The organism is Brevibacillus centrosporus (assembly GCF_046622605.1).
Classification (GTDB): domain Bacteria; phylum Bacillota; class Bacilli; order Brevibacillales; family Brevibacillaceae; genus Brevibacillus; species Brevibacillus centrosporus.
In genome coordinates this window covers 4,772,672-5,001,824 of the sequence record NZ_CP176856.1, presented here as the reverse complement: position 1 = coordinate 5,001,824, position 229,153 = coordinate 4,772,672, and the positions used below count along the sequence as shown (strand labels likewise).

The 229,153-nt window shown below is 50.8% G+C and carries 226 protein-coding genes, 7 pseudogenes and 3 riboswitches (2 of these 236 cut by a window edge); of the genes and pseudogenes, 179 read left to right on the top strand and 54 right to left on the bottom strand.

Translation table 11 applies throughout. The features are described from left to right. The 3 genes from ACLIN2_RS25215 to pckA form a co-directional block, all read left to right on the top strand. A protein-coding gene (locus tag ACLIN2_RS25215) for a M20 peptidase aminoacylase family protein (RefSeq protein ID WP_411502484.1) crosses the window boundary here: on the top strand, window positions 1-304 show its final stretch. Its footprint begins 842 nt before the window's first position; the window shows 304 of its 1,146 coding nt (coding positions 843-1,146); its start codon lies beyond the left edge, outside the window; it ends in the stop codon at window positions 302-304. A 135-nt stretch (window positions 305-439) separates the two neighbouring features. Then, the gene (locus tag ACLIN2_RS25210; RefSeq protein WP_411502483.1) at window positions 440-1,645 is read left to right on the top strand and encodes a PLP-dependent aminotransferase family protein; all 1,206 of its coding nucleotides are present in this window, start codon (window positions 440-442) and stop codon (window positions 1,643-1,645) included. Window positions 1,646-2,034: 389 nt separating this feature from the next. Further along, complete coding sequence (gene pckA, locus ACLIN2_RS25205; RefSeq protein ID WP_411502482.1) at window positions 2,035-3,612, top strand: phosphoenolpyruvate carboxykinase (ATP); 1,578 nt, start codon at window positions 2,035-2,037, stop codon at window positions 3,610-3,612. Between the two features lie 69 nt (window positions 3,613-3,681). Here pckA and ACLIN2_RS25200 read toward each other — a convergent pair whose 3' ends face one another. Further along, entirely contained in the window at window positions 3,682-4,440 is a 759-nt protein-coding gene (locus tag ACLIN2_RS25200) for an exodeoxyribonuclease III (protein ID WP_411502481.1), read from the bottom strand. A gap of 124 nt (window positions 4,441-4,564) precedes the next feature. Then, entirely contained in the window at window positions 4,565-5,026 is a 462-nt protein-coding gene (locus tag ACLIN2_RS25195; RefSeq protein ID WP_411502480.1) for a CoxG family protein, read from the bottom strand. Window positions 5,027-5,410: 384 nt separating this feature from the next. Between ACLIN2_RS25195 and sufC the strand changes: the two genes are divergently transcribed. Genes sufC through sufB form a run of 5 tightly spaced genes read left to right on the top strand, consistent with a single transcriptional unit; the run spans window position 5,411 to window position 10,602 of the window. After that, window positions 5,411-6,199, top strand: coding sequence for a Fe-S cluster assembly ATPase SufC (sufC, locus tag ACLIN2_RS25190; protein ID WP_092273336.1), 789 nt, complete (start codon window positions 5,411-5,413; stop codon window positions 6,197-6,199). 21 nt (window positions 6,200-6,220) lie between these two features. Further along, window positions 6,221-7,519, top strand: coding sequence for a Fe-S cluster assembly protein SufD (sufD, locus tag ACLIN2_RS25185; protein WP_092273339.1), 1,299 nt, complete (start codon window positions 6,221-6,223; stop codon window positions 7,517-7,519). Further along, on the top strand, window positions 7,519-8,745 hold the full coding sequence (locus ACLIN2_RS25180; RefSeq protein ID WP_411502479.1) for a cysteine desulfurase: 1,227 nt from the start codon (window positions 7,519-7,521) through the stop codon (window positions 8,743-8,745). Before sufD ends, ACLIN2_RS25180 begins: the two co-directional genes overlap by 1 nt. Next, window positions 8,732-9,169: a Fe-S cluster assembly sulfur transfer protein SufU gene (gene sufU, locus ACLIN2_RS25175; RefSeq protein WP_092273345.1), complete on the top strand. Its 438-nt coding sequence runs from the start codon at window positions 8,732-8,734 to the stop codon at window positions 9,167-9,169. Before ACLIN2_RS25180 ends, sufU begins: the two co-directional genes overlap by 14 nt. A 35-nt stretch (window positions 9,170-9,204) precedes the next feature. Then, entirely contained in the window at window positions 9,205-10,602 is a 1,398-nt protein-coding gene (sufB, locus tag ACLIN2_RS25170) for a Fe-S cluster assembly protein SufB (RefSeq protein ID WP_092273348.1), read from the top strand. A 399-nt stretch (window positions 10,603-11,001) separates the two neighbouring features. Here sufB and ACLIN2_RS25165 read toward each other — a convergent pair whose 3' ends face one another. Beyond that, the gene (locus ACLIN2_RS25165; protein ID WP_411502478.1) at window positions 11,002-11,217 is read right to left on the bottom strand and encodes a VanW family protein; all 216 of its coding nucleotides are present in this window, start codon (window positions 11,215-11,217) and stop codon (window positions 11,002-11,004) included. A 329-nt stretch (window positions 11,218-11,546) separates the two neighbouring features. Here ACLIN2_RS25165 and ACLIN2_RS25160 point away from each other — a divergent pair, with 329 nt between their 5' ends. After that, window positions 11,547-12,131, top strand: a complete 585-nt coding sequence (locus ACLIN2_RS25160) for a sigma-70 family RNA polymerase sigma factor (protein ID WP_411502477.1) — start codon at window positions 11,547-11,549, stop codon at window positions 12,129-12,131. Further along, window positions 12,124-12,993 (top strand): hypothetical protein, encoded by an 870-nt coding sequence (locus ACLIN2_RS25155; protein ID WP_411502476.1) that lies wholly within the window; start codon window positions 12,124-12,126, stop codon window positions 12,991-12,993. The genes ACLIN2_RS25160 and ACLIN2_RS25155 overlap by 8 nt, the downstream gene beginning before the upstream one ends. 127 nt (window positions 12,994-13,120) lie before the next feature. Here ACLIN2_RS25155 and ACLIN2_RS25150 read toward each other — a convergent pair whose 3' ends face one another. Then, window positions 13,121-13,414, bottom strand: a complete 294-nt coding sequence (locus tag ACLIN2_RS25150) for a hypothetical protein (RefSeq protein WP_411502475.1) — start codon at window positions 13,412-13,414, stop codon at window positions 13,121-13,123. Between the two features lie 115 nt (window positions 13,415-13,529). On the opposite strand from ACLIN2_RS25150, the gene ACLIN2_RS25145 reads away from it, so the two are divergent. The 4 genes from ACLIN2_RS25145 to ACLIN2_RS25130 all read left to right on the top strand — a co-directional run bounded on the left by ACLIN2_RS25145 (window position 13,530) and on the right by ACLIN2_RS25130 (window position 15,682). Beyond that, complete coding sequence (locus tag ACLIN2_RS25145; protein WP_411502474.1) at window positions 13,530-13,844, top strand: hypothetical protein; 315 nt, start codon at window positions 13,530-13,532, stop codon at window positions 13,842-13,844. 93 nt (window positions 13,845-13,937) lie between these two features. Continuing rightward, window positions 13,938-14,474, top strand: coding sequence for a suppressor of fused domain protein (locus ACLIN2_RS25140; protein WP_400584663.1), 537 nt, complete (start codon window positions 13,938-13,940; stop codon window positions 14,472-14,474). Window positions 14,475-14,490: 16 nt separating this feature from the next. Continuing rightward, on the top strand, window positions 14,491-14,958 hold the full coding sequence (locus ACLIN2_RS25135; protein ID WP_411502473.1) for an NUDIX domain-containing protein: 468 nt from the start codon (window positions 14,491-14,493) through the stop codon (window positions 14,956-14,958). Window positions 14,959-14,971: 13 nt separating this feature from the next. Next, entirely contained in the window at window positions 14,972-15,682 is a 711-nt protein-coding gene (locus ACLIN2_RS25130) for a nucleotidyltransferase domain-containing protein (protein WP_411502472.1), read from the top strand. Between the two features lie 41 nt (window positions 15,683-15,723). Here ACLIN2_RS25130 and ACLIN2_RS25125 read toward each other — a convergent pair whose 3' ends face one another. Beyond that, window positions 15,724-16,662: a DMT family transporter gene (locus ACLIN2_RS25125; protein ID WP_092273365.1), complete on the bottom strand. Its 939-nt coding sequence runs from the start codon at window positions 16,660-16,662 to the stop codon at window positions 15,724-15,726. A 153-nt stretch (window positions 16,663-16,815) separates the two neighbouring features. On the opposite strand from ACLIN2_RS25125, the gene ACLIN2_RS25120 reads away from it, so the two are divergent. Beyond that, window positions 16,816-18,249, top strand: a complete 1,434-nt coding sequence (locus ACLIN2_RS25120) for a PLP-dependent aminotransferase family protein (RefSeq protein WP_411502471.1) — start codon at window positions 16,816-16,818, stop codon at window positions 18,247-18,249. A gap of 75 nt (window positions 18,250-18,324) precedes the next feature. Further along, window positions 18,325-18,540 carry a hypothetical protein gene (locus ACLIN2_RS25115; RefSeq protein ID WP_092273371.1) on the top strand — a complete coding sequence of 72 codons (216 nt, stop codon included), beginning with the start codon at window positions 18,325-18,327 and terminating at the stop codon, window positions 18,538-18,540. Here ACLIN2_RS25115 and ACLIN2_RS25110 read toward each other — a convergent pair. The 3 genes from ACLIN2_RS25110 to ACLIN2_RS25100 are packed head-to-tail and all read right to left on the bottom strand — an operon-like array spanning window position 18,533 to window position 22,166. Next, window positions 18,533-19,675: a Ger(x)C family spore germination protein gene (locus tag ACLIN2_RS25110; protein ID WP_411502470.1), complete on the bottom strand. Its 1,143-nt coding sequence runs from the start codon at window positions 19,673-19,675 to the stop codon at window positions 18,533-18,535. The genes ACLIN2_RS25115 and ACLIN2_RS25110 overlap by 8 nt on opposite strands. Then, the gene (locus ACLIN2_RS25105) at window positions 19,672-20,760 is read right to left on the bottom strand and encodes a GerAB/ArcD/ProY family transporter (protein ID WP_411502469.1); all 1,089 of its coding nucleotides are present in this window, start codon (window positions 20,758-20,760) and stop codon (window positions 19,672-19,674) included. Before ACLIN2_RS25105 ends, ACLIN2_RS25110 begins: the two co-directional genes overlap by 4 nt. A 2-nt stretch (window positions 20,761-20,762) precedes the next feature. After that, window positions 20,763-22,166: a spore germination protein gene (locus ACLIN2_RS25100; RefSeq protein WP_411502468.1), complete on the bottom strand. Its 1,404-nt coding sequence runs from the start codon at window positions 22,164-22,166 to the stop codon at window positions 20,763-20,765. A gap of 248 nt (window positions 22,167-22,414) precedes the next feature. Between ACLIN2_RS25100 and ACLIN2_RS25095 the strand changes: the two genes are divergently transcribed. The 4 genes from ACLIN2_RS25095 to ACLIN2_RS25080 all read left to right on the top strand — a co-directional run bounded on the left by ACLIN2_RS25095 (window position 22,415) and on the right by ACLIN2_RS25080 (window position 26,921). Next, window positions 22,415-23,758 carry an Nramp family divalent metal transporter gene (locus ACLIN2_RS25095; RefSeq protein WP_411502467.1) on the top strand — a complete coding sequence of 448 codons (1,344 nt, stop codon included), beginning with the start codon at window positions 22,415-22,417 and terminating at the stop codon, window positions 23,756-23,758. Window positions 23,759-23,915: 157 nt separating this feature from the next. Further along, window positions 23,916-24,623, top strand: a complete 708-nt coding sequence (locus ACLIN2_RS25090) for a hypothetical protein (RefSeq protein ID WP_411502466.1) — start codon at window positions 23,916-23,918, stop codon at window positions 24,621-24,623. A gap of 168 nt (window positions 24,624-24,791) precedes the next feature. Beyond that, on the top strand, window positions 24,792-25,337 hold the full coding sequence (locus tag ACLIN2_RS25085; protein WP_411502465.1) for an NfeD family protein: 546 nt from the start codon (window positions 24,792-24,794) through the stop codon (window positions 25,335-25,337). 3 nt (window positions 25,338-25,340) lie between these two features. Beyond that, on the top strand, window positions 25,341-26,921 hold the full coding sequence (locus ACLIN2_RS25080; RefSeq protein WP_411502464.1) for an SPFH domain-containing protein: 1,581 nt from the start codon (window positions 25,341-25,343) through the stop codon (window positions 26,919-26,921). A 47-nt stretch (window positions 26,922-26,968) separates the two neighbouring features. On the opposite strand, the gene ACLIN2_RS25075 is transcribed toward ACLIN2_RS25080, so the two are convergent. Next, window positions 26,969-27,733, bottom strand: coding sequence for a polysaccharide deacetylase family protein (locus ACLIN2_RS25075; RefSeq protein WP_411502463.1), 765 nt, complete (start codon window positions 27,731-27,733; stop codon window positions 26,969-26,971). 178 nt (window positions 27,734-27,911) lie between these two features. Between ACLIN2_RS25075 and ACLIN2_RS25070 the strand changes: the two genes are divergently transcribed. After that, complete coding sequence (locus ACLIN2_RS25070) at window positions 27,912-29,318, top strand: aspartate kinase (protein ID WP_092273397.1); 1,407 nt, start codon at window positions 27,912-27,914, stop codon at window positions 29,316-29,318. On the opposite strand, the gene ACLIN2_RS25065 is transcribed toward ACLIN2_RS25070, so the two are convergent. Next, window positions 29,294-29,689: a M67 family metallopeptidase gene (locus ACLIN2_RS25065; protein WP_246071045.1), complete on the bottom strand. Its 396-nt coding sequence runs from the start codon at window positions 29,687-29,689 to the stop codon at window positions 29,294-29,296. The two genes, ACLIN2_RS25070 and ACLIN2_RS25065, sit on opposite strands and share 25 nt — an antisense overlap. A 110-nt stretch (window positions 29,690-29,799) precedes the next feature. Between ACLIN2_RS25065 and ACLIN2_RS25060 the strand changes: the two genes are divergently transcribed. From ACLIN2_RS25060 to ACLIN2_RS25035, 6 genes are all read left to right on the top strand, one after another. Next, complete coding sequence (locus tag ACLIN2_RS25060) at window positions 29,800-30,651, top strand: DUF72 domain-containing protein (protein WP_411502462.1); 852 nt, start codon at window positions 29,800-29,802, stop codon at window positions 30,649-30,651. A gap of 20 nt (window positions 30,652-30,671) precedes the next feature. Then, window positions 30,672-31,496 carry a sulfite exporter TauE/SafE family protein gene (locus ACLIN2_RS25055; RefSeq protein WP_327933851.1) on the top strand — a complete coding sequence of 275 codons (825 nt, stop codon included), beginning with the start codon at window positions 30,672-30,674 and terminating at the stop codon, window positions 31,494-31,496. 25 nt (window positions 31,497-31,521) lie between these two features. Then, window positions 31,522-32,961, top strand: a complete 1,440-nt coding sequence (locus ACLIN2_RS25050; protein ID WP_411502461.1) for a bifunctional metallophosphatase/5'-nucleotidase — start codon at window positions 31,522-31,524, stop codon at window positions 32,959-32,961. A gap of 63 nt (window positions 32,962-33,024) precedes the next feature. After that, window positions 33,025-33,264 carry a DUF6154 family protein gene (locus ACLIN2_RS25045; protein WP_092273409.1) on the top strand — a complete coding sequence of 80 codons (240 nt, stop codon included), beginning with the start codon at window positions 33,025-33,027 and terminating at the stop codon, window positions 33,262-33,264. Between the two features lie 79 nt (window positions 33,265-33,343). Further along, entirely contained in the window at window positions 33,344-33,646 is a 303-nt protein-coding gene (locus tag ACLIN2_RS25040; protein ID WP_411502460.1) for a YunC family protein, read from the top strand. Between the two features lie 150 nt (window positions 33,647-33,796). Then, window positions 33,797-34,891, top strand: coding sequence for an HD-GYP domain-containing protein (locus ACLIN2_RS25035; protein ID WP_310238085.1), 1,095 nt, complete (start codon window positions 33,797-33,799; stop codon window positions 34,889-34,891). Window positions 34,892-34,908: 17 nt separating this feature from the next. Here ACLIN2_RS25035 and corA read toward each other — a convergent pair whose 3' ends face one another. After that, window positions 34,909-35,844: a magnesium/cobalt transporter CorA gene (gene corA, locus ACLIN2_RS25030; RefSeq protein WP_092273508.1), complete on the bottom strand. Its 936-nt coding sequence runs from the start codon at window positions 35,842-35,844 to the stop codon at window positions 34,909-34,911. Window positions 35,845-36,040: 196 nt separating this feature from the next. Further along, window positions 36,041-36,715: a nucleoside-diphosphate sugar epimerase gene (locus ACLIN2_RS25025; RefSeq protein ID WP_411502459.1), complete on the bottom strand. Its 675-nt coding sequence runs from the start codon at window positions 36,713-36,715 to the stop codon at window positions 36,041-36,043. Window positions 36,716-36,904: 189 nt separating this feature from the next. On the opposite strand from ACLIN2_RS25025, the gene ACLIN2_RS25020 reads away from it, so the two are divergent. From ACLIN2_RS25020 to ACLIN2_RS24995, 6 genes are all read left to right on the top strand, one after another. Continuing rightward, window positions 36,905-38,851, top strand: coding sequence for an AMP-binding protein (locus tag ACLIN2_RS25020; RefSeq protein WP_411502458.1), 1,947 nt, complete (start codon window positions 36,905-36,907; stop codon window positions 38,849-38,851). Between the two features lie 227 nt (window positions 38,852-39,078). Continuing rightward, on the top strand, window positions 39,079-41,124 hold the full coding sequence (locus ACLIN2_RS25015; protein ID WP_092273421.1) for a molybdopterin-containing oxidoreductase family protein: 2,046 nt from the start codon (window positions 39,079-39,081) through the stop codon (window positions 41,122-41,124). Window positions 41,125-41,282: 158 nt separating this feature from the next. Next, window positions 41,283-42,071, top strand: coding sequence for a hypothetical protein (locus ACLIN2_RS25010; RefSeq protein WP_411502457.1), 789 nt, complete (start codon window positions 41,283-41,285; stop codon window positions 42,069-42,071). 200 nt (window positions 42,072-42,271) lie between these two features. Beyond that, window positions 42,272-43,588, top strand: coding sequence for a globin-coupled sensor protein (locus tag ACLIN2_RS25005; RefSeq protein ID WP_092273427.1), 1,317 nt, complete (start codon window positions 42,272-42,274; stop codon window positions 43,586-43,588). Window positions 43,589-43,799: 211 nt separating this feature from the next. Continuing rightward, window positions 43,800-44,861 (top strand): YeeE/YedE family protein, encoded by a 1,062-nt coding sequence (locus tag ACLIN2_RS25000; protein WP_122923791.1) that lies wholly within the window; start codon window positions 43,800-43,802, stop codon window positions 44,859-44,861. 11 nt (window positions 44,862-44,872) lie between these two features. Continuing rightward, window positions 44,873-45,097 (top strand): sulfurtransferase TusA family protein, encoded by a 225-nt coding sequence (locus ACLIN2_RS24995; protein ID WP_092273430.1) that lies wholly within the window; start codon window positions 44,873-44,875, stop codon window positions 45,095-45,097. A 139-nt stretch (window positions 45,098-45,236) separates the two neighbouring features. Here ACLIN2_RS24995 and ACLIN2_RS24990 read toward each other — a convergent pair whose 3' ends face one another. Continuing rightward, window positions 45,237-45,698 carry a cysteine dioxygenase gene (locus ACLIN2_RS24990; RefSeq protein WP_411502456.1) on the bottom strand — a complete coding sequence of 154 codons (462 nt, stop codon included), beginning with the start codon at window positions 45,696-45,698 and terminating at the stop codon, window positions 45,237-45,239. 199 nt (window positions 45,699-45,897) lie between these two features. Here ACLIN2_RS24990 and ACLIN2_RS24985 point away from each other — a divergent pair, with 199 nt between their 5' ends. From ACLIN2_RS24985 to yunB, 4 genes are all read left to right on the top strand, one after another. Next, a complete protein-coding gene (locus ACLIN2_RS24985) occupies window positions 45,898-46,926 on the top strand; it encodes a S1C family serine protease (protein ID WP_411502455.1) in 1,029 nt (342 codons plus the stop codon). Window positions 46,927-46,951: 25 nt separating this feature from the next. Further along, window positions 46,952-48,868, top strand: a complete 1,917-nt coding sequence (locus tag ACLIN2_RS24980) for a stalk domain-containing protein (protein ID WP_411502454.1) — start codon at window positions 46,952-46,954, stop codon at window positions 48,866-48,868. 283 nt (window positions 48,869-49,151) lie between these two features. Further along, a complete protein-coding gene (locus ACLIN2_RS24975; RefSeq protein WP_301169803.1) occupies window positions 49,152-50,339 on the top strand; it encodes an MFS transporter in 1,188 nt (395 codons plus the stop codon). 57 nt (window positions 50,340-50,396) lie between these two features. After that, window positions 50,397-51,107 carry a sporulation protein YunB gene (gene yunB / locus ACLIN2_RS24970; protein ID WP_411504595.1) on the top strand — a complete coding sequence of 237 codons (711 nt, stop codon included), beginning with the start codon at window positions 50,397-50,399 and terminating at the stop codon, window positions 51,105-51,107. A 64-nt stretch (window positions 51,108-51,171) separates the two neighbouring features. Here the strand turns inward: yunB and ACLIN2_RS24965 are convergent, their stop codons facing one another. After that, a complete protein-coding gene (locus ACLIN2_RS24965; RefSeq protein ID WP_411502453.1) occupies window positions 51,172-51,744 on the bottom strand; it encodes a CatA-like O-acetyltransferase in 573 nt (190 codons plus the stop codon). A 72-nt stretch (window positions 51,745-51,816) separates the two neighbouring features. Here ACLIN2_RS24965 and ACLIN2_RS24960 point away from each other — a divergent pair, with 72 nt between their 5' ends. The 8 genes from ACLIN2_RS24960 to ACLIN2_RS24925 all read left to right on the top strand — a co-directional run bounded on the left by ACLIN2_RS24960 (window position 51,817) and on the right by ACLIN2_RS24925 (window position 60,453). After that, window positions 51,817-52,467: an HAD family hydrolase gene (locus tag ACLIN2_RS24960; protein ID WP_411502452.1), complete on the top strand. Its 651-nt coding sequence runs from the start codon at window positions 51,817-51,819 to the stop codon at window positions 52,465-52,467. An 82-nt stretch (window positions 52,468-52,549) separates the two neighbouring features. Further along, a riboswitch (FMN riboswitch) is annotated at window positions 52,550-52,698 on the top strand. A 145-nt stretch (window positions 52,699-52,843) separates the two neighbouring features. Continuing rightward, a riboswitch (FMN riboswitch) is annotated at window positions 52,844-52,971 on the top strand. Window positions 52,972-53,103: 132 nt separating this feature from the next. Then, complete coding sequence (ribD, locus tag ACLIN2_RS24955) at window positions 53,104-54,210, top strand: bifunctional diaminohydroxyphosphoribosylaminopyrimidine deaminase/5-amino-6-(5-phosphoribosylamino)uracil reductase RibD (RefSeq protein WP_411502451.1); 1,107 nt, start codon at window positions 53,104-53,106, stop codon at window positions 54,208-54,210. A 19-nt stretch (window positions 54,211-54,229) separates the two neighbouring features. Continuing rightward, window positions 54,230-54,886 (top strand): riboflavin synthase, encoded by a 657-nt coding sequence (gene ribE, locus ACLIN2_RS24950; RefSeq protein ID WP_122961517.1) that lies wholly within the window; start codon window positions 54,230-54,232, stop codon window positions 54,884-54,886. Between the two features lie 16 nt (window positions 54,887-54,902). After that, on the top strand, window positions 54,903-56,102 hold the full coding sequence (locus ACLIN2_RS24945; RefSeq protein ID WP_411502450.1) for a bifunctional 3,4-dihydroxy-2-butanone-4-phosphate synthase/GTP cyclohydrolase II: 1,200 nt from the start codon (window positions 54,903-54,905) through the stop codon (window positions 56,100-56,102). Window positions 56,103-56,116: 14 nt separating this feature from the next. Then, window positions 56,117-56,581 (top strand): 6,7-dimethyl-8-ribityllumazine synthase, encoded by a 465-nt coding sequence (ribE, locus tag ACLIN2_RS24940; RefSeq protein ID WP_122961518.1) that lies wholly within the window; start codon window positions 56,117-56,119, stop codon window positions 56,579-56,581. A gap of 115 nt (window positions 56,582-56,696) precedes the next feature. Next, window positions 56,697-58,202 carry a spore germination protein gene (locus tag ACLIN2_RS24935; protein WP_400585106.1) on the top strand — a complete coding sequence of 502 codons (1,506 nt, stop codon included), beginning with the start codon at window positions 56,697-56,699 and terminating at the stop codon, window positions 58,200-58,202. 5 nt (window positions 58,203-58,207) lie between these two features. Continuing rightward, window positions 58,208-59,296: a GerAB/ArcD/ProY family transporter gene (locus ACLIN2_RS24930; protein ID WP_122923551.1), complete on the top strand. Its 1,089-nt coding sequence runs from the start codon at window positions 58,208-58,210 to the stop codon at window positions 59,294-59,296. Then, the gene (locus tag ACLIN2_RS24925; protein ID WP_411502449.1) at window positions 59,293-60,453 is read left to right on the top strand and encodes a Ger(x)C family spore germination protein; all 1,161 of its coding nucleotides are present in this window, start codon (window positions 59,293-59,295) and stop codon (window positions 60,451-60,453) included. Before ACLIN2_RS24930 ends, ACLIN2_RS24925 begins: the two co-directional genes overlap by 4 nt. A 120-nt stretch (window positions 60,454-60,573) precedes the next feature. Here the strand turns inward: ACLIN2_RS24925 and ACLIN2_RS24920 are convergent, their stop codons facing one another. Further along, window positions 60,574-61,584, bottom strand: coding sequence for a M23 family metallopeptidase (locus ACLIN2_RS24920; RefSeq protein ID WP_122923786.1), 1,011 nt, complete (start codon window positions 61,582-61,584; stop codon window positions 60,574-60,576). A gap of 136 nt (window positions 61,585-61,720) precedes the next feature. Between ACLIN2_RS24920 and larC the strand changes: the two genes are divergently transcribed. Both larC and ACLIN2_RS24910 read left to right on the top strand, forming a co-directional pair. Beyond that, window positions 61,721-62,707, top strand: a complete 987-nt coding sequence (gene larC / locus ACLIN2_RS24915) for a nickel insertion protein (protein WP_301169794.1) — start codon at window positions 61,721-61,723, stop codon at window positions 62,705-62,707. A gap of 95 nt (window positions 62,708-62,802) precedes the next feature. Then, window positions 62,803-63,354 carry a DJ-1/PfpI family protein gene (locus ACLIN2_RS24910; protein ID WP_092273468.1) on the top strand — a complete coding sequence of 184 codons (552 nt, stop codon included), beginning with the start codon at window positions 62,803-62,805 and terminating at the stop codon, window positions 63,352-63,354. A 57-nt stretch (window positions 63,355-63,411) separates the two neighbouring features. Here the strand turns inward: ACLIN2_RS24910 and ACLIN2_RS24905 are convergent, their stop codons facing one another. Then, window positions 63,412-64,179 carry a LarC family nickel insertion protein gene (locus ACLIN2_RS24905; RefSeq protein ID WP_122923549.1) on the bottom strand — a complete coding sequence of 256 codons (768 nt, stop codon included), beginning with the start codon at window positions 64,177-64,179 and terminating at the stop codon, window positions 63,412-63,414. A gap of 137 nt (window positions 64,180-64,316) precedes the next feature. Here ACLIN2_RS24905 and ACLIN2_RS24900 point away from each other — a divergent pair, with 137 nt between their 5' ends. Genes ACLIN2_RS24900 through lipA form a run of 3 tightly spaced genes read left to right on the top strand, consistent with a single transcriptional unit; the run spans window position 64,317 to window position 68,601 of the window. Beyond that, window positions 64,317-65,441, top strand: a complete 1,125-nt coding sequence (locus ACLIN2_RS24900; RefSeq protein ID WP_411502448.1) for a metallophosphoesterase family protein — start codon at window positions 64,317-64,319, stop codon at window positions 65,439-65,441. Next, the gene (locus tag ACLIN2_RS24895) at window positions 65,438-67,642 is read left to right on the top strand and encodes an ATP-binding protein (protein ID WP_411502447.1); all 2,205 of its coding nucleotides are present in this window, start codon (window positions 65,438-65,440) and stop codon (window positions 67,640-67,642) included. The genes ACLIN2_RS24900 and ACLIN2_RS24895 overlap by 4 nt, the downstream gene beginning before the upstream one ends. Before the next feature lie 44 nt (window positions 67,643-67,686). Beyond that, window positions 67,687-68,601 carry a lipoyl synthase gene (gene lipA, locus ACLIN2_RS24890; RefSeq protein WP_258957820.1) on the top strand — a complete coding sequence of 305 codons (915 nt, stop codon included), beginning with the start codon at window positions 67,687-67,689 and terminating at the stop codon, window positions 68,599-68,601. Window positions 68,602-68,681: 80 nt separating this feature from the next. Here the strand turns inward: lipA and ACLIN2_RS24885 are convergent, their stop codons facing one another. Then, a complete protein-coding gene (locus ACLIN2_RS24885; protein WP_411502446.1) occupies window positions 68,682-69,653 on the bottom strand; it encodes a YhcN/YlaJ family sporulation lipoprotein in 972 nt (323 codons plus the stop codon). A gap of 125 nt (window positions 69,654-69,778) precedes the next feature. Here ACLIN2_RS24885 and ACLIN2_RS24880 point away from each other — a divergent pair, with 125 nt between their 5' ends. Beyond that, a complete protein-coding gene (locus ACLIN2_RS24880; RefSeq protein WP_301169790.1) occupies window positions 69,779-70,393 on the top strand; it encodes a YutD family protein in 615 nt (204 codons plus the stop codon). A gap of 145 nt (window positions 70,394-70,538) precedes the next feature. Here the strand turns inward: ACLIN2_RS24880 and ACLIN2_RS24875 are convergent, their stop codons facing one another. From ACLIN2_RS24875 to glpX, 4 genes are all read right to left on the bottom strand, one after another. After that, on the bottom strand, window positions 70,539-70,811 hold the full coding sequence (locus ACLIN2_RS24875) for a hypothetical protein (RefSeq protein WP_301169789.1): 273 nt from the start codon (window positions 70,809-70,811) through the stop codon (window positions 70,539-70,541). Window positions 70,812-70,982: 171 nt separating this feature from the next. After that, window positions 70,983-72,319 (bottom strand): IS3 family transposase gene (locus ACLIN2_RS24870; protein WP_411502445.1). Its coding sequence is split into 2 segments (ribosomal slippage): window positions 70,983-71,926 and window positions 71,926-72,319, totalling 1,338 coding nucleotides; the frame shifts between segments, so codons are not numbered across the junction. 166 nt (window positions 72,320-72,485) lie between these two features. Continuing rightward, complete coding sequence (locus ACLIN2_RS24865) at window positions 72,486-72,752, bottom strand: DUF3055 domain-containing protein (RefSeq protein ID WP_092273018.1); 267 nt, start codon at window positions 72,750-72,752, stop codon at window positions 72,486-72,488. Window positions 72,753-72,762: 10 nt separating this feature from the next. Further along, a complete protein-coding gene (gene glpX, locus ACLIN2_RS24860) occupies window positions 72,763-73,737 on the bottom strand; it encodes a class II fructose-bisphosphatase (protein WP_411502444.1) in 975 nt (324 codons plus the stop codon). Window positions 73,738-73,857: 120 nt separating this feature from the next. Here glpX and ACLIN2_RS24855 point away from each other — a divergent pair, with 120 nt between their 5' ends. The 4 genes from ACLIN2_RS24855 to ACLIN2_RS24840 all read left to right on the top strand — a co-directional run bounded on the left by ACLIN2_RS24855 (window position 73,858) and on the right by ACLIN2_RS24840 (window position 76,006). Further along, window positions 73,858-73,965, top strand: coding sequence for a hypothetical protein (locus ACLIN2_RS24855; protein ID WP_049741614.1), 108 nt, complete (start codon window positions 73,858-73,860; stop codon window positions 73,963-73,965). A 12-nt stretch (window positions 73,966-73,977) separates the two neighbouring features. After that, entirely contained in the window at window positions 73,978-74,412 is a 435-nt protein-coding gene (locus ACLIN2_RS24850) for a DUF86 domain-containing protein (protein WP_327933104.1), read from the top strand. A 97-nt stretch (window positions 74,413-74,509) separates the two neighbouring features. Continuing rightward, window positions 74,510-75,139, top strand: a complete 630-nt coding sequence (locus ACLIN2_RS24845) for a helix-turn-helix transcriptional regulator (protein ID WP_092273010.1) — start codon at window positions 74,510-74,512, stop codon at window positions 75,137-75,139. Window positions 75,140-75,226: 87 nt separating this feature from the next. After that, a complete protein-coding gene (locus ACLIN2_RS24840; protein ID WP_411502443.1) occupies window positions 75,227-76,006 on the top strand; it encodes a TIGR01457 family HAD-type hydrolase in 780 nt (259 codons plus the stop codon). Here ACLIN2_RS24840 and ACLIN2_RS24835 read toward each other — a convergent pair. Continuing rightward, a complete protein-coding gene (locus ACLIN2_RS24835; RefSeq protein WP_400588425.1) occupies window positions 76,003-76,518 on the bottom strand; it encodes a phosphatidylglycerophosphatase A family protein in 516 nt (171 codons plus the stop codon). The two genes, ACLIN2_RS24840 and ACLIN2_RS24835, sit on opposite strands and share 4 nt — an antisense overlap. A 124-nt stretch (window positions 76,519-76,642) precedes the next feature. On the opposite strand from ACLIN2_RS24835, the gene ACLIN2_RS24830 reads away from it, so the two are divergent. The 3 genes from ACLIN2_RS24830 to ACLIN2_RS24820 are packed head-to-tail and all read left to right on the top strand — an operon-like array spanning window position 76,643 to window position 79,558. Beyond that, entirely contained in the window at window positions 76,643-77,731 is a 1,089-nt protein-coding gene (locus tag ACLIN2_RS24830) for a hypothetical protein (RefSeq protein WP_092273001.1), read from the top strand. Further along, window positions 77,688-78,647 (top strand): 2-hydroxyacid dehydrogenase, encoded by a 960-nt coding sequence (locus tag ACLIN2_RS24825; protein WP_411502442.1) that lies wholly within the window; start codon window positions 77,688-77,690, stop codon window positions 78,645-78,647. Before ACLIN2_RS24830 ends, ACLIN2_RS24825 begins: the two co-directional genes overlap by 44 nt. Next, window positions 78,644-79,558, top strand: a complete 915-nt coding sequence (locus tag ACLIN2_RS24820; RefSeq protein WP_411502441.1) for an alpha/beta hydrolase — start codon at window positions 78,644-78,646, stop codon at window positions 79,556-79,558. The genes ACLIN2_RS24825 and ACLIN2_RS24820 overlap by 4 nt, the downstream gene beginning before the upstream one ends. 70 nt (window positions 79,559-79,628) lie before the next feature. Here ACLIN2_RS24820 and ACLIN2_RS24815 read toward each other — a convergent pair whose 3' ends face one another. Further along, complete coding sequence (locus tag ACLIN2_RS24815; RefSeq protein ID WP_092272992.1) at window positions 79,629-79,856, bottom strand: NifU family protein; 228 nt, start codon at window positions 79,854-79,856, stop codon at window positions 79,629-79,631. Between the two features lie 188 nt (window positions 79,857-80,044). Between ACLIN2_RS24815 and cysK the strand changes: the two genes are divergently transcribed. From cysK to ACLIN2_RS24785, 6 genes are all read left to right on the top strand, one after another. Then, window positions 80,045-80,968, top strand: a complete 924-nt coding sequence (cysK, locus tag ACLIN2_RS24810) for a cysteine synthase A (RefSeq protein WP_092272989.1) — start codon at window positions 80,045-80,047, stop codon at window positions 80,966-80,968. A 1-nt stretch (window position 80,969) separates the two neighbouring features. Beyond that, window positions 80,970-82,103 (top strand): bifunctional cystathionine gamma-lyase/homocysteine desulfhydrase, encoded by a 1,134-nt coding sequence (locus ACLIN2_RS24805; RefSeq protein WP_092272986.1) that lies wholly within the window; start codon window positions 80,970-80,972, stop codon window positions 82,101-82,103. 35 nt (window positions 82,104-82,138) lie between these two features. Further along, window positions 82,139-82,477 carry a YuzD family protein gene (locus ACLIN2_RS24800; protein ID WP_122960916.1) on the top strand — a complete coding sequence of 113 codons (339 nt, stop codon included), beginning with the start codon at window positions 82,139-82,141 and terminating at the stop codon, window positions 82,475-82,477. 603 nt (window positions 82,478-83,080) lie between these two features. Continuing rightward, entirely contained in the window at window positions 83,081-84,343 is a 1,263-nt protein-coding gene (gene ltrA, locus ACLIN2_RS24795; RefSeq protein ID WP_411501590.1) for a group II intron reverse transcriptase/maturase, read from the top strand. A 250-nt stretch (window positions 84,344-84,593) separates the two neighbouring features. After that, window positions 84,594-85,442, top strand: a complete 849-nt coding sequence (locus tag ACLIN2_RS24790; protein WP_411502440.1) for a hypothetical protein — start codon at window positions 84,594-84,596, stop codon at window positions 85,440-85,442. A 132-nt stretch (window positions 85,443-85,574) separates the two neighbouring features. Beyond that, window positions 85,575-85,916: a hypothetical protein gene (locus tag ACLIN2_RS24785; RefSeq protein WP_411502439.1), complete on the top strand. Its 342-nt coding sequence runs from the start codon at window positions 85,575-85,577 to the stop codon at window positions 85,914-85,916. A 135-nt stretch (window positions 85,917-86,051) separates the two neighbouring features. Here ACLIN2_RS24785 and ACLIN2_RS24780 read toward each other — a convergent pair whose 3' ends face one another. Further along, a complete protein-coding gene (locus tag ACLIN2_RS24780) occupies window positions 86,052-87,119 on the bottom strand; it encodes an NAD(P)/FAD-dependent oxidoreductase (protein ID WP_092272967.1) in 1,068 nt (355 codons plus the stop codon). 178 nt (window positions 87,120-87,297) lie between these two features. Between ACLIN2_RS24780 and ACLIN2_RS24775 the strand changes: the two genes are divergently transcribed. Then, on the top strand, window positions 87,298-87,549 hold the full coding sequence (locus ACLIN2_RS24775) for a DUF1450 domain-containing protein (protein WP_092272964.1): 252 nt from the start codon (window positions 87,298-87,300) through the stop codon (window positions 87,547-87,549). 64 nt (window positions 87,550-87,613) lie between these two features. On the opposite strand, the gene mqnE is transcribed toward ACLIN2_RS24775, so the two are convergent. Further along, a complete protein-coding gene (gene mqnE / locus ACLIN2_RS24770; protein ID WP_092272961.1) occupies window positions 87,614-88,717 on the bottom strand; it encodes an aminofutalosine synthase MqnE in 1,104 nt (367 codons plus the stop codon). A gap of 369 nt (window positions 88,718-89,086) precedes the next feature. Between mqnE and ACLIN2_RS24765 the strand changes: the two genes are divergently transcribed. The 7 genes from ACLIN2_RS24765 to ACLIN2_RS24735 all read left to right on the top strand — a co-directional run bounded on the left by ACLIN2_RS24765 (window position 89,087) and on the right by ACLIN2_RS24735 (window position 94,216). Beyond that, window positions 89,087-89,308 carry an aspartyl-phosphate phosphatase Spo0E family protein gene (locus ACLIN2_RS24765; RefSeq protein ID WP_092272958.1) on the top strand — a complete coding sequence of 74 codons (222 nt, stop codon included), beginning with the start codon at window positions 89,087-89,089 and terminating at the stop codon, window positions 89,306-89,308. Between the two features lie 150 nt (window positions 89,309-89,458). Further along, window positions 89,459-89,818 carry an iron-sulfur cluster insertion protein ErpA gene (gene erpA / locus ACLIN2_RS24760; protein WP_092272955.1) on the top strand — a complete coding sequence of 120 codons (360 nt, stop codon included), beginning with the start codon at window positions 89,459-89,461 and terminating at the stop codon, window positions 89,816-89,818. 174 nt (window positions 89,819-89,992) lie between these two features. Further along, window positions 89,993-91,489 (top strand): DUF4153 domain-containing protein, encoded by a 1,497-nt coding sequence (locus ACLIN2_RS24755; protein WP_411502438.1) that lies wholly within the window; start codon window positions 89,993-89,995, stop codon window positions 91,487-91,489. Between the two features lie 113 nt (window positions 91,490-91,602). Next, a complete protein-coding gene (locus ACLIN2_RS24750; RefSeq protein ID WP_411502437.1) occupies window positions 91,603-92,424 on the top strand; it encodes a metallophosphoesterase in 822 nt (273 codons plus the stop codon). A gap of 404 nt (window positions 92,425-92,828) precedes the next feature. Then, window positions 92,829-93,317 carry a GNAT family N-acetyltransferase gene (locus ACLIN2_RS24745; protein WP_411502436.1) on the top strand — a complete coding sequence of 163 codons (489 nt, stop codon included), beginning with the start codon at window positions 92,829-92,831 and terminating at the stop codon, window positions 93,315-93,317. A gap of 283 nt (window positions 93,318-93,600) precedes the next feature. Then, on the top strand, window positions 93,601-93,993 hold the full coding sequence (locus tag ACLIN2_RS24740; protein ID WP_092272946.1) for a cupredoxin domain-containing protein: 393 nt from the start codon (window positions 93,601-93,603) through the stop codon (window positions 93,991-93,993). A 73-nt stretch (window positions 93,994-94,066) separates the two neighbouring features. Beyond that, window positions 94,067-94,216 (top strand): hypothetical protein, encoded by a 150-nt coding sequence (locus ACLIN2_RS24735; RefSeq protein WP_170184440.1) that lies wholly within the window; start codon window positions 94,067-94,069, stop codon window positions 94,214-94,216. A gap of 65 nt (window positions 94,217-94,281) precedes the next feature. Here ACLIN2_RS24735 and ACLIN2_RS24730 read toward each other — a convergent pair whose 3' ends face one another. Continuing rightward, the gene (locus ACLIN2_RS24730; RefSeq protein ID WP_092272943.1) at window positions 94,282-94,707 is read right to left on the bottom strand and encodes a DUF6157 family protein; all 426 of its coding nucleotides are present in this window, start codon (window positions 94,705-94,707) and stop codon (window positions 94,282-94,284) included. A gap of 169 nt (window positions 94,708-94,876) precedes the next feature. Continuing rightward, window positions 94,877-95,077 carry a hypothetical protein gene (locus ACLIN2_RS24725; protein WP_139228105.1) on the bottom strand — a complete coding sequence of 67 codons (201 nt, stop codon included), beginning with the start codon at window positions 95,075-95,077 and terminating at the stop codon, window positions 94,877-94,879. Window positions 95,078-95,215: 138 nt separating this feature from the next. Between ACLIN2_RS24725 and ACLIN2_RS24720 the strand changes: the two genes are divergently transcribed. Then, the gene (locus ACLIN2_RS24720) at window positions 95,216-95,578 is read left to right on the top strand and encodes a hypothetical protein (RefSeq protein ID WP_246010986.1); all 363 of its coding nucleotides are present in this window, start codon (window positions 95,216-95,218) and stop codon (window positions 95,576-95,578) included. 156 nt (window positions 95,579-95,734) lie between these two features. Continuing rightward, entirely contained in the window at window positions 95,735-96,340 is a 606-nt protein-coding gene (locus ACLIN2_RS24715) for a hypothetical protein (RefSeq protein ID WP_411502435.1), read from the top strand. A 21-nt stretch (window positions 96,341-96,361) separates the two neighbouring features. On the opposite strand, the gene ACLIN2_RS24710 is transcribed toward ACLIN2_RS24715, so the two are convergent. Both ACLIN2_RS24710 and ACLIN2_RS24705 read right to left on the bottom strand, forming a co-directional pair. Continuing rightward, window positions 96,362-96,646 (bottom strand): hypothetical protein, encoded by a 285-nt coding sequence (locus ACLIN2_RS24710; protein WP_411502434.1) that lies wholly within the window; start codon window positions 96,644-96,646, stop codon window positions 96,362-96,364. Window positions 96,647-96,776: 130 nt separating this feature from the next. Next, on the bottom strand, window positions 96,777-97,787 hold the full coding sequence (locus ACLIN2_RS24705) for an NAD(P)/FAD-dependent oxidoreductase (RefSeq protein ID WP_092272927.1): 1,011 nt from the start codon (window positions 97,785-97,787) through the stop codon (window positions 96,777-96,779). A 387-nt stretch (window positions 97,788-98,174) separates the two neighbouring features. Between ACLIN2_RS24705 and ACLIN2_RS24700 the strand changes: the two genes are divergently transcribed. The 6 genes from ACLIN2_RS24700 (at window position 98,175) to ACLIN2_RS24675 (ending at window position 101,722) form a co-directional block, all read left to right on the top strand. After that, entirely contained in the window at window positions 98,175-99,365 is a 1,191-nt protein-coding gene (locus ACLIN2_RS24700) for an NAD(P)/FAD-dependent oxidoreductase (RefSeq protein ID WP_310231964.1), read from the top strand. Window position 99,366: 1 nt separating this feature from the next. Further along, a complete protein-coding gene (locus tag ACLIN2_RS24695; RefSeq protein ID WP_092272921.1) occupies window positions 99,367-99,618 on the top strand; it encodes a hypothetical protein in 252 nt (83 codons plus the stop codon). A 95-nt stretch (window positions 99,619-99,713) separates the two neighbouring features. Then, window positions 99,714-100,190, top strand: a complete 477-nt coding sequence (locus ACLIN2_RS24690; protein WP_411502433.1) for an NUDIX domain-containing protein — start codon at window positions 99,714-99,716, stop codon at window positions 100,188-100,190. A 182-nt stretch (window positions 100,191-100,372) separates the two neighbouring features. Next, window positions 100,373-100,516, top strand: a complete 144-nt coding sequence (locus ACLIN2_RS24685; RefSeq protein ID WP_170184441.1) for a YuiA family protein — start codon at window positions 100,373-100,375, stop codon at window positions 100,514-100,516. A 171-nt stretch (window positions 100,517-100,687) separates the two neighbouring features. After that, window positions 100,688-100,948: a YuiB family protein gene (locus ACLIN2_RS24680; RefSeq protein ID WP_092272915.1), complete on the top strand. Its 261-nt coding sequence runs from the start codon at window positions 100,688-100,690 to the stop codon at window positions 100,946-100,948. Between the two features lie 156 nt (window positions 100,949-101,104). After that, window positions 101,105-101,722, top strand: a complete 618-nt coding sequence (locus tag ACLIN2_RS24675; RefSeq protein ID WP_092272912.1) for a 3D domain-containing protein — start codon at window positions 101,105-101,107, stop codon at window positions 101,720-101,722. Window positions 101,723-101,827: 105 nt separating this feature from the next. Here the strand turns inward: ACLIN2_RS24675 and ACLIN2_RS24670 are convergent, their stop codons facing one another. Next, complete coding sequence (locus ACLIN2_RS24670; protein ID WP_411502432.1) at window positions 101,828-102,595, bottom strand: cobalamin-binding protein; 768 nt, start codon at window positions 102,593-102,595, stop codon at window positions 101,828-101,830. A 25-nt stretch (window positions 102,596-102,620) separates the two neighbouring features. Next, a complete protein-coding gene (locus ACLIN2_RS24665) occupies window positions 102,621-103,097 on the bottom strand; it encodes a divergent PAP2 family protein (RefSeq protein ID WP_092273048.1) in 477 nt (158 codons plus the stop codon). A gap of 225 nt (window positions 103,098-103,322) precedes the next feature. Here ACLIN2_RS24665 and ACLIN2_RS24660 point away from each other — a divergent pair, with 225 nt between their 5' ends. The 5 genes from ACLIN2_RS24660 to ACLIN2_RS24640 all read left to right on the top strand — a co-directional run bounded on the left by ACLIN2_RS24660 (window position 103,323) and on the right by ACLIN2_RS24640 (window position 107,747). Then, the gene (locus tag ACLIN2_RS24660; RefSeq protein WP_400588413.1) at window positions 103,323-103,694 is read left to right on the top strand and encodes a DUF309 domain-containing protein; all 372 of its coding nucleotides are present in this window, start codon (window positions 103,323-103,325) and stop codon (window positions 103,692-103,694) included. An 82-nt stretch (window positions 103,695-103,776) separates the two neighbouring features. Further along, the gene (locus ACLIN2_RS24655; RefSeq protein ID WP_092272903.1) at window positions 103,777-105,276 is read left to right on the top strand and encodes a leucyl aminopeptidase; all 1,500 of its coding nucleotides are present in this window, start codon (window positions 103,777-103,779) and stop codon (window positions 105,274-105,276) included. Window positions 105,277-105,297: 21 nt separating this feature from the next. Beyond that, window positions 105,298-105,729 carry a CoA-binding protein gene (locus ACLIN2_RS24650; protein ID WP_092272900.1) on the top strand — a complete coding sequence of 144 codons (432 nt, stop codon included), beginning with the start codon at window positions 105,298-105,300 and terminating at the stop codon, window positions 105,727-105,729. Window positions 105,730-105,899: 170 nt separating this feature from the next. Continuing rightward, a complete protein-coding gene (locus ACLIN2_RS24645; protein ID WP_122960931.1) occupies window positions 105,900-106,496 on the top strand; it encodes a sulfite oxidase-like oxidoreductase in 597 nt (198 codons plus the stop codon). Between the two features lie 954 nt (window positions 106,497-107,450). After that, window positions 107,451-107,747, top strand: coding sequence for an acyltransferase (locus tag ACLIN2_RS24640; protein WP_411502431.1), 297 nt, complete (start codon window positions 107,451-107,453; stop codon window positions 107,745-107,747). Window positions 107,748-107,883: 136 nt separating this feature from the next. Here the strand turns inward: ACLIN2_RS24640 and ACLIN2_RS24635 are convergent, their stop codons facing one another. Together ACLIN2_RS24635 and ACLIN2_RS24630 are read right to left on the bottom strand one after the other, a co-directional pair. Next, a complete protein-coding gene (locus ACLIN2_RS24635) occupies window positions 107,884-108,609 on the bottom strand; it encodes a response regulator transcription factor (RefSeq protein WP_411502430.1) in 726 nt (241 codons plus the stop codon). Beyond that, window positions 108,584-110,404: a cache domain-containing sensor histidine kinase gene (locus ACLIN2_RS24630; protein ID WP_411502429.1), complete on the bottom strand. Its 1,821-nt coding sequence runs from the start codon at window positions 110,402-110,404 to the stop codon at window positions 108,584-108,586. The genes ACLIN2_RS24635 and ACLIN2_RS24630 overlap by 26 nt, the downstream gene beginning before the upstream one ends. A 116-nt stretch (window positions 110,405-110,520) precedes the next feature. On the opposite strand from ACLIN2_RS24630, the gene ACLIN2_RS24625 reads away from it, so the two are divergent. From ACLIN2_RS24625 to ACLIN2_RS24545, 17 genes and pseudogenes are all read left to right on the top strand, one after another. Continuing rightward, window positions 110,521-111,876 carry an ABC transporter substrate-binding protein gene (locus tag ACLIN2_RS24625; RefSeq protein WP_411502428.1) on the top strand — a complete coding sequence of 452 codons (1,356 nt, stop codon included), beginning with the start codon at window positions 110,521-110,523 and terminating at the stop codon, window positions 111,874-111,876. 63 nt (window positions 111,877-111,939) lie between these two features. Then, complete coding sequence (locus tag ACLIN2_RS24620; protein WP_122923503.1) at window positions 111,940-112,884, top strand: carbohydrate ABC transporter permease; 945 nt, start codon at window positions 111,940-111,942, stop codon at window positions 112,882-112,884. A 3-nt stretch (window positions 112,885-112,887) separates the two neighbouring features. Beyond that, window positions 112,888-113,724 carry a carbohydrate ABC transporter permease gene (locus tag ACLIN2_RS24615; protein WP_122960937.1) on the top strand — a complete coding sequence of 279 codons (837 nt, stop codon included), beginning with the start codon at window positions 112,888-112,890 and terminating at the stop codon, window positions 113,722-113,724. A 33-nt stretch (window positions 113,725-113,757) separates the two neighbouring features. Further along, a complete protein-coding gene (locus ACLIN2_RS24610) occupies window positions 113,758-114,114 on the top strand; it encodes a cupin domain-containing protein (protein WP_411502427.1) in 357 nt (118 codons plus the stop codon). 45 nt (window positions 114,115-114,159) lie between these two features. After that, window positions 114,160-115,242, top strand: coding sequence for a Gfo/Idh/MocA family oxidoreductase (locus tag ACLIN2_RS24605; protein ID WP_092272860.1), 1,083 nt, complete (start codon window positions 114,160-114,162; stop codon window positions 115,240-115,242). Between the two features lie 31 nt (window positions 115,243-115,273). Beyond that, window positions 115,274-116,188 carry a sugar phosphate isomerase/epimerase family protein gene (locus ACLIN2_RS24600; protein WP_400588407.1) on the top strand — a complete coding sequence of 305 codons (915 nt, stop codon included), beginning with the start codon at window positions 115,274-115,276 and terminating at the stop codon, window positions 116,186-116,188. Next, window positions 116,181-117,428 carry a Tm-1-like ATP-binding domain-containing protein gene (locus ACLIN2_RS24595; RefSeq protein ID WP_411502426.1) on the top strand — a complete coding sequence of 416 codons (1,248 nt, stop codon included), beginning with the start codon at window positions 116,181-116,183 and terminating at the stop codon, window positions 117,426-117,428. The genes ACLIN2_RS24600 and ACLIN2_RS24595 overlap by 8 nt, the downstream gene beginning before the upstream one ends. Continuing rightward, window positions 117,415-118,266, top strand: a complete 852-nt coding sequence (locus ACLIN2_RS24590) for a phosphoenolpyruvate hydrolase family protein (RefSeq protein ID WP_411502425.1) — start codon at window positions 117,415-117,417, stop codon at window positions 118,264-118,266. Before ACLIN2_RS24595 ends, ACLIN2_RS24590 begins: the two co-directional genes overlap by 14 nt. Window positions 118,267-118,281: 15 nt before the next feature. After that, on the top strand, window positions 118,282-118,446 hold the full coding sequence (locus ACLIN2_RS24585) for a XapX domain-containing protein (protein ID WP_122960942.1): 165 nt from the start codon (window positions 118,282-118,284) through the stop codon (window positions 118,444-118,446). Window positions 118,447-118,561: 115 nt separating this feature from the next. Beyond that, a complete protein-coding gene (locus tag ACLIN2_RS24580) occupies window positions 118,562-120,088 on the top strand; it encodes a hypothetical protein (RefSeq protein WP_411502424.1) in 1,527 nt (508 codons plus the stop codon). 158 nt (window positions 120,089-120,246) lie between these two features. Beyond that, window positions 120,247-121,608 carry a glycosyltransferase family 2 protein gene (locus ACLIN2_RS24575; protein ID WP_411502423.1) on the top strand — a complete coding sequence of 454 codons (1,362 nt, stop codon included), beginning with the start codon at window positions 120,247-120,249 and terminating at the stop codon, window positions 121,606-121,608. A gap of 87 nt (window positions 121,609-121,695) precedes the next feature. Next, complete coding sequence (locus ACLIN2_RS24570; RefSeq protein ID WP_411502422.1) at window positions 121,696-123,195, top strand: glycoside hydrolase family 18 protein; 1,500 nt, start codon at window positions 121,696-121,698, stop codon at window positions 123,193-123,195. Window positions 123,196-123,394: 199 nt separating this feature from the next. Beyond that, a riboswitch (cyclic di-AMP (ydaO/yuaA leader) is annotated at window positions 123,395-123,527 on the top strand. Window positions 123,528-123,740: 213 nt separating this feature from the next. Then, window positions 123,741-124,496, top strand: a pseudogene (locus ACLIN2_RS24565) (ABC transporter ATP-binding protein); the annotation flags it as partial. Window positions 124,497-124,553: 57 nt separating this feature from the next. After that, the gene (locus ACLIN2_RS24560) at window positions 124,554-125,204 is read left to right on the top strand and encodes an ABC transporter permease (protein ID WP_092272819.1); all 651 of its coding nucleotides are present in this window, start codon (window positions 124,554-124,556) and stop codon (window positions 125,202-125,204) included. Between the two features lie 13 nt (window positions 125,205-125,217). Continuing rightward, complete coding sequence (locus ACLIN2_RS24555; protein WP_411502421.1) at window positions 125,218-126,117, top strand: osmoprotectant ABC transporter substrate-binding protein; 900 nt, start codon at window positions 125,218-125,220, stop codon at window positions 126,115-126,117. A 21-nt stretch (window positions 126,118-126,138) separates the two neighbouring features. Then, a complete protein-coding gene (locus tag ACLIN2_RS24550) occupies window positions 126,139-126,786 on the top strand; it encodes an ABC transporter permease (protein WP_411502420.1) in 648 nt (215 codons plus the stop codon). A gap of 55 nt (window positions 126,787-126,841) precedes the next feature. Next, entirely contained in the window at window positions 126,842-127,156 is a 315-nt protein-coding gene (locus ACLIN2_RS24545; protein ID WP_411502419.1) for a metal-sulfur cluster assembly factor, read from the top strand. Between the two features lie 64 nt (window positions 127,157-127,220). Here the strand turns inward: ACLIN2_RS24545 and ACLIN2_RS24540 are convergent, their stop codons facing one another. Continuing rightward, window positions 127,221-127,343: a hypothetical protein gene (locus ACLIN2_RS24540; protein WP_310231855.1), complete on the bottom strand. Its 123-nt coding sequence runs from the start codon at window positions 127,341-127,343 to the stop codon at window positions 127,221-127,223. Between the two features lie 18 nt (window positions 127,344-127,361). Then, window positions 127,362-128,018: pseudogene (locus ACLIN2_RS24535) on the bottom strand (APC family permease); the annotation flags it as partial. A 169-nt stretch (window positions 128,019-128,187) separates the two neighbouring features. Between ACLIN2_RS24535 and ACLIN2_RS24530 the strand changes: the two are divergent. Beyond that, a pseudogene (locus ACLIN2_RS24530) lies at window positions 128,188-128,445 on the top strand (aminotransferase class III-fold pyridoxal phosphate-dependent enzyme); the annotation flags it as partial. Between the two features lie 14 nt (window positions 128,446-128,459). On the opposite strand, the pseudogene ACLIN2_RS24525 reads toward ACLIN2_RS24530, so the two are convergent. Further along, window positions 128,460-128,525: pseudogene (locus ACLIN2_RS24525) on the bottom strand (IS3 family transposase); the annotation flags it as partial. A 211-nt stretch (window positions 128,526-128,736) separates the two neighbouring features. After that, a complete protein-coding gene (locus ACLIN2_RS24520; RefSeq protein WP_411502418.1) occupies window positions 128,737-130,161 on the bottom strand; it encodes a HAMP domain-containing methyl-accepting chemotaxis protein in 1,425 nt (474 codons plus the stop codon). A 361-nt stretch (window positions 130,162-130,522) separates the two neighbouring features. Here ACLIN2_RS24520 and ACLIN2_RS24515 point away from each other — a divergent pair, with 361 nt between their 5' ends. The 22 genes from ACLIN2_RS24515 (at window position 130,523) to ACLIN2_RS24410 (ending at window position 153,116) form a co-directional block, all read left to right on the top strand. Then, a complete protein-coding gene (locus ACLIN2_RS24515) occupies window positions 130,523-131,284 on the top strand; it encodes a DeoR/GlpR family DNA-binding transcription regulator (RefSeq protein WP_400587407.1) in 762 nt (253 codons plus the stop codon). Window positions 131,285-131,360: 76 nt separating this feature from the next. Beyond that, window positions 131,361-132,455 carry a zinc-binding dehydrogenase gene (locus tag ACLIN2_RS24510; protein WP_411502417.1) on the top strand — a complete coding sequence of 365 codons (1,095 nt, stop codon included), beginning with the start codon at window positions 131,361-131,363 and terminating at the stop codon, window positions 132,453-132,455. 317 nt (window positions 132,456-132,772) lie between these two features. Continuing rightward, complete coding sequence (locus ACLIN2_RS24505; RefSeq protein WP_400587238.1) at window positions 132,773-133,825, top strand: ABC transporter ATP-binding protein; 1,053 nt, start codon at window positions 132,773-132,775, stop codon at window positions 133,823-133,825. After that, window positions 133,818-134,696 carry a carbohydrate ABC transporter permease gene (locus ACLIN2_RS24500; protein ID WP_411502416.1) on the top strand — a complete coding sequence of 293 codons (879 nt, stop codon included), beginning with the start codon at window positions 133,818-133,820 and terminating at the stop codon, window positions 134,694-134,696. The genes ACLIN2_RS24505 and ACLIN2_RS24500 overlap by 8 nt, the downstream gene beginning before the upstream one ends. A 158-nt stretch (window positions 134,697-134,854) precedes the next feature. Continuing rightward, complete coding sequence (locus ACLIN2_RS24495; RefSeq protein ID WP_092273039.1) at window positions 134,855-135,646, top strand: carbohydrate ABC transporter permease; 792 nt, start codon at window positions 134,855-134,857, stop codon at window positions 135,644-135,646. Window positions 135,647-135,667: 21 nt separating this feature from the next. Continuing rightward, window positions 135,668-136,981: an ABC transporter substrate-binding protein gene (locus ACLIN2_RS24490; RefSeq protein ID WP_411502415.1), complete on the top strand. Its 1,314-nt coding sequence runs from the start codon at window positions 135,668-135,670 to the stop codon at window positions 136,979-136,981. A gap of 18 nt (window positions 136,982-136,999) precedes the next feature. Next, window positions 137,000-137,773 (top strand): glycerophosphodiester phosphodiesterase family protein, encoded by a 774-nt coding sequence (locus tag ACLIN2_RS24485; RefSeq protein WP_411502414.1) that lies wholly within the window; start codon window positions 137,000-137,002, stop codon window positions 137,771-137,773. 15 nt (window positions 137,774-137,788) lie between these two features. Then, window positions 137,789-139,468: a ribulokinase gene (locus ACLIN2_RS24480; protein ID WP_411502413.1), complete on the top strand. Its 1,680-nt coding sequence runs from the start codon at window positions 137,789-137,791 to the stop codon at window positions 139,466-139,468. 18 nt (window positions 139,469-139,486) lie between these two features. After that, a complete protein-coding gene (locus tag ACLIN2_RS24475) occupies window positions 139,487-140,530 on the top strand; it encodes a hypothetical protein (protein ID WP_411502412.1) in 1,044 nt (347 codons plus the stop codon). Between the two features lie 311 nt (window positions 140,531-140,841). Next, window positions 140,842-142,140: a hypothetical protein gene (locus tag ACLIN2_RS24470; protein WP_411502411.1), complete on the top strand. Its 1,299-nt coding sequence runs from the start codon at window positions 140,842-140,844 to the stop codon at window positions 142,138-142,140. Window positions 142,141-142,165: 25 nt separating this feature from the next. Then, window positions 142,166-143,092 carry an ABC transporter permease gene (locus tag ACLIN2_RS24465; RefSeq protein ID WP_092272755.1) on the top strand — a complete coding sequence of 309 codons (927 nt, stop codon included), beginning with the start codon at window positions 142,166-142,168 and terminating at the stop codon, window positions 143,090-143,092. A gap of 58 nt (window positions 143,093-143,150) precedes the next feature. Next, entirely contained in the window at window positions 143,151-144,080 is a 930-nt protein-coding gene (locus ACLIN2_RS24460; RefSeq protein ID WP_411504594.1) for an ABC transporter permease, read from the top strand. A 13-nt stretch (window positions 144,081-144,093) separates the two neighbouring features. After that, window positions 144,094-145,092, top strand: a complete 999-nt coding sequence (locus tag ACLIN2_RS24455) for an ABC transporter ATP-binding protein (protein WP_411502410.1) — start codon at window positions 144,094-144,096, stop codon at window positions 145,090-145,092. After that, complete coding sequence (locus ACLIN2_RS24450; RefSeq protein WP_411502409.1) at window positions 145,092-146,075, top strand: ABC transporter ATP-binding protein; 984 nt, start codon at window positions 145,092-145,094, stop codon at window positions 146,073-146,075. The genes ACLIN2_RS24455 and ACLIN2_RS24450 overlap by 1 nt, the downstream gene beginning before the upstream one ends. Before the next feature lie 84 nt (window positions 146,076-146,159). After that, entirely contained in the window at window positions 146,160-147,821 is a 1,662-nt protein-coding gene (locus ACLIN2_RS24445; protein ID WP_411502408.1) for a peptide ABC transporter substrate-binding protein, read from the top strand. Window positions 147,822-147,889: 68 nt separating this feature from the next. After that, window positions 147,890-148,618 (top strand): gamma-glutamyl-gamma-aminobutyrate hydrolase family protein, encoded by a 729-nt coding sequence (locus ACLIN2_RS24440; RefSeq protein ID WP_328202385.1) that lies wholly within the window; start codon window positions 147,890-147,892, stop codon window positions 148,616-148,618. Further along, window positions 148,615-149,415, top strand: coding sequence for a M55 family metallopeptidase (locus tag ACLIN2_RS24435; protein ID WP_411502407.1), 801 nt, complete (start codon window positions 148,615-148,617; stop codon window positions 149,413-149,415). Before ACLIN2_RS24440 ends, ACLIN2_RS24435 begins: the two co-directional genes overlap by 4 nt. An 83-nt stretch (window positions 149,416-149,498) precedes the next feature. After that, window positions 149,499-150,365 carry a LysR family transcriptional regulator gene (locus tag ACLIN2_RS24430; RefSeq protein ID WP_301169692.1) on the top strand — a complete coding sequence of 289 codons (867 nt, stop codon included), beginning with the start codon at window positions 149,499-149,501 and terminating at the stop codon, window positions 150,363-150,365. A gap of 146 nt (window positions 150,366-150,511) precedes the next feature. Then, window positions 150,512-151,621 (top strand): mandelate racemase/muconate lactonizing enzyme family protein, encoded by a 1,110-nt coding sequence (locus ACLIN2_RS24425; RefSeq protein WP_411502406.1) that lies wholly within the window; start codon window positions 150,512-150,514, stop codon window positions 151,619-151,621. 241 nt (window positions 151,622-151,862) lie between these two features. Beyond that, a complete protein-coding gene (locus ACLIN2_RS24420) occupies window positions 151,863-152,285 on the top strand; it encodes a DoxX family protein (protein ID WP_411502405.1) in 423 nt (140 codons plus the stop codon). 82 nt (window positions 152,286-152,367) lie between these two features. After that, window positions 152,368-152,697: an ArsR/SmtB family transcription factor gene (locus tag ACLIN2_RS24415; RefSeq protein ID WP_301169689.1), complete on the top strand. Its 330-nt coding sequence runs from the start codon at window positions 152,368-152,370 to the stop codon at window positions 152,695-152,697. Next, window positions 152,694-153,116, top strand: a complete 423-nt coding sequence (locus tag ACLIN2_RS24410; protein WP_411502404.1) for an SRPBCC family protein — start codon at window positions 152,694-152,696, stop codon at window positions 153,114-153,116. The genes ACLIN2_RS24415 and ACLIN2_RS24410 overlap by 4 nt, the downstream gene beginning before the upstream one ends. An 89-nt stretch (window positions 153,117-153,205) precedes the next feature. On the opposite strand, the gene ACLIN2_RS24405 is transcribed toward ACLIN2_RS24410, so the two are convergent. From ACLIN2_RS24405 to ACLIN2_RS24380, 6 genes are all read right to left on the bottom strand, one after another. Next, the gene (locus ACLIN2_RS24405; RefSeq protein WP_411502403.1) at window positions 153,206-154,381 is read right to left on the bottom strand and encodes a copper amine oxidase; all 1,176 of its coding nucleotides are present in this window, start codon (window positions 154,379-154,381) and stop codon (window positions 153,206-153,208) included. 54 nt (window positions 154,382-154,435) lie between these two features. Next, the gene (locus ACLIN2_RS24400; RefSeq protein ID WP_411502402.1) at window positions 154,436-158,047 is read right to left on the bottom strand and encodes an Ig-like domain-containing protein; all 3,612 of its coding nucleotides are present in this window, start codon (window positions 158,045-158,047) and stop codon (window positions 154,436-154,438) included. A 19-nt stretch (window positions 158,048-158,066) separates the two neighbouring features. Continuing rightward, on the bottom strand, window positions 158,067-159,869 hold the full coding sequence (locus ACLIN2_RS24395; protein ID WP_411502401.1) for a CHASE2 domain-containing protein: 1,803 nt from the start codon (window positions 159,867-159,869) through the stop codon (window positions 158,067-158,069). Then, the gene (locus tag ACLIN2_RS24390; protein ID WP_170184416.1) at window positions 159,870-160,553 is read right to left on the bottom strand and encodes a Crp/Fnr family transcriptional regulator; all 684 of its coding nucleotides are present in this window, start codon (window positions 160,551-160,553) and stop codon (window positions 159,870-159,872) included. A gap of 23 nt (window positions 160,554-160,576) precedes the next feature. Then, window positions 160,577-160,936: a DUF3307 domain-containing protein gene (locus ACLIN2_RS24385; protein ID WP_246070994.1), complete on the bottom strand. Its 360-nt coding sequence runs from the start codon at window positions 160,934-160,936 to the stop codon at window positions 160,577-160,579. 151 nt (window positions 160,937-161,087) lie between these two features. Next, window positions 161,088-163,697 carry an SLC13 family permease gene (locus tag ACLIN2_RS24380; protein WP_411502400.1) on the bottom strand — a complete coding sequence of 870 codons (2,610 nt, stop codon included), beginning with the start codon at window positions 163,695-163,697 and terminating at the stop codon, window positions 161,088-161,090. A 224-nt stretch (window positions 163,698-163,921) separates the two neighbouring features. Here ACLIN2_RS24380 and ACLIN2_RS24375 point away from each other — a divergent pair, with 224 nt between their 5' ends. The 3 genes from ACLIN2_RS24375 (at window position 163,922) to ACLIN2_RS24365 (ending at window position 164,934) form a co-directional block, all read left to right on the top strand. Next, the gene (locus ACLIN2_RS24375; RefSeq protein WP_400587273.1) at window positions 163,922-164,095 is read left to right on the top strand and encodes a hypothetical protein; all 174 of its coding nucleotides are present in this window, start codon (window positions 163,922-163,924) and stop codon (window positions 164,093-164,095) included. A gap of 193 nt (window positions 164,096-164,288) precedes the next feature. Beyond that, entirely contained in the window at window positions 164,289-164,759 is a 471-nt protein-coding gene (locus ACLIN2_RS24370) for an IclR family transcriptional regulator (protein WP_411502399.1), read from the top strand. Beyond that, a complete protein-coding gene (locus ACLIN2_RS24365) occupies window positions 164,707-164,934 on the top strand; it encodes an IclR family transcriptional regulator domain-containing protein (RefSeq protein WP_411502398.1) in 228 nt (75 codons plus the stop codon). Before ACLIN2_RS24370 ends, ACLIN2_RS24365 begins: the two co-directional genes overlap by 53 nt. A gap of 527 nt (window positions 164,935-165,461) precedes the next feature. Here ACLIN2_RS24365 and ACLIN2_RS24360 read toward each other — a convergent pair. Beyond that, the gene (locus ACLIN2_RS24360; RefSeq protein WP_400587277.1) at window positions 165,462-167,048 is read right to left on the bottom strand and encodes a sensor domain-containing diguanylate cyclase; all 1,587 of its coding nucleotides are present in this window, start codon (window positions 167,046-167,048) and stop codon (window positions 165,462-165,464) included. 200 nt (window positions 167,049-167,248) lie between these two features. Further along, a complete protein-coding gene (locus ACLIN2_RS24355; RefSeq protein ID WP_411504593.1) occupies window positions 167,249-169,393 on the bottom strand; it encodes a sigma 54-interacting transcriptional regulator in 2,145 nt (714 codons plus the stop codon). Between the two features lie 356 nt (window positions 169,394-169,749). Here ACLIN2_RS24355 and ACLIN2_RS24350 point away from each other — a divergent pair, with 356 nt between their 5' ends. From ACLIN2_RS24350 to ACLIN2_RS24315, 8 genes are all read left to right on the top strand, one after another. Next, a complete protein-coding gene (locus ACLIN2_RS24350; RefSeq protein ID WP_411502397.1) occupies window positions 169,750-170,172 on the top strand; it encodes a DUF169 domain-containing protein in 423 nt (140 codons plus the stop codon). Window positions 170,173-170,255: 83 nt separating this feature from the next. After that, the gene (locus tag ACLIN2_RS24345; RefSeq protein ID WP_411502396.1) at window positions 170,256-171,251 is read left to right on the top strand and encodes a D-cysteine desulfhydrase; all 996 of its coding nucleotides are present in this window, start codon (window positions 170,256-170,258) and stop codon (window positions 171,249-171,251) included. Between the two features lie 171 nt (window positions 171,252-171,422). Then, a complete protein-coding gene (locus tag ACLIN2_RS24340) occupies window positions 171,423-172,316 on the top strand; it encodes an AEC family transporter (protein WP_092272677.1) in 894 nt (297 codons plus the stop codon). A gap of 24 nt (window positions 172,317-172,340) precedes the next feature. Then, complete coding sequence (locus ACLIN2_RS24335) at window positions 172,341-172,778, top strand: GerAB/ArcD/ProY family transporter (protein ID WP_411502395.1); 438 nt, start codon at window positions 172,341-172,343, stop codon at window positions 172,776-172,778. A 388-nt stretch (window positions 172,779-173,166) separates the two neighbouring features. Further along, window positions 173,167-173,502: a cupin domain-containing protein gene (locus ACLIN2_RS24330; RefSeq protein WP_092272671.1), complete on the top strand. Its 336-nt coding sequence runs from the start codon at window positions 173,167-173,169 to the stop codon at window positions 173,500-173,502. A 191-nt stretch (window positions 173,503-173,693) separates the two neighbouring features. Further along, window positions 173,694-175,373, top strand: coding sequence for an ABC transporter substrate-binding protein (locus ACLIN2_RS24325; protein ID WP_310231763.1), 1,680 nt, complete (start codon window positions 173,694-173,696; stop codon window positions 175,371-175,373). After that, window positions 175,373-176,311 carry a nickel ABC transporter permease gene (gene nikB / locus ACLIN2_RS24320; protein WP_092272665.1) on the top strand — a complete coding sequence of 313 codons (939 nt, stop codon included), beginning with the start codon at window positions 175,373-175,375 and terminating at the stop codon, window positions 176,309-176,311. The genes ACLIN2_RS24325 and nikB overlap by 1 nt, the downstream gene beginning before the upstream one ends. 2 nt (window positions 176,312-176,313) lie before the next feature. Then, complete coding sequence (locus ACLIN2_RS24315; RefSeq protein ID WP_307723934.1) at window positions 176,314-177,222, top strand: ABC transporter permease; 909 nt, start codon at window positions 176,314-176,316, stop codon at window positions 177,220-177,222. Here the strand turns inward: ACLIN2_RS24315 and ACLIN2_RS24310 are convergent. Beyond that, window positions 177,219-178,127: a LysR family transcriptional regulator gene (locus tag ACLIN2_RS24310; protein WP_400587285.1), complete on the bottom strand. Its 909-nt coding sequence runs from the start codon at window positions 178,125-178,127 to the stop codon at window positions 177,219-177,221. The genes ACLIN2_RS24315 and ACLIN2_RS24310 overlap by 4 nt on opposite strands. Before the next feature lie 93 nt (window positions 178,128-178,220). Between ACLIN2_RS24310 and ACLIN2_RS24305 the strand changes: the two genes are divergently transcribed. From ACLIN2_RS24305 to ACLIN2_RS24290, 4 genes are all read left to right on the top strand, one after another. Then, window positions 178,221-179,225, top strand: coding sequence for an ABC transporter ATP-binding protein (locus ACLIN2_RS24305; protein ID WP_411502394.1), 1,005 nt, complete (start codon window positions 178,221-178,223; stop codon window positions 179,223-179,225). Next, on the top strand, window positions 179,222-180,181 hold the full coding sequence (locus tag ACLIN2_RS24300; RefSeq protein WP_092272656.1) for an ABC transporter ATP-binding protein: 960 nt from the start codon (window positions 179,222-179,224) through the stop codon (window positions 180,179-180,181). Before ACLIN2_RS24305 ends, ACLIN2_RS24300 begins: the two co-directional genes overlap by 4 nt. A 20-nt stretch (window positions 180,182-180,201) precedes the next feature. Then, window positions 180,202-181,086, top strand: a complete 885-nt coding sequence (locus ACLIN2_RS24295; RefSeq protein WP_411502393.1) for an alpha/beta fold hydrolase — start codon at window positions 180,202-180,204, stop codon at window positions 181,084-181,086. A gap of 195 nt (window positions 181,087-181,281) precedes the next feature. Then, a complete protein-coding gene (locus tag ACLIN2_RS24290) occupies window positions 181,282-181,980 on the top strand; it encodes an FHA domain-containing protein (RefSeq protein WP_092272650.1) in 699 nt (232 codons plus the stop codon). Here ACLIN2_RS24290 and ACLIN2_RS24285 read toward each other — a convergent pair. Then, complete coding sequence (locus ACLIN2_RS24285) at window positions 181,950-182,135, bottom strand: hypothetical protein (RefSeq protein WP_092272647.1); 186 nt, start codon at window positions 182,133-182,135, stop codon at window positions 181,950-181,952. The genes ACLIN2_RS24290 and ACLIN2_RS24285 overlap by 31 nt on opposite strands. A 151-nt stretch (window positions 182,136-182,286) precedes the next feature. Between ACLIN2_RS24285 and ACLIN2_RS24280 the strand changes: the two genes are divergently transcribed. Next, window positions 182,287-184,356, top strand: a complete 2,070-nt coding sequence (locus ACLIN2_RS24280) for a penicillin-binding transpeptidase domain-containing protein (protein ID WP_411502392.1) — start codon at window positions 182,287-182,289, stop codon at window positions 184,354-184,356. Window positions 184,357-184,552: 196 nt separating this feature from the next. Here the strand turns inward: ACLIN2_RS24280 and ACLIN2_RS24275 are convergent, their stop codons facing one another. Beyond that, window positions 184,553-185,149 (bottom strand): TetR/AcrR family transcriptional regulator, encoded by a 597-nt coding sequence (locus ACLIN2_RS24275; RefSeq protein ID WP_400587293.1) that lies wholly within the window; start codon window positions 185,147-185,149, stop codon window positions 184,553-184,555. A gap of 257 nt (window positions 185,150-185,406) precedes the next feature. On the opposite strand from ACLIN2_RS24275, the gene ACLIN2_RS24270 reads away from it, so the two are divergent. From ACLIN2_RS24270 to ACLIN2_RS24245, 6 genes are all read left to right on the top strand, one after another. Further along, complete coding sequence (locus tag ACLIN2_RS24270; RefSeq protein WP_400587295.1) at window positions 185,407-185,811, top strand: VOC family protein; 405 nt, start codon at window positions 185,407-185,409, stop codon at window positions 185,809-185,811. 342 nt (window positions 185,812-186,153) lie between these two features. Then, window positions 186,154-187,017 carry a hypothetical protein gene (locus ACLIN2_RS24265; RefSeq protein WP_411502391.1) on the top strand — a complete coding sequence of 288 codons (864 nt, stop codon included), beginning with the start codon at window positions 186,154-186,156 and terminating at the stop codon, window positions 187,015-187,017. 114 nt (window positions 187,018-187,131) lie between these two features. Continuing rightward, entirely contained in the window at window positions 187,132-188,583 is a 1,452-nt protein-coding gene (locus ACLIN2_RS24260; protein WP_400587298.1) for a sensor histidine kinase, read from the top strand. 6 nt (window positions 188,584-188,589) lie between these two features. Then, window positions 188,590-189,285, top strand: coding sequence for a response regulator transcription factor (locus ACLIN2_RS24255; protein WP_122961872.1), 696 nt, complete (start codon window positions 188,590-188,592; stop codon window positions 189,283-189,285). Window positions 189,286-189,315: 30 nt separating this feature from the next. Beyond that, window positions 189,316-189,774 carry a hypothetical protein gene (locus ACLIN2_RS24250; RefSeq protein WP_092272631.1) on the top strand — a complete coding sequence of 153 codons (459 nt, stop codon included), beginning with the start codon at window positions 189,316-189,318 and terminating at the stop codon, window positions 189,772-189,774. An 88-nt stretch (window positions 189,775-189,862) separates the two neighbouring features. Continuing rightward, entirely contained in the window at window positions 189,863-190,759 is an 897-nt protein-coding gene (locus ACLIN2_RS24245) for a DMT family transporter (RefSeq protein WP_092272628.1), read from the top strand. Window positions 190,760-190,763: 4 nt separating this feature from the next. On the opposite strand, the gene ACLIN2_RS24240 is transcribed toward ACLIN2_RS24245, so the two are convergent. The 4 genes and pseudogenes from ACLIN2_RS24240 to ACLIN2_RS24225 form a co-directional block, all read right to left on the bottom strand. Beyond that, complete coding sequence (locus ACLIN2_RS24240) at window positions 190,764-191,474, bottom strand: ArsR/SmtB family transcription factor (RefSeq protein ID WP_411502390.1); 711 nt, start codon at window positions 191,472-191,474, stop codon at window positions 190,764-190,766. Window positions 191,475-191,611: 137 nt separating this feature from the next. Then, window positions 191,612-193,369: a methyl-accepting chemotaxis protein gene (locus ACLIN2_RS24235; protein WP_400587303.1), complete on the bottom strand. Its 1,758-nt coding sequence runs from the start codon at window positions 193,367-193,369 to the stop codon at window positions 191,612-191,614. 172 nt (window positions 193,370-193,541) lie between these two features. Continuing rightward, window positions 193,542-194,117, bottom strand: coding sequence for a methyl-accepting chemotaxis protein (locus tag ACLIN2_RS24230; protein ID WP_411504592.1), 576 nt, complete (start codon window positions 194,115-194,117; stop codon window positions 193,542-193,544). A 284-nt stretch (window positions 194,118-194,401) separates the two neighbouring features. Beyond that, window positions 194,402-194,467, bottom strand: a pseudogene (locus tag ACLIN2_RS24225) (hypothetical protein); the annotation flags it as partial. A gap of 176 nt (window positions 194,468-194,643) precedes the next feature. On the opposite strand from ACLIN2_RS24225, the gene ACLIN2_RS24220 reads away from it, so the two are divergent. From ACLIN2_RS24220 to ACLIN2_RS24195, 6 genes are all read left to right on the top strand, one after another. Beyond that, entirely contained in the window at window positions 194,644-195,636 is a 993-nt protein-coding gene (locus tag ACLIN2_RS24220; RefSeq protein ID WP_400587305.1) for a lipoate--protein ligase, read from the top strand. A 17-nt stretch (window positions 195,637-195,653) separates the two neighbouring features. Next, on the top strand, window positions 195,654-196,391 hold the full coding sequence (locus ACLIN2_RS24215; RefSeq protein WP_411502389.1) for an ABC transporter ATP-binding protein: 738 nt from the start codon (window positions 195,654-195,656) through the stop codon (window positions 196,389-196,391). A 2-nt stretch (window positions 196,392-196,393) separates the two neighbouring features. Next, complete coding sequence (locus ACLIN2_RS24210; protein WP_411502388.1) at window positions 196,394-197,539, top strand: ABC transporter permease; 1,146 nt, start codon at window positions 196,394-196,396, stop codon at window positions 197,537-197,539. A gap of 426 nt (window positions 197,540-197,965) precedes the next feature. Continuing rightward, a complete protein-coding gene (locus ACLIN2_RS24205; RefSeq protein ID WP_411502387.1) occupies window positions 197,966-198,217 on the top strand; it encodes a hypothetical protein in 252 nt (83 codons plus the stop codon). An 11-nt stretch (window positions 198,218-198,228) separates the two neighbouring features. Continuing rightward, a complete protein-coding gene (locus ACLIN2_RS24200; protein WP_411502386.1) occupies window positions 198,229-198,483 on the top strand; it encodes a LamG-like jellyroll fold domain-containing protein in 255 nt (84 codons plus the stop codon). A gap of 11 nt (window positions 198,484-198,494) precedes the next feature. Then, entirely contained in the window at window positions 198,495-199,625 is a 1,131-nt protein-coding gene (locus ACLIN2_RS24195; RefSeq protein ID WP_411502385.1) for an alkaline phosphatase family protein, read from the top strand. Window positions 199,626-199,693: 68 nt separating this feature from the next. On the opposite strand, the gene ACLIN2_RS24190 is transcribed toward ACLIN2_RS24195, so the two are convergent. Both ACLIN2_RS24190 and ACLIN2_RS24185 read right to left on the bottom strand, forming a co-directional pair. Further along, the gene (locus ACLIN2_RS24190) at window positions 199,694-201,253 is read right to left on the bottom strand and encodes an OmpL47-type beta-barrel domain-containing protein (protein WP_411502384.1); all 1,560 of its coding nucleotides are present in this window, start codon (window positions 201,251-201,253) and stop codon (window positions 199,694-199,696) included. A gap of 240 nt (window positions 201,254-201,493) precedes the next feature. Next, window positions 201,494-202,158 (bottom strand): annotated as a pseudogene (locus tag ACLIN2_RS24185) (DUF4132 domain-containing protein); the annotation flags it as partial. 334 nt (window positions 202,159-202,492) lie between these two features. Between ACLIN2_RS24185 and ACLIN2_RS24180 the strand changes: the two are divergent. From ACLIN2_RS24180 to ACLIN2_RS24055, 26 genes and pseudogenes are all read left to right on the top strand, one after another. Continuing rightward, window positions 202,493-202,780, top strand: coding sequence for a putative quinol monooxygenase (locus ACLIN2_RS24180; RefSeq protein WP_411502383.1), 288 nt, complete (start codon window positions 202,493-202,495; stop codon window positions 202,778-202,780). Between the two features lie 279 nt (window positions 202,781-203,059). Further along, window positions 203,060-204,568, top strand: coding sequence for a 4-hydroxyphenylacetate 3-hydroxylase family protein (locus tag ACLIN2_RS24175; protein ID WP_092272600.1), 1,509 nt, complete (start codon window positions 203,060-203,062; stop codon window positions 204,566-204,568). Next, complete coding sequence (locus ACLIN2_RS24170; RefSeq protein ID WP_092272597.1) at window positions 204,568-205,050, top strand: flavin reductase family protein; 483 nt, start codon at window positions 204,568-204,570, stop codon at window positions 205,048-205,050. Before ACLIN2_RS24175 ends, ACLIN2_RS24170 begins: the two co-directional genes overlap by 1 nt. 39 nt (window positions 205,051-205,089) lie before the next feature. Then, entirely contained in the window at window positions 205,090-205,917 is an 828-nt protein-coding gene (locus tag ACLIN2_RS24165) for a riboflavin kinase (RefSeq protein WP_411504591.1), read from the top strand. Between the two features lie 20 nt (window positions 205,918-205,937). Further along, window positions 205,938-206,906, top strand: a complete 969-nt coding sequence (locus tag ACLIN2_RS24160) for a catechol 2,3-dioxygenase (RefSeq protein ID WP_411502382.1) — start codon at window positions 205,938-205,940, stop codon at window positions 206,904-206,906. Window positions 206,907-206,962: 56 nt separating this feature from the next. Further along, a complete protein-coding gene (locus ACLIN2_RS24155; protein WP_309599983.1) occupies window positions 206,963-208,525 on the top strand; it encodes a 4-hydroxyphenylacetate 3-hydroxylase N-terminal domain-containing protein in 1,563 nt (520 codons plus the stop codon). Between the two features lie 288 nt (window positions 208,526-208,813). Continuing rightward, a complete protein-coding gene (locus tag ACLIN2_RS24150; RefSeq protein WP_092272588.1) occupies window positions 208,814-209,485 on the top strand; it encodes an alpha/beta hydrolase in 672 nt (223 codons plus the stop codon). 67 nt (window positions 209,486-209,552) lie between these two features. Next, window positions 209,553-210,521: a catechol 2,3-dioxygenase gene (locus ACLIN2_RS24145; RefSeq protein WP_092272585.1), complete on the top strand. Its 969-nt coding sequence runs from the start codon at window positions 209,553-209,555 to the stop codon at window positions 210,519-210,521. Window positions 210,522-210,634: 113 nt separating this feature from the next. Further along, window positions 210,635-211,453, top strand: coding sequence for an alpha/beta fold hydrolase (locus ACLIN2_RS24140; RefSeq protein ID WP_411502381.1), 819 nt, complete (start codon window positions 210,635-210,637; stop codon window positions 211,451-211,453). A gap of 83 nt (window positions 211,454-211,536) precedes the next feature. Then, window positions 211,537-212,340 (top strand): 2-keto-4-pentenoate hydratase, encoded by an 804-nt coding sequence (locus tag ACLIN2_RS24135; RefSeq protein WP_411502380.1) that lies wholly within the window; start codon window positions 211,537-211,539, stop codon window positions 212,338-212,340. Next, window positions 212,337-213,218, top strand: coding sequence for an acetaldehyde dehydrogenase (acetylating) (locus tag ACLIN2_RS24130; protein WP_411502379.1), 882 nt, complete (start codon window positions 212,337-212,339; stop codon window positions 213,216-213,218). The genes ACLIN2_RS24135 and ACLIN2_RS24130 overlap by 4 nt, the downstream gene beginning before the upstream one ends. 22 nt (window positions 213,219-213,240) lie before the next feature. Beyond that, window positions 213,241-214,254 (top strand): 4-hydroxy-2-oxovalerate aldolase, encoded by a 1,014-nt coding sequence (dmpG, locus tag ACLIN2_RS24125; RefSeq protein ID WP_411502378.1) that lies wholly within the window; start codon window positions 213,241-213,243, stop codon window positions 214,252-214,254. Window positions 214,255-214,283: 29 nt separating this feature from the next. After that, entirely contained in the window at window positions 214,284-215,075 is a 792-nt protein-coding gene (locus ACLIN2_RS24120) for a 2-keto-4-pentenoate hydratase (RefSeq protein ID WP_411502377.1), read from the top strand. A 14-nt stretch (window positions 215,076-215,089) separates the two neighbouring features. Continuing rightward, window positions 215,090-215,287: pseudogene (locus ACLIN2_RS24115) on the top strand (2-hydroxymuconate tautomerase); the annotation flags it as partial. Between the two features lie 13 nt (window positions 215,288-215,300). After that, entirely contained in the window at window positions 215,301-216,776 is a 1,476-nt protein-coding gene (locus tag ACLIN2_RS24110) for an aldehyde dehydrogenase (RefSeq protein ID WP_400587326.1), read from the top strand. Window positions 216,777-216,848: 72 nt separating this feature from the next. Next, window positions 216,849-218,762 (top strand): XylR N-terminal domain-containing protein, encoded by a 1,914-nt coding sequence (locus tag ACLIN2_RS24105; protein WP_411502376.1) that lies wholly within the window; start codon window positions 216,849-216,851, stop codon window positions 218,760-218,762. 27 nt (window positions 218,763-218,789) lie between these two features. After that, window positions 218,790-219,755, top strand: a complete 966-nt coding sequence (locus ACLIN2_RS24100; RefSeq protein ID WP_092272560.1) for a VOC family protein — start codon at window positions 218,790-218,792, stop codon at window positions 219,753-219,755. Between the two features lie 134 nt (window positions 219,756-219,889). After that, complete coding sequence (locus ACLIN2_RS24095; protein WP_411502375.1) at window positions 219,890-221,104, top strand: acyl-CoA dehydrogenase family protein; 1,215 nt, start codon at window positions 219,890-219,892, stop codon at window positions 221,102-221,104. Between the two features lie 114 nt (window positions 221,105-221,218). Further along, on the top strand, window positions 221,219-222,064 hold the full coding sequence (locus ACLIN2_RS24090; protein ID WP_092272555.1) for an alpha/beta fold hydrolase: 846 nt from the start codon (window positions 221,219-221,221) through the stop codon (window positions 222,062-222,064). Then, window positions 222,061-222,402 (top strand): cupin domain-containing protein, encoded by a 342-nt coding sequence (locus ACLIN2_RS24085; RefSeq protein WP_400587335.1) that lies wholly within the window; start codon window positions 222,061-222,063, stop codon window positions 222,400-222,402. The genes ACLIN2_RS24090 and ACLIN2_RS24085 overlap by 4 nt, the downstream gene beginning before the upstream one ends. Continuing rightward, window positions 222,399-223,151 carry an SDR family oxidoreductase gene (locus ACLIN2_RS24080; RefSeq protein WP_400587337.1) on the top strand — a complete coding sequence of 251 codons (753 nt, stop codon included), beginning with the start codon at window positions 222,399-222,401 and terminating at the stop codon, window positions 223,149-223,151. Before ACLIN2_RS24085 ends, ACLIN2_RS24080 begins: the two co-directional genes overlap by 4 nt. A gap of 491 nt (window positions 223,152-223,642) precedes the next feature. Next, complete coding sequence (locus tag ACLIN2_RS24075) at window positions 223,643-225,529, top strand: sigma-54-dependent Fis family transcriptional regulator (protein ID WP_411502374.1); 1,887 nt, start codon at window positions 223,643-223,645, stop codon at window positions 225,527-225,529. A gap of 406 nt (window positions 225,530-225,935) precedes the next feature. Then, window positions 225,936-227,183: an LLM class flavin-dependent oxidoreductase gene (locus ACLIN2_RS24070; RefSeq protein ID WP_411502373.1), complete on the top strand. Its 1,248-nt coding sequence runs from the start codon at window positions 225,936-225,938 to the stop codon at window positions 227,181-227,183. A 91-nt stretch (window positions 227,184-227,274) separates the two neighbouring features. Beyond that, on the top strand, window positions 227,275-228,264 hold the full coding sequence (locus ACLIN2_RS24065) for a fumarylacetoacetate hydrolase family protein (RefSeq protein WP_411502372.1): 990 nt from the start codon (window positions 227,275-227,277) through the stop codon (window positions 228,262-228,264). A 17-nt stretch (window positions 228,265-228,281) separates the two neighbouring features. Beyond that, window positions 228,282-229,076 (top strand): cyclase family protein, encoded by a 795-nt coding sequence (locus tag ACLIN2_RS24060; RefSeq protein ID WP_258957965.1) that lies wholly within the window; start codon window positions 228,282-228,284, stop codon window positions 229,074-229,076. A gap of 24 nt (window positions 229,077-229,100) precedes the next feature. Next, on the top strand, window positions 229,101-229,153 hold the 5' end (the start) of the coding sequence (locus ACLIN2_RS24055; protein WP_411502371.1) for an NADPH-dependent FMN reductase. Its footprint extends 490 nt past the window's final position; the window shows 53 of its 543 coding nt (coding positions 1-53); the start codon lies at window positions 229,101-229,103; its stop codon lies off the right edge, out of view.

Genomic DNA, 229,153 nt, shown 5'->3' with positions numbered 1-229,153 from the left:
GCAGCAAGGCTCTCGCATGGTGGCAGCCGAAGTAAACGATGAGGCGAAAAAGCTGATGGAGGAAGCGATCATCGATGTGCTTGGCGAGGATAAGCTGGAAGAAGCGCCTGTCAGTCCGGGGGCAGAAGACTTCCATTTCTACACCGTAGAACGCCCTCAAATCAAGGCGACGATGCTCGCATTCGGCTGCGACTTGAAGCCGGGCCTGCATCATCCGCATATGGAATTTGACCAGACGGCATTGGTAAAAGGGGTCGAGATCCTCTCGAATGTCGTGATCAGGACTTTTGCTAAAGGGAAGTAAAGAGAGAAAAAAAAGAAGCCTCGTACCGATTCAGGTACTGGGCTTTTTCAGCGCCGATTTCGGTATTCTTTCGCCGCTTTCATTTGTGGTATGTTTGCGTTAGGGAATTGGATAAAAACAAGGTGGTGGAAAGGAATGAACAGAGTAACGCAGCAGTTCGCTTTCTCGAAACGAAATCCCGATTTGCCGATCATGGGAGCAGCCTATGCCAAGACTGATCCTGATATTATGCCATTCGCTTATGGATTTCCCGCACCACAGGCTTTTCCGATCGCTGCTTTTCAGGAAGCATCTCAATCCGCCTTATTATTAGAAGGAACAAGAGCCCTGCAATATACCGGAGGACCAGGGCAAAAGCGGGTACAAGCCTGGATCGCCCAGCGCTCCCCGCTGCGCGGCATCAAGCCAGAAGAGGATCAACTCATCGTGACAACCGGCTCCATGCAGGCGATCGATATGGTGACTCGCGTACTGACGGACGAAGGAGATGAGGTGTGGGTAGAGTCGCCTTCCTTCTTCGGGACGATCCGCTCCTTTATCACAAATGGATTGAATATTCGGTCGTTTCCGATTGATGAGGATGGTCTGTGTGTGGATGAGCTGGAGGCAGCCTTGCAAAAAGCAGAACAGACAGGCGGTAAAATGCCCAAGCTGCTCTACATCATGCCCAATTATCAAAATCCCTCAGGAGCTACCTTGTCTTTTGCTCGGCGTGAAAAGCTGGCGAGACTGGCGCTGCGCTACAACTTCTACATACTGGAGGATGACGCGTATGTCGATCTGAGCTTTTCGGGCGAATACCTTCCTTCCGTCTACAGCTTCGCGCCAAAGAGGGTTGTCTACATTAGCACCTTCTCGAAAATCATTGCTCCTGGCGTGCGCATGGGCTGGGCAATCGCCGACAGCCAAGTGATCGAAAGGATGAAGCTGTTCAAGTCGGATGGGTATACGAGCGTATTTGTCCAGGAGGTAGTGGGGCAAATGCTGCAGAAGATGGATTACACCGCTCACATGAATCGGATCAACGAGATGTACCGAAGCCGCAGAGATGTCATGGTAACCGAGCTGTGTCGCGTTTTTGGGGATCAGATTGACTTTCAAGTTCCAGATGGCGGCTTTTTCTTGTGGGTGCGTTTTCCGGAAGGGGTCAATACGACGGAGATGCTGACACACGCATTGGAATGTGGAGTCAGCTTCTTGGATGGACAAAACTTTTATCTCGAAGGAGTGGACGGTACCCGATTTGCTCGGCTGTGCTATACGTACTGTGATGAGGAGTCCATTAAAAAGGGTGTGGCAGCCCTGCATGAGGCATGGAGAAGAAGTCACTCTCTCCGATAATCAGGGGAAGAGAAGTCTGAAACAGGGAAATGCAAAAAAATGGGCAAGTAAATGGGCAAGTAAATGAAGCTTATGTGAACAAGAACCCGATGCCTTGCTGGTATCGGGTTTTTTGTGTACCATTAATTCACTGCCGAGCTAGTGTGGAAAACTGGGGGGACAAGGGAAAACTAGCGGGAGAAGTGGTATTCACACATTCTCCATAAGAGATTATAAAATTATGTAGCTTATTTGATTAAATGTGATATACTAATTACAAATTGAGCGACAATAATTAAACTTATTTCGAGTCACTCTCGAGGTGAGCGACCGTATTAACGGATAGAATGACCGAAGTCGAAGGTTAGTCATCATAATGGATATACATTTGGGAAGGAGATCGTTCACACATGGAAACCAACACCGTTCATAAGCTTACTGACATTTTGGGAGCTGCAAAGGTCTATAATAACCTGCCAGTTGCGAAGCTCGTAGAAATGGCGGTTAAGCGTGGCGAAGGGATTTTGACCGACAAGGGGGCGCTTAATGCGCTAACAGGCAAGTTTACAGGCCGTTCGCCGAAGGACAAATTTGTGGTGGACGAAGCTTCCGTACACGATAAAATCAACTGGGGTCCGGTTAACCAACCAATTTCCTCTGAGAAATTTCTTCGTCTGCAGCAAGATGTGCTCGAGTACCTGCAAGGAAAAGAGCTGTTTGTGTTTGACGGTTTTGCCGGTGCGGATACGACTTACCGCCTGCCGATCCGCGTAGTGAACGAATACGCGTGGCACAATCTGTTTGCTCGTCAGCTGTTCATTCGTCCGTCCGATGAAGAACTGGCGAACCATGAAGCTGAGTTCACCGTAGTGTATGCACCAAACTTCAAAGCGAACCCGGCTGTTCACGGAACAAACTCCGAAACGTTCATCGTGCTGAGCTTTGAACACAAAACCGTTTTGATCGGTGGTACCGAGTACGCTGGGGAAATGAAGAAGTCGATTTTCAGCGTAATGAACTACATGCTGCCTGAGCGCAATGTACTGTCCATGCACTGCTCTGCAAACGTAGGCAAAGATGGCGACGTTGCCCTGTTCTTCGGTCTGTCCGGTACTGGGAAAACGACTCTGTCCGCTGACCCGAACCGCTTCCTGATCGGTGACGACGAGCATGGCTGGTCTGACAACGGCGTTTTCAACATCGAAGGCGGTTGCTACGCAAAATGCATCAACCTCTCTGCAGAGGGTGAGCCGCAAATCTGGAACGCGATTCAATTCGGTACCGTTCTGGAAAACGTAGATATCGACAGCGAGACACACAAAGCGAATTACGACAGTGCAAAATATACGGAAAACACCCGTGCAGCTTACCCTGTTGAAATGATTAACGGAGCAGTGATCCCTGGTGTGGGAGCACAGCCAAACGTAATCGTGTTCCTGACAGCGGACTCTTTCGGGGTATTGCCTCCGATCTCCAAGCTGACGAAAGAGCAAGCGATGTATCACTTCCTGTCTGGCTACACCAGCAAAATGGCAGGTACAGAGCGCGGTGTAACAGCTCCACAAACCGAGTTCTCGACATGCTTCGGATCTCCATTCCTGCCGCTGCACCCAGTGGTATATGCGGAAATGCTCGGCAAGAAAATCGACGAGCGCGACGTACAAGTATACCTGGTGAACACAGGCTGGACGGGTGGACCAGTGGGCGTAGGAAGCCGTATGAAGCTGTCCTATACTCGCGCTATGGTTACAGCAGCACTGAACGGCGATCTGGAAAAAGTGGAGTACGTAGCAGACGCTACCTTTGGTGTTCAAGTACCAACCACTTGCCCGAACGTACCAGCAGAAGTACTGCAGCCACGCAATACGTGGGAGAGTAAAGAAGACTACGATAAACAGGCAGCTGATCTGGCTTCCCGTTTCATTGAGAACTTCCAAAAGAAATTCCCGAACGCAACGGATATCGCACAAGCAGGTCCTAAAGCGTAATCAAATAACGCAACAAGCAAAAACGGTTAGACGCGAGGTCTAGCCGTTTTTGTGTTGGGGAGTATGGAGCTATTGGTCTTTCATCTCCAAAATAACAGGGCAGTGATCGCTGCCCAGGATCGCGGTGTCAATTCTGGCGTCGATGAGAGAGGGCGCCAGTCTTTCCGAGGCGAGGAAATAGTCGATGCGCCAACCGATATTTCGCTCCCGGACATTCCCCATATAGGACCACCAGGAATAGGCGTCTGCCTGCTCTGGGTAGAAGTAGCGGAAGGTGTCGAGAAAACCGGATTCGAGCAGCTGCGTCATCTTGCCGCGCTCCTCAGGAGTGAAGCCAGAGTTGTTGCGATTGGATTTCGCATTCTTCAGGTCGATTTCCTGGTGCGCGACATTGAGATCGCCGCAGACGATCACGGGCTTTTGGGTGTCGAGCTGCATCAGATAGTGACGGAAACGATCTTCCCACTCCAATCGGTAATCCAGGCGGGAAAGGTCGCGCTTGGCATTGGGTGTGTATACATTGACGAGGAAGAACGAATCAAACTCCAGTGTAATGACACGTCCCTCAGGCTCGTGATTTTCTTCCAGACCATAACGGACGGACAGTGGCTTGACCTTTGTAAAGATAGCCGTACCGGAGTAGCCTTTTTTGATAGCGTAATTCCAGTACTGCTCGTACTCTTCGCCGCATTCAGCTGTAAATTGTCCTTCTTGCAGCTTTGTTTCCTGGATACAGAAAATATCCGCATTTATTTGGGAGAAATACGCTTGGAAGCCTTTGTTTACGCAAGCGCGTAATCCGTTTACATTCCACGATACCAGTCTCATAGTCGCTTTGTTCTCCTTACTACGGTTTGGGCAGATGCCGTTTCTACTATCCTAACACAGGGAGGAGCGGTTATGAGAAAGGAAAAAACCCTCTGCAAAATAGAGGGTTCATGGCAATTGGCGGTCACGTATGGGGAGGAATCGAGGCCAGTTCCTTCATGCGATTGGCAACAGCTTCTGTCAATTCTTGTGTCAGCTCGGGGATCGAGGTCTTCAGGAAGGCGTTCACCATCGGAGCCTTCACACCTTTTGCGGTAATGTCTAGAAAACCCGTCATTTTCGTTCGATTCGGACTCAGCGCCTGTGCCTGGAAGTAGCCATCACCGGCAAAGTTTTCGTTCAAGCCGATGAGGGTAAACCTGACTAGAGTGGGCTGGATCCAATCTGTAATATCGACCTGCAGCTGAATTTTTTTCTTCATGATGCCGATATCTCCCGAAAAGGTCCAGGTGGATTGACGGGCATGGATGATCTCATGGCTGATGTAGCCGGACACGAGCGGAATCCAGTTGTCCATGACACTAACAAACTCCCAGATCGTGGAGATAGAAAGGTCCAGCTCGATCTCATGCAATCCTTGAGGCAAGGTTCCTCACTCCTTTCTCGCGTGGTGGTTCATCCTGTTATATGTATTGTGGCAAGCAGCGAGATATATCGGGAATTTTTAACAAGCCACTTGGATAAGGCTCCGTCATGGGAATATAAGCAGAGGGACCCGTCATTTTCCAAACGATGAAACAGGATGATCAGGCTGTTCGGGTATCACACACGAGCGGTGAGGGAAAGATGTTCCAGTAGCAGGTGGAGGGGCGGAGCATTGTCGCCAATTTCCGACTTTTTAAATATAATGATTTAAAAATTACAGATATGTTTCATTCCTTGATTTATAATTATTCTTATTATAAGATGAGTATTGAGAATGGATTGAGAATCAACCAACTCACTTCTGACGTTTATGGAGGGAATTCAGATGACAGCTGTACCGCATTTGCAAATAAAAAACCTTCGCGCCAAGATCGAGGATAAAGAAATCCTCAAAGGCATGAATTTGGAAATTAAGGGCGGCGAAGTCCATGCGATCATGGGCCCGAACGGAACTGGTAAATCTACTTTGGCATCTACGCTGATGGGTCACCCTAAATACGAGGTAACCGAAGGCGAAGTCATTATCAACGGCGAAGACTTGCTGGAAATGGCAGTTGACGAGCGTGCACGTGCTGGACTGTTTTTGGCGATGCAATATCCATCCGAAATCAGCGGTGTGACCAACTCCGACTTCCTGCGTTCTGCAATCAACGCACGTCGCGGTGAAGGCAACGAAATCTCCCTGATGAAGTTCATCCGTGAGATGGACAAGAAAATGAGCACGCTGGAAATGGACGATTCCTTCTCTCATCGTTACCTGAACGAAGGCTTCTCCGGTGGGGAGAAAAAACGCAACGAAATTCTGCAAATGATGCTCCTCGAACCTACTTTCTGTATCCTTGATGAGATCGACTCTGGTCTCGACATCGATGCATTGAAGATTGTAGCGAACGGCGTAAACGAAATGCGCTCCGCTGATCGCGGATTCTTGATCATCACGCACTATCAGCGTTTGCTGAACTATGTGAAGCCTGACTTCGTACACGTCATGATGCAGGGTCGTATCGTGAAGTCCGGTGGTCCTGAGCTGGCTGAACGCCTGGAGGCAGAAGGCTACGACTGGATCAAGGAAGAGCTCGGCATCGAGGATGAAACCGTAAACGCCAACGTGTAGGAAGAAGGAGGCAGCAGTGAAATGAGTGTGGATGTACAGCTCCGCTTCGACTCCGAAGCGATCACCGAGTACTCCAAAGCCAATCAGGAGCCTGCCTGGTTCCTGGAAAAGCGCCTTGCCGGCTTAAAAGCGGCAGGAGAGCTGCAACTGCCCGCTTTGGAGAAAACGAAAATTGATAAATGGAATACCACTGAGTTTGACCCGTTTCAAACGGCTGCCAAAGCGGCAGCAGCAAGCGAGCTTAGTGAATTGGTTAAAGCCCAAATCGATGTAGACAGCGTAAAAAACCTGTTGGTGCAAAAAAATGCATCCTCTGTTTTTGAAGCAGTCTCTGAGGAATTGAAGAGCAAAGGAGTCATCTTTACCTCTTTTGCCAAAGCTTTGGTCGAGCACAGCGATTTGGTACAAAAATACGTAGGAACAGTCGTTTCTTTCGACGAGCACAAGCTGACAGCTCTGCACACAGCAGTAGTGAACGGCGGCGTGTTTATCTACGTTCCTAAAAATGTGGAAGTAGAAGTGCCGCTGCAAGCAGTGTTTGAGGTGGCTGGCGACCATGCGCTTTTGTCCCCGCACGTATTGATCGTAGCGGAAGCGAACAGCAAAGTGATCTACGTGGATACATTCGTATCTGGCGAAGGCACGAGCATGGTAGCGAACAGCATCGTAGAAGTATACGTAGGCGCAGGTGCATCCGTGCAGGTAGCTTCTGTACGTTCCCTGTCCACAGACGTGCACGACTACAGCTTCCGTCGTGCGACTGTTGATCGCGACGGTAAAATGGAATGGATCCTGGGCGAGATGAACGACGGCAACACCGTTGCGAACAACACCACCATCCTCAAAGGTACCGGCTCTACGGCCGAAACCAAATCCATCTCTGTTGGAACAGGCTCCCAACGACAAAACCTGACTTCCCAAGTACAGCACATCGGTACGCATTCCGAGTCTGATATGGTCAGCAAGGCTGTTATGACAGGTGAAGCAGTCAGCATTTTGAACGGTATCACCAAAATCGAAAAAGGCGCTGAAAAAGCAAACGGTGTACAGGCAGAGAACATCCTGATGCTGAGCGAAAAATCTCGTGGAGACGCCAACCCGATTCTTTTGATCGATGAGGATGACGTAAAAGCGGGTCACGCAGCTTCAGTAGGACGCTTCAGCGAAGAGTCTCTCTACTACCTGATGTCTCGCGGGATTACCCGTCAAAATGCAGAACGTCTGATCATTCTCGGCTTCCTCGATCCGGTTGTCGCTGAAATTCCGGTTGAAGAAGTGAGAAACAGACTTCGCCAAGCGCTCGAAAGGAAGTTAGGCTAATGAACGCCAAGGAGCTTCGGAAATATTTTCCTATCCTTCATCAAGAGATAAACGGGCATCCGCTCGTGTATCTCGACAATGGAGCGACTTCCCAAAAGCCGATTCCGGTAATGGAAGCGATGGATAAATACTACAAGGCGTACAACTCCAACGTTCACCGTGGCGTACACACTCTGGGCAACATGGCGACAGACGCGTATGAAGGAGCGCGCGAGAAGGTTCGCGCGTTCATAAACGCTCGGGAAGCAGCCGAGGTGGTATTTACCCGCGGAACGACGTCGGCGATTAATACCGTAGCGTACGGCTATGCTCGCGCGGTTCTGAAGCCAGGCGATGAGATTGTGACCACGATCGTGGAGCACCATGCCAATTTCATTCCATGGCAACAAGCAGCCAAGGCGACCGGAGCTACCTTTAAGTTCATTCCGCTGCAGGAAGACGGAACCGTAACCCTGGACGCAGTGAGAGAAACGGTTACGGACAACACCAAACTCGTCGCGATTCACCATATTTCCAACGTACTCGGGGATACTACACCGATCAAGGAAATTGCGAAAATCGCGCATGAGCACGGCGCACTTTTGCTGGTGGATGGGGCGCAGGGAGCTCCTCACAAAAAAATCAACGTCCAAGACCTGGATTGCGATTTTTATGCGTTTTCCGCTCACAAAATGGCAGGTCCGACTGGTATCGGCGTGCTGTACGGCAAACGTAAAGTGCTGGAGCGAGTCGAGCCGATGGAATTCGGCGGCGAGATGATCGACTTCGTGGAGCTGTATGATTCCACGTGGAAGGAGCTGCCTTGGAAGTTTGAAGGCGGTACTCCCATCATCGCGGGCGCTATCGGACTTGGTGCAGCGATCGACTTTTTGAACGAAATCGGTATGGACAACATCGAACGCCATGAAAAGCAACTCGTGAAATATGCGATGGAGCAAATGCGTGAGATCGAAGGCTTAACGATTTACGGCCCGCAGCAGGACCGCAGCAGTTTAATAACATTCAATCTGGATACGGTACATCCGCATGACCTGGCGACGGTACTCGATAGCTATGGAATCGCAGTCCGTGCCGGACATCACTGCGCGCAGCCGCTGATGCGCTGGTTGAATTGCACAGCTACCGCACGGGCAAGCTTCTACGTGTACAATACAGAGGAAGAAGTAGATGTACTGGTAGAAGGATTGAAGAAGACGAAGGAGTATTTCGGCAATGTCTTCTCTTGATGATTTATACCGCCGCGTGATTATGGATCACTACCAGAAGCCCCGCAACCGCGGGAAGCTGGAGGAATCCGACGGACTCATTGTCAATTTGAATAACCCGACCTGTGGCGACAGCATCTCGCTCTCCTTGAAAGTTGCGGAGGGCAAGGTGGTGGACGCGAAATTCATGGGCGAGGGCTGCTCGATCAGCATGTCCTCCGCATCCATGATGACGGATGCCGTAAAAGGAAAGCCTGTAGAAGAAGCGCTTGAGCTGGCTCACAAGTTTTCCGATTTGATGCAGGGCAAGGAGATCGACGATTCGATCGATCTTGGGGACATCGAGGCACTGTCTGGTGTCGCGAAGTTCCCTGCCCGCATCAAATGTGCGACTCTCGCTTGGAAGGCGCTGGAGCAAGGCATCAAACAGGCCGAGCAGGAATAGCTTTTCAGCATATGAAAATAAAGGAGTGAGCAACGATGGCTAAAAAAGCCCCTGAAATACAGGATTACCAGTACGGTTTTCACGATAAGGACGTTTCCGTATTCCGTACGAAAAAGGGTCTGACACGCGAAATCGTCGAAGAAATTTCGCGTATCAAGGACGAGCCAGCATGGATGCTGGAGTTCCGTTTGAAGGCTCTGGATATTTTCAACAGCCTCCCAATGCCAAAATGGGGCGGCGATCTGGATTCCCTCGACTTTGACAGCATCACCTACTATGTGAAGCCGTCCGAAAAACAAGGTCGCAGCTGGGATGAAGTACCAGAAGAAATCAAAGCGACTTTTGATAAGCTGGGGATTCCTGAGGCGGAGCAAAAGTTCCTCGCGGGTGTATCCGCTCAGTACGAGTCTGAGGTTGTTTACCACAACATGCAGGAAGACCTCGAAAAACTGGGCGTTCTTTTCTGTGATATGGACTCTGCCGTGAAGCTGTATCCAGACATCGTGAAGGAGTACTTCGCGACCGTTATCCCAACAGCAGACAACAAGTTTGCTGCTCTGAACTCGGCTGTATGGTCCGGTGGCTCCTTCATTTACGTACCAAAAGGCGTAAAAGTAGAGACTCCGCTGCAGGCTTACTTCCGCATCAACTCCGAGAACATGGGTCAGTTCGAGCGTACCCTGATCATCGCGGATGAAGATTCCTTCGTTCACTATGTAGAAGGCTGTACAGCTCCGATCTACAGCACGGACTCCTTGCACTCCGCGGTTGTAGAAATCATCGTAAAAGAGCGCGCACGCTGCCGCTACACCACGATCCAAAACTGGTCCAACAACGTATACAACCTCGTTACCAAACGTGCGGTTGCTTACGCGGATGCGAACATGGAATGGATCGACGGCAACATCGGTTCCAAGCTGACGATGAAATATCCAGCGGTTATCATGAAAGGACCTCGCGCAAAAGGTACTGTTCTTTCCATCGCGGTAGCAGGAAAAGGACAACACCAGGACGCAGGTGCGAAAATGATTCACCTGGCTCCGGATTGCACATCGACCATCATTTCCAAATCCATCTCCCGTGATGGCGGTAAAGTAACCTATCGCGGCCTGTCGCAGTTTGGACGCAAGTCGGAAGGCTCCAAGTCCAACATCAAATGCGACACGCTGATTCTCGATAAGCTGTCCACGTCCGACACGATCCCGTACAACGAGATCATGAACGACAACATCACGCTCGAGCACGAAGCGACTGTTTCCAAAGTATCCGAGGATCAGCTGTTCTACCTGATGAGCCGCGGCCTTTCCGAAGCAGAAGCAACCGAGATGATCGTTATGGGCTTCATCGAGCCGTTCACCAAAGAACTGCCGATGGAGTATGCGGTTGAGATGAACCGTTTGATCAAATTCGAAATGGAAGGCAGCATCGGTTAACCCTTGCGCCACAAGGGTTTCCGGGCTTCGTAACATGTAAATACGTGTCTGTAGTGACTTTGACGCTCCCATGCCCAAGTCGCTCGGACACGTATTTTTTATTTTTTATTGCACGCAAGTAAAGCCCTCCTGCGGATTTTTTGTCCGAGAGGGCTTGTTTAATGAGGCAGGTCATATTTTACTTCAGAATAGTTGTGAATCATGAGCTCTTGATGTGTGATTTTCCTAGTTCGTTTATCGATGACTCTTCGCCATATTTCATTCTCTCGGAAGTTCTTTCCTTCGATATGATGAAATTGATGATTTTTTTCTTCCAAATGGTAGGAATACGGTAATTCGCTCTCGCAAAATACAATGCCTTTTAGATTGAGATAACAACAATCCCTCTATATATCCTTTTCACGCTGTAGGCTTGCCAATTAAATGCCAAAAGGAAAAGGTCTCCCCTGGCTTGATGACAATACCGTTCATGGATTGTAGAGCAATCCTCAAGTTGGTTATTTTGTTTTCCTGCAGCTTCGGATCAGAGGCTCCTAATTTTCGCCTTAAAAGAGATTGATGACGTTTGATCACATGTGGAAGCTGGTCAACGGAGCGCTCTTTTGCAAAATTCACGAAAAAATTGCTGCTCGTTCTCTTTACGCGAAGCTGAAGGACTCTAAGTTTATATACCAAAGGTAATTTAACGAGGATTTGTTTTATCATTGAGCTGGTCACCTATCAATAATGGAGTTTTTGAGGGCGAATGAGCTTTGTTGATAGTCTCGGAGTTCTCGCTAAGGTAGATGAGCATGTATTTTTCTAGTATTTGTTTTGGGAGAGATATTCGGTGAAGGAAAAATACCTTCAGCAAATTTGTTAATGCTTTTTGGATAACCGCGTATTAACATATGTAAATTTCCTTGAACAGTCGTAACAGACAGCAAAGGTGGAAAGGAGGAGAGATGTTGGAGAGTGCTCAACTAAACAAGGAGATTTACCAGATGCGAAAAGACGAGCTTCGTGGAGGCGTTATCTCCGCTGAACAGTTTACACAAATATATGAAGAGTATTTTGACCGGGTGTACAAGTATATCTACTACCGGGTTCAAAATCAGTATGAGGCAGAGGATATTTGCAGCCAAGTGTTTGAGGCAGTCATTTCCAAGTACGATCATTTCTCAGAGGAAAAAGCCAAATTCGATGTGTGGCTCTTTGCGATTGTACGAAATGCCGTGACGGATTACTTTCGCAGAAAGAAAAAGAGATTTCATTTTTCGCTGGATTCCATTACCGATTTGATTCTGCCGAAACCGTCCCCCGAAGAGCTGGCCATCCGGGACGATGCTCATCAGGCCTTGTTCCATGCCTTGGCAAAGCTGCGGGACAAAGAACGCAATATCCTCGCATTGAAATTTGCCGCCAGCCTGAAAAACGCAGAAATCGCTGAGCTAATAGGGGTTAGCGAGTCCAACATTGGTGTCGTCGTCTACAGGAGTTTAAAAAAGCTACAGAAAATCTTGGAGACAGGTAGGTTCAAGGATGAGTAAAAAACACAATTGGGAAGATTGCCGAGATGCCGTTGATCTGCTTAAGAAGAGTGAGATCGAGCGCACTTTAGCAAAGGAGCGAATTTACAAACGTCTGCTGCAAAAAATCGAGGCGGGAGAAGTTCAGCCTCAAGACTTGAAAAAGGATGGGATGACGATGATGAAAAGAAAATGGAAAACGGCTACAGCCGCTGCTGTTGCACTCATGCTCATTGGCGGAGCGCTTTCAACGACCTCTTACGCGCAAGGGATGATTCAATCCATTCTGGCCCGTTTTCAGGTGGGGAATATGGAAATCAGGCAAGTGGACAAGGAACGGCCAGCAGTGGAAAGCCATGAGTCTGTCGATCAGGAAAAAGCAGCTGAATCCCGTGAAGTGAAGCTGCCCGCACAGCCTAAGCTGTCGCTGGAAGAAGCACGTACGACCATTGGCATCAATTTCCCGGCGCCAGCCTGGATGGCTGATTTTGCATACGTCAACACCGTGATCCATGGAAAAAGCATGGTAGAGGTTCAGTACTCACAAGGCGAGAAAAGCGTGAACTTCCTGATTTCGCAGGGAGGAGAAAACGGCATCGAAACCACCGGCCAAGTAAAAACAGAAGTACTCGCAGGAAAGAAAGTCTACTATGCGAACGGGATTGTGATTTGGGAGGATGAGGACTTCACCGTCGAGATGTACGCCCAAGAGGATTTTGACACCGCAACACTCGAAAAAATCATCAAAAGCTTCGCGGTCGGCAAGCCTTTGACGCAGCAACAAGTCGATCACGCCAAAGCCAATCTGGACAGCGTGATCCAAACAGAAAGATCAAGGCAGGCGGCTCCGGCAGCTCCAGCTAGAGACGAGCGCAAACAGTAGAGCTCCCAAACGGAAGAAGTGCCCCAAAAAGAAGCTTTTTCCCCAAAAAAATAGACAAATCAAAGGTTGCCAACTCGATGGCAACCTTATTTTGTTCCACCATTCACTAAAAGTACGTAAGGTACAATCAGCTCGCAGGAGAAGACTGTTTCCAGGCGGAGCGACTGTGGAGTCCCACCCGAGGCAAAAGAATCGCCACCCTTGATTCACTGCGCAGCGGCGCGACTTTGGCGATTCCCTCGGAAGCATGGCGCAGCGGCCAGCAACCACCCCCAGTAGGACGCAGCCTGGAGCGCAGAATGGAAACAGGCTTCTCCACCCCGACTGCCCAGCCAGCCCTGACTTGCTTGAAAAAGGGGCTGATCCCTGTCCTACGAAAGGGGGTCAGTCCCAAGCCATGAGGGTTGTTTTTTATTCTCATGCACGACGCCTCCCACAGCGGCGGATAGGGTTGTAGGAAAAAAAGAAGCGGCTATAATTAGATGAAAACGATTCTCAACAAAGGCTGGATCGAGAACGAGTGGGGGTGAGAGAGAATGAAGCCCCTTCATCGAATCGATTTTTCTGCAGGTTACCTCCTTGATTTGATCGTACTCGGGCTGGGTATCGGGTGCACGCTGTTAGGCTATACGACATCGGCTTCCTTGTCCGTGAAAGAAAGCGAGCAGGACAGCGTCGCTTCGTTCCTCGCATCCATTCAGGGGGTGGGCTCATTCCTTGGCCCTATACTTGGGACGTACCTGTATACCTTGCACGTCGTGGTGCCCTATGGGATGTGTGTCGTCCTGCTTGCATGGACTCTGCCATTTGTGTATCGCAAGAAAAAGGAGATCGCCAGCAGCGCGCTCTGAAAGATGGGGACAAAGATAGGCAATGCCCGGCTCTTTCTTTGCAGATTTTCGCTTATACTGTAGATAAAGCTGATGCAGGGCAGGGAGTCACATATGATAGTAGTGAAGCAGTTGTTGGACCACGGCGAGCGGGCTTTTGGCAGCCGGGGGAATCTGTATCAATCAGAGGAAGCGGACGTTTTGATTGCCGTTTATCCGCCCACCCAAAAACGAGGATGGTGGACGTACGTCACACTTGAGCTGCACCGGACAGGTGCCTGCGAGTGTCTCATGTACTCTTACCGCTTTGAGCGCGAGATGATCACCTTGCTGGCCCGCGTAGCCAATCAGGTCATCGAAAAATGGGTGCAAGAGCGCAGGCGCCTTACGCCGGGAGATGCCTTTTTTCTGGGAAGCTCGATTCAGGAGTCTTCCCATTTGGACTTTGTGATCACGACACCAGCTGATTTTGAAGAGGATGGCTTTGACTATTATACGAACGGCGTAGAAGTCATCCCTTTCCTGATGCTGCATGCCATCGCATCATCGGAGGCGTCGTTTGCGATGCAGCACGGATTGGATGCATTGGAGGACTTGTTTATACGTACCGGTGTCGATTCCCTGGACTTCAAGCGTAACCCAGCCATATGAGAAGGGAGCGAGCGGGATGAAAACAGTTCGAATGAGAGTGACCGTAGTTGTCGAGCATCAAGGACAAATCCTGTTGATTCGGGAAAAATCAGGTGGTGCAGTCGGGTATAGTCTCCCGGGTGGAAATATTGAGTTTCTGGAAGCGCTGCCAGATGCGACCCGAAGAGAAGTATGGGAAGAGACCGGCTTGAAGGTGGAGATGGATCGCCTGCTCTGGGTGGACGAACGCATCGATCGGGCAGGAGATGGAAAACATACGATCGGGATCGCTGTCTTGGCAAAAGTTGTGGGAACTGAGACGGCTCCTATACCAGGGGGGGTTGAAGGCGAACAGATCGAGTGGGCGGGCTGGGTATCGCTTACGGATTGGAAAACGCTACCCCAGTATCACATTACCAGACAGGAGGATGTCCTAAAAGCACTCGAAGGTGATCATTACAAGCCGGCATACATCGGAAACATGCTCGACAAAGAACAGTCATGATGAGGGAGCAGCCATGAGCCAGGACTTCATGCAATCAGTATGGAAGCAGGCGCCAGAGCTGGCAGGGCATCTATGCTATTTAGCTTTTGCCGGAAGCCGCAGCTACGGCACAAGTACAGCCGGCAGCGATATCGACCTGCGAGGAATTGCTTTTGCGCCGGTGGAAGCGGTCTTTGGGCTGCAGACGTATGAGCAGACCATTTTGGCAGACCCCGATCTGGTCGTCTACGCACTGAACAAATATATACGCCTTGCAGTAAAGGGAAACCCGAATATCGTGGAGATGCTCTATGTGGAGCCAAAGAATATCGTGTACGCAACCGAGGCGGGAGAGGAGCTGCGAGCCCATCGGGAGCTGTTTCTCTCCAAGCGGTTGTATCACTCGTACGGCGGCTATGCCATCCGAAATCTGCGCAAGCTGGCGAGCGAAAAAGAAGCGTACGACGCGAAAAATGCTCATCACCTGATCCGTCTGCTGCAGATGGGACGAGAGCTGCTGGAGACGGAAGAGCTGCTCGTATCGCGGCCAAACGCGCAGGAGCTTGTAGCGATTAAACAAGGGAAATGGCCAGCAGCCGAATTGCTCGCCTATGCGGAGAAGCTGTTCGCCCAGATGACGATTGCGCATGAGAGCTCCAGCCTGCCGGAAGCGGTAGATGCAGAAGCCGTTCAACAGCTGGCGATTCGTCTAAATCAGGCATTTTACTCGAAAACACGGCAATAAAAAGCAACACCGACCGCAAAAAAAGTGGTTGGTGTTTTTCGTTACGCCTTTTGCCGCACAGATGCCGTCCGTCCCTTGGCCACAGATGCGACTACGATCACGCAGGCTAGCACGGCACCGAGCGTAACAGACTCAGCGAGCAGGAAGTACGAGGCGAAGATGGTGAGAAACGGCTGAAGATACTGAGTCTGGCCGACTCTTGCCACCCCACCGATTGCCAGCCCATGGTACCAGGCGAAGAAGCCGAGAAATTGGCTGATGACACTGACGTAGCTAAAACCGATCCACGCTGTCAACGAGGCGTTCTGGAGCTGGGAGAGGAGCGGGCCTGCGATGGGGATGACGAGAAAAGGGAAGGAGAAGACCAGGGACCAGCTAATGACCTGCCAGCCGCCCATCGTACGTGCGAGCTGTCCCCCTACTGCGTAACCGATTGCCGCGGAAATAACAGCGGCAAGCAGCGACAAATCTGCCCATTGCAGCGCCCCGAATCCTGAGCTTGCCGCGTACACAAGAATGGCGAGACAGGCAACACCGCTAGAGAGCCAGTACATGCGAGCAGGGCGCTCCCCGGAGAAAAAGGCCGCAGCACCAGCAGTCGCGAGCGGCAGGAGCGCGATGATGATGGCACCGTGAGTGGCAGGAACCCGCTGCATCGCCCAAGCAGAGAAATAGGGAAAGCCGATCACCACACCTCCTGCGACGAGAAGCAGCTGCCTTGTTTCCTTCCAGGTCGGAGTGGGAACGCGTCTGATGAGCAAAACAATCGCTGCCAGGATCGCAGCGACCAAAGCGCGTCCCAGTCCGGCCGTCATGGGTGTCAGAGCGGTTAGGGCCACTTTTGTTGCAGGCAGGGTCAGGCTAAAGCTGCAAACCCCCAATAGTCCGTAGAGCATCCCCGCTTTTTCATTGGATATTCCCTGCGCTATCGAGGCAGGAGGAGTGATCTGTTTTTCTTTCATGGATACGTCCACTTTCATTGAAATCGCCTTCCTTTGTTTGGCTAAAGCTGGTTTTCCCCATCGTAAGGCGAGTGGCGAAGATTGAGTAGAGCCAATTGGCAGGAGGTCTGGTAGGCCAATTTGTCGAACGTCAAAGTACGAGAATTTATCTTGGAATGGAGGATGGCGACAATGGAGTGGCAGCCAGACAAGCAAGCAGATACCCCTGTCTACCAACAGATTGCCAAGTGGCTGGAGCAGCAAATCATTCTAGGTGATTTGCCGCCTGGCACTTCCTTGCCAGCAGAAAGGTCGCTGGCTCAGCGTTTGGGTGTAAACAGAGGAACGGTATCAGCGGCATACGAAGAGCTGCGCTCAGCTGGATTACTGCAATCCTGGCAAGGAAGCGGGACATGGGTCAGCCGGCATTTGTGGGGGGTGCAGCGGGTGCCGAACTGGCACAAATATACGAACGGGGGCGCATTTTTACCTGCGTATCCTCTCGTCAAAAGAATCCAAGAGGCATGCTACGATTCGTCGATCATCAATTTGGCAAGGGCCGAGCTGGCGACGTCGCAGATTCCCTCTCTCGACACGCAGGAGCTGCAGCGACTCTCCCAATCCCATTTTGAGCTGGGGTACTCGCACCCAAAAGGGGATCCGGGCTTGCGTGAAGTCCTTTCCGAGCACCTCAGATCGCAGTATGGGATCACAGCGTCTCCGGAAGAGATCCTCGTCACATCGGGAGCCCAGCAAGCCCTGCATCTCATCTCGCTTTGCCTGCTGAGCCCGGGTGATGCGGTGGCAATGGAGGGACCGTCCTATTCGTATTCCTTGGCTTTGTTTACGTCGGCAGGTCTGAGGCTGTACCGGATCGCGATGGATGAGGAAGGAATCCTCGTGGACGACATCCGTCACCTGCATCGCGAGCACAAGCTGCGTATGGTTTTTGTCAATCCGACCTACCACAATCCGACGGGAACGGTGCTCAGTGACCAGCGGAGGAGGCAGCTTCTCGACATTTGCATGGAGCTGCGCATTCCACTCGTCGAGGATGACGCTTACGGAGCTCTAACGCTAAAGGACAGCAAAAGACCGCCACTCCCGATCAAAGCGATCGATCCCAGTGGAACGGTCTTGTACGTCAATAGCGTTTCAAAAACAGTCGCACCTGGATTGCGGATTGGCTGGCTAGTCGGGCCCAGATCTGTGGTAGAAAGACTAGCGGATGCCAAGCAGCAGATGGATTTTGGCACGAGCAGCATATCCCAGCAGCTGGCGAGGATCTTTTTGGAAAGCGGCAAATGGCGCGAGCAGATGGAAAGGCTCCCAGCCTATCTCTACCAACAGCGACAAGCGATGCTGGATGCTTTGAACGCCTGTCTGACTGACGATGCCGAGTGGCGCGTCCCGGAAGGCAGCTATCATGTATGGTGTCGTCTGCGCGAGCCTCGAGACGAGCGTGTATTGCTGGATGCCGCTATTCGCGAGGGAATCGTCTTTACGCCCGGTACAGTGTATGGCGCAGAAGTCGGATGGATGCGTTTGACCTATTCATGGGAAGAGCCGGATGTGATTCGGGAAGGAATGGTTCGACTGCAGAGAGCTATTCACAAGACTCGCTAGGAAAGCTGAGACTATAACAAGCTGTGTTTGACCGATACTAGAGAGAATCGGTATTGGGCGAGATGAGGTGAACACATGGGCTTTTCCTTGGTGATTGGTTATTTAGAGTCGCTGACATCCTACTATTTGGGTCTGCTCCTTCTTGTGACGGGACTGATCTTGCGTTTTCGCTATTATGTGGCGTATCAGAACAGACTGCTGACGCGCGATGCAAAATATGCAAAATTCGGCAGCTACACGCTGTTTATTTTGTGTGTAATCGTTCTGATTACCCATTATATTATTATTTGAACTGACCAATCCGCCTGATAAAGACTTCAACGCTGACATGGACTTCCGCGTCCTTGAAATTTTGATCCCAATTCTTTTCATGGGTCTTCCAATACGCGTACTGATGTCTGCGGAGCTCCTCGCCGAACCCAAAAATATCTGTCTGGTAAGTCTTCTGCATCTTTTGGATGAACGACTCCGCTTTTCTTTGGACAATCTTGTTCATCTGGATTTCTTTTTTTCGCAGCTTTTCGATCGTCGGCTTGTTTTTTAACCCGTCCTCAGCCAAATTGCCTTCCCCTCTGATCCGTACCGTAAATACGGGTTTTCCGTTTCTGATTTCCGTATGGATTTGGGACCGGACTGCCTTTACCTCCATCGTCGTAAATCCAGGGATGCCACCTTCGGGATTTTGCAAAATGACCTCGTCGCCTGCAGAAAAGGTGCCGTTGATCCAGCGAAGGGATTTGACCTCTTGATCCGAAAGCCACCCGATTAATTTATCCCCCTTCATGATAGCACCGCCAGCCATTTTCACTTCGTGCGGTTCGATGGTGATCCTCGGCAAAACGCTGTTGCTGCCGCTGTGAAAATTGGTAGAAAACTGGCCGATGGAGACCGTGTTGGGAAGGCGTGCTGTTTTGGATTCCCCTTCCTCTGTCAGCTTGCTGATGTACTGTCCGGAAACAGGCATTAATCTCGGTTTTACAGCCAAAGCGCTTTTTCCCATCCCTTTTGCGATGACCAGCTTAATTTTTCTTCGGGATTCATGGTCGCGAAAGAATAGATCGAGCGCATGACTGATCCCGTCCTTTGCCATTTCTTCGCCGATGATAATGATCTGCAGATGCTCGTAGTACGGCTGCCTGGCGACGCGTGTTGCCATAAGCCGAATGCACTCAAAAATAGAAGGTCCCGTAGATGTCGCATTCCAGATGGGAGAAATATTGGTGCTGCTTATACGGCTAGACAGGGCACGCGCCTCTGTGAACTGTGCTGAATACTCGTAATAAGAGCGTTTCCCCTTCTCGGGAAGGTTTTTATCGATGGCAATCGCCATGACAAACAGACGCTCTTGGATCTCGACGCGATCCCAGCAGCCGCTCAAGAGCAAGGGAAGAACAGCACTAAGAAGCAGGAGGGCACGGCGTTTCATGCTGATTTCCTCCTTTTTTTCCATTTGTACACGAGGACGAGCCAAATAGGCACGACAGCGATCAGGGAAACGCCCAGCCAGCTTGCCCATTTACTCCATTTATCCACCTCCAAAATATTGCGGGGCAGGACCGCGATCAGAAAGACGAGAGGAATCATGTACAAGGCGATGACGCGATGCTCCTGAAGCCCCAGCATTTGTGAAGCAATGAGACTGGCGCAGTAGTGGAACATCACGATGGTCGTGACCGAAAAGGGAATCCAGACCATCATCATGATCGAGTCCAAGCGTTCGATAAACGCGCCGGGAACTTCGATGTTTTTAATGATCGCAAGCGTCGGGTATTCGACCAAGGTTACCTCTGATTTTCCCAGGACGGCTATACACAAAATCGTAACGATGACGTACAGAATCATCGTAGCACCGATGGAAATCAATGCGGCTCGCTGTGCGCCTCTTGGCTGCTCCATGAACGGCTGGATGAACAGCAGGATCTCAAATCCCATAAAGGAAAAAAAGGTTGAAGGCAACGCGTGCATGAGTGGTTGAATCCCATCTCCGAGAACAGGCAGGATTCTCCCAAAATCCGTATCGCGGATCGTCTGGGTCAAGACGAGCAGAAGTAACAGAAGGGCGAGGGGCTGGATGAACTCGTTAAAGCGGGCGATCGCATTGACGCCGTGCAAGACCAGATAAGAACTGATGGTAAGCATGCCAATAATGATGACCTCAACAGGAGTCAGGTCCAGCAGGAACAGCTTGGTCACATCGGCAGAGATGCGTACCACTGTCCCGACAAACATCAGAAAATAGAGCAGAAAAGCAAGCAGGACGATCGTTCCTAACATTTTCCCGATCAGCGTCGGAGCATAGTGAATGATGCTTTTGCCAGGGAAGCGATTTCCGAGATAGGCCATGATCGACACAGCTACCATGGCCAGAAAGCCTGCTGCAAAGATGACGATCCAGCTGTCGACACCAGCTTTGGCCCCAACGGTTTCTGGCAAGGTCAATATTCCCACGCCTACCATAGCGGCAAACAGCTGGACAACGATTTGCGAGGTCGTTAATCGATCCTTTATCACGCTTACCACCCTTTCTTGCGTTTTTGGGTGTTCATTCGTTTTTGATCCAAGGGATGGAGGATTTCAGGACGATTTTTCATATAGATCAGCGGGGCACGAACGAGCAGGTCCTTCCAGTCGCTGAACCGATACGGTGTAATGGGCGCAAAATAGTTGATCCCGAAAGATTTGAGAGAGACCAAATGAGCCAGTATTGCCATCAAGCCGAGCAGCAGCCCGAACATACCCAGGCTGCCGGACAAGATCATCAACGGAAAACGCAGCAAACGCAAGGCGATGGCCCCATTGTACGCAGGGACCAAAAAGGAAGAAATAGCCGTGATGGCAACGACAATGACGAGCACGGGACTGACGATCCCAGCCTCTACAGCCGATTGACCGATGACGAGACCACCGACGATCCCAATCGTTTGTCCCATGACCTTGGGCAGACGCAACCCGGCCTCGCGCAGCATCTCGAGCGTTGCCTCCATGAAGAGTGCCTCCAGAAAGGCAGGAAAAGGCACCTCCGACCTGCCGGCAGAAATACTCAAGGCTAATTGCGTGGGAATCATTCCGGGATGATAAGAGATGAGGGCAATGTACAAGGAAGGCAACGTCAAAGCGATCGCAGCACCTGCTACCCGAATAATGCGAATGGCAGTGCCGATCATCCAACGCTCGTAATAGTCGTCCGGAGACTGAAACAGCATGGAAAACGTTACGGGAACGATCAGTACGGAAGAATTGCCATCCACCATGATGGCAATGCGGCCCTCCAGCATGGCAAACAGAACATTGGAGGGTCTCTCCGTATACTGTGCTTGCGGAAAGGGAGAGTACCAGCTGTCTTCGATCCATTGTTCAATCGTCCCGCTGTCCAGCACCTTGTCCAAATCAACGGTAGACAACCGCGTACGTACTTCGTCGAGAATGTTTGGATTGACGATGCCATCCACATAGAGCATCGCCACCTTCGTATTTGTCCGCCTACCTAACTCCTGAATCGTGACCTTTAATTCGGGATCCGGGTATCTGCGTCTAATTAACGATACATTCGTGCGCAAGGATTCCACAAAGCTGTCACGCGGTCCACGCAGAGCGCTTTCGTTTTCCGATTCCTGAATGCTTCTTTCCTCCAGGCCGCTGCCGATCGCAAAATAAGCTTCCTGGTCACAGTCTCGAACGATCAGGAGATTGCCGTTTAAAATTTCACTGACGGCTTCGTCTGCGGTAGAGATCGGCGAGAACGGCACTTCCACGTAGTCCTGGCGCAGTTTTTCCAGAATGTGGTCCTGAATGTAGTGGGAATCAACCAAGCTATCCAAAAAGCAGAGGGTAAAGGATTCGCCTGCGATATGGACCATGCTGATCTGAAAGTCGGAGCTATCGCTGAAGCGGGAAGTCACTTCCGATACCCAATCCATGGTAATACCTCCTGAAGAAGGAATATACGTATTGTTAGACAAACCGATCACATTATGCAGAAAACCGGAATGTTGCGAGCAAAAAAACAGCTGTCACGGGCAGTTGCAAAACAGAGCGAAAGGAGTATAATGAGAATATGTTTCGCTAGGTAAACATTTTTGGTTAGAGCAAATCTCTATATTTTTTTCATTAAAAGTTGCCCTTGTGCAAAAAAAATGGACTAAGCCATAAAAGGTGGGTGGAAATCATGTTAACTGGATCAAAAGCAGCAAAAGAAAGCAGTTGGAGAAGAGAGGCGTCGCAGCCGTCTCTGCCTGAGGTTCATCGATCGATGAAGGTACCGCAAAAAGGCTCTTGGATTCGCAAATTCCTCGCGTTTGCAGGACCTGGCTACCTCGTAGCGGTCGGCTATATGGATCCAGGTAACTGGGCCACTGACATCGCTGGGGGTTCACTGTTTGGTTACTCTTTGCTGTCAGTGATCATGCTGTCCAATCTCATGGCCATTCTGCTGCAGGCGCTGGCTGGAAAGCTGGGGATTGTGACAGGAAGAGACTTGGCACAGGCTTGCCGGGATCATTACAGCAAACCTGTCGCAATGGGCTTGTGGGTACTGTGTGAGCTTGCGATCGCAGCCTGCGATTTGGCAGAGGTCATCGGTGCAGCCATCGCTTTGAATTTATTATTTGGCATCCCTCTTCTCTACGGTGTCTTAATTACAGCGTTGGACGTTCTGGTCGTTCTTTTCTTGCAGAACAAAGGGTTTCGCTATATCGAGTCGATCGTCATCGCGTTGATCGTGACGATCGGGGCATGCTTCGCTTTTGAGATGTTCTGGTCACAGCCTGAGGTAAAAGAGATTTTGGGCGGCTTTATTCCTACCGCCGAAATTGTGAAAAATCCGGAAATGCTCTACATTGCCATCGGGATTTTGGGCGCGACGGTTATGCCACATAACCTGTACCTGCACTCTTCCATCGTACAGACCCGGCAATACGAGCAGACTACGCTAGGCAAACGGGAAGCGATCAAATACGCGACCGCAGACTCCACGATTGCTCTCATTTTCGCCCTTGGCATTAACGCAGCGATCCTGATCCTGTCTGCGGCGACGTTCCACCGAGCAGGAATGACAGAAGTAGCGGAGATCGGCGATGCTTATCACCTGTTGGCACCTTTGCTGGGGACCACTTTAGGCAGTATTCTTTTTGGGGTCGCTTTGCTAGCGGCGGGAATGAACTCGACGCTGACAGGAACGCTGGCAGGCCAGATCGTCATGGAAGGCTTCCTGAACCTGCGCATCACGCCTTGGCTCAGAAGGCTGATTACGCGTATGATCGCCATTATCCCCGCTGTGATCGTGACAGCTCTGTACGGCGAAAGCGGCACAACGCAGCTGCTGATCCTCAGCCAGGTCATCCTGTCGCTCCAGCTGTCCTTTGCCGTCGTTCCACTGGTGAAATTTACGAACGACAAAAAGAAAATGGGCGAATTCGTGAATGCCCCCTGGCTGAAAGTCCTGTCCTGGATCGTCGCGATCATTATCATGGTGCTGAATGCTTATCTTCTGTACCAGACTTTGTTTGGCTAAAGAGTAAGAAGAGTTGTTCCCAGTGTGGAATGACTCTTTTTCTTTTCGGCAGGAAACGGTGACTTTACGGAAGGGGCTCAAAGAGATACGATCAGAGGAGTGTTTTGTATTTGGAAAATTGGGAATTTTATGTGACAGGGACAGGAGGCTGAGATACATGGAACAGGAGAAATGGGGTATTGTCGGAATTGGAACATTAGGAGGCGCGATTTTAAAGCAGCTGAGTAACGGGAAGCGATTCATCGACTTCTATCATCCGAATGCCGAGAAGGCTGCAGGGATTGCACAGGCCAATCCCGGGCACCAGAGCCTCACAGTAGAAGAGCTGGACAGTCTCGACTTCCTGATTCTGGCGCTGCCTGCTGATCGGCTGGTGCCATTCGTACAGAGCCTGCTCGACTCCGGTTTGTCGCTGACGACAGTGACCTTGCTCAACTTGGCAACGGTGGTAAAAACAGCTGAACTGAATCGTCAGTTCCCACAGCTTCGTTTTCTGGGGATGAAATTCATGGGGCATGCCGTGGATTTGCGCGAGCGTGGCAACGGTCTGTTTATTACGGAGCCGAATGAGCGGTTCGCGTCCGCGCAGGAGCGCGCCATCCGCTTTTTTGAGCAAATCGGTCAAGTCATCGTCGATAAGGAAGACGTGGTAGAGGAAGTAAATTCGCTCGCTACGCGTATCGCAGTCAAAGCGGCGTTTGAGCTGGAGCAGGCGATCCGTGAAGGAGGATGCCGCCAGGAGTACGCTTCCCGTGCGCTCGTTTCCGTCGCACCTGAGGTCATGCGTGCCTACGCTAGCGATACGATGGGCCATTTTGCTCGCAAGATCGTCGAGCAGCTGCTGCAGGAACAGCAGGAGAGCTGATAGAAAAAAAGCTTTGCCGGAGGTCTCAGCATGAACGGTCGCTAGGGACTTCGGCTATTTTTTTTGTTGAAGGAAAGGCTGATTTTTCCAAATTATACTTACATGCGCAACCTTTTTTCTTCTGGTTCGTATGAAAAATAGATGCATTTATGGAAAGGGGTGGCAAATGTGGGGGTGCTTGAAACCATCTACATCGTCTGCCTGATCTGTGGGGTTCTTTACGCACTTTTCGCCTTGATCTTTGGTCATACGGGAGCGGATTGGATGGGGCATGGTCATGCTCATCTGCCCGTGTTTCAGCCAATCTTGCTTGTTAGCGGTGCTACAGCATTTGGCGCAGCCGGGTACCTGCTCACTCGCTTCACGTCCCTATCTACGCTGATGGTGCTCGGAGCAGCGGTTATCCTCGGTGCTGGACTGGCAGTTGCCGCCTATTTTCTGTGGGTTGAGCCGATGAGTCGAGCAGAAAGCTCCACCGGTTATGCCATGAGCCAGCTGGGAGGGAAAATAGGCGAGGTCAGTACGACGATTCCTGTCAACGGATTGGGTGAGGTACTGGTGACAATGGTCAGTGGAACGACCTTTCACATGGCAGCCAGTCTGGACGGCATCCCGATTAAGCAAGGCACGCGGGTCGTTGTGGTGGAAGTGCGCGACCATGTTCTATACGTCACTCCTTTCCCGCATGAAGCTTCAGAAAAAGAGGAGGAATAATCGATGTCACTACTAGGGCTAGAACCGGGGATTTTGACGACTGTATTGATCGTCATCGTTGTATTCGTCGTACTGGGTATCGCCTTCTGGGCGAGATACAAGACAGTAGGTGCCGATGAAGCCATGATCGTAACGGGGAGCTATCTCGGCTCGAAAAATGTGCTAAGCGACGACTCCGGCCGCAAAATGAAGATCGTTCGGGGCGGTGGCGCCTTTATCTTGCCGATTTTTCAGCAAGCAAACTTCTTGAGTCTCTTGTCTCACAAGCTGGATGTTTCGACGCCAGAAGTGTATACCGAGCAGGGAGTTCCTGTCATGGCAGACGGTGTAGCGATTATTAAGGTGGGCGGATCGATTGACGACATCGCTACAGCGGCAGAGCAGTTCATGGGGAAAACGGATGAAGCGTTGAAATCCGAAGCCCAGGAGGTGCTGGAAGGCTATCTGCGGGCGATCCTCGGCAGTATGACCGTAGAAGAGATCTACAAGAACCGAGAGCGCTTCGCCCAAGAGGTGCAGTCGGTAGCGACCAAAGACCTGAAGAAAATGGGTCTGTCCGTGGTGAGTTTCACGATCAAGGATGTCAGGGACAAAAACGGTTACCTGGCTGCCCTCGGGATCCCGCAGATCGCAGCCGTCAAGCGAGATGCGACGATCTCCCAGGCCGATGCGGATAAAGAGGCGCGGATCAAGCAGGCGCAGGCAGAGGAAGAAGCACGCAAAGCGGAGCTGTTGAAGGAAACGAACATCGCGGAAGCCGAAAAGGAAAAAGAGCTGAAGGTGGCTGCCTTCAAGCAGGAGCAGGACAAGGCAAAAGCAAGCGCGGACCAAGCCTACAAGCTGCAGGAGGCGGTAGCCAAGCAGCAAGTAACGGAAGAGGAAATGAAGGTCGATCTGGTTCGCAAGCAGAAAGAGATCGAGCTGGAAGAGAAAGAAATCCTGCGCCGCGAGCGGCAATACGACGCGGAAGTGAAAAAGAAAGCGGATGCGGATCGTTACTCTGTGGAGCAAGCGGCGGAAGCAGAAAAGGCGAAGAAGCTGCGTGAAGCTGATGCCCTCAAATACCGGATCGAAGCAGAAGCCAAAGCGATGGCCGAGCAAAAGAGACTGGAAGGTCTGGCGATCGCGGAGGCGGAAAAAGCAAAAGGTACCGCAGAAGCAGAGGTCACTCGTCTGAAGCTGGAAGCGGAAGCGGAAGGGAAAGAAAAGCTGGCAGAAGCATTCGAAAAATTCGGTCACGCAGCGGTGCTCGATATTATTTCCAAGATGCTGCCTGAGCTGGCCGAGAAGATCGCCGAGCCGATGAAAGCCATCGACAAGGTGACCATCGTCGACGCAGGCGGAGGACAGGGAGATGGCGTCAATCGACTGAGTGGAAATGTAACCAAGCTGATGGCCCAACTGCCAGAGATGCTGAAAGACGTCTCCGGACTCGATATGAACAAGATGATTGCGGGCTTTATGCAAAAAGGAGGAACGGTGCCGGTACCTGCAGCAAGTGAGGCTGCAGCCACGGCTGTGCCCAAAGTGGAAGAACAGGCTGCCGTGCGGACGACTCCTGCTGCAGCGGATGCCCCAAAATAACGAAGACACCAAAGCCCCTTCGAGTTGGAAGGGGCTTTTTTTGGCGTCTAGTCGTCCCCGTGTTCGCCTTGTCCTACCTTTTTTGCCTTACCGTATAGGCGCATCATTTCTGACACCGTGACGAACTGGTACCCTCGCTTGTGCAGCTCCGGCAAAATTTCCCGGAGAGCCTGAACGGTTTGCTTGCGATCTCCGCCATAATCGTGGAAAAGGACGATATCTCCATTGCGGGCGTTGTTCAAGACCTTGTTGACAATTTTTTGTACACCTGGGTCACTCCAGTCCCGCGTATCCTGGTGCCATGACCACATGACGACGAGAAAACCGGCTTTTTTTGCGGTGTTGACGGCGGCATCGCTGTAGTAGCCACCGGGTGGTCGAAACAGCTGAGGACGGATACCGGTACTCTGAAAGATCGTTTCCTGTGTTTTTTCCATCTCCGCTTGTAGACGCTCCGAAGAGATTCGGCGTACATCTGGATGGCTGTAGGTGTGATTTGCCAATTCATGCTGTTCCGAAGCCAGCTGGCGTACGACCTCAGGAAAAGCCTTTGCCCGGGAGCCAACGACAAAGAAAGTCCCCTTCGCGTTGTATTGCTTGAGCAGCTCCGCGATCTGCAGCGTATATTCAGGATCTGGCCCGTCATCAAAGGTAAGCGCCATCACCTTCGTATTTGTGGGAACTTCCCAGACAATTTCGCCCCGGGTTTCGTAGTATTCGCGATCATGCTGGTTGCGGGCGAGGGCAGAGCCGTTCATGGAAGGGACAAGCAGAGCAAGCCCTACGAACAGTGCGACAGCCTGTTTTTTCATCGGATCACCTCTTGGTATGAAAAGTATCTTTACTATGCGCCAAGCATGAATGATTATGTAGGATAGCGAGTGTCCTTCGTAAAAAGACACTTGTACTTTTTAGATGGATACTTTAATCTAATATCAGATTTGCCATACAGAGGATTGGACGAAGAGATAGGCAGATGGAGGAGAAAACATGAAGGTTGCAAAGTTCGGCGGTACTTCACTTGCGAATGCAGAGCAAATAAAAAAAGTGTGCAAAATCATAAGAGCGGACCAAGAGCGGCGTGTGGTGGTGGTCTCTGCTCCGGGCAAGCGTTTCAAGGAAGATACAAAAGTTACAGATTTATTGATACAGTACGCGGAGCGCTTTTTGGCAGCAGGGGAAGCACCAAAGGAGAAACAGGCGATTTTTGCGCGTTACCAGGAGATCGTGAAGGAGCTGCAGCTATCGGCTGGAGTAGGGGGGCAGATCGAAGCGGAGCTGGATGCAGTCCTCTCCAATCAGAAAAACCTGTCAGCGGAGCGGTTTATGGATGCTGTCAAGGCAGCAGGTGAGGATACATGCGCGAAGGTTGTTGCTCACTATTTGCGCAGCCTGGGCGAGGATGCTCACTATGTGAATCCACTGGATGCAGGGCTACTCGTAACAGATGAGGTGGGAAACGCACACGTACTGCCGGAGGCGTACGAAAAGCTGGCTGCACTCGGGGCGGACAGAGGAATCACCATCTTCCCAGGATTCTTCGGCTTTACCAAATCAGGGGATCTGGTGACTTTCTCACGTGGGGGTTCTGACATTACCGGTTCGATCCTGGCCGCAGCGGTCAAAGCGGATGTTTATGAGAACTTCACGGATGTCGATTCGGTCTATGTAGTGAACCCGAATCTGGTCGCTCATCCGGTGGAAGTGAAGGAAATTACATACCGCGAGATGAGGGAGCTTTCTTACTCCGGCTTCGGTGTGTTCCATGAGGAAGCGCTGATCCCTGCTTATCAGGCCAACATCCCGGTATGCATCAAAAATACGAACAATCCTTCAGCACCAGGAACGATGATTGTCAGTGAGCCTCCGGTATCCACCAAACGGGTGTCAGGGATTGCGAGCGATAGCGGATTTTGCAGCATCTATGTCAGCAAGTATTTGATGAACAGGGAAATAGGCTTTGGACGCAAGCTTCTGCAGATTCTAGAGGAAGAGGGCCTCTCCTATGAGCATAGCCCGTCTGGAATTGACAACATTTCGGTCATTCTGCGCGAGCGCGATTTGACTGTCGAGAAAGAAGAGCGCATCGTAGAGCGGATTTCGCGTGAGCTGCGGGTAGACGATGTGTCCGTCACGCATGGTCTTGCTCTGGTGATGATCGTGGGAGAAGGCATGAGGCAGTCGGTAGGTACGACTGCACGTGCTGCTGCCGCGCTGGCACAAGCGAAGATCAACCTGGAGATGATCAACCAGGGTTCTTCCGAGGTCAGCATGATGTTCGGGGTCAAGGCTGTGGAAGCAGATCGGGCTGTCATCGCTTTGTATCAGGAGTTTTTCTGCAACGAGGAAGAAAACCAGCCTGTACTCGCGAATCACGTATCTTCCGTGAGCGTGTAGTCGCGCGGCTCAAAGGTCTGGTCCACCCATTGGTAAACGCTCCACTCGGGCTGGCCAGAAGCGAGGCTGACGATCCAGTAGCTAAGCGACGGATAATGCCAGCCGGTGCGATCGCGCTGGGAAGGGATCGGCGGCGAGTGAGGATGGGTATGGATGACTCCCAGCCATTGGACATTTGCCTTGCGGATGGCGGAGATGGCACCGAGGAAGGCAGCTCCATCCCACGAGAAAGTGTGCATACTCGATGTGGAAGTAGGCATGGGGATGTGGCCGGTAATGATGGAAGCACGACCTGTCAGCAAAGCCGAATATTCGTACGGGAACGCCTCTTGAGCTTCGCTCAGGAGGCGTTTGTGTACTTTTCGGGTCATGGATAATTTGTTATCCTTAAACGCAAAGGGCTCGCCTAACCAATCAGGGGACATAAGGCGCCTCCGTTTCATTCGGATTTGAAATATTTGGACCTGGAGGTTTCAGGGGAATGAGCACCATACATATTGGCGTTTGTGGCTGGGGTGATCATTACGACTTGTATACCCAAGGAGTGAGGAACCGCGACAAACTCTCTGTCTATGCGGGCCACTTTCCCATCGTGGAGGTGGACAGCTCCTTTTACGCCATTTTACCACAACGAAATTATGAGACGTGGGTCCGGGAAACGCCGGATCGTTTTGGCTTTATCGTCAAACCGTTTCAAGCCATGACAGGCCATCAGCGAGGGAGCGCGCCTGTAGACAGGCGAGAGGTTTTTCGGCAATTTGAGGAAAGCATCCAGCCATTGGTAGAGGCAGGAAAGCTCAAGGCGCTGCTGTTTCAATTTCCCCCGTGGTTTGATTGCACGCGGGAAAATGTCCAGTACGCACAGGCGTGCAGGCAGGCGCTGTCCGCGTATCCATTTGCCGTGGAATTTCGTCATCGCAGCTGGTTTCAGGAGAAATTCCGCGAGCGTACACTGGATTTTCTGAGGAAGATCGAGGCGACACATGTGCTGTGTGACGAACCGCAGGCAGGCGACGGCTCTGTGCCGATCGTCGTGGGAGTTGCTCATCCAAGGCTTGCGCTGGTACGCTTTCATGGCCGTAACCATGCCGGCTGGCGCGATCCGGGAGAAGGGCAAAAATGGCGAGATGTCCGCTATCTGTATCGATATTCGGAGGAGGAGCTGGCTGAGTGGGTTCCCCGCATTCGACAGATTGAGACCGAAGCGGATGAAGTATGTATTTTGTTTAACAATAACTCAGGAGGGGATGCCGTCCACAATGCCAAGCAGTTTGCGGACATGCTGGGGGTACAAGCCAGCGGGCTGAATCCTCGCCAAATGGAGTTGTTCTAGAAGAGAAAGAAGGGTATTACATGCTTGTTGCTATAGCAATCTTATTCCTATTCATCGGCGTGGCGGCAGGCGTCGTCGGCAGTATTGCGGGCTTGGGCGGAGGAATCTTTTTCGTTCCGGCTCTTCTGTTCTTTGCCAATGCGTACATGCCAGGCTCCATGACGCCTCAGGTCGCAGCGGCGACATCGCTCATCGTCATTGCTGTCACGGCATTATCTTCGTCGATTTCTTATCTGAAGCAGAAAAAGGTCGACGTCCAAAGTGCACTTCTCTTCTTTATTGGGAGTGCGCCGGGTGCTATTGTAGGTGTCTACCTTAATAAATTACTACCATTAGAAGGATTTACGCTCCTCTTCGGTTTGTTTCAATTGCTGATGTTCGTGCTGATGATGGTGAAAGACAAACTCAAGCCTCGCAGCATCAACTGGGAAATCAAACGCCATTTCATCGATCACGAGGGAAATGAATACGAATACGGATACAGCCGTTGGATGGCGATCCTGATTGCCTTTTTCGTCGGGATTACCTCCTCATTGTTCGGTGTGGGTGGAGGCGTTCTGATGGTGCCAGCGATGATGATTCTGTTTCGCTTTCCTCCGCACATCGCGACGGCCACCTCTATGCTGGTTATTTTCTTTTCGGCAGTGATCGGTTCCATCACCAATGTGCTGCATCACAATATCGACTGGCTGTACGCCGCTATGCTGGCGCCAGGTGCCTGGGCAGGAGGAAAGCTCGGGGCTTATGTCGCCAGCAAGATGAAAGGGCGGACCATCGTGCTGGTCTTGCGCGTATTGATTCTGGGCATAGCCATACAAATGATTGGGGAATCCATTCTCAGCTAAGCTCGTAGAGAGGGAGGGGATGGCCTTGGCAGACACCTGTACCTTGCACATGCTGCACACCAACGATCTTCACAGTCATTTTGCGCCTATGCCGCGAATTGCTACCTGCTTTCGTACCTATCGACAGCAATGGGAGCAAGGGGGAGAGCGTGTGCTGGCTGTGGACATCGGTGACCATATGGACCGCATGGATATGAAGTCAGAGGCAAGCTACGGAAAAGTAAATGTCGACGTCATGAATCAAACCGGCTATTCATACGCGACGATCGGCAACAACGAAGGAATCACTCTTCCCAAAGAGAAGCTCGATGAAATGTATAAACAAGCCGCATTTCAGGTAATTGTTGGGAATCTTCTGGATCCAGCAAGTCACAGGACTCCGCAGTGGGCTGTCCCCTACGCGATTCATGAATGGCAGGATCTGCGTGTAGCCTTGCTCGGCGTGACGATTCCCTTTACGTCTTCCTATAACAGTATGGGGTGGGAGATCCATGAGCCAATTGGTCTCTTGCAGCGGCAGCTAGAGGACTTAAGAGATCAGGCAGATGTCTTTGTACTCCTGTCTCATTTGGGGTATCCGACCGATTGCCGTTTGGCAGCAGAGCTAGACGGACTGGATGTGATTTTGGGGGCACACACTCATCATATGCTGCCCCGCGGAGAGCGAGTTGGCCGTACGCTGATCGCACAGACAGGCAAATTCGGACAGCAGATCGGTCATGTGCGTCTGGTGTGGGACAAAGCCTCCAAAAAGGTGACAGAGATCGAAGCTGAGCTGTTCGCATCAGATGACTTTTTACCGGATGAAGCCCTTGCCGCATTTTTGCAGGAGCAGGATAGAGAGGCAGAAAAGGTTCTTTTGCGCCCCGTAGCACAATTACAGCACGATTTGCGGGCAGAGTGGATGGAGGAGACAGCGTTTGGTTCTTTTTTGGCTGCCAGTGTGCGTTCTTGGACGGGAGCAGAAATCGGCTTGGCGAATGGCGGATTGCTGCTCAGCGATTTGCACCGCGGCAGCGTGTCCTTTGTTGATTTGCTGCACAGCTTGCCGCATCCGATCAACGCTTGTGCTGTCACGCTGACAGGTGCCCAGCTGCTGCGGGTTTTGGAGCAGGCGATACAGCCGGAGACGATTCATCGAGAGCTACGTGGCTGTGGCTTTCGCGGGAAAGTGGAGGGCTGGATGGGCGTCGATGGGCTGCGCATACGGTACGTAGAGGGAGAAACCCCGCGGATTCTGGAAATACAGGTCAATGACAAGCCGTTGCTGCTGGATCAAGAATACCGCGTAGGAACGGTCGATATGTTCATGTACAATCGCCTGTTTCCTGACCTTCTCCAGGGAAGTCACATCGAGTTTTTCCTACCGCAAATGCTGCGGGAGGTCGTCGCCCAAACAGTGCTCGATCCCGTCCTGATTCAGCAATCGTTTACTCCTCGCTGGGAACGCGTCACGATTTCCTGATTTTTGGGAACAGCCCTCCTGACAAATTTGGGGCATGCTACACGAGTAGGGGGGAGAGGGACCATGCGGTTTATCGACGAGGTATACGAGCTCTACAAAGGGCATTTTAATGGAGCAGAAGAGGACATTACCGCCATTGTCGTCGGAATCCTGGATGAACAGTCTCGCGAGGACTTGCTCGATCTCATCGATGAGATGGATGGAGAGGAGCTTTTTCACATGCTTGCGACCTACATGATCGAGGTCATGAAGCGCAAAGTAGCGATGGAGGAGGAGCACTCTCCTTCGACGATGGCGCACTGACTTGTGCAAACACACATTTCTTTTTCCTGTCATAGGATGGTAACGCTACGAGGCAGGAAAGATGAAGGAGGGTTGCGCGATGGTCGAGGTAGTGCCAATTCATTTTCCGGAAGGGACAGCAATTGCTGTCACAGTCCGTTTGCCAAAGACGACATTGTTGGCTGTCACGACAGACAATGGATATATCATGTGTGGGGCTCTTGATGTAGGGCTTTTAAATGAACGGCTTGCCAGCCGAGAGATTTTAGCCGGGCGGGCTGTCGGGGTCAAAACGATTCAGGAGCTGTTGGATGCGCCTCTGGAATCCGTGACGACCACAGCCGAAAATCAGGGAATATCCGCTGGGATGATCGGGCGAGAAGCTGTCGCTCGCATGTTCTAAGCAACTGCCTGATGAAATCAAAAAGCAGGAAGCGCCTTTGCCGGGATGACGAGGGTGCTTCTTTGTTTTGGGGTAATAAAAAATTAGCATGTAGAATCTAGTCGAATCACGCTATAATAGGGTTACCCTGAGGAAAGGCGAATGTTGGAAATGAGACTGAAATCCATTCAAAAATGCCAGCCCGGTGATACGCTTGCTCGTTCCATCTACGCGGAAAACGGAACGGTTCTCGTTGGGACGGGTGTTGAACTTACCCAGCGAATGCTGGATCGGCTTAAGGCCAAGAACATCTCTAGTCTCTACATTCAGGATAAGCGCACAGACGATATCATTGTGGAGACCGTCATTTCCGAGCCTACTCGTAGAGCGGCGATGTCGATCATTCACGACACGTTTCGAGCCGTTCATGAATTTCCCCAAAAATGGCATCAGATTTTTTCAGACAAAGCTTTTGGCCGTGAATTGCGCCAGGTAATGGCGGCAGTCGCTGATGAACTGAATGCATCTCGCTCAGCCATGAACCTTTTGGCCGATGCGTGCGCTTTCGACAATTATATTTTTACTCACTCCTTCAACGTCGCCTTGTACAGTACCGCACTTGCCCTGAAGACGGAATGCACCGAAAAGGAAGTGCTGGAAGTCAGTATTGGCGGCATGCTCCATGATATAGGTAAGATCCTTGTCCCGGATGAAATCTTGAAAAAGCCAGGCCATTTGACGTCGGAAGAATTTGAATTGATGAAGAAGCACACGGAGTACGGCTTTGAAATGCTGCGACGCCAGGATGACATTCCTCTGCTGGTTGCTCACTGTGCGTTTCAGCATCATGAACGCTGGGATGGCTCCGGTTATCCGCGCAAGCTGAAAAAGGACGAGATCCATCCGTTCGGGCGCTTGATGGCGGTGACAGATGTTTTCGATGCCCTGACCTCCCACCGGGTATACCGTCCGGGGATGCTTCCACATGAGGCGATGGAGATCCTCTTCTCAGGCTCTGGCCGACTGTTTGATCAGAAGTATGTAGAGGCATTGCGAGATACGATCGCTCTGTATCCATTAGGTCTCAGTGTCACATTGAATACCGGTGAAACGGGTGTGATTGTCGATTCCAACAAAGGAATGCCGAGCCGGCCTGTGATTCGGATTCTGGTTGACGAAAACGGCGAGGAACTGACGCAGCCGTACGAGTGCGATCTGTCCAAAAAACTGGCGCTGATGATTGTGGCGTGTGATGAGCTTGTCTAGTTCCTGTGCAGGAAAAGCTACAGCCATTCCTTTCGTTTAAAAATCAGAAACATGGTCAGTCCGATTACAGCCATGATGCCCAGCACGACAAAGTAGCCGTAATGGGAGTGCAGCTCGGGCATATTGTCGAAGTTCATGCCGTAGATCCCAGTCACGATGGTCAAGGGCATGAAAATGGTCGTCAGCGCTGTAAACACGCGCATGATGTCGTTTGCACGTCCGGCGAGCGCCGACTGATACGCTTCTCGCAAGTTCCCGATCAGCTCGCGAAAGGTCTCAAAGCTTTCTACGATTTTGGCAGCATCCTCTAGAATATCTCCAAAGTACTTCCGCATGGTTGGTCGAATCAGCGGAAGTTCTTTTTTGTGCAGCGCATCGATCAAATCACGCTGCGGCACCAGCATTTTGCGCGCATACAAAATTTCGCTGCGCAGCCCGATAATCTGATCGAGGTGTGACTTCCGCGTGTTCATCAGGATTTGTTCTTCCAGGTTTTCGATCAAGTCTTCGATTTTTTCGATCACGTCAAAGTAACGGTCGACGATCTGATCCACCAAATAATAGAGAAACGTATCCGGACGGTTGATTTCTTTCTCACGCAGCAGGGTCATCATGGTCGAAAATTCAGGAGCTTCCTGCTTCGTGACGGTAATAATGGCATGGGTGCCAAGAAAGACGTTGATTTCACGCAGGAAAATATCTTGGTTGTGAAACGCAATCCCGTTGATGACCAGAAAGTAATGGTCATCGTAGAGCTGCAGCTTGGGGCGCTGCTCTTCTTCGTCTATGCAGTCTTCTACGGCGAGATGATGCAGGCCGAACAATGGCTGCAGCACATCCAGATCAAACGGGGTAGCATCGATCCAGTAAAACCCGTTGACTGGAGGCGCTGCGGCTTCTTCTACATCGTCAATCTCCGTGATCAATCCGTTTTGTATGAGTCGAACTTTCATCATCGTCTTCGATTCTCCTGCAGGTAGAATGGGTAGAAATCATCCGTGGCCAAATGTGGGTGAGAATCAGCGAATAAGCGCTCTTGAGTGCTTGTCGACTGGGAGGCTTTGGTGCTAGTGGCTTTTCTTTTGGCGTATCCATCTAAAGATCGCCCCTTTCCATCGCTCTCCCCACAAAGGTATGACTATCAACTTGTCAGTTTTCCACTTTGCTTATAGCCGCCAAAAGGGCGATTTTGTCCGATGGGTACACGTGCTGTCCTCCTTCGGCTTTGCGTGCGGCATGGAGCATCGCTTTTGCCACATCTGCTGCCTGCACGGGACGATACGTGCGAAATGGCCCGATCAAAAGCGGCGTGAGCAGTGGTGCCAACCGCGCTGCGAACGATTCTGCCAGGCGGTGCTCACGACGATCTCCGAGCAAAAGAGAAGGGCGGAAAATATGCAAAGCAGGCAGAGAAAGCTGCTTCAGATCATGCTCTAGCTCCCCTTTGACCCGGTTGTAGAAAAAAGCGGAGCTGCTATCCGCACCCATGGCGGTGATGACGAGGAACTGACGAGCGCCAGATGCTAGGGAGAGTCGGGCGATTTCCAAGGGGTAGGTGTGATCAACCAACCGGAAGGCTTCCCGGCTGCCTGCAGTTTTTATCGTGGTTCCCAGACAGCAAAAAACATCGGACTTGGGTAGCCACTCCTGGCATTCCCCCAAGATCGAAAAGGAGATCGTCCTGGATGTAAGTCGAGGATGCTCAACATCGAGAGCACGTCTGCCAAAGGAGACGATTTCCGTATAGCTGTCATCCTGGAGCAAAAGCTGCAGCAGGGCACTGCCGACCAGGCCGCTTGCGCCGAACAGTACGGCTCGTTTCATGGAATAGTGTTCCTCACTTTCCGATTTTCATCTAGTTGATTTTACCATATCTCCCCGCGCTCGTGGTCTGAGTCAGAAGCATCATCCTTGTCCGCACCCTATTGACAGAGTGAGCGAGAGCAGAAGAAAATAGAGGAAGTAAGCGCTTTCAAATAATTCCGAATCGCAAGTCAGATGGAGGGGAATTGGATGACGCGTACACGCAAGGTAGTGTGGGAACCCACATTGGAGCAGCGTGGGAAGAGCAATCTCTGGCGCTTTATGGAGCAGGAGCAGATCCCGGATTACGAGACGCTGCTGCGACGCTCCGAGGAGGACGTCAGCTGGTTTTGGGATGCCTTTATTCGTTTTGCAGGAATTGAATTTGCGAGACCGTACCGCAGGATCGTGGATGGATCGAAAGGGTTGCCGTGGCCAGAGTGGTTCGTCGATGGAAAGATTAATCTGGTGCATAATTTCTTGGATAAATGGGCGGAAGACGATCGTACCGCAAAACGACCTGCCTTGCTCTGGGAGGGAGAGGCGGAGGAAGAGCGTCGGTTTACATTTGCAGAGCTGCAGAGAGAAGTAAACCGTTTCGCCAACACGATGAACAGCTTGGGTGTTGCGAGAGGGGATCGAGTCGCGATTTACATGCCGATGATCCCGGAGACGGTCATCGCTCTTTATGGAATCTACAAGGCAGGAGCGATCGCGGTCCCGCTATTCTCCGGATTTGGTCCAGAGGCAGTTGCTGTGCGGCTGCGGGACGTAGAGGCCAAAGCGGTTGTGACAGCCGATGGCTTTTACCGGGGCGGACAGCAGGTTCTGCTCAAGCACGTACTGGACAAGGCGCTGGACTCATCCCCTAGTGTAAAGAGCGTTCTCGTAGCCGAGCGGCTGGGGGAAAAGGCGCTGCTCGTGCCTGGTCGCGATTGGCTATGGAGTGATCGGATGGCACAAGCGTCCGATCAGTATGAAACGGTAGAAACGGACGCAGAGGAGCCGTGCATGGTGAGCTATTCCTCGGGGACGACGGGAAGCCCGAAAGGAATCGTCCACGTGCACGGGGGAATCGCTGTCAAAACGGCCGAGGTCGGCATGTTCATCTACGACACACAACCTGATGATATTTTTACCATGGTGACGGATTTTGGCTGGATGATGGGTCAGCTCCCCCTGTTCTCCGCCCACAGTGTAGCAGCTCCGTTTTTGATCTACGAGGGAAGTCCGATGCATCCTCATCCGGGCCGTCTGTACGAGATCATCGATAAGTACAAGGTAAGTGTGTTCGGAGCTCCTGCAACGGCGCTTCGTCTGCTGAAGACCTACGCGGAAGCCTTTCGGGGAAAGGCAGACCTCTCGTCCTTGCGCATTTTAGGGCATACAGGAGAGCCGATCGACGAGGAGACGTGGTCGTGGTATTTGGCCTGGACCAATGGAAGGGCACCGATCATCAACGGCAGTGGCGGAACAGAGGTATTTGCCGAAATATTGTCGTCCGTTTGCGTTGCGCCGCAGAAGGCGACCTGCCTGGGAGCGACTCCTGCTGTGGGGGCCAAAGTCGTCGACGAGCTCGGCAATCCGGTCCCAGCAGGCAAATCGGGCTATCTCGTTTTCACCGTGCCGCAGCCGGCGCAGACACGAGGCTTCTGGAAAAATCGCCAGCGCTACCTCGATACGTATTTTCCTCTGGGAGAGCAGATGTGGTGGCAGGGAGACATGGTCACAGTCGATGAAGACGGCTTTTGGTTCCATCTGGGACGGGCGGACGACGTCATCAAGGTATCAGGGAGAAGAACGGGACCGGGAGAGCTGGAGGATGTCGTGAATCAGCACCCGGGAGTGCTGGAAGCGGCAGCGATTGGGGTTCCTCATTCGGTGAAAGGAGAGGCGATCGTGCTGTTTGTGGTCATGAAGCCGGGAGCTTCTCTCGATGCGAGCGCGCTGAAAGGACATGTATCCAGCACTCTTGGCAAGCCGTATGAACCGGTAGAGATTTACGCAGTTTCCGATCTCCCAAAAACCCGCACGCAAAAAATAATGCGCAGGCTCATCAAGCAGCGTTTCCTGGGGGAGAAGCTCGGGGATACATCGAGCTTGATGAATCCGGCGGCGCTTGAGAGCCTGCCTGTGCGAACAAAAATTGATTCCTGAATCATGAGTTTGATGGACAAAAATAGCAGCTCTGCCGCCTTTGCTGGGAAAGCATAGCGGGCAGGGCTTTTTTCATACAAATAGCATGGATGAGATGGAAACCTGCAAAAGTGAAACGAAGTCTTTTCAAAGCCAAGTTTTCTAATGTTATTTTTATATCCTAGTGATATAGTGGGGATATAAGCGATCCGATGCGAAAAAGAAATGGGGTAGGAGAGGGAATGGCCATGAAAACATATGTGGATCAGCCAAACGGAGTGTTTCCCTCCGTCTGTTCACTGGATTGTCCCGATCAGTGCGGACTTTTGGTGCACAAGCAGGACGGCAAAATTGTAAAAGTAGAGGGTGACCCTAATCATCCCGTAACACAGGGGAGCATTTGCAACAAAGTACGCAACATGGCGGAGCGAATCTACGATACGAAACGGCTAACACAGCCACTGAAGCGGGTGGGCGCAAAAGGAGAGGGCAAATTCGAGCCAATCACCTGGGAAGAAGCCATCCAGACGATCACCTCTCACTGGAAGCAGCTGATCCGTGAGCATGGACCAGAAAGCATTTTGCCATACAGCTTCTACGGCAACATGGGCAGGCTGAATGCGGAGACGATGGATTATCGACTCTTTCATCGCATGGGTGCCAGTCTATTGGACCGAGCGATTTGCAACGCGGCAGGCGGCGTCGGCTACAACTACACGATGGGGGCAAACTACGGCACCGATCCGGAAGAAACGGTGCACACCAAGCTGTTTCTGATGTGGGGGATCAATGCGGTCAGCACGAATATGCACCAGGTGATGCTGGCAGAAAAAGCACGGAAGAACGGTGCGAAGATCGTCGTCATTGATGTCCACAAAAATCAGACGGGTCGCTGGGCTGACTGGTTCATCCCGATTTTGCCCGGAACAGATACAGCTTTGGCTCTCGGACTCATGCACATCCTCTTTGCCGAAAATATGGTCAATGAGGAGTTCATGGAGAAGTATACGGTGGGGCACGAGGAGCTTCGGGAGCACGTCAAGCAGTACGATCCGCAGACAGTTTCGAGCATTACAGGAGTTCCAGCAGACGATATTTACCGTCTGGCGCGTATGTACGGGCAGACCTCTGGGTCCTTGGTGAGGATCGGAAACGGTCTTCAGCACCATGACAACGGGGGCATGTGCGTGAGAACGATCGCCTGTTTGCCTGCTCTGACCGGACAGTGGCTCGTGCAGGGCGGCGGAGCGATGAAAGGTAACAAAGGATTTTTGGAACACAACAAGCAGGCGCTTCAACGACCGGATCTGTTAGCAAACAAAAAGACGCGCAGAGTCAACATGAATGTGATCGGCAGTGCTCTTTTGGAGCTGGACCCACCGATCCGCTCGATGTTCGTCTACGGCTGCAATCCTGCATTGGTGGCCCCGGAAGGAAACAAGGTCAAAAAGGGGCTGCTGCGAGAAGATTTGTTTACTGTCGTCCACGATCTGTTTTTGACGGAGACAGCTGCCTATGCCGACATCGTCCTGCCTGCTACCTCCGCTTTTGAGAACACGGACTTTTACACGTCCTATTGGCATCACTACATGCAGCTGCAAAAACCGGTGATTGCCCCTTATGGAGAAAGCAAATCGAACGTGGAAGTTTTCCGCCTGCTGGCAAAAGGAATGGGCTACGAGGACGAGATGTTCGATGACTCCGAGGAGGAACTGATCCGACAGGCGCTGGACTATCCGGCGAATCCGTTCCTGGGCTCGATCACGTACGAGGATCTGGTCGAAAAAAACTACAGAAAAGCAGCCGTCACTCCCAACTTTATCGAAAAGCTTCCGACTCCAAGCGGCAAGATCGAGCTGTACTCCAAGCAGCTAGAGAAGCTAGGGTACCCTGCACTGCCTACGTATACGCCGATTCCTGTGGAAAGTGACCTTCCGTTTTTGTACGTGCCGGGGCCCAATCACAATTTCCTCAATTCGACGTTTTCCAATAATGCCAAGCACGTCAAGCTGGAGAAATTTCCGCGACTGTTCATGAATACGGCAGATGCCGAGGCTTCTGGCATCGCCGATGGAGATTTGGTGCGGGTATGGAATGACCGAGGTGAGTGCGAGCTGACTGTATCGGTAGGGGAAACGGTCCTGACGGGTGTGGTAGTAAGTCAGGGACTGTGGGCGGATCAACCAGGTGCCAAGCACCATGTAAATGCGCTGACCCCGGATCGCATCGCAGACATGGGAGGCGGAGCCACTTTCTTCTCCGGGCGTGTAAACGTGGAGAAGCTTGCTAGATAGAGAGGAAATACCTGCGTATTGCAAACGAAAAGCTTCGTGGGCCTGCTGGCTGCGCGAAGCTTTTTGCATCCAAGCACATCTTCTAGCAAAGTCGTCACTAGCCTTTTTTGAAATCGCGCATACTAGAATTAGAAGCGAAAAGGAAAGGTGGTCTTCACATGTGGACAAGCAATCTGCTAGGTATTGTGACAAGTATGATCGTAGGTTTGGGGGTAAACGGGGCAGGAGCAGATGTTCCACCGCCGGCGGCCAGTCAGATCACACCTGCGCCTGCTGTTTATGAGGAACTGAAAATAGCGAGACAGGATGTCACAGGAGATGGACGGCCGGATCTGGTGACGCTTTTGGGAAAACGCTTTGCTGCCGACAGCCCGTATTACGACAAACTCAAGGTCATGGTGCAGGATCCTGTCGCGAGGAAGGTTTCCTTTTTTCATACGACGTATGGCGGCTACCAGCCCGAGATGTCCTTCTGCGATTTCACCGGTAACAAGACCAAGCAAATCTGGATTCAGGCGCCTACAGGAGGCAGCGGTGGCACTTCGGACTTTTATTTGTTCAGTGACAAGGACAACAACCCCGCAGTTCTGCCAGTCCCCCAGCCCTTGACGATTACAGGGGCCTATCAGGATGGCTATAAAGTTCCGATAACTATTAAAGAGACGAATCAAACGACTGTCCTCGATTTGAGCGACCGCAAAGATATTTATGAAGAGAACGGGGTGTACAAGAACGGCAAGCTCGTCCAGCCAACTGAGGTGATGCCGAATACGTTCAGTGTACTTAAGCCCGTGGAGGTGCGTGACGGAACCTGCGAGCTTCTGGGAGAACAGCGTGTGAGCGGGGTAGCCAATGCAGATACGATCGCCTATGTTCAGTCCAGATGGAAATGGGAGAACAATGGCTGGAAGCTGCTGAGCGCACAGGTGAAAAAGGCAGAGCGATAATTTGGGAGCAGGGCTGTGCCTGTTCGACAGGAGCAGGACAGCCCTGATTTGTACAAGCCTGATGGAAATTTTGAGATCGTTTACGAAATTGTCAAATAGGGTATAAAGATATAAGCCAAACGATATACCCAGATGGAAAAAATTATAGTATATTACAATGAGCGTAAGCTGAGAACTCAGCCAGAAAAGGAGTCCACCGAATGAGTACATGCCCGATTTCCAGTTTGTTTGGACTAAAAGGAAAATCGAAAAAAGCTTCTTTTTTTCAGGAGATAAAGGAACATGGAGAAGTGCATATCGATGCGGGGTCTCAATTGGCGAAGCAGTTGTCCCTCATCCATTTGACAGAGCATGACCTGGCTGTCGCGAAGGCACTTCAGCCTCTGATCATTCAAAATATTGATAAAATAGTCGGCTATTTTTATGAAAATATAGAGCAAGAGCAGCTTCTCATGACGATCGTGGAGAAGTACAGCAGTATCGATCGCCTCAAACAGACATTGAACCGCCATATCCAGGAGATGTTTAGCGGCAAGATCGACAAAGAATATTACGAGCAGCGCAGTCGGATTGCCATCATGCACATGCGCATTGGTCTCGAGCCCAAATGGTACATGTGTGCCTTTCAGAACCTGCTGATCTCCATCCTCGACCTCTTGAACGAAAGCATAGTGGACAAAGCGGAGTGTGTGCAAGCTGTTAAAGTCGTTACCAAAATACTCAGCATCGAGCAACAGATTGTTCTGGAAGAATACGAGAACGAGCATGCAAGGGCGCGGAGCCTGGAGCAGGAGAAAAAGGATGAGCTGCGTGCGATCCTGGCCAACTCTGCCCATGAGCTGGCAGCTGTTTCCGAAGAGAACAGTGCTTCTGTCCAGCAGCTGACCGAGCAATCCCGCGAGGTTCTTCGTTTCGCAGAAAACGGGACAAGCTTCTCGAATAAAGCGCATCAGCTGTCTCAGGAAGGCAAGGAGAAGCTGGAGAAGCAGAAGGAGCAAATGGAGCTGATTCAGGGCAGTGCCAAACAGATCGCGGAAGAAATGAGCACTCTGGAAGAAAACTCGGAAAAAATTCGCGGTATCGTCAACGTGGTGACGGCCATTGCTGAGCAGACCAACCTGCTCGCGTTGAATGCGGCGATCGAAGCGGCACGCGCAGGTGAACAGGGCAGAGGCTTTGCCGTTGTAGCCGACGAAGTGCGCAAGCTGGCGGAGCAGACGAAGCAATCCGTGTTTGGCGTGCGCGAGCTGATTGAAAAGACAAATCAGCAGACTGGCGTGCTCGCGATGGTCTTTAGCGAGATACAGACTCTCGTTCAATCCAGTACGACCATGACCAGCGAGACATATGCATTCTTCGAAGGGATCATGAGCGCGGTCATGGAAGGCAAGCAGCAGAGTACGCAAATCCAGAAAGAGCTGGAAAACTTCTTCCGCGTCATGGAGGACATGAACCAGGCGGTAGCGCAGGTGGCCAGCTCGGCAGATGAGCTGTCGGAAATTACGGAAAGTCTGTAAGATTAATAGGAATATCGCGTTTTAAAGTAAGCACATCCCGAAGCAAGGAGGGATGTGCTTTTTGTTTAGCGGATTTGCAAAGGGTATAAATGCCTGGTCAAGCTGTCGGAATTGCATGTTGACTCCCATGATTTTTGTGCTAAAATGAAAAACATTAATCTTCATAAGTTTACTCGGAATTATAAAGTGGGGGTCGAAAATGGTAGGACAAATGATATTCACGGGGCTTTTATGCGGAGCGTTGCTTGGTTTTGTGATGCAGCGAGGTCGCTTCTGTCTGACTGGTGGTTTTCGCGATATGTTTTTGGCAAAGGACTACCGGATGTTTTACGCGCTGCTGATAGCGATCGCGATCCAAAGCATTGGTGTATTTGCTCTGATTCAAATGGGCCTTATTCAGTTTAAATCGGGTTCGTTTGCCTGGCTGGGTACGATAATCGGTTCCTTCGTTTTCGGGATCGGAATTGTGCTTGCCGGTGGTTGTGCTACAGGGACTTGGTATCGAGCAGGGGAGGGCTTGATCGGCAGCTGGATCGCGCTTTTCGCCTATATGCTGATGAGTGCCGTCATGAAGAGCGGCGTGCTGGTTCCCGTAAACGAAGCCTTCAAAGGGTACACGGTGCCAACGAACTCCATCCCTGCTACTTTCGGCACGTCGGTATGGCCGTTTATCCTGATCCTGACGGCGATCACGCTCTATCTGGTCGTCAAGCATCTGCGCAAACCAAAGGTAGCGATTCCTGCCTTGCGTGCAAAACGCACGGGTCTTGCTCATCTGTTGTTTGAAAAACGTTGGCATCCTTTTGTGACGGCTATTTTGGTAGGCTTGATCGCCATGCTGGCATGGCCGCTCAGTGAGGCAACAGGCCGCATGTCCGGTCTGGGGATTACGACGCCATCGGCCAATATCCTGCAGTACATCGTAACAGGAGACAGCGAGAAGTACATCAACTGGGGCGTATTCCTGGTGCTGGGCATCCTGATCGGGTCCTTTATTGCCGCGAAAGCAAGCAGGGAGTTCCGCTTCCGTGCACCTGATGCGAAGACGACCATCTCCAGCTTCTCCGGCGGGATCCTGATGGGCTTTGGGGCGAGTCTCGCTGGTGGCTGCTCGATCGGTAACGGTCTCGTCATGACGGCGATGATGACCTGGCAAGGCTGGGTTTCCTTGTCCTTTATCATTTTGGGTACGTGGACGGCTTCGTATTTTGTCTATGTACGTCCTCGTCTTCAAGCTAAAAAACAGCACAGCGCAAGTGTCACTGTCGCTTAGGAGGAATAGAAATGCAGCACAAACTCGAAGTTCTTGGCATGGTTTGCCCTTTCCCGTTGATTGAGGCTAAAGAAAAGCTGGAGACGCTTCCTAGCGGTGATGAGCTCGTCATCGATTTTGATTGCACACAGGCGACGGAAAGCATTCCGCGCTGGGCAGCGGAAGCGGGCCACACGATTACGAATTACGAGCAGCTCGACGATGCTTCCTGGACAATCACGGTGAAAAAGAAATAGCTGCAAGCATACGAAACTCCCCTTTCTCTGGGTACCACGGAACGGTTCACGCGCTCTGTTGGTCACACCCAGCGAGAGGGGAGTTTTTTAGTCATAGCAGGAAAAAAAGGATCATATGTTAAATTATACTAATACTTGATTATTTGTACTGTTGGCAATCGCACAAGGGTGGCGTATAGGCGTTGATCGAAACGACCGGAGTCTCCCCTTGATTTCGGATGGCGTGTATCACTCCTGGGGCTACATAACAGAAGTCACCAGCATGAACGGTAACGGATTTCTCCGGACGAACACCGCGTCCTTCCTCGTCCAGTGAATAGATGACATTGGTGAGGTCGCCAGCGAGAATCCATTCCCACCCAAAGGAATGACCGTGATTATGGGCTGCTGACTCCTTGTCTGGAGGCAGTACGATGAGAACGATTTCGACGTGTTCCGTGGCGAGCAGGACCTTCCGTCCATAGGGCAGATCTTCAGGCTCGGGAACATAGGGAGAGATTGTTTCGAGGCTAATCGGCAAAGATTCCAAGGCAGCTCTGAGCTCGGCTGGAGTTGGACAAGTCAGAGAACCGAAAGCTTTTTCTAATAGGGCGTGAATCATGGGGCAACCTCCCAGAAGCATTGATCTTGTTCATCACCAGAATATGAAAAGTAGAGGGGAACGGTGAGGACGTCTGCAGGTGGACGAACGTGTTTTTTGTATGAGCAGCTTGGTCGCTTCAAGTGGAAGAGCGGCCCTTTTCGCATGAAAACCCGGCAATATATGTTATCTAGCAAATGAAGCAATGGAGGATTTTGAGATGAAGGTAAGAACAAGTCTGCTCATTAACAGCCTGCTTGTATGGACGATCATGGGCGCAACGGTCCCTTGGGCATCGGCGGCAGGAGCGCCAGTGTCTGCGCCTGCGCCAGCACCTTCTGCCGTGACGGATATTCCGGGTGTCATCGCGCGGGTATCAGCTAGTGTTGTTGCGATTGTCGGCAAGCCGGAAGTGAAAGGGAACAACCGAGACAACCGTTTTAACCTGGCGCATGGGACGGGGATCGTCGTCAAAGCAGACGGCTGGATTTTGACCAATGCCCATGTCGTCAAAGAAATGGACAACCTGACCGTCATTACCGTTGATGGCAAGCAATATGCCGGAACCGTTACAAATATGGACGAGGAGAGCGATCTGGCGCTGGTAAAAATCGCAGCAACGGGTCTATCACCTGCCAAGTTTGCTGCGAACTATTCGATAAAAGTCGGAGAGACTGTCGTGGCAATCGGCACCCCGATCTCTGTCTCGCTGCGCAATTCGGCGTCAGCGGGAATCATCAGCGGCGTCGATCGCTCTGTCAGCTCCACGTACCGCTTAATTCAGACGGATGCTTCTATCAATCCGGGGAACAGTGGAGGACCACTGGTCAATCTCAAAGGAGAGGTAGTAGGAATCAACTCGCTGAAGTTCGTTTCCATCGGGATCGACAATTTGAGCTTTGCGATACCGGCTGACACCGCTCAGTATGTCATGCATCACTTTTTTACGTACGGAAAGGTAAACCGGCCCTATTGGGGGGCGGAGCTGGAGGAAAGCTGGGCAGCGGTTGTCGGACTGCCAACGAAGGAGCCGCTTCGGATCATTCGGATAGAGCCTGGTTCACCTGCTGAAAAGGCAGGGTTTCAATCAGGAGATGTCATTTATTCCGTGAACCAGGCGTCGTTTACGACTCTCGTGGAGTTCAACGAGCTTTTGAAGCGCTATTTGCCGGGACAAACCGTGGAAATCATGGTGCAATCGGGCGGCGATCTGATTAAACGCAAAGTGACGTTTGGGAAACAACCGTAGAGAGCAAAGGATGGGGGAAAATCGGATGATCCAGAGGAAGTGGCAAGTGTTTTGTGTGACAGCGATGTTATCGGCAGCACTGATGACCAACCAGTCCGTGCTGGCAGCAGAGTCGTCTGCCCAGCGCGTGGAAGTAAAGCTAAAATTGAATACAGCCCAGGCAAAAGTAAACGGTCAGGATATGGCGATTGAGCAGCCTTATTTGTCCCAGGATACGACAATGATTCCGTTGAGTCTTTTGACGTCAGCATTCGGGGTAGGCTTGCAATACGACAGTCAGAATCAAATGATCGAGCTTTCGTACAACGGCAAGGTCATCAAGCTTTCCGCAGGCAGCAAGCAGGCCTGGGTCAACAGCTCGCCTGTTACCCTGACAGCGTCTCCTGAGGTGAAAAGTGGGAAGACCATGGTGCCGCTGACCCTGCTGACGCAGGTTATGGGCCTGCAAGCCATCGTGGATGCAAAGACGAAGGATGTTAGCATCGTCGGGAACAAGCAAGAGGAGATTGCTGCGGCAGGCGTCTCTCTGGACAGCGATCTTGGCAAGACGATGATCGGTGACAGCTATTACGGCTGGAGCATGAAATATCCAACCGGCTTGGTTAAGGATTCGCAAAGCTTCCAAGGGGACTATATCAGCTTCTCGGATGCCAAGAGCACATACGAAATGTACATCCACATCGTAGACGAGCAGCCAGAGAATCTATCGGGTGCAGGGCTGCTGAGCCGGTTGGTAGATTCGTCTGACTACACGGTGTTGTCAAAAGGCTTTGTCAATGATCCCAAACAGCCGTATGCACGGTTGATTTCCAAAGATTCGGGTGGCTGGGTCTATGAGGAACGTGCTTATCAAAGCAGGGACCGCATTTTCTATGTGACTCTGGTCATCTACGACGAGGCGGACTTCCGCAATCCTGCCAAATACAGCGTCTACAAGGACTTGCTGGACAGCTTTACTTTGTCCTATCCAAAAGGAAGCTCTACGGTGAAGGATCTATCCACGGTAGAAGGCAACTTCCGCTGGTACACTCAAGAGGACATGGGGCTGAAGCTCAAGGTTCCGGCAAATTGGCAGAATTCCTACAACCAGGCATTTACGCAATTTTCCAGTGCAGACGGCAGGCAATGGATAAAGGTCAAGATCACCTCCAAGGAGGAAGGATTGACGCTAGAGGATTGGGCAAAAAGGCATGAGCAGATGTATCGGGACCAAATCAATGAAAGCTATTTAAAAGTGGATTCTGCGCCAACAAGCACGATGGTTGCAGGCGTACCTGCCATCGAGCAGAAATTCAGCTCCTCGGATGGCGCCTTCTGGTATTTGGAGCATGACTTCTTTTTCTTCAAAGGCAAATACAAGGTATATGTAGAGATCGCGTATGATCCGGAGGCAACCGAACAGGAGAAAAAAGAACTGGTCCAAACGATCAAGCAATCGCTGACAGTTAATCAGAGTGCAATGAATCCGGCAATGGGAGAAATAGCGGATGATGATCTGGTTGACCAGGATCAGATGGCGACGATCAAGTTTGCCGAGCAGAAGTTCTCCATTAGCATCCCGGAGCACTGGAAGGAAATTCGTGGAGAGGGAATCACGAAGACCTACGAGTTCCTCGGAGGAAATGCAATGATTCTCGCTGGACCCGGCAAGGCTGAGACGGTGCGCAAGGAAGTCGAGCAGTCGATCAAAGAAAACTCCTCCAACTATGCATACCTCATCAAGGAAAACAAGCCGATCGCCATGGCAGGGGCGAATGGATACAAGCTATATGTAGTAGGCAATAATGACGGAGCGCGTTTTGAGAAAACGATCTATCTTCTGGAAAAAGGAAAAAATATGTACATGATTGCTTTTACGGTTTCAGAATGGGTCAAAACGAAAGCGCTCGAGCAGCGGTTTCAAAAGATCATCGACTCGATCCAGTTTACAGATGGGAAGTAGAAGCATAGGGCATGAAAGCGCGGGGGGGCTGCCAAGCTCTCCCGCGTTTTTTGCTTTCAGAAGACGAGGACTCGCTGCTATGATAAGCATACGGTACCAGGTGCCGGGCAGGACGATTTGGGGAAGCGCCCCCGTTCGTATGCGAAGTGATAAGGGAAGTTCGAGTTTGGACTTTGGAAGTCGAGGAGGCATGTGCATGTCAACGGCCATAATCAGTGTACGCACCCGCTAGGGCGGGGGCGTGTGAGCTAAACCGCCTGGAGGGAGCAGGAGGTTTGGACAAATGAATATTTCGATGAAAACGTATTTGTATGTCAATGCGCTATCCACGCTTGGGTCACGTATGGACCTGATCGCATGCAGTGCGTTGATCTTTACTTTTGATAATGGGGCATTTTGGCTGGCTGCCTTCTTTGTGGCGCGTCAGATTGGAGGGATTCTGTTTAGCCCGCTGGCAGGCATATTGGCTGACCGAGTGGATCGGAGACGAGCGATGATCGTAAGCGACCTCGGAGCAGGATTGTCGGTCATCCTGATGGTCGTGTTTCCTGTTCCTCTCGTAGTCATCGCCGCCGCCTTTTTGAAAGGCATGCTGTATACCTTGTTTCACATCAGCTTTCAGGCATCTCTGCCGCAGATGTTTGAAAAGGAAGACCTCGTCCGGGTCAATGGATGGACAGTCCGCTTGGAATCTGTAGTAGGAATTGTCGGGTTTGCACTCGGTGGATTCTTGACAGATCACTTAGGCTACGCGTTTGTCATCGCGTGCGATGCAGCGACGTTTCTGTTCTCCGCAGCGATCCTGACCCGGATGCGGTGGGACAGTCGCTCGGGAGCAGAAGAATCAGCGAAAACAACAAATGCAACGGACGCGACCGGGCATACACAGGAGCCAAGAAGCCTGCGCGCCATGCTAGTGTACCTGTCGAAGCAGCCACTCTTTCTGGTCATCAGTCTGCTTGCCTTATTCGAATCGATCAGCACGGCGGCACATAATTTCGGTCTGCCCGCTCTTGCCAATCAGTTTGCCTCGGGTCATGCAGTCTTGCACGGCATGATGTGGTCAGCGATGAGCGTGGGAGCTGCCGCAGGTGCGTTTGGGGCAGCCCGCTGGAGAGGGAATTTGCTCCGAGGTCTGCTGGCGAGCTCTTCTCTGCTGTCGCTTGTCATCACGGCGGCCTTTGCAGGGAAGAGCATGTGGCTGGTGCTGGCGCTGCTGGTTTTGGCAGGGCTGTTGGCAGGAGCATCGCAAGTGTACGAGAGCACGCTGCTTCAACAGGCAGATAATCGTATTCGTGGCAGGGTGATGGGCGTCCAGGGTCTTTTGAGCCGGGTAGGGTTTTTTATCGGGTTTATGGCGGCACCGGCTCTGGCATCCTCGCTGGGATTATTGGGTATGGTAATGGCCGCACAGCTGGTGTATCTTGCCGGAGTGGTCGGGCTTGGCTGGTTTTGCTTGCGGAAAGGGTAGTCTTTTTTCCTGTCACAGACCATAGGATGTACCAATTGGGAGGTGACGGGCGTGAGGATGTTTCGACCCCGTCGGCGTTGGAAGAACCCGCTTTCCAAAACGAAGGCGTTTTTTATCGCACTGGTCATTTTTTTGGTGATGACGATACAAACGCTGGTCTTCCTGGAAAAACGGCTGGAGCCGACGCTCTTGATTCTGGCATCGCAAAAGACAGAGCAGTTGGCCAAAGAAGCAATAACAGACGCAGTAACTAAGCGGATATCCCAACAAGGCGTCGACTTTAACCAAATTGTCCAGATTGAAAAAGACAACGAGGGACAGATTCAGGCGTATCAATTCAACTTTAAGGAATATGCGCGGATCGTCGGGGAAACGACCTCGCGGATTCAGAACAAGCTCCAGGAGTTTGAAGCAGAGAAGGTAGACCGTTCGATCCCGCTCGGCTTGGCAACTGGCAACAGCTTTCTGGCGAACATGGGTCCAGACCTGCCTGTCACCTTTATGCCGATTGGGTCGGTCAAAACCAAGCTGGAGACAGAGCTGAAGGAAGCGGGCATCAATATGGTGCTGGCTACCGTATATATTTTCGTAGAGGTAGATTTGCGAATCGTCATTCCGTTTGCCACCGACGAGCAAACGGTCACGACAAAAATTCCGATCACCCACTCGCTGATCGTCGGCGATGTGCCGCAGTATTTGTACAACAGCCCAGAAGGAAAGCCGGACGTGCCGAGAGCGCAAACTCCGGATGAGCCGGACCAGCCATAAGGGAGCAGAACAAAAACAGCGACAACCCGGCAGAATCTGTCCGGTGCTGTCGCTGTTTTCTTTTTTATTTTATGGGAAGCCACGCGGAGCAATCATCCGCTAATTCCTGCATCTGCTGTACAAGCATGCTAGCATGGTACCCGTCACATACGGCGTGATGCATTTGAATGGCGAGCGGCAGCAAGATGCTGTCGGCCTGCCTGAAGTATTTTCCAATCGTAAAGATAGGAGAAAGGTAGGTTGCCTCATTGTAGATGTTCAGGTTAAAGCCAGTGAAGCTGACCCATGGTATGCAGGAGATGGGAAACGTGTTCGCAGGCTCGTTTGGCTTGGGAGTAAATTTCTTGATCCCGCCGCATTCCTCCAGGTCTGCGAGAACGTGTTGGTGGAACTGGGAAAAGTCTTTGTGATAATCTGTCCAGATACTGCTGAACGATTTGTCATCTTCGTGGAAAATGGTATAGCTGGGAGACATGCTCTCCCAATACCCTACCCTTCCATCCATATCATAGCCCATACGGAACTCGACGTGACGGTTTACGACCGTCGTGAGCATGTGAATGAGCGCCGGGTAAAGCTTGAATCCATTGTGCTTGAGCATGGGAAGCAGCTTTGTGATGTCCAGGTTGGCCGTCATGATAAGGGTGTTCCAAAAACACGTTTCCCGTTACTATGATAGAAAGCCAGTGAAACGGACGAGGAGGAACCAATGAGCCACCAACTTGAAAAAGGCATTATTTTTGATATGGATAACACCTTATTGAAATCGAACATTAACTTTGCGGAGATGAAGCGGGCAATCTATCAGCTGCTGCTCATGCACGGCTGCTGCGGGCCCGAGCTGGACCTGCAGAATCATACGGCTTCGCAGCTGATCGAGATCGGCAGGCAGTCTTCCCTCATGACGCAAGAGCTGGAGGACGAGATGTGGTCAGCAGTCACAGCCGTGGAAAAGGATGGAATGCATGGGGCTGTACTGGAGGAGCAGGCGCGAGAAGTGCTGGACGAGCTCCGCGATCGGTACCAGCTCTACATTCTGACGAACAACGCTTATGCCGCCGCACAAGAAGCGCTGGTGGAAACAGGGATTTCTGATTATTTCACAGAGATTGTTGCCCGGGAACAGATGACACAGCTAAAGCCATCTCCGTCCGGCGTTCACTATATTTTGCGCCAGCAGCCGCAATGGCCGCTCGAGGCATGGGTGATGATCGGCGATTCCTGGATCGATGGAAAAGCTGCGCAGGATGCGGGGATCCGTTTTTTATCCTACCAGGGAAAGCTGGGTGAAATGGAGCAGCGGGGGGTAAAACCGGTGGCGACGGTCAAAAGCCTGCGAGAGCTGTTAAACCATTTCTAGTTAATCCTAGCGGAAAATATACTTTTTACACAGAAAGGCTTCGGTCTTGTCCGAAAGTGTGTTATACTTGACGCAACTGAATACCAGCCTTCAGGGTAGGGTGCAATTCCCGACCGGCGGTAATGACGAACGCACGTCTGAGCCCGCGACTCGCTGTCTGCTTTTTGGGGCAGCGACTGACTTGGTGCAAATCCAAGGCCGACGGTACAGTCCGGATGGGAGAAGGTATTTGGAATAGCCTCGCAGCTGTTTTTTCGCAAAAAAACGGTTCCGATGAGGCTTTTTTCTCGATGCCCTGAGACGAAAACTCACGGGCATTTTTATTTGTACAAAAGGAGGGAAGAAGGGTCCTGTAGCACAACATAATGGAATACGAAGCAATCTTCAGGGGAGGGTGTAATTCCCGACCGGCGGTAAAGCCCGCGACTCGCTGACTTGTATGAAAGCGACTGATCTGGTGAAAATCCAGAGCCGACGGTACAGTCCGGATGGGAGAAGATGCGAAGTGCTCTCCTTCGTTTGTTTTTTGAAAAACGAACGCAGGAAGGCTTCTTTCCCTATGCCCTGAAACGAATGTTTCGAGGGCTTTTTGTTTTGTGAAGACTGGCTGGAATCTACAAAAAAGAGGAGAGAGTAATGGGACAAGACGAACGCTTCATGGCAATGGCGCTGGAGCTGGCGCGATCGGCAAAAGGGCAGACAAGTCCCAATCCGCTGGTAGGAGCGGTCATCGTGCAGGACGGACAAATCGTTGGCATGGGCGCTCATCTGAAGGCAGGGGAGCCTCATGCGGAGGTGCATGCCCTGCGAATGGCGGGGGAGAAGGCAAAAGGGGCAACCTTGTATGTGACGCTGGAGCCTTGCAGTCATCACGGGAAAACACCGCCTTGCGCAGAAGCAGTCGTGGCAGCAGGGATATCGCGGGTAGTCGTAGCCGTGCTCGATCCGAACCCGTTGGTTGCGGGAAAAGGAATTCGTCTGCTGCGGGACGCAGGTGTGGAAGTCACCGTTGGGGTTTGCGAGACAGAAGCGACTGTGCTAAATGAAGTCTTTTTTCATTACATCCGAACCAGGCAGCCATTTGTAACCGTCAAGACAGCGAGTACACTGGATGGAAAAATGGCGACGGCGACGGGACACAGCCGTTGGATAACGGGGGAAGCGGCCCGCAGTGAGGTGCATGAGCTGCGCAGAACCCATGACGCTATTTTGGTCGGGGTGGGAACGATATTGGCGGATGACCCGGAACTGACGGCACGCGTTGGCGGTGAGAGGTACGGACGTCAGCCTGTGCGCATCATTCTCGACAGCGAGCTGCGTACACCTTTGACGGCGCGCGTCGTAGCTGACCATTTGGCACCGACTTGGATCTTTACCACGCCGGCGGCACCCGCGGAAAAACGGATGGAGCTCGAGACAAAAGGGCTAACGGTGATCGTGCTGGATGCTCCGCTCCAGGTGACAGATGTCCTAAGAGAGCTAGGAGAGAGGGGGATCACCTCGCTTTTGGTCGAAGGCGGCGCAGAAGTAAATGGCTCGTTTTTGCAAGCGATGGCGATCCAAAAGATCATCAGCTACATTTCCTTGAAGCTGGTGGGAGGCTCGCTTTCCCCTACGTCGTACGGAGGGGTAGGCTTTGCGACGATGGATAAAGCCGTTACGCTGACGAACACCTCCATCGAGCAGGTGAGTGAGCAGGATATTCGGATCGTCGGTTACCCTCAGTGGGAGCCGCACGAATAACGCAAAGGGGAGGGAGCCCATGTTTACGGGATTGGTAGAAGAAGTGGGCGTGCTGGGAGCTATGACTGGCAGCGCTGAGGCGAGCCAGCTCGTCATTTCTGCAGAGCGCGTGCTCGAAGGCGTACAAATAGGAGACAGCATCGCCGTCAACGGCATTTGTCTCACCGTCACCTCCTATACGGCTCGTCATTTCACCGTGGATGTCATGCCTGAGACCTTGAACAAGACGAGCCTGCGCAAGCTGAGACAGGGACATCGAGTCAATCTGGAGAGAGCGATGCGGCTGGGTGATCGCTTTGGCGGACACATCGTTTCGGGGCACGTCGATGGGACGGGAACGATTCTGTCTCGGCAGGCTCATGCCAATGCTGTCTTGTTTCGGATTGAAGCGGGTCCGAGCCTTTTAAAATACATCATTCCGCGTGGCTCCATATGTATCGATGGCATCAGCCTGACGGTGGTAGATGTGGACGAGAACAGCTTTTCCGTCTCGATCATTCCCCACACGCTGGCAGAGACGAGCCTGCAGGATCGCCGCGCAGGAGATCAGGTAAATTTGGAGACAGATGTCATCGGCAAGTACGTGGAACGCCTCTTGGGAGGACACGTGCAGCAGGACAAAAAGGAGCCGTCGCGTCTGAGTCTGGCCTTTTTGCAGGAAAATGGATTTGCCTAAACGAGGAGGGAAAACGATGTTTGACACGATAGAAGCAGCGCTCAAAGACTTGCGCCAAGGCAAAGCCGTGATTGTGGTAGACGACGAGGACCGTGAAAACGAGGGCGATTTTGTCTGCCTGGCAGAGAAAGCGACACCGGAAATGATCAATTTCATGGTTACGCACGGACGTGGTCTGGTCTGCGTCCCTGTGACAGAGGAGCGGGCAGCCCAACTGGGATTAAAGCCGATGGTCGAGTCCAATACCGACAAGCAGGGTACCGCATTTACGGTGTCCATCGATGAACGAAGCACCCATACAGGCATTTCGGCACATGAGCGTTCGCAGACGGTGCTGGCCATGCTGGAGGAGCATCGGACAGCGGAGGATTTCCGACGTCCGGGACATATTTTCCCGTTGATCGCCAAGCCGGGTGGTGTGCTGCGCAGAGCGGGACACACCGAAGCGGCTGTAGACCTGGCGCATTTGGCTGGAGCGGCACCAGCAGGTGTGATCTGCGAAATCATGAACGAAGATGGGTCCATGGCGCGTCTGCCTCAGCTGGAGGAGATTGCACGTCGTTTCGACCTCAAGCTGATCACGATTGCCGAGCTGATTCGCTACCGGATGGGCAAGGAAAAACTGGTGAAGAAAGAGATCGAGGTCAAGCTGCCTACTGCCTATGGCGATTTCCGCATCGCGGCCTTTACGAATGAGCTGGATGGAAAGGAGCATGTAGCATTGATCAAGGGCGAGATCGACCCGGATGAGGTGACGCTGGTTCGCGTTCATTCGGAATGCCTGACGGGGGATGTGTTTGGCTCACAGCGCTGCGATTGCGGACCACAGCTGCATGCGGCACTCGAACAGATCGAAGCGGAAGGCCGGGGCGTGCTCCTGTACATGCGCCAGGAGGGACGCGGTATCGGTCTGATCAACAAGCTGAGAGCGTATAAGCTGCAGGAGGAAGGCTTGGATACTGTGGAAGCCAACGAAAAGCTCGGCTTTGCCGCCGATCTGCGCGATTACGGGATCGGAGCGCAAATTTTGCGCGATCTGGGCGTTCATCGCATGCGCCTGTTGACGAATAATCCGCGGAAAATTCGCGGTCTGGATGGCTACGGATTGCAGGTGGAGGAACGGGTTCCGATCCAGATGCCAGAGCATCCGCACAATCAGAAGTACCTTGCTACCAAACAAGAGAAGCTGGGCCACCTGCTTCAACTACATCGATAGGGAGTGGAAGAGACATGAAAACATTTGAAGGACATCTAGTAGGAACCGGATTGCGCGTAGGGGTAGTAGCTGGACGCTTTAACGAATTGATCGTCAGCAAGCTCGTGGGTGGAGCCTTGGACGCATTGAAGCGCCACGGAGTTGCGGAAGACAGCGTGGATGTCGCTTGGGTACCTGGAGCATTTGAAATCCCGCTCATCGCCAAAAAAATGGCAGAGTCTGGTCGCTATGATGCAGTAATCACGCTGGGTGCTGTGATCCGCGGGGCAACACCGCACTTTGACTACGTGTGCAACGAGACAGCCAAAGGGGTGGCTTCCCTCTCGCTTTCTACAGGCATTCCGGTCATCTTCGGCGTCCTCACGGTAGATTCGATCGAGCAGGCGATCGAACGCGCTGGAACAAAAGCAGGCAACAAAGGCTGGGAGGCTGCAGCAGCGGCAATCGAGATGGCGAATCTGGGCAAGCAGTTTGCCTAAACACCAGCTGGGAAGAGAAGGGGGCGCCAAGTGCGCCTCTTTTTTTGTGCAGGATAAAATCCCCAGGAGAGGGTAAAGTAAGAAGGATTTTCCTGTAAAGGCTGGGGATCCCATGGTGAAGCCAACAGATTGGTGGAGGAAACACGCAGACAAGGTGCTCTCTTCACATGATGGAGACCGCCTTTCTCAAAGTGATTATGGCAGCAGGATCACTCCCGCTATGATCAAAGAGCGTCTGGAACAGGTAGATGATCTCAGCAGCTTTTCCTTGACGATAAATGGTGAGCCTATTCACGCTTTTTTTCTGGACACGATGGTAGATACGGCTGAGCTGTACGAAACGATTTTTTTGCCCCTTCAAAGAGCGGACGGCAGAAATCCACTCGATGTCCTCCCGTTTGCGCAGCCACATGAATCCGATGACGTTTCTGCCCTGTTGAACAATTTGCTTCGCGGACATACGGTTCTGTTCTTTCTGGACCGCCCGCTCATCCTGCAAGTCAATACCTTCCACGTCGAGCACCGATCTATCTCCAAGTCCGAAAATGAATCTACAGTGCTGGGTCCGCAAGATTCGTTTGTGGAAATGCTGGAAATCAATATTTCCTTGCTGCGGCGCAGGATCGCCTCTCCGAAGCTGAAGGTCGTAGCGTACACGAAAGGGACGGAGACACATAACCGGATTGCTGTGATTTATATGGAGGACATCGCCAATGCGGAAAATGTGGAGCGGGTGAAGAGGCGTATCGACAATGTGGAGTACCAAGGCTTTGTCGGTATGCCCGTCTTGAAGCAGATGCTGGAGGACAAGCCGTATTCGCCGTTCCCGCAGTTCGGGTTGTCGAATCGGCCGGACAATGCGACAGCAGCCTTATTAGACGGACGAATCCTCATTCTCCTGAACGGGAGCCCGGACGCAGCGATATGTCCCACTTCCTTTCTGGAGATGTTCAGCAGCCCGGAAGACTTTTACAACCGCTGGTCAACCGCCAGCTTACTGCGAATCATTCGTTTTTTTGGTTTGTTCATCACGATTTTGCTGACCTCGAGCTACGTATCTGTCCTGACCTACCACCCCGAAATGCTGCCGCCCGCCCTGCTCACGATCCTTTCTGAGTCCCGAAGCCGGGTGCCGTTTCCTCCGGTAGTCGAGGTCATGATCATTGAATTGATTATCGAAATCCTGCGTGAAGCCGGAATCCGAATGCCGACGAAAATCGGACAGACCATCGGTATCGTAGGTGGTATCGTGATCGGGACAGCGTCCGTTCAAGCAGGTCTTGCCAGTAATATTTTGATCGTGCTTGTCTCCGTTTCTGCCCTGCTCTCCTTCGTTCCGCCCAACTTCCTCATGAGCAACGCGATTCGGCTCGTGCGATACGCTTTTATCCTCATTGCAGGTGTACTCGGCATGTACGGCCAAATGCTGATGCTTGCGTTTCTGTTTGCTCATTTGCTGGAGCTGACTTCACTCGGGACGCCATACATGACAGCAGGAGTACCGCGAAAATGGACCGACCTGATGAATGGCTTGATACGCATGCCTATGAAATATATTGTCTATCGAAGCAGGTTGTCTCGTTCAAAGCGCGAAAAAGTGAGGCCGATTGGCGAGGAGTAGGTTAGATGGATAAAGGACAGATTCATAACCTAGGCCCGTACCATGTGATTGGCCTGGTCTTGAATACGTGCATTGGGGTCAACTTGCTTTCCCTGACCAATTCAGTCAGCAAAATGGGCTACAACCAATGGTGGATGCCTCTCGTTTTGGGGATCATCGTCTCTCTGACGCTATTTCCGATGGTGGCCCTGTGCAAGCGATACCCGGACGATACACTTTATCGCATCAACCAAAAGCTATTGGGCAAGTGGCTGGGAGGCTGCGTCAATATTTTGGTGATCATCTATGCCATCCTGAATGTGACGGCGATTCATTCCGGCTATATCCGGCTGATCCAGACGTCGATGCTGACCGGGCAGACGGTAACCTTGCCGTTGCTCGGGCTGACTCTGGTGATGCTCTACATCACAAACGGAGGGATCAAGCTGGTAGCTCGCTTCTGCATGCTTACCTTCTTTTTTACCGCCTGGACCATTTACTACCTGCAATGGGGGTTCCAAAAGGGTGGATACATGCACATCTTCCCTTTGTTCAACACAAATCTTCCCGACTTTCTCGATGCGCTGGTGCGTTCCTTCCCCAGCATGTTTGGCTATGAGCTCTTGCTCTTCTACTACCCGCATGTAGCAAACAAGCAGAAGGTTTTGCGCCATGCGCTCATTGGCGTATGGCTCGTCGTTCTCATTTATACGTTGATTCTGTTTACCAGCGTGGCGTACTTCTCGACATGGGAGATGGAGCATTTAATCTATCCGATTTTGAATCTTTTTAAGGCAGTGGAGCTATCCTTCTTGGAGCGGATCGAAAATTTGGGGATCGGTCTGTGGGTTTTTCTCATTCTAAGCACGAGTACGGCCTACTTATGGGCAGCGCGAAAAGGGTTTGAGGATTTTGCCGGATACAAGAAGGCATGGCATCTGTTGCTGCCCGCGATCCTGTCCTACTTCATTATCCGCGGTCCGCTCACGATGGAAACCCAGAAATTCCTATACGACAAAATCACCCTGTACATGGGAGTCGTGGTCATTTTATGGCCGCTTCTCTTGCTGGCGATTCATTCGCTCCGCGGCCAAAATGGAGGGAAGGAGGCATGAGGAGACGTGTCCTTTTCTTGATGCTGATTTTGGCGGCAGCGATCGCTCTTGTTGGATGTGCACCGCAGTTTGAGCGTCCTTCTCTGGAGGATATGGCCATGATCGGGGTCATCGGCTTTGATTTTACGGGCAATACGGAAGAGGTCAAAGTGAGTGTTTCGATTCCGATACCGTCCAGTAAGGAAAGGGAAGTGACGCAAAGCTACACGGCTGTATCCGAGGTGGCGAGCGAAGCGTTAGTGGGCTTGTCCACGATGGCAGAGCGGTCCATGTCTTTGTCACAGCTGCGGGTAATATTGATCAGTGAGGAATATGCCCGAAAAGTTGGCATTAGCAAAGTCATTCTGGATTTGTACCGGAATCCTATTGTGGGGGAAAACGTTTTTGTAGCGATCGCCAAAGGACGGGCAGAGGACGTCATTAAGGCAAACTACCAGCACAAGCCCGAGCTGAATACGTATTTGAACTATTTGCTGCGGCCCCGCGTCGAAACGGCTTTTTCCTCGTTCACCACGATCAAGGACTTCGTCTTTATGCTGACCTGTGACTGCGGGGATCCAAACATGCCTTATTTGATGAAGAAAGCGGATGATGTGATTGTTTCGAAAGTAGCCCTCTTTCACAGGGACAAAATGATCGGCTTTCTTTCGCAGCGGGAAGGCAAGCTCGTGCAGGCGATGCTAGGGAAGAGAAGGCTTCCGAGAATGAGCTTTCACTTTCCGACCAGGACAGGCTCGAGTACGCATTCGGTCAATCGGATCGAGTCCACTGCAGAACAAAAAAGCGAGCAAGTCATATTGGATTTTGTCTGGGCAAAGGGCAGGGTGAAAAGCAACGGGAGTCAGACGAACCCGATGGTCCACATCAAGCTGGAGATGCGGGCAACGATTGTGGGTTATACGGGAAATGATTCCTTGGACAATAAGGCTCAGTTTGAGGCGTTGAGAAGGGAAATTGAAGGGCAGATCAAGAAGGAAACAGTCGCGATGCTGATTCGGTTTCAAAAGGCAGGCGTCGATCCGGCTCAGCTGGAGGAGAGCTTTCGCCAAAAGTACCGTGGAAAGTGGGATCGTACGGTTGGCTTGAAATTCTATGAGAAGGCTGGATTTGACGTCGATGTGAGCATGGAGATTATCGCGTTCGGAACGATGAATTGAGCTTGTGGCAGGCGAAAACAGCACTATCTGGCGAAGGAGCGGCGCGAAGGGGCTTTTTGTCCAATAAAAAGAAGCGGTCGAAAACCGCTTCATACATGCCTTGTTCCGCAGCTTTTTCGTTTATCGCTTCCTGCTTTGGCGTTCCCAGCGCCGCAGGTAAGGGTACGGATCAAATGCCCAATCCGGTCCTCCTGTCTCGCGGTACATGCCATAGTGCAGATGAGGGGGAAACTTGCCGGCAGTCCCCGGCTTCCCGTAGCCAGAGCTTCCGACGTAGCCCAGCACCTGTCCAGGCTCTACGATGTCTCCAGGCTTCAGTCCCTTTTTAAAGGAAGAGAGGTGAGCGAAATAGTGGTAGACGTTACCCATGTCGCGCATGCCAATCCGCCATCCGCCATAACGGTTCCAGCCGATCACCTCGATGACGCCGTAAGCCGTGCTCAGTACGGGAGTTCCGTAGGAGGCAAAAATATCCGTGCCTTCATGAATTCGTCGGCCGCCCCATCCACGTGCGTCGCCCCAGGTGTCGCGATAGCTGTAGGAATAGCGTGGAGGAATCGGAAAACGCCGATCGTCCAGATGAAGATGCTGGTACTTCGCATAGACCTGGGCAAATTGCTTGATTGTTTTCACGGAGCGGTCTCGCTGGTAGTAGTTCCAGAGGGCGATCGGCCAGTCTTCGGCAGAGATGCCATACCCCGACAAGTAGTGAACGACGGAAGTCAGCACGTCCAGATCGTTGCTGCGATCTGCGATTCCATCTCCATCGCCGTCCATTCCCAAACCGCTAAAGTAGCGGATGGAGATGGGGTTGGTGTCCTCCAGATCCGGATTCCACAGCCCGCACCAGCGTTCAGAGGGAATATCAAAAGCAGTCATGCGTGTGGAAGGCTCTTCGTTCTTCTGCTTCTTTTTCCGTATCTGCATCGCCCGCTCGTATTGATCCATGGCAGCCAAATAAGTCCAGGGAACGCCGTATAACGTTTCCATCCGCTGAAATAGCTGCAGACGCTCCTTTAAAATCGGCTCGTCATTAGAGGCGGATGGAGCTGCGCCAGCGACTGATTCCAGTGGGAGAATAATAGCTGCCATGCACAAGCTGATCTGAATGATTAGGCGGAAAACTCTCATCATGCCGTCTCCCTCCAGCCCAGGTAGTCTCCGTTGTAGTTTTTGCCTGTAGAGATGGTTTATCCAAGATACTTTCTGGAAGATTTGCGGTATGATGCTAGAAAAGGCCAAGCTGCAAAAATCAGGAGGCAAAAACATGAAGCTTGTCATTCGGGCCGACGCGCCGCTGATGCTGCAGGGGCTGATCGAGCCTCTGAAGCGTCTCGGGATATGGTCGGACCAAAAGCACCCAGAAGGCATAGCTGTCGGGAAAAGGCTGCAGGAACAGGCGCAAAAGCGGAGAGCCGAATGCCCGGATGCAGCGTGGGATGAGGCGCAGTGGGCTGCAGAGGAAGCTGCCCTTCTAAAGATCGTGGCACATGGTCCGTCCGATCAGCATATGGCCAGCTGGTTTCTCCAACGGCTGCTGGTGCCTGCGGACATGCCGCTTTCTGTTCTGGAGCTGTTGACGGGCTGGGTGATCCGGGAAAAAGAGCAGTGGCGCAGCGAGTCGATATCCTTGCACGCTATTCTGTGGCTCAAGGAAATAGGAGCAAAGCCAATGCCCCAGCTGCATGGAACGCTGCTGCGCATAGAGCGCGGGGATGATTTGGCGGTGCTGGTGATGGACGAAGAGACTGCTGGGGAAAAGGAAATCCCCACTCTTTGGGAGCAGCGAGATCACTCGGTGGAGCATGTGGATGAAGGCATGCTGATCATGCAAGTCAATCTGGATGACAGCAGTCCGGAATGGTTGGCTTACGTGCTGGAGCAGTGCATGCGAGCTGGCGCAAATGACGTGCATTTTTTACCGGTGACGATGAAAAAAAGCCGCCCGGGAACCCTGCTGCAGGTGATGTGCTACCAGAGTGCAGCAGAGGCCATAAAGACGATCCTTTTTTCAGAAACGACGACCTTTGGGATTCGCACGTTTCCCGTTGCCTGTCACCGTTTGGCACGCCGTTTTGCCACGGCCCAGACGCAGTGGGGGGAAGTGCAGGTCAAACTTGGCTATCATCGCGGAAAACGGGTCCAGGTAGCGCCGGAGTACGCGGTATGCGCCCAGCTCGCCGAAGCCGCCCAGGTGCCTCTCAAGCAGGTGTACCAGGAAGCGATCAGGCTTGCTGTCGAAAAAGTGTTGTGAATTTCCTGTAAAGGAGCAGGAGCGAGCGGACCGTCTAAAGAATTGAAAGTAGAGGGATTTTTTTCCTTTATTTTGATTCTCAAGGAGGCTGTGAGATGAGCAAAAAAGTGTTGATTGTCACAGGAGATGCAGTAGAGGCGTTGGAGGTTTTTTATCCGTATTACCGTTGTCTGGAAGAAGGCTTTGAAACCGTCATTGCTGCTCCTAACGTAAAAACGCTGCATACGGTCCTGCACGATTTTGAAGCTCACAGCGAGACCTATACGGAAAAGCCGGCGTACCAGCTAGCGGCCCATGCTTCTTTTGCCGAGATCAACCCGGAAGCTTTCGATGCCTTGATCATCCCGGGGGGACGCGCGCCTGAGCATATTCGCCTCAACGAGCATCTGAAGCCGATTGTGGCGCACTTCTTTGAAGCCAACAAGCCGGTTGCCGCTATCTGCCACGGCGCTCAGGTCCTGACGATTGTTCGCGAGTACATCGCGGGCAAAGAAATGACAGCGTATCAAGCGTGCAGACCGGATGTAGAAGCATGCGGAGCCATTTATCAAACCGAGACGCTGCACGTGGACGGCAACCTGGTTTCTGGACATGCGTGGCCGGATTTGCCTGGCTTCATGCGCGAGTTTTTGAAGCTGCTTCGTTAATCGGAAAAGGAAGAACCTCCCGAGCGATTGTCTTCGGGAGGTTTTTGTTTTGAGCCGCTACAAATGTCCGACGAGGAGACGCAGGACGTTGGGCTGGTCAGGGAGATCGCGGGTGCCTGCGCCGTACCCGATGGATTCAACTGTCATGGACGGAAGATCGCCAAACTCGTGTACAAGGGCAGCGGCAACTCCTGCGCCTGTGGGAGTCGTCAGCTCTTTTTGGATGGCGGTGCTGCGCAAGGGAATGCCGACGAGCATCTCCATGGTGGCAGGGGCTGGTACAGGATAAAGCCCGTGATCGCAGCGGACATAGCCATTTCCTGTCGGTACATGCCCCGAGTAAATCAGATCAATGCCGAGCTCCTCCAAGCCGAGAGCGATTCCCACTACGTCCACGATCGAGTCCAGTGCGCCAACCTCGTGAAAATGAACCGTTTCTACGGGGACACTATGAATTTTGGCCTCCGCCACGGCGATTTTTTCAAAGATAGCCAGTGCGCGTGCTGTCACGCGGGGAGCCAGATCGGCGGCCTCGATCATTTCCACGATCTCTTTGTAGCCGCGGTGATGATGGTGGTCGTGCTGACCTAAGACCTTTAAGGTTTTCAACGGCTGAACGGCAGGGACATTTTCATCGATGACATCCAGCTTGAGCGCACTCACGCCCGTTTTCACTACCTTTTTCCACTCGAGTCGAAAGTCTCCGAGAGAAAGCTTCCGCAGCTCACCTTCGATTCGGTCGCGATCCGCTCCGGCATCGACCAGTGCGGCGAGGAGCATGTCCCCGCTAATTCCCGAGAAGCAGTCCAAATACGCGATACGCAACAACAATCACTCCTTTTCAAGCATCCGTTTCATCTTGTATCATAAAGGGAAAGTATGTTCGTCTTGCATCTATCTTTCGACCAAATTGTATCATTGGATGCCAAGGATTTCCATGAAAGGAGTGAAGGAGGGCGCCTATGCTGTCTTTTATACATACAGCGGACGTCCATTTGGATGCACCGCTTCACACGTTAACCGATTTGTTTGAGCAAAGACAGGACGATTTTCGCAAGACGATGCGGGGGATTCGCGACCTCGTGCTGGACAGACAGGTGGACTTCTGGCTGATTGCGGGGGATTTGTTGGAATACCACGGTGGACGCAGGTCGACAGCGCTGTTTTTACGCGATTTGTTCGCCAGTATTTCCCCGGTTCCCGTGTGCATTGCCCCAGGAAATCACGATCCGTGGCGGGCAGACTCGTTTTATCAGACCCTGGAGTGGCCGGGGAATGTGCATTGGTTTACGCCGGAGTGGGGCGCGTATGAATTTCCGGAAAAGTCCTGCGTCGTGTACGGATGGGGCTTTCCTCAGCCTCACTTCTTCGAGTCGCCGCTCGCGACCTTTCCAGGAAAGCTGGGCGGCTATCAGCACCACCTGATGGTTCTGCACGCTAGCATTTTAAGCAAGGAAACAGAGGAGCATCATCCCTACGCTCCCGTCGTGTTGCAGGAGCTGGCGGATACCGGTATGGACTATGCAGCACTTGGTCATATCCACAAGGCTGCGCAGTTTTTGCATCCGACGAAAAAGTCTGTCTTTGCCGCCTATCCGGGCTCCCCGGAAGCGCTGAATACCAAGGAGCAGGGGGAACGCTGTGTTCTGTACGGGGAGATCGATGCTACTGGGAAAGTCGTACTCGAGTCGGTTCCTGTGGGGCAGCGCCAAATGCGGCGACGGGAAATCAGCCTCGAAGGTACAGAAACGATGGAGCAGCTGATCGAACTTCTGGAGCAGAAGCTTGCTTCTGAGCGATCCGAGGACATGCTGTACGTGACACTGACAGGGGAGCGCGCCGCTCACTTCGTCCCTTCTACAGCAGTCCTCTCGCAGAGGTTCTCCCGTTTTTTCCAAATCGATGTCACCGATCAAACGTGGCCGGATGTCGATGCGGACAAGCTGATGGCGGAGGCAGGCATCTGGGGAAAATGGTTAGCCAAGCTGGCCCTTCGCGAGCAGCAGGCAACGGATGAGGGAGAGCGGGAAATCATCCGTCTGGCGCGCCGGGAGGCCCTGACGCGGATCGGAGGGAGCATGCGATGAGGATCGAGGAAATTCAGCTGAAAGGCTTCGGTAAATGGCAGGACGAGGTTTTTCGCTTTGCGCCTGGCATCAATGTTTTCGCGGCACCCAATGAATCAGGCAAATCCACCCTTTTGCAAGGAATTTTTGCTGCTTTGTACGGATTGAAGCGCGACTATGTAAAAAGTGCAAGGTATTTGCCGGAGTACGAAAAATATTTGCCGTGGCATCAGGGCGAGTACGAGACAATCATTACTTATGAGCTGGCAGGTAAGTCCTATCGCCTTCATCGCATTTTGCGCAAGGAACGGGAGCAGGCGCGCATTTTTCTCGACCCGGAATGGACGGAACTGACGGATATTTACATGGAGGATCGGCGCCGAGAGCGTGATTTCGTGGAAAAGCACACAGGACTGACGCGCAGCCTTTTCACCGATATTACGTGGATCAGGCGGGAGCCTTTGACTGCAGCTGAACATCTGGTACCTGCGTTGTCGAGCAGCGAAGAGTCCAATCCAGAGGTGCATCTCATGCTGGCAGGGCTAGAGCGGGATTTGAGTGCGATCGGAAAAAAGGAACGTGCTGAAAATACGTTGCTTGGGAAAGCCGGGGCGCTTGTAGCCCAAAAAGAAGTGGAGCTGGCTGGGGCGGAGTCTTCATGGGGGATTATTCGACAATTGACCCAGCAGATCGCTGAATGGGAAGCGGAGAGGATGGAGCTCGAGCAGCAGCGCACCCGAGTCTTGCAACGGCAGCATCGTATAAAAATGCAGGAAGAGGCGTGGAATGAGAGGTGGCAGAAAAGCTACTCCACACCTGCATCGGCTAGTGACTGGCAATGGTGGGAGCGCACAGGTGCTTCTCAGGAAGAAAGGCAGATTCATGAGGAGGCGCAGGCAGCTTTGGCTGGTTTGAGCCACTTGCAAGTGAGCGAGATCACAGAGACCACGGAGATGGACCAGACAGTGGATCAGGAACGGCTGTTGGTTGATTACGAAAAAGGAGTCAGTCTGCGCAAGCGCTGGGAAGAGGGAAATTTACAGCTGGCGAGGCTGGCTGCTACTACCATTACGGCGGGATCCCGGCGTCAAGCCAGAGGCGACCTTCCATCGAAAGCTGCTCGCCAGTCAGCTTGGCTATGGGGAGGAAGCGGTCTGCTTGCCGTTTTAGGCATAGCGGCGGCGGCAGCGGATCAAACTGGACTTTGCATCGCGCTCCTCCTCTTGATGGCAGCAGTGGCAGGGGTGGCATGGAGGAAGGGCCGCTCGAGGGGGATCGAACAGAAACGGAACCAGGAGATCTTTGCACAGGCAGAGGAACTGCAAAGCTTGCAGGAGGAGCTAAGAAGGCTGGAGAATGAGCTTCGCGAGCTGGTTCTTGCTTGGGATGCTCCGGATTGGGAATCCTTTGCGGCAAAAAGAGAGGAGCTTTTGAACAGACAAAGATCGTTCGAGTCCAATCAGTTGAAAGCTCAGCTATCGCGCAAGGGTGCAGAAGCGCAAATCATGAATCGCTGGGGAGAACAATTGCGAGAGCTTCTCGAGCAGGAGCAGCGTGTGCGATTACGAGAATACGAGCATTTTCGCGCAGAGGAACAGCGGATCGAGGAGCGCATGCAGCATGTGCGAGAGCAGATGGCGCGGGCCAATGGAGAAATGGCAGCTCATGACACTGTGCCTGTTGCGAAAGCCAGAGGGGAATACGAGGAAGCCGTAGCGGGATTGCGGCAGCTGCAGCGAAAGCGCGAAGCTCTGCAGACAGCGCGCGAAGCTTTGCAAGAGGCGCTGGCAGAATGGAATCGGGATATCTCGCCTGGCATCAACCAGGAGGCGTCAAATGTGCTGACCCAAATTACAGGCGGCGCGTATCGAGATGTCCGAATGGATCCTCACGAAGGCTTTTCCATCCGAGTGCTGGAGCCATCCCGGCAGATGGTGCTTGAGCAGGAGCAATGCTCGACAGGCACACAGGATCAGCTTTACCTGGCCCAAAGATTATCGCTGGCCCATCAGGTGAGTCAACAGACGGAGCCGCTGCCCCTCTTTTTTGACGATCACTTCGTTCATTACGATGACGAGAGACTGCGCAAGGCTTTGGCTTATATCCACGAGCTGTCTGCGGAGCACCAGATCTTCCTGTTTACGTGTCAAGAAAGGGAGCTGCACATTTTGGAGCGGCTGCTACGTTTTTCTGATCGACATTTCGTGCATACTCTCGGATAGGAAAATAGGTTGCAATCCCAGAAAACCTAGTTCTATAATGAAGGTTGACCAAGTCACAGAGGAGTGAGCCTATGACGCAACGAAAACCGGATTGGCTCAAGATTAACCTAGTATCTGGATCCGAACTAGCCAGTTTTAAGGAACTCAAGCAAACGATGCGCAGCAAGACGCTGCACACTGTTTGTGAAGAAGCGAAATGCCCCAACATTCATGAGTGCTGGGCAAGTGGAACAGCTACTTTCATGATTTTGGGTGATATATGCACCCGTGCCTGTCGTTTCTGTGCCGTAAAAACGGGACTGCCGACCGAGCTGGATCTGGCTGAGCCAGAACGCGTGGCGGAAGCAGCTGAGCAAATGCGGCTGCGACACGTCGTCGTCACCTCGGTTGCACGTGACGATTTGGCGGATGGAGGCGCGCAGATATTTGCAGAGACGATCAAAGCGATTCGTCGTCGGCTGCCTTTTGCTTCTGTAGAAGTCTTGATCCCTGACTTTATGGGCAACTGGGACGCATTAAAAGTCGTCATGGATGCTCGCCCGGATGTATTGAATCACAATATCGAGTCCGTTCGCCGCCTGTCTGACCGGGTTCGTGCCCGTGCCAAATACGACCGGACACTGGCTTTGCTGAAAAAGGCAAAGGAGCTGCAGCCAACCATTCCGACGAAGTCCAGCCTGATGATCGGGGTGGGTGAGACCATCGAGGAAGTTTTGGAAACGATGGATGATTTGCGCGCGGTCGACGTGAACATCATGACGATCGGCCAATATCTGCAGCCGACCAAAAAGCATTTGGCTGTACAAAATTATTACCATCCAGACGAGTTCGCTCGCCTGAAAGAAGAGGGGATGGCGCGTGGCTTTAGCCATGTGGAGTCCGGACCATTGGTTCGCAGCTCGTACCATGCTCACGAACAAGCGAACTCGGCGAAAGAAACCATCGCCCAGGCACTATAACGAAACGATTGAAAACACCCTCCTGCGATCATCATGATTACAGGAGGGTGTTCTTATTGAAACGACCAGATCAGCGAAAGTTACCGACTGGTTGTACCCATTTTGTTTGTGTGAGTACCGTTCATATGACCTTTAGTACCTGTGCTCTTCGCACGTACTTGCTCAGAGTCCGTTGTTCCACCCATACGCTTGATCAAGGTATCGATGCTGGTAGTGTCCTCTGTACGTGCGTTGTGGAGATTGCTGGAACGTGCGGCTACACGAGCAATTTCCTGAATGTCATTCTGGTTGTCTGTCACGTACACCTTGTAGTAACGCGGGGATACGGACAAAGCGTTCATACGCGCTTGGTTTTTGGCGGTTTTCGCGTCGCTGCCATTGGTGTGCAGTCCAACGAAGATTTCCTCATCGGTGACGAGAACGGTTGAGCGTTGAACGCCAGGGCAGCTCGTCGTGACATTACCGACTGCCTGAGCCAAGGCATCACGATCGACATAGACGTTGTGGTTTACGCCTGCCGTGCGCATGTGCTGTCGATCCGTCTGAACGTAGCCCATTCGAGGCATGCCTGTCTGCATAACGCCAGCTCCAGCACGATTCCAGGCATGTTTTTGGTAAATGGAATGATTCATTCCATTCGTCGTGCCTGTCATGGTGCCGTTGTTGACACCTCGCACCCCTGCCGTACCTGTGGCGCTGTTCAAGCCAACATTCCCATCAGGAAATGCGGTATAGGCATTGTAGTTGTGCGTGCCGGCAGTGTTCCCAGGATACATTCCCGTTCCTGTTCCGTTGTAGCTACGGGTGTGGATACCGTCAAAACCACGCGTTGTCACGCCGTCGTAACTGCGGCTGTGATAACCATCGATGTCACGTGCACGCATGCCGTCATAGCTGCGCGTATGCACACCGTCAAAATTGGTCACGTGAGGTGCTGCTTGGTTCGTGGTCGTACGGTTTGGTGTCGTGTAGTTAGGCGCGGCGTTGTTTGCACATGCAGTGGCCAACAGAGCGATACTTGCGATAGCTGGATACAACCATGTCTTTTTCAATGGAAACACCCCCTACACGATAGAATGTCCAGGACACAGCCGCTGTTTTCGTGGGAATATTATCTCTTGCTGCATGAAATATGGTAAGATGGACAAAAGTATACGTGTGTAAGGAGGAAGCGGACTTGATTCGCACGCAAGCCGGTACTTATGAAGTCATGGAAGAAAATCGCGATGGCTGGAATCCGGAAGCCTTCAAGGAGCGCTATAGCGACATCCTAGACAAATACGACTACATCGTAGGGGACTGGGGCTACGGGCAGCTTCGTCTACGGGGATTTTATACAGACCTCAACCGTAAAGTGCCGTTCGAGCAGCGAATCGCCGCTTTAGATGAGTATCTGCATGAATTCTGCAACTTTGGATGCCCTTATTTTGTATTGCGCAAAGTCAAATCGTTCCTCGGAACGGAGGACAGCGGGGCCAGCCAAGACGATACAGCATACGATTTAATCATCGACATTCGCCAGGATAGCAATCGGGAAGACAACGGGAATTCCATTGCAGAACGAAAGGAACGCCGCCGATTCCACCCGCGTCAAAACAAGCAAGAGAAACCGGAACGTAATAACGGAACTCCGCGAAATGATCGAGGCGACAAGCCCAAGTTTTCCAAGGATAAGTCAGATAAAAACAGCAGGGACCAAGGGAAAGACCGTCGTCCCAATCAAATGAGGCCTAACCGAGAGCGCGATAAGGTGCCTACGGGATTGAATCATCGAAATGAAAATCCCAAGTAAAATCATCGTGACGGATGACAAAAACGAGCCCAAGATGTATGGGCTCGTTTTCTTTACCTGCATAATGCGGGAAATAAAAAAGGGCATTCTATCGAAGGAGAGAGAATGCCCTTTTCCTCATCAACATATAGGAGAGATGCTGCTTTTAGTAGCCAAAGCCTCCACCAAAGCCTCCACCGTAACCTCCACCGTAACCTCCACCGTAACCTCCGCCGTACGGATAATAGGGGTAAGGATATGGATAGTAGTAAGGATAAGGGTATGGGTATGGGGGATAAGGGTATGGTTGTGGAACGATAATAACCTCAGGGCGTCGTCTTCCACCGAAAAAGACAGGATTAGCCTGGTCTTCAGGAATCATTTGATATCCCAGTTCAGGCGAGTAATTCTGTTGTTGGTCATATTGATTTGGTTGCATCTTGCGAATGGCACTCCTCTCATTGTCTGTATGTGCAGTAGCAGTATACGAGACATTCGCCTGTGTGGAGCATTGTCCGTCTGGAAATGGGCATACGTCCAAAAGGGGAGGAATAAAAAAAGGAAAGGCACTTGTAAAATGTACCCTTTGTAAAGGACACTTTTAAAAAGTCTAGGCAGCTCTCAGTAGATGATCCCTGTATTGAACGGGGGTCATCTTTTTTAAATTCCATTGGTATCTATAGTGATTGTAGTACGTCATGTAATGCTTAATTTCACGTTTTAATTCTTCAAGACTCGTACATTTCTTAATCGAGGCTTCGTCTTTAAAATGACCAAAAAAGGACTCCTGAGGGGCGTTATCCCAACAATTCCCTCGTCTTGACATCGATTGGCACAATGTAAGTTTCTTCACCAATTTCTGAAAGTCAGGGTGAGTATAATGCGTTCCCTGGTCGGAGTGGATCATGGCATCTTTTGCCCTCTTAAAGTTTCGATTCTTTTTTAATTTGAGAAGGGTATCCGTAGCTAAGTCCATGGTGATACGGTCTGACACATGGTAGGCCAAGATCTCATTGGTCGAACCATCTTTTATCGTGGATAGATAGGCTTTTTGACCTTTGCCGTAATATAGATAGGTGATATCCGTTAAAAGCACTTTCCCAGGAATATTTTGTTTGAATTTTCGGTTTAAAAGGTTGGGTACAACTCGGTGCTCCTGTGTGGCTTTCATCATTCGTCTATATGGATTTGCCTTTCGAATGGGACAAATGATGGCAAATTTCTTCATAATCCTCCGAATACGCTTCAAATTGAAGACAACTTGAAATTGACCCGCCAAGGTCATTTTAATTTGACGAGCCCCTTTCTTACGCCCTTTAAAATGGAAGGCTTTTAAGATGATCTCTTTTGCAATTTCATCCTTCTGGTCTTTTTTCTTTCTCTGTTCCTGCGACTTAGCCGAGAAATAATTATAATAACCGCTACGAGACACACTTGCTACTTCACAAAGATAACGCACCATATGTTTAAGCTGGTACTTTTCAATGACGGAACGGATAAGCATATATTTCTGGTCAGGAGGCAGGACTACGGGCTTTCCTTCAGCCCCCTTTCTGCTATACGAATCTTTTTTAACAGTTCATTTTCGGCTTTTAATAAGTTGTTTTGAGCCTCTAAACGAGCGTACTTTTCCTCTAGAGTCAGTTCCTTTTCACGAGGGCGTCCAGTGTTTTCGGTTCTACTGTCATGCAACCCAAGCAACCCGTTTTCGCGGTATGCGTTAAGCCATCTATCTGCAGATGACTTCACTCTCTGTGGTCCAATTACATCCACATCAAACCCATATTCCTCAAAGATCTGTCTTGGAAATTTTCCTTTTTCGTATTCAACAATAAAAATACGCTTAAATTCATCGGTATAAGTAATTGACTTCGCACTTACTGATTTGATGTGAGAATTTCGCTTTAGTTGGTTCATCTCTTTTTCCGTAAATATCTTCTTGCTCATACTTTCCCCAGCCCCGATTTTTTTCTTAATTATACAGAAAAGTACCCTATAGGTAGACTTTTTTAACGTGTCTACTCTATAGGGTACATTTTACTTGTAGCCCTTCCTTTTTTAACGTGTAGGAATGAATAAGCGTTTACGTTTAGGTTTTCTTACGATCCGTCAATTAAATGACGGTTTCCAAAAACATTTTTAATTCTTCGGCTTCCTGCTCATTGAGATTGAAAGCAAACTCGAGATAGCCTTCTTCCTCCAGGTCGTCCTTGCCGATAATGGCAGAGCGGCCATTTTGAATGTTGATCACGAGCTTTTTGCCGTAAAAACGGTCTGTGGTGGTAATCGCCAAGTCAAAGCGAGTGGCCTCCGCCGTAAAGCTGACAAAGCGAGTCTTGGTATCTTCGGACTCGTCATACAGATAAAACAAATCAGCCATGTGTTTCCCTCTACTTCCATAAGAGATTAGGTTTGTGTTCTACATTGTGCAAGGCACGGACGAAGCGGATCGTTTTGGTTTGGGCGCGCATGACGAGAGAGTGAGTCTCGACCATGTCATCACCCAGATAGCGAACGCCTTGCAGCAGTTCCCCATCCGATACACCGGTTGCCGCAAAAATGGCATCCTCGCCTTTTACCATATCATTCAAAGTAAGCAGCTGCTCTGGATCGGCCAGCCCCATTTTGATGCAGCGTTCCCGTTCTGCATCGTTTTGCGGTTTGAGCTGTGCCTGCATGTCGCCGCCTAGACATTTGATTGCCGCAGCGCTGATGACTCCCTCTGGTGCACCGCCGATGCCAAGAAACAGATCGATCCCGGTATGCGGCAAGCAAGCGGCGATGGCAGCCCCGACGTCTCCATCCCCAAAGAGCTTGACGCGGGCACCTTTGTCCCGGACAGCATCGATGATGTGCTGATGGCGCTCACGTTCCTGAACGATTACAGTCACGTCCGAAATCCGCTTGTTGTTTGCTTCAGCTACGACCTCAATCATTTTATCCACCGGATCAAAAAGGCTGATCTTGCCAGCCGCACGTTTTCCGACAGCCATTTTCATCATGTACATGTCTGGAGCGTGCAGCAGGGTACCCCGATCGCCGACAGCAATAACGGACATAGCGTTGTTATGGCCCTTGGCAACGATGGTGGTTCCCTCCAATGGATCGACAGCGATGTCTACTTCTGGCCCACCTGCGTCCGGATTTCCCAGCTTTTCTCCGATGTAGAGCATAGGGGCTTCGTCTAGCTCACCTTCACCGATGACGACGGTTCCCCGCATGTTGATCGTGTCAAACATGGCGCGCATGGCGCTAGTTGCTGCTCCATCTGCCTCGTTCTTTTTTCCTCGTCCCATCCAGTGAGAGGAGGCGAGAGCAGCCATCTCCGTTACACGCACAATTTCTAGTGCCAGTTCGCGTTCCATTGTTGTGTGTTCCTCCCTTATGCCGGTAAAAATTCACCACACCATTGTAACATAAAGTACAAGCTGTCGCGTTCGCCCGTACAAATTTGGTATACTGTTGAAGGAAAAGAGGTGAAACCCGTGAACAATTCCTATTTGCAGGAAGGGGAATTGGTGCTTCTCGTCCTGGTGCTGACTTTTGTGTTTACGATATACTACGCAAAGCGCAAAGCAAAAAAGCGAAAGTAAGGAGAATTACTCATGTACGATGTGAATACGAAACGAATTGACCAAGTTTTAGCATATATGTCTTCGATGCTTGATTTGCTGGACAAGCTGAAGGAACGAGGAGCAGAAGCGGTGTTGGCGGACGAAGTGGCTGTAGCAGCGATGGAGCGGGCCCTGCACTTGTCTATCGAGGGAGTCGTTGACGTGGGGAATGCGTTGATTGACGGCTTTATCATGCGTGATCCAGGCAGCTATAGTGATATTGTAGAAATCTTGCGTGACGAGCAGGTCATTTCGGGAGAGCAGGCTAAGGTCCTGACGCAAGTGACCGAGTTCCGCAAGTATTTGGTCAATGAATATACAAACGTGCCTGCAGCAGAGATGTTTGCACTGGTTGCAGAGGCAAGTCCTGCGCTGCGTCAGTTTGATCCGGCTGTTCGTGCCTTTTTGGATAAAGAACTTTTTTAGAAAAATGGCATCAGCGGATTTTTTATACAAAACACTTTCATTAGTTTACTAAAGCGACCTGATCCGCTACAATAGGGAGAAAGGGCGGTGAATACGTATGACAAATGAAGGAACGTCCACCCGTGACCAAATTCTTCACATGCTCAAGGTAAAAGGCTCTTTGTCGGTTAGCGACATGGCGGTTGAGCTGGGAATTACGGAAATGGCAGTAAGACGCCATCTGAATACCCTCGAGAGGGACAACTTGATCAAGTCATCGCTTGTCCGTCAAGCGATGGGGCGTCCAACGAATGTATATTCCTTGTCGCAGGAGGCAGACGAACTGTTTCCGCGCAATTATTCTCATTTGACGTTAGACTTTTTGCAGGATCTGAAAGATATGGACGGCATCGGGAAAGTGGAAATGCTGTTTCGACGCCGGGAAAACCGTCTGGAGGAAAACTACCGCACTCATATGCAGGGAGACCTGGAGGAGCGCGTAGCGAAGCTTGCAGAGCTGCAGAACGACAAGGGCTACATGGTAGAGTGGGAAAAGGATGAGCAAGGACAGGGCTACCGGATTCAGGAGTTTAACTGTCCGATCTCGCAGGTTGCGCGTGAGTTCAATCAGGCCTGCAACTGTGAGCTTTCCTTGTTCCGGCGCGTGCTGAATGCCAACGTGGAGCAAACCTCCTGTATGGCAAAAGGCGGAGAGAAATGCGTGTTTGAAATCAAGGAAGGCCGCTGACGGTAAAATGGCCGATAGAAAATCCACTCCACGGCGAGTGGTTTTTTGTTTGAAAGAGAGGATGTAGAAAAAGGAGGCCGGGAAATCATGACAGCTTACAAAGGCTACTTGCTGGATCTGGACGGTACGATATTTCGAGGGGGAGAAGCCATCCCCGGTGCGGCAGCGTTTATTTCCTATCTGAAAGAGCAGGGCATCCCGTACCTGTATCTGACCAACAATTCTTCAGCGTCACAGGTCCATGTGGCGGAGCGGCTTTGCGGGATGGGGATTGAGGCAAAGCCTGAGGATGTTTATACCTCCAGCATGGCAGCCGCAACCTATTTACGGGAGCAGGCGCCTGCAGGTGCGAAGGTGTACATGATCGGGGAAGCCGGTCTGGAAGAGCAGCTGACAGAGGCCGGATTTATCCTGTCCGAAGAGACACCGCAATATGTCGTAGTAGGGATTGATCGAGCCTTTACCTATGAAAAGCTGGCAATCGCGACTCGCGCGGTGCGCGCCGGTGCCGTTTTGCTTGCGACCAATGCGGATGCTGCTTTGCCAACAGACAAAGGGCTTTTCCCGGGAAACGGCTCACTCGTAGCGGCTGTATCGGTAGCATCCGCTACTGCACCGATCGTGATCGGAAAACCACAGCCGATTATCGTGAAATACGCGTTGGAACGACTGGGCACCTGTGCCGAAGAAACATTGATCGTGGGGGACAACCTGTACACGGATATTGAAGCGGGAGAAAGCAGTGGGCTGGATAGCCTACTGGTACTCACGGGGTATTCGACGCGAGAGGAAGCAGACCGTCATCCCGCACGTCCCACCTATATCGCAAAAGACCTCAGCGAATGGCAAAGAACGCTGATTCGCTAATCCTCTAAGCATTCCTCCTGTTGCTTTTGGCGATGGGCGATCCGGCTGGAAGCAGCGGCAGCGATCGCCCCGACCAAATCATCCAAAAAAGTATGTACACCATTATTCTTATCGTTCAGATATGCCAGCTTACCGTGTTTCAGCTTGTCTACATAGCCAAAATTGGTAAAGCCGATGCTCCCGTACAGATTGACGATGGCAAGCGCCAGCACTTCATCCACGCCATACAGGGGCTCGTCCGTTTCGATAATCGATTGCAGCGGTGGAAGCAGCTTTTTTTGTTCGGCGAGCATATCCAGCTGAATTCCGGTTAGGAGGGCATTTTGCACCTCTCGCTTTTTCAAAACGGCTTTTACACTCTCGAGGCACATCTCCAGCGTCAGATTCGGGACGTAGTTGATCTGCAAAAAATGGACAATCTCTGCGATGTCATCCAGACTGACACCGCGTTTGGCCAACAAATCGATGACGACCTCCAGGCACGAGTTGCTATTCAGCGGATGCTCACTCATACGTTTTCTCCTCCTCCGTTAACCACGCGAATAGTATCTGCAAGGAAATAGGCACCTATCCCGATTCACCCACATACTATGCGCCATAAGGTTTTGGCGAAGTGATGCAAGGAGGGTGAAATCGATGGAAGAAAAAGAGCTGCTGGAAGAAGAATACGGCTTTTCCCTGCAAGAAGCTCACGCCAAAGGCGCAAATACGGTGCTGAAAACGGATAAGGGCGTGTTTTACCTGTTTGAAGCACCTGCAGGCTACAAATACAAAAGCAAATTTATCGATCGCGTCCGCAAGCATTTGAGCGAGCAGCAGCAGGACTTTGGCGTGCTCAAGCTGGTCAAGACAAAGGGCGGTCAAGGCCATATTGTCGCAGAAGATCAGCTGTACTACCTGTATCGGGGCGTACGGGAGCGGGCTCCAGAGGACATTTATTTTGCAAGCGGCGAGTCCCTGGCAAAATTTCATCTGGCTACCAGCACCTTTAAAGGTGACAAACTCTTTATTCCTTACAGCTCGCTAGGCAACTGGCCAAGCATGTGGAGAAGAAAGCTACGCCATTACAATGAATATCGCGATGAGCTAGACGAAGTGGATGGTGAGCTGACCTCCATGGATGAGCTCTTGTTGACGAGTTACACGTATGTGCACCAGCTCGGGGAAATCGCTGTTCAGTATCTACTCGCATCTGGCTACGATAAAGTGGTAAAAGAAACGGCTGCCTTTGGCAAAGTTGCCTACCAAAATTTTGATCAAGGGTATATGCTATGGAATGAGAAGGATGCGCGTCTGGTTGCCGGAGAGTGGAACTGGGTGCTCGACATGCGTGCTCGCGACATCGGTCAATGGATCAAAGCTGAAACGAAACGCAATGGATGGCAGGAAGACAAAATAGCCAGCTTCCTCGCAGGCTACAATCACGTTTCTCCCTTGCTGCCCGAAGAGTATGCGGTGATTTACGGACTCATGCTGTACCCGGGGAGATTTCTCAGATTGGTGGAGTCCTATCAGGAGCTTCCCTTTGAAGAGAAGGAGCAAGTAAACGGCGAACAGTGGCGATCGCAGCTGGAAGACGAGCTGGCGAGCATGGAAGAGGCACTCCGTCGGTATCCACATCTTGTCGCACAGCAGTATGGCGCGTCCATTCCACAAATTGATTGGTTGTGGAGGCCGGAAGATGAAGAAGCCCAAGGTGTTAGTGACGAGACAAGTAGCGAATGAAGCTGTTTCTTTGCTGGAAACCGCAGCGGATGTAGAGGTATGGAAGCAGGATGAGCCGATCCCGCGTGAGCTTTTGCTGGAAAAGATCGAGAGCTCAGACGGGATTCTGGCCATGCTGACGGAGCGAATTGATGAGGAGCTGCTGGCTCGGGCACAGCGTCTGCGCGTGGTGGCAAACATGGCAGTCGGCTATGACAACATCGACCTGGCTGCCTGCAAAAAGCGGGACATATGGGTAACAAACACACCGGATGTACTGACCGAAGCGACAGCGGATTTAGCGTTTGCTCTGATGATGGCGACCGGACGGAGGCTGATGGAAGCGAACCGTTTTCTTCTGAATGGGGAATGGAAGTCGTGGAGTCCGTCTCTTTTGGCTGGTCAAAATGTATATGGGGCGACTTTAGGGATCATTGGGATGGGCAGGATCGGGGAAGCCGTAGCTCGTCGGGCAAAAGGCTTTGGCATGCGCATTCTCTATCACAACCGGAGCCAAAAGCAGCAAGCAGAAGCAGAAACGGGTGCCGAGCTCGTCAGTCTGGAGGCGCTATTGCGCGAATCCGATTACGTCGTCCTATTGACTCCTTTGACAGCCGAAACCCGTCTTCTGATGGGAGAAAAGCAATTTTCCTGGATGAAGCCTACGTCCGTTTTCATCAATGTATCACGGGGTGGAACGGTGGATGAAACAGCCCTTTATCAGGCGTTGGTAAAGAAACAAATCTGGGCGGCAGGCCTGGATGTCTTCCAGCAGGAGCCGGTCCCTCTGGACCATCCGCTGCTCACTCTGCCGAATGTTGTCGCATTGCCGCATATCGGCAGTGCCACGGAGCAAACCCGCGCCGAAATGGCGAGGCTGGCAGCAGCGAATATCGTGGCCGTACTGGGTGGCCAAAGGCCGTTGACGCCGTTATGAGCACCATTCTTTATGTCGTAGCAGGACTTGTGCTGCTAGGAATCATCGGGATGGTAGCTGTGGCCTTCTACGTGACATGGAAGCTGACACATCCCGCACGAGGGCCGCTCGATATGCTGCCAGAGGACTTTGGCATTCAGGAAACGCAAGCGATTACCTTTCCCAGCAGGGAATCCGCCATCAATCTGGCAGGATGGTATTTTTCCGCGGAACGCAATGGGTACCAGTCGCGAAGCCGTACGCTGATTTTTGCCCATGGATACAGCCAAAACCGTCAGGAACCGCATCTACCCGCGCTGTCTCTGGCAGCTAAGCTTCTGGCAGAGGGCTATGATGTCCTGATGTTTGATTTTCGCAATGCGGGCGAATCCAGTCCGTCTCTGACAACGATTGGGCTGCGGGAGCAAAAGGACTTGCTTGGAGCGATAGATTATGCGCGTGCGCGGTGCCCTAAGCATACTTTGGGAATCATCGGGTTTTCCATGGGGGCAGCGACTGCGCTTTTAGCAGGGGGAGCTGACGAGCGTATTTCGGTGATCGTTGCAGACTCGCCATTTTACTCGCTGCGAGAGTATTTGCAGGAAAATTTGCCGCAATGGACGGGCCTGCCTCGCTATCCCTTCAACTGGCTGATTTTGACCATTTGCCCGATCCTCTTGGGGGCAAACCCGCGGGAAGTCAAACCGTATAGGGCAGTGAAACAGGCGAAGAAGCCCATCTTTTTTATTCATGGGACGGGAGATTCCACTGTGCCCGCCGTCAATAGTGAAAAGCTTCGTGAGCTTGCGGTCCATCCCAAGTCTTCCCTCTGGCTCGTGCCGCGAGCAGGGCATGTGCGCAGCTACGCGATGGCCTCGGAGGAATACGCCAGTCGGGTGATCGGGTTTCTGGAGGATGCCATGAAGCCATGAAGAAGAGAAAGCCATGAAAAAAAGCAGCTACGCCATTTCTTCCGTAGCTGCTTTCATGTCGGTACTCTGATTAGAATACTTGTTGTACTTCCTTGATGCCTGGGATTTCTTCTACCAGAGCACGCTCGATACCTGCTTTCAGGGTGATCGTAGACGAAGGGCAGCTACCGCATGCACCCATCAGACGCAGCTTCACAATACCATCTTCTACATCAACGAGCTGTACGTCACCACCGTCGCGTTGCAGGTAAGGACGCAGTTTATCGAGAACTTCTTGCACTTGATCTAACAATTCCATCGTGTATCACTCCTTTCCAGCCTTCTTCTTTATTATAAACGCCAAGCGATGAGAAATCCATGGCTTACGTGCCCTGTTGACACTTTCCATCAGAAGGTGCAAGCGATGTGTAGCTTGCATGGACTTTTTGTATAAGCTGCATGTTATAATGAAACCGCAAGTACTTCAACATAAGGAGTAAGATTTACGTGAATGTATTTGGCAACATTAAGGAATTGATTGGGAACACGCCCATCGTAGAAATTACACAGTTTGATCTTCCAGAGAAAGTCCGCTTGTTTGCCAAGCTGGAATACTTTAATCCAGGTGGCAGCGTCAAAGACCGATTGGGCATGGAGCTGATCCGCGCCGCAGAGGAAAACGGTCAGTTGAAGCCAGGTGGCACGATTATTGAACCAACGGCAGGGAATACAGGGATCGGTGTCGCATTGGCCGCTGTAGGAACAGGTTATAAAGTTATTTTTTGCGTACCTGCCAAGTTTTCCGAGGAAAAGCAGGAATTGATGCGTGCGCTCGGAGCGGAAGTCGTGAACACACCGACAGAGCAAGGAATCAAAGGGGCAATTGCCAAAGCACAAGAGCTTGCTGCATCCATCCCAGGTGCGTTTGTCCCTCAGCAGTTCGCCAACCCGGCAAACCCGGAAGCCCATTACAAGACGACAGGTCCGGAAATTTGGAAACAAATGGACGGGAATGTGAATATCTTCGTAGCGGGTGCTGGCTCTGGTGGTACATTCATGGGAGTTGCTCGCTATCTGAAGGAACAAGATTCCTCCATCAAAACGGTCATTGTCGAGCCAGAAGGTTCCATTCTGAATGGTGGAGAATCAGGACCGCATAAAACAGAAGGGATTGGCATGGAGTTCTTGCCTCCATTTATGGACACAAGCTATTTCGACGCCATCCATACCATCCTGGATGTCGAAGCTTTCGATCTGGTAAAGGAATTGGCAGCCAAAGAAGGAATGCTTGTAGGAAGCTCGGCTGGAGCAGCCATGGCAGCAGCATTGCGTGAAGCCAAGGAAGCGGCGCCAGGAACAAACATCGTCGTTCTGTTTGCAGACAGCAGTGAGCGTTATCTCAGCAAACAAATTTATCAGGGGGGTATCTAACATGCGTATCAAAACAAGATTGATCCACGGTGGTATTGAGGGAGATCCGGCAACAGGGGCCGTATCCGTTCCGATTTATCAAGTCAGCACCTATAAGCAGGAAGCCATCGGCAAACACAAAGGATACGAATACTCCCGTACAGGCAACCCAACTCGTCACGCGCTGGAAACGTACATCGCTGAGCTCGAGGGCGGCGCACGCGGTTTTGCATTTGGCTCGGGTATGGCAGCGTTGTCTACGATTCTTTCCTTGTTCAATAAAGGGGATCATTTGGTTGTAGGTGACGATGTATACGGCGGTACGTATCGCGTCATTACTCGTGTATTTTCCCGTCTCGGACTAGAAGCCACGTATGTCGATACAAACGACCTGCAGGCTGTGGAGGCTGCCGTACGCCCCGAAACGAAGGCTATTATTATGGAAACTCCGACTAATCCGCTCTTAAAAGTTAATGATATTAGCGCGCTGTCCAGCATTGCCAAAGCAAAAGGATTGCTGCTGGTTGTTGATAATACCTTCATGACGCCATACTGGCAAAACCCGCTCGATCTGGGCGCAGACATCGTGTTCCACAGCGCAACGAAATACCTCGGTGGACATAGTGACGTGGTGGCAGGACTTGTGGTAGCGAAAGATGCGCAGCTTGGCGAAGATCTGCATTTCGTACAAAACGCTATTGGTGGCGTACTGGGTCCACAAGACTCGTGGCTGCTTCTGCGTGGGATGAAAACACTGGGCGTTCGTATGGAGGAGCATGAGCAAAATGCGCGTACGCTCGCCAAATGGTTGGCAGAACGCAGCGACATCGAACGTGTACTCTACCCTGGGCTTTCCAGCCATCCTGGTCATGAGCTCATTCAAAAACAGGCACGCGGCTTCGGCGGTATGATTTCATTTGACGTAGGCAGTGCTGAACGTGCTGATCAAGTATTATCCAAAGTGAAGCTCTACACACTGGCAGAATCCCTGGGTGCAGTCGAGAGTCTGATCAGCGTGCCTGCAAGAATGACCCATGCTTCCATTCCAGTAGAGCGTCGTGCTGAGCTGGGCATAACCGAGGGCTTGATCCGTATTTCTGTCGGCATTGAGGATGTAGAAGACCTGATCGAGGATCTGGAACAAGCACTCTCTTAATTGCTGTAGAGCGTGCGTTGAGGGAGGCCGTGAGCATGAGTGTAGAAATCAAAGTGTTTGGGACGGAGCAATTGTGCGCGAGCTGCGTTAACCTTCCGTCCGCCAAAGAAACAGCTGACTGGTTGCAAGCAGCGCTCTCCCGTAAATATGGAGGCGAAAGCATTCGCATCACATATAGCGACTTTCAACAGCCTCAGACAGAGGATGACAATATCTGGGCAGGGCGGATTATTGAGGAAGATTTATGGTATCCGCTTGTCGTAATTTCCGGGGAAATTGTCGGGGAAGGCAATCCGAAGCTGAAGGACATTCATGCCAAGCTGGAAAGCATGGGCCTCAAGCCTTTGGCAACGGCAACGGAAAGCGAAGCCTAAGAAAAGATGAGAAGAGACGGTCTCAAGGGATACCTTGGACCGTCTTTTTGGTGCGCCCAGCATGGGCGATAGCTCTAGGGTGTAAGTCCCGAACGGGGGTTGGCTGTACCAACCGTTAGCCCAAGGCAAGGGTGTCCACCGCGAGGTGGAATCTGAAGGAAGCCGGCGGCAAAGTCCCGACCTGAGGTACACGAACCCAATTTGAGGCTGTTGTATTCGGGTGAGTCTGCCAAACAAGACGAAGCCCCATACAGCCAAGGAATACAGCAGTAAACTTGGGCAGGTACATGGGATGAAAGTTATCGCTCTTACCTGGGGAGGTCTGCATGAAGTGCCTTCAAATGTTGGTAACCGTCTTCGTAAGGAGACGCTGAACATGCAGAAGTCAGCAGAAGCCATAGTACCCAAGTAAAGGACGCTTGAACGGGGAAGGGCTGAACATTAAGTCAACACATCCGCTAATCACTTTCGTGATAATACTGTGAAGCAGAATTCTGTAAGGAACTACTCTTGGAGAAAATGGGTGAAGCCCTGAGGGTACAAGAGAGGGCTGAGTATTGTCCGGCAAGACTAGAAGGATGCGTGCGGAGGAAGGGTATCGTCATGGAGCTGTTGGAGAAAGTCCTGTCACGAGAAAATCTATTAGTGGCACTCGAAAGAGTGGAAAGAAACAAAGGATCGGCGGGAATCGACGGTGTTTCAACCGAACAACTGCGCGATTATATCCGTGAACACTGGTTGACCACTAAAAAGCAGATTATGAAAGGGACCTACAAACCTTCCCCTGTCCGCAGAGTCGAAATCCCGAAATCTGACGGAGGAGTAAGGTTATTAGGTATTCCTACCGTGATAGATCGCTTTATTCAACAAGCCATCCTCCAAGTTCTTACTCCTATATTTGACCCCCACTTCTCAGAATCCAGTTTCGGATTCCGACCGAACCGTGGTGCGCATGACGCCATGAGACAAGCACAATTTTATATTTCCGAAGGATATCGCTTTGTCGTGGATATGGACTTAGAGAAATTCTTCGACCGGGTTAATCACGATATTTTAATGAGTCGGGTTGCTCGAAAAGTAAAAGATAAAGCTTTGTTGAAACTTGTTCGCGCATATCTACAAGCAGGCATCATGGTCAATGGCATCTGCCTTTCGGCAGTAGAGGGCACACCACAAGGTGGTCCACTTAGTCCGTTATTGGCGAACATCTTGCTCGACGATTTGGATAAAGAACTGGAAAAGAGGGGACATCGCTTTTGTCGATACGCAGACGATAGCAATATCTACGTGAGAACAAAGCGGGCGGGAGAACGGGTAAAAGAAAGTATCCAAAGCTACTTGGAGAAGGTACTTAAGCTTAAAGTAAATGAGCAGAAGAGCGCAGTGGATCGACCTTGGAAGCGTAAGTTCCTCGGTTTCGGTTTCACTAATGCAAAACAAGCAAGGATTCGGCTTCATCCAAAATCACTTCTGAAGTTGAAAGAGAAAATCCGCTTCATCACTAATCCGGTATGGAGCATCTCTATGGATGAAAGGATTCGGAAGCTAAACCAGTACCTCATGGGTTGGATCGGATATTTTGCCCTTGCGGATGCAAAGAAAATCCTTCAATCTATCGACGAATGGATACGACGTAGACTTCGACTTTGCTTGTGGTCTCAGTGGAAGCGAGTACGAACCCGATATCGAGAACTTCGCTCTCTGGGTTTATCGCACGTCCAAGCAATAGAAATTGCAAACACCAGAAAGGGTGCATGGCGTACCACAAAGACTCCTCAAATGCACAAAGCCCTCGGAGTTGCATATTGGCAACAACAAGGGCTGAAAAGCTTATTACAACGATATTCTGTCATTCGTCAAGCTTGATGAACCGCCGTATACCGAACGGTACGTACGGTGGTGTGAGAGGACGGGAGTTAGTCGCTCCCTCCTACTCGATTTTTACCGTCGGAACGTGTACACGAGACCGGTCCCTTTGGGTGCATACACTTGGCAGATTTCATGAGAGGGCTTCTTACCAGTTTGTCATTTGTTCGTTTCTGTTTTGTAACGCTAAGTGGCCCGTTTCGTCCTATAGTTGTGAATGTAGCCCGTTACATTCTTGCTGCTTGCTGGAGTGATTGGAGGATTTGGACTGGCAGCCTCTCATACAAAAATCGCGCATGCGGAAGCGAAAATAGGGGAGCCTTTCGCAGCAGCAGCAGAATTGCAGCTGGGTAAGAACGTATATGTCCTCGACCAACAGACAGCAGACGTAACAGGCGACCAGGCAGCAGATACAGTGTTTCTGGTAGGAACAAAAGAAAAACAGGATGATATCTACGCTTCCGCGATGACGTTGGTGGTTCAGGATGGGAAAACCAAAGCTTACAGCAAGGCCGATTTGGGCGATCTGGGAGGATACGAAGGGGAGCTGACACTCGTTGATTTCACAGGAGATCATGTAGCGGATGCTTTTGTTAAAACAGCGACAGGCGGTAGCGGAGGCATCTACAATCACGTTGTCGCCACGTTTGCGGGCAAGACCTCGCAGGTGCTCTTTGGAGAGGCGGAAAACGAAGGCATTCGTTATGAAGGGAAGTTCGTAGACGGCTTCAAGATCGAAGGTACCGGGACGCATCTGGACAAACCTCTTACTTTTGATGTCAGCGCCAATAAAGCGCTGTACACAGCAGCCAAGCTGTATGATCAAGCAGGCAAGCTCGTTGTGAAAGCAGACGAGGACCTGTCCGTCTATTCCTACCCGTTCAGCTCGCTTGCTCCTGTCGACATGGATGGGAATGGGACGTATGAGCTGGTAGGCGAGCAGCGTGTTGTCGGGATGAACAATGCAGATACGGTATCAAACATCCATTCCGTCTGGGGCCTCGGTAGCGATGGCAAATGGAATCCATGGGAAGTAGAGTATTCCACCTTCCTGATCAAGCATCCTGGTGAAGCGATTCAGACGCAAATCGGGAAATAAGAAAATGAATCAGCCCTCGCTCAAAGGAATCGGAGCGGGGCTTCCTTTTGGTTTCGCGAGCACCGTTCTATCGTGGATCACAGGCTCATATACTGCATGGTGGTGCAAGCAATCCAAAAGGAGGACGAGCGGATGGAAGAGCATCTGGCCCGTTATTACGAGCTGAAAGAGTTGCAGAAGCAGGTGGAGGAAGAACTAAGCAGCTTGCGCAGCAAGCTGATGGAAAGCTGCCAAAACACAGATACGCTGGAGGAAGGCGCCTATAAATTGACTGTATCCTATCAGGATCGTCGGGATTATAGCGATGAGCGGTTGTTCAATTCGTTGCCTGACCCCTCCCTTTGGCGCTTAATGTCGAAAGCCGATAGCGGGAAAATCAACAGCTTGCTGAAGCTGGGCGTCATTCACGAAGGGGTGCTTGCGGGTACGTATGAGCTGAAAAAGGTGCCGGTGCTGCGAGTGCAAAAGCGCTGATTGCATGCACGAAAGGAAACAGACAAAAAAGAAAACCTGTTGGACTTTGGGTCAACAGGTTTTTTGGCGTTATCGCAGCTGCATGGAGAAGTGCTTTGGGCAGCTTCCGTATGCGGCGGATGAAAACGCGTTTTTTTATCCCATATGCTTTTTGTACATCCACAGTTGACCGCTTTTGATGACGCGAGCCATTTGTCCCACGAGCGAGACTTTCCCCATGCTTGCAAAGCCTTCTTTTTTCCCGAGGGAACCGAGGAAGCCTTTGTGTTTGAGCGCAGGGAGAGAAGCTGGATACTCTTCACCCTTGATGTCTTTTTTCAGCATCAGGGCGATCTGTTCGCCTTGCAATTCAGCTGTCTGAGCGCTCGGTGCGATGATGGTGCTCGCACAGTCGCCCACTACATACACATTTGGATGGGATGGAATTTGATGATACTGATTCAATTTGGCGCGTCCAATGTTGTCTGTTTCGATCGGGAGTGAGCGCACGATTCGGTTAGCTTGGATACCAGCGGTCCATACGATGACGTCGCTCTCGACTGGTTGGTTGTGGTTGTAAACAACGCCAGGCTCGACGCCAGTCACGCTGGCCATGGAGACGAGCTGTACCTCATGCTCGATAAACCATTGGGAAGCATATTCCTGCAGCTTTTTCGGGAATGGACTGAGAATGCTTTGTCCGCGGTCGATGATACGTACATTCAGGTCAGGACGGCTTTCGCGCAGCTCTGCCGCCATTTCAACACCGCTCAATCCTCCACCTACGACAGTAACCGTACCATATGGATTGACGTTATTTATCGCGGAATAAGTGCTGCGTGTTGCTCCCATGGATTGAATGGAGCACGTATACTGTTCTGCACCAGGGATATCGTGGTAACGGTCCTCACAGCCCAAACCAATTACGAGCCAGTCGTAGGAAATGGTGTCCCCGTTGGTAAAATTCACTACCTGCTCGTCCATATCCAAGTCGGATATTTCCCCATATTTGATCGTCAGGCGAGGATCATTGGGAAAAGTGACGCGCAAGTGAGATTCCGGTGTTGTCCCTGCAGCCAGAGCGTAGTACTCTGTCTTTAGACCGTGGAAAGGCATACGGTCCACGAGGGTAATAAACACGTCATCTGGTAAATCAGGGGACAGGACTCGCTCGATAATACGAAGACCCCCGTATCCTCCACCAAGGATCACAAGTCGTTTCATAGAAGGTCTAGTCCTTTCTTCTGTCCGTTTTAATACAGCACCCATTCTATTTTTAGTCTCTTTCGCTAAAAATGCAAGCAGAATCTTTTTCCCGTTTTCTCCGCTGGATTTTTACAGCAGACGCGGTACAATAAAGGACGTGACGATGTCGATTGATTGTATCGGTAGGTGAAGTAAGATGAAGCCTTTAGTAGAATTTTGTGCCAGCAACGTTTCCTCCTATACCCAATCCGTTCTGGATGCACTCGAGAACGATCCTGATCTGGATGTAGATGTTTTGGAATACGGCTGTCTGGGTTATTGCGGAGAGTGCTATATGTTGCCCTTTGCCCTTGTCAATGGAAAACTTGTGCAGGCCGAAACAGCAGATGAACTTTTGACCAAGATAAAGAATAAGATACGCGAGGATGAAGAAGACTTTCCTTATTAAGATGTCTTAATAGAAAGAAGCTGATGCCGCAGAATCGAGCATCAGCTTCTTTATTTTCATCCGATTAGTGTTCTTTCACGACGTTGTAGAAGGTGTCGCGTTCCAGTGCGCGTTTGCCAGCACCTTTTACCAGCCAGACCAATTCATCAACAGTCAGGGCTTGTTGTGTCAGTGCACCTGCAGCATGGCTGATGCGCTCTTCAACGAGGGTACCGTGTACGTCGGACATCCCCATGGTGAGAGACAGCTGGGTCAGCTGCGTACCGATGTTGATGAAGTACGCTTTGATGTGCGGGAAGTTATCCAGCATCAAACGGCTGATCGCCATCGTTTTCAGGTCGTCAATCGCAGAGTTGCGGCGTTTGATGCCCGCGCTTGCTTTGATCGGCTGTACAGCGAGTGGGATAAATACCATGAATCCGTTAGTTTCGTCCTGCAGCTCGCGCAGACGCAGCATGTGAATGACGCGCTCCTCCAAAGTCTCGATAGAGCCGTAGAGCATGGTAGAGTGTGTTTTCAGTCCAAGCTGGTGAGCTGTCCGGTGAACCTGCAGGTACATGTCGGTGCTCGCTTTTTCTGGGCTCATTTTCATACGATAGCGTTCAGTCAGGATCTCAGCACCGCCGCCAGTCAAGCTTTCCAGACCAGCGTTCATCAGCTCTTTCAAAACGCCTTCGATGGACAGGCCGGAGATGCGGGAGAAGAACTCGATTTCAGCGCCTGTATACGATTTGAGCGTAACATTCGGGTACGCTTTTTTCAGTGTGCGCAGCGTGTCGATGTAGTATTCGAAAGGCATGTGCTGATTGTGCCCACCTACGATGTGGAACTCACGAATGCCTGGGTGGAAGCGTGTTTCGACGTAGTGCAGGAGCTCCTCCGTATTCATGGTGTACGCGCCGTCTTGATCCTTGTCGCGGCGGAAACCACAGAATTTGCAGTGCGCTTCACAGACGTTAGTCGGATTAATGTACATATTTTGTACAAAATACACATTGTCGCCATTCTTACGTTGATTCACCAGATTGGCAAGCTGTCCAATCGTCAGCAAATCGTGGGAATTGAAGAGGGTAACACCGTCTTCCAAGGTAAGGCGTTCGCCATGCTGTACTTTTTCAGCGATGCCTGCGAGCGATTTGTCTTGGATGGCAATGGTTTCAAGCGCCATTCCAAACACGTCCTTTCATGATTCATAATATGGGAATTTTAAAGAGGTTCGTCCAGCTTCTCCCAATCTGGTACGTTCATGGGGAAGAGAGAAATCTCTGATGTAGGAGGATGTCTAACCCTTTGTAGCAGTAGGCGAGCCATCCGCTTCGAGTGTTGCATATCGGACAACAAGGCATCTATATTATAAACCTCTTGAAGAGAGGGAACAATAACATAAGTTCACCAAGTGTTAGCTGTAAAAATCTAACAATTATCGGCAAAATATTGCCCCGAAATAGGAGATAGTGGGAAATTTTGTTTGCGAATTCCTAGGTAATCTTGTAAAATATAGGTAGATAGCCTGATCTACTTTTAGGAGGAGCTTCAAATGCGGGACGTTTTGCTCGAAAAAATCGAACTCCTTCGACAGCGTATGGTAAGTATGGGGTTAGAGTTTGGGTTGGATCATCCAGAAGTCCTAGAATACAGTATACAAATTGATCAACTACACAACGAACTGAACCAAATAGATCATAGTCTGTCTAAGGTAGGCACAAGTAAAAAACCGTATCGATTTTATCTTCTGGAAAACAAAGCATTTTTCGCATAAGAAGGGGAAACCCTTCTTTTCTTCATTAATAAGTGGGTTTCTCAGAATGGGCTCTCGAAGTGCAGGGGAACCTTGTAGAGGAAGCTCCTTTTTATGTATACTATAGATACGCAAGAATATTGCCATTGCCTGTAGAAGGAGGAAAGAGGCATGATTACATTGACAGAGCAAGCCAGCCTGAAGGTAAAAGAAATGCTGGCAGCAGAAAATAACCCGGATCTGTTCCTACGCGTGGGAGTCAGACCAGGTGGTTGCAGTGGCTTCACCTACGGCATGGGCTGGGATCAGGAAATGAAAGAAGGCGACGAGACCTTCGAGCAGCACGGCGTAAAAATTGTTGTCGATAAAGACAGCTATCTATACATTAAAGGCACCGAAATTGACTACAAGGAATCCATGATGGGCGGCGGTTTTTCCATCGTGAATCCGAATGCGGTGGCTTCCTGTGGCTGTGGGTCGTCCTTCAAGACGGCACTGGCCGAAGGAAAAGCGGAGAAGTGCGACGACTAAGGAAATAACGAAGTATAATCAAACCTTTGTGGCTTACATCAGCTGCAAAGGTTTTTTCTTTTGGAGGTTAATTTCCATCTCTTGTATCTGTCTGCCGTGTTTCCACGTATTTACATCTGGCTGGATCTGGGACGGCCGCCCGGATGGCGAATACGCATCAAGGAGTGAAAGACTGTGGATGCACAGCAGTTACAAATACATAGAGGGTTGCGTTGGCTGTTGCTTGGTTCCATGGCGATCGGTGTTCTCAGTGACTACCTGTTCTATGGAAAGGCGTTTGGCATCTCCTATCCATTGTTTGTGTTTGGGTTGTACGCCTTGTTTTTTTTGCAAGCCAAACAGCAAAGCCAATTGACCTTTTCGCGAGATCAGCTGTTTGCATGGCTGCTCACAGTACCAATCGTTCTTCTCGCGCTGACTTTTTTTCTATACGACAATACGCTATTCCGACTATTGAATTTCCTGGCTGTCCCATTTTTGTTCGTGGCGCAAACGATGCTGCTCACCAAACGGCACAGACAGAGCTGGTACTCACTGGGTTTTGCAGGTGAGATGATGGAGACCGTGCTGCTGTATACCCTCAAGTACACCATGATTCCCTTTGCCTTTCTCCGCCACTGGCTTAAAAGTCGAGTGGACCGAAAGAAATACGGAGTAGCAGTGAGGATACTGGCTGGAATCGGTATCTCGCTTCCCATTCTACTAGTCGTTCTCACACTGCTCACACAGGCAGACGGTGTTTTCGGACACCTTCTAGCAAAAATACCGAGCCTCTTGTTTGACTGGGATTCTGCAGAGGCGCTATACCGCCTGTTCAGGATTGGTCTGGTCGCCCTTCTGATTTTTGGTTACTTCTATGCCGTCATTGGTCCAAAGCCGCAAGAAGTAGCTGACAAGCTACTGGAGAGATCGGAAGAAAAAAGGATTGCGTGGGACGGGGTTATCCTCGTCACGATCCTGACGATCATCAATGTGGTCTATGTCTCGTTTACGATCATTCAGATTTCCTATTTGTTTGGGGGAGCACAAGCGGTCTTGCCGGAGGATATGACGTATGCAGAATACGCGAAAAAAGGATTTCAAGAGCTGGTGATGGTGACGATCATCAACTTCATTCTGCTGGTCAGCTTCATGCATCTCGTATCGAGAGCGCAGCCCGTTATCTATAAATTCGTGCAGGCCATGCTTAGCCTGTTGACTATCTGTACGAGCTTTATGCTGTTTTCGGCTTACTTCCGGTTGTCGCTTTATGAAGAGGCCTATGGTTACACGCAGACGCGATTTTTGGCGCATGCCTTCATGATCTTTTTGTTTGTGCTGTTCGTGATCGCTTTCCTGAAAATCTGGCGAAACGATTTTTCGTTGCTCAAATACTGCGGGATAGCGGGAATTGCTGCATATGTCGTACTGAATTACATCCAGATAGATGCGGTGATAGCCCAAAACAACATCCAACGCTACTACGAGACAGGGAGAATCGATGTCGCGTATTTGATGGAGCTGTCCGATGACGCGATTCCGCTCATCGCCACACTGCGAGAGGATAAAGGGATAGGGGATAGAATCCAGCACTATCTTCAGGAAAAGAGGGACAATTTGCAGAAAGAGCGCAGCTGGCAGTCCTTTACGATCGCCAGATATGTCGCGAAAACGCATTTGCAGAAGGAATAGAGAGGACATTCCAGGAGCATACGCGAATAGGACGAGGATGGCGAGCATAAAAGGAAAGAGCAGCATGATCTCTCCCCAACCATCAAGCAATAGAAGGGAGCAGGACTACCGATATGACTGGAGCTGCCATCGTGCTTCTTCTCAGTATTGCGGCAGGGGGGATGGTGTTTGTTTACCATACCCTGTATGTCCAGACGACGCCTGTCCATCTCTCTCATCCACGTATGCCACCCTCCATTTTTATTCACATTACTGACCTGCACGGGCGTACCCGCTTTCTGAATGGTACCTTGCATCGCTTGGTCAATCGCTGGCGGCCCGACATGATTTTCGTCACCGGAGACTTGACGCAAAACCGCGATCAGCTCGCGAACGTGATGAGGGAAATCGCAAAGCTTGTGCCGAAGGATGGAATTTTCTTCGTTCCAGGCAATTACGAGCGTGAAGAGATGCGTGGGTTTCAAAAGAGGAATTACACCGGAGCGGATTACGCGGCCAGCAAAAAGCAATGGCAGACGTGCATGAAGGTCTTGGAAAATCAGGATAGCATCGTGAGAATCGGAGACACGCGGATGCGGATATATGGCTTCGATAACTCAACCTACGGCTTTGAGCAATACCATACAGAAGTCTCGGATGAGCAGGCGGATTGCACGGTGCTGCTCGCTCATTCTCCCAGCATTATTTCGTATATTCGGGCGAATGGCGTCCATGCGGATTTGCTGCTCACAGGGCACACGCATGGGGGGCAAATCAGACTGCTCGGGAAAACGCTGGGGCCGTACAGGCACTTTCATGTTGGGATCAAGAAGGATTATCGGGTCGGATTGTTTGCGATTAGCCGAGGGCTGGGAACGTCCCGCATTCCTTTGCGTTTCTGCTGCTTTCCAGAAATCACGGTGTATTTGATCAATCATCCGCCCCGCAAAAAATAGCCCTCCTCGCTGCCGTAAACAGCTTCGAAGGCGTTCTTCTTTTTGGATGGGGAACTAGATCAAAATTTGGTGAGGAGGCATCTCTAGCGGCAAGATCAGTTGCTAGAAGGTACTGCCTGTGGTGGAGCGCTATGATGCATGAAGGAGCCGAGCGCGAACAAGGCGCGAATCGAGAAACCTTCTCTGGCTCTGACTGCCTAATAACGGTCACCAGGCGACCTACTATGAACAAAATTTGAAGCGATAACGATATGGATAGGTGTTCCAATATCTGGTATTAAAAAATCTACTACATAAGGCATGGACTTCACTAAGCTAACTTTTTAGTCTAAAAGATATTGGAGAATATACAGATTTTAACAAAATTCCAATTTGAAGAAAAATAAAAAAGGATGGTATAAAAAATGGACTATGAAATACAAATAGCAACCTTGGAAGATAAAGAAACACTCCGCAATCTGTTGCAATTCTACATCTATGATTTTTCAGAATTTATGGATTTGCACTTTGAAGAGAATGGTAAGTATAGTGATTATCCAATAGATGAATATTGGACAACAGACCCCAATTATCCGTATTTAATTCGGTTAAATGGAAAGATTGTTGGGGTTGCCCTGGTCAAATTAAAAAATAGGAACAGTGATGTTTATTTTTCAATTGCTGAATTTTTTATTGCTAAAAAGTATCGCAGGGTAGGATTAGGGAAACTGGTTGCTAAAGATATTTTTGATTTGCATAAGGGGCAATGGGAAGTTTATCAAATTGATAACAATAAGCCTGCTCAACACTTTTGGAAAAAGGTAATAGAGGAATATACAGACGGAAAATTTACCGAACGAATAGAAGAAGGAAGAAGAACGCAAGTATTCGCAAGTCATGACCAAAGTTTATAAAAAGTGATTGTCGGGAGTGTCCAAAACAGGGCTGATTTTTGTACTCGCGGCAATTTTAGGTTGATTTTTTGGGCACGAATTCTGTACAAGAAGCAGGAAAAAATGCGAGGCAGACCTAAAAAAATCTATCAGATTCAGCTGGACAGCGAGGGAGAAGGAAGCGGGCAGCGAAGTTAGCCAATTCGTCACGATTCAGTCACGATTCGGTCACAGACTTCCAGATTTTGGACGACTTTCTTTCAGTAAAATGGAAGTGTAGAACAAGAAGAAAGAAGGGGTCATGATGACGAAGAAGTGGGGATTGCTAGTTTCCGCTGTTGCCTTTTCAGCGATGCTGTTGACAGCTTGTGGCGGCGAGAGCAAGGATCAGGCGGCGAGCGGTACACCAAGCGCTGCGGCTCCAGCTGCGACGACAGGTACGGCGATCAATATTGAAGCGAGCAACTGGAAATTCAATCAGGATACATTTGAAGTGAAAGCGGGAGAGGAATTCACCGTGAACTTCAAGTCTGCTGAAGGCTTCCACGGGATCGGCATCGAAGGCACAGATTTTGAGCTTCAAAAAGAAGGCAGCAAGACACTGAAAATCGATAAAGCTGGCGAGTACACCATTTTCTGCAACGTGATTTGCGGTCCAGACCATGGCAAAATGGTAGCCAAACTTGTCGTAAAATAAACCAGCCCACCAAACACTTTGGCCTGCTTCGCGAGTCAGAGTGTTTTCTCATTTTCCACAGGGGCATACTATCTTGCGTACCATTCAAACATCAGGAGGTGTCGCAAGAGAGATGGCAAAGCACAACAACAAGCGACCGACAGAGGCATCAGCAGGCTCCCGCAGCACGCCGCCGAAAACGGGAGAAAATACGGGCCACAACCTTCGCAAGGAAAACAAGTAGCAGGGGAAAAAAAGAAAAGCGCGGAACCAAGATCATCTCTTGATTCTGCGCTTTTTGCATGGAAGTCAAGCCCGTTTGTTGCGCATGGCATAAACCAGCTTGGGTGTGCCCGATGTACCTTCCACGAACTTGCGGTACTGCTCGGTTTCCATACCGTAGATCGCGAGCTTTCCTGCGGGATCGTAGTGAACGCCCCAGCCGTACTTTTTGGGAAGCATGGAAGCGCGCATGCAAGGATGGCTTTTCGAAAACAGCTCGGCCCGGATTCGGTCTGCGTCCTTGGCGATCGTCTCTTCGGGGTATTCCTTATGGCGGATATGTACCTCATAGATCAGATCATCTATGGTGTAGCGATAGGGATCGATAGACAAAAGCTCGTACTGCAGGACGTGAATGGACGGCTTTGCATTCGGCTTTGTGGTCGGTACGACTCCAGTCGTTACGGGACAATCCTGTGCCACTTGCACGAAAGTATCTATAATCAATCGCATCTTCATCACCTGCTTACTAGCATAGCGAGAGGTGAAGTGGTATGCAAGATTTGGAAAAAGGACAATGGATTAATAGCCAGTGGATTGCAGGAATGCTGCCACAGCGACGTTGTACGTATAGGCGGACACGATGGTTTTCGTAGTGCTTTTCAGCCATTCCTCTTCCTCGTCAGCGAGCTAAAGCCAACGTTTTTTGTCCACCGAGGTAAGAGCGGTAAGCTTCGCGATATTGCTCCTCAGCGGATTGATGGCTCGATTTCATTTTCTCCCATGCTTCTTTGGCCTCGTTTACTTTTTCATTCGAGGCTTTGACCTCTTGCTCCGCTTTCTTTTGAGCCAGTGTGTAGAGAAGCTCGGCTTTTTGTGCCACTTTTATAAAAAAACTTTGCATAACGAAATACATATTTTGCCTTTGTATGGGAATGGTAAAGGAGTAAGGCAGGAATGCTCAGACGCAGCTTCCACAGGCTCCGCTCCCAACAGCAGGGCCGAGTTCGATGGATAGGAGATGGTGGCCCTGGATAAAAATCGATATTACATCACTTTGCAAAGCGGTACGACTGTTGCAGAGATTCGGAGTGAAAAAGGCTCTTCGACGTATGACTTTGAGATTGAGGCAACCGATGTGGAAGTCGGGATGCTGCGTGATCTGATGAATAACTGCGTGCATGGGGACTTCATGATGTGGATGCACGGGCATACGCTCTGGTCTGACATGCCGGACCGCGACAACGATGAATACGATGACAACCTGCGAGCGATTTACCAAATCATTTATCAGCATGGAACGTCGAAAACAAAGCAGGATTTGGAGCAGATGGGGTTGGTCAAGCTTTTGGGTCTGGATCGAAACGAATTGCGCCCTTTTTAACGGCAGTCACGGAAAAATTACTACATTTTTCCATATTTCTTCAACAATCGTGCCACAATCGATGGACAAACTTTCGGAGGAGAGCGGAGATGGATTAGACCCGTTTTCCTCTCAGGTCGAGCGACGATTGTACAGACTGGAAAAGGAGTGGACAGCATGAAGCAATGGAAAACAGGATGGATGGCTACGGCTCTGGTCGTGGGCTTGGCAATGCCGGGAAGTGTCCTGGCGGCGCAGCAGCCGCTTGTCCAGGCAAACAGTGTAACTTTGGCGCATGGTGATCATGGAAAAGGCCAGGTCAAAATGCGATACGGCATGCATATGGGTGCCCATCAAAGGATGTACATGACGCTACTGGCGGAGAAGTACACGCCAAACAGTGTAGGGGAATGGCAGTCCGTGATGAAAGAACGGGAGCGACTGCTAGAGCAGCTCCGGTCAGCTCGTGAAACTGCAAGCGAGGAAAAAAGCAAAATGAGAGACCAGCTGAGAGAGAAGGTCAAAAGCGGGGAGATTAGCAGCGAACAGATGGAGCAGCAGTACAAGGAGTGGAAGGAAAAAAATCGCGGTACCGTGCCGTCTGGTGAAAAGGAAAACAGAGAGGCGCAGCGCGAGAAATTCAAGCAGGTCCACGAGGAATTCGATGCTGCCATTGCTTCGGGTGATGCAGCAAAAATCAAAGCCGCTTTGCCCAAGCTGCTAGAGCAAATGAAGGCGAAAAACGACCGTCTCGCAAAACGGCTGGCAGAAAAACAAAAATAACGCAGCAAAAACAAGGACGTGTCACTGGTGCGCGTCCTTTTGTGCGTTTAGCCGATCTGGTGTCCACTCTTGCACAATCACCATTTCACCCGCATGGCATTGTGGACACCAGCCGGTATGAAGGCATTGATTTTTTTGGCGGTCGGGGTAGCCATTATCCATCTTTGCGTCATCGATTTCCCGATAAGGACTGTAGTCACCGTAAAAGTCGTATAGCCGTCCTGCATCATCCAAGCGATTTCCACACCGGGAGCACGCTTGCTTCAAGGCAACCAAACCATTGCAAACCGGGCAGAGATGGTCCATGAGATCCTCCTCGAAAAGAAGATTGGGCTCTTCCTACTGTGCGCGGGAAGCAGGGGGAGTATGCAAGCGTTCCAATCCCATACAGCAAAAAAGCGCGGAGGCTTACTCCCGCGCTCATTCTAGGCAAGACCTAGGATTTAAAATTGTCCATGCTGGAGGAATGACCAGGCTGCAGCTTTGCATCTGGGAAAATGTAGCCGACAGCGTTGTTGACAGCAGTGGGCGCTTCGCCAAAACCAACAGCGATCAGCTTGACCTTGCCTGGATAGGTGGCGATGTCGCCTGCGGCATAAACGCCGGGAATGTTCGATTCCATGCGGCTGTTGACCACAATGGACCCTTTTTCCAGTGCCAAGCCCCAGTTTTTGATCGGACCGAGTGAAGAGCTAAAACCAAAGTTGACAATGACAGCATCAACCTCGATGTCCAGCTCTTGCTTGGTCGTGCAGTTGGTCAGGGTGAGACGCTCGATGGCTTCTTCGCCGTGCAGCGCGGTCACTTCGTAGGGGGTTGTTACGTTGACACTCGAGGACATCAAGATGTCAACGCTATGCTCGTGCGCTCGAAACTTGTCTCTCCGATGAATGAGGTGCACTTCTTTTGCGATGGGTTCGAGCATCAAAGACCAATCCAGGGCGGAATCGCCCCCGCCGATGACGGCAACGCGCTGGCCTTTGAAGGAGTTCAGGTCGGTAACAAAATAGTGCAGGTTTGATTTCTCGTATTTGCTGGCATCCGGATGCTCCAGCTTGCGAGGCTCGAAGGCTCCTACACCGGCTGTGATGATCACGGCCCGAGAGTAGTGCATGCCTTTATCGGTGGTAATCACAAAGATTTCGTCTGCATTTTTCGCAACATTCTCGACCTTTTCTTCCAAACATATCTTTTGCTGGAAACGAGCAATCTGATCCTTCAGATTATTGATCAGATCCTGAGCCAAAACCTTGGGCAGACCGGCCACATCGTATATGTGTTTTTCAGGATAAAGGGCAGCTAATTGACCGCCAAGCTGCGGCATGCTCTCAATGAGCTTTACGCTTACCTGGCGCATACCACCGTAAAAAGCTGTGAACAATCCGGCCGGGCCGCCTCCAATGATCGTGATGTCGTAGATATGCTCATCCCTTTGCAGAAAATTCAATCCCAAGCACCTCCGGAATTAATCAAAATCCAGCGCATCCATCATTATAGAAATACTTCTTTTATACGAAAATAATGTTCCTGGAGGGAAAAATAAAAAGGAGGAGCGCGTTAGAGCTAGTCCAAAGATGGAATTGGGAAAGATGGGTAAAAAAACCTTGCCAAACCAAGCATCACTGGATATGATGAGGGTAACTGTAAAGAAATTGACACATTTTTTCTAGCTTTGTGCAATTTTTCACAGGTTGGAATTGAAGGCTACCCAGAGCAACCATTCCGAGCCGACAACACATCCGAGATTGGGGCATCCTATTTCGTAACAAACCACGTGAAATTTGGCACAAACATCCTTTAGTTACCATTATCCTGATGAATGGAAGGGATATTCATGAGTACACCTAAAATCCTCATTCTCGGCGCCGGATACGGAGGCCTGCTCACCACGCTGCAGCTGCAGAAAAAGCTGAACTATAACGAAGCGGAAGTCACCTTGGTCAACAAGCACAACTACCATTACATCACGACCTGGCTCCATGAGCCTGCCGCTGGTACCGCCTCTGCTGATCATGCCCGCGTCGATTTGGATAGGATCATCAACAAAGAGAAAGTGAATTTTGTTAAAGGAACCGTAAAATCGATTCAGTCTGAGGAGCAGACCGTCACACTGGAGAGCGGCGAGATCCTCGATTATGACTACCTCGTCATCGGGCTGGGCAGTGAGCCGGAAACGTTCGGCATCGAGGGCCTGAAGGAGTACGCTTTCAGCATTCGCAGCATCAACGCGGTCCGCAACATTCGGGAGCATATTCAGTACATGTTCTCAAAATTCAAGCAGGAGCCTGACCGCACGGATTACGTCACGTTCGTAGTGGGCGGCGCTGGCTTTACCGGAATCGAGTTTTGCGGAGAGCTGGGGGATCGTCTGCCTGAGCTGTGCGAGGAATTCGACGTTGACCCGAGTAAAGTGAAGGTATATTGCATTGAAGCGGCACCGACCGCTCTGCCTGGCTTTGACCCTGAGCTGGTCAACTACGCGATGGACGTTCTGGGCAAAAAAGGAATCGAATTCAAAATCGCCACGCCGATCAAGCAATGTACGCCAGATGGTGTTCTGCTGGCAACGGGAGAAGAGATCAAAGCGAAAACGGTCGTCTGGGCAGCTGGCGTGAGAGGAAACAGCATCGTCGAACAGGCTGGCTTTGAAGTGATGCGTGGACGCGTAAAAGTAGATGAATACTTGCGTGCGCCTGGCCATGAAAACGTATTTGTCGTAGGTGACTGCGCGCTGATCTTTAACGAGGAAGGACGCCCGTATCCGCCGACAGCCCAAATCGCGGTTCAAGAAGGCGAAACGCTCGGAGAGAACCTCGTCGCAATCATTCGAGGAGAAGTAACACACAAGTTTACCCCGCACCTGCAAGGAACGCTGGCTTCTCTTGGCAAAGGGGAAGGCATCGGTCAGGTCGGATCAAAAAAATTATTCGGCAGCACGGCAGCCATGATGAAAAAGGCAAGCGATTTGCGCTACCTGTACAAAATCGGTGGCGTCGGTCTCGCCCTGAAAAAGGTGAAGCTGTAGCATGCGTCATGCAAGTATTCAGGTCAGAGGCTTGATGACCAAAGAAGAGATGGACCGTTACAATGCCATGATGGAAGTGGGAGCTTACCTGGAGGAACAGGGGCGCCATGATCTCGCTTGGCATGTACAGCACGAGGTAGACATACTGATCCTGCCCGCCATTGAGCGCCTAAAGGAAAAAGGACGAGAGCGGGATCGGGAAAACCTTCGCTATATGATCGACAACGGACTGCTGGACGACGATGACGAGTAAGAGAGAGTGCCCTCCGGTATGCGCCGGGGGGCTTTTCCTTTGCCAGAAATGGTATACTCAAAGCACAGCATCGGACGAGAAGGGAAGCGATACACGTGCGTGAAGGAAAAGTGTGGCTGGGGGCCTGCGGGATCGTCATTCGCGGGGAAGAAGCCCTCGTTGTCAAAAAGGCTTACAGTGGTTTGAAAGGGCAGTGGTCCTTTCCTGCAGGATTTGTACAAGAAGGAGAGACGGTAGACGAGGCAGCCGTTCGCGAAGTCTTGGAGGAGACAGGTGTGGAAGCCGTCGTGCGACAGGTGGCAGGGATTCGCTCTGGTGTCATTAAAGGCTCGATCAGTGATAATATGGTCGTCTTCTGGATGGACTATGTAAGCGGCGAGCCGCGTCCACAGGAGGGGGAAATCGCCGAGACTTGCTTCAAGCCCATCCGTGAACTCTTGACGGATCCGCTGTCATCTACCTACTTAAAAATCATTCTACCTGGCTATGCAAAAAGAGAGAGCGGGATGCCAGGGCAGACATACGATATCGATCCAGTCTTTCAGTACACATCCTATAAAATATTCAAGTAATGGTGCGATTGAAGAAGCTAGACCGTGATGTTTCCGCTTACATCACGGTTTTTTCTGTTTTTTCACACAATAACTGAATTGTGCAGACGGCGTTTTTTCTGTTAAAGTTAGATACATCAAAATTATCAGAAAATACATGCAATTATTTCCAACGCATGTAAGATAGGAAAGGGGAGCTCACCATGAGACATAAACAAGAACAATGCCCGTACTGCAATGGACAAGGGTATTTCCAACTGCTCCTGGGCGGATCGGAAAATTGTCCGAACTGTGAAGGGTCTGGAACCCATCATCAAGAGGAACCTGTTTCTGCAGCGAATAAGTAAACGAGCATACGTACAAAAGCCGGGCGCGAGAGCGTGCCGGCTTTTTTTGCGAGTCCGCCTTGTTGTCAAATATTGACCAGTCCATCTGGTTTAGGCTACACTAAAATACGATAATAGCCATCTTTGCACCCAATTGGTGGATGTGCGGGAGAGGCAGGAGGCGTAAGATCGATGAGTTTGCTTCAGTTTGTAGTATCCATTGTTCTTTTTACCGTGCTGGGCTTTGGCATCGGATTTATTTTAAACATGATTTTGAAAACAACGTGGTTCCCCGTGGTCATTGCATTGGGGGTGCTTGTAGGTGCCCTGGTTTATCAAAAAGTAGTTCCAGGCATCTGGGATGCGGTCATTTTAGGATGTGGCATGGCAGGGACGGTAGCATCGGGATGGACGATTCACACCCTGCGTAAAAAAGGATACCGGATGTTTTAATAACAGTCTGAGGGTGCTCCCATTTGGGCGGGCATCCTTTTTTTGTGTGGGGAAAATCGGACGCAATATACTGAATTTTTCATAAACCATCCAAAATTTGTGTATACTTTCCTTCTCTTCGGGACATGACTAGAACCGAGAGGAGGTTTACCAGAAATGAATGGGAAGCTGTCAATCAGTTTCATCGCTCTGTTCATCATGGTTCTGACGGGATTTGCGAGCGATGGGTATGGCTATAACGCAGTTGGAGATCGCAGCATCCAAACTGCATTTGGAATTAGAGAAACGAAAGATGGGCAGCGGGTCGTCAAAAAACGCACGGTCTCCGCTAGCTCCCTCACTCAAGTCATTGATAAATCGGACGCACTCCTGGATCAGTTTCCGAAAGTACGCGTCGTAGCGACAGGCTATTACGCCGGATTTGAGTCGACAGGCAAGAATCCGTCTCATCCTTCTTACGGCATCACTTATTCAGGCGTGAAAGTACGAAGAGACGATTACTCAACAATTGCTGCTGACCTTCGTATCTTTCCGATTGGGACGGTGCTGTACATTCCGGGCTACGGCTATGGTGTAGTAGCGGACAAAGGTGGAGCAATCCGCGGACACAAGATTGACCTGTATTTTGAAACCAAGCAGGACGTGTTCAAGCAATGGGGCAAAAAATCAGTGGACGTCTATATCGTCAGACGAGGTGATGGCAAGCTGACAGAAGCCTTTCTCAACAGCCTGAACCAAAAAGGAATCGCGGCAATGGCGGAAGTCGTAAATTAACACAAAAAAGTGAATAGCATAAGCAAAACAAAGATGCTGCGTAGGCAGCATGAAAGAAAAAATGAAAAAACGTTCAGGCCAAAATCAGGTCTGAACGTTTTTGTGTTAGGGGTGAATCAGGCTTACGAGCTTATCCAGGCCGTCGAGAATGCGGGGAGAGGGACGGCAGTACAGTCCTTCTTCAAGCAAATGGACCTGGTGCTTGCGGATCGCCGTCATTTCCTGCCATTCGGGACGCTCGGTGATCATCGCGGGTTTGATGCGTTTGAGCTCAATCCCGCACCAGACGACACAGATATGATCTGGATCGCGCTCGGCTACCATCTCGCGTGTCGCTTTGACATTTGCTACCGGATAGTCACGGAAGACATTTATGGCGCCGGCGATTTCACTCACATCCGTAAGCCAGTTTTCCTCACCTGGCGTGTAGATTGGATTGGGCCACCACTCCCAGTAGAGCTTGGGGCGGTGAGAATATTGAGACGCTCGATGTCGGATGGTTTCCACTCTTTCGTCAAAAAGAGTGGCGAGCTGATCCGCCTGCTTATGCATGTCTGTCGCTTCTCCGACCAGTCGGATGTCTGCTGCTATCTCGTTGATACGCGATGGGTTCAGGACGATGTGGGGAATGCCGCGCGACTGCAGGGCATCCACGTTCGCTTCCATGCCGGGTACGCTCAGAGAAGCAACGACCAAATCAGGCTTCAATGCCGCTACCCGATCCATGTCGATGGTCAGGTCCGGCCCCACCTTGGGCAAGTGCTGCCACTCCAGGGGCCAGTCCGAATGATCGTCCAGCCCCACGACCTGTTCACCTAGACCCAGATAATAGAGGATTTCCGTATTGCTCGGACAGATGGAAACAATTCGCATGCAAAGTCCCCCCTTTGGGTATGCCTTAGAAGAACGGATGCACCAAAAGCGCAATCATGATGCCCAGCCAACCGCCGATGAGCACTTCGATCGGTTGATGACCGAGGAGCTCCTTCAGCTTTTTGGCCTTTTCCTGATTCGGACGCACCTTGAGTGATTTCATGCCTTCCAGGAGATGATTAAACTCATCCACGAGCTTGTTCAGCACCACAGCCTGCATCCCGGCATGACGGCGGACACCGGCCGCATCGAACATGACGATCACACCAAGAATGGCGGAGATAGCAAACATGTTGCTGGAAAAGCCTTCACGCAGACCCACTGCCGTGGAGAGAGCGGTTACAGCTGAAGAATGGGAACTAGGCATGCCGCCTGTGCTCAACATCAGCGACCATTGCCATGTTTTGGTAGCGAAATAATTGAGGGGAATTTTGATGAATTGGGCGATTCCTATGGCAAGCAGCGCAGCCCATAAGGGGAAGTTTTCTAAAATATCCGCCACGGAAAATCCATTCCTTTCTACGTACGCTTCTTTCGTATATTGTAACAGAAGGGCGAGGTCTCCATCCGTGAAGTTTTCGTATGGATGTAACGGAATGCCAATCTGTGATACCATTAGTAAAGCAGCTGATGAAAAAAATTTGTCAGGCAGCTCTACATACAGTGTTTTGGAAGCGTTTCACGAGGTTTTCTTTTTGCAACGGTGAAACGGAAGGTGTGAACATCCATGCGGTATCCCGGACAGTATCTGCAGTTCATTGAGAAATTCAATGAAGGTGAGTACTACGAATGCCATGATCTCCTCGAAGAGATCTGGATGGAAAACAAATCCGACAAGTTCCTGCAAGGGCTCTTGCAAATGGCAGTCGGCCTGTATCATCGGGAATACGGCAATATCAAAGGCGCTCGCTGGATGTTTGGCAACGCTCGAAAGTACCTGAACCGTTACGGCCCTGTTCATTGGGGACTGGATGTGGCAGGTGTGATCGGGTACATAGAAGCCTGCGAGAGTGCCCTGCCTGATCTTGACGTGATTCCTCCTGGAGAAGCCAAAGCCATGGTTTTTCCGTCTTTGCGTTTGTGTATCGACACATCGTAATTGGGCCTTCGAATATCAAGGCGTTGAAAACTACAAATGTGCACATAATTGTATCCTATCACAGGGAAAGAGGGAAGAGTATATGGAAGTGACCGTAGAAAAACGGATTGCGCTAGTTCATGTAGAGTGTGACGAACTGATTGTTCCACTGTGGAAAGGGGAAGAGCTGGCGCAGGTGTACCCTGAGCTGGAGCAAGCTTTTTCGGGCAGCTTGAGCGCTTTGCAAAAGGAAAAGGAAATCAGCGGCGATGCAAAAGCTATCGCGGTTATTCATAGCATGGGTAAACTGGCAGCGAAAAAGCTGATTGTCGTGGGCATGGGCGCACCAGAGAAGTTTGATTTTGTAGCGGCTCGCAGTGCATGGGGACGTGCTGCCAAAACCGTTTTGGGAAAAGGAAAAGAAAAAACGGTCGCGATCGATTTGCCTACGACCGACAAGCTCGCCGCAGATCGTTTGGCTCAGGCGGTGACAGAAGCGTTTGGGCTTGCTGAATATCACTATGAGGGCTATCGCCAAAAAGCCAAGCGCGAGGCTGATCCTGTCGCTGCTGTGCGGGTGATGACAGCGGAAGACGCTGAACAGCTGGTAGCCGCTGGCGTTCATTTGGGTCGAGCGCTGGTGTCGGGTACGAATCTGGCCCGCACACTGGTAAACGAGCCTGCCAACTATTTGACGCCGCGAGCATTAAAGGACGCAGCCGTAGAAGTGGCAAACCGTTACGGCATGACAGTCGAAGTCCTGGAGCAGTCCAAGCTGGAGGAACTCGGCATGGGTGGGGTTTTGTCCGTTGCAAAAGGCAGCGAGCTTGAGCCGTACGTTATCGCAGTAAAATACCAGGGAAGAGAGACCTGGGATGATGTCATCGGTCTGATCGGAAAAGGGGTCACCTTTGACACAGGTGGGATCTCCATCAAGCCGGTAGCTGGTATGGAAGACATGAAATCCGACATGGGTGGAGCCGCAGCGATGATCGGTACCCTCGAAGCGCTGGGCCAAATCAAGCCGAAAGTAAACGTGCTGGCTGTCATCGGTACGGTAGAAAACATGCCATCGGGTACGGCTTTCCGTCCAGGGGATGTCATCACGACCATGAGCGGAAAAACCGTGGAAATCATTACGACGGATGCAGAAGGCCGCCTCGTACTGGCGGATTGCATCACCTACGCGAAGCAGCAAGGTGTAACCTGCCTGATCGATGCAGCTACGTTGACAGGCGGTATCGTGGTGGCATTGGGTCACTACTGCTCCGGGGCGATGACAAATGACAAAGCCCTCATGGCAGAGCTGCTGGAAGCGGCAGATGTAGCAGGCGAGCGCTTGTGGCAGCTGCCGACATTTGAAGAGTACCGGGAGCTGAACAAGAGCCGTTTTGCCGACCTGAAAAACTCGGGCGGACGCTATGGACACGGCATCATCGGCGGTGTTTTCCTGCAGGAGTTTGTAGAAGATACGCCATGGGTGCATCTGGATATCGCAGGAACGGCTTACAATGCCAATACCGGCGACATGCAGCCGCATGGAGGTACCGGTGTCATGACTCGGACCATCGTTCAATTTGTATCGAATCGCAGCCAATCCTAATTCCTAAAGGAGTGTTGAAATATGGTACAAAATCCTAGTAACGAAGTTCGCAAACAGCTGCTGGAGGAAGCCAAAACGATTGCCGTCGTCGGGCTTTCCAACAAGCCAGATCGCACCAGCTACATGATCGCAGATGCGATGCAGCACGCAGGCTACAAAATCATCCCGGTCAACCCTGTAATCGCAGGTGAAACGGTGTTGGGTGAGCGGGCCTTGGCGAGCCTGGCAGAAATAGAGGAGCCTGTCGATATCGTCAACGTCTTCCGAAAAAGCGAGGATGTCCTGCCAGTAGCAGAAGATACGAAAAAAATGAAGAGCAAACCAAAAGTATTCTGGATGCAGCAAGGGATCTCCAATGACGAGGCAGCTGCCCTGATGAGCGCGGATGGAATTGCTGTGGTCAACGACATGTGCATCAAAGTCGATCACGCACTGCTGCGTGTAGGGAAATAAGCAAGCGGCAAAAGGAACAAGAGAACCCTCGCAGGATCGCGGGGGTTTTTGTGCAGGCAAGCTGATGGGTCTTTGCCAGCAGGAAGTGTGCAAACCCTCTTGCAGACTTGTGAAGGATATGGTAAGAAGGGAAGCAGAGAACAATACTGACAGTGAGGAGTTGGGCTTATATGTTTTTCAATCAAGCGACGAATACGCAGCGAGACCGCATCCCGCCCAATCAAAAACAAACGACCGGATTCCCTGTACTACACTATGGAGAAGTGCCGGAGTACACGGATCTTTCCACACAGTGGAGCTTTCGTATTTTTGGATTGGTCGAAGAGGAAGTGACGCTTTCCTACGAGCAGATGATGGCTCTTCCAAAAGGCGGCACGACGAACGATATTCACTGCGTTACGGGCTGGAGCAAGCTCGACAACGAGTGGGAAGGGATTCCGGTAGAAGAAGTGCTGAAGCTGGTAAAAGTAAAGCCGGAAGCGAAGTACGTCATGCTGCACGCAGAGGAAGGCTGGACAGCCAATGTGCCGCTCAAGGACTTCATGACCCCTGGAAACCTGTTTGCCAACAAACATAACGGACAAGAGCTGACCCCGGATCACGGCTGGCCGCTGCGCTTTGTCATCCCCCACCTGTACTTCTGGAAGAGTGCTAAATGGGTGCGCGGAATTGAGTTTTTGGAGAAAGATAAGCAGGGCTTCTGGGAGAAGAACGGGTATAACATGTATGGAGATCCCTGGAAAGAGCAGCGTTTCGCTTGGGATTAAGGGCAGGAGAAAGAGGCGGGAAACCGCCTCTTTTTTGTTGGCAGTGCTTTTATGTCACCGAGAGCATGGCGTTCAAATCTTGCGCTACTGTAATGTCCGGGTCGAAGTTTTTCTATCGGAAACGGCAAAATCTCTGACTTTTGGACAGTCCAATTCTATACAGACACAAGATCACTGCAAAGACACTTGGTATCTCAACCATAACGCTTACTGAAATGATGACAAAGGAGAAGCCAATCGGTGACGTTTGAGCTGCAAGTAATCTAGTCTTGCTTTCCATCAATCAAGCTTTATGGCTACCTCTGATTAATCCTCACCTGGATGGATCTTTAATAAACATCATAGGTGTTCTTTAAAACGAACAAAAGGCTGATTAGGAGTGTAGAAGATGCGAAGGAAGCTGCTAACAGTTTGCACGATGCTCTGGGAAGATTTGATTATAAGAGTAGGTACCTGATCAAAAGAATCCAGCATGTGCCTCTAAAAGAGTAGCCTTCGCTTGCAGAGAAAGGGAAGAGGGAGTTTTCTGATGACTTTTCCAAAAGTATTTTGAAGGGAATTTGGCAGGTACAGAAAAGGAGCATTCATTACGAGTGTTCCTATCCAAATGTTATTATTACCTGAATCGAAATAATAGAAGGATACATGGAAAAAGGAACGTTCTGAATATCGAAGGGGCGTATCTGAAAAAGGTAGAAATTAATATTGCAGGGGACGATAACTACATCTCTATCGGGGCAAATTCTAGAGTATCGAATGTGAAAATTGACATGAAAGGCTCAGGGCATTGTTTAGAGATAGGTGAAAGTTGCATCTTAGCGGCTGGAAGCTTCTGGTTCCAAACACGAGATTGTACAATAATTGTCGGGAGTCAAACAACATTTGAAGAAGCAAATGTCTCTGCACTTGAGCCAAAAGCAAAAGTTCAAATAGGGAAGGATTGCATGTTCTCTTATGACGTTCATATCCGAAACGGGGATTCCCATTCTATTCTGGATGTGGAATCAAACAAACGAATTAACTTGGGTCGGGGATATTTATATTGGAGATCACGTCTGGCTAGGAGCGCATGTGAATGTTCTGAAAGGAGTCACGATCGGTGAAAATAGCGTTATAGGAATACGTTCTCTGGTTACAAGTGACATACCGAGTCATTGCGTTGCTGCAGGTTTGCCGGCAAAAATAAAGCGCAGCAACACTTATTGGACAAGGGAATTAATAGAAGAGGAGGAACGACCCGTTTCTTCTTAGACTTACGTAAAACCCGCCATATTTCTGGCGGGTTTCGCATGTTCACTCCTTTACTTTGCCATGCTTGTAGTGACTGGATCAGAAGCGGTGATACACTCCAGAGGAATACATCTAGCGTATGAAAAATGAACTTTTGCTAGCCCTTTCTTGCATATTCCTGCCTATATTCGCGCGGCGACATCCCAAAGCTTTTGGCGAACACCTTTGCAAAGTACTTGGTATCCGCGTACCCGATTCGCTCACATATTTCGTACTGCTTGAGCTCAGGGTTTTTCAACAGCTCGCAAGCCTTTTTCATGCGGAGCTGGGTGAGGTAATTGACAAAGGTTTCTCCGGTCACTGTCTTAAATACATTCCCGAAGTAATGAGGGGTGAGATGAATTTCTTCTGCTGTTTCCCTGAGCGAGAGGGGCTTTCCCAAATGCGTTTTCATGTAGGAAATCGCCCGCTCTACAATCGCTTCGTGATAGGTTTTGGGGCCGTCCGAAGCTGGCTCATTGAAGAGCAAGCTGTCCACGATCGAGAAAAGCTCGTCGGTGTCAATCGGCTTAGTTACGTATCCCTTGGCTTGGTATCGCAAGGCGGTACGCGCGTAGGTAAACTCCTCATACGCACTGATGAGTATGACGTTGATTTCTGGATTGCTTTCATAAAGCCGCTGCAAAAGCTCCAGACCGTCCATATCTGGCATGCGAATATCGGTCAGGACGATATCGAGATGGGTCCGTTCCAGCCACTGCAAAGCTTCTGTACCGCTGCCTGCTGTTCCGACTACCTCGATGTTGCGCTCCTTCCACTCGTCCATAGAGCGTAAACTGTCAGAGACCATCCATTCGTCATCCACGATCAGTAGCTTGGTCATCGCTAGTCCTCCTCGGCAGTTTAATGGTGACACGCATGCCTTGCTCGGGAACGCTGTGCACAGAAAGTCCATACGTGGCTCCAAAATGGAGACGGATACGCGATTGAACATTATAGAGCCCCACTTTTTGCTTGAATTGAGTGAGCTCCTGCGAGTGATGCTCGAGGTTGTGGCGCATTTCTTCCAGCTTGCTTTTTTCAAGTCCCACACCGTTATCCTTTACTTGCAGGTAAACGGCATCGTGTTCGAGCCACCCTTTGATTTCAATGCGTCCACTGACGTCCTGTTTGGGGATAGGGTCCAAGCCGTGCAGAATCGCGTTTTCCACGACTGGCTGGAGCACCCATTTTACGGTGTAGAGGCTCTGAATCTCTTCGTCCATTTCAATCTCGTACTCTATCGGTCTTCGAGAACGAAATTGGTGCAGCTCCAAATAGCATCTGACGTACTCTAATTCCTTCCAGATCGGAATCATCTCATCGAACGTGCTGATGGATAACCGCATCAGCTTCCCTAGAAGAACGATCATTTTGCTGATCTGCGGTTCCTTGTGCTTGCGGGCCAGACTGTTGATAGACTCTAGCGTGTTATAGAGGAAATGAGGTTTAATCTGCGACTGTAGGGCGGTCAGCTCGGCTCGCCGCTTCTGGCTTTGCTCCTCATGGACGAGCTGGATCAGTTCCTTGATTTTCCCCACCATTTGATTAAAGCCTCGCCCTAGCTGGCCGATTTCATCTTTTCGTCGTAACGTAAACAGATGATGAAAGTCGCCTTGACCCACTTTTATCATCAAGCTCTGCAGATGGCGGATTGGGTCGGACATTCGATGGGACAAATAAAACGAGGCTAACAGGCAAAAGACGATACTGGGAAGAAGAATCCAATAGGTGAAATTGCGAATGCGGTAGATGGGCTCGTACAGAGTGGATTCCCGGAAGTAACCGATCAGGGTCCAGTCCGTTTCCTCGTTCAAAAGCGCGACAGTTCGGTAAAGGTTGCCGGATCGATCTGTGATACGCTTGACTTGATCTAAGTTTTGCATGTCTTGGGTAGGAAAAAGATCGGTATCTTGCGGGTACAATACGTCACCACTTTTACTGGTGATCAGCATGCCGGATTCGATTCCGCCATGGGCATTTTTGGAGAAGTAGCTGCTTTCAAACAGGCTGTCTAAAATACTTCTCTTAAAGTCGATGATCAGAACCCCTTTTGCTTTCAGATCCTTGCTGTATAAGCGTTGGACATAGGAAAAGACGGGCTCTTCCTCTTGGCTGGTGCTGTAAGGTCGATCATGCAAGCGGGTAATGGTAGGCTCACTAGAGAGCTGGGAGAGCTTGGGCATCCATTCAAATTGGTAGAAGCTGCTCTGGTCGCGATTGAGGGAATAGCCGTAGGAGTAGACAAACCCGTGGTCGCTGACAAGGGTTATTCCTACGTTTTCAGGCCGGATCAAGTGAATGCTGGAGAAAGCCTGATCGAGCGGGAGAAAGGAGAGCAGGTACGCGTCGTAATCCTTGTTCTTTAAGAAATCAGAGACAGAGGAGCTTAGGAAGGAGATTTCCCCCATCCGCTTTAAGTCGTTGAAATAAAAGGCAAGGGTTCTCGAATTTTGTTCCAACACGGAGGAGGCATCCTGATCCAATTTGGTGACCAGCAGCTCGGAGACATTTTTATAGGTCAGGAGCCCGGATAACGTCAAAGGAACGATAGACAACAGTAGAAAATAAACAAACAGCTTGAAAAAAATCGAGTGTACAAATGGTACGACGGACGACCTTTCTTCCTGCAAATCCACTTTTTGTCCCCCTTTTTCCCACTGTTTGTTCCGTTGTTTAAATATTACAAATCATATAAATTTTAAGTCAAGACGGGCCGTCGAAAATAACACCGAAGAAAAAGGGGGCTGATTCCATGATCAAAGGCAAACTCAAGAAATTTTTGGCCTTCGCGACACTCGCATCCATGGTCATAGCCGGATGTTCTTCTCCAACCGGATCAGGAGACTCCAATGCCGCGAGTGCGCAAAAAGAACCGACAGCAGCTAGCAAAGCAGACGGAAATTCATTAAGTCTTTTTATCCCGAACTATTACAACAATACGGAAAAACTGCAATGGGAAAGCGTAATCAAAAAGTTTGAAGAAATGAACCCCGCCGTCAAAGTTACGCTGACAAACGGGGACGTGAACACAGAGTCAGGAAAGCTAACCACGATGCTGCAATCCGGCGTGACTCCGCCTGATGCGATCTTGATGAATGCTGGCCCAGGACGCGTGCGAATCCTGTCAGAGGTGGGATTGATCAAGCAGCTCGATGATTGGTATACACAGAACAACTGGAAGGAAAAGCTTCAGTCATTTGCCTACCAGATGGCTACGGTAACCGACGGCATTTATGAATTGCCTCACACCGTAGACGCGATACAGGTTTACTACAACAAAGACATTTTCGTAAAGTATGGCATCCAAGTCCCGCAGACGGGAGAGGAATTTGTTGCAGCGATGAACACGCTGAAGGCCAACGGAGTTACACCACTCAATACGGGTGCTCGGACCGCGTTTACCGTAGGGGGCTTGTACTCGAATCTTCTGCAGGCGGCTGCAGGCAGAGATGCCGTAGAAGCTCTGCTGTACGGTGAAAAGAAATGGACCGATCCCGAGTTTGTCAAATCGGGCGAAATGCTGGCTGACTGGGCGAAGCAGGAGTATATCGGAAAAGAGTCCATGTCTCTGAATTCCTCCGATCTCCAGCTAAGCTTTTTGAACAAGAAGATGGCAATGTTTGTCTCGCCCACACACATCATTTCCACCATCGCGGAAAACAAGGCAGAAGGCAACATCGGCTCGTTCAACATGCCTTCCTTTATTGGCGGGCAGAAAACGAATCCGACAGGTGGGCTCGGCTACACATGGGTAGTGCCGTCCAAGGCTGCTCATCCCGAGCTGGCAGAGAAGTGGATGAACTTTGTTCTCTCAGAGGATTATGCAAACGTGGTATTGGGTGACCCTTCCTATAACCTGATCCCGGCTTCCAAAGCGGCATTGACGGTCAAGCCAGCGGGTGAACTGTTAGCCAATGCGATGAAGGAGATTGAAGTAGGGGTAGGCTACAATCCGAGTGTCTTTATCGGCAGCGAAGCCAAGGAAGCCTACTATCAAAATCTGATTGGATTAATCGGCGGATTGGTGAAACCACAGGAAGCGATGGAAGCGATCGCTGAGGGCACCAAAAAAGATCAAGCAGCCGGTTATCAACTAACCAGGAAGTAGGGAAAGGGGCAGGGGATCCTGCTCTCTCCGACTCTACTTCATGGGAATGAAGGAGGGGAAGCGATGAACTCCGTAAATCCGTCACCTGCACAAAGTATGTACGACGTGAAACCCAGAATGCAGCTTCGCCTCTGGAGACGAAAAGCGAAACGCTTGCTGGTTGTTCTCTCTTTTCTGGCACCCGCGCTGCTTTTATACGGGATCTTTATGCTCTATCCGATGATAGACGCGATTCGTCTGAGCTTGTTCGATTGGGACGGGGCCTCGCCGACTATGAATTTCGTTGGCGTTGACAACTATATAAACCTATTAAAAGACGGAATATTCTTACAATCATTATTGCACAACCTGGTTTGGGTCGTCATCAGTCTCATTTTGGTGGTCATCCCCACACTTGTGCTAGCGGTGATGATTAGCAAGGTCAGAGTAGGCAAGCTGTTCTTTCGCGCTGGATTTTATCTGCCGTCTGTCATTTCATTGGCGGTAGTAGGCGTGCTTTGGGCCAAAATCTACGATCCGCTCATGGGGCCGGTCAACGTGTTTTTGCAGCAAATCGGCCTCGAATCCCTCGCACGCAACTGGCTAGGGGAGGAGTGGACTGTGCTGCCTGCTCTGGTAATAGCGGGAACCTGGGCGTTTTATGGATTTTACCTGATCCTGTACCTCGCCGGTCTACAGAACATCGATCATTCGGTGTATGAAGCAGCAGAGATTGACGGAGCCGGTCCGATCCGCAAGTTTTTCAGCATTACGATCCCAAGCCTGCGCAATACCTTGAACGTCGTCATCAGCATGGTGGTCATTTATTCCTTTAAAGGATTTGCTTTGATCTGGGTGATGACCCAAGGCGGGCCGTTTTACAAGAGTGAAGTGGTGTCCACCTACGTCTACAAATCCGCCTTTAGCATGAATAAGGTGAGCTATGCCACAGCTGGCGGTGTTCTGCTGGGAATCATCGTCATTACGCTGACCATACTGTTTAACTACTTGCGGGAAAGGCGGGACTAGCGTATGCGCGGGCAACTGAGTGCGGGACGAAATTCGCAGGTTTTCCTATGGGTGCTTTTGATCGTCCTCCTGGGCATCATCGTCATGCCGATCTTTTGGGTGATCCTCGGGAGCTTCAAGACCGCTTTTGAAATTGCCAACTATCCGTTTTCCTTGCCAGCTTCTTGGAACTTGGACAATTTGATCGGCGCGTGGCAGCTGGGTAATTTCAAAACCTACTTTTTCAACAGTGCGTTCATCACCGTGGTAGGAATGATCATCGTGTTTCTGGTCGCATGTCCGGCTGGATATGTGTTTGCGCAGATGACATTCCCGGGCAACCAAATCTTGTTTTATCTGTTTATCTTGGGACTATCGCTGCCGGTGCAGGCCATCATCATCCCCGTATTCTTCCAGCTGAAAACGATGGGGTTGGTCGATTCGCTGACCGGAATCACCTTGGTCTCGGTGGGGATGGCTCTTCCGTTCTCCGTCTTCTTGATGCGCAACACCTTCAAAGACGTTCCGAAAGAGCTGCGTGAATCCGCGTACGTAGACGGAGCGGGGGAGTGGAGGACGTATCTGAAAATCATGCTGCCATTGGCGAAGCCGGGAATCGTGGCACTGATGGTTTTCACGTTTATGAATATTTGGAATGACTTCATGCTGCCGCTCGTTTTGCTGATCTCCGAGGATAAGTACACCATCCCGTTAGGACTGCTTTCCTTCCAGGGGAACAACGCTTCCAATTACGGGCTCATTTTTGGCGGTACACTGATCAGCATGGTCCCGAGTGTCATTGTCTACCTGATCTTCCAACGACAGTTCGTCGAAGGCATGTCCGCGGGATCAGATAAATAACAACCACAAGATGGATGAAGGAGAGATTTTCATATGGCGACAATCACCGACTTGAACAAAGAACAGTATCTTTTGCCGCAGGAGTGGGGCGGCATTCAATGGCTCTGCGGACACGAGATAGACCCAGAGGCAGAAATGACGTTTGGCATGGTGTATATCAATGCGGGTACATCCAACACAAGGCATGTACATCCGAACTGCGAGGAAGTGATTTTTGTCCTCTCTGGTGAATGCGACCACACGCTAGGGGATGAGGTATTCCATCTGAAGCCGGGCATGATGCTGCGTATTCCGCGGAATGTACCGCATAATGCGACGGTGACCAGCTGGGAGCCGTGCCGGATGATCATCGCCTATTCGGCGGGGGATCGCCAGACCATCGGGGAGTAATCGGGGCACTTTGCAAGCAAAGACGAAAGGTAGGTCTGAAGCGATATGAACCCAATCAAATTTAACTACGAGTATGATTCGAAAATTAAGGTGGGCTTTATCGGGTGCGGGGCTCACGCATTTCGCAACGTATATCCAACCTTTGACTATGCTCCCGTCGATCTGGTAGCAGTCTGCGACTTGAATGCCGAGCGTGCGGAAATCTACCGCAAACGGTTTGGGGCCCAAAAAATGTACACCGATTACAAAGAAATGATCAAGCAGGAGAAGCTGGATGCGGTATTCGTCGTGCTGAATTTCGATAGAGAAGGAAAGCCGCTCTATCCCAAAATCGTTCCTGATCTGCTGGAAGCAGGGCTACCGGTCTGGATGGAAAAGCCGGCTGCTTATACGGCGGAAGAAGTAGAGCGCATGTTGGAGGTAGAGGAGCGGACTGGGCAGTACGTGCTCGTCGCCAACAAACGCTACTTCTACCCAACCTTTGAAAAGGCCAAGCAAATCATTGAGCGGGCAGATTTCGGTCAACCCGTTTCCGTAAATGGCCGCTATCCACTGACGCTCACTCCGTATCAGGAAGAGATCGCGACGCGCACTGGCCTGCATTGGTTCCTGGACATTTGCCACCCGATGTCGGGGATTCACTACCTCATGGGTGAAGTAAAAGAGATGTGCTTTATCGAACACCAGCCGAGTGGAAACGTGCAGGCTTTGTTGCAGTTCAAGTCCGGAGCGATCGGCAATCTGCAGCTCTCGTCTACGCAGGCGCCTACCAGTCCGTTGGAGCGATTTGAAATCATCGGTAACCATCAAAACGTGGTCATCGACAACGGCATGCGCCTGATCTACTACAAGGGCTCAAAAGGCAGCGGCGAATACGGCAAAGCACCTGTATACATCGGGGATGACCCGGTGGATGGACCCGTACACTGGGAGCCGGAATTTTCACTTGGCCAGGTGTACAACAAAAATCTTTTCCTGCAAGGAATGGTGCAAAGCGTCAGCTACTTTGCCAACGCCGTATTGAGCGGGCAGCGGATCGAGCGTTCTACACTGAGAGATTCGCTTCATCTCACCAGGATTTTTGACGCATTTAAACAGCGATCTGGCAAATGGATCAGCATCGACTAAAACAAGGATAAGGAAGAGAGGGGAGACTCGTATGAAATTTAGCGTGTTTACCGATATGTTGGGGACGGAAACGTTTGAGCAAGCTTTGCAGGTGGCAGCAGAGTTAGGCTTTGCATCTATAGATTTACGAGCGAGTCTGGATGGTGACACGATCGATACGATCTCACTGGAAAAAGCGAGGGAGTTGAAGACGCAGATCGACCAATCTGGCCTCCAGGTTAACAGTGTAAGCTCCTGGGCGGTAAACACGTGCTCTTTTTCCGGGCCGCCAAAGTACGACAGCCACGATGAAGGTCATCACGAGCAGATGAACCAAGTGCTGGAGAGACTGTTTGACTTGGCGGACATCTTCGAGGCTCCTCTCGTGCGCGTCTATTCTCTCCATCGTCCAGAAGGGTTTGATGAATGGACAGAAGAGAAAAAAGAAGCCGAATATCGCTACAATGCAGCCATCATGCGCCGCCATGCCGAACATGCGCAGCACCGCAATAAAATCATCGTGGTTGAAAACGAGCCGCCTACGCTGTCTAGTACGGCAACCGAGCTGGGAATCCTCGCTCGCTACGCAGATCACCCGCATTTGAAAATCAACTGGGATATTCTCAATGGCTGGCGAGCTGGCGAGTATCCGACTGTTGAAGCGTACGAGCATATAAAAGGGTACGTCTGGCAGACACATCTAAAAGGGGCGTACCGTCAGCCAAACTCGGTACATGCAAAACATCCTTTTGGGCAATTTGGAAATTTTGCGATTGCGGGACAAGACGATTACGATCACGGACCGGTCATGCAGGCCATCGCCTTGCACGATCCGCAAGCCGTGATGACGATCGACACCCATTATCCGTCGCTGGATGTGCGAGACAAAGTAGGAGAAATCGAGGTTATGCGCCGAAGCAAGCAGTTTTTTGAAGGGACTGTTGCCGGGGTGATGTCGCATGAGTAAAAAAGCGGTATTGGTAGGGGCGCTCGATACAAAAGGGGTAGAGTTTGGCTATGTGAAGGACCTGCTGGAATCACTCGGCGTGAGTACGATCGTGGTGAATACAGGCGTGCTGGATCAACCCTCGTTTTCCCCGGACATCTCCAGTGACGAGGTGGCTCTAGCAGGTGGGATGAGCTTGTCTGACTTACGGGCTCAGCAGGATCGCGGAACTGCCGTCGCTGTCATGGCACGTGGTGTGGCTGCAGTAGTAGAACGCTTGATTGGAGAAGGCGTTGTCGGCGGGGTATTCGGGATGGGAGGAACGGCTGGTACCACGGTCGGAGCGACAGCGATGAAAGCTGTCCCAATCGGCGTTCCCAAATTGCTGGTTTCCACTGTCGCTTCGGGCAACACGCGCCCGTATGTGGGGGAAAAAGACGTGACGATGATGTATTCCGTCGTTGACATCGCAGGACTGAATTCGTTGTCACGCCGGATTTTGCGCAATGCGGCGTACGCGCTGGCTGGCATGATGGCAGAGACAGCCGATGAAACGAATCAAACGGAAGATAAGCCCATGATTGGCGCTACCATGTTTGGAGTTACTACGCCTTGCGTGACAAAGGTGCGGGAGAAGCTGGAACAAAGCGGGTATGACGTGCTGGTTTTTCACGCGACCGGTTCAGGAGGATTGGCGATGGAGGAGCTGGTGAAAGCCGGATTTATCAAAGGCGTAGCCGATGTCACCACAACAGAACTGGCTGACGAGCTGGTGGGAGGCATTTTCAGTGCCGGCCCGAAACGGTTGGAAGCAGCAGGTGTGGCAGGAATCCCCCAGGTCGTATCGGTCGGTGCTCTGGATATGGTCAACTTCGGTCCGCCTGAGACCGTTCCTGCTCAGTTTGCCGAGCGGAAATTTTATCAGCACAATCCAACGACGACGCTCATGCGTACGACCGTAGAGGAAAATCAGGAGCTGGGCCGCCTAATCGCAGAAAAGCTGAACCAAAGCCATTCCCCAACCGTATTCGTTTTCCCAAAAGGCGGCGTCTCCCTGCTGGATCGGGACTCCCAAGCTTTTGATGGCGTGGAGGAACGGCAAGCTTTGTACGACGCACTCAAAGAAAATTTGCGCGAGGACATCTCGTTTGTGGAAATGGAACAGGACATCAACGACCCGGCTGTCGCAGAAGTGATTGCGGCGCACCTTTTGACTATGCTGAAACCATCTTGGGGAGGAAATGAACATGGCTATCGCTAGAAGAGAAATTATCGGCAGGCTACGTCAGCAAGTCGCTGAGAATCGTGCGATTGTCGGCGCTGGAGCGGGTACGGGCCTGTCGGCAAAATGCGCGGAAGAGGGTGGGGCCGACCTCATTATCATCTACAACTCCGGACGTTATCGGATGGCAGGCCGTGGTTCCCTCGCCGGGCTGATGCCATATGGCGACGCCAATCAGATTGTAGTGGAAATGGGGGGAGAGGTTCTCCCAATCGTGAACAACACGCCGGTGCTCGCTGGTGTCTGCGGTACCGACCCATTCCGGCTTATGGATGTCTATCTCAAGCAGCTCAAAGACATGGGATTCTCAGGAGTACAAAACTTCCCGACAGTTGGCCTGTGCGATGGTGTCTTCCGTCAAAACCTGGAGGAGACAGGAATGGGCTACGATTTGGAAGTGGAGATGATTCGCAAGGCACATGAACTGGGGCTGCTCACCACACCCTATGTATTCAACGAGGAGCAGGCGATTAAAATGGCCGAGGCAGGTGCAGATGTGCTGGTTGCCCACGTCGGTTTGACCACCAAAGGGACCATCGGCGCCCATACAGCACTCACTCTCGATGAATCAGTTGACCTGGTGCAGCGCATTCACGACGCAGGCAAATCGGTTAATCCAGACATCCTGGTGATATGCCACGGAGGTCCCATCTCCGAGCCGGAGGATGCTGCGTATGTTTTGAGCAGAACCAAGGGAGTCGTAGGCTTCTTCGGTGCATCCAGCATCGAACGGCTGCCGACGGAAATCGCGATCACTCAGCAAGTGAGCAAATTCAAGCGTCTTGACGCCAAATTAACGGATTCCGCGAGAGTCTAAAGGCAGGGAGAGGGATTGAAAGAGCTATTGCTTGCCACATGCTGCGGGGCGATCGTAGGGATGGTTTTCTCTATCGTTAAATTTCCGATGCCCGCCCCAAGTTCTTTGCCTGGAGTCTTGAGTATCTTTGGGATTTATCTTGGATTTAAGCTTGTCGAGTGGATTCGGGAATTCATGTAAAAGGAGGCGGGAAACCGCTTCTTTTTCTTTTTGACGATTTCACCTGCGCCTTCTGATCATTCTCTGACATTTGGCTGTTACTCTGTTGGAAACGATCAGAGGGAGGACGATTCAAATGGATCTTGACCGACTTGCGAGGATACAGGAAGAAGAGGCATGGAAAGCTGCTTATGACGAAGAAATCGGCAAGCTGGAGATGACATTCCAAGAATTAACCCTGCTGCAATACGAATTGACGACCGAAAAAATCGAGTCGCCCAGACTGAATGAAATTCAGCAAACGCATTATCAGATATTTACGGACCCTCGGTTTACAGAGATGCTGGGTTTTTGGGAGCAAAAAATCAGTGACTTGAAATGGAAGAGAAGGCTTGCTGTACTGAAAAACAAAGCGCTGCAGGAAGAAATCGAAAGTCATCCTGCTATCGCATCGATCAAGAATTCACTCATGTCTACGATCTTACAGAAGACCTTTGCGCTTCATGGGGAAACCTATTCGCTCTCAAATGTGCAAGCGTATCTGATGATGAATCCAGATCGTCAATTACGCGAGGATCTATTCATGGAAACGGTACGGTATGGGAAAGAGACGGCCAGTCAGTTTCGTGAGCTGGTTCTCGCGAGGAATCGTTATGCTCAGGAAAAAGGGTATTCGACTTATTTCCATTTCGTGTTCGAGCACATTTATGGACTGGATTGGGAAATGTACCGGGAACAAGGAATGCAGATGCTGCAACAGACAGACGCCATTTCCAGGGCGTGGGATTCGCGATTCAAAGAGAAGTTTGGCTGGGAGGATGTTCGATACCATGACCTACTCTTTGGAGCCTTGAACTACTACGATCTTCCTGCCGAGGCTTTTCCAAGCGAGAAAATAAACGAGGTCTTAGCACTTACATGCGCCTCTTTTGGAGTAGAGCTTTCTTCCACCCCCATTCAAGTAACCTTATGTGATCTACCCTACGGAGGTATGATGAACGCCATTTCTCCCACGGATATTCGGATTGCAGTTCGGAAGCGGGATGGCTATGGTGCTTATAAAATTGCGCTGCATGAGATGGGGCATGCGCTGTATGAACATTTTTCCTCGCAGCAGCCACCAGAGCTTTTCCGGTTTAAAGATTTGATCGGACATGAAGCGATGGCGGAAATGTTTATGACCATTTCTGCACAGCCCAAGTGGTTACAGGATGTGTTCCACGTAGAGGATTCCGCGATCAAACAGATTCAGGAGTACGATCACCTCTTTTTTCTGATCGTCACCAAATACTATTTCTATCAAAGTCTGTTGGAGCATGCCATCTATGAAAATCCCGAAGCTGATTTCCAGGAGCTTTCTGATAAATGGGCAGAGGAAGTATTCGGAGTAAAGGGAAGAGCCATGAGTCCATCGGTAGACGTACTATATTTGGCTTATCCGGTCTACACGCACAGCTATATTTTTGCGGATGGCATACGGGATATGCTGCGAAAAGCGTATCGCGTGGATGGACTTTACGGAAACCAGCACGTATTTGACGCCATACGCCAATCCTTTATGGAGCCATCTGAAAGCGACCCATGGCAGGAGAAGATTCAAGCGCTTTGCAATGAACCGTTTACGTTTCAATATTTTGCGGAGTATCTAGCGGAAAAAAGATAGGTCATGAAGCAGCAAAAAGCCCGTTTTGGCATGTAGCCGAAGCGGGTTTTTTGCTGGAGAGGAAGCGGAATTGGCAGAATTTGATCCCATCCGGCAAAAAAGCTTGTTAGGTATAATGTCCTATAAGAGATGCGCCCTACATACGAATGATTGGGGAGATGAAAGTGGATGGTTTGCCAAACAAGAATTCGAAATCACCTAAGCCGTCCTTGCTTCCCAAAGATAAATATATACCTATCCGAAAAAAATTTTATTACAGTCATGCTTTTGCCTTGGGCTGGATGCTATTTTCGATCTGGTTCTCGATCCCGTGGGTGATAGATTTGGGAGGGCTAGTGAGCGTGCCGGTCGCGCTGTTTGTCATTGTCGGCCTCTCCTATATTCCCGGCTATATGAATGCTTTTATGGTTTCGAGTCTATTGCTGGACCGTCAGCCCGCACTGAAGGTTACTCATCCTGCGGAAGAAATTACGATACTCATCGCCTGCCGAAATGAAGAAAATGGCATCGGTGAAACGATACGCTATATTTCGCTGCAAGATTACCGGGGGCCAATCAACATCATCGTAATTGATAACCATTCAACCGATCGTACAGCCGAAAAAGCGCTGGAGGCCGGGAGCGATTACAACGTCAACGTAAAAGTCATCGAGGAAGCGAAGCCCGGCAAAAACTTTGCATTAAATGCTGCGATTCCACATGTTGAAACGAAATGGATGATTACGCTGGATGCGGATACCTTGCTGCACAAATCCGCGGTTCGCTATATCGTGGCCCGTATGCTGTCCGCTCCGCACGATGTCTGTGCGGTTGCCGGTGCTGTTCTCGTACGGAACAGCAGAGGAAGGCTATTGGCGAGGACCCAGGAATGGGACTACTTTTTGGGAATAGCCAGTATCAAAAGGCTGCAGGGCTTGTTTCAAGGGACGTTGGTTGCCCAAGGGGCCTTTTCCATTTATAAAACGGAAGCGGTCGCCCAGGTAGGGGGCTGGCCGGATGCGATCGGAGAAGATATTGTCTTGACGTGGAGGTTTCTGGGCAATGGCTGGAAAGTTTATTTTGAGCCCTTGGCCGTCGCATTTACGGAGGTGCCCGAAACGTTCACGCATTTTTTCAGACAGCGCAGCCGCTGGGCGAGAGGGATGATTGAGGCGCTCAAAGTGATTAAACCATGGCAGCAGCCCCTTGCCTATACCAAGTATTTGACAGGCTGCAATTTCGTCATGCCGTACATCGATATCGTCTACACGTTTGTGTGGCTGCCCGGGCTCGTGTTGGCGTTTTTCGGTTCTTACTGGATAGTTGGAATGACCACTCTATTGGTTTTGCCGTTGACCTTGCTGCAGAATTCCGTTCTGTATCGCTACCAGAGAAATGTCTTCCGCGTTCTTGAGCTTCGCATTCGCAAAAATGTGCTTGGCTTTTTTGCCTATGTGCTTTTCTATCAATTTATAATGAGTCCGGTCTCTGTCTGGGGTTATTTCCAAGAGGTGTTTCGGGCCAAGAGGATTTGGAAGTAGAGCTTCATGCATGCTCGGGGTTTAACGGCTTCGCTGTCCGGGTATCATCTTGAGTAGGAAAATTCTGACTCGGGTGGGGGAGCGAAATTGTCTGCAAATCAACTTTATCGGTGTGCATTTCTATTCCTTACGATCACGCTTTGTCGTTTTTTCTTTTCTCCTTTCCCGATCAGCTATGCGATCGATGAGAACCTAATCCTCGATCCGGGGTTTGAAACCAAACAGGGGTGGGACAATTGGGGCGGGTTCTACATGTCCCCGGCAGCCAAAAACAGCGGGAGTTTCGCTGCTGCCGTCGATCAGGCTGAGGGGGGAGCAGGACAGATCATCGACGCTGCTGTCCCGGGAAAGACGTACATACTGAAAGGAAATGGCAGTGTAAACAGAATCGGTCAAGAAGGAATCATCGGGGCAGAATGTCTGGACAAGAACGGAAAACGAATCCCAGGGGGAAGAGTGACGCTTACCTTCAAGACCCCGTCCTATGAGGAAAAATCGGCATCTTTTACGACTGTGCCTGACACGGCTCACATACAGGTGTACGTCTATGTCTATCATGCCATCGCAGGCGGTGTTTCCTATTTTGATGATATAAGCCTTGTCCCTGCTTCGTGCACCTACGATTGCCATACGAATAATGCAGCGTTTCTGCCGAATGACTGGTTTGCCGAGCCCCAGGCTCCCGCAGAGATCGAAGCTCGTGTCAAGCAATTAAGCCAGATGAGAATTCGCTATCAGATGGCGGACGTTGGCATGCTGACGGAATGGGGGATGCTCGACGCGAGGAGCTACGCCGGACTGGCCCAATGGCTGAGATACTCCAAGGAAGCTGCTCCGGACCAAGTGGTAATTGCGGTGCTTAATTTTAATCAAAGGCTGACAAAGGACGGGAATGGAAACGAACAGCCGAACCCCCTGTTTGGGAAAGAGACGTTTAATCAAAATGTGAATCAGATCGTGCAGAAGCTCGTCCATGAAGGCATTTTCTGGGACGGAAAGCTGTACAGGGTGGATGGCGTTCATCTCGACATGGAACCGTTTCTACCAGACGACCGCGAACTGGAGAATACGCTTCGCTATTTGCGAGAACATGCGCTGAGCGGCAATCGCTACTTCTCGGTGGCTGCGCCCGTTCAGTATGGCGGGGAAAAACAGTGGAGCTACGAGTATATCCAAAGGATTGCCTCCATCGTCGATCAGATCAATCCGATGGTGTACGATCAAATGGGATGGGATTCGCCGATCGATTCTCCCTACGCCTATCAAACGCTATGGACCACGGAGATGAAGCGATACAGTGACGCTATTCTCTCGGCAAAAGGCAATTGCCAGCTGCTCCCCATCATGCCGGCCTATGAACGCAGAACGGTAGAAGAGATAGGAGTGGTCTATCACGATCCGTACGTGGAAAATATCTACTCCGCCGCGAAGGGCTTGGTCAATGCCAGCCAAGCAGGGGCGAATATTCACGGAGCGGGGATTTTCTGGTGGGCTACCTTTATCGGTGATTACCCAGAGCTGTATCCTCGAACGTATTACTTGCTGGACCAGGAGCACTGGATGAAAGAATGGGTCCATCATTCCTAAGTCAACGTTTTCATGTTCATGCTCTTTTTTTACGAATAGAATGCAAGAGTTATATGGATTTAAAAGGAAATGGCAGGATAAGCAAGCATAAGGCAAGAGATTACGGTCAACTGCTGCTGAGCCACAGAGAGGGGGTAATATCGAGAATTTTCAGATTTGAGCCATTGGAAACATTATGGTAACCTTTTATTGTTACCTAATTAAATACGGGCCTAGTTTCGTCTCGGACGAAAACGGGGGAACCATCTTTGGGGTTAATTCTGTGAAAACAGAAGGGATGCAAACTGCCATCCTACCCGTCAGCTAACCTCGTCGGCTAAAGCAGATCATGCATACAAGTTTCTTTTTGTCCGCTTGCTTTATGTGCAAACGGCTTTTGCTCTATTCGGGCATGGGTCGTCCGCACCTATCAAGCTTATTTGTTCATATTTGTATGTGAGAGAATAGTCGACTCATTTGCTTTTGTCGGGAAGGGCCCTCCTGATGAAACGCAGTGTGTCGGCTTTTTTTCTTTCCATAAAATTTTTGAGGAGGAGTTGGGGTAGATGATTTCCTTTCACAGCGTAGAAAAGCGCATCAACGATGTCTCCATCATCCAAAAGCTTGACCTGCAAATCAAAGCGGGTGAACTGTTCGTCTTGATCGGACCCAGTGGCTGCGGCAAGACGACGACCATGAAAATGATCAACCGCCTGATCGAGCCTACCTCAGGGCGAATCGAGATCAATGGGGAGGATGTCTCCTTGGCAGATCCCGTTGAGCTGCGGCGCAATATCGGATATGTGATTCAACAAATTGCTCTGTTTCCCCATATGACGATTGGCCAAAATGTCTCCTTGGTGCCTAGACTGAAAAAAGCAGACCAAGCGCAGTATGAAAAAAAGGTCGATGAGCTGCTGGACATGGTCGGGCTGGACCCGAAGGTTTTCAAAAACCGATACCCGGCTGAGCTGAGTGGTGGACAGCAGCAGCGTGTTGGCGTTATCCGGGCTATGGCGGCAGATCCGCCCATCATTTTGATGGATGAACCTTTCAGTGCATTGGATCCGATCAGCCGGGAGCAGCTGCAGGATGAGTTTGTAAGACTGCAAAAGACGATCAAGAAGACCATCGTTTTTGTGACGCACGACATGGACGAAGCGATCAAGATATCCGATCGCATCTGCTTGATGAACAATGGCGCTGTCGTACAGGTGGATTCTCCCGAGAAGCTGCTGCAGCGTCCTGCCAATTCCTTTGTGGCGGACTTTATCGGAATCAAGCGGTTGAAAGGCGCACAGGAGCGGCAGGCAGTCTCGTCGGCGAAAAAAGCGACGCTTCCCCGTTGGAGCATTTCGTAAAAAGAGGGAGGGGAAGACATGAGCGAATTTATCCAGTTCATCCAGGAGAGGCACGAGCAGATTTTATTGTTGATCTGGGAGCATAGCTACATTTCGTTTATCGCGGTCATGGCAGGATTTCTCGTCTCTGTGCCGCTCGGAATCATCCTGACGAGAACGGAAAAAATGAACCGCTACGTCATTGGCTTTGTCAATATTTTGCAGACCATTCCCAGCCTTGCCCTTTTAGGGCTGATGATCCCGCTGCTTGGAATCGGGGCTGTACCAGCAATTGTGGCACTGTTTCTTTACTCGCTCTTACCCATGCTTCGCAACACCTTTACCGGCATCATGGAAGTAGACCCTGCGCTGAAAGAGGCGGCGAAGGGAATGGGGATGACCAGCTTTCAAATTTTGTGGAAGGTGGAGCTGCCCCTCGCGATCTCGATTATCATGGGTGGATTTCGGACGGCAACTATATATACCATCAGCTGGGCAACGCTCGCTGCGGTGATCGGAGGAGGAGGACTCGGGTATCTGGTGTTTACCGGACTTGGGGTTGCAAACGACAACATGCTTTTGACAGGAGCGCTTGCAACCGCGATGCTGGCGACGATAGCCGATTTTATTACACGGAAAATACAAAATGTTTGCACACCAAAAGGTCTAAGAAGCAATCGCGCGAATTAAGGGGGAGCAATTAATGAAAAAGAGATGGATATACACTTTTGTTACGGCCGTTCTTACAGTAGTCTTGCTTGCAGGCTGCGGCTCCAGTAATGTCGTCAAGATCGGGCACCAGCCAACGAGCGAACAGACGATCATGGCGCAGATGCTCAAGCAGGTCATCGAGGGGAATTCCGATATCAAGGTCGATCTGGTTGGAGGACTGGGGGCAACTCCAGTTGTGCTCAAGGCCATGGAGAACAACGACATTCAAATATCTGCTATCCGCTACGTGGGGACGGATCTGACGAGTAGCCTAGGGCTGAAGGAATTCAGCAAAGACCCGCAGGAAGCCTTTGATCTGGTGAAAAAAGGCGTAGCGGAGAAGTTTGATCAGGAGTGGTTCCCGTCTTACGGTTTTGACAACACCTACGTGTTTACGGTACGCAAGGACATCGCGGATAAATACCAGCTGAAAAAAATCTCCGACCTGGCAAAGGTAGCGGGGGAGCTGCATCTCGGTACAGATGCGAGCTGGCTGGAGCGACCCAATGACGGGTATGAGGCATTCAAGCAGGAATACGGCTTTGATTTTGGCAAAAAGACTCCGATGGATATCGGTCTGGTCTATAAAGCCGTTGCAAATGGAGAGGTAGATATTGTGCTGGCTTACTCCACGGACTCGCGCCTGAAGGAATTTAATCTGGTCACGCTGGAGGACGACAAGCATTTCTTCCCGCCGTATGGTGCTTCCGCTGTCGTGCGCAACGATACGCTCAAGCAGTACCCACAGCTAACCGAACTCATTAACAAGCTGAGTAATAAAATTGATACGCCAACCATGACCGCGCTCAACTATCAGGCGGACGTCGAGAAACACGACCCGGAAGAGATCGCCCGGACGTTTTTGCAGGAGCAAGGCTTGATTCAAAAGTAACGCGAAAGGGAGGTGGGCTCGTTGAATGCTTTTGAATTTATTTCGAGGTATGGCGGGCAGATCCTGGAGCTGACAGGAGAGCATCTTTACATGAGTGCTATCGCCATTTTGCTGGCGATCGTGATCGGTGTTCCGCTCGCGGTATTCATGACACGCAATCCGAAGATCGCTGTGACCATTCAAACGATCATCAATACCGTCCAAACGATTCCGACGATCTCGCTGCTCTTGATCGTTATGATCTTTCTCGGATTGGGATACAGCACAGCGATTGTGGCTCTGGTTCTCTACTCGCTGCTGCCGATTGTGCAGAACACCTATGCAGGGCTGGAAAACGTGGATAAGAGCATGATCGAAGCAGGAACAGGCATGGGCATGACGCGCCTGCAGCTCTTGACCTACGTGAAGCTGCCGCTCGCTTTGCCGATCATTTTGGCGGGGGTCCGCATTGCCGCTGTGGTTGCGGTAGGGTCTGCGACGATCGCGACATTCGTCGGGGCAGGCGGCTTGGGGGAAATGATCATGCGGGGAATTTCTACGACCGATGACCAGAAGATTTTGGCCGGGGCGATCCCGGCAGCGGTCCTCGTCGTTGTCGTTGACATGCTGATTGGAAAAATCGAAAAAAGAGCGAGCTATCGCGTGAATACCGCAAGAACGAATAAGTAACGATTGCCAGTGGGCATCTTAAAGTGTAGCAAATCGTGGAAAAGAGGTGCTTGCTTTGAAAACGGAAGATGCCATCTGGGGAGCACTGGAGGAAGTGCTCGATCCGGAAGTGGGAGTCAATATCGTGGACTTGGGACTCGTGTATGAGGTTGCCGTAGAGGACAATGGGCAAGCAAATATTCAAATGACGCTGACGATACCCCAATGCCCGCTGGCGGATGAAATCGTAACGAATGTAGAAGAGGCAGCAGCTGCCGTACCGGGAGTCAAAGGCGTCAAGGTCTCTCTCGTCTGGGAACCAAAGTGGAGTCCGGCGAGAATGAATGACAAGGCAAGGGAAGAGATTCGAGCACGCCGAAGTCTCGTGTAAAAAAGCAAAATGCAGCGTCAGGTTGAGGGAGGATGAGACCCTTTGACCGACGCTGCTTTGCTTTTCAATCGCTGCTTACACAGAGCTCCAAGGCATTCTCGGACAACGAAGCCACGCATCCTTCCTCCAACAGCAGGCTCTCAACCACTCCGTGACAGTTGCTCACAATATCGAATGTGACTTTCATCTTTGGCACTCACCTCTGTCAATCCAGATCGTGATTGTGGAATAGGCTGGAGAGCGTCTTTTTCAAAAAGCTGGATACGACAAAAATCGAATGGAACAGGTCACCACCGAGGATCATGGACATCTCAGGAGAAGGAGAGTCCTGATTTTGAAACGGCACAACGGAGGGAAAAGCCAGCTGGGTGAAGTAGGAAGCAATGATGAAGATGAAGCCGCCAATCAAGGCAACAAGAAAAATACCGCGTGGAATGGTCTTCATCGGATTGATCGCTTCTTCCGTGTAGGTCGTCACGGCATCAAAGCCCAGGAACGAGAAACAAAGGATGGCTGCACCTGCCATGAGTGTCGGAAATGACATGCCTTCTCCGTAAAACGGTGTGATGGGAAAAGCGCTGCCTGTTGGGCTGGTCCCGGTCAAATGCTGAATGGCTAACGCTGCAAGCAGAAGACCGAGGATCCAGGAAGGAACGTTTGGGAAGGCCGCTGATAGATAAATCGTTCCCAGCAGCACATTGATGATGGGCAAGAAGACGTAATCTAAGAGTGATACCCAGCCGACGAGAAAACCAAAGTGGGGGTTAATGGTCTGGCGCGCGTAAGAGTAGGCGGAGCCCGCTACCGGAAATTCCTTGACCATGCTTCCGTAGCTGGCGGTGGTAAACAGCATGGCTGCGAATTTTAATCCGTATAAGGCTGTCCGTCATGGGGTACAAGCCTCCTTTGCTGAAATATGCTGCACCCATTTCGTCTAGCAATAGATGTGCCAAACACATTCACTCCTCGTAAATGGCATGAATTTTGCTGAGACGAACCAGTGGAACAAAGAATGAGGAGGAGATTCCTATGAGCAGCATGTACCCAGGGGGCCGTTTACGACTGTATCCACGTTTGCTGTGAAAGGAGAAGGCGCGCTCTTGACGGACGTGGACGGAAATACGTTCATCGATTTCGCAGGAGCGATCAGCACGCTGAACGCGGGACATTGCCCACCGAAAGTGGTGGAGGCGCTCAAGGAACAGCTGGACAAATACATCCATCCCTGCTTCCATGTCATGATGTATGAGCCGTACGTGGAGCTGGCGGAAAAGCTGAATCAAATTACGCTAATCCACGGGTGTTAGCTTTTTAATTTTCTTTGTGGTCGACTTTGGTTGTAAATTTGGATATACTCATCAATTTCGACTTTGTGCTTCCTCTAAGCTTCGGAAATCATAAGGGTTTGAGATGCGAGAAGAAGCTCCCCCTTTCCCTATAGGCTTCTTACATTTGATAATTCCTGTACCTGATTCGACTTGAGAAAACTTGGCTTGGCCATGCTTTATTAACGGAACCGCAGCAATAAAAAACTGCCCGCACGACTTTCCCAGAAAGGAAATCGTGTGGACAGCCAATAATCACAGCTTGGAGACAAGAACATTTAGTTTTTCAGCCATGCTCGCAAGCTCTTCTGTGGCAGATGCCGTCTCTTCCGTACTCGCAGAGGTTTGCTCGGTTACAGCGGCGATGCTCTGCGCCGAATGCAAAATAGTACTCGTCTGCGCTGATTGCTCCTCGCAGCTCGCAGCTACATCGGTGATTCTCTCTGCCGAGTTGTTCACGTACGCAATGATTTCGGTAAACGAATGACCGGCATTCGTGATCAGCTCATTTCCTGTGCGTACGGTTTCCACCGCATCTTGTGTGCTCGCTTGCATCGTATGGACGAGCTGAATGATTTCCTTCGTCGCTTCTCCACTCTGATTGGCCAGTTTGCCTACCGAGTCGGCCACAACGGCAAAGCCTCTGCCGTGCTCGCCCGCACGCGCTGCCTCGATGGATGCATTCAATGCAAGCAGCTTAGTTTGGTCCGCAATGTCCTTGATTGTGGTCACGATCAAATCAATTTTCTTAGAGTTGTCTAGAAGCTCGTACACTTTCTTGGAGATCTCCTGCATACCGGACATGGCTTTGTTCATCATTTTCCCGCCATTTTCAGCGATGTCGGAGGTCTGATTGACGAGCGAGCTCGTCTGTTCAATATTGGAGGCGATTTGTCCGATTGCTTTATCCATCTCCTCGATCATTTCAGAAATGTTGTTTACCATATTGGTCTGGTGCAGGCTTCCTCCCGCCATTTCCTGGATGCTGGCGGTGATCTCTTCTGAAGAGCTGGCGACTGTTTGAGAAGAGAGGTGAATGCTCGATGCGACAGAGCGCAGATCCCGAACCGTCATGATAGCCAAAGCGATTCCAACCGCCAAGGCGATCAGACTTACGATGCTCACGGTAATGAACGCCGAATTATAAATGTTGACCGATTGGTTCGTTGCCTCCGTAGCACCTCTTTGGTTCATCTCCTTCAGTTTGACCAGTGTCTGCTGGGATTGCTCCCACGTCGCGGTAACTTTCTTCACTTCCTGAATGGTTTTGCCTGTGTCACTGCCTTTTGCCATATTGATTACTTGCTGAAGCTGCTGTTCGTAAGCTGTCCATAACTGCTTGTATTCACTATAGAGTTGTCTCTCCTCGTCACTATTTATCAGCTTTTCATACTCCATTGTCGATTTGTGGATTCGCTCCTGAAACACTTGAAGCTGGGAGAGCAGCTTGGAAATTTCTTGCGGATCAGATTCCAACCCAATCCGGTTGACCAACCGTGGCACATTTGTGCCAAGTGCATTGATTTCACTGATCAGAGACATGCTGGGAACCCAGTTCTCTTTGATTTCCTTGGAGTGGTCTCCCATTCGGCTCATTTGAAAAATAGATAGGGAACTGATGATGAGTAATAACGCTAAAAGAATGAAAAAGCCTGTTAAAACCTTCTTGTTGATCGCCATGACTGCTCTCCTCCGAGTCCTGTTGAAGTCGCTTGGTGCTGTCCTCTAATTTCCCGCATCTGAAAATATTCAAACATGAAAAATAACGTGGCATCAAACTAATCTGGGAAGAGTACGCAGCGCATTTGCGCGTTTTTGCTTGCCAGTCGCGCAAAAAAATCTTAACGATAACTACACAATGACTCCCGGAAAGCCTGGTACGATAGGCATAGACGGACATTTGTGCAAAAAGTTCGATATTGACAAGGAGAATTGTGGCAAGGTAATCTAAAAGTGCAAGAATGAGCAGAAATGAACAAAACGAACAAAGTGCGCAAATAAAGTGAGAAACGAACTTATTCAGGGGAAAAGGATGAGGGTTATGCTAGCGGCAGAAAGAAAATTGAGGATCGTTGAATATGTGAGACAGCATCGGACGGCGTCTGTTTCCGTGCTCGCCAAGGAATTTGGCGTCCATGAAGCGACAATCCGCAGGGATCTGGCAGAAGTTGAGCAGGAAGGACTGCTCAAGCGGACTCATGGTGGAGTGATCGTGGAACGACTGACACCGAATGAGCCTTCCTTCAACGAACGGACGAATGTGGCACTCGATCAGAAAATGCGCATTGGCAAGATGGCGGCAAGTCTGGTGGAGGACGGCGATCACATCATCATCGATTCGGGAACGACGACGCTGCATATCGCCAAAAATCTGGTGAACCGCTCCAATCTTACGGTCATTACGAATGACATCAACGTTGCAGCTGAGCTGAGGGATGCTCCTGGCGTCAAAGTCACGGTGACAGGGGGCGAGCTCTACCCATCCAGCTTCATGCTCAACGGGATGTTTACCGATCACGTACTTCGCTCGTTGCACGTGTCCAAGGCTTTTATCGGCACACCCGCCATCCATCCCAAGCATGGCCTGATGCATCCAGAGGCGCAACTGGTGCTGGCGAAGCAGGGAATGATCGCTGCAGCCCAAGAGGTCATTGTCGTAGCCGATGAAACCAAGATCGGCAAGCTGTCTTTGTACAAAGTCGCGCCTAACAGCTCGATTCACACCTTGATTACGGGCAAGGAAGTGGCGGAATACGACATCAAGCCGTTTCACGATACGGGAATCAACGTCATCACCGTATAGCAGGTGAATCTCTCCGGGCGCTTTTCTAGGCCCGGAATTCATAATCATAGAAACTTCAGATGGAGGTGTTCTGTTGGTGGGCACCACAACAACAGAAACAGTACATTCGCGAACGCTGCGCTTGACGGAGCCCCATGTGGTTTTGGAGCAGGATATCCACCGCAGTGTTCCCGAGGGATACGTCGTAGTTGAACCAACTCTCGCCAGCATTTGTCATGCCGATCTTCGCTATTTCGGAGGTACACGAAAACCGGAAGTCCTCGCTAAAAAGCTGCCGATGGCGCTCTTGCACGAAGGGATTGGAACGATTGTGGGCGGAGAGTCCACACGGCTTTCCTATCGTCAGAAGGTTGTGATTGTTCCGTATTTGGCCGGCTATTTGCTAGAGGATCAGGGGCTGGCGCACAGCTGTCCAGCATGCAGAGGGGAAATCTCAGATAACTATTGCACGCATAGCAGGTTTCTGGGAAGTGGCACAGATGGAATCGCACAGAGTCGTTTGGTCATCCCTGAGCCATGCGCGATCCCGATCCCGGAATCAATCCCTGATGAAATCGCTGTGCTGACTGAGCTTTGCAGTGTTTCCTACCGCGCGCTCCGCCCTGTAAACAACTTGCTCGGTCAGGCGAAAATTGCCGTATTTGGCGACGGGCCTGTGGGGTATTTGACGGCCGCTATGCTCCATCACGCTTTTGGGGTTGGTCCCGATCGGTTGACGGTTTTTGGAGCGATTCGAGAGAAATTGGATCAATTCACGTTCGCTCGTACAGAAATGGTACAGCAGTACGACTTCTCATCAGGTGAGCCAGTAGATATTGTTGTGGAGTGTACAGGTGGGAAGTTCAGCGAAAGTGCGATCAACCAAGGGATTACTCTTTTGGCAGCAGGTGGTCATCTGATCGCGATGGGTGTGAGCGAGGATTTGGTCCCTATCAATACGCGCGATGTGCTGGAGAAGGGACTGACACTCTACGGCAGCAGCCGCAGCTCGATCCCGGACTTCGAGGGAGTGCTGCAAGTCATGCAGCAAAAGGCTTGTCAGGACACTCTTCGTCCTCTCATTCCTGACTCCTACACAGTGGTGGCCAAGGCAGAAGACTTTGTTGGCGCAATGGAATCTGCCTTGGCACACAGAGAGTGGAAAAAGACCTACCTCGACTTTCAATGGTGAGCATTGCTTGCGATGCAGCGATCACAAGTGATTGAGCCGGGCAAGTCTTACAAGGATTATAACACACAGGAAATGAAGGTAGTAATGACCGGCAGCAGGAGGAGAGAGGATTGACCAGTGGCTCCTCCTTCCCGAGTCATCTGGAAAACAAAAATGTAAGCGCAATCATCCAAGTTTACAATTTCTTAAAATGCGCTTCATATTTTCAGTAAAAAGCCCTTTTATAATAAAAACGAACACAAATGAGCAATATCGAGCAAAACTGCTTCTCCCATTGGATGAGAAAAGCGGGGAGTGCAGAACGGGGAGGAGTACGATTGGCAGCGATCGAGTTTGTGAATGTCACACAAGCGTTTGAGAAAAATGTCATCATCAAAGATTTGAACCTGAAGATTGAGGATGGGAAATTCACCGTGTTGGTTGGACCGTCCGGCTGCGGAAAGACGACACTGCTGCGAATGATTGCAGGACTGGATCGTCAGACCGCAGGATCGGTGCTTATCGGCGGAGAGGATGTCACAGACATTGCTCCCGGACAAAGAGGGGTAGCTATGGTTTTTCAGAACTACGCCCTGTACCCGACGATGACCGTGCGCGAGAACATTGAATTCGGCTTGAAGAACAACAAGGTGAGCAAAGAGGAACGAAATCGTCTGGTAGAAAGCATTAGCGAGACGGTCGGATTGAGCCCGTACCTGAACCGTAAGCCGTCCGCGCTGTCTGGTGGACAAAGGCAACGCGTCGCTCTGGCTCGTGCGATGGTCAAAAAGCCGTCCGTCTTCCTCATGGATGAGCCGCTGTCCAATCTGGACGCCAAGCTTCGCGCACAAATGCGCATTGAGCTGATCGAGCTACATAAAAAGCTGGGAACGACGTTTGTCTACGTGACGCATGATCAGGTGGAGGCGATGTCTATGGCCGACACCATCGTACTGATGAATCAGGGACGTATTCAACAGGAAGCGGCTCCTGAAGACATCTACCGTCAGCCGAACAATTTGTTTGCGGCGCAGTTTATTGGTGTCCCTCCGATGAATGTGGGAGATCTGGGCATGGATGGTGTGAAGTTCGGGTTTCGACCAGAGGGTGCCGTGCTGACGGCAGAGCGTACGGATTCTCATTTTGGTGTTCGTGGCCGGATCGTAACGCGGGAAATGCTCGGCTCCGAAACGATCTACCAGGTAAAGACGAAGCAGCACGCGTTTATGATCAAATGCACGGAGGATCAGTTCACCGTCGATCAGGAAGTGTTTCTCGGTGTGGACGCGTCAAAGATCTTCTTTTTTGGGCAAGACGAGCATCGCATCGCACAGGATGACGTTCGCCACGCTGCCTATATGGCGGCACTGCGAGGGCAGCAGCATGAATAACACGAGAGTCTGGCAAAAGCTTCGCCCGTACGCACTGGTCCTGCCGGCGATGATCGGCATCCTCCTTTTTGTGGTGTACCCGATTCTTTACTTAATCAAGCTGAGCATGTTCAAGTACAACCTGCTGAACAAAGATAAAAGCAAGTTTATCGGGGCAGACAACTACACGGAAATTTTCTCTCGCGGCGATTTCTACAACGCCTTGCTCACGACCGTTCTCTACACCGTCGGAGTGGTTGTGATCACGATGGTGCTGTCCCTTGTCATCGCTTTGTGGCTGAATCAAAACACTCGCTTCAACGCCCTCGTGCAAGCCGGCATTTTTACACCGCATATCATCTCGATCGTATCGATTGCACTGGTGTGGATGTGGCTGATGGAACCCAATTACGGGCTGCTCAATTTTGCACTGAAAGCGGTTGGACTTCCAGCTCTCCCATGGCTGCAAAGCTCCAGTACCTCGCTCTTATCCATCATCATCGTCTCGGTATGGCAAAACGTAGGCTACTATTCCCTGCTGATCGTGGCCGCTTTGAAAAACATTCCGCAGACGATCTACGAAGCCGCTGCGCTTGATAACGCCAGCAAATTCAAAGTGTTTTACAAGATTACACTGCCCATGATTTCCCCTCAGCTGTTTTTTATCCTGGTGATCATGACGATCGGCTCGTTCAAGGTGTTCGATACAGTCAAGATCATGACGGGCGGGGGACCAAATGGCTCCACGACCACGCTTGTCTACTATATTTATGAATTCAGAACGACGAGCATCGGCTATGCGTCCGCCACTGGAGTGGTTTTGATGGCGATTATTACGGTGCTGACCTTTATCTACTTCCGATTGCTATCCAATAAGGTTCACTATCAATAATCGTCTGTGATACGACTTCAAAAAAAGGAGGTGCCCAACCGGTGCAGTTGCAAAAAGAAGGGAAAAAGCAGTCGGGGGGCGGTCCAGAGCTGAGCATCGATTCTGTGACGAGAACCGGTTCTAAACCGAAGATTGCTTCTGTCCGCAAGACGTGGAGCATGTTTTGGAAAGCGGTCGTGCTCATGGGATTTATCTTCCCTTTCCTATGGATGATCTCTACCTCGCTTCAAACCTTTGAGGAGACCATGAAGTTTCCTCCGACCTGGATACCTGCTTCTCCGCAGTGGAGCAATTTTGTGGAGGCCATGAGCTCCGGACCTTTCCTGACTTATTTTAAAAATTCCGTGATCGTCACGACCTCGATCATCTTGATCCAGCTTGCGGTCATGATCCCCGCGGCTTACGCATTTGCGCAGTACAAGTTTTTCGGCAACAAAATCCTGTTTGGCATGGTCTTGCTCGCCTTCATGATTCCGGGCCAGGTCACCTTCATTCCTGTCTACCTGATGCTGGCAGACGCAGGCATGATCAAGTCGCTTTGGCCACAGATCCTACCTTTTATGTCCAACGCGTTTGGCATCTTCCTCCTCAGGCAGTATTTCATGCAAATCCCTCAGGAGATTGTGGAGTCAGCCCGATTGGATAACGCGAGCGAATTCAAGATCATTTGGAAAATCATGATTCCCATGTCCATGCCTGCGATCTCCACAGTCGCTCTGTTCAGCTTCGTCAGTCACTGGAACGACTATTTCTGGCCGCTGGTCATGACGGATTCAGAGGCTGTCCGGCCGCTCACCATGGGAATTGCCATGCTGCGCGAGACAGAAGGCATCAGCAACTGGCACATCATCATGGCGGGCAACGTAGTATTGGTCGTTCCGATCCTGATCGTGTATCTGTTTGCTTCCAGGCAAATCGTCAAAGCTTTTGTGTATTCCGGCATCAAATAAAAGATGAATGGGGGAACTTCCATGAACAAAAAGCTTTCTGCCATCGTACTGGCAGCAACAACCGTGATTTCCGGGGTGCTCGCCGGATGTTCAGGCACCCAGTCTGAATCGTCCGCACCGACTCCATCCACCACGCAGCCGTCTGCATCGACTCCGGCTGGGAAGACCACTGTGCAGTTCTGGCATTCGCTGGGTGGCAAAAACGGCGAGTACATCAGCGCTATGATCAAGCGTTTCAATGATACGCATGACAACATCGAAGTAGTGGGGACGTTCCAGGGCAGCTACGATGAGACTGTGACCAAGCTGCAGCAATCGATCGCTGCCAAAACGGCCCCTGACATCACGATGCTGGAGCGCGCCTACGTCCAGATGTTTGCCGAGGCAGAGGTTCTGGAAGACTTGACGCCTTTCATGGCAAAAACCAATACGAGCAAGGATGACTTCCCGGAAGGTCTGATGGGCCACTCCGTATTTAACGACAAGATCGTATCGCTGCCGCTCAACCGTTCGACACCGATCATGCACATTAACAAAACGATGCTGGATGAAAAAGGTCTGGCGATTCCGACTACCTGGGAAGAGCTGAAAAAGGTCTCCGAAGCACTAGTCGTCAAAGAAAATGGAGAAGTCAAACGCTATGGTCTGAGCATGCCGTATGACACGTGGTATCCCATCGCTATGATCAGCCAGGCAGGCGGAAAGTTCTTCAATGATGATGCCACCTCGATCGGTTATGAAAAAGGCGAAGGAGTCAAAGCGTTCCAGTACTTGAAAGATTTGCAAAGCACAGGAGCTCTCTACTATCCGCCAGCACAAGACTCCGGCAATATCGTCAACCAGATGTTCACGAGCGAAAAGATCGGGATCATGTTCCAGTCTACCGGTGTGATGGGATCGGTAAAAAGCAACGCCAAATTTGATTACGTGACCGCCTTCCTGCCAAAAGACGTGGCTTTTGCGACGCCAACGGGTGGAGCAAATATCGCGATGCTCACTGATTCTACGAAAAAGGATGCCGCTTGGGAGTTTATTAACTGGGTGAATACCGATCCGCAGGGCGGCCAGCAGTTTATTCTCGATTCTGGTTACCTGCCGTTTACCAAGAAGATGGTCGAGTCTGAGCCAATCAAAGAGCTGTGGGCGAAGGACCCCAATCGCAAGGTAGCATACGATCAGCTTCAGTACGCAGTAGATACGAACAAGGACGTGGCTTGGCCGCAAATCATGCAAGAGTTCTTCAAGGCAATTCAGGCGATCATGTACGACAATAAGCCAATCCAGCCAGCATTGGATACTTTCAAAAAAGAAGCAGAACGTCTGCTTAGCGAGTAAAACAGGAGGGACATCAGCATGATAGAGGCGCTGCAGGAACAGCAAGGAATCATCGTCGCAGCACATAGAGGCTGGAAGTCGGCTTATCCAGAAAATACGCTGCTCGCTTTTCAGCAGGCCATCGAGCTGGGTGCCGACATGCTGGAATTCGATCTGCGCTTTTCCAAGGATCGAGTCATCATGGTCATCCACGACGAAACGGTAGATAGAACGACAAATGGATCAGGTAAAGTAAGCGACTATACGATGGAAGAACTAAAGCAGCTCGATGCAGGCGGATGGTTCGGGAAAGTATACGAAGGTCTGAAGATTCCTACATTAGAAGAGCTGTGCGACTTGCTCGCAAGCTATCCGGATGTCCTGTTGAATGTGGAAATCAAGCCAAGCCCGGATGCAAAGGAGGTCGCGGATGCCGCGGTCTCCCTCCTCCGGGAGCGCGGGATTCTAGCAAACTGCGTGTTCACTAGCTTCGATGCAGCTGTCATTACCCATCTGCATGACGTCCATGCGTGCAAGACGCAAGGGTTTCCTGGACAGCTGATGTCCAACTACATCGATGGCCCAGGCGGTACCTTGTCCAAAATGTGGGCAGTCGGCATCCACATGAAACTGCTGACTCCACAGCTGGTACAAGAATATAGGGAGCAGGGAATCCTCCCGTGGTGCTATTCACCGGATGACGAGCAGCAAGTCTATTACGCACTTGGATGCGGCTCCCTGCTGATGACGGTAAACCATCCGCTTCCTGCCATGCGCATCCGGGAGCGTCTTCTCACACTAGCCAACGCTTGAGGAGAGGAAGGACCTATGGAGAAACGGTATGTCATAGGGATTGATTTCGGCACAGAGTCAGGCAGAGTGGTGATCGCGGATGTCCAGCAGGGGGGCGAGCTCGCCAGTCATGCGACTTTGTACAGACACGGCACGATCGTAGAGAAACTGCCAGGCTCGGGAAAGGCGCTCGGTCAGGACTGGGCACTGCAGCATCCGGATGACTATAGAGAAGTATTGAAACATTCTGTTCCGGAGGTTCTCCGCATTTCTGGCGTAAGACCCGAGCAGGTCATCGGGATTGGTGTGGATTTTACCTCTTGCACGATCTTGCCAGTAGATGCAAAGGGCCAGCCTTTATGCGTCCAGGAACGCTATCGGAATGAGCCGCACGCCTACGTCAAGCTGTGGAAGCACCATGCCGCGCAAGAGGAAGCCAACCGGATCAATGAATGGGCCAAAGAAAGCGGCGAGACGTTTCTTGCCCGCTATGGTGGGAAAAGCTCCTCCGAGTGGATGGTAGCGAAGGTCTGGCAAGTGCTGAATGAGGCCCCAGAAATCTATCAAGCGGCTTATCGTTTCGTTGAAGCGGGAGACTGGATCGTACAGCAGCTGACTGGGAACTGGGTGAGGAGCAACTGCAGTGCGGGCTACAAGGCATTTTGGCACAAGCAGGACGGGTATCCGCCTCGGCAATTTTTCAAACAGCTCGATCCCAGGCTCGAGGATTTGACTGACACCAAGCTTGCAGGAGATGTACTACCCTTGGGCAGTCGGGCAGGAGAGTTGAGTGCAGAGGCAGCTCAACTGACAGGCTTGTGTCCAGGGACAGCTGTAGCGGTTGCCATCATCGATGCTCATGCAGGAGTAGCAGGGAGTGGAGCTGTTCGCTCGGGTCAAATGGTCATGGCGATGGGGACATCACTCTGCTTGCTCGTCCTCAGTCATAACGAAGTGAGTGTAGAGGGAGTAAGTGGCGTTGTAGAAGATGGGATGATCACGGGCTTGTACGGGTATGAAGCGGGACAGCCAGCAGTGGGGGATTTGTTTGGCTGGTACTGTGATCAGGCTGTACCTGGCTACGTGCAGGAGGCGGCGGCAAAAGAGGGCGTCAGTGTACATACCTGGCTGGAGCAAAGGGCAGCCGAGCTGAAGCCTGGACAGCATGGTCTTATGGCTGTGGACTGGTGGAACGGCAATCGGTCTGTTCTTGAGGATGCGGATTTGAGTGGACTGATCGTAGGTCTTACGCTACAAACCAAGCCCCCGGAAATTTATCGAGCCTTGCTAGAATCCACTGCATTTGGGACGCGCAAGATCATGGAAGCCTTTGAAGAGGCAGGGGTACTCGTGAATGAGATTTTTGCCTGCGGCGGCTTGCCCAAGCGAAATCGCTTATTCATGCAGATTTACGCGGATGTGACAGGGCGCGAAATCAAGATCGCGGCTGCAGCAGAAACAACGGCGCTCGGCGCGGCCATTCACGGAGCCGTCGCGGCAGGTACGGAGCGCGGAAGCTATCCGGATCTCGCAGCTGCTGCCATCCAAATGGCTAAAGTGAGGGAAGAAACCTTCCGGCCAATCCCCGAAAACGTGGCCGTGTATGATGATCTCTACCGTCAGTATATCCGGCTGCATGACGTTTTCGGGCGAGGAGGACTCGTCATGAAAGAACTCAAGCGAATCAAGCGAAAACTGATCAATCATTCGGAATGAGAAACAGGAGGTAGCAGGATGAAGCGATGGGTATCGAAATGGGTGACGGGACTCGCGGTGATCAGCTTGCTGACTACTGCTGCGCCTATGGCCTATGCAGAAAAGTCTTCATTGAAATCGAAAATGTTTGATTTGTCCGCGCCCGCAGAACAGCTCATTCGGGATAAAGAGCTGCACAATGGGACGGTCATGCAGTCGTTTGCCATCGATGACGTCAATCAAAGGATTTATGTTCTGCAATTGATGGCAGGAGGGCAGCAGCTACCGGGTGAAAGTGGGCCAGTTTCTGGTGCGCAGCGTGACAAGAACGGCGACATGACCTTGACCCAGCTGGATTTGGAAGGCAACAAGCTGGGCTACATGTTTCTGAAAGGCTTCGGCCATGGCGTGCAGATGGGAGTCGAAACGGACGGGGATACCACGTACTTGTGGACAGAGACGGATTCTGTGACGGAAGGCAGCAGCGGATGGGGAACACAGCTGGCGAGATTCCCTTTTGAAAACGGCAAGATTTTGACGCCTGACTCCGAAGAGTTGCAGAAGCATCAGCTGGTCGAAGGGGTGGATAGAACCACCGTGAATATCGATCAGGCAAACGGACTTCTGACCATGCGCTACCGCCAGGACGGTGCGTTCCGATTTGGTGTCTTCGAGCTGGATAAGGTATTGCGCAAGGAATATGAGCCCATCGCAGATGTTGCCCAGCCGAGCGTGGGGACTTTCCAGGGCTTTGCCTCCTACGGTGGGTACCTGTACCTGCTTGAAGGCAACTCCTACGGGTCAAGCGGCTCTGTGGAGCCAACGGGAAATACCTACGTGACGGTGGTTAACCTGAACTCAGGAAAGGTAGTGGACAAACAGCTGATTACAGCAGGGACGGATCTTTCCTTCCGGGAGCCAGAGGGATTGGCTGTACGTATTCCTGACGCCAAGCATCCGCAAAAGGCAGAGCTTGGGATCGGTTTTGCCTCCAGCTTTACGCCGCTGCGCTTGGCGAATGTCTTTACTTTCGACCGCTTGCTGCCCGAGCAGGCGATCGTGAACAAAAATAGCAAGGATTGATGGGGCCATTGCCGTTCTCTCTCGTGGGGGAGAACGGCTTTTTGTATAGGGGAGAGGCTGATTGCATCGCTATTTCCGACATGGATGTGGAATGTCAGAAAAGCTGACGTTTCATTTATATGAATATTTATTATAGATTGACAATTCGAAGTTTTGTGCATAACATTAGCTTAAGCCTAATTACAGACATATTAGAGAATAATTTTAGTGATGATGATTGGGGGTTTACTCACATTTACCGGATATTTTTACCGTTTTTTATTTAATTTATTAAATATCGGACTAATTAAAGAATAGTAGAAGGTGATTTGTTGTCCCTCTCATTTGCCGTTATTGGACCCAAGCTTTTAGTGGATGACATCTGTGAGGTATTGAAGGAATTTCCGCAGATTGAGCCTACCAAACTCATTTACGACTCTGAGAAAAATGCCAGAGACTTGCTGACGGGAAGCATGGAAGTTTTTGATGTCTATTTCTTTAGTGGAGACGTCCCGTTCCTGACCACGCAGGACTTGATCCCCTCGCATGCCTGCTCCTTGTTCATTCCATTTGATGGTGCTGAGCTCTACAAGGTCATCCTGCAAATTTATCGTCATTATCACTTCTTTCCGATCATCAGCTTTGACGGTGTTCCAGCGAAGAATTTGCGTGAATTTTTCGGCGAAATCGAGATCTCCAACGTGAAATGGTACTCCAAAAACATGGATGGCTTCCAGAATTCCGAGGAGCTGTACGAACACCACATGAACCTGTGGCAGGAAGGAAAGGTGCAGGTCGTTGCTACATCTATCCACTCCGTTTATCAGAGATTGAAGGAGAATCAGCTTCCCGTCTTTTTCATCAAGAGCACGAGGCAGCTCATTCGCGATACGATCAACCAGGCTTTATGGCTGGCGAGAGATCAGAAAAAGCAGCTGGCGCAAATCACGGTGCTGCAGTTCAAGATTGAGCCGAACGAGGAAGGCAAGTACGAACGGGACAAAAGCGTCCCGGATCGTTTTCAAAAGAAGATCACGGATTTCAGCAAGCGATTGTTTGCCTCAACGACAAGTGGGGACCCAAGCGAGTACACGTTGTATACCACGCGTGGAATCGTGGAGAAAGTGACCAAGGATTTTACGAACTTCCCCATTCTGAAAAACGGAAATGGGGAAGTTGGGACTATCAATCTCGGGATTGGCATGGGAGACACGGTCGAACGTGCTTTGTACAATGCCAACAGAGCCGTCGAGTTCGCTGTCCGCAATCCGGGAAACAGCGCTTATCTCATTGATGACCAAATGAAGGTCCTAGGGCCGCTCGGGACGAGGAATACGCTGGATTATTCCCTCATCGACGAGCAGCGCGGCGATTTCGTCTCTACCTCTGTGCGCAAGATGTTTTCGTGGCTGCAGATTATCCAGAAAAATGAGGTGACGACGCGGGAAATCAGCGTCGGAATGAATACGGGAGAACGCAATGCGGCGAGGATGATTCAAAAATTGAAGGAAAAAGGAATCGCTGAAGCTATCGGCAGTGAATCCATGAGTCAACGGGGCAGACCGCGTCCCATTTACCGTATCGATTTGCAGCGATTGTCAGAGGAAATAAAAGGCAGGAACAAACCGTAATGCGAAAAAGGAGGTTCGGTTCGAGATGGCTGGTTATATCGTAAAGCGTTTTTTTGCCAGTATTCTTACGATGTTTGTCCTCATCACTATCACCTTTTTCCTGATGCACGCCGTACCGGGAGGACCGTTCAGTCCCGCTGAGGAGAGAAAAGTCCCGAAAAGCGTAATGGAAAAAATGGAAGAGAAGTTTGGGTTAAATGAGCCGTTAGGCGTGCAGTACGTGAACTACCTGAAGAGCATCGCCCAAGGGGATTTGGGGATTTCCTTCAAGCAGTCAGATGTCACGGTGAACGAGCTGATTTCCCGAGGCTTCCCCGTTTCTGCAAAAGTGGGCTTGATCGCGATTGTCATCGCACTCATCGTCGGCATGCTTCTGGGGATCACGTCGGCGATCAAGAGAGGAAAGTGGCCGGATTGGCTTTCCATGATCGTCGCTACCATCGGGATCTCGATTCCGAACTTCGTCATGACGGTTTTGATGCTGTTTTTGTTCGTCGTTGTGATGAAGCTGCTACCTTCTTACGGACTGTCTAGCTGGAAGCACTACATCCTTCCTGTCGCAGGCTTGGCTTTTGGACCGATCGCCTATATCGCCCGGCTGATGCGCTCGAGCATGCTCGAGGTCATGCGCCAGGACTACATACTGACAGCCAGAGCCAAAGGCGTTCCTGAATACCGCGTCATTTTCAAGCACGCTCTCAAAAATGCGATCATTCCTATCGTTACTTATCTGGGACCTCTCGTGGCAGCACTTTTGACGGGTAGCTTTATCGTGGAAAGAATCTTCTCGATTCCAGGCATTGGCCGGGATTTCGTATCAGGGATCAGTGACCGGGACTACTCCGTCATCCTCGGATTGACAGTCTTCCTCGGGATATTCATCATCATTTCGAACTTTATCGTAGACATTCTCTACGCCATTATCGATAAACGGGTAAAAATTGAGGAGTAGGTGATGACTGATGAATTACGCAGCGAAAAGGAGCGAGGGAGCTGTTCCTTTGTCCGATATGGACCAGGCGTGGGCGGATCTTCCTGATGAGGATTTCACCCGGCTAAAGGATTCCACGCGGCAGACGGACGCCATCGCCAGACCGAGCAAATCCTACTGGCAGGACGCGTGGAGCCGGTTTCGCAAAGACCCTCTGGCAATGATTGGACTCTTCATTATCATCGTGATCGCCATCGCCGCGATCGTCGGACCTTGGCTTTCCCAGTACACGTACGATGGTCAGGACATCGCGAATCAGAACCAAGGCCCATCCGGTGAACACTGGTTTGGGACAGACAAGTTTGGACGCGATATTTTCGTCCGTGCCATGTACGGAGCGAGAATCAGCTTGACGATTGGTGTGGCAGTTGCCGCGATCAATCTGGTGATCGGGGTTATTTATGGAGGAATTTCCGGCTACTTTGGCGGCAAAGTAGACATGGTGATGATGCGCATTGTCGATATCATGATCGGGGTTCCAGACTTGCTCTACATCATTCTGTTGATGATGTTTCTGGGAAATACGATTGAGAGTATCCTGCTCGCCATGTCGCTGACCTACTGGATCGGAACAGCGCGCATGGTCCGCTCTCAGGTCATTACGCTCAAGCATCAGGAGTACGTGCTGGCAGCGAGGGCGACAGGCTCTTCGAACATGAGAATTTTGTTCAAGCATCTGATTCCGAACAGCATGGGTCCCATTATCGTAACCGTTACCTTCCTCGTTCCATCCGCGATCTTCACGGAAGCGTTTCTCAGCTTTTTGGGAATTGGGATTCAGGTACCGATGGCGAGCTGGGGGACTCTGGTAAACGATGCGGTCCCGACTCTGTTTACCCAGCCTTATCAAATGCTGTTCCCGGCTATTGCCATCAGCGTGACGATGTTTGCCCTGAATTTTATCGGCGATGGACTGCGAGATGCCTTGGATCCGCGGTTAAAGAAATAAAGGCGGTGTTAACGTGAAATTACTCGATGTTCAAAATCTGAGAACAACCTTTCATATCGAAGCAGGACAGGTACAGGCAGTCCGGGGTATTTCCTTTCACGTGAACAAGGGTGAGTCGATCGGCATCGTAGGAGAATCCGGCTCGGGTAAAAGCGTGTCGATGCTCTCTCTTTTAAAGCTTTTGCCGTCCAACGCCAAGCTGGAAGCGGACAGCGTCCTATTCGATGGGATCGAGCTTGTCAAAACAGACCAAAAAGCCATGAGGAAAATGCTCGGAAATGACATCGGAATGATCTTTCAGGACCCGATGACTTCATTAAATCCGCTCTTCACGATCGGGGAGCAGATCATGGAGCCACTACGAATTCATCAAAAGCTGTCCAAGGAAGAGGCGCGAAAAAAAGCGATCGAAATTTTGCGGACCGTCGAAATTCCGAGCCCAGAAAGCAGGCTGAAGCAGTATCCTCACGAATTTTCCGGGGGGATGAGGCAGCGGGTCATGATCGCCATCGCTCTGTCCTGTTCGCCGAAGCTGCTGATAGCCGACGAGCCTACGACGGCGCTGGACGTAACGATACAGGCACAAATTCTCGACCTCATGCGCGATCTTCGCAACAAGATGGATGTGTCCATCGTCATGATTACCCATGACCTCGGCGTGATTGCGAACATGTGCAACCGAATCGTCGTGATGTACGGGGGGACGATTGTCGAGCAGGGGACGACGAGGGAGATCTTTTATGAGCCCAAGCATCCATACACGTGGGGGCTGCTTCGCTCGATTCCGCAGTTTTCCGAGGGCGAGAAGAAAAAGCTCATCTCCATTCCGGGAAGTCCACCGGATTTGCTGCAGCCGCCGCAAGGATGTGCATTTACAGCCAGGTGTCCACACGCAATGAAGATCTGTGAAAAGCTTCCTCCGCAGCAGATTTCGCTGTCTGACACGCATCAAGCGGCGTGCTGGCTGATGCACCCGAAAGCAGCTCCTCATGCGAAAGAGGTGATCAGCTAATGGGAAAAGCCAAGCAAAGCCTCGTAGAGGTACGAAATCTGAAGAAGTACTTTGAAGTGCAAAAAAGCTTTTTTGGCCGCAGCTCTACCTTGCTGAAAGCGGTGGACGACGTGAGCTTTACCATCTCGAAAGGGGAAACCTTTGGGCTGGTTGGTGAGTCTGGCTGTGGTAAATCAACCATCGGAAGAACCTTGCTGAAGCTGTATGAACCGACCGGCGGAGATATCTTGTACGATGGTAAGTCCATCAGCAGCTTGAAGCATAAAGAGATGATGCCGTACCGGAAAAAGATGCAAATGATTTTCCAAGACCCATACGCATCGCTCGATCCTCGTTTGACCATCGCGGAGATCGTCGGAGACCCTCTGGTTGTACACAACATCTACCAAGGCAAAGACCGGATCGATCGGGTCAAAGAGCTGATCGAGCTGGTCGGACTGAAAGCGGATCATCTCAATCGCTACCCGCATGAGTTTTCGGGAGGTCAGCGGCAAAGGATTGGCATCGCCCGGGCGCTGGCTGTCGAGCCCCAGTTCATCGTTTGCGACGAGCCGATTTCCGCTCTGGACGTATCGATCCAGGCGCAGGTGGTCAATATGCTGGAGGAATTGCAGGAGCGATTTGGGCTGACCTATTTGTTTGTGTCCCACGACCTGTCCATGGTGCGGCACATCTCTCACAAAGTAGGCGTCATGTACCTGGGGAGTCTGGTCGAATACGCCGATGTAAACGAGCTGTATACGAACATGCAGCATCCGTATACGCGAGCACTCCTGTCAGCCGTCCCGATCGCAGACCCGGATACCGCCGAGCAAAGCGAACGGATTCACCTCCAGGGAGACGTACCGAGCCCGATGAATCCACCGAGCGGCTGTACGTTCCGGACGCGCTGCCCGTATGCCATGAGCAAATGTGCAGAGGAGACGCCCAAACTGCGGGATATGGGAAATGGACACATGGTTTCGTGCCATCTGATTGAGTAACGCTGCAGATTCCATTCCACTCGATATGAATGCGGTCTCTTTTGGGACGGCTCATATAATATTTACAAAAATGGGGGGACGAGTATGAAAAAGAAGATGGGCTTGGTGCTCGCTGCACTTTTGGCGATCACATCCGTCACAGCAGGCTGCAGCAGTTCCAGCAGCTCCGGCACGACGGCACCACAAGGTCAGCAACAGGCAGCTCCACAGGCAACAGCAGAAAAGCCGGCAGTAGAGCAAAAAATTATTTATGCATTGAGCAAGGAACCAGAGGAAATGGACCCGACGCTGAACGTGTATGCGCGTTCCTCCATCGTGCTGCAAAACCTGTTTAGAGGCCTTTATAAAATCGATGAATCCGGGAAAAAACCTGTACCATCCCTCGCGGAAAGCTACGAGCTGGATTCGACAGGAACGAAGTACACCTTCAAGCTCAACAAAAATGCCAAATGGTCCGATGGAAAGCCGGTAACCGCGCAGGACTTTGAATACTCCTGGAAACGCGTACTGAACCCGGATGTCGCTTCCGGTGCAGCCTTCTACCTGTACTACCTCAAAAACGGAAAAGCCTACAACGAGAAGAAAGCATCGGCGGATGAGGTAGGTGTAAAAGCCGTGGATGAATCCACGCTCGAAGTAACACTGGAAAGCCCGACTCCGTACTTCCTGGAGCTCTTGTGCGTAACAGCGTATTATCCAGTTCGCAAGGATGCTGTGGAAAAAGAAGGCTGGACGAAATCTCCCGAGACGTATTTGACTACAGGGCCATTCGTGCTCAGCGAGCTGAAGCCGAAAGAAAAATACGTGCTGAAGAAAAATCCAAACTACCTGGAAGCGGACAAAGTGAAGCTGGATACGCTGGAAATCGTATTTATCGAGTCTAGCGAGGCTGAGCTGGCAGCTTACACCAACGACGAGATTCAAGTATCCGACAACATGACACCAGAAGGGATGAAACGATTCGAGAACACACCTGAGTTCTTCTCCGTTCCTCGAATCGGGATGCAGTACTTCGATTTCAATGCATCCAAGAAACCGTTCGATGATGCCAAAGTACGGAAAGCCTTCAGCATGGCTATCAACCGCGAGCAGATCATCAAGAGCATCGTCCAATCTGTAGAAAAACCTGCATTCGGCTTTGTTCCGTACGGGATTCCGGACGGCGTGCAAAAAGACAAGGAATATCGTGATGTAGCAGGCAACATGTTCACAGAAAACGTCGATGAGGCGAAAAAGCTGCTGGCAGAAGCAGGCTATCCAGATGGCCAAGGGATGCCGGAAATCACGATGATCGTCATGGCGAGCCAGTCTGACAAAGACATCGCGCAAGCACTGCAAAGCATGTGGAAGCAAAACCTGGGTGTAAACGTCAATATCGAGACTTTTGAATCGAAAGTGTATTGGGATGAAATCGACAACGGCAGCTTCAACATTGCCAGCGATGGCTGGACAGGAGACTATCCAGACCCGATGACAAACCTTGATATTTTCGAGAGCGTGAACGCATCGGACGACATCCGCTGGAGCAATCCAGAGTACGACAGACTGCTGGACGAAAACCGCAAAATTTCCGATCAGGCAAAACGGATGGAAAACTATGCAAAGGCAGAAAAAATTCTGGCTGATGAAATGCCTCTGATGCCGCTGCGCTTCTATGAAGACCAGTTCCTGGCGAAGCCAAATGTCAAAGGTGTTCTGAAAAACTACATCGGTCACACGATCTTTGAATACGCGCACGTAGAATAACCATTTGAATGAGGAAGGGTCGGGGAGCTGCTGCTTTTCGGCCCTGCCCTCGTAAGGGAGACAGAGCCATGAAACCGGTTATCGGCATTACTACCTATTTAACAGACACGATGTACAGCACGGTCAGTCGAAATTACACAGATTCGATTTACGCGGCTGGCGGCATTCCCGTCACCATTCCCATTCTGGATCAAAAGACGAGCTACGAGGAATACATAGAGTTAGTAGACGGGATTGTTTTTACTGGCGGAAACGACATCGCTCCTTATTACTATGGAGAAAACCCGGTCAAGGAGCTGCACTCCCAATCCTCCATCCGGGACGACTACGAGCTCTCCCTATTCCAAAGCGCCTATGACCAAAAGATGCCGATCCTGGGCATATGCCGGGGGATCCAGCTGATCAACGTCGCTTTAAAAGGAACGCTCTATCAGGATATCCACAGCCAAATCCCGGGGACGCTGGGGCACTATCCGAAGCAGACGGCATCCGATGAACTCTATCATTCCGTACAGATCAAAAAGGACACGAAGCTCTATGAAATCTTTGGAGAAGAGCGGATCTTCACGAACTCCTTTCACCATCAGTCTGTGAAGGATCTAGGGACAAATCTCGTAGCGACAGCTTATTCAGAAGATGGTATTGTAGAAGCAATAGAAAGCACGGAGGACCAATTCTTGCTAGGGGTTCAATGGCATCCGGAATGCATGACCAAGCGCCATCCGATGTTCCTTGCGCTATTCCGTCAGTTTATTCAGGAATCTCTTGTTTTCAAACAAAAGGGGGTATCTGTATGAAAAGGCTGTTCATCAGCGCCGATATCGAAGGCATCACCGGTATTACCAACTGGAACGAGGCAGACATCGAGAAATCGTTCAGCAAATACTTTACAGAGCAAATGACCAAAGAAGTGAATGCTGCGTGCGAAGCAGCACTCGCTGCTGGGGTGGAAGACATTCTCGTCAAGGACGCGCATAGTACCGCGCGCAATCTGGATCCGTCCAAACTGCCGGAGCAAGTCAGAATTTTGCGTGGGTGGACCAATGATCCGTTCAGTATGATGGCAGGCTTGGACGAAAGCTTCGATGGCGCTTTCCTGATCGGCTACCACTCCGCAGGCGGGAAAAACGGCAATCCTCTGGCACACACCATGAACATGCGAAATGAGCATGTCAAGATCAATGGGGAAATCGCCAGTGAGCTGACGATCAACACGTATATCGCAGCATATAAAGGGGTTCCCGTCCTGCTCGCTACGGGGGACAAGATGATTTGTGAGGATGCCCAGAAGCTGAATCCAAACATCAAAACGGTGCCAGTGAGCGAAGGGATCGGCAACGCTTCGCTATCCATTCATCCAGATCTGGCGTTGAAGAGGATCAAGGAGCAGGTCGAAGCCGTTGCGGGAGATGACCTCTCCAAATACCTGGTGAAATTGCCGGAATCCTTCCGTGTCGAGATCGCTTTCCGTGAACACTATCATGCATACAGCGGTTCCTTCTATCCGGGTGCAAAACAAACGGGTCACAAGACGGTTGAATTTGAAACGAACGATTACATGGAAGTGCTGCGCTTTTTGTTTTTCGTTTTGTAAGCTCTGGGCTGTCCCTTGGTCGAATTCGGCTTTGGGGCAGCTTTGTTGTTAGGACTGATCCAGACAAAAAGAGAGGAAAGCAAATGGAACTTCGTCAATTAAAAACGTTTCATGTGGTGGCAGAATGTCTCAACCTCACGAAAGCGGCGGAAATCCTGCGTTACTCACAGCCGACGATTACCTTGCAGATTCAGGCATTGGAGCGGGATATCGGTCACACCCTCCTAAACCGGGTAGGGAAGCGGACCTTTCTGACCCCGACAGGCAAGCTTTTGAAAAAGCATACCGACAAGCTGTTTCAGAATCTGGAGGAGCTGGAGCAGGACTTGCGCAGGCTGGAGAAGCCAAACGGCAAATTGATCGTAGCAGCGCCGGAATTTTACTGCAGCTACTATTTATCGCAGCTGCTGAGCATTTACCTCAATCTTCACCCGCAAGTGCAGATGAAGCTCCTTTGCTACAACAGCAAGGAGACGATCAAGCTGGTAGAGGCCAACCAAGCGGACATTGGCATCGTTGCCGGGAAGTGCAATCGGCCGGGAATCGAGGAGATTTTGATCGACCAAGAAGATCTGGTGCTAGTCGCCCATCCGCAGATGGTCATGTCCCGCAGCGCTTCTGAGCTTTTCCAGGTGTACCCCTTCATTACCTACGACTTGGAAGGGGTCATTAAAGAGTGTCTAGACGAGATCCAGTGCAAGCCGACTTCCACGATTGAATGCGGGAGTGAAGAAGCGATCAAACGTGCCGTCCTGTCGCAAACAGGCATCGCCCTGATCAGTGACGTCATAATTGAGGAAGAGGTCAAGCAGGGGAGCCTGCAAATCCTGCATCGATTTCCCAAACGGCTGCTGACCCATCTGATTTATCCAAAGGATCAGCGTGAATTCAGCACCGTGAGCAGCTTCATTGATGTTGTTTTGGATGTATGGCCCACATTTCGCGTGTGAGCAAGGCGATTTTCGGGAAAGTCCGAGATCGCCTTTTTCTTTTGCTTTTTTAATAGTTACCATTGGACAACCTCATTTTTCATCCCCCCCAAGATGGACTACTATAAAATCAGAAGCTTCGGAAGAAAAAACAGAGGAGGGATTCTATGAAAATCGTATCAATCGAAGTGTTCGCGACTCAGCTTCCTCTGCTGCGGCCGTTTATTGTGGCGTACGATGCGTATCAGGAGCTGCCGAGCCTAATCGTAAAAATGACAACGGATACGGGAGTGATCGGGTATGGGGAAGGCATGCCTGACTCCCATGTGACGGGAGAGACCTTTTCCAGCACGTATCAGATGCTGGTAAATGACATCGCGCCCTTGCTCATCGGAGAAAATCCATTCCATATCGAAAGAATTCACCGGCTCATGTCCAATGCGGTTTACCACGCGCCGACGGCAAAGGCAGCGATCGATATTGCCTGCTACGACATCATGGGGAAAGCGGCGAACCAGCCTGTCTACAATCTGCTGGGGGGCAAATCGCATGCGACGTTGACGGTTCCGTTTGTCGTCAGCATCCTGTCACCGGAAGAGATGGCAAGACAAGCTGCACAGGCTGTTTCCGAAGGCTATACGAGCATCAAGATCAAGGTGGGTACGGATCCCGCTGTCGATGTGAAGCGAATTCGGGCTGTGCGGGAGGCGATCGGCGAGGACATCCAGCTTCGCGTGGACGCCAACCAGGGCTGGGGCAATGCAGCTACGGCGATGCGGGTCCTTGGGCAGGTCGAGGATTGTCAGATGGAATGGATCGAGCAGCCAGTCCTGGCTGACGATTTGTTTGGCTTGGCAGACGTCAGGAGAAAGACCATCATTCCCGTCATGGTAGACGAGGGGCTGCACGGGGAAAAAGAAATGCGCGAAATCATCCAAAAGCAGGCTGCCGATCTAATCAACATCAAGCTGATGAAGTGCGGGGGGCTTTATCCGGCATGCAAGCTGGTTGCTCAAGCCGAGATGGCAGGAATGCGCTGTCAGGTCGGTTCCATGGTAGAATCCGCTGTAGCCACTGCAGCAGGTGCGCATCTTTCTCTCGCAAAAGAAGCGATCTTCTCCAATGAGATGGTCGGCCCCCTGATGTTCTCCCAAGACATCGGAGTCCTGACTTACAGAAAAAACGAGCTGATTTTGAATGAGCTGCCCGGATTGGGCGTGGAGGTAGACGAGGAGCTAGTCCGTCGCTTGAGCAGCCAATCTGCGAGGATTGAATAAGAAATTCCAGCAAGCGAAAGGATTGGACCTAGAATCAAAGTGAGTCAGTCGTAGGGCTTTGGCATGAACATGCCGAGGCCCTTTTTGCCTGAAGGAACAGAAACAAAAATACATGGTGTTGACAGGACACTAAATGGTGTCTTATTATCTAAGTGACACCATTTAGTGTCCAATTAGAAGCTATTCATTTCGTCCGTTGGCAAACAGAATCCGTATCCTTAAAAATGATAGGAGGAAACAAATGAGTAAGAGTATCGGTGTGGAAACAACAGCGCGCGTCGAATTCCAGCCCCGAGGAAAATTGATTGCTTACTGGTCCGTCACCTTCCTGCTTGCAGCAGCAGTCATGTTAAGTGGTATCGGACAGCTAATGCAATACGGGGGAAACGTCGAGCTAGTGACGAAGCTTGGTTACCCCTTATACATGTTGACCATTCTCGGGATATGGAAAGTACTCGGAGCGATCGCACTTGTCATGCCGGGATTCCCCAGGCTGAAGGAATGGGTTCATGCTGGCATTTTCTTTTTAATGACGGGGGCAGCTCTTTCTCATGCGTTTGCCAACGATTTTGGCGAGTACGGTTTTTCTATCATCCTCCCGCTGTTTTATACTGTCCTTAACATCGTCTCGTGGGCGCTGCGTCCACAAAATCGCAAACTTTAAGGAGGTGATCATTTGATCGTTTGTCCGGCTGGGCCATCCTTAGATAGCCATTGCAGAAAATCAACCTCTTGGAGGGAGTGTTGTGAGCGAGAACAACCAGCAACGGGATGTGTTTGATGCGATTGCCGATCCAACCAGACGCCGGCTGATTGAATTGCTGGCAGAGGTGGAGGAGGTACCGCTTCATGAATTAACCGCACAGTTTCAAATGGGCCGAACAGCGGTATCCAAGCATTTGACAATCCTGAAAGAGGCCGGACTGGTACTCGACCGAAAAGTAGGCAGAGAAACCCGATTTCGGCTAAACGCCTCTCCACTTCGAGAAATTCAAGATTGGGTGGCTTTCTACAGCAAGTTCTGGAGTGCGAATATGCTGCGTTTACATCAACTATTAGAGGAGGAAGAAGAATGAGTTTAGCCTTATCTTTGGATTTTCAGTACAAAACTTCGATGGAGAAGCTGTGGTCTGCCTTGACCGATCCAAACAAGCTTGCCAAGTGGGTGTGCAACATTCATACGGGTCAGCCGATGGAGAATGATTTTAAAGCGGTTGTCGGTCATCGCTTTCAGTTCCGGACGCAGCCGACTGAGTGGTGGAATGGAGTGATTGACGGAGAAGTGCTTGTCGTGGATGAACCCACTCGCTTGTCCTACACATGGGCTAGTGGGGGAGAGAAGCATACGGTCACCTGGACGCTGCAGGATTTAGGAGAAGGAAAGGTGAATCTTCATCTCGATCAAACCGGATTCTCCAATCCTCAAGGACTCGAAGGCGCGAAGTACGGCTGGAGCAAGTGGTGCGGTGAGCTTGAAAAACTGTTCGAACAATAAAAGGTAAGTTCAATCAAAGAGAAAAGGAGGAACCCCTGCCATTTTGGCAGGGGTTTCTTCTTTTACGAGAAAAGCAGTATCCACGTCCTTTATTTTGGAGGAAGCTGCAAAACCGTATTCCCAAAAGCGTCTACGACCCAAATCGCTCCGGTCGCATCTACTGCAACATCTACCGGAAGCTGGAAGGGAGATGTCGGAGTTGCTGTGGTGCTTGCGGCTGATTGTGCGGGAGACAGTGTTGTGACCTTGCCAGCATGCAGGTAGCGAATGGCACGATTTTGACTATCTGCGATGACCAAGCCACCCTCAGCTGTTAAAGCCAAGCCTCGGGGATATTGAAACTGGGCTGCAGCAGCAGCTCCATCGGTATAGCCACCCGTCATGTAGAGGCTGTTGGGCTCGTACTTTGTGGTAGTGATCCCAGCCACAGTAGAGACTGTTTGCAGGTGCAAATCAATGTAACGAATACGTTGGTTGCCTGTGTCGCTCACGTACAGATTTCCTTTGGCATCGATGCAAATTCCACTGGGCTCGTTGAATTTGGCTGTAGCCAGTGGTCCGTCCTGGAAATCTCCGGCTGGCTCGACATTCCCGGGGGACAGCTCCACGACTCGGGTGGAGGGACTGCTGAGTGTCGTTACTTTTCCGTCTGCAGCAATCTTGCGGATGACGTGATTCAGGGTGTCTGCCACGTAGACAGTACCGTCCGAAGCGACTGCCACATCAGCAGGAGAGTGTAGACGTGCCTCACTCCCTATTTTCCCATCGCGGCTGCCCATGACGCCATCCCCTGCGATCGTGGTAACTCCTTGGGCAGTAATTTTCCGAACGGAGTGATTGCCTGTATCTGCGACATACAAATTTCCGGAGGCATCCAGCGCAAGACCCTGCGGATCTTGAAAGACAGATAGCTTGGCGCTGCCGTCATAAAGGGTGCCGACTGGGTAGCCCGAGGCATCTTGTGAGAAGGTGAAGCCGGCGTATGTGGAGAGACTTTCCTGGAACAGCTTTCGGATCATATGGCTTTTGGTATCAGCGATATAGACGGACCCATCCGGATGTAAGGCGATGCCCATAGGGGAGCGAAAGGATGCAGAGTGGGCTGGACCGTTGTCCTCGCCAAATTGCCCGTTACCCGCCTTGATTGTGACTGCTTGTGCCGCAGGCGGCGGAGTAGGCTGCGCCAGAGCGGGAGTAGCCATCTGGAGCGTCAACAGACTGGTCATGAGGGTCGCCATCCAGATGGTCCGTTTCATTGGTTTCATAGCGATTACTCCTTATGGTTGAATACTTGCAGATTTTGACCGTTCTCCGTTCTCTTACACCAAAGGGGGAAGAGGAACCTCCCCTTCGTCACCGGGGGCGCCGGGCTGTTCGCCGCCGGGCTGTTCGCCGCCGGGCTGTTCACCGCCGGGCTGCTCGCCGCCAGGCTGTTCGCCGCCAGGCTGTTCGCCGCCGGGCTGTTCGCCGCCAGGCTGTTCGCCGCCAGGCTGTTCGCCGCCGGGCTGTTCGCCGCCAGGCTGTTCGCCGCCGGGCTGTTCGCCGCCGGGCTGTTCGCCGCCGGGCTGTTCGCCGCCGGGCTGTTCGCCGCCAGGCTGTTCGCCGCCGGGCTGTTCGCCGCCGGGCTGTTCGCCGCCAGGCTGTTCGCCGCCGGGCTGTTCGCCGCCAGGCTGTTCCTCACCTGGTTCTTCCGGTTCCTCATCCGGTATGTAATAGATAGATCCTTCTGCGATCATGGTGCCAGAATCGTCATAAACCTCGACCAAAATGTCATTTTCTGCACTAGGGAAAAAATCATACAGGGTCATTCGCGTGATACTCTCTCTATCATCGATGTCAGCGGGCCGTTCATCCCCGTTTACATACACGGTATAGCTAGCAGCATCGAAAATAGAATCCCAATAAAAATCATCCTGCTCTGGATCATAGTTGATGTCGAAAGGCTGGACGAATCCTTCTTCTCCATCAGCTAGTGTCCGAACTGTTTTTTCTCCTGTACCGGTAATATCGTCACCGGTCACTTCCTCAATGGAAATGGAGTACTCGGTATCGGGTTGTAGATCGGAGAATGTGTAGACGGTTTCAACAGTCTCGTAGTTACGAGGTTCTCCATTACCACCCGCCAAATGAATTCGATACCAGCCATTGAAGGAGTTCTGCGTCCATTTAATCTCAATTCGGTTGGAACGCTTGTCCGTTACTTTGATGTTCAGATCGGGCAATTCGATTGGCTCAGTGGTAAATGCATATTTCCCCTTCGCGATTACCTTTCCTTCTTCATCCAAAGCTTCCACTCTAATGACGTATCTGATGTCGGGTTCAAAGAATCCCTCACGCAGCTCGAGATAAGTGGTCGCTCCATCTGTACTTACGAATGGCTCAGGAATCTCTTCATTGTTAACGTATACCCGGTAGCGCGGCTCACCCTCCAGCGCTGACCAGAAGAATCTCCCTAGGTATTCATCTGGGTGAATCTCGATCTCATCTACGGACGGTACTGGCGTCGGTGGCGGTTCCTTTCCTAATGTGAAAGAGTTGCTTTGCGCCACGTAACGGGAGTCTTTGAAAAATTGTACCGTGTACGATTGGATCAGCATTTCTGTAGTGTCTACCCCAAGAGCAATCGTCAATCCGCTGTCTCCATGCAGCTCTACCAAGGCAATGGGCAGCGTAGTAGAGGGAGAAGATACACGAATTTGATAGGAAGCCGGATCCACAGGCTGCGTAAAGCTGACGCTGATCGTGGAGCCGTCCATGACGCTTGCTTGTGCGGTACTGTAGGAGAAGCTGACCGGATCGCTATCCCGCATGTTGAGCTTGGAGGCGTAGGCCTCGATTCGATCTCCATCCCCTGGCACAGCTAGCCGGTCATTCGGGGTGTATTCTTTCCATGCATTTCCCTTTTTGATGTAGATCGTAGCCCCGGAAGTCTCAGAGGCAAGGGAGATGCTTGTTCCCTGATCGACTAGTCCCTCATCCGGTGTTGCAGTCACGGCTGCCACCTGCGGCGCTTTCAGTACGCCGTAGGTCGAAAAGTGATTGACCGTAGCCGTAGCGATTCCGGCTTCCACTGTTGTCGGGACGTACTCCCATTTTTCATCGCCTTCCCTATGGAAGATACCGACCTGCTGTACAGATTTCCCATTTACAGGGAAGGAAATCGTGACAGGGTCATGAATCTCGATCCCTCGGAACACGAAATCGATAATGGGCCCGGCCGCCGAAAGTGTTTCGTTTGAAAAATCGGGCGAAACGTTTTGCAGCGTTACCGTAGCTTTTTCAGGCAAGCTCATGGAACCGAAGTCCATGACGACACCATTTTCAAACAGGATGCGCTGCTGCATGAGAGGCACGGGTGTGCCGATACGCGCGAAGACTGTAAGCGTAGCCTTCACCTTTTGCTCGTAGTCTTTTACGGTTCCTTCAAAGGTATAGACTCCTGTGAGGCTGGTGTCTGCTTTTTTGCTCCAGGTAACGGGTACCTCACGTTTCGAGCCCTTGTTCATCGTAGCTTCTACAGTGGCTGGAAGCGTGTACGACTGTTGGAGAAACGTTTCCAGGGAGAGTGGGGCGATGGATGAAATGGTTGGATCATCTTTATCGGATCCACCAGAGCCACCAGATCCAGACCCGCCTGACCCGGACCCACCAGACCCAGAACCACCTGATCCTGAGCCGCCCGATCCTGAACTACCAGAAGATCCAGCGGAGGAACCAGGTGCAGCTGGATGGGTTTGGTTGAATTGTTCTTGTGCCTTTTTTATGGCCTCTTCCTTGGCTTTTTCATTTGCATTGTTTAGCTTGTCACGCTGCTCCTGCAGCTTGGCCAACAATTCTGCTTGTTTTGTCAATGCATCCTTTTGTTTTTGCTTCTCTTCCTCCGCTTGCTTTTTTCGCTGTTCCTCCAATTTCAACCATTCATCCCGCATTTGATCCTGTTTGGGATTCCAGTCAAGCTCAGACGGCTTGTCGAGATCGATTTTCCGGTTTACTTCTGGATTCACTTTTTGAATCAGATCAGCGATATCTTCTTTGGAAATGATGTTTTTCTCAAGCGCTGTTTGCAGCAACGCGTTCAGCAGGTTTTCCAGGTTTTGCTGATAGCGCTTCAGATCAGCGTCTGATGACAGCTGCAGCGTCGAAGGGATGGTTGAGCCTGCAAGCTGCTGTGTAAGCTGTGCGATGAACTGATCGTGCTCCAGATCCATCAAAGCTTTGTTGCGAATGAGTGCTTCGATAATCTGCGGTGAGAGTGATTGTAATAGATCATCATCTTGAATAAAGGAGACAGCCGATTCAGACGGAAGCGTCGAGCCGCCAGTTGTTGACGGATAGTAGCTGCCTAGCATTCCCGCATAAATATTTTGAATCTGGCTATTGCCTGGAGCCTGGGTAGCTACAGTCCCGGATGCTACGAAAACGGATGAGCTTCCCGTATTCGGATCGATGCTGACGAGCAGCTGTGTTCCCCGAACTCCCATAATGGCTGTAGGGGTCGATATGGTGAATTTGTCTTGTTTGTTTGTAAATGGCTTTACCTTGATAAAGACTGACCCCGACCATACTTTCAGGTTTGCCTGATTGCTATTGATGGCAGCCTGCAAATCTGAGAGTGAGAGGACGGTATTTTCACTGACGGTCACCTCGGCAGACTGATCCATGCTCATGGTAATGCTCGATTTCGGACCCGTAGTAATGACGTCTCCCTGATTGAGGCTCATGCTTTTAAAAGCTTTGTACGCTTTGGTTCCTCCTGCTTTTTTGACCTGAACATTCCCTGTGACGGCATCGACCTTCGCTACGCGTGAGGTATCGGCAGCCGCCGCCGTCTTCGCCCCCCCGACAAGCAAGCAGCAGATGACGGCGAACAAGAGGAAAGTTCGCCAGCTTGCCAGGAGACGTGCTCCATGTCCTTTCAGGATTATATTCACTTCCGGATTCCCTCCCCTTTTACAATCTCGCGGACACATGCACTTCGTCCGGTGCTCCTATGAAACCAGTCACTTCAAACAAATGGACGCTTGTTGCCTTTCCTTTCATCCGCTTCTCGCCGATAGACGCATAGCGGAAATACGACCGCGTCCGCTCATAGGTCGCTTCTGAAACTAATATTTGATTGGCGGCGGCGTTTGACTCGATGCGCGCTGCTGTATTGACGTGATCGCCGATGGCTGTATAGTCCACGCGCAGGTAGGAACCGATGTTGCCGACGACTACCTCACCCGTATTGATACCAATGCCAATGCTGACTTCGACCTGATGCTTCTCCCAGATGTCCCTGCGTACCTGCTCCATGCCCTGCTGGATGTCATATGCCGTCTTCACCGCGTAATACTCGTGATGGGGGACGTCGAGAGGTGCGTTAAACAGGACCATCGCTGCATCTCCAATGAATTTATCGATCGTACCGTGATTATGTAGGACCTGCGTGGTGATCATGTCAAACATCCGGTTCAGAAAGTCGACGATTTCTTCCGGCCGCAGCTTCTCCGAGAGAGGAGTGAACCCGCGAATGTCCAGGAAGAGAATCGAGAGCTCCTTGTTCACACCACCGAGGGGCAGCTCAACTTCGCGCTTGGCGATCTCGCGGACTAGCTCCGGTGAGATGTAGCGCCCGAACTGGCGGGTGATAAACTGCTTCTGCCGCGTTTCCGCATATGTCTTGGCTGCGATATTGACAAAGAAAGCAGCAAACAAGGTGACGAGAGGAAGGACGGGAGACAGGTAAATCAGCTTGGTATCAAACAAAAGCCACTGCCCATAGAGCAAAAGAAACGAAACCGCAATGACCATGCCGATGCTGTATGGCGGCTTTTTGCGCCACGTAAACCAGACAGTAAGGAGAAGCACGAGTAGCATCAGCAGGAGGATGAGACCATCGCTTGCGATCGTGATCGTTTGATCGTGCAGCAGCTGGTTGATGATATTGGCGTGTGCATAGACGAGATACATATGGTTATCGATCGGTGTCGGATGGGCATCATCCCCTGCAGCCGCATTGCCGATCAGAACGATCCGGTCCTTGAACGTTTCAGGCGGGACCTCGCCGCTGAGCACCATGTAAAACGGAATGTTCATGAAATCCTTGGTGGAGCCGTCAAACTTGATGGGCAGCTCTGTCTGCGGGTGATCCGTCAAATAATGCTTGACGTCGGCACCATACATTTCCGCCATTTGGTAGGCGAGAGAAGGTATTTTGCCTTCAGGCGAATCGAGCATGAGCCATGTGCGCCGGATCACGCCGTCCTCATCAAGTGCTGCATTGATATGCGCAGTCTTGGCTGCCGAAGCAATTTCCGGTATCGGTTTGATCAGCGCTTGACCTTTGATGAGCTGATCTTTGATGACCGTCGTTTCTTTGCGGAAAAAGCTTTCCAGCTCGACTACCGATGGAATGATGATGTTGTCATGCTTGGCCAGCTCGGCAGCAAATGCTTCATCGATTGCCGGGTCTTCGCTTTTAGTGGTAAAGGTGATGTCAAATCCGACGACCTTTGCCTCTGCCAGAGCTTCTAATAGAGGGATGTAGGTATCGCGAGGCCAAGGGAACGTTCCGATCAGATCAAGGGACTCCTGATCAATGTCGATTACGATGATGTCTTCATGGGGAGCGTGGGTCATACTTTGTTTCATGTCGTAATCGTAGACAGCGTAATGCAGCTTATCTAACGCATCTCCCCAAAAAAGAGCGACGCAGAGCAGCACTACCAGCAAATTTAAGGCGAAGGAGAGCTTCCAGATGGTCTTTTTCATTTATGCCTCTACCAACCGTTCGAACTCTGCGAGATTGCAGATGTAGATTTTCTTTTTCTTGACCAGGATGACTTGCTGATTTTGCAGCTCAAGCAATACCTTGGTTACTGTCTCGCGTACTGTGCCTGTCATATCGGCGATTTGTTGATGAGTCAGCTTCAGATCAATCAGAACGCCCGTTTTCTGAAAGATGCCATGCTTATCTGTCAGTCGCAGCAGCATCTTCACAATGCGAGTACGGGCATCGCGCATGGTCAGATCCATCGTCATCTCGTTCGTCTTGCGCAAGCGGTCAAGGGCCGTTTGCAAAATACGCAGAGAGATCATCGGGTTCTGATAGACCAATGAGACAAAATCGCGGCGTTTCAGGACATACAGCGTCGTTTTTTCCAGCGTCTGGGCGGAAGCGGAGCGTACCTGCTCGTTTTCCAATAGCGCCATTTCTCCAAAAAAATCATCATCACGGAAAATGGCGAGAATGACGTCTCTGACTCCGTCATCCCGATAGATTTTGACGATGCCGCTTTGAATGATGTAAAGCTCATCACCGGGCTCGCCTTCTCGGAAGACGTCTGTTCCCTTCTCATAAGTACGAGTCAAAAAAAGGGGAGAAAGCTTGTCCAGATCGTCTTCCTCCAAATCTTGAAAAAAGGGAAAATTGCGAAGGAAATGCGAAGTATTCATGAGTAGACGAAACAACTCCTTTTTCAGCTGATCGCCAATGCCACCCCCAAGATTATGAGATGGAATACTTGATCGCAGATGATCATCAGCCATTTGCTTCGGTCATCGGTTACTTGCATGACTTTGCGATACCAGTAGTACACAAAGCTGCGGCGATCGAGTATCACGTGGGAAACAAAAACGAGTACGATCGCCCACAAGGACAGCCCGCCAGGAACAAACAGATAGGCGAGCAAGGAAACAGAGAAGGTGTAGACAAGACAGTGGGCCAGTAAAGGAATCCAGCGGTCGGCTTTGTACTTGGCCATCCATTCTGTTTGCAGCAGAAAATCTCCAATGAGATGTGCGATCAAGAGAATGTCAAATGCACTAAAATGATTCACGGCTGACTGAACTCCTCCCATTTGGGGAAAAAGAGAGTCCCTTCCAAGAAAAGCGGAAGGGTCCATCTGATCCCATAGTAGCATGCCGACTACAGTTTACACGGTTTTCCTAGAAAAAAATGTGGCGGCATTCACAAAAGCGAAAAGAGAATTAGGAAATAAGGCCGATCCATCTCCAGTAGGGAACACACAAGATAACGGCCAAAATGACGGCGGCCGCATAAACAAGTGCGATTTGCTGTCCCTGCCGATGAGTAAAAGCCTTCCCTTCTGAACTGTAGTAGGCAGTCAAATAAGTGGGAGACTGATAGGCGAAAAAGAAAGGATCAGTAGCAAGCAAGATAACGAAAACAAAAATCCAAGGATGAATACCTGCCTGCTGGGCAAGCGGCATCAGAGCTGTCACGAGCAAAATCACGGCTGGATCGTCCCGGATGACCAGTGTCACTAGAAAGGATATGAGAATGACAACGCAAAGGAGCAGGGCGGGACTGGAAAGAAACAGGGCCATGTGATTTCTCAGGAAAGCGGATAGGGCATCTGTGATCCCCAGCTCTTGCGTGGCTCCTGCAAAGCTGAACGCTACGCCGAGAAACAGCAGGAATGTCCAGTCAATGCCTGTAGACACCGCTTGTCGATCAAGCGTGCCGCTCACGACGAGAACGGCAAAGCCGATGAGCATGACCCATGCGCTGTCGATGCCGTGCAAGGGTTGAAGAACGAGCAACGTGATACTGGCGAGAGTGGTTATGACGGCGATGCGCTCCGTCCTCGTCCATGGACCAAGCAAGCGCAGCTGCTCGTCTAGCACATCGTCAGAGATCGTTCTGACCTGGCGTACGTCGCGGAACATGAAATGCAGGACCACAAGCATGACCGCTGCAAAAACGAGGAACGCCGGAAGGGCATAGACGAACCATTGGAGCCAGTTGATGGGAACGCCGATGGAAGCCAGGCCGTACGCCATCATGTTGGTATAGGATCCGGTCAGAACAAAAGGTGCGGTAAAGCCATAAAAAATCATGGAGGCAAGTCCCAAGCCTGCTGCGCCACGGCTGTTGCTGGAAAAGCCCATGGATTCGGACAAAGTGCGGGCCAAGGGAACACCCAGCGATACTTTGGCAGAAGAGGAAGGGATGAGCGGATTGAGCAAAATACCACCGGCAACGACTCCCCACAGCTGTCCTCGATAGTGTCGCGGAAAGCGTTTCAAAGCATTGAGGGACACCCGAAACAAGATCCCCGAGCGAGTGATGGCTGCGATGAATGCCATGATGAAGATCATGTAGAGCCAGGTGGTAGAGGCAAAGCCGGATAATGCTACCTCGGGACTAACCACCCCTCCCATCACCCACGCCATCACCATGCCCAGTCCGACGATGTAGTCGGGAATGACATTGACAATCCAGAGAATGACAGCAGCGATCCCGATTCCGATGAAATCCATCGCTGATCGGGACAGTCCACCGAATGGATCGACATAATGAAAGCACGTCAAACTTACCAATACAAGGACGGCTGCTATCCATACGCCAAGAGGGCTGCGTTGAAAAAGTCCGCCCGCACTGCCGGCCAGCCTACGAATTTGTCCTCTCGCCAATTGCTGTTGAACCAGATGAGATCCAGGAGCTCTCTCCCAACTGCTGCTTCCTGTGCCCGATTTTTTTGCTTCTGCCAGAGTCAAATATTCCATGGATTGCTGGTGTCTGCCTCGTTGAGCCTGGATGTGCGCAGCCCATTCATAAGTAGCGATCCATTGTTCATCCGTATAGTGCTCGCCGTGCTCGCTCCATGCGCGATCCAGAAGCGCCATCCCGGCATGCGGTTCCACGCGCGTGATCCAGTACGACAAACGTTCAAATCGGCTGACGATGTACTCAGGTGGGCAGGCATCCAGCCATTTGTACAAACGAATATGGCTGTCAGCATCGAGCGATGATTTCACGCGATCGACAATCTCGAGTGCTTCCGACCAACGTCCGGACAGACCCAACAGCTCGACGGCCGCTTCCCACTCTTGTGCTGCTTCATAGTAATCAAGCATCTCGGACATCTGCTCGAGGATTTCTTCATGTCCATACCGTACCGTGGCGATTTCAGCCATCACTTGACGGGTATCTGGTACGAGCGAATACCACCCAGGTGACGTATCGACTTCCTCGATGAACCGCCTTATCTTTGGCTCATTCTCGAGCGCTTCTTTCATGTCTATTCCTAATTGCTTTGCCAGCCACCTGCCGCTGATCCTCGGAAAAGGGGAGCAGCACAGCAGCAGGTCTACGAGCGCAGATGGGAAGTCATCCAGTTCCTTTGCGATCGCTTGGGAGGTCAATTCCTTGGTTGTCATCAGCTGCTCGTTGGTCGTCGTCAATCGCCGTGACAGCAGTCGGATGAAATAGGTAGAGAGGGAGGGCAAATCTTCCACGAGAGCCTCAAAGGTCTCCCGGTCAATGATGTACAGCTCCGCATCCGTAGCTGCGATCGCTGTAGCTGATCGAGCCTCCCCCGTCAGCATCGCCATTTCTCCGAGCGTGTCGCCTTCACCGAGGACAGAGATCATTTGAGGAGATCTCCCAGACGTAGCGTCGACGTATAGCTCCAGCTTTCCATGCTTGATGACGTAGAGGCTGTCACCGGGATCGCCCTGGCGAAACAGCACCGTGCCCACTTTTACTGTACGTCGATCCAATTTCCCGAGCAGCTTGGCCAATTCTATATTGGATAATTGCTTAAACATTCCGATTTTTTGTAACGATGCCATATTTTGCCTCCCGCCCGTCGATCCGCTTGGAGCAGGGCTTATGCAGTTGAATTCGTTTCTTTTGATGACACCCCAGTAAAATAGCATAGTTATATCGCATTTGTAAGCTATCTAAAGTTAGTATTTTAGACAGACGTTGCAAAAAAGAATGAAAAATTAGTATGGATCAAATCCTGCTTGTCCACAATAGAAGTGAATTTCAAGTCTGAAAGGAGTGTTTGCATATGGAGGCCACTTTTGGAGCAGATGAGGTCATTAACAGAATCAAATCGATCCAGAGCAATGGAGGGTCGATCAGCAAAAAGCAAGTAAAGCAGACGGATCCCGAGCTAATGAGAAACGCATTGTTCTATTTCCCGAGCTGGGAGCACGCTTTGAAGAGTGCGGAGAACCTATAGAAAAAAAGGACTGTCTCTAGTTAGTCTAGCGCAAATCATCTGAAACCGATCTCCATGCCGAACCTCGGAGGACGCATGGAGATTTTTCTTATGCCAATCCAAAATAGATTCACAGCCTATCAAAGATAAGTTGTAATTTTAAAAAAACAAAAAAGAGAACGCCGTTCTTATTTAGAGGACAAGAGGTGTGAGTTTGGAAAACAAAAAAACGGCCAAATTGGAAACCGGCGACAGAATTCTTAAAATTTTGGAATGCTTTACCTTGGACAAGCCGGAGTGGGGCGTATCTGAGCTGAGCGAGCATTTGCAGGTGTACAAGAGTGTGACGCACAGGGCGTTGGTCACGTTGGAAAATCGCGGCTTTGTCAAACAAAATCCTGTCAATCAGAAGTACGCACTGGGGATCAAGCTGTTCGAATTAGGGATGATCGTCGCCAATCAAATGAACCTCCGTTCAATCGCAAAACCAATCATGGAAGAGCTGTGCGAGCAGACGAATGAGACAGTCATGCTTATGATTGTAGACCATTTGGAAGGCATCTGCATAGAAAAAGTGGAGTCTTCCCAAAGCGTTCGCTATACGTCTCCGATGGGAAAAAGAGTGCCGCTTCATGCGGGAGCTGGCTGTGATTCGGGAGCAAGGCTATTCCATATCCGCGAATGATTTTTCGTTGGGCGGCATGGGAATTGCCGTGCCCATACAAGATTATACGGGCAATGTCGTGGCAGGTTTATCGATCTCTGGATTGGAGCTTCGAATGAGCAAAGAATCAGACCGCCTTGTTTGGCTTTGCCAGCAAGCAGCATTTGAGATATCAAAGCGGATGGGTTCCAGATAATTTTTTTTGCTGTATGAGAAGAACGGCGTCCTTCAAATAAGAACAAAGCGATTCTCTAGCAAAATATCGAATGGTTCGGCAAGGGAGGTGAGGAACGAAAAAATAGGAGAACGATGGATACCACCTAAGGAAGCATCTGCATTGACTTCGCCATTCATTTTATTCTTTAGGGAAAGAGGGAGCTGCGATGAACGATTTGCAAAGGGAGGACATACAGTAATGACAACGTTTTCAACCTCATTACCCCCAACCTCTCGGAAGAGTTCGGGGTAACCCCGTCTACGATCAGCCTGATTGTGACTTTCAGCAAATTGTTCTTTGGGATTGCCGCCATTATTTATACGGCGTTGTCCGACATCATCAGCATACGCAAGCTCTGAATGGCGCCGAGGTCTTTTTTATGGAAGTACAGCGAGACGATACCGATACACGGGATGTTCAAGCAATAGAGGGGATCGAGTGGTCATAAAAGGATGGGAGAGAGACTGGGTGAATGGTGCCCGAGTCTCTTTTTTTGAGGGAGGGCGTCAAGGTAAGGCTTCGACATCGTGCCGCGCAGACGTAAACAAGGTCGTCTGGTTTCTTCCCTGCTGCTTCGAAAGGTAGAGCGCTTGATCTGCAGATGTGACAAGCTGGATCGGCTTGCTCCCATCCAGCGGAAAGCTCGCGATCCCCAGCGAGATGGTAATCGTGGATGTCGTCGGATTTTCCAACGCAGCAACAGCGTAGCGGAGACGCTCCGCGATGTGATAAGCCAATTTTTGATTGGCGTCGAGGATCAAGATTGCAAATTCCTCGCCCCCGTAGCGAAAGCAGAGGTCATCCTCCCGAGTTTGCTCCAACATCGTTTTGGAGACGAGCTTGAGCACTTCATCACCCATGACATGTCCATAGGTATCGTTTATTTTCTTGAAATGATCGATATCCAGCATGACCAATGAAAAGGGAGTCTTGTTCTTGATGTGATCCTGGAGGGTGTAATCAAACATCTTTCGATTGTACAGCCTGGTCAGTCCATCGATTCTGACCTCGGTCTGCAGCTTGATTAGCCGCTTGTTTACAAGTCGCATGGCCATTCGTGTGCTCTGGTACAGCTTTTGCACTTCGTAAATCTTGGAAGTAGTCATCGGGATCTCGGTACCCTTCCTTCCCGTTTTTACCGTTCCCCCGGAAAAATGAGCCAGCCTGGATAACGAGTTGCTGATATTTTTGGCGAGCAGCCAGACGATTCCGATATTGATTAAAAGGAAAGGCAGCGCCGTTGCTAGCAAGCTTTTGAGAAGCTGTAGGTTGGATTCATTTACGCGGGAGGTCGGCGTTTGCGATACGATCCCCCATCCGGTAATGGGTTCATAGGCATAACCAGCAAAGAAAGAATCCCCTTTGCTGTTGACGACTTCAGCAGAGCCATTTTCTCTCGCCAGTGCTTTTTGAATCGCCGGGTTCATCGCGACGGACTCGCCTAGTCGCGCTTGCACTGGATGGAAGATCAAGCGGCCATCCTCATCCACGACGTACACGTATGAGCCGTCGCCGTAAAAATGCTCTTTCAGCATTCGGTTCAACACATTGGAATCCTCGAGGTAGATGGTTCCTCCGACAAAGCCTTTGTATTGTCCCTGATGATCGAAGAGGGGGGCTGATACCAAGAGAATCAGTCTGCCAGTGACGCCGACATAAGGTTTGGAGATCAAATGTTTCTTCAGTAAGATCGCTTGTTTGGCTGCAGGAGAAGTGAGCTTCGTACCTGGTTCAGCTCCTTCCACCATGGGGACAATCTGGCGTATGGTTCCTTGGGCATCCGCTATCAAAATGGAGTGAAAAAAATTCTTGTTTGCCGCAAACCAGTCTTGCAGCTCGGCTGGGGGAATGGGTTGTCTTGAGCTGCGTAAAGCCAAAGAGTCCATTGCATTTTGCATGCCGTACAATACTTCTGTGGTGTTGCTCGCTAGCTTTCTGGCATAGTGGAAGTTGTTTTCCAAAAAGTTGGCGGTAAGTGAGGCTGTATTGACGCGAATAGAGGAAATGACACCAATCAAGACAGTGAGGAGAATGGAAAACAAGACTAGCAATTCAAGAATAAATCGGAGAGTATAGGTTTTTCTCTTCGTCATGCCCAACACCTTTTCATTTGCACCATATAAAACCATGGAATAATCTTTACCCCGTTTATTCGCAGATGAATCGTTTTTTTCAAAGGAAAAAGCTGACCGTACCGGAATGGACAGGAATAAGGTGGAGTAGAGTGCCATTTAAAAGGTATCGGCATTTCAAACAAGGGACATGAGATGAGAATGACAAAATCCCAGCACCTTTACGGATGCGGGGATTTGCTCTCAAAAAAGCTTCGCTCCTCAATCTGGTATTTCTTGATTTTTTGATAGAGGGTCGAGCGGCTGATAGCGAGTCTTTCGGCAGCGAGACTGCGATTTCCACCGGATTCGGAGAGAGCCGCGACGATCAAGTCTCTCTCAGCTGCCGCTATGACATCCCGCTTGCTGTGCGTCATGGCTGGCAGCTTTGCTGGGAGAAGAGGAGGGGCTGGCAAGGAAAGGGGCTCTGCATTGGCGAGAAAGGCAGGCAGCGCCTCCGGGACGATCCAGTCTCCCGCGTTCAGGTTCATGGCCCTTTCCAAGACATTTTCCAATTCCCGAACGTTTCCTGGCCAATGATGGTCCTGCAAACGCTCCAAGGTAGATGGAGTGACGCCTTGTACCTGCTTCCCTAAAATTTTATTCAGCTTCTGCACCAGATGGCTGCAGAGCAGGGGCAAGTCCTCTTTTCGCTCACGAAGCGGCGGGATGGCGAGATGAATGACGTGAATGCGGTAGTAAAGGTCTTCACGGAATTTTCGTTCGGCAATCAGATCCTCGAGATGCTTGTTGGTGGCAGAGACGATGCGCACATCCACGGTCCTGCTGACGGTGTCGCCGATCCGGTCAAAGGATTTCTCCTGCAAAACGCGCAAGAGCTTGGCTTGCAACGCCAGCGGCATATCGCCAATCTCGTCTAGAAACAGCGTGCCCCCGTCAGCCAGTTCGAATTTGCCGGGCTTTCCGCCCTTTCGAGCCCCGGTAAACGCACCGTCGGCATAACCGAAAAACTCCGATTCCAAAAGCTCCTCGGGAATGGCAGCGCAATTTACTTTGACGAAGCGGCCGGGTCTCCCTGAGATTTCGTGAATGGCTTGAGCAAACAGCTCCTTGCCTGTTCCGCTCTCGCCTGTGATCAGGACGGTCGAGGAGCCCTGGGCAGATAGATAGGCTTGGTTTTTGATGGATTCCATCGCCGAATTGCGCGTGATCACATGGTCGAAAGCCGTACCTTGCACATGGGAGCGCATGTATTCGCCGCGATAGTAGGTGAGCTCGTGCTCCAGGTTTTCCATGCGGCTGAACAGGTCTTTCATATGGGGAAGCTGACGGAAGATGACTTTGGCAATCGCCCCCACCTGCTTGTTTTGAACGATGATCGGCATGCGGGTGATGACGCATTTGATGCCGCGGATGATCTGAATATCGCCGACGAGCTCTTTACCCGTGCGCAGCGTGTCCTCCAGGTTCAGCTCTGGCAAGCTTTGCGAGGCTGGTGTACCGAGCAGCTCCTCCCGCGAAATGTCGTAAAGCTCCAGCAGCGCATCGTTGACCATTTGAAAGCAGCCCTGCTCATCGATGATCGCGATGCCGTCATAGGCCATCTCCAAGGCACTTTCGAGCATCCCCTCGAGACGCTTGGTCGTTTCCAGCTCGCGGGCCACTTTCTCATACGCAGTGAGATCACGCAGCACGGCAATTGCGCCAATCACTTTTTCTCGAAAAGAAATGGGGGTGTAGGAAGCCATAACGACAGCGGAAGGGAGCTGGACCTTTTGCGGTTCACGAGGGGCTTCGTTTTCCAGGGCGTGAATCATGCCGTCACTGATCTTGGGTAAAAGTGTCTGGATGTGTTCCTCCATCACTGTGGCGGAGTTGATTTGAAACATTTCCGCTGCAGCAGAGTTGAACGTATGGATATGATGCATGTGGTCGATCCCGATGACACCGTCCTCGAGATTTTCGATCAGGGCGGTCATCTGGTTGATCAAACGACGCTCTCGCTGCAGGAAGCTTTGAATCAAGTCGCTTTTGGTGGAAACACCGAGGACTTTCCCATCGTCATCCACGATCACCGCATGGGCGACCTTTGCGGAGAGCAGGATTTTCCTCGCTTCCGTGACAGGGTAGTGAAAGGGAACGGTCGTCACATCGCGGTACAGGTAAGGCGTGATGGGAGTGTCGAGTGGACAATTCTTGAGAATCATGCGATAGAGCTGATATTTCGTGATGATCCCTTCCAGGGTGCCGTCCTCATACAGGATGCATCCTACGTCTTGGCGATGCGCAAGAAACTGGGTCAAGACATATCCCAAAGTACAATCTGCCTGCAGAGCGACAAACTCTTTGGTCATGCAGCTGGACATGTTCACGAGCATTCCCCCTCTTCCACAAGATGTGTGTTTTTTTGTACAAGTGTCTGAATATTACATCAATTGTATGCGAAGGAGGAACATTTTTGTAGGCGCATTCACTTTTTTTCGTGTAAGCCAAGCAGTTGAAGGTGGCACTTCTTTTGCATAAATGAAAGCGTTAATCAGGTGAAGGGGATGGGGTGCCTGTGTCCTCATCCATTCATGCGAGGAATAGAATGGCAGTAGGCGGCATGTCGATGCGAGCTACTGTGACAAACAGGCGGATGAACAGTAGAAGATGCTGGACAACCGCCAATAAGGGGGAGAAATAGGCTTGGAGCAAAAGCAATACTGCCCATCAGCAAGCTATGACAGTCGTGCCTTTTGGACAATACGAAGCCATGGCGGATTCTCCCTTGATCTCGCAGCGTTTTACACCCGATATTTGTCTGCTGTACGGAACACCGGGACAGATGATTCTGTTCATCAATGGCTTGCAGTGGTCCGGCTACAAAAAGCTGGAGTGGAGTGTCGTTGGTGAATCGTCCTGCGCCGATTCCTGGGGACGCGCATTGCGTACAAGGGAGCCGAGCCTCTCGATCCCCTGTTTTGCCGAAAGGCGCTACGGAGGAGTTCTGGATGACGAGCTGCTCATGGCTTTGCCGCCCGAATTTTTGCTAAAAGCACTAGATGGACTCGAACAGCTGTCCAAGAATGGACTGCGCTATCCGATTCCCCAATACGGGGTTCAGATGGATGTTCGCGCAGGGATGCAGCATAGCTACGGATAAAGACAACGCCTGGTCATAGAGGAATCCTCTGCGGCGAGTAGTATTCTTTAGAGAGACTATTCGCAGGAAATGAGGAGAAGTGCATGAACAAAATTCGCTATGAGCGCAGGCGCTACACGGCTGGACCCACTCCAATCGAGAAGCTGGAGCGGCTTTCGCAGGTGCTGGGGGGACCCGCGATTTCCATCAAACGCGACGATCAGCTGGGACTGACCGTGGGGGGAAACAAGACACGCAAACTGGAATACCTGGTGGCAGACGCCCTCAGGCAGGGAGCCGATACACTCATTACATGCGGAGCCGTTCAATCCAACCATTGTCGCCTGACACTGGCTGCCGCAGTAAGGGAAGGTCTCAAATGCCAGCTAGTACTGACAGAGCCGATCGACGGCTACAATCCCCAGGCGAACGGAAACCATCTGCTGTTTCATTTGCTGGGAGTGGAAAAGATCGAAGTGATTCCTGCGGGTGGTGACACACTGCCTGTGATGGAGAAGCTGGCACAGGAGCTGGCAGACCAAGGAAGAAAAGCGTATTTGATTCCGGTGGGCGGCTCCAATGAAGTGGGGTCACTCGGCTATATGGCTTGCGCGGAGGAAATCGAGCAGCAGTCATGGGAGTCCGGCATCGTGTACGATTATGTGGTAACGGCGTCAGGGAGTGCGGGAACGCAGGCAGGCCTTTTGGCAGGCTTCCTCGCTCGCCAGTCCGACATAAAGGTGATTGGAGTAAACGTCAGCCGCGATCGTGCGGCGCAAGAAGCGAAGGTGCTGGACCTTTTCGCCAGCACCGCTGAAATGATTGGTCTGCGAGGGGAGATTCGTCCCGAGTCTGTTCTCTGCGATGACCGCTTCGTAGGTCCTGGCTATGCGATTCCAACCGAGGAAATGATCGAAGCCGTGAAGCTGGTTGCCCAAACAGAGGGCATCTTGCTCGATCCGGTTTATTCCGGAAAAGCGATGGCAGGTCTGATCGGTATGATCCGAGAGGGACGTTTTGCCAAAGAGGACCACCTATTGTTTTTGCATACGGGCGGATCGCCGGCACTGTATGCGGTGCCGCAGCTGTTTATCCCCTGAGTGCCCTTTCGACAGGAAAGAAACTTTGTTCGATGATGGAGTGACGAAGACAGCATCAAGCCGATCTCAAGCAAACGCAGGGAAAAACTCGCTTTTTATGGCGAGTTTTTTTTGCTTCCTCTGCTATACTGTTCTTAGCATTCATTTGATTCGGAAAGTGGGTAACAAGTCATGATCTTTGTTCAAGTCATTTTGCCTGTCTTGTTGATCTTTCTCTCCGGTTACATCCTCCAACGCATTTTCAAGCTGGACCTGAAACCGATATCGACGCTGGCTATTTACGTTTTGACGACCGCCCTCGTATTTCGCACCTTTTACAAGACGGCCCTAGATCTTCAGCTCTTTTATATCGTGATCATTTCGATGCTGCTTCTGGCAGTCTTGATTCTGGTCACGCTCCTGACCTCCAAGCTGTTTAAATATGACAAGCAGCTGGAGAGTGCCGTGATGCTGTCCACCGCCTTCATGAACAGCGGGAACTACGGGACGCCGATTATCCTCTTTGCGTTTGGGGAAGCAGGTTTTACGTACGCCGTGCAAATCATGGTCTTTCACTCCATTATTATGGGTGTGTTCGGCGTGTATTTTGCCTCCAGGGGAAGAGGGGGAGTGGGGACGGCGGTCAAAGCCATTTTCAAGCAGCCCTCGAACTATGCCGTGGTAGTGGCGATTTTGATGCAACAGATGAATATCGTCATCCCCGAGAGCTACTACCAGGCGATTGATCTGGTCGCGCAGGCAGCTATCCCTGTCATTATGCTGATTCTCGGCATGCAGCTGGCGAATGTGTCTTCCTCCAACTTCGCATGGCAGCAGCTGAGTGTCGTCAGCTTGATCCGGCTGGTAGCGTCTCCTTTGTTGGCGTACTTGATTTGTCTGTTCTTTCCGATCGATCCGCTGCTGCGAAATGTGTTGGTCATTCTGGCAGCGATGCCTTCAGCGGCGACCACTGCGATCTACGCGATTCAATTCAATATGAGACCGCAGTTTGTATCCAGCAGTGTGCTGGTGACGACTGTCATCAGTGTAGGGACGCTCACGTTTTTGCTGAATGTCCTGCATTAGGAGCGAGCAGGAAGCAGTTTGACAATGGATGATAAAAAACAGCATTTTCCAAGCAGAAATGCATCGCAGACCGGAAGCTATGTCATTGGCCGATTCATTCAGCAGCTAAGAAAGCTGGAGAGGCAGTTCACGATTTTAATCATTCTCGGGGTGATCGGTGACTCGATCCTCGTGCTCCCCACTGTCATTGCGTCCTCCGTAAAGCAGGACGCTTGGCTATCGATGCTGATTGCATTATTTTTGGGGCTTGCTGTTGGTTGGTTATTCTCCGGAATCGCACACAAGCAGCAGCGAAAAAGCCTGATTGAAGTGGCACAAAGCAATTTTTTCTGCTTGAAATATATATGCAGCCTCACGCTAGTAAGCGAGATGAGTCAATTTATGACCACGCAGATGATGCCGGAGACCCCAGCTGAAGCCATTATCATCCTGTACACGACGGTGATCATCGCTATGGGGTAAAGGCATTCGCACGCATGAGTGAGCTATTGTTTCCGGTGTTTCTAGGATTGCTCGTATTTCTCGTCGTCTTCAGCCACTTTCGGCTAAGGGCATGGGTCCCATTATAAGTGGAGTGCTTCCTGCCTTTACCTTCGGATTTGCGGAGATGTACATTCTCCTGATGCTGTATGTGGCGGGGAAGCTGCGGAAGAGCAAGACCGAGTAGAGCCTGGAAGAGAGAGCTTTATCGATCGAAACCAGGCTTTGCGCGTGTGCGGTATCTCAATATTCTGCACCTTATCATCGTTTTGTGATTCGAACTCTCATCTAGCTATGAGGCGTGTTCTATGTAACTTCCCTACTCATTTACGTATCATTTGGATATAGAAAAAAGGAGAGGGTCATCGTGATGGAAAAGATCAATATCAGTCAGCATTTTTCTCAGTTTCAAGGTTTCAGTGGTCCCGAGGTAATAGGGGAAATGAATGGATCCTCCATCAAACTGGAAAAGCTCCAGGGCGAATTTGACTGGCAGCAGCATGATGATAAGGATGAGCTCCTGTATGTAATCAAAGGTCGACTGCTCATGATGTACCATGAGCGCAACATCTGGGTGGAAGCAGGGGAGCTGATCGTCATTCCAAAAGGAGTGGCTTACAAGATCTTCGTTCCAAATGGAGAATGTCATACGCTGTTCATTGAGCCCAATCAACATTTACAAGCAAAGCTTAGGAGATGCTCTTAATAATGATAAATAGATCGTAAAAGCTGTCATGATCCGGCCGAAAGGAGCGGGATTGTGGCGGCTTTTCTTGTTTTCTGCGCAGGTAGGAAACAAATCATCTATACCATATAAAAACGTCTGATAATCTGTATTTTCAGAATTATGATACTGTTTTCGTAAAGTATTTCTACTACATACGAGGGGGCGACGATATGGGTACGACCGTATCTTTCAAAAAAATAGTAGCCTTGACGGCAATGGTGCCGCTGGTAGCTTCGTTGTTCGTGGGATGTAGCAGCTCGTCCACGAGCAACACAGCTGCGCCGAGCGGTACACAGGCAACGACAGGAGAACAGCCTGCTGCTGCGAGTCTGCAGCCGAAAAAGGGCGGGACCATCACCATTGGATTAAAAGACGAGCCGGATCAATTAGATATCCAAAAAACAGGGATGGCGGTCGCGAACCAAATCGCAGGGAACCTCGGTGGGGGATTGGTTACGCAGGATCCCGAAACGCTGGAATTCAAGCCTTATTTAGCGGAGAGCTGGACCGTGTCGGAGGATGGGAAGACATGGACCTTTGTCATACGCTCCGGTGTGAAGTTTCAGGACGGCACACCGCTGACGGCCAAATCGTTTGCTGAAACGTATCAGCGAGCCCTTGACCCACAGACGGCTGCCAAAGTTGCAGGCAGCAACCTGTCTGAGGTAGCTTCGGTGGAAGCGCCGGATGATAAGACGCTAGTCCTTACGCTCAAACAACCGTTTGCGCCTTTGCTGCAATACTTAAGTGATCCGGGGTGGCTGCAGCCGCTTTCCCTGGAGGCGATCAAGAAAGCTGGCGACAAATACGGACGTCAACCGGTGGGCGTCGGACCGTGGAAATTTGAGAGCTGGGAGAATGGTCAGTCCATTACTTTCGTTCGCAATGAAGATTTCACCTGGGCGGATCCGATCGCCAAGAACCAAGGCCCTGTTTACCCTGACAAGCTCGTGTACAAATTCATCAACGAAAACCAGACCATGCTAGCGGCGCTGGAGAGTGGATCGATCGATATTGCTTCCAAAATCGATGCCAAGGACGTGAAGAAATACAAGGATAACCCACAGTATGAGGTAAAGGAAATGCTTCGCAATGGTCTCGGGCTGTTCATTATGATGAACACGAGAAAGCCGGTATTCCAGCAGCTTGAAGTCAGACAGGCTCTGAACATGGCGATCAATAAAGAAGCAATCATGAAGGCAGTCATACAGGGCGAAGGTGTGGTAGCCTACGGTCCGCTTCCTCCCTCCCTGTTTGGTTACGATGAAGGGGTAAAAGACTACGGCTATGCCTATAAAGCCGATGAAGCAAAGGCGCTGTTGGAAAAGGCCGGCTATCAGAAGAATGCGCAAGGAATCTACGAAAAGGACGGCAAGCCGCTGACGATGGAGATCTTGGCGCAAACAGGTACATGGGCACAGGCTGCGCAAGTCATTCAAGCGATGCTCAAGGATGTCGGTGTCGATGTGAAAATCGTGACGCTTGAGTGGGGCGCTTTGGTTGATACGGCGACAAAAGGAAATTTTGATATGACGCTGATGGGGTACACGCTAAATGACCCGGACGTCCTTTACCTGTTCCTGCACTCCAGCCAAATCGCCAATGGTCTGAACTTCAGTGCCGTCAAGGATGACAAGCTGGACAGTCTGTTGGTCAAAGGCAGAACGACAGTAGACAGCGCCGCCCGCAAGGAAGTCTACAAGGAAATCCAAAAATACGTCGTGGAGCAAGCATGGTGGGTACCGCTTTATACGGAGAAGCAGTTCAACGTGGTGCGTAAGCCGGTGGAAGGAGTACGGATGCATCCGTTGCGAGGCTTGATGTACCAGGACAGCTGGGTGAATCAATAATGAAACAGTTTCTATTACAGCGCTTGGGCTCCGGATTGATTGTGCTTTTGGGGATCTCGATCTTTTCCTTTGCCTTGATCCATTTGATCCCGGGTGATCCGATTCGCATCATGCTGGGGGAAAATGCGACGGCGGAGCAGGTTCAAGCCCTCCGAGAGCAGCTAGGCTTGAATCAGCCGCTGTTGACGCAGTATTTTCAATACCTTTCTCATGTAGTCCAAGGGGATTTGGGGACGTCCTTCAAGACAGGACGCCCCGTCCTGACGGAAATCATGGAGCGCTTTCCCGCCACCGTCAAGCTGGCAGCGAGCGGGATGCTGATCGCGATATTCATCGGCATTACGATGGGTATTCTCGCGGCCAGATTTAAAGACACCCTGCTCGATTTTTCTGCGATGAGCCTGGCTACGCTCGGAGTTTCTATCCCTAGCTTTTGGTTGGGAATTTTATTGATCATGTTTTTTACCGTGAAGCTAGGGTGGTTCCCCATTGCAGGCGGAACTGGCTTCATGGATCTTGTTTTACCAGCAGTTACGCTCGGTGTATTGGCTTCTACGGTGATCAGTAGATTGACGAGAGCCGGAATGGTAGAAGTGCTCACGTTTGATTACATTCGTACGGCGAGAGCAAAAGGGCTGGGGGAGAGTGCGGTACTGTTCGTTCACGCTTTTCGCAATGCCATGATTCCAGTTGTGACGATCGTGGGCTTGCAGATTGCTTCGCTCTTGGGAGGTACCGTCATCATTGAGCGGGTATTTGACTGGCCTGGACTTGGGTCGCTGGCGATCAGTGCCATTGCGTCGCGTGATTTTCCCCTCGTCCAAGGAATCATTTTGTTCATCGGAGTGATTTTTGTCCTGATCAACGTGTTGGTCGACGTTTTATACAGCGTCATTGATCCGCGAATCGAGGTCGGAAAGCTCAAGGAGGGAACATGATCATGAATCAAGCCAATCCAGTTCTGCCAGCCCCTCCGCCGGTCCCTTCGCAAAAAGGAACCAGCAGGATGACGTGGATTCGGGAGGACAGCTTTCTGGAAAAGCTGTGGCGCAATCCGAAGGCCCGATACAGCTTAGGAATCCTGCTGGTGGTGATCGCTGTAGGAATAGCCGGGCCGTGGCTCGCTCCGCACGACCCGACCCAACCGTTCTATGAGGACTTGCTTACAGGGCCTTCGGCAGAGCATATGCTGGGGACGGATTCCATTGGCAGAGATGTTTTATCCAGACTTCTGCACGGAGCAAGGGTCACGCTGATGGTGGCCGTCATGGCCGTATCCATCACCTTTATTACCGGGACCTTTATCGGCGTGACGAGTGGCTTCGTCGGCGGCATCGTCGACCAGGTCTTGATGCGAATTATGGATATTTTGCTCGCCATCCCGAACATCATCATGGCAATGGCGATTGTGGCGATCCTCGGTCCGAGCTTGACGAATGCGATGATTGCAGTAGGGATCGCGGGGATTCCCAAGTACGCCAGGCTGACACGAGGTGCCACCTTGTCAGTCAAATCCTCGGGATATGTGGAGGCGAGCCGAGCAGTGGGAACCTCTCATGCTCGCATCTTGCTCTTTCAGATCATGCCGAATATCATGAGTCCTTTGCTCGTGTACACCACGCTGCAGATTGGCATCGCGATCCTGGATACAGCCGCTCTAAGCTTTATCGGTCTGGGTGCACAGCCGCCAACTCCTGAATGGGGAACGATGCTCAGCGAAGGCAAGGAATATATTCACGATGCCTGGTGGCTGGCGACCTTTCCAGGAATTTCGATCACGATCGTTGTGTTTACGGTAAATATTTTAGGAGATGCCTTGCGCGATATCTTTGACCCGAAATCAGCTTAGAACGTTTTGGCGAGGAGTGTTTTCCGTTCCAAAGCCTTGACGGCATGGATGAAAAATTCGACCAGATCGCGATTGCCATCTCGTAAAAAAATGATATCGATCTTGCGCGTGAGCTGAGCACTTGGCTGTGGCGAAATTTCATAGAGAAGGTTGTTGGACAGCTCCTCCGCTATACAGAGCTCCGGTAAAAAGCTGATGCCGACTCCGCGCATGACCATTTTTTTCGCTGCTTCAAAATTGTCTACTTCCATCATGATATGGGGATTGATCTGGTTTCGATGATAGTGGCGCTGGACCAAGAGCCACTCTATCGTGCCGTGAGCGAGAAGAATGTGCGGTTCTTTGCCCACCTTGTCCCAGGTCAGCTTCGAGGGAGTTATCTCCCGAAACGGATGATGCGGCGGCACGACCAGATGGAGTGTATCGGTGTGCAGGTGAAACGATTCGATCAGGGGATGTGACACCGTCCGTACCAGTCCAAAGTCGGCCTCCTTCTTCAATACCTTGTCCATGATATAGTCGGAGGACCCAACGAGAATCCGGATGTTGACTCCTGGGTATTTCCTGCGATAGATCGGGAGAATTTCCGGGAGAATATGCGTAGACATCAGCAGGGTGCAGCCGATGGTCAGGCTTTTTTCCGCCAAAGGCTTCTCGCGCAGCGTAGAGGAAATCTCTTGATAGGCATGCAAAATTTTTTGCGCGTACGGTAGAAATTGCTTGCCACGCTCTGTCAAAGCGATCTGCTTGCCGTCGCGGTGAAAGAGAGGGCCTTCCAATTCTCTCTCCAGGGACTGAATTCTGGCGGTGATAGACGGCTGAGTCAAGTAGAGCGCTTCTGCTGCCTTGTTGAAGCTACCGAGCTGAAACGCATACAAGAACGCCTCAATATTATCGAGATTCATCGCAACCACAACCTTTCAGAATATTACTACTTATTGATATGAGCAGAAGTATAACACAAAAAAGCAAGCGAACTTGCGGATTGGAGGTGCCAAATGAAACGCCAACCGCCCGTACTGGAGGTAAAGGGCTTGACCACCCAATTTTCCGCCCGCAAAAAAGCGGTTACAGTCGTGGATCAGGTGGACTTTTCGGTGCAAAAAGGTGAGACGCTGGGCATTGTTGGGGAGTCTGGCTGTGGGAAAAGCGTCACCTCCTTGTCGATCATGAGGCTTTTGGGCAAAAACGGTAAAGTGGTCGCAGGCAGTGTCCTGTTTGAAGGAAAAGATATTTTGGAGTTGGAAGAGAAAGAGATGCGGACGATTCGCGGCAATCGGCTGGCGATGATTTTTCAGGAACCGATGACTTCTCTCAATCCGGTGCTGACCATCGGCAGACAAATCGGAGAAGTGCTGAAGCTGCATACCTCTCTCGGACAAGAGGAGCGAAAGCGTCGTGTCATTGAGCTGATTGCCCAAGTGGGAATTCCACGCGCCCAAGAGATTTACGGCGAGTACCCGCACCGTTTATCGGGCGGAATGAGGCAGCGTGTCATGATCGCCATGGCGATGGCTTGCCGTCCTCAGCTTCTTATCGCCGATGAACCTACGACGGCCCTCGACGTGACGATTCAGGCCCAGATGCTGGGGCTGATCCGTGAGATGCGCAAGGAAACAGGGATGTCTGTGATGCTGATTACCCATGACCTTGGCGTAATCGCGGAAATGTGCGATCGCGTGCTGGTCATGTACGCAGGTCAAGTCATCGAGTCGGCGGATGTCCGTACGCTGCTGCGCCATCCCAAGCATCCCTACACCAAAGGACTGATCCGTTCGGTGCCCCATCACTCCCGGGGAGAAAAGCGGCTGTATGCCATCTCGGGGAATGTCCCTTCACCGGGTGAATGGCCGACGGGCTGTCGTTTTGCAGCAAGATGCACGGAGGCGATGCCGATCTGCCACCAAGAGAGTCCTGCTCTTTCTACCTTGCAGGATGGCTCTTTTTGCAGATGCTGGCTGCATGATGACCTTGTGCTGGCAGAGGGGAGGAGCATCCCGTGACGAAACCGATTCTGGAAGTAAAAGGACTAAAAAAGCATTTCGCTGCAAAAAGCGGCTGGTTTCAACCGACGGAATATGTACAGGCAGTAAATGGAATCAATCTGACTGTTCATGAGGGAGAGACGTTGAGTATTGTGGGGGAATCGGGCTGCGGTAAATCGACGACGGGCCGCTGCCTGCTGAGATTGCTGGAGCCAACGTCAGGTGAAATCTGGTATCGGGGAAAAGATTTGACGAAGCTGGCGGGAAAAGAAATGCGGGCGATGCGGAGCCAGCTGCAGATGGTGTTCCAAGACCCTTTTGCTACGTTAAATCCCAAGCTGACGATTCGCCGTATCCTGGAGGAGCCGCTGATCGCGCAAAAGGTCCCGAAGACGCGGCGGGCAGCATTAATTGAAGAGACGATACATATCGTAGGCTTGAACCCATCCCATTTGGATCGCTATCCCCATCAATTTTCAGGGGGACAGCGGCAGCGGATCGGAATCGCTAGAGCGCTGATGCTGCGTCCCCAGCTGATTGTGGCGGACGAACCTGTGTCAGCTCTGGACGTGTCCATTCAGTCACAAATTTTGAATCTTCTGCAGGACCTTCAGGAACAGTTCGGCATGACGTATATTTTCATATCCCACGATTTGGGAGTAGTTGAGCACATATCGGACAGGGTGGCCGTGATGTATTTGGGAGAGATTGTCGAGCTTGGGAGCAAGGCAGAGCTGTTCCAAAATCCACTTCATCCGTATACGAAAGCGCTGATTTCCGCCATCCCGATCTCGGACCCGGATGAACAGAAAGAACGCATCATTTTGCAGGGAGATCTGCCTTCTCCGGCGAGCCCGCCAAAGGGATGCCGCTTTCATCCCCGCTGTCAATCGTGCATGGATATTTGCAGGACAGAAGTACCGAAGGAAACATACGTACTCGGACAAATGGTCAAATGCCATCTGTACTCATAAGAAGCGAGGAGATGTAGCGCATGTATGCAAATATCAACGGAACGCGAATTTTCTTTGATGTAGAAGGAATGGGATGGGTACCGGATGGGCCGGTCTTGCGCCAGAAACCGGTGTGCTTTGTCCTTCACGGGGGGCCGGGAGGGGATCACACGGGCTACAAGCCAGGCTTGACTCCGCTGGCGGAAAAGATGCAGCTCATTTATATCGACAACCGGGGGAGCGGACGTTCTGCAAAAGGATCGCAGGAGTCGTACTCGCTCGAAAACAACGTGGAGGATATTGAAGCACTGCGCAAGCATCTGGGATTGGACAAAATCATCCTGCATGGACATTCCTATGGGGGAATGGTTGCCCAGACATATGCTTTGCGCTACCCGGACAATGTGGCAGGGCTGCTGCTTTTGACGACATCGCCCAGCTACGAGTTTTTGCATAAGGCCCAAAAAATAGTGGAGCAGAAGGGCACAGAAGAGATGAAAGCAATCGCCCAGGTATTGTGGGAGGGGGCATTTTCGTCTCAGGAGCAGCTTTCCAAGTTTTATGAATTGATGGCGCCGATGTACTCGGTGACACACAACGCTGATCCGAGTGAAGAGGAGAGAAAAGCGGCGATGGATGCACGTGCGCGTTCCAACCGCTGCTTCGAGGCATTGAATGAAGGGTTCGGCGGATTTCTAAAGACCTTTGATCTGCGCGACAAGCTCTCTTCCATTCACGTTCCAACACTCGTCATGGGGGCTAGACACGACTGGATTACCCCTGTGGAGGACTCGGAGGAAATCGCAAGTCTGATACCGGAAAGCGAACTGGTCATCTTTGAGAACAGCAGTCATAGCGTCATCAAAGACGAGCATGCCCACTATGTAGCGACGGTGCTGGAGTTTGTTCAAAGAAGAATCGTATAGGATAAGGAAAGTTTTAAAGCTCCCGCGGTGCCTGCCATCGACGGGAGTTTTTACATGGAAAAGGCTTGTTGCTAAGGAGAACTGGCAAACCTACAATCCTACCAGGTGATTATGATAGAATAGACAAATCTGGCGGTAGAGGTATATAAATAAGAGAATGTAAGTTTGCCAACTCGTTTTTTGAGGTGATGCACGTTGTTGGACGACAGTGCCTATATACTGATTAAAAAAGGCGATCCTGACCAGCTGCACAAGCGAAAGTTCTTGTCCAAGGACGCCTACACGATTGGACGCCGCGGGACGCAATTTCAGCCAGACATCGCTTTCTCCAGCTTGTACGTATCCCGAAAGCATGCCTTGTTGCAAAAGATGGGTGAGCTGTACGCCATTACGGATTTGCAAAGCAAGCATGGTACACAAGTCAATGGAGTGGACGTTTACGATACGCCGCAGCTGCTGCGGCATGGGGATCATATCAGTCTGGCGAAGGGAGCTGTTGAGCTGATCTTTTTCGCGGAAGGAAGCGAATTGGATGCGACTCGCGAGCTGTCGTTGCCCATGATGCAAGCGGCATCCGAATTGCCGGGGCTGCTGATCAATCTGGAGCGACGGGAAATTCGTCTGGATGGAAAACGGCTTCATCTGACAGGAAAAGATATGGATCTGTTGATGCTTTTGTACCAAAGGGCCAATCAGGCAGTAAGCTACGAGGAAATCATGGTGCTGATCTGGCCGGAAAGATTGGCGGGCTCGGACAAAACGATTCCCGATGTGGGCAAGGCTGAAATCAATGCGCTGGTCTACCGGCTCCGCAAGCGATTGGGGCGTTACGGCGAAAACGTCACGACCATTCCTCGCTACGGTTATATGTGGGAAATGGAAGAAGGAGGCTGAGGATGAGCCTCCTTTTTCGTGCGTAGCAGAACGAACGAGCCCTTATTCTCTGGAAGCATAGCGGAAAAAGGATGCAGCGTTTGCACGATCAGCACGCCATGCGAGGTGAGCAAGGCAGCCAGCGATTGCAAAATACCCTGAATGTCCTGGCCCAAAACTATCTTCCTCCAAGCGCGCTTTATAATCTGAATATTCAACATCATATCATATCTCTGTGATCCTGCTTTTATGGGTGCATGAGGATTTCTCCATATATTTTCCAATGCCTCTATATTATCTTGGGGAATGGGAAGGGAGAAGATCCTGGTGCGAAAGACATGGATATGGTTTTGGACGGTCTTCGTGGTCGTCTTGGCGGGATTTGGCGTAGTCTATTGGAGCCTGTGGCAGGACAGCCCCCAGCGAGAGGGAGAAAAGGCAAAAGAGATGTTTTCTGCTTACACGGCTCACTGGCAAAACGGAGAGTTTGCGGAGATGTACGAACAGCTTTCGGCAAAGACCAAAAAGCAAATGACAAAAGAGCAGTTTATCTTGCGCTATCAAAATATTTATGAGGGGATCGAGGCGAGTCACGTCATGGTTGAGCCCTTGTACAACGGTCCACTAGAGCCAGATGAAGATGGGACCATCAAGCTGCACTATCGTTTCAGCATGGAGACATTTGTAGACCCAATCGCCTTCACAGGGAAAGCGACCTTGGTGAAGGAGCAGCAAAACGGTGAGGAAGGCTGGTACGTCATGTGGAATCCGTCTTTCCTGCTGCCGGACATGCAGAATGGAGACAAAGTGCGAGCTTCTACGGTGGCACCCAAGCGCGGTGAAATCGTGGATCGTGCAGGTCGACCACTGGCAACCAATCGCGTCGTTGTGGAAGTAGGCGTAGATCCTAGCGAATGGAGCGAGCTGCCACAAGCCGGTCAAAGTCAGGTAGGCGACATCCTGCAGCTTTCCTCAGAAGAATTAGCTGACTTTTTGAAGGGAAGCTCTGCCGCGAAGAGTACCTTTATCCGGATTGCGACACTGGTGCAGGACGATAAACGACTCTTTCAGCTGACGGGCACCAAAGGGATTGTCCTCAGAAAGAAGCAAGTGAGGTACTACCCATACAAGGAAGCAATGGCACATCTGATCGGCTATACAGGCGCGATCAGTGCCGAGGAACTAGAGAAACGAAAAGAACAAGGCTATATATCCTCTGACCGAATCGGCAAGGTAGGGCTGGAGCAAATCTATGAGGAGCGTTTGAGAGGGTCTGCAGGTGGGCGAATCTCGATTTTGAATGCAGAAGGAATCGAGAAAAAGCTCATTGGGGAAAAGCCCGCAAAAAACGGGGAGACCGTGAAGCTTACTATTGATGCCGAGCTCCAAAAAGAGATTTACGAACAGATCAAGCAGGAGGCAGGTACAGCTGCAGCGATTCATCCGAAGACGGGGGATATTCTCGCGCTGGTCAGTACGCCAGCTTATGATCCGAACGATTTTGTTCTCGGCATGTCGACGACGCAGTGGAACAAGCTGAATAATGATCCACAAAAGCCACTGCTCAACCGTTTTGCACACGGCTATGCGCCTGGCTCGACGTTTAAACCGATTACGGGAGCGATTGGCCTCGACACCGGTGCGATCACGACGCAAGAGGAGAGAAGCATCACAGGGCTGCACTGGCAAAAGGATTCATCGTGGGGGAATTACGAAGTTACGCGTGTCAGTGACTACAAATCTCCGGTCAATCTGCGAAAAGCACTAGTCTATTCCGATAATATCTATTTTGCGCAGACGGCACTGGCTATCGGCGAGGAGCCCTTTTTGCAGCAGGCAACCGAATTTGGCTTTGGAGAGGCGATCCCGATCCCGTTTCCTGTGGAAAAATCCAAGCTGACGAACGCAGAAATGAGAAACGACATTCAACTGGCGGATTCAGGCTACGGTCAAGGGGAAGTGACGATGACCCCGTTGCATCTCGCCTTGGTATACAGCGCCTACGTAAACGATGGAAGCATGGTGTATCCTTCGTTAATCCAGGGGGAGCAGCATGAGCCATTCTGGAAGCAGAACGTCATGACGAAAGAAAGTGCTCAGATCATTGGGCAGGATTTGCTGCAAGTCATGGAGGATCCGCGGGGAACGGGGAGAGGAGCGCGTGTCTTTGGTCATCAGCTTGCGGGGAAGACAGGTACAGCTGAGCTCAAGCAAAAGAAGGGCGAGCTTGGGCGTGAAAATGGCTGGTACGCAGCCTTCAATGTCGATGATCCCAGACTCCTGCTCGTGATGATGGTAGAGGATGTCCGCGGGCGCGGGGGCAGTCATGTGCTGGACTCCAAAGTCAAACGGATCTTTTCACAGGGACTGGCAACATCGAAAACATACGCTAATTAGAGCAGGAATTTGGACTCTAAGAATGCCTTGAAATACGAAGAAACACCATTCATGTATCTAATCTGTTTTCGAACCCTCGCTCTCCAGGTCGAGGGTTCGATCGCGTTGCGTCAGGATGTCGAAGCCTTAGGGCGCGCAAAACAGATATTTGCTGGTTCCCATGGATGTTCGGCCAAGCAGTGATAGGCGTCTCGTACTAAAGTGAAGCGAGTACGCGTTTGATGATCGCCTTTACGAACTGGTCGTCGATCGGTTCGCGTGAGAACCAGCGGCGGTAGAAGAGTGGCCCCAGCAGAGCTGCGACGATCGTTGACACGTCGACGTGTGCCGACAGCTCGCCTCTGTCTACCGCGCGCTGTAGGACCTCTCGCAGTGGGGCGGCGTGTCCGCGCTGAATCCGACTGTGGATTTCCGCGAACTCTGGATTGCGCTCGGCTGTGTCGACGATTGACGGCAGGACGAAGGACCAATTCGCCGTCGGTAGCAGGTGCGCGATTTCCACCAGGATAGCCGTGACGTCACCTTCGAGTGAGCCGGTGTCGGGCGTTTCATGCTCGGCAATCATTCGTGAACAGGCGTCGATCACCAGTGCTTCACGCGTCGGCCAGTGGCGGTAGATAGTCGTCTTCGCGACCCCGGAACGACGCGCCACCTCGTCGACGGAGAAGCTAGCCACACCGCCTTCGCTGAGTAGTTCAAACGCAGTGGTCAGGACGACATGTCGTGAACGCTCTACGCGTCTATTTAAATTGGCCGGCGGAACAGGTTCAGATTTCTTAGACGAAGTCACCATCTTCCCTCCAACATAAAAGTACTTAGACTTGGGTTCATTGCCTTAAAAAATTCCTTCACATTATACCATGAGAGCATCCTTGGCGCCGGGGATTTCGGCTTGCCATTTACAACACTCCTTATTTGTTCTTCAGTGAGGCAACGAGGCATTTTCGAGCACCATTTTTGTTAGTCGTACGGTCGCTTGTATTCTCCAGGTCAATATGATACGATACGATACGGTATCGTATCGTTATAATATTGAAAGGATGATGTCTCGTGAATTTCATCTCAGTACGCATAATTACTGACGACTTGGATCGACTCGTCGTGTTCTATGAGAAAGTCACAGGTGTTTTGGCGAAGCGCCCCGCGCCTGTCTTCGCTGAGTTCGTTCTGCCATCGTGTACCCTTGCGATCGGCCACTCCCAGACGGTGCAACTATTCGGCGCCGGTTCCGCGCGCGCGGCCGACAACCATACCGTCATCATCGAGTTTCGCGTCCACGACGTTGATGCCGAGTACACGCGCTTGAAGCCGTTTGTCGACGAGTGGGTACAGGAACCGACCACGATGCCATGGGGGAACCGCTCTGCATTGTTTCGCGACCCCGACGGTAACCTCGTCAACCTCTTCGCTCCGGTTACCGAGGAAGCGCTCGAGCGGTTCAGCGGCAGGTCTTAACGGACAGCGTTCCTATGCCAAGGGTAATGGAGGGAGTTCTCGCCTGAAACTCTCTTGCCCGTCGGCTTCATGACGGCAATCATCGGAGCGCCGTACTTCTTGCTTCTGATCGCTCGTGAAAGGAAAAAGGGCTTCTCGTAATTAGGCTGGCCAAGCTCGTTGTAATGACGAGGCTTTGGCTGGCTTTTTCTCTTTTTTCCTCACCTCCACTGCAACCCGCCCAACGCGAAAAGACTTTAGCCTTTTTTTAGAATTGATTTAGAGGCGGTTTAGACCTCGGGGCTATTCTTTATTCAGGGCCTTCCAAGCAAGGCGCTGAACCTAATGAGGCGGTGAATGACCATGAAGAAAAAATGGTGGGGAATCGGATTGAGTGTCGGACTTGGTGCGGTCGTGCTGTGGGGAGCCGGTTTGCCCGTGCAGGCGGACAATTCCGGACTGGCAGCGTATCAGGCAGCGATGAAGCATACCAAAACAGCACCGAATCTGACGGCGCATGTCAGCGTGGGTATTACGGACAACGGCAAGGACTTGATCCATGTAAGCGGTGAGGCAAAGGTCGATCGGGAGAAGCAGGAAGCGAGCGTGTCCGGTGTCATCCAAGACATTCTCGGTGAAAAAGAGCAGAGCTTTCAAGCCTATCGAGAGGACGGGAAGGTGATTGTCAAAACAGACGGCAGCGACACGTACCGCATTCTGGAGAAAAAGAACTGGGCGACAGGGCGCTTTGAACGCGAGCATACAGAGCCGCCGGTGATCGTGGAGCACATCCGAAACATTGCGCTGGGTAACATTCGTGAGCTTTCCAACGTGGAAAATCTGCCGGATGGGAGCAAGCAAGTCAGCCTGGAGCTGACAGAGGATAAGCTTCCTATATTTGCAGACAAGGCAGCGACGATGCTGTTCGCCAAAATAGCGGAGCACAAGCAGGACGCACCAGCAAAAATCAGCCTGCCTGCTCTGCAAGGGGATGTTGATGTCGAACAGGTATCCTTTCATGCCAGCATTGACGCGGACAACCGGATAAAAAGCCAGGAGGCCCAGATCCACGTATCGGGGAGTGACGCGGCAGGGGAAAAGCATGAGCTCGTCCTGAAAGTAGACGTAGCTCTCAGCGGCTTTTCCCAAACGAAGGTAGAGCACATCAATCTGACGGGAAAGCAGGTAGAAACGCTGGAGGAGTGGCATCATCCCGTATGGAAGTAGCGAGACGTCAGATCGGGTGAGTCCGCCGAAGCTGTATAGTATAATGCTTGTACGGCACCAATCGGAAAAATGTGGAAGCTTTTGCTGCGCTAGTAAAGGAGGGGAATGAACGCCATGTCTATCAAGACCAGACTTCTGCTATCCTATCTCGCCATGATGATCGTACCTGTCGTCTTGTTCGGATTGACGGCATCGACGCTGGCTACGTTCTTTTTTGGCGATATGGAAAGAGGGGGGATAGATCGTGGCGGACCTCCTTTCGCCAATCTGTTCAACGAGCAGAGCGAGGTGTTCGCAGGCGTGAAGTTCATGGCACAGCACGATCCCGACCGTCTGCTGGACCCAGACGTACTGAAGAGCGTGGACGGTCAGCTGGGTCCACTACAGGCAGCCGTTGTACTTGTGAAAAAGGGAGCGGTCGTGCATGCATCGCCCACAGTCAGCAAGCCAGAGCTGGAGCAGCTCATGACAGGGGCGTGGGGTAACGATAGCAGGCCGTGGTCATGGAGAAAAGAGAAGAGCGTCGAGACACTCTCATTTACCTACAAGGATCAGAGTGCAGGCATAGCCTATTTCCTTACTGACAACAAGCCCCTGCTTTCCCTGGGAAGAAATTTTATCCTTTCGCTGGTTTTGTCGCTTTTGGTCATCATCGTGCTGACGAACGGGCTTCTGACTTATCTCGTCTCCCGCAGTATCATCAAGCCTTTGAATGCCTTAAAGCGTGTGGCAGGAGACATAAAAGAAGGGAACCTGGAGAGATCCTTTCGGCTGAATCGAAAGGATGAGCTGGGCGAAGTGGGCGATGCCTTTGAAGAAATGCGAGTACGACTGCACGACTCGATTCGTTTGCAGCTACAGTATGAAGAAAATCGCAAAGAGCTGATCGCCAGTATCTCGCATGATCTCAAGACACCTATTACCGGTATTCAGGCGTGCGTGCAGGCGATGACGGACGGCATTGCCGATTCCGAAGCAAAAAGGGAAAAGTATTTGAAAATGATCGGGATCAAATCCGAGCAGATGAACCGGCTGATCGACGAGCTGTTTCTGTTTTCCAGGCTGGACCAGGGGAAGCTTCCTTTCCATTGGGAGGAGATGGACATGGCGGCTTTCTTGAAGGATTTTACGGAAGAATTGCAGCTTGACCCGCGCTTGGAGGATGTCGATGTGAGCTGCAGCCTGCCCGAGCTGTCGCCCGTTCTGGTCATGGCCGATCGTGAAAAGCTTGGGAGGGTGTTCATGAATGTGATCGACAATAGCTTGAAGTACCTGAATCAACCGGAAAAGAGAGTTCGTCTGACGCTTTCCCATGACAACGAGAACGTGATGATCGCAATCGAGGATAACGGGTCAGGCATCGAGCAAGGGGCGCTCCCGTTTATCTTTGACCGCTTTTATCGGGCAGACCCATCGCGCAACACAGCGAAAGGCGGCAGCGGACTCGGGCTTGCAATCGTAAAGCAAATCATAGAAGGGCATGGGGGCAGCGTGACAGCGGTGAGCCAGATTGGCGCGGGAACGAGCATTTGCATGACCATACCAAGACGCAAGGGCAAGGGGTGAACTGCTTTGCGACCTATTCTGATCATTGAGGATGATCCAGTCATCGCAGAGGTGGAAAAGGATTATCTGGAAGCGAGCGGCTATGCGGTGGAGATCGCGATGAGCGGCGATCTGGGACTTCAAAAGGCGCTGACGGAGGAGTACGATCTGATCCTGCTCGATTTGATGCTGCCGGGAGTGGACGGCTTTGAAATATGCAAGCGTGTGCGGGAAGTCAAAAACATCCCGATCCTGCTCGTCTCCGCCAAAAAGGAGGATATCGATAAAATCCGCGGCCTGGGTCTGGGTGCAGATGATCATATCAGCAAGCCGTTCAGCTTGGGAGAGCTGGTCGCCCGAGTAAAAGCGCATTTGTCCCGTTACGACCGCTTGCTTGCAGATCAGACGCGGAAGCTGCCTGCAGAAGAGCTCAAAATACGGGGAATCCGCATCGATAAGCTTGCGAGAAAGGTATTCGTAAATGGGGTAGAGACAATTTTGACCAGCAAGGAGTACGATCTGCTGCTCTTTTTGGCGTCCCATCCCAACTGGGTGTTTACCAAAAATGAGCTGTTTGAAAAGATATGGGGGATGGATGCGTACGGAGACAATGCAACCGTAACCGTTCATGTGAGCAAGCTTCGGGAAAAAATCGAGACAGACCCCTCGAATCCCCAGTATATCGAGACGATCTGGGGCGTCGGTTATCGTTTTCAGCTGTAAAGAAAGTCAGCAGTTGGGGAGGTGTAAAAAATGAAGACAATCAGCATGACGCAGAAAAAGTGGCTGCTGCTGCTTCACGTGATCTTCTCCGCGATCATGCTCGGAGGGGCGGTCATTTTTTTAGTGCTGAGTATTGTTGCCGGAACCACTGGAGATCCACAGGTCGTTCAGGCTTGCTATACGGTCATGCATATCCTATCCGAGAGCTCTGTCCGCGCATCGACGATTGGGACGCTGGTTACGGGCATTCTCCTGTCGGCATTTACTCATTGGGGCTTCCTGCGCTATCACTGGATCCTTGCAAAGGAGGCTCTGTCTGTTGTAGCAATCCTTCTCGGACCTATCGGGATGTACGTTTGGACGGCTGGAGCGCTTCACGGAGGAAATCGGGATATGCTCTTGATCGGGATCATCCTGCAGATCGTTTCGCTAGCAGCTATTTTTCTGCTATCCGTATTTAAGCCTTGGGGAAAAAGAATACCCAAGTAGCATTCTCTTTCATGCTTCGTCTCCCATCGAAATAATCATCAGGTATGATGAAAGCAACAACCGGACGGAAGAGATGGGAGCGAGAGTGATGAATCCAATTTTGTTTGCGATTTTGGTCGTGGTGACAACGTCCTTGATGGGATCTTCATTTGCGATTGGAAAGATTGGTTTGACGTATGTTTCACCGCTGCTTTTGGTAGGGATGCGCTTTACGCTCGCCGGACTGCTCATGGCGCTGTGGGTGCGGAAAAAGCCCATTCCGGCAACGCTGGGAGAGTGGGGGAAGGTCGGTCTCATCGGCTTTTTGCAAACGGCAGCGGTCATGGGCTGCATCTTTCTGAGCCTGCGTACTATCACGGCTGGCGAGTCTTCCATATTGACGTTCATGAATCCGCTGCTGGTCGTCATCTGGGGAACGGTTTTCCTCGGCATGCGGTATCGTTTCAGCCAATGGGCAGGGGTGTTGGTCGGGATTGCAGGTGTCTTTATTACGCTCGGATCGCATTTGCAATGGGAAACAGGGACCTTGTTTGGCATTGGCTCCGCGATCTCCTGGTCGATTGCCACGATTCTGGTGAAGAAATGGGGTATTCATTTCAACGTGTGGGTGATGACGGCTTATCAGATGCTGGCGGGAGGAATCGTGCTGCTCATCATGGGGGTCACGCTGGAGGTGCCGAAGCTGATCCTCACGCCAACCTCGGTGTTCATCGTGCTCTGGCTGGCGATCATGGCATCGATCGTCCAGTTTGCCACATGGTTCTATCTGCTGAACCAAGGAGACCCGGGGCGGACCAGCGCCTTCCTGTTCCTCGCCCCGTTCTTTGGCGTGCTGTCTGGCTGGCTGCTTCTGGATGAAGTCGTTCAATGGCATGTTTACGCAGGTGGGCTGCTTATTTTCGCAGGTATTTTTCTCGTAAACTGGACGTTTTCAGCAAAAAGGCAATCGCAGCCTAGTGCGGCTTCGAGTGACCGGACGGGATGAGCGGTTAGTGTACGGATTCTTTTCCTTGAGAAATGTCTACTCCGAACTGTTCATAGAGCCCAGCTATCCCGGCAGGAGTGAGGCGTATCGCGCGTCCTTCCGGCAGTCGTTCGATCCAGCCGAGGTCAAACAAGCGATTGGTCAAGGACGCACCGAGCACACCTGCCAGATGATGACGGCGCTCGCTCCAGTCCAGACAGGGGCGGGCAAAGCGGCGGCGGCTTTTGGGACTGAATTCCACATCGACCCCGAGGCTTTGCAGCTTTTGTCTCCCTGTTTCCGTTAAGACAAATTCCTGATCCGCTTCTTCAATCATCTGCAGAGAGAGCAGCTGATCAGTCAGGGCAACCCCTACTTCCCCCGCCAAATGATCATAGCAGGTGCGGGCAAAGCGCATGGCACGGACCTGATCGGACTCGCGCAGAGAGCGGATCGGCCTCGGAGTTGCGATGGCGAGCAATGCTTCCAGAGCGTGCGCGACTTCCGCATTGGCCAAACGGTAATAGCGGTGACGGCCGTAGGATTCATTCACTAACAGGCCACCTTCGACCAGCTTTGCCAAATGGGAGCTGGCGGTTTGGGGCGTGATGCGTGCCGCACGCGCAAGCTCACTGGCGGGCAGCGATTTGCCACCCAGCAAAGAGAGCAGCATAGCGACCCTGGATGGTTCTCCGATCAACGAAGCGACCTCACCGATATTGGGCACAGAACTCATCTCACATAACCTCCTTGGATTGCAATGATAATTCGATCATAAGCGAAATGTGATTGCCTTTCAAGCAAGGAGAAGACGAAAAAGGCTGCCAGCACCGGAATGATTTCCGATGAGGCTGCCTTTTGTTTGGCGTAAACCTAGACCTTAAACTGCTGCACCAAAGCTTGCAGTTCTTCTGCCATCTGGGATAGAGACGCAGCAGAGGAGGAAATCTCCTCCATGGAAGCCAGCTGTTCCTCGGCTGCAGCGGAGACGTTCTGTGTGCCAAATGCAGTGGATTCCGCTGTATGCGCGATGACATCGATGGAGTGAACGACTTGCTCGGCACCAGAGCTCAGGACCGAGGTGGCGGTCGTCACTTCCTGGATCTGGGCGGTGACATTTTGAATGCCTCGGAGGATTTCGTGGAAAGACTGTCCGGCACCGTTGACGATATCGATACCTGCTGCCACCTCTGCTGACGTGATTCCCATGGCATCTACGGCATGGTTCGTTTCATCCTGAATGGCTGCGATCAGCCCGGTAATTTGCTTGGTAGAATGGGCGGATTGTTCAGCGAGCTTGCGTACTTCATCCGCAACGACGGCGAACCCTCTGCCGTGCTCTCCTGCACGGGCCGCTTCGATCGCAGCATTCAGCGCAAGCAGGTTGGTTTGCTCCGCAATCGAAGTAATGACCTCGACAATCTTGCTAATTTCAGCAGAGCGCTGCCCAAGCATTTGAATGGAGGCAGACAATCCGCCAACAGTGTCGCTGATCGAGCTCATCTGGGTAATAGCCGTTCCGATGGCTTGATTTCCTTGGGCGATGATTTGCGAAGCTTCCTTCACTGTGGCAGACACTTGCTCCGTGCTGGCCGCGATTTGCTGCAGACGTGTCGACATGCCAGTGACAGTCTCAGAGGCTTGCTCGACAGTGCGCGCTTGTTCATCTGTACCTGTCGCGACTTCCTGCATGGTGACAGCGATCTGCTCCGTCGCCTTGCTGGTTTGCTCGGCGCTTGCTGTCAGCTGCTCAGAGGTAGCCGCCACATGCTCGGCACTCGCCCCTACTCGCTGGATCAGACCACGGAGGTTTTCCGTCATATCATTGAAGTCAGCGGCGAGCTGCCCGATTTCATCCCGGCTTTGCACAGCGACCTTTTCAACAGTCAGGTCACCGGCTGCCACTCTTTGCACGGATACAGCCATCGCTTTGATAGGCTTTGCGATTCGACTGGCAAAAATCCACGAGATGACAACGCCGATGAGGATGAACAGACCTAAGAAGAGCAGCAAATTGTACAGAACCATTTTGGCTGGCTTGTTGAAATCCTCCATATAGGTGCCCGCACAGATGATCCAGCCCCAGTGCGGGTCCTGCTTCGCATAGGTGATTTTCGGAGCCAGGACGTTTGGATCGCTTACGGACGCCCATTGGTATTGGGTGTAGCCGCCACCGTTCACGGCTTTTCCGATGATTTCCTGGGTAAACAGGCTGCCATCAGGCCCTTTGGCATCCCAGGATTCCTTGCCCTCCATTTTGGGGGAAGCCAGCATGGAGCCTTTATCGCTCAAGACAAAAATGTACCCATTTTCACCCACGTCGATGTTTTTGTTGATCGTACGCGTGCCGTCCGCTTGCTTTGGACCGAGAATATGCGCTTTGACCTGCTCCTGGGCTTCCTCTTGGCTGATCTTCCCTTCCTCGACGTACTTTTGCAGCGAATCGATCATCTCAATGGTGAAGTTCACATTGTTTTTCAGAGCGCGTGCTCCGAGTTCATTCAGGTTGTTATTGGCGGACAAGTAGCCTTGCACACCAATGATCAAACTTGGAATCACCAAAAGGAAGAGACACATGAGGACGAGCTTGGAGCGAAGAGAAAAAGTACGAGTGCGTTTTTTGACGCCCATAATAAAGAACACCTACCTTGCCGATTCTTTAGTTGTGTTTCTAAGAAATATATCGACAATAGAGAACGGAAAATGAAGTCAGAATATAATTAATATATACAAAAATGCGTATGAAAAAACTGCCTGTGCTAGAAGGGAAGTGCTAGCAGGAGACAGTTTTTTGTAAGGCTTCCTATACTTTGAATTGTTGAACCAGCGCTTGCAGGTCCTCGGCCATTTGCGAGAGAGAGCCAGCGGATGAGGTGATTTCTTCCATGGAGGCAAGCTGCTCTTCGGCTGCAGCAGAGACGTTTTGTGTACCAGACGCCGTCGTTTCAGCCGTGCTCGCAATGCCTTCGATCGAGTGGGTGATCTGTTCGGCACCTGCATTCATTTCCACAGTAGCCGCTGTTACTTCCTGAATTTGCTGGGAAACCGCCTGGATGCTGCTCAAGATTTCCTGGAAGGAATGCCCCGCAACGTTTACGACCTCGATTCCTGCGGCAACCTCAGTCGTCGTTGTTTCCATCGCTTCGACTGCTTGGTTCGTATCGTTCTGGATCGAGGCGATCAGTTCCGTGATTTGCTTGGTGGACTGGGCCGATTGCTCCGCAAGCTTGCGTACTTCGTCGGCAACGACAGCAAAGCCTCTACCATGCTCGCCAGCCCGTTTACAGTCGTGCTGATCGAGATCATTTGGGCAACGGCTGTATGGATGGCCCGATTTCCGTTCGTGATCGCTTGTGAAGCTTCTTCTACGGTAGCGGATACTTGTTCACTGTTGGCAGAAATATGCTGGAGTTGTCCGGCCATGACGTTCATCGTCTGCACGGTTTCTTCGACAGTGCGAACCTGCTCATCCGTGCCTGTGGCTACTTCCTGCATCGTGACAGCGATTTGTTCCGTTGCTTTGCTCGTTTGTTCAGCACTTGCTGTCAGCTGCTCAGAGGTGGCAGCGACCTGCTCCGCGTTTTCTCCCAGATGAGAAATGAGTCCGCGCAGATTGGCTGTCATGGAATTAAAATCATGGGCAAGCTGTCCGATCTCATCCCGGCTTTTTACTTGCAGCGGCTCGACAGTCAAATCGCCCTCGGCTACACGATTGACGGAAGAAGCCATGGAGACAAGCTTACATAAGAAAATGCTTATATCCTCCGTTTGTCCGGGAACTAGAAAACGTATGATAATCCAGCTTTCAAGTGCTGTAACAATCTCACAGTTTCTGCGCAGGAGCGAATGACAAGTAGAAATGGTATGATGGAGAAAAGAACGTTTTTGGATGGAGGAAGAATCCGATGAAATTTATTGATAATCAAGGAATTACGGATCCCCGAATCAATCTGGCCATCGAGGAATACGCACTGAAGCAGCTGCCTGCGAGCGATGACTATTTGCTCTTTTATATAAACGAGCCTTCGATCATCATCGGAAAAAATCAAAATACCATCGAAGAAATCAACACTACATACGTAGAGGAAAACAACATCCACATCGTCCGCAGATTATCTGGCGGGGGAGCGGTTTATCATGACCTGGGCAATCTCAACTTCAGCTTTATTACCAACGACGACGGCCAGTCCTTTCACAACTTCCGCAAATTTACAGAGCCAGTCGTACAGGCATTAAAAGAGCTGGGAGTCGAAGCCGAGCTCACTGGCCGCAACGACATCCAGGTGGGCGAGAGAAAGATCTCCGGCAATGCGCAATACTCTACCAAAGGGCGCATGTACAGCCACGGGACACTCCTTTTTGATTCGGAAATGGAGAATGTCGTATCGGCGTTGAAGGTAAATGCGGAAAAGATCCAGTCCAAAGGGATCAAATCCATCCGCAGCCGCGTCGCCAATATTACTGAATTTTTGGAGCGGGACATGACGATTGAGGAGTTCCGCGTGGCGATTTTGCATTCCATTTTCGGCGGCGGAGAAGTCGAAGAGTACAAGCTCACCGAAGAGGACTGGGAGAAGATTCACGAGCTGTCCCGCGAGCGCTATCAAAACTGGAATTGGAACTACGGAAAATCGCCAAAAAGCAACTATCGCGCCACCAAGCGCTTCGAAGGCATCGGCACGATCGAAGTGCAGCTGGATATTGAGAAGGGGCGCATTCAGACGGCCAAAATTTACGGAGACTTCTTCGGGGTACGAGATGTAGCGGAGCTGGAGGCGCTGCTGCACGAAATACCGTATGATCGTCAAGCAGTGGCAAGTGCACTTGCCGACACAGACCTTCAGGCGTTCTTTGGCAATCTGGAGAAAGAGGCGTTTGTGTCCCTGCTGTTTGGATAAGGAAAGGGGGCGGCACCATGTCAGCCTTGTTGGAAGTAAAAGGGGTCACAGGTGGCTATTCGGCTAGCCATGCAGTAATCGAGGATGTCTCCTTTCGTATTCAAAAAAACGAGATTGTTGCGCTGATTGGATTGAACGGCGCGGGGAAGAGCACGACAATCAAGCATATATTGGGATTGCTGGAGCCTCAAAAAGGGGAGATCAGCATAGCGGGAAGAACCTTTTTCGATGATCCGGATTCGTATCGTCAGGCGTACGCTTACATTCCGGAATCCCCTATCTACTATGAGGAATTGACGCTGTGGGAGCATCTGGAGCTGGCGGCGATGAGTCACGGCCTGTCCAAAGAGGAATGGGAGGAAAGGTCGCTTCCGCTGCTCAAAGAGTTTCGCATGGAAGCAGCGAAGGATCGGTTTCCGCAGCAATTTTCCAAAGGAATGCGCCAAAAGCTGATGATTATGATGGCACTGATGGTCCAGCCCTCGCTCTACATCGTAGACGAGCCGATACTCGGGCTCGATCCGCTGGGTATCCGTACGCTGCTGACTTGGCTTGCGCGCTGCAAAGAGCAGGGGGCAGGCATATTGATGTCCACCCATATTCTGGCTACCGCGGAGAAGTATTGCGACCGCTTTATTATCTTGCATAAAGGCAGGATCAAAGCGCAGGGGACGCTGGATGAGCTGCGCCAGTCCACGGGAATGACGCGGCACTCGCTGGACGATATTTATTTGCACCTGGTCGAGGAAGAATGATGATGGATGTAGATGCGCTGTTTCGCGAACGAATGCAGCGGTTTTCCTCTGAGCTAATCCGCTACGGTCAGTATATGGCAAACGGAGGCGTGCTCATGGTCGCCGTCTTTCTTTGCGGGCTATTGGCCTACTACTACCCGAGTCTCGTTCAGGCGATTCCTTCGTGGGTTCCCGTCCCGTATTTGCTTGCCCTGGTATATGCCTTTTTTGTGACGAAAACGCTGCATCGAACCTTTTTGCTAGAGGCGGATTTGATCTTTTTGACACCTGCTGAGACCAAAATGGATCGGTATTTTCAAAAGACGCAGGTCTATAATTTTGTAGTCCAAAGTATCGGGTTGTTTCTCATCCTTCTGCTGTTTTTGCCTGTGTATCAAGGGAAGGTTGGGATGACAGGTGCACAGGGCTGGCTGTATTGGGGAGTGCCGTTGATCCTCAAGGGCTGGAATGTGTACAGTAGCTGGATCATTTTGCGCCTGCCGGACAAAAAACGCCAAACCCGCTACACCTTGGCGCGATTTATCCTGACGTATTACGTGCTCGCCTGGATGCTCAGCCAGGGAAGCTTTCTTGCTTACCAGCACGTCCCGTATGGTGCCGTTGTCTGGATGGTGCTGCTTGTCTGGTTTATGATTCGTATCCAGTCCATCGTAAAACGCCATCGATATCAGTGGTATTCACTTTTGGAGATGGAAAACAGACTGCGCCTGCGGTTTTACCAGATCGCCAATCAGTTCCGGGATGTTCCGTCCCTGCAGCTTCGAGTCAAGCCGCGAAGGTGGCTGCTGTGGACAGCGCAGCTGATTCCTTATGGCAAAGCGAATGCGGCACGGACCCTGTACTTGAAGCTGTTTTTACGATCGGACGATCTCGCGGGTATTTACTTGCGATTGGTTGTGATCAGCTCTCTCTTGATCTTGATTCTGCCTGGAGCGCTGGGGAAGCTGGCGGTCATCGCGGTCTTTCTCCTGATGTCGGCAAGTCAGCTGAAAGGAATGGGCGGACAGACACGCCATCGCAGCCAGACGTTCTTGCTGCCTATCAACGAAGAGCAGAGGAAGGCAGCGGCCGTATGGGTGCGACGGGTACTTTTGCTCGTGCAAGGGGCCGTGAATCTTTTGATCGGACTCGCCGTGTGGAAATGGTAGTTCTAAAGATCGGGCAAGAGGCTTGGCTAGCAGTTGCGTAGTCAAGCCTCTTTGTCATGGGGCACCCCTGTAAGGAAAATGTAAAGACCGAAGCAAATCCAACCATTCATTCTCCCGAAATAATCCAAAGGTAAGGCAGCTTGTCCCTTAGGCAAGCTGCTTATTATGTCTTAGTCCCTAGCAGGAGCTTTTATGAAGGCTTTACAATACACTTCTACAATTATTTTAGTAAAACATTCCAGCCCACATGCAATTAGGGAGAAGGAAAGGGAGGATTGGTATCCTACCACATGAGCTCGGCGAGAAGATCTACAAGGTAGAAAAAGGGCTTGCTGCATTTCTGACCGCTACGACTCTGATGACGGGTGGCGTTGTTGGACAGGACAAGCCCCGTATCTGAATGCAACTGTTCATGCAAAAGAGACGATGGTAAAAGAACTTTCACCTGAAAAGCAACTCTATCGATTCCTGTTTGAAAACAAAATCGAGGATGGCTCCGATGCTCATTATCCTGTAGAAGTTCACGGAAAACCAAAGTATACACAAGGTCGTGCAGGATTGGGCAAAGCCGTTCACTTCCAATCGACATCCAAAGACAATGCAACCTGGGTTGATCTAGGTGAGAATGATAAATTGAAGTTTGGCGCGATCAGGATTTCACCGTTTCCTTTTGGGTGAAGTCTCCTGGTGTGGATGCAGATCCCGGCATTATCTCCAATAAAGACTGGTCAAGCGGCGGAAATGTGGGCTGGTTCATCGGTCTGCAAGGCTCTACGCTGAAATGGAACTGGCGGACATCCGAGAGCTCCCGTCTGGATGCGACTATAGCAAACGTGGCGAATGATGTCTGGCACTATGTAGTCGTGTCCCATGATCGGGATGGACTGGCGACGATCTACCTCGATGGAAAGGTAGCGCAGACGATGCTCCTAAAATTCCGGTGAAGAGCGTGTCGGTGGATCAGACCAAGCTGAATCTGAAGACAGACGTAAAGATGCCGATAACGGCGATAGTCGCTCCAAAAGATGCATCAGTTCAAGATGTGAAATGGAGCAGCAGCGATAAAGAGGTTGCCAGGATCGTCATGGTGGATGGCCGCCCAACGGTTGTAGCCGGCAAGCCGGGAAAAGCAAAAATTACGGTAAAAACCGTCGATGGCAGCAAAACAGCGAAAGCAGATGTCACGGTGACAAACTCAATTGACGTATCAGGAGATGGCCTGCTTAGCGAGGATGATCTGACAGCTATTGAAAAATACCAGGGCAGCCGATCGGAGGATAAAATATGGGTAAAGGCGCAGACAGCGGATATCAACAACGACAAAAAGGTAGACCAAAAAGACCTGAAAATGATGAGCGACAAGCTGGCGCCTTATCAGGATGAGTTCCTTTACAAACGGGTCGTGGTCATCGGGATTGATGGAGCAGGAGATGCCGTGAAAAACCCGGAGGCAAATGCTGCGAATATCCTGAAGCTGATGGAAGAAGGCGCGGGAACCTTTGAAGCCAAAGCGATGCTGCCCACGATCAGTGCGCAAAACTGGGGAGCGATTCTGCACGGTGTCACACCAGAGAAGCATGGATTGACGAACGATATCGTAGCGGCTACCCCTTATCCAGAGAAAAACGCGTACCCGTCCTACATGAAGCTGCTGAAGCAAGAGCGTCCAAAGCTGGCGCAAGCGTCCTTCGCTACGTGGGGCTCTATCAACATCGGGATCATTGAGGATTCCGCTGGAGCCGGACACACTCACGGCTATTTCACACCGGAATTCTACGACCAGCTTCAAAAAGAGGATGAAAATGTGGGAGCTATCCTTGAAGCCTTGGAAGAGAAAGGCTTGATGGAGGATACTTTGGTCATCGTCACCACGGATCATGGAGGAAAAGGAACAGGGCATGGTGGATCTTCCGAGGAACAACAGACCATTTTCTGGGCAGCCAAAGGTGCCTCCATCAAACCGGGGACCGAGCTGTCTCAGGTAAGGAACATGGATACGGCTGCGGTAGTAGCACGCGCTCTACGACTCGATATCCCGAAAAACTGGGATGCCCAAATTCCAAAAGGGCTATTTGAAGAACAATAAAGCATTTCATTTGCAGCAAGAAGGCTTGCGCTCCTAATTTCAGGACGCAAGCCTTTCCTGTTTCCTCGTTATTTTTTCGGCACGGTTACCTGCACGACTTTTTTCGTCTCATTGCCTGCTGCATCTTTTGCCACATACGTGATCGAGTAAATGCGCGGTGCATTCTTTTTGCCTGACCCAGTCCGTTCTGCGCGGAGCAGGAACGAGGTGTCTTCTGTACCGTAATCCGCTCCTTGAATATCATCCGGGTTCATATCTGCTTCGTTGCTTGTGATGGATACCAGCTCTACGGAATGAAGCCCAGACAACGAATCGTGATACTTTAGCTTCACCTGGATGGGAATCAGCTCGTGGTTGACGGGCCACAGTTTGGATTTGTTGACCGATACGTCAAGCTTTGGGGCAGTCTTGTCAATTTTCAGCTCGAGCTTTTGCGGTTCTTCTCCATTGCCTGCAAGATCGGTGCTGCGGTACTGAATCTGGTAGATGCCCTCTTTTTTGACGGAAACGGCTTTTTTATAGCGCTCCCATTTTTTCTTGGTCAGCTGGTACTCGGTTTGTTTCACACCGGATTGATCATCTTGGGCAGACAGTGTAAAGGAGACGGATTGATTGAACCAGCCTTGTTCAGAGGGCGTGCATTTCTCGCATAGCTGCAGTGTGGTCACCGGGGGCGTGGAATCCTTTTGCTTTCGGACAATGGCCCCAAATTCTACTGCTTTGGAGGTGTTCCCTTTGGTGATGGTTGCCTTCAGGGTGACGGACTCTTCGTCTTTCTTGGGGGGAGATATCTCCCCGGTTGGGGCAATCACGTCAGGCTTGCTGGACCACCAAGTGATCGTTGTCCCGTTCATGCCTGCGGTGGGAAGATCCACTCTGGGCGGTACGTATTCCATATAGCTCATCGTCTCTTGCAGCCATGTGACATCTTGGTTGACCGCTTCCTCATCTTCTGGAGAATAATCGGATGCATGTACGGTCGCTTCGATGGAATCGCTGGGCAAGAAGCCGGGAGTTTCCGCTGTGAATGCCAGTTGGTCACCTTCTTGAAGGGATACCCCTTCGGCCAACGGAATGTTGAAGAACTGGGAATCGTCGTCGTTGACGTACGTGATGCCTTGGGCTACCGTTTCGTCATCTCGTGTGATGGTTACGAGAGATTTCAAACCGTACAGAACTTCGCCGCGGATTTCACCGCGAATCTGGGTATCCTTTTCTTTGATAGGTGTCAGTTTGGTAGGAGGAGTGGTTTTGGTAGAGGAGGTCGGCTGCACTTCGACTGGGACTGTGTAGGTTTTTTCTTGGGTAGGATCGTAGATTTGGAATGTGATGATGTCCCCTTTATGAAAGAGGGACGTATCGAGGTAGGTTTGGTAGCCCCAGGTGGAGCGGCGATCTTCTCCGTAGGTGGTAACCGTGGCTAGCAGCGTGTCGCCTTTGCTGATCGTAATGGTCAACCAGCTGACAGGTGCGGACATGTGGAAGAATTTGCTGTTCTCGTAGAGTACGGGCTGGTAGGGACTGTCCTCTTGCTCGGCTGCCTGAGCCACACGGATGCCTCCACCAAGTGATAGCGCAAGCAGCAGGAGACTTACCCAAAAATGAAAAAGCCTTATTCTAACCCTCATAATTCCTTCACCCTCTCTTTGGTTTACAAATCTTTGATATAGTTCTTTCAAAACAAAGAAAGACCTTCCTTATTTTGTAAATTTATTAAAATACCCCCTCCAAGCGAGAAGGAAATATGACTTTTGTCCTGACTGCTCAGAGGGGCTTTTTGTACAGTAAGAATTTATAAGATTCTTAGTCAGTATAAGGGCAACTAAGGCTCCACCTAAAAGCTTGGCGGAGCCAAGTTTTCTAACCATCTAGCCTTGCAATTGCATTAATATTTGCGGATCCTTGATCTTCGGATCTTCGTCGAGGAAGGGCAGGAAAAGGCGTCCACGATGCTGCATGTGCACCGTGATAATGTGCAGGGCACCAGTGGCCTGCTTGAAGACCATGCCACTGCCCAGATGAACCGCGAACTCTCCCAGGCTTCCTTCGATGCGAGCATAGTTGCCATCGATACGCACGTTGCCAAGCTTCAAAAGAAGCAGCGATTCCGAAACGATGACGCGGCGCATTTCATCGGTTGTCAGGCTCGCTTCCGGATCGACGCCGCCGACATGGGCCACGCTGACCACCAGATCGACATCACGCATGACTTCTGAGAAAAGGACGAGAGGAATTTTGCTCAGCTCCATGTTCTTGTAGGTCGCGCGGGGACAAATTGAATGACCTCAAGGGTAGGCGCTTCCGTATCCGAAGGGGAGAACCAGTCCGCCATGGCATGTAGACTGGCAATCAGATTTTCGGAATAAAAGACCTTTTGCAAGCCTTCCTCATAGCTGGCTGTCCACTGTCTGCCCTCTAGGAGAGCGACTGTTTTCTTCGGCTGCACCTGATAACCCGCATAGCGGCGTGAATGTGTGGCGTGGGCCAATTCATCCGCATTCGGCAGGTACAGCTCGCAATATGCTTGCTTAAAAGAAACAGGAACTTATCTCGTATTTAAGGCAATACCAAATCTATCAAAGTGATGGTCAAATAAGTTTCATAACATTAAATTATGACCTTTTTCTTTATAACGCATTAAACTTTGTCGGGTTCGCCTATTATAAGCAATTCCTGACCGATAGCCGCATGTGGGCTGCCCTGTACAATACGCTCGTGCTGATTCCATGGTCCACGAAGGCGAAGGGCTTATGCACCCAATCAGGAGTGACTGCCAGGCACTTTGGCCAATCGTATGGAAGGTGAAATGAGCCAGGAAGCAGAATATATACCTGATAAACAAGTAGTGAGGGGAAGGGTCAAACAACATGGAACCAATCGTAATCGCAGCCATTTTAGTGCCGAAGGAAGGCCTCGAAGAACAATTGTTACAGGAACTCCAAAAGGTACAAACAGCTTCGAGGGCGGAAGCCGGTTGTATCAGGTACGACCTTCACCAGTCTCTCGACAACAGTACGTTTGTCCTCTATGAAGTATGGAAGGACAACGAAGCAGTAGATAGCCATATCCAGTCAAGCCATTATCAAGAATATCGTGCAAATATCGCCGATATCGTAGCAACGAGAGAAGTGCATAAGCTCAAAACAATCAACTAACAAGCAACACCGCCATCTTCTGAATGGCGGTGTTTTTCTATGTACCGGCTTGACGGATAACATCGACCAACAGATAGTGTCTAAAATAACTTAATTTTCAGACTAATAGTGTCGTTGCTTGATATTACGGCAGTCCATTACGATAAGGACAATATCAACGAACCTACCTCTCTCATATTAGAACGCAATAAAAGGAGGGATACGTTCCCTATTATTTCCTGCGTTTCATTTTACATTCAGGTATGAAAAAACGATTCAAAATGGGGGGATTGTACGAAAATGATGAACGGAAAAGAATATTTAGACAGTCTCAATGATGGTCGAGTGGTGTATTTGAACGGTGAGAAGATTGAGGATGTCACTTCTCATCCCGCATACCAGAATTCTGCCAGATCGATTAAACGCATGTACGATGCCTTGCACGACCCACAAACCGCTCCTGCATTGACGACAAAAACAGAAGATGGACACCTTACGCACAAATTTTACAAAGCACCTAAGAGTGCAAAAGAGCTGCTGGAATCGAGGGATGCGGTTGCGGAATGGTCCAGATTGAGCTACGGCTACATGGGGCGGACCCCTGACTACAAAGCGTCGTTTACCGCACACTTGGGTCCATTCGCGGAATACTACAAAGGTTTCGAGAGCAATGCGAAGAGATGGTATGAGAAATCGGTGAAAGAATTGCCGTTCTGCAACCACACGCTGGTCAATCCTCAAATTGACCGCTCCAAACCGCTTCATGAAAACAAAGATGCATTCGTTCGCGCAGTAGCCGAGCGTGATGACGGGATTATTGTAAGCGGTGCCAAAATGGTAGGAACTGCAGCAGCGCTAACTCATTATAACTTCGTCTCCAACTACGGTGCGACCGATCTTGGGGATGGCGACACAAGCCATGCACTGATCTTTTTTGTCCCGATGAACGCGCCGGGTCTGAAAATGATAAGCCGCCAATCCTATGAATTGTCAGCAGCAAAAAATGGAACACCCTTTGATTATCCGCTCTCCAGCCGCTTCGATGAGAATGACGCCGTGATCGTCCTCGACAACGTGTTCATTCCTTGGGAAGACGTCCTGACCTACAAAAATGTAGAAGTCACAAACAACTTCTTCGTCCAAACCGGCTTTTTCAACCGCTTTACCCTTCATGGCTGTACCCGTTTCGCAGTTAAACTCGATTTTATGGCAGGTCTCTTGCTGAAGGCGACGGAGATGTCTGGCACCAATCAATTCAGAGGTGTTCAGGCGAATATCGGTGAAGTGCTTGCTTGGCGCAACACCTTCTGGGCACTCTCCACAGCCATGTGCTCCGAGGTGACCATGGGACCAAATGGGGTCGTCATGCCGGGAACGAATGCAGGAGCATCCTACCGTGTACTGGCGCCAATGGTCTGGTTGAAGGTTAAGAGCATCTTCGAACAAGTCGTCGCAGGCGGGTTGATTCAATTGCCGTCGAGCGCGCATGATTTTCAAAATCCTGAAATCCGCCAGTACCTGGACGTTTACTATAAAGGTTCTGGAGTGAGCGCGGAAGAACGTGTGAAGTTGATGAAGCTGGTTTGGGATGCGATCGGGAGCGAGTTCGGCGGCCGCCACGAATTGTACGAGGTGAATTACGCCGGCAATACCGAAAACATCCGTCTGGAAACATTGAAAATCATGGACGCTACCGGCCAATCCGCTAAATTCAAAGCGTTTGTGGAGCAAGCGATGGGTGACTACGATCTGAATGGCTGGACGAACAGCAATTGGGTGAACGTCGGAAAAGAGGAGCTGGTACGCTGATGGACGATCGGTTGTTTCGCACAGCTATGGGCAAATTTGCCACGGGGGTCACAGTCATAACCACCGAGTTTGAAGGAAGACCCTATGGCATGACGGCAAACGCCTTTGTTTCGGTCTCATTGAATCCCAAGCTTGTGCTTGTCTCTGTCGGTTTGCATGCACACATGCACAATCGGCTCCAGCAGACAAAGCGTTATGCGGTCAACATTTTAGCGGAGAATCAGCAAGCGTTGTCGGCCCTTTTTGCCGGTCAAAAGAAAGAGGAGACGGAAGTCAAATTCGATACACTCGACAGCCTGCCCGTACTTCAGGGAACGATCGCGACGATTACGTGCAACGTGGTCGCTGAGCATCTGGCGGGAGATCACACATTGTTCATCGGGGAAGTAACGGAGATTCGATTGAATGAGGGCGAGCCTTTGCTGTTTTCACAGGGAAAATACCGCGAGCTGGCGACTCTGCAAGAAAATCCAACGCATTGACGAAGTCGCCAGAAAAAGGAGTCCATTCATTTGAAAACCGTGCACATAACACATTGTCCAACCATTTCATTCACTGATGCTGAACCTTGTGTGATGGCACTTGGCTTTTTCGATGGAGTTCACCATGGGCATCGCGGTGTGATCCATTGCGCGAAAAGGCTGGCGAGGAAACGTAATGTTAAGCTGGCTGTCATCACATTCTTTCCACATCCGAAAGAGGTGCTGGGCAAGGGAAGGGTGGTTGTCGAGTATTTGACACCATTTTCCAAAAAGGAAAAGCTGCTGGAGCAACTGGAGGTAGACATCCTCTATGTCATCCGGTTCGATCGGGAGTTTGCCAGGCTTCCATCCAAGGAATTTGTGGAACGATACATCATCGGTTTGCAGGCGGAGCATGTGGTTGCCGGTTTTGATTTTACTTATGGATATCAAGGCCAAGGCAACATGAGCACCATGGAAGTGGAAGTAAAGGGGCAGATACCTGTCACGACCATACCGGAGATCGAATGGGAAGGAAGGAAAGTGAGTTCTACCTTGATCCGGGAACTGCTGAAAGCAGGATGTGTAAGTGAGATCCCTCAATATCTTGGAACGTATTACGAGACCAGAGGAACGCTGTCCAAGTTTACTGGGGACGGAAGACAGCATAGAAGCGTCATTGCTGAAGTTGTCCCAGACCCAGGCTACACGCTGCCTGTAGAAGGAAGCTATGAGGTAGAAGTAGCGTATGAGAATCAGCTCATTCATGGAATCGCTTCCATCGTAAAACAAAGGAACCATATCCACAAACTTCGGATTGAATTGCACGACTTCCCGAAAAGCATGCATGGGGAAACGCTGCAAATGAAATGGCTGAAAAAGATTTGAAAAACGAGGAGGAATCAAGCATGTCCAAGGAACCGATTTTTGATGTCGCCCAACTTGCCCACGTAGAAATTTATTCGCCGAAACCGGATGAGACCTTGTGGTTTTTCAAGGAACTGCTGGGGATGGAAGAAACGACCCGTCAAGGGCAGTCGGTCTACCTGCGCGCCTATGAAGACTTTTACCACCACACCCTGAAAATTACGGAAGCGAAGGAGCCGGGGATGGGGCATGTGGCCTGGCGGGCGAGTTCCGAAACGGCGTTGGAGCGCCGGGTGCAGGCGCTGGATGCCAGCGGATACGGACAAAAGTGGATCGACGGGGATCTGGGCCACGGGGCGGCGTATCAGTTTGTCACCCCCGACGGTCACCAGATGGAGATTTTGTGGGATGTCGAATACTATCAGGCTCCCGAAGAGAAAAAGAGTCAACTGCTGAGCCGGCCACAGAAAAAACCGTTGCGCGGCGTACCCGTTCGTCGCCTGGACCACGTCAACCTGCTGGCCAGCGATGTCACGGAGAACCGCAGCTTCCTCATGGATCAGCTCGGCTTCCGGCTACGGGAAAACATCGTGATGAACAATCAAAGTGAAGCGGCGGCTTGGTTGAGCGTGAGCCCATTGGTCCACGAGCTTGCCTTCATGGGGGATCAGCTGGGCGGGCGGGGACGGCTGCACCATCTTTGCTACTGGTACGGGTATCCGCAGCATCTGTCCGACATTGCCGATATCTTCACGGAAAATGGGATCAAGATCGAGGCTGGTCCCGGCAAGCACGGGGTGAGTCAGGCCTACTTCCTGTATGTGGTCGAGCCCGGTGGAAATCGCGTGGAGCTGTTCGGGGACGCCGGCTATCTGATCTTTGATCCGGCGTGGCAGCCCATCACCTGGAAAGAGGAACAGCTGGAAAAAGGGATCATCTGGTACGGTTCACCGCTGCCTGCCGAGTTTTTCATGTACGGCACGCCCGTCATTGAACCGGCCAAGGTGTAGCAGTCGATTGACTCTAATCCGCCAAAAAGCGAAAACCAAGACAGGGGGAGATGAAAATGGAACAGAACAAACCGTTTACCGGCAAGGAGTACCTCGACAGTCTGGATGATGGCCGTGAAATTTGGCTCAATGGGGAGAAAATAAAGAGTGTAGTGGATCACCCGGCGTTCCGAAACGCGGCTCGCTCAAACGCACGGCTGTATGATGCACTGCACGATCCGAAATATCACAATGTTCTGACGACAGAAACAGATACGGGAAATGGTGGGTTCACTCATAAGTTTTTCAGGTCCAGCAGAACAGCGCAGGAGATGCTGGAAGCACGTGATGCCATCGCAGCCTGGGCGCGGCTTAACTATGGATGGATGGGCCGCAGCCCAGATTACAAAGCCTCCTTTCTCGGAACGCTCGGAACCAATCCTGAGTTTTACGGACAATATCAAAATAACGCTCGCCGGTGGTATAAGGAGGCGCAGGAAAAAGTCCTGTTCTTCAACCATGCGATCGTCAATCCACCAGTCGATAGGCACAAGCCGATTCACGAAGTAGGGGACGTGTTTGTACACGTAGAGAAGGAAACGGACGCTGGTTTGATCGTGAGCGGTTCGAAGATGGTCGCAACAGGCTCGGCTCTGACCAACTACAATTTCGTAGCCAACTACGGAAATACACCGGTTCAAAAAGAGGAATTCGCTGTCGCGTTGGTTGTCCAGATGGATGCACCAGGAGTCAAACTGCTGACTCGTCCCTCGTATGAGCTGAAAGCAGCAATGACAGGAAGTCCGTTTGATTACCCACTTTCCAGCAGGATGGATGAAAATGATGCGGTACTGATTTTTGATAAAGTGCTCATCCCATGGGAAAATGTAATCGTCTACCGGGATCTGGAAACGGCAAATAACTTCTTCCTGAAATCTGGATTTCTGCATCGAGCCCTGCTCCAAGGTTGTACCCGCTTTGCCGTCAAGCTGGACTTCCTGACAGGTCTGTTGTTGAAAGGATTGGAAACAACCGGCACGATCCAATTCCGTGGCGTGCAAGTAAATGTGGGGGAGGTGCTGGCATGGCGCAGCTTATTCTGGTCGCTCAGCACAGCCATGGCTACGGACCCTGATCAGGGTACGAAAGGCACTGTGCTTCCCAATTTTGATGCGGCGCTCTGCTACCGGGTCATGTCTGCGATCGCCTATCCGAAGGTAATGGAAATTATACAAAACATCATGGCCGGCGCATTGATCGTACAGCCATCTAGCGCTGAGGACTTTAAAAATCCGGAGCTGAGACCGTACCTGGATAAATTGTACCGCGGATCGAATGACTACGATGCACTTAGCAAAATTAAGCTGATCAAGCTGCTCTGGGATTCAATCGGTAGTGAATTCGCCGGTCGCCATGAGCTGTACGAGCGAAACTACGGCGGCAATCACGAAAACAGCCGCTTGGAAATTTTACTCGACGCGATGGCAAAAGGCAGCGCTGCCGGATTCAAGGAATTTGCGGAACAATGCATGAGTGAATACGATCTGGAAGGCTGGACAGACCCTACCTGGATCAACCCGGATGACGTGAACCGAGTGAAAGGCTACTACGATAACAAAATGACATCGCCCCAAGCCTAACAAGATTCTAGCCGACTCTGTTCACCTGGGAGCCAGCGAGTTTCCCGATCTAGGCATGCGCCGCGTGACCTTCAGCGATCTGGAGGGGGACCAGTTGGTGCTTCTCGAGCTATTGGACGAAAAAGCGTTGATTTCTCATTTTACCATTATCTCATCGGCAAACGATAAACGGTCACGGAGTCTCAGCGTCTCAGCGTGGACTCCGTGGCAGAACCATTCAGCAAGAATGGGTGGTTGGCCTTGCGATTGTAGCGTAGCCATGAAATTTTCATGAGGGGTGCATATGGAATGAATCTTCCATTTACCTATAAGCTTCATACCCCATCACAAATGGAACCGGGTAAGAAATATCCAGCTGTTTTTGCGTTGCATGGCATCGGGTACAACGAAGAAGACATCTTGGCTTTGGTAGAGGATCTGAAAGAGGATTTCATTCTATTGGGCGTCCGAGGCCATCTTCCCTACGAAAATGGTTATGCCTATTACTATATGAAAGAATATGGCAAGCCAGAGCGCGTACGATTTGATGCCAGCATACAGCTGCTAACGAGCTTTATCGATTATGCATCCTTTACTTATCCGATCGATCCAGCAAAAAGATATTTGATAGGGTTCAGCCAGGGCGCAGTCCTGAGCATGTCCCTTGCCTTGGTTCTAGGAGATGCCATCCGAGGTGTTGGGGCCATGCATGGCTACATTCCAGCTTTTGTGAAAGACGAATACCCCCTCAAACCCATTGCGGATACTTCCTTCTTCCTTGCCGATGGACAATTCGACCCGATTTTCCCCGTGACGATCGGTCGTGAAAATGATGAATACCTGCGGCAGCATTCTTCCTCCGTAACCTATACCACATATCCAGTCGGGCATGAAATATCTCCGGAAAATCAACGAGACCTAGTCAAATGGCTGCATCAAGACTCATTGAAAGGTGGTGAAGCAAGTCGCGGAGCGTCGTAAGCGGATGGATTGTCTTCCTATACAAAAAAACAATTCAGAATGATTGAAAAACGAGGAGGAATCAAGCATGTCCAAAGAGCCGATTTTTGATGTCGCCCAACTTGCCCACGTAGAAATTTATTCGCCGAAACCGGATGAGACCTTGTGGTTTTTCAAGGAACTGCTAGGGATGGAAGAAACGACCCGTCAAGGGCAGTCGGTCTACCTGCGCGCCTATGAAGACTTTTACCACCACACCCTGAAAATTACGGAAGCGAAGGAGCCGGGGATGGGGCATGTGGCCTGGCGGGCGAGTTCCGAAACGGCGTTGGAGCGCCGGGTGCAGGCGCTGGATGCCAGCGGATACGGACAAAAGTGGATCGACGGGGATCTGGGCCACGGGGCGGCGTATCAGTTTGTCACCCCCGACGGTCACCAGATGGAGATTTTGTGGGATGTCGAATACTATCAGGCTCCCGAAGAGAAAAAGAGTCAACTGCTGAGCCGGCCACAGAAAAAACCGTTGCGCGGCGTACCCGTTCGTCGCCTGGACCACGTCAACCTGCTGGCCAGCGATGTCACGGAGAACCGCAGCTTCCTCATGGATCAGCTCGGCTTCCGGCTACGGGAAAACATCGTGATGAACAATCAAAGTGAAGCGGCGGCTTGGTTGAGCGTGAGCCCATTGGTCCACGAGCTTGCCTTCATGGGGGATCAGCTGGGCGGGCGGGGACGGCTGCACCATCTTTGCTACTGGTACGGGTATCCGCAGCATCTGTCCGACATTGCCGATATCTTCACGGAAAATGGGATCAAGATCGAGGCTGGTCCCGGCAAGCACGGGGTGAGTCAGGCCTACTTCCTGTATGTGGTCGAGCCCGGTGGAAATCGCGTGGAGCTGTTCGGGGACGCCGGCTATCTGATCTTTGATCCGGCATGGCAACCGGTCACCTGGAAAGAAGAACAGCTGGAAAAAGGGATCATCTGGTATGGTTCGCCGCTGCCAGCCGAGTTTTTCATGTACGGCACGCCCGTCATTGAACCGGCCAAGGTGTAAGCGTGGGCTGAACGCAAAGCTTGCAAAAACAGATAGACAAAGGAGGAAGCAGGGGTGAGGTGCTTCTGCTTTTCCTCTGAACAAAATTAAATGGGGATAGGGAGTGGTCGAAATTGGGTGAACAGGGAAAATTTATGGAAGCTGGCGGCATCATGACGCATTTTCATGAGGAAGGACGGGGGGAGCCGATTTTGCTGATTCACGGTTCAGGGCCGGGGGTATCCGCGTGGGCCAATTGGCGTCTGGTGTTTCCCCTCTTGTCGAAGCATTATCATCTGTATGCGCCAGATGTCGTCGGCTTTGGATATACAGAGCGGCCAAAGGAAATCCAATACTCAGTTGATCTATGGGTCAATCACATGATTTCGTTCATTGAAGCAAATGACCTGCCACAGCTCTCCATCATCGGAAATTCCATGGGGGGTGCGCTCGCCCTTCATCTCGCCCATCGAAGGCCTGATTTGGTCAAAAAACTGGTGTTGATGGGCAGTGTCGGCATTTCTTTTCCCATTACGAAGGAGTTGGATGATGTCTGGGGATATACGCCGAGTTTTGAGAACATGAAGCGTCTGGTCCGTACTTTTTCCAGTGATCCATCCATGGCGGATAACGATGACCTTGTAGAGCTGCGTTATCAAGCGAGTATGCAGGAAGGGTTTCAAGAATCGTTCTCTGCCATGTTTCCGGCGCCTCGTCAGCGGCACGTCGATGCGCTTGCATTGAGTGAAGAAGCCTTAAAAGGGATCACGAGTCCCGTTTTGCTGATACACGGCAGGGAAGACCGCATCATTCCCATCGAACAAACAAGCTGGAAGCTGGCACAATTGTTGCCCAATGCACAGTTGCATGTTTTTTCCCAATGTGGACACTGGACCCAGATTGAAAAAACAAAACCGTTTTGCGAACAGGTAATTCAATTTTTCCAGCAATAGGGGACTCGTCTCCAGCTTTTAATACCCTAGGGAATCAAAAAGTGGAAATGGCGAGAATCAGACGGGAGCGGATGTGAAATCAAATGGCAAGAATCAATCATGTAAAGATCGCCGATCAACTGCTGGAAGCGCAGCGCAATGGGAGTACGCTTGAACCACTGACGACAACCTACCCCGAAATTTCGGTCAAAGACGCCTATGAGATTCAACTCGCGCAGATCCAGGCCAAAGTCGCACAAGGGGCAACCGTTGTCGGAAAGAAAATCGGATTGACCAGCGAAGCCATGCAGAAGATGTTTAACGTCGCGACCCCTGACTATGGGCATTTGCTGGATTCGATGATGCATGTCGATGGAGATACCATTTCTCTCGAAGGATTGATCCAGCCCAGGCTGGAAGCGGAGATTGGGTTTGTTTTGCAAAAAGAGCTGCGAGGTCCCGGCATCACCGCCACTGATGTGATGGATGCCACCGCATATGTCATACCCGTGTTTGAAATCGTGGACAGCCGCATTCGTGACTGGAAAATCAAATTTGAGGACACGGTTGCGGACAATGGTTCCTCCGCTCGGGCGATCCTCGGCGGCAAGCCGACCTCGCTGCATGATTTGGATCTGCACCACATCGGCATGGTTTTTAGCCGAAACGGAGAGCAGATCGCAACCGCAGCGGGTGCAGCCGTCATGGGAAATCCCATTCACGCTGTCGTTTGGCTGGCGAACGCGATCGGTGAGTTCGGCATCCCGCTCAGAGCGGGCGAAGTCATTTTATCCGGTGCCCTAAGCGCTGCCGTACCCATACAAGCCGGTGATACGTATTCCGCTGAATTCGCCCATATCGGGTCAGTCACTGTCAAGTTTGGAGAGGGGAAGGATACAAAAAAATGAGCAAGGTCAAAGTTGCGATCCTCGGTTCTGGCAATATTGGCACGGACTTGATGTATAAAATCGAGCGAAGTGAATGGCTGGAGGTAGGTGTCATGATTGGCATCGATCCTGAGTCGGAAGGACTGCGTCGGGCACGGGCGCACGGCTATCACGTGATCGAAAATGGGATCGAGGGATTTTTGGAACGACCGGAGCTGGCGACCATCGTCTTTGATGCGACTTCAGCGAAAACACACATCCGCCATGATTCAATGCTGCGAGCCATCAACAAGCAGATCATCGATTTGACACCGGCAGCAAAAGGACCGTTCGTCGTACCTTCCGTCAACCTCGGCGAACATCTGGATTCGCCCAATGTGAACATGATTACGTGCGGCGGTCAAGCGACAATCCCGATTGTACACGCGATCAACCGCGTATCTGCAGTGGAGTACGGTGAGATCGTGGCCACCGTAGCCAGTAAAAGCGCCGGTCCCGGGACCCGGGCCAACATCGACGAGTTTACCAGAACGACTGCACGAGGAATTGAGATCATCGGCGGGGCGAAAAAAGGAAAAGCGATCATCATTCTGAATCCGGCAGAGCCGCCGATCATGATGCGTGACACCGTCCACGCCCAGTTTTCGGAGAAAGGGAAAGAAGAGGAAATCGTAGACTCCATACATCAAATGGTCGCTTCCGTGCAAACGTACGTGCCAGGCTATCGACTGATCAGCGACCCCGTTTTCGAAGGCAACCGTGTGACCGTCTTCATTGAAGTCGAAGGGGCCGGAGATTTTTTTCCTCCTTATTCCGGAAATCTCGACATCATGACAGCAGCTGCGACGAAGGTTGCCGAAGAATTCGCCAAACAGAAAACAACGTTACGGAAGCCATAAGGAATGGAGGGAGAAAAGAACATTGACTGCAACCCAATCCAAACTCCATCTTCTCGATGTGACTTTGCGCGATGGCAGCCATTCGATGAAACACGCTTTTACAGAGGAACAGGTTCGCGCGGTAGCTCGTGGCCTTGATAAAGCGGGCGTTGAGTTTTTTGAAGTCTCACATGGCGATGGCCTGGGCGGATCCTCCCTTCAGTACGGATTGTCCGCTGTAGATGAGATGGAATTGATTGCCGCGGCAGCGGAAGAATGCAAGCAGGCGAAAATATCCGTTCTTCTGCTGCCTGGCATCGGCATTCAAGAAAATCTGGAAGAAGCGGTCCAAGCGGGTGCAAAGATGGTTCGCGTCGCTACGCATGTCACGGAAGCGGACGTGGCAAAGCAACACATCGAGCTAGGTCGTAAGCTGGGGCTGAAAACGGTTGGCTTCTTGATGATGGCGCACATGGCTCCAGTCGAAAAGCTAGTCGAACAGGCGAAGTTATTTGAAAGCTACGGAGCCGAAATCGTCTATGCCACAGATTCAGCCGGAGCGCTGCTTCCCCATGAAACCAGAGAGCGGATATCTGCCCTGCGCCAACATTTGTCTTGCGAGATCGGCTTCCACGGACATAATAACCTTTCCCTTGCGATGGCGAATACGCTGGCCGCAATCGAAGCAGGCGCGACCTATATCGACGGAAGCCTCCGTTGTCTGGGAGCGGGCAGCGGCAACACCCAGACGGAAGTCATGGTCGCTGTGCTTGACCGTTTGGGCTATCGAACGGACATTGCCCTTTATCCGATCATGGATGTGGCCAATCAAGTGGTGGCCAAGTTCATGCCGCGCCCACAAGAGATTACGGGTGGGAGTTTAATCATGGGCTATTCCGGGGTATACTCCAGCTTTCTCTTGCATACGCAGGCCGCCGCAGAAAAATTCAATGTGGATGAACGTGACATCTTGATTGAATTGGGTAGGCGCCAGGCGGTTGGGGGTCAGGAGGACTTGATTGTGGAAGTGGCCTCCATGCTTGCAAAAAACAGATGAATCGAATTGAAAGAAAGGGGGAGCATTCGTTGGGAGAAACAGAACTGATCGAGAAAATCGCGTCGATCCTGTTCAAAGCGGAACGGGAAGCCTTCGAAGTGGATAGGATGGTCGACCGCTACCCTGAATTGACTTCAGACTTGGCGTATCGAATCCAGAATCGTGTGGTCGAGCTGAGGAGCCAAGCGGAAAACAGCAGGATCTCAGGCCGCAAGCTGGGACTCACCAGTGTTGCCAAACAGCAAATGATGGGTGTCGATGAACCGCTGTACGGCGTTCTGCTGGATCGTATGCTATTGCCGGAGGAATCGCCGATTTCACTCAAGCCGTTTATCCATCCCAAGATCGAACCGGAGCTTGCCTTTGTTTTCAAACGGGAAATAAAAGGTCCCGCCGCCTCGGTTGCCGAGGTGCTCGACGCAACCGCCTATGTCATGCCTGCCTTGGAGATCATTGATAGCCGTTATCTCAATTTCTCCTTTACGCTGTTGGACGTCATTGCGGATAATGCCTCCTCAGCCGGGTATATTTTAGGCGGACCCTGCTACAAACCGGAACGCTTGGACCTGCGTCTGATAGGCATGGTTTTCAAGAAAAACGGACGCATCCTCTCAACAAGCACAGGCGCAGCCGTCATGGGGCACCCCGCTAGAGCAATTGCGTGGATGGCCAACAAACTGGCTGAAACTGGACAGTCGATTCGACCGGGCGAGGTGGTCTTGAGCGGTGCGCTATGCGAAGCTACATCGATAGCCCCCGGGGACGAGATTACCGTGAGTCTCGACGGACTTGGAAACGCTTCGGCTGTTTTCACCGACTAAGAAGGAGGAGTGAGACGATGCCGTTCATTCAAATCAATTTGTTGGCAGGAAGATCGCCTGAAAAGAAAGAGAAGCTGATCCACGAAGTCCCCCATACGGTGGCAAACGTCCTGGAAGCGCCTATTGAAAGCGTCAGGGTGATGGTGAATGAAATGCAGCCGGAGCATTGGGGGATTGCCGGAGAATCGGTGAAGAAGCGCCAATCCAAATAAGGAGGGACCATTCATGGCAGAAGTCCTCTCGAGGGTACGGGAGATCAAGCTCTTCATCGATGGACACTATAGAGCCTCGAGCGAAAACAAGACGTTTGAAGTGTACAACCCAGCGACGCAGGAGCTAATCGCCAATGTGCATGAAGCCACCAAAGAGGATGTGGATCGCGCGTGCCAGGCAGCTCGCCGTGCATTTGAAGAAGGCCCGTGGCGGACGATGACAGTGAAAGAGCGTTGCGCAAAGGTACGCAGGATGGCTGAAATCATCATGGAGCGCAGAGAAGAGTTGGCGCGCCTGGAGGCATTGGACGTCGGGAAGCCCTTTTCGGTCGCCTACGAGTTTGAAATTCCGCGAGCTGCACACAATCTATCTTTTTTTGCGGATTTTATCGAGCATCATCCGAGTGAAATGTATCCGATGGAAGAGGAATTCTTGAACTACACGCGGTATGAACCCGTAGGCGTAGCCGCGTTGATCACCCCATGGAATTTGCCGTTCATGCTGACGACGTGGAAGCTCGGCCCTTGCCTGGCTACGGGAAATACAGCCGTGATCAAGCCAGCGGAGCCTACGCCGTTGACCGTCTCGCTCCTCGGTGAAATTGCCAAGGAAGCAGGGATCCCGGATGGCGTAGTCAATGTCGTTCAAGGGTTTGGACCAAATTCGACGGGTGAGTTCATGACGACCCATCCGGAAGTGGATCTCATCTCATTTACAGGGGAGACGTCCACAGGTAAGGCCATCATGAAAAATGGCGCTGACACGTTGAAGCGGGTCTCCTTTGAACTGGGAGGAAAGGCAGCGAACATTGTGTTCGAAGACGCCGATTTGGACAAAGCCATCCCTACATCGATACGGGCGGCATTTCTGAATTCCGGTCAAGTATGCCTGGCGGGTTCACGCATTCTCGTCCAGCGCAGCATATTCGATGAGTTTGTGGATCGCTTTGCAGCTGCAGCTCGCCAATTGAAGGTGGGCGATCCGCAAGATTCCAGTACGAACATGGGGCCGCTCGTCAGTAAAGAGCATTATGAAAAGGTAACCAGCTACTTGCAGATCGCGGAATCAGAACATTCCACACTGATTTGCGGAGGGAAACGACCAGAACTTACTGAATATTTAAAAGATGGTTATTATTTAGAACCAACTGTTTTTGTTCAGGAAGATCCTCATGCACGCATTTGCCAAGAGGAAATCTTTGGCCCGATTGTAACGCTGATCCCATTTGATACAGAGGAGGAAGCGCTGCAAATCGCCAACTCCACCCAATATGGCCTGAATGGCGTGGTATGGACGGATAATCTGCAGCGAGCGCATCGGGTTGCGAGTAAGGTGCGCGCCGGCACCATCTGGGTTAACTGCTGGTTTGTCCGCGACCTGCGGGTGCCATTCGGAGGGTTCAAAAAGAGTGGGATCGGGCGCGAGGGTGGCCACCACAGCCTGGAGTTTTTTACAGAAGCTAAGACGATTTGCTTGGCTCTGCGTTAATAGGTGAAAAAACGGACGTTTGGATGTTTCAGCGACAGTAGGTTCTCACTCTGAAAAGAGGTGTGAAGGCAGATGGCTCTGGCTAATAAGCAGCTTTTATACGATCATCTCACTGTATCAGACGAAAACGGAACGATTCACATGAATGACGATAGAATGATAGTCATCTCTTCATCAGCATTCGGAACGCTTCGCAAAGACTTGATCGAAAATCTGGGTACGGATAGAATGAAAGGCTTCTTGATCCGGTATGGTTGGGATCTCGGGGTAAAAGATGCGAAAAAGGTCATCGAGATGAATTTGCCAACCGTTGAAGATATCGTCACCATGGGCACGGTCCTGCACATGATCAAAGGACATACAGGCGTCCAAACTGACCTGCTGAACATCGAGTTTTACCAGGATGGTAAGGTGAAATCCATTCACATGGAAGGCGCTTGGGTCAGCTCGTACGAAGCGCACGAACACGTATGCGGCTTTGGCCATACGGAGTCTCCGGTCTGTCATACCTTGATCGGGTACGCCAGCGGCTATTTATCCACCGTGTGCAACCAGAGGGTGATTGTGAAGGAATTGACGTGCGCCGGAATGGGACACACCGAGTGTCGCTACCTGGCGAAATCGCTCGAGCTGTGGGACGGAGAAGTAAATGATATCCTGCGTTACTACGAAGATACTCCCATCGTCATTGAATTAGAAATGACCTATGAGAAGCTGCTGGAGGAGCGAAATACGCTTTCGCGAATATCCAGCATCCATAAAAAACTGACGGAAGAAATACTCAACGGGAACGATCTTCAGTCGATTGCGGATGTGGTCTATGATACTACCGGAATCTCGTTGATTATTGAAGATGTCAATTTTCGCTCCTATGCCTATTCCGGACTGACCCCGGAATGTTTTCAAGAAGTGAACGACGATTTTCAAGACTACATCCAACGATTCAAAAAGCCGGTGCATGAGCCGGAACGGATGGAAAACGAATCGTTTTTGCTGACTAGCAAGATCAATGCGAAATGCCATTTTCGTCTGATCACTCCGATCTTCATCCGAAAAAAAATATCGGGTTACTGTTCATTCGTCTATCAGCATGTGGATGATTATCCGCAGATCGACATCATTACGTTGGAACAGATTGCCTCCGTATGTTCGCTCTATTTATTAAATGAGAAGACTAGCCTGGAAGCAACGGAGCGTATGAAAGGACATTTCTTAGAGCAAATCCTGCAAGAGCAGTTTACTTCCAAAAAAGATATTTTGAAGCGCGGCAGTTATCTCCATTTCAATCTGGACCAGCCTTTTTACATCGTCGCGTTGAAATATCAAAATCTGCAAGGGAACCTCGCGAATGAGATGCTTTTCTACGAAGAATTGATGGAAACAACCTTGCAGTATTTTAAAGACAAGAAAAAGCATGTGTTGATTTGCCACAGGGGCAACAACGTAGTGTTATACGTGCAAACGGAATCGCGTGAAAATGCAAATATCTCATCATTGTGCATCGGTTTTATCGAGTGCTTGAGCCAAATGTTCCATAAGTACACCTTTCAGATCGGTGTCAGTTCAAGAGGGGAAGAAATCGATCGCGCCTCGGACTATTACGATGAGGCGATCATCGCCCTGCGAATGAGCACACCAACCGCCAAAAAAATGGTGCTGTTCGATTCTCTCGGTGTAGTGGGTCTTTTGATTAACAACAAAAATGAGAGCGCTATCAAAAATTTCGCCCAGCAGCAATTAGGTCCCCTCTATGATGCGGATTGCCATAAAAATACGGAATTTATCAAAACCTTATACGTATTCCTGGCGAACGGCGGAAATCTCGAACAAACGGCAAACGACTTAACCCTCTCGCTGAGCGGACTCCGCTATCGCATTCAAAAAATGGAGACGCTTCTGGGTCAGGATTTGCGTAATCCAACAGTGAATTACCAGCTATTCCTCATGCTGCAAGCACTGCTGGTGATCGGCGAAATCGAGATGTGAACGGGTAAACAAAGAGGAGGAAGAAAAATGACGGGACAAAATGAGGTTGCAAAGCTTGGCCACGTGGCTCTTGTCACGCCTGATATCGAGAAGTCCTACTGGTTTTGGCACGATGTCGTAGGCTTGGAAGAGGTAGAGCGGCGCGATGGCCACATCTACATGCGGGCTTGGGGCGAATTCGAGCACCACAGCCTGATCCTGATCCCCGGAGAGCGGGCCAGGGTCGACCATGTCGCATGGAAAGCGCGAAAACCGGAGGACGTGGAGCTCTACGCACGGTATCTCAGGAGTCAGGGAGTAGAGGTTCAAGACGTGGAGGCAGGCGAGGAGGCCGGTCAAGGTCGGGCCATCCGCTTTAAAGTGCCTACGAGTGGCCACCCGTTTGAAATCTACTACGATATGGAGCGGCCCGGCGCACCTGATGAAAAGCGTTCCCGACTCAAAAACCAAGTATATAAGGCATGGTCCAGAGGAATTTCTCCCCGCCGGATCGACCATGTAAACATCACGACTTCGCCCACTCCTGCCCTCACGCAGAACTGGCTGTCGGATCATATGGGCTTTAAGATGCGGGAGTACATCAAGCTCAACAACGGGGATGTGCATGCGGGCTGGATGAGCGTTACCCCGCTGGTGCATGACATCGCCATCATGCACGAAGGCAAGCACGCTGGACCCCGTTTCCATCACGTTGCTTATTTCCTGGACAACGCGCAGGATGTGCTTCGAGCGCTCACCATTCTCCGCGATCATAACATCACACCGGATCTCGGACCAGGTCAGCATGGCATTAGCCAAGCCATCTATACGTACGTGCGCGACCCAGGCAGCGGTCATCGATTGGAATTGTTCAGTGGTGGGTATCTCATATTCGATCCCGACTGGGAGCCTCTCGAGTGGAGGGAAGAGGAACTGGTGGAAGGGCTTTTCTGGTGGGGCGATCGCTGGGCACCAGGCTCAGGGCACGCCATGGACGAAACAACCGAGGCGTAAATCATGAAACGTGATGTAATCGCTTCACGAATCGGTCTCCAACAAACCCGAGGAATTTGCTGGGTCTCACCGTTGTTCAATCGAAACTATGGAAGCGTTAGTCAAGCCCGATACTTATTCAGGGAGGATGAACAATGACACTGAATAAAACGCATGACAATTCCGAGACTGAAGAAAAACCAGACGAGGCAGCTTTGCTAGCCAGTGCAGAAGCGATCGGACGGCTTGCGGAGGAGGAGTCCAAAGAAGCGGACAAAAACGCTCGCTTCTCGGATCGGGTGGCGCAGGCCATTAAAGAGGCACAGATACACAAGCTGCTGCGGCCCAAACGGTACGACGGTCTGTCTGTGACTCCGCGGGTCTTCGAAAAAGTCATTCGCATCGTAGCGAGACACAGTGTGGCAGCCGCCTGGCTCACGTACTTTTACCCCATCCATGAAGCTTGGGTGTCGCATTTGCCCCCTCAGGGTCGCGAGGAGATTTTTGGCCAGGGCGGACTCGTCGCGGACGTGTTCACCCCGATCGGACGGGCGGAGCGGGACGGCAACGGCTATCGGCTCTATGGGCAATGGAAATTTGCCAGCGGTGTTCTGTGGGCGGATTGGATTGGGCTTGGGGCGCTGGTGGAGTTTCCAGACAGCGAGGGACCTGAACCATGCCTGCTGGCCGTACACAAGTCTGATGTCAAAGTGGTGGAGAACTGGGATACCTTGGGACTCCGGGCTACGGGGAGTAATGAGGTCGTGGTGGATGGAGCGTGGGTCCCCCTGCACCGTATCCTGCCCATCGCAAGGGTAGTGAGAACAGGCAAGCCGATCGGCGGTGACGCAGATGAGGATGAGCCGATCTACCGCATGCCCTTCTTCACTTGGTTCCTTGTCGGCTTTCCCGCTATTGCCGTGGGTGGAGCGGACCGCGTGCTTGACATCTTCCGCGAACGCACCGAAAAGCGTATCCGCGTCTACCAGATGGGGGCGAAAGAACGGGATGCACCAAGCAGCCAGCGACTTTTAGCCGAACTGCGAACGCAATTAGACGCAGCTGAAGCTCTCGTCGACCGCTATGTGGGGCAATTGGAATCATGGATGAAGGAAGGGAAAACATTGGTCAGCGAAGAGGAGAGAGAGCGGATGTTCGCATGGCGCGCTCAGACAGCAAAAATGTCGGCGGAAATCGCACCGAGGGCGATGCTTGCCTTGGGAGGAACAGCGTTTTTCAAGGGAGATCCTGTAGAACTTTTCACCAGAGACCTCCTCACGGTAGCCTCTCACACCACCCACATGTACGAGGACGCCTTGGCGGCCTATGGACGGACGATGTTTGGCCAACCAGGTCATCCCATCTGGTAAGGATATGATCGTTGCGCTGGGTCACCCCGGGAATCATGCGAAGGGGGTGGGCAACAACCAATGGCCTACACTCCGAACGAAAGTGAATGAAAAGTTATCTGGAGGGTGAGGAATATGAGTATCGAGAAAGTACAAGTAATAACAGGGGGTAACGAAACTTGCCTGAATCGGGCGGGTTCAGGTGAAGCGATCCTGTTCCTCCACGGTTCGGGTCCGGGCGCGACGGGGCTCTCCAATTGGCAGCATGCCCTGCCTGAGTTTGCGAGCAAGTACCTGACTTTGGCCCCCGATTTTATCGGCTATGGGGGAAGCACCCATTTGGAGACGCCGCCCCAAGGGATGCGGGCATGGATGCGGTTGTGGGTGGATCAAATGGTGAACTTGCTGGACACGCTGGAGATCGAGCGCGCTCACCTCGTCGGAAACTCCTTGGGCGGAGCGGTGGCACTCCAGCTTTTGATGGAAGCGCCAGAGCGCTTTGACAAAGTCGTTCTGATGGGCCCTGCGGGAGCACCGATGCAGCTTCCTCCCGAGCTTGACCGCATTTGGGGTTTTTATGAGGACCCCACAGAAGCTACCATGCGAAATGCGATCCGCTGGTTTTCCTATGACGAGGGCTTCATCGCGGACCGTCTCACCGAGATTTCCCGGATGCGCCTAGAGGCTGCGCTTCGCCCGGACGTGCGACGCAGCTACGAGGCCATGTTCCCAGCCCCTCGCCAGCGCCATTTGGATGAGCTGGTAGTGCCCGAATCGGCTCTCAAACGGATCAACCAGCCTGTGCTCATCGTCCATGGCCGGGACGACAAAATTGTCCCCTATACCACGAGCCTCCATCTGATGGAGCACCTTCCCGATTCGCGACTCTACTTGATGGGTCAATGCAGCCACTGGAGCCAAATCGAGCACAAAGAGGCATTCCACCATCTGCTCTGGAACTTCTTCGGAGGTGTTCTATGAAGATGAAGGCCGTTCAAACAGCGGCGTTGAAAGGCTTTTCCATGGGCGAGATCACGTTGCGTCCCTTCGCGGGGGACAATATGATGGTGGTACGCGTGGAGGCTCCAAAAGGAGCGGTTGCACCAGGCCACGCCCATCCCCATGAACAGATTTCCATGATCATCTCGGGCAGCGTTCGCTTCCGGATCGGGAATGAAGAGCGTGTGCTCGGCCCTGGAGAACTCGTCCATATCCCATCCCAGGCAGAGCATGAAGCTGAAATGCTGGAGGACGCTCTCTTCTTGGATATTTTCCAACCGGTTCGGGAGGATTTCCTTAGGAAGGTGGAAGAGGAATGAAAGTTGCCATTTTGACGGGAGCCTCCAGCGGTATAGGCTTCGCGGTGGCGAAACAACTGGCAGAAGAAGGCTACAAGCTCATCGTGGGTAGCCGTCGACCTGAGGAATCGGTCGAGAAGCTGAAGGCACTAGGGGCAACTGTCGTGGGAGTTTCCGGGGATCTGGCAGAGGAACAGACGACTCGTCTCCTCATTGAGGAGGCAGAACGCTTTGGACGCTTGGACGCTCTCTTGCTGAACCACGGTGGGCCACCGATCAAGCCGCTCATGGAGGTGAGCGACGAGGAGTGGGAACGCTACTTCCGGCTCATGGTAACGGGACCGCTTAGACTCTTGCGCCAAGCCGTGCCCCTCCTGCAGAAGAGCGGTGGTGGACGGGTAGTGGCGGTCACCTCCTTTACAGTGAAGAGCCCCTATCCCGGAATCGTTCTATCCAACTCGCTTCGGGCAGCGCTTGTCAATGCGCTCAAAACTGCGGCCTTGGAGCTGGGACGGGACGGGATTCTCATCAACATGGTCGCCCCTGGTTACATCCTGACCGAGCGCATTCGGGAGTGGAACGCCAGCTACGCCTCCCAGGAAGGAGAAAACCCCGAGGAAATCGCACGGCGCACCACCGAGAAGATCCCATTGGGCCGCTATGGGAAACCAGAGGAGATCGCCGAAACCATCGCCTTTTTGTTGACCAAAAACAGCTATGTCAGCGGACAGCAGCTTCTGGTCGATGGGGGATTGGTGGCAGCGAATTGAAAAAAAGCAGCGGTCCGTACCAACCTGGAATCGTGACTTCCGGAAGTTTGGGAGTAGTACAACTATGGAGTCTGATAAAAAAACTGTGGGTTTCTGGAGGCAACTGAAAAAGTCCCTTTGAGTTAGTAAGGTACAGCCCCCTCAAAAAATGAGGCGGTTGTACCTTTTTTCGATATGAACATTTTGCTTAATTCCTTTCTCTTGACACCTCGCTCGCTAATTAAAGAACACATCTCGATGTTGAAAAAACGACAATTCGTCGACTTGTACGTGCTAATCCTTTTCATTATGAAAAACATAAATAAAGGATTTGCTACACAGCAACAGCGAATAACTAACGAAAGCGATTACGTAACTTATTTAAAATAGCGCAATGGGTGATTTTTTCCGTTTGTCCATAGATCAAGTGACAAGTACCGTCAACGCCACTTTTGATCATCATTATTATCTTAATATTCTGTATACTATTCATTTAAAGGAGATGATTCTCATTGAATAACCTGGAAGATAGTTGGCACAAATTTTTCATTTATGGTGAGGAAAACATTGAAGTAAGGCGGCCTGTTATTGATTCTTGGATCAGAAGCAAATTAGCAGGTTTATCCTATGAGAAAAATAGAATCTTACCATTTCTTGAAAAGAGTGAATTACAGGGGAGAAAACAAAAAAACCGGCTGCTTCTTCAAGCCGCTCGGCCTGTGATGGAAGTAACATTTAACCAACTGAAGGGTCGTGGTTATCAAATTGGTCTTGCGGATGCTGATGGTTACATTATGGAAGTTATGGCAGACAAGAAAGCCGTGGCTGCATCAAGTGAAATTGGAATGTCGATCGGAGTCAGGTGGTTAGAAGAGTATATAGGAACGTCAGGTCTAACCATATCCCTCAAAAGCCATATGGCGATGGCAACCTCAGGCGCAGAACATTTCTCCCCGTTTCTGTGGGGCTGGGATTGTGCAGCGGCCCCCATCTTTATTGATAATCATTTTCTAGGGGCTTTTAATATTTGCAGACTAACACTCAGCGAGGGTCTACAGGAGCTTTTAACACTTGCTGTTTCCTGCGCTAATGCTGTGGGTGAGCGAATCAGAATCGAAATGTTGCAAATGACCGAAAGGACCCTAATCGATTTAATGGCATTGTCTCTACCACTCAATACTGCAACAGGCATTCTCGCTTTTGACAAGGAAGGGAGATTAACGTATAAAAACAGAGCAGCCGGCGATTTGCTTAAGTATCCCCACCAGGAAATCAATTTGTTAGGCTTAAACAGCATGACACGTCCACTGTTGAGCCATTTGAGACAAGGAAAATATGGAGAATCAGCACAACTAATTTGCGACGATACCGGAAAAGAATTTATTATTGAGTCAAAAGAGTGCCGAACTGAAGAAGAAGTTACATCTACGATTGTGGTCATCTACCCTAAAGAACAACCCCAAAGCAAATTTGTATCAAACGTCCCCTCCGTAATATTATCGAAATTCCCAACAAAAGAAGATAATTTGAAAAATACATTAATGAAAACAGTTAAAATTGCCAAAAGCGATATGTCTATACTTATCCAGGGAGAAAGCGGTACAGGTAAGGATTATATGGCCCATGCTATACATCTGGAAAGTGCAAGAAGAAACCAGCCATTTGTAGCTATCAATTGTGCAGCACTGCCTCGTGACCTTATCGCCTCGGAATTGTTTGGATACGGCCCCGGTGCCTTTACAGGCGCGAACCGGAATGGTAATCCTGGAAAGATCGAGGCAGCAAACGGAGGAACGCTATTCTTGGATGAGATTGGTGATATGACGTTAGATTTACAGGCTGTATTACTTAGGACTTTGGAAGAGAAACAACTAACCAGAATTGGATCAACCACATCAGTTCCTGTGGATGTCCGATTTATTGCTGCTACCCATAGGAATTTGCAAGAATCGGTCAGAAAAGGGGCATTTCGGGAGGATTTATATTACCGACTCTCTATTTATACTTTACATCTTCCCCCATTACGAGAAAGAAAAATGGACTTCGAACATATAATCATGGATATATCTGAAGGGATTTGCAATAGGATGGGGCGTTCACTCTTTTATCTGACACCTAATGCCATAAAAGTGTTACAAAATCATCGTTGGAAAGGAAACCTTAGAGAGCTTCGTAATATGGTCGAGCGCATGGCCTGTCTTCATGAAGGTGACACGATTGACACTTATCATTTAAGCGAATATATCGATCTGAGCACAGAGGATCAAGAAATACACGAAAAACAACTGATATTATCTGCTTTGGAAAAGACATATGGCAACAGAGCAGAGACGGCTCGCACACTTGGAATTTCACGGGCGTCTTTGTACCGAAAGTTAAACAGTTATGGGATAAAATAAGGACAAAGTGCAGGCTCTCTCAGTTCATTCTGACGGAGCTTGTTTTTGTAATTTTCTGAATAAACTGTCCGGGTGTCTCAAGGGCGAACGCTTAGTGTTACATAATATAGAAAAAATTGGCATGCGAATTATTTCTCAAAGCCTTTCAGTTCCTTATGAGTAGGGTTTTGTTTATTCAAATAGATCACGAACAGTAAATAAATGAGATGGCACAACAATTGCAAAATTCCTTTGGTAAGCATGAAAAGAAAGGAGGAGTATGGAAAAATTAATTGTAAAACGAATCAAAGAAAAATGCCATATCATCATCAACCTCCCATCTTCTGGGGGATTACGGTTCACAAGAGGAAGACAGATGCGTGTTTGGATGGAGGATAACGTTTTTTACAGAATGGGGGAATGAATAATGGCACCGAAAGTGATTCTACAAGTTTATCCTACTATGGGCGATGTCGAGGAAATGAAAAAAAGGAGACCGATCGGACGGGACAGTGAAGCTTACACCAACATGTTGGCAGGTTTAATTGATCTTGTAAAGGCTGCGGACGATCTAGGATATTGGGGCATTACCCATGTTGAGCATCATTTTCATTCCGAAGGCCTTGAGATCTCTCCAGCGCCTCTCCTTTTAAACGCCTACCTTGGGCAATACACAAAACGATTGAATCACGGACAACTTGGAATTGTCGTACCTACACACGATCCTATTCGTCTCGCTGAGGAGACAGCGATAGTTGATCACATGCTACAAGGACGTTTCTTCGTCGGGTTAGCCCGTGGATACCAATCTCGTTGGCAAAATGTTATCGGTCAAAAATTCAATGTAACTTCTACTTCTTCAGACAAGTCACAAGCGGATTTAAACAATCGCACTATTTTCGAAGAGCATTACAAAATCATGAAGAAGGCATGGACTCAGGAGCTGTTAACATACGATGGCCCTACCTACAAGATCCCTAATCCTATTGAAGGAATTCCGAATTGGCCGCCAACGAAAACCACGACTCTTCCATATGGTACGCCAGGTGAAGTCGATGAAGATGGAACGGTACGGGCAATTAGTGTTGTTCCTAGCCCTTACACCAAGCCACATCCTAAGCTTTTCCAAGCATTTGGAGCAAGTGAAAGAACTTTGAAATGGTGTGGGGAAGAAGATATTTGCCCAACTATTTTGTGGGGACCCATGGAAGGAGTAGAGCGGTTGATTCATTCCTACCAGGAAGGGGCTGCCTCGCAAGGACGTACAGTCACATTTGGTGAAAACATAGGCCTCTGCCGTACTTTCCACATCGTAGACAATAAAGAAGAATTATACAATTCAGTTGAAAAGTACGAAGAACCTGTATGGAATGGATGGTACCGCGAATTTGGATTTATGGAGGGAACCAGACTACCCGGTGAAGAGGGACCGGTTCCTAAGCCAGATGAACATTTGGCAGATCGTTTAGTTAATAGCGGCATACTTATTGGCGGTACGGTTGACGATGTAAAACGCCAGGTTGAGGCTGTCCTTAACCGCGTGCCAAACCTTGAGTATTTCGTTTGGCTTTTCCATTGGGGATTAATTCCGCGTGAAGAGGGACTTAAGCAGCTTGAAACGTTTGCAACAAAAGTAATGCCTGAATTTGGTATGGTTTACTCTGGAACGAATTAACGTCTGTCATAAAAGGGGAGAGTGGTAAGTCCAATACTCCCCTCTTCCTAGTCTCAAAACAACTGGTTTTCATGAAAGAGGTGAACCGATAATGAAATTAATTACGTACGAAATAAAGACAGCATTTGGAATCACACAGCGTGTCGGGGTTTTACGAGACACAGAGGTTATTGATTTGATTCATGCATATTCCCTTTATTTATCTAAAATCAAGTCAAGCAGCCGTGCTTATGAAACCGCCAAACAAATAATCGGAAAAGATATGCTTTCTTTCATTCAAGGAGGCAGTTTTTCATTGGAAGCTGCAAAAACGGCGTTAGATTTTATATACTCCACACCAGCCGAAGAAGTGCGAAAGAATGACATTGGAGAGATTTTCTTTTCTTTAAATGACGTAACAGTGAGGGTGCCTCTTCAGCCGGTTTCCATTCGGGATACTTTAAATTCTGAGGTTCATTTTAAAAACTCACTAGAAGTGGTAGGGATTTCCGAACTTCCCGCCTTATTTTATGAACGCCCTTATTATTACCGAACGAGCCATACGTCCATCGCTGGGCCTGAAGATGTAATTCCTTGGCCAAGTTTTGGAGAACGACTGGACTTTGAGCTTGAATTTGCTGCCATTATCGGGAAAAAGGGAATCAATATATCTGCGGAAACTGCCCATGAATACATCATGGGGTATACCATCTTCAACGATATCAGCATACGTGACTATCAGCGCAAGGATATGTCAACGTCAATGGGACCTTCCAAGTGTAAAAATTTTTCTCATGGCAATATCCTCGGCCCCTGCATCGTCACAAGTGATGAACTAGACCCTTCCAATATACGACTTCAGGCACGTATAAATGGGGAGGTTTGGTCGGATTCACGAAGTTCAGATATGCATTACTCTTTCGCCCAACTCATAGAGTTTATTTCAAAAGAAGAAACCTTGTATCCTGGTGAAATCATTTGCTCAGGGACTATGGCCTTCGGATGTGGCTTAGAAATAAATCGATACTTAAAGTCTAACGATATCATAGAACTCGAAGTGGATGGGATCGGCATCTTACGAAATCAAATCATCAAATTTTAAATGGGGGTACAACTTATATGGAGACCTTCTTCAGAGGATCAAAAAAAGTGACGCTTATCGACTTAAGTGATTGTTTAAGTAATAAAACAAGCTCATTTGAACCAAATGCCCATAAAATTGACTATCTTACTCACGAGCAAAGCTTAACAGTCAGCAACAAACTGTTCGGTCTTGAGAAAGAAGATTGGCCAGAAGGACATGGATGGGCTGCTGAAAATGTAACTCTTTCTACTCATTCCGGTACCCACGTGGACGCTCCCTATCATTATGGTCCCACCTCTGGAGGAGAGGCTGCAAAAACCATCGATCAAGTCCCGCTTCAATGGTGTTTTGGCAACGGAGTCGTCTTAAATATGACACATAAAAAAGCCGGGGAAAGTATCACGGATGAAGATGTACTGCATGAGCTGCAAAGAATCGAGTATGAAATTAAACCTTACGACATTATTCTGATTCGCACGGATACATCAAAAAACTTTAGTCAGCCCGGATATGATAAAATGCACGCTGGTCTAAGCCGTAATGCGACTCAACTTTTGGTAGAAAAAGGGGTACGCTTGATCGGAATTGATGCCTGGGGTTTAGATCGACCGTTTGATGTCATGACGGCAGAGGCGAAGAGAGGCAACCGGGAGCAATTGTGGGAATCGCATTTCTATGGGAAGGAACGCGAATACCTACAAATAGAGCGATTGGCGAATCTGGAATTAATCCCGGTTCCTTTTGGTTTTACAGTAATCGCGTTTCCGGTAAAAATTGAAGGGGCAAGCGCCGGTTGGAGCCGCGTAGTAGCTGTTCTAGAAGAAGGATAAACAGAGAATTGGGGTCGGATAAGAATGAAATTACTGGGGATTTCCGGTAGCTTAACGGGTTCGAAAACTCTGGTTAC

Excerpts from the sequence above, each read along its gene's own strand:
- ACLIN2_RS25210 (WP_411502483.1), top strand. The coding sequence starts at position 440 with ATGAACAGAGTAACGCAGCAGTTCGCTTTCTCGAAACGAAATCCCGAT.
- pckA (WP_411502482.1), top strand. The coding sequence starts at position 2,035 with ATGGAAACCAACACCGTTCATAAGCTTACTGACATTTTGGGAGCTGCA.
- ACLIN2_RS25200 (WP_411502481.1), bottom strand. The coding sequence starts at position 4,440 with ATGAGACTGGTATCGTGGAATGTAAACGGATTACGCGCTTGCGTAAAC.
- sufC (WP_092273336.1), top strand. The coding sequence starts at position 5,411 with ATGACAGCTGTACCGCATTTGCAAATAAAAAACCTTCGCGCCAAGATC.
- sufD (WP_092273339.1), top strand. The coding sequence starts at position 6,221 with ATGAGTGTGGATGTACAGCTCCGCTTCGACTCCGAAGCGATCACCGAG.
- ACLIN2_RS25180 (WP_411502479.1), top strand. The coding sequence starts at position 7,519 with ATGAACGCCAAGGAGCTTCGGAAATATTTTCCTATCCTTCATCAAGAG.
- sufU (WP_092273345.1), top strand. The coding sequence starts at position 8,732 with ATGTCTTCTCTTGATGATTTATACCGCCGCGTGATTATGGATCACTAC.
- sufB (WP_092273348.1), top strand. The coding sequence starts at position 9,205 with ATGGCTAAAAAAGCCCCTGAAATACAGGATTACCAGTACGGTTTTCAC.
- ACLIN2_RS25160 (WP_411502477.1), top strand. The coding sequence starts at position 11,547 with ATGTTGGAGAGTGCTCAACTAAACAAGGAGATTTACCAGATGCGAAAA.
- ACLIN2_RS25155 (WP_411502476.1), top strand. The coding sequence starts at position 12,124 with ATGAGTAAAAAACACAATTGGGAAGATTGCCGAGATGCCGTTGATCTG.
- ACLIN2_RS25150 (WP_411502475.1), bottom strand. The coding sequence starts at position 13,414 with ATGAGAATAAAAAACAACCCTCATGGCTTGGGACTGACCCCCTTTCGT.
- ACLIN2_RS25145 (WP_411502474.1), top strand. The coding sequence starts at position 13,530 with ATGAAGCCCCTTCATCGAATCGATTTTTCTGCAGGTTACCTCCTTGAT.
- ACLIN2_RS25140 (WP_400584663.1), top strand. The coding sequence starts at position 13,938 with ATGATAGTAGTGAAGCAGTTGTTGGACCACGGCGAGCGGGCTTTTGGC.
- ACLIN2_RS25135 (WP_411502473.1), top strand. The coding sequence starts at position 14,491 with ATGAAAACAGTTCGAATGAGAGTGACCGTAGTTGTCGAGCATCAAGGA.
- ACLIN2_RS25130 (WP_411502472.1), top strand. The coding sequence starts at position 14,972 with ATGAGCCAGGACTTCATGCAATCAGTATGGAAGCAGGCGCCAGAGCTG.
- ACLIN2_RS25125 (WP_092273365.1), bottom strand. The coding sequence starts at position 16,662 with ATGAAAGTGGACGTATCCATGAAAGAAAAACAGATCACTCCTCCTGCC.
- ACLIN2_RS25120 (WP_411502471.1), top strand. The coding sequence starts at position 16,816 with ATGGAGTGGCAGCCAGACAAGCAAGCAGATACCCCTGTCTACCAACAG.
- ACLIN2_RS25115 (WP_092273371.1), top strand. The coding sequence starts at position 18,325 with ATGGGCTTTTCCTTGGTGATTGGTTATTTAGAGTCGCTGACATCCTAC.
- ACLIN2_RS25110 (WP_411502470.1), bottom strand. The coding sequence starts at position 19,675 with ATGAAACGCCGTGCCCTCCTGCTTCTTAGTGCTGTTCTTCCCTTGCTC.
- ACLIN2_RS25100 (WP_411502468.1), bottom strand. The coding sequence starts at position 22,166 with ATGGATTGGGTATCGGAAGTGACTTCCCGCTTCAGCGATAGCTCCGAC.
- ACLIN2_RS25095 (WP_411502467.1), top strand. The coding sequence starts at position 22,415 with ATGTTAACTGGATCAAAAGCAGCAAAAGAAAGCAGTTGGAGAAGAGAG.
- ACLIN2_RS25090 (WP_411502466.1), top strand. The coding sequence starts at position 23,916 with ATGGAACAGGAGAAATGGGGTATTGTCGGAATTGGAACATTAGGAGGC.
- ACLIN2_RS25080 (WP_411502464.1), top strand. The coding sequence starts at position 25,341 with ATGTCACTACTAGGGCTAGAACCGGGGATTTTGACGACTGTATTGATC.
- ACLIN2_RS25075 (WP_411502463.1), bottom strand. The coding sequence starts at position 27,733 with ATGAAAAAACAGGCTGTCGCACTGTTCGTAGGGCTTGCTCTGCTTGTC.
- ACLIN2_RS25070 (WP_092273397.1), top strand. The coding sequence starts at position 27,912 with ATGAAGGTTGCAAAGTTCGGCGGTACTTCACTTGCGAATGCAGAGCAA.
- ACLIN2_RS25065 (WP_246071045.1), bottom strand. The coding sequence starts at position 29,689 with ATGACCCGAAAAGTACACAAACGCCTCCTGAGCGAAGCTCAAGAGGCG.
- ACLIN2_RS25060 (WP_411502462.1), top strand. The coding sequence starts at position 29,800 with ATGAGCACCATACATATTGGCGTTTGTGGCTGGGGTGATCATTACGAC.
- ACLIN2_RS25055 (WP_327933851.1), top strand. The coding sequence starts at position 30,672 with ATGCTTGTTGCTATAGCAATCTTATTCCTATTCATCGGCGTGGCGGCA.
- ACLIN2_RS25045 (WP_092273409.1), top strand. The coding sequence starts at position 33,025 with ATGCGGTTTATCGACGAGGTATACGAGCTCTACAAAGGGCATTTTAAT.
- ACLIN2_RS25040 (WP_411502460.1), top strand. The coding sequence starts at position 33,344 with ATGGTCGAGGTAGTGCCAATTCATTTTCCGGAAGGGACAGCAATTGCT.
- ACLIN2_RS25035 (WP_310238085.1), top strand. The coding sequence starts at position 33,797 with ATGAGACTGAAATCCATTCAAAAATGCCAGCCCGGTGATACGCTTGCT.
- corA (WP_092273508.1), bottom strand. The coding sequence starts at position 35,844 with ATGAAAGTTCGACTCATACAAAACGGATTGATCACGGAGATTGACGAT.
- ACLIN2_RS25025 (WP_411502459.1), bottom strand. The coding sequence starts at position 36,715 with ATGAAACGAGCCGTACTGTTCGGCGCAAGCGGCCTGGTCGGCAGTGCC.
- ACLIN2_RS25020 (WP_411502458.1), top strand. The coding sequence starts at position 36,905 with ATGACGCGTACACGCAAGGTAGTGTGGGAACCCACATTGGAGCAGCGT.
- ACLIN2_RS25015 (WP_092273421.1), top strand. The coding sequence starts at position 39,079 with ATGAAAACATATGTGGATCAGCCAAACGGAGTGTTTCCCTCCGTCTGT.
- ACLIN2_RS25010 (WP_411502457.1), top strand. The coding sequence starts at position 41,283 with ATGTGGACAAGCAATCTGCTAGGTATTGTGACAAGTATGATCGTAGGT.
- ACLIN2_RS25005 (WP_092273427.1), top strand. The coding sequence starts at position 42,272 with ATGAGTACATGCCCGATTTCCAGTTTGTTTGGACTAAAAGGAAAATCG.
- ACLIN2_RS25000 (WP_122923791.1), top strand. The coding sequence starts at position 43,800 with ATGATATTCACGGGGCTTTTATGCGGAGCGTTGCTTGGTTTTGTGATG.
- ACLIN2_RS24995 (WP_092273430.1), top strand. The coding sequence starts at position 44,873 with ATGCAGCACAAACTCGAAGTTCTTGGCATGGTTTGCCCTTTCCCGTTG.
- ACLIN2_RS24990 (WP_411502456.1), bottom strand. The coding sequence starts at position 45,698 with ATGATTCACGCCCTATTAGAAAAAGCTTTCGGTTCTCTGACTTGTCCA.
- ACLIN2_RS24985 (WP_411502455.1), top strand. The coding sequence starts at position 45,898 with ATGAAGGTAAGAACAAGTCTGCTCATTAACAGCCTGCTTGTATGGACG.
- ACLIN2_RS24980 (WP_411502454.1), top strand. The coding sequence starts at position 46,952 with ATGATCCAGAGGAAGTGGCAAGTGTTTTGTGTGACAGCGATGTTATCG.
- ACLIN2_RS24975 (WP_301169803.1), top strand. The coding sequence starts at position 49,152 with ATGAATATTTCGATGAAAACGTATTTGTATGTCAATGCGCTATCCACG.
- yunB (WP_411504595.1), top strand. The coding sequence starts at position 50,397 with ATGTTTCGACCCCGTCGGCGTTGGAAGAACCCGCTTTCCAAAACGAAG.
- ACLIN2_RS24965 (WP_411502453.1), bottom strand. The coding sequence starts at position 51,744 with ATGACGGCCAACCTGGACATCACAAAGCTGCTTCCCATGCTCAAGCAC.
- ACLIN2_RS24960 (WP_411502452.1), top strand. The coding sequence starts at position 51,817 with ATGAGCCACCAACTTGAAAAAGGCATTATTTTTGATATGGATAACACC.
- ribD (WP_411502451.1), top strand. The coding sequence starts at position 53,104 with ATGGGACAAGACGAACGCTTCATGGCAATGGCGCTGGAGCTGGCGCGA.
- ribE (WP_122961517.1), top strand. The coding sequence starts at position 54,230 with ATGTTTACGGGATTGGTAGAAGAAGTGGGCGTGCTGGGAGCTATGACT.
- ACLIN2_RS24945 (WP_411502450.1), top strand. The coding sequence starts at position 54,903 with ATGTTTGACACGATAGAAGCAGCGCTCAAAGACTTGCGCCAAGGCAAA.
- ribE (WP_122961518.1), top strand. The coding sequence starts at position 56,117 with ATGAAAACATTTGAAGGACATCTAGTAGGAACCGGATTGCGCGTAGGG.
- ACLIN2_RS24930 (WP_122923551.1), top strand. The coding sequence starts at position 58,208 with ATGGATAAAGGACAGATTCATAACCTAGGCCCGTACCATGTGATTGGC.
- ACLIN2_RS24925 (WP_411502449.1), top strand. The coding sequence starts at position 59,293 with ATGAGGAGACGTGTCCTTTTCTTGATGCTGATTTTGGCGGCAGCGATC.
- ACLIN2_RS24920 (WP_122923786.1), bottom strand. The coding sequence starts at position 61,584 with ATGAGAGTTTTCCGCCTAATCATTCAGATCAGCTTGTGCATGGCAGCT.
- larC (WP_301169794.1), top strand. The coding sequence starts at position 61,721 with ATGAAGCTTGTCATTCGGGCCGACGCGCCGCTGATGCTGCAGGGGCTG.
- ACLIN2_RS24910 (WP_092273468.1), top strand. The coding sequence starts at position 62,803 with ATGAGCAAAAAAGTGTTGATTGTCACAGGAGATGCAGTAGAGGCGTTG.
- ACLIN2_RS24900 (WP_411502448.1), top strand. The coding sequence starts at position 64,317 with ATGCTGTCTTTTATACATACAGCGGACGTCCATTTGGATGCACCGCTT.
- ACLIN2_RS24895 (WP_411502447.1), top strand. The coding sequence starts at position 65,438 with ATGAGGATCGAGGAAATTCAGCTGAAAGGCTTCGGTAAATGGCAGGAC.
- ACLIN2_RS24875 (WP_301169789.1), bottom strand. The coding sequence starts at position 70,811 with ATGCAACCAAATCAATATGACCAACAACAGAATTACTCGCCTGAACTG.
- ACLIN2_RS24865 (WP_092273018.1), bottom strand. The coding sequence starts at position 72,752 with ATGGCTGATTTGTTTTATCTGTATGACGAGTCCGAAGATACCAAGACT.
- glpX (WP_411502444.1), bottom strand. The coding sequence starts at position 73,737 with ATGGAACGCGAACTGGCACTAGAAATTGTGCGTGTAACGGAGATGGCT.
- ACLIN2_RS24850 (WP_327933104.1), top strand. The coding sequence starts at position 73,978 with ATGTACGATGTGAATACGAAACGAATTGACCAAGTTTTAGCATATATG.
- ACLIN2_RS24845 (WP_092273010.1), top strand. The coding sequence starts at position 74,510 with ATGACAAATGAAGGAACGTCCACCCGTGACCAAATTCTTCACATGCTC.
- ACLIN2_RS24840 (WP_411502443.1), top strand. The coding sequence starts at position 75,227 with ATGACAGCTTACAAAGGCTACTTGCTGGATCTGGACGGTACGATATTT.
- ACLIN2_RS24835 (WP_400588425.1), bottom strand. The coding sequence starts at position 76,518 with ATGAGTGAGCATCCGCTGAATAGCAACTCGTGCCTGGAGGTCGTCATC.
- ACLIN2_RS24830 (WP_092273001.1), top strand. The coding sequence starts at position 76,643 with ATGGAAGAAAAAGAGCTGCTGGAAGAAGAATACGGCTTTTCCCTGCAA.
- ACLIN2_RS24825 (WP_411502442.1), top strand. The coding sequence starts at position 77,688 with ATGAAGAAGCCCAAGGTGTTAGTGACGAGACAAGTAGCGAATGAAGCT.
- ACLIN2_RS24820 (WP_411502441.1), top strand. The coding sequence starts at position 78,644 with ATGAGCACCATTCTTTATGTCGTAGCAGGACTTGTGCTGCTAGGAATC.
- ACLIN2_RS24815 (WP_092272992.1), bottom strand. The coding sequence starts at position 79,856 with ATGGAATTGTTAGATCAAGTGCAAGAAGTTCTCGATAAACTGCGTCCT.
- ACLIN2_RS24805 (WP_092272986.1), top strand. The coding sequence starts at position 80,970 with ATGCGTATCAAAACAAGATTGATCCACGGTGGTATTGAGGGAGATCCG.
- ACLIN2_RS24800 (WP_122960916.1), top strand. The coding sequence starts at position 82,139 with ATGAGTGTAGAAATCAAAGTGTTTGGGACGGAGCAATTGTGCGCGAGC.
- ltrA (WP_411501590.1), top strand. The coding sequence starts at position 83,081 with ATGGAGCTGTTGGAGAAAGTCCTGTCACGAGAAAATCTATTAGTGGCA.
- ACLIN2_RS24785 (WP_411502439.1), top strand. The coding sequence starts at position 85,575 with ATGGAAGAGCATCTGGCCCGTTATTACGAGCTGAAAGAGTTGCAGAAG.
- ACLIN2_RS24780 (WP_092272967.1), bottom strand. The coding sequence starts at position 87,119 with ATGAAACGACTTGTGATCCTTGGTGGAGGATACGGGGGTCTTCGTATT.
- ACLIN2_RS24775 (WP_092272964.1), top strand. The coding sequence starts at position 87,298 with ATGAAGCCTTTAGTAGAATTTTGTGCCAGCAACGTTTCCTCCTATACC.
- mqnE (WP_092272961.1), bottom strand. The coding sequence starts at position 88,717 with ATGGCGCTTGAAACCATTGCCATCCAAGACAAATCGCTCGCAGGCATC.
- ACLIN2_RS24765 (WP_092272958.1), top strand. The coding sequence starts at position 89,087 with ATGCGGGACGTTTTGCTCGAAAAAATCGAACTCCTTCGACAGCGTATG.
- erpA (WP_092272955.1), top strand. The coding sequence starts at position 89,459 with ATGATTACATTGACAGAGCAAGCCAGCCTGAAGGTAAAAGAAATGCTG.
- ACLIN2_RS24750 (WP_411502437.1), top strand. The coding sequence starts at position 91,603 with ATGACTGGAGCTGCCATCGTGCTTCTTCTCAGTATTGCGGCAGGGGGG.
- ACLIN2_RS24745 (WP_411502436.1), top strand. The coding sequence starts at position 92,829 with ATGGACTATGAAATACAAATAGCAACCTTGGAAGATAAAGAAACACTC.
- ACLIN2_RS24740 (WP_092272946.1), top strand. The coding sequence starts at position 93,601 with ATGACGAAGAAGTGGGGATTGCTAGTTTCCGCTGTTGCCTTTTCAGCG.
- ACLIN2_RS24730 (WP_092272943.1), bottom strand. The coding sequence starts at position 94,707 with ATGCGATTGATTATAGATACTTTCGTGCAAGTGGCACAGGATTGTCCC.
- ACLIN2_RS24720 (WP_246010986.1), top strand. The coding sequence starts at position 95,216 with ATGGTGGCCCTGGATAAAAATCGATATTACATCACTTTGCAAAGCGGT.
- ACLIN2_RS24715 (WP_411502435.1), top strand. The coding sequence starts at position 95,735 with ATGAAGCAATGGAAAACAGGATGGATGGCTACGGCTCTGGTCGTGGGC.
- ACLIN2_RS24710 (WP_411502434.1), bottom strand. The coding sequence starts at position 96,646 with ATGGACCATCTCTGCCCGGTTTGCAATGGTTTGGTTGCCTTGAAGCAA.
- ACLIN2_RS24700 (WP_310231964.1), top strand. The coding sequence starts at position 98,175 with ATGAGTACACCTAAAATCCTCATTCTCGGCGCCGGATACGGAGGCCTG.
- ACLIN2_RS24695 (WP_092272921.1), top strand. The coding sequence starts at position 99,367 with ATGCGTCATGCAAGTATTCAGGTCAGAGGCTTGATGACCAAAGAAGAG.
- ACLIN2_RS24685 (WP_170184441.1), top strand. The coding sequence starts at position 100,373 with ATGAGACATAAACAAGAACAATGCCCGTACTGCAATGGACAAGGGTAT.
- ACLIN2_RS24680 (WP_092272915.1), top strand. The coding sequence starts at position 100,688 with ATGAGTTTGCTTCAGTTTGTAGTATCCATTGTTCTTTTTACCGTGCTG.
- ACLIN2_RS24675 (WP_092272912.1), top strand. The coding sequence starts at position 101,105 with ATGAATGGGAAGCTGTCAATCAGTTTCATCGCTCTGTTCATCATGGTT.
- ACLIN2_RS24670 (WP_411502432.1), bottom strand. The coding sequence starts at position 102,595 with ATGCGAATTGTTTCCATCTGTCCGAGCAATACGGAAATCCTCTATTAT.
- ACLIN2_RS24660 (WP_400588413.1), top strand. The coding sequence starts at position 103,323 with ATGCGGTATCCCGGACAGTATCTGCAGTTCATTGAGAAATTCAATGAA.
- ACLIN2_RS24655 (WP_092272903.1), top strand. The coding sequence starts at position 103,777 with ATGGAAGTGACCGTAGAAAAACGGATTGCGCTAGTTCATGTAGAGTGT.
- ACLIN2_RS24650 (WP_092272900.1), top strand. The coding sequence starts at position 105,298 with ATGGTACAAAATCCTAGTAACGAAGTTCGCAAACAGCTGCTGGAGGAA.
- ACLIN2_RS24645 (WP_122960931.1), top strand. The coding sequence starts at position 105,900 with ATGTTTTTCAATCAAGCGACGAATACGCAGCGAGACCGCATCCCGCCC.
- ACLIN2_RS24640 (WP_411502431.1), top strand. The coding sequence starts at position 107,451 with ATGACGTTCATATCCGAAACGGGGATTCCCATTCTATTCTGGATGTGG.
- ACLIN2_RS24635 (WP_411502430.1), bottom strand. The coding sequence starts at position 108,609 with ATGACCAAGCTACTGATCGTGGATGACGAATGGATGGTCTCTGACAGT.
- ACLIN2_RS24625 (WP_411502428.1), top strand. The coding sequence starts at position 110,521 with ATGATCAAAGGCAAACTCAAGAAATTTTTGGCCTTCGCGACACTCGCA.
- ACLIN2_RS24620 (WP_122923503.1), top strand. The coding sequence starts at position 111,940 with ATGAACTCCGTAAATCCGTCACCTGCACAAAGTATGTACGACGTGAAA.
- ACLIN2_RS24615 (WP_122960937.1), top strand. The coding sequence starts at position 112,888 with ATGCGCGGGCAACTGAGTGCGGGACGAAATTCGCAGGTTTTCCTATGG.
- ACLIN2_RS24610 (WP_411502427.1), top strand. The coding sequence starts at position 113,758 with ATGGCGACAATCACCGACTTGAACAAAGAACAGTATCTTTTGCCGCAG.
- ACLIN2_RS24605 (WP_092272860.1), top strand. The coding sequence starts at position 114,160 with ATGAACCCAATCAAATTTAACTACGAGTATGATTCGAAAATTAAGGTG.
- ACLIN2_RS24600 (WP_400588407.1), top strand. The coding sequence starts at position 115,274 with ATGAAATTTAGCGTGTTTACCGATATGTTGGGGACGGAAACGTTTGAG.
- ACLIN2_RS24595 (WP_411502426.1), top strand. The coding sequence starts at position 116,181 with ATGAGTAAAAAAGCGGTATTGGTAGGGGCGCTCGATACAAAAGGGGTA.
- ACLIN2_RS24590 (WP_411502425.1), top strand. The coding sequence starts at position 117,415 with ATGGCTATCGCTAGAAGAGAAATTATCGGCAGGCTACGTCAGCAAGTC.
- ACLIN2_RS24580 (WP_411502424.1), top strand. The coding sequence starts at position 118,562 with ATGGATCTTGACCGACTTGCGAGGATACAGGAAGAAGAGGCATGGAAA.
- ACLIN2_RS24575 (WP_411502423.1), top strand. The coding sequence starts at position 120,247 with ATGAAAGTGGATGGTTTGCCAAACAAGAATTCGAAATCACCTAAGCCG.
- ACLIN2_RS24560 (WP_092272819.1), top strand. The coding sequence starts at position 124,554 with ATGAGCGAATTTATCCAGTTCATCCAGGAGAGGCACGAGCAGATTTTA.
- ACLIN2_RS24555 (WP_411502421.1), top strand. The coding sequence starts at position 125,218 with ATGAAAAAGAGATGGATATACACTTTTGTTACGGCCGTTCTTACAGTA.
- ACLIN2_RS24540 (WP_310231855.1), bottom strand. The coding sequence starts at position 127,343 with ATGAAAGTCACATTCGATATTGTGAGCAACTGTCACGGAGTGGTTGAG.
- ACLIN2_RS24520 (WP_411502418.1), bottom strand. The coding sequence starts at position 130,161 with ATGGCGATCAACAAGAAGGTTTTAACAGGCTTTTTCATTCTTTTAGCG.
- ACLIN2_RS24515 (WP_400587407.1), top strand. The coding sequence starts at position 130,523 with ATGCTAGCGGCAGAAAGAAAATTGAGGATCGTTGAATATGTGAGACAG.
- ACLIN2_RS24500 (WP_411502416.1), top strand. The coding sequence starts at position 133,818 with ATGAATAACACGAGAGTCTGGCAAAAGCTTCGCCCGTACGCACTGGTC.
- ACLIN2_RS24495 (WP_092273039.1), top strand. The coding sequence starts at position 134,855 with ATGTTTTGGAAAGCGGTCGTGCTCATGGGATTTATCTTCCCTTTCCTA.
- ACLIN2_RS24490 (WP_411502415.1), top strand. The coding sequence starts at position 135,668 with ATGAACAAAAAGCTTTCTGCCATCGTACTGGCAGCAACAACCGTGATT.
- ACLIN2_RS24485 (WP_411502414.1), top strand. The coding sequence starts at position 137,000 with ATGATAGAGGCGCTGCAGGAACAGCAAGGAATCATCGTCGCAGCACAT.
- ACLIN2_RS24480 (WP_411502413.1), top strand. The coding sequence starts at position 137,789 with ATGGAGAAACGGTATGTCATAGGGATTGATTTCGGCACAGAGTCAGGC.
- ACLIN2_RS24475 (WP_411502412.1), top strand. The coding sequence starts at position 139,487 with ATGAAGCGATGGGTATCGAAATGGGTGACGGGACTCGCGGTGATCAGC.
- ACLIN2_RS24465 (WP_092272755.1), top strand. The coding sequence starts at position 142,166 with ATGGCTGGTTATATCGTAAAGCGTTTTTTTGCCAGTATTCTTACGATG.
- ACLIN2_RS24460 (WP_411504594.1), top strand. The coding sequence starts at position 143,151 with ATGGACCAGGCGTGGGCGGATCTTCCTGATGAGGATTTCACCCGGCTA.
- ACLIN2_RS24450 (WP_411502409.1), top strand. The coding sequence starts at position 145,092 with ATGGGAAAAGCCAAGCAAAGCCTCGTAGAGGTACGAAATCTGAAGAAG.
- ACLIN2_RS24445 (WP_411502408.1), top strand. The coding sequence starts at position 146,160 with ATGAAAAAGAAGATGGGCTTGGTGCTCGCTGCACTTTTGGCGATCACA.
- ACLIN2_RS24440 (WP_328202385.1), top strand. The coding sequence starts at position 147,890 with ATGAAACCGGTTATCGGCATTACTACCTATTTAACAGACACGATGTAC.
- ACLIN2_RS24435 (WP_411502407.1), top strand. The coding sequence starts at position 148,615 with ATGAAAAGGCTGTTCATCAGCGCCGATATCGAAGGCATCACCGGTATT.
- ACLIN2_RS24430 (WP_301169692.1), top strand. The coding sequence starts at position 149,499 with ATGGAACTTCGTCAATTAAAAACGTTTCATGTGGTGGCAGAATGTCTC.
- ACLIN2_RS24425 (WP_411502406.1), top strand. The coding sequence starts at position 150,512 with ATGAAAATCGTATCAATCGAAGTGTTCGCGACTCAGCTTCCTCTGCTG.
- ACLIN2_RS24420 (WP_411502405.1), top strand. The coding sequence starts at position 151,863 with ATGAGTAAGAGTATCGGTGTGGAAACAACAGCGCGCGTCGAATTCCAG.
- ACLIN2_RS24410 (WP_411502404.1), top strand. The coding sequence starts at position 152,694 with ATGAGTTTAGCCTTATCTTTGGATTTTCAGTACAAAACTTCGATGGAG.
- ACLIN2_RS24405 (WP_411502403.1), bottom strand. The coding sequence starts at position 154,381 with ATGAAACCAATGAAACGGACCATCTGGATGGCGACCCTCATGACCAGT.
- ACLIN2_RS24395 (WP_411502401.1), bottom strand. The coding sequence starts at position 159,869 with ATGAAAAAGACCATCTGGAAGCTCTCCTTCGCCTTAAATTTGCTGGTA.
- ACLIN2_RS24390 (WP_170184416.1), bottom strand. The coding sequence starts at position 160,553 with ATGAATACTTCGCATTTCCTTCGCAATTTTCCCTTTTTTCAAGATTTG.
- ACLIN2_RS24380 (WP_411502400.1), bottom strand. The coding sequence starts at position 163,697 with ATGGCATCGTTACAAAAAATCGGAATGTTTAAGCAATTATCCAATATA.
- ACLIN2_RS24375 (WP_400587273.1), top strand. The coding sequence starts at position 163,922 with ATGGAGGCCACTTTTGGAGCAGATGAGGTCATTAACAGAATCAAATCG.
- ACLIN2_RS24365 (WP_411502398.1), top strand. The coding sequence starts at position 164,707 with ATGCGGGAGCTGGCTGTGATTCGGGAGCAAGGCTATTCCATATCCGCG.
- ACLIN2_RS24360 (WP_400587277.1), bottom strand. The coding sequence starts at position 167,048 with ATGACGAAGAGAAAAACCTATACTCTCCGATTTATTCTTGAATTGCTA.
- ACLIN2_RS24355 (WP_411504593.1), bottom strand. The coding sequence starts at position 169,393 with ATGTCCAGCTGCATGACCAAAGAGTTTGTCGCTCTGCAGGCAGATTGT.
- ACLIN2_RS24350 (WP_411502397.1), top strand. The coding sequence starts at position 169,750 with ATGACAGTCGTGCCTTTTGGACAATACGAAGCCATGGCGGATTCTCCC.
- ACLIN2_RS24345 (WP_411502396.1), top strand. The coding sequence starts at position 170,256 with ATGAACAAAATTCGCTATGAGCGCAGGCGCTACACGGCTGGACCCACT.
- ACLIN2_RS24340 (WP_092272677.1), top strand. The coding sequence starts at position 171,423 with ATGATCTTTGTTCAAGTCATTTTGCCTGTCTTGTTGATCTTTCTCTCC.
- ACLIN2_RS24335 (WP_411502395.1), top strand. The coding sequence starts at position 172,341 with ATGGATGATAAAAAACAGCATTTTCCAAGCAGAAATGCATCGCAGACC.
- ACLIN2_RS24330 (WP_092272671.1), top strand. The coding sequence starts at position 173,167 with ATGGAAAAGATCAATATCAGTCAGCATTTTTCTCAGTTTCAAGGTTTC.
- ACLIN2_RS24325 (WP_310231763.1), top strand. The coding sequence starts at position 173,694 with ATGGGTACGACCGTATCTTTCAAAAAAATAGTAGCCTTGACGGCAATG.
- nikB (WP_092272665.1), top strand. The coding sequence starts at position 175,373 with ATGAAACAGTTTCTATTACAGCGCTTGGGCTCCGGATTGATTGTGCTT.
- ACLIN2_RS24315 (WP_307723934.1), top strand. The coding sequence starts at position 176,314 with ATGAATCAAGCCAATCCAGTTCTGCCAGCCCCTCCGCCGGTCCCTTCG.
- ACLIN2_RS24310 (WP_400587285.1), bottom strand. The coding sequence starts at position 178,127 with ATGAATCTCGATAATATTGAGGCGTTCTTGTATGCGTTTCAGCTCGGT.
- ACLIN2_RS24305 (WP_411502394.1), top strand. The coding sequence starts at position 178,221 with ATGAAACGCCAACCGCCCGTACTGGAGGTAAAGGGCTTGACCACCCAA.
- ACLIN2_RS24295 (WP_411502393.1), top strand. The coding sequence starts at position 180,202 with ATGTATGCAAATATCAACGGAACGCGAATTTTCTTTGATGTAGAAGGA.
- ACLIN2_RS24275 (WP_400587293.1), bottom strand. The coding sequence starts at position 185,149 with ATGGTGACTTCGTCTAAGAAATCTGAACCTGTTCCGCCGGCCAATTTA.
- ACLIN2_RS24265 (WP_411502391.1), top strand. The coding sequence starts at position 186,154 with ATGAAGAAAAAATGGTGGGGAATCGGATTGAGTGTCGGACTTGGTGCG.
- ACLIN2_RS24260 (WP_400587298.1), top strand. The coding sequence starts at position 187,132 with ATGTCTATCAAGACCAGACTTCTGCTATCCTATCTCGCCATGATGATC.
- ACLIN2_RS24250 (WP_092272631.1), top strand. The coding sequence starts at position 189,316 with ATGAAGACAATCAGCATGACGCAGAAAAAGTGGCTGCTGCTGCTTCAC.
- ACLIN2_RS24245 (WP_092272628.1), top strand. The coding sequence starts at position 189,863 with ATGAATCCAATTTTGTTTGCGATTTTGGTCGTGGTGACAACGTCCTTG.
- ACLIN2_RS24240 (WP_411502390.1), bottom strand. The coding sequence starts at position 191,474 with ATGAGTTCTGTGCCCAATATCGGTGAGGTCGCTTCGTTGATCGGAGAA.
- ACLIN2_RS24235 (WP_400587303.1), bottom strand. The coding sequence starts at position 193,369 with ATGGGCGTCAAAAAACGCACTCGTACTTTTTCTCTTCGCTCCAAGCTC.
- ACLIN2_RS24220 (WP_400587305.1), top strand. The coding sequence starts at position 194,644 with ATGAAATTTATTGATAATCAAGGAATTACGGATCCCCGAATCAATCTG.
- ACLIN2_RS24215 (WP_411502389.1), top strand. The coding sequence starts at position 195,654 with ATGTCAGCCTTGTTGGAAGTAAAAGGGGTCACAGGTGGCTATTCGGCT.
- ACLIN2_RS24210 (WP_411502388.1), top strand. The coding sequence starts at position 196,394 with ATGGATGTAGATGCGCTGTTTCGCGAACGAATGCAGCGGTTTTCCTCT.
- ACLIN2_RS24205 (WP_411502387.1), top strand. The coding sequence starts at position 197,966 with ATGGTAAAAGAACTTTCACCTGAAAAGCAACTCTATCGATTCCTGTTT.
- ACLIN2_RS24190 (WP_411502384.1), bottom strand. The coding sequence starts at position 201,253 with ATGAGGGTTAGAATAAGGCTTTTTCATTTTTGGGTAAGTCTCCTGCTG.
- ACLIN2_RS24180 (WP_411502383.1), top strand. The coding sequence starts at position 202,493 with ATGGAACCAATCGTAATCGCAGCCATTTTAGTGCCGAAGGAAGGCCTC.
- ACLIN2_RS24175 (WP_092272600.1), top strand. The coding sequence starts at position 203,060 with ATGATGAACGGAAAAGAATATTTAGACAGTCTCAATGATGGTCGAGTG.
- ACLIN2_RS24170 (WP_092272597.1), top strand. The coding sequence starts at position 204,568 with ATGGACGATCGGTTGTTTCGCACAGCTATGGGCAAATTTGCCACGGGG.
- ACLIN2_RS24160 (WP_411502382.1), top strand. The coding sequence starts at position 205,938 with ATGTCCAAGGAACCGATTTTTGATGTCGCCCAACTTGCCCACGTAGAA.
- ACLIN2_RS24155 (WP_309599983.1), top strand. The coding sequence starts at position 206,963 with ATGGAACAGAACAAACCGTTTACCGGCAAGGAGTACCTCGACAGTCTG.
- ACLIN2_RS24150 (WP_092272588.1), top strand. The coding sequence starts at position 208,814 with ATGAATCTTCCATTTACCTATAAGCTTCATACCCCATCACAAATGGAA.
- ACLIN2_RS24145 (WP_092272585.1), top strand. The coding sequence starts at position 209,553 with ATGTCCAAAGAGCCGATTTTTGATGTCGCCCAACTTGCCCACGTAGAA.
- ACLIN2_RS24135 (WP_411502380.1), top strand. The coding sequence starts at position 211,537 with ATGGCAAGAATCAATCATGTAAAGATCGCCGATCAACTGCTGGAAGCG.
- ACLIN2_RS24130 (WP_411502379.1), top strand. The coding sequence starts at position 212,337 with ATGAGCAAGGTCAAAGTTGCGATCCTCGGTTCTGGCAATATTGGCACG.
- ACLIN2_RS24110 (WP_400587326.1), top strand. The coding sequence starts at position 215,301 with ATGGCAGAAGTCCTCTCGAGGGTACGGGAGATCAAGCTCTTCATCGAT.
- ACLIN2_RS24105 (WP_411502376.1), top strand. The coding sequence starts at position 216,849 with ATGGCTCTGGCTAATAAGCAGCTTTTATACGATCATCTCACTGTATCA.
- ACLIN2_RS24100 (WP_092272560.1), top strand. The coding sequence starts at position 218,790 with ATGACGGGACAAAATGAGGTTGCAAAGCTTGGCCACGTGGCTCTTGTC.
- ACLIN2_RS24095 (WP_411502375.1), top strand. The coding sequence starts at position 219,890 with ATGACACTGAATAAAACGCATGACAATTCCGAGACTGAAGAAAAACCA.
- ACLIN2_RS24090 (WP_092272555.1), top strand. The coding sequence starts at position 221,219 with ATGAGTATCGAGAAAGTACAAGTAATAACAGGGGGTAACGAAACTTGC.
- ACLIN2_RS24085 (WP_400587335.1), top strand. The coding sequence starts at position 222,061 with ATGAAGATGAAGGCCGTTCAAACAGCGGCGTTGAAAGGCTTTTCCATG.
- ACLIN2_RS24080 (WP_400587337.1), top strand. The coding sequence starts at position 222,399 with ATGAAAGTTGCCATTTTGACGGGAGCCTCCAGCGGTATAGGCTTCGCG.
- ACLIN2_RS24070 (WP_411502373.1), top strand. The coding sequence starts at position 225,936 with ATGGCACCGAAAGTGATTCTACAAGTTTATCCTACTATGGGCGATGTC.
- ACLIN2_RS24065 (WP_411502372.1), top strand. The coding sequence starts at position 227,275 with ATGAAATTAATTACGTACGAAATAAAGACAGCATTTGGAATCACACAG.
- ACLIN2_RS24060 (WP_258957965.1), top strand. The coding sequence starts at position 228,282 with ATGGAGACCTTCTTCAGAGGATCAAAAAAAGTGACGCTTATCGACTTA.